Annotated in this window: 209 protein-coding genes, 8 tRNA genes and 2 pseudogenes (1 of these 219 running past the window's edge); 127 read left to right on the forward strand and 92 right to left on the reverse strand. The window is 58.8% G+C overall.

Going from position 1 to position 230,686, the window contains the following annotated elements; genetic code table 11:
* Positions 1-131, forward strand: partial view of a proline--tRNA ligase gene (locus tag I6I72_RS12285; protein ID WP_046645296.1) — the end only. Its footprint begins 1,645 nt before the window's first position; only the last 131 of its 1,776 coding nucleotides appear in the window; its start codon lies off the left edge, out of view; its stop codon occupies positions 129-131.
* Positions 132-570: 439 nt separating this feature from the next.
* Here the strand turns inward: I6I72_RS12285 and I6I72_RS12290 are convergent, their stop codons facing one another.
* From I6I72_RS12290 to I6I72_RS12300, 3 genes are all read right to left on the reverse strand, one after another.
* Positions 571-906: a transglycosylase family protein gene (locus I6I72_RS12290; protein ID WP_201807076.1), complete on the reverse strand. Its 336-nt coding sequence runs from the start codon at positions 904-906 to the stop codon at positions 571-573.
* Positions 907-1,119: 213 nt separating this feature from the next.
* Positions 1,120-3,099 (reverse strand): MMPL family transporter, encoded by a 1,980-nt coding sequence (locus I6I72_RS12295; RefSeq protein WP_005528953.1) that lies wholly within the window; start codon positions 3,097-3,099, stop codon positions 1,120-1,122.
* A 70-nt stretch (positions 3,100-3,169) separates the two neighbouring features.
* A complete protein-coding gene (locus I6I72_RS12300; protein WP_049158772.1) occupies positions 3,170-4,045 on the reverse strand; it encodes a hypothetical protein in 876 nt (291 codons plus the stop codon).
* Between the two features lie 50 nt (positions 4,046-4,095).
* Between I6I72_RS12300 and rimP the strand changes: the two genes are divergently transcribed.
* The 9 genes from rimP to I6I72_RS12345 all read left to right on the forward strand — a co-directional run bounded on the left by rimP (position 4,096) and on the right by I6I72_RS12345 (position 13,551).
* Entirely contained in the window at positions 4,096-4,662 is a 567-nt protein-coding gene (rimP, locus tag I6I72_RS12305) for a ribosome maturation factor RimP (RefSeq protein ID WP_049063469.1), read from the forward strand.
* Positions 4,659-5,675: a transcription termination factor NusA gene (nusA, locus tag I6I72_RS12310; protein ID WP_005528959.1), complete on the forward strand. Its 1,017-nt coding sequence runs from the start codon at positions 4,659-4,661 to the stop codon at positions 5,673-5,675. Before rimP ends, nusA begins: the two co-directional genes overlap by 4 nt.
* A gap of 104 nt (positions 5,676-5,779) precedes the next feature.
* Positions 5,780-6,079 (forward strand): YlxR family protein, encoded by a 300-nt coding sequence (locus I6I72_RS12315; protein WP_080972394.1) that lies wholly within the window; start codon positions 5,780-5,782, stop codon positions 6,077-6,079.
* Between the two features lie 162 nt (positions 6,080-6,241).
* Positions 6,242-9,067, forward strand: coding sequence for a translation initiation factor IF-2 (gene infB, locus I6I72_RS12320; RefSeq protein ID WP_201807079.1), 2,826 nt, complete (start codon positions 6,242-6,244; stop codon positions 9,065-9,067).
* A gap of 168 nt (positions 9,068-9,235) precedes the next feature.
* Positions 9,236-9,679, forward strand: a complete 444-nt coding sequence (gene rbfA / locus I6I72_RS12325; protein ID WP_034656829.1) for a 30S ribosome-binding factor RbfA — start codon at positions 9,236-9,238, stop codon at positions 9,677-9,679.
* Between the two features lies 1 nt (position 9,680).
* Entirely contained in the window at positions 9,681-10,673 is a 993-nt protein-coding gene (locus I6I72_RS12330; protein ID WP_005528972.1) for a DHH family phosphoesterase, read from the forward strand.
* Between the two features lie 77 nt (positions 10,674-10,750).
* A complete protein-coding gene (locus I6I72_RS12335) occupies positions 10,751-12,025 on the forward strand; it encodes an MATE family efflux transporter (RefSeq protein ID WP_100087088.1) in 1,275 nt (424 codons plus the stop codon).
* Positions 12,026-12,055: 30 nt separating this feature from the next.
* Complete coding sequence (locus tag I6I72_RS12340) at positions 12,056-12,883, forward strand: metallophosphoesterase family protein (protein ID WP_005528975.1); 828 nt, start codon at positions 12,056-12,058, stop codon at positions 12,881-12,883.
* On the forward strand, positions 12,883-13,551 hold the full coding sequence (locus tag I6I72_RS12345; protein ID WP_049191737.1) for a 4'-phosphopantetheinyl transferase family protein: 669 nt from the start codon (positions 12,883-12,885) through the stop codon (positions 13,549-13,551). The genes I6I72_RS12340 and I6I72_RS12345 overlap by 1 nt, the downstream gene beginning before the upstream one ends.
* A gap of 30 nt (positions 13,552-13,581) precedes the next feature.
* Here the strand turns inward: I6I72_RS12345 and truB are convergent, their stop codons facing one another.
* Entirely contained in the window at positions 13,582-14,475 is an 894-nt protein-coding gene (gene truB / locus I6I72_RS12350) for a tRNA pseudouridine(55) synthase TruB (protein WP_049063463.1), read from the reverse strand.
* A gap of 37 nt (positions 14,476-14,512) precedes the next feature.
* Between truB and I6I72_RS12355 the strand changes: the two genes are divergently transcribed.
* From I6I72_RS12355 to I6I72_RS12370, 4 genes are all read left to right on the forward strand, one after another.
* Positions 14,513-15,538 (forward strand): bifunctional riboflavin kinase/FAD synthetase, encoded by a 1,026-nt coding sequence (locus I6I72_RS12355; RefSeq protein ID WP_005528978.1) that lies wholly within the window; start codon positions 14,513-14,515, stop codon positions 15,536-15,538.
* The gene (locus tag I6I72_RS12360; RefSeq protein ID WP_110092443.1) at positions 15,539-16,471 is read left to right on the forward strand and encodes a nucleoside hydrolase; all 933 of its coding nucleotides are present in this window, start codon (positions 15,539-15,541) and stop codon (positions 16,469-16,471) included. It abuts the gene before it with no gap.
* Between the two features lie 166 nt (positions 16,472-16,637).
* Positions 16,638-16,907, forward strand: coding sequence for a 30S ribosomal protein S15 (gene rpsO, locus I6I72_RS12365; RefSeq protein WP_005528980.1), 270 nt, complete (start codon positions 16,638-16,640; stop codon positions 16,905-16,907).
* Positions 16,908-17,015: 108 nt separating this feature from the next.
* Positions 17,016-17,330, forward strand: a complete 315-nt coding sequence (locus I6I72_RS12370; protein WP_046645302.1) for a DUF4288 domain-containing protein — start codon at positions 17,016-17,018, stop codon at positions 17,328-17,330.
* Between the two features lie 13 nt (positions 17,331-17,343).
* Here I6I72_RS12370 and I6I72_RS12375 read toward each other — a convergent pair whose 3' ends face one another.
* Positions 17,344-17,856, reverse strand: a complete 513-nt coding sequence (locus I6I72_RS12375) for a CPBP family intramembrane glutamic endopeptidase (protein WP_049145725.1) — start codon at positions 17,854-17,856, stop codon at positions 17,344-17,346.
* Between the two features lie 149 nt (positions 17,857-18,005).
* Between I6I72_RS12375 and I6I72_RS12380 the strand changes: the two genes are divergently transcribed.
* The gene (locus I6I72_RS12380; protein ID WP_049145728.1) at positions 18,006-20,246 is read left to right on the forward strand and encodes a polyribonucleotide nucleotidyltransferase; all 2,241 of its coding nucleotides are present in this window, start codon (positions 18,006-18,008) and stop codon (positions 20,244-20,246) included.
* A gap of 133 nt (positions 20,247-20,379) precedes the next feature.
* Here the strand turns inward: I6I72_RS12380 and I6I72_RS12385 are convergent, their stop codons facing one another.
* Together I6I72_RS12385 and I6I72_RS12390 are read right to left on the reverse strand one after the other, a co-directional pair.
* Positions 20,380-21,093 carry an AMIN-like domain-containing (lipo)protein gene (locus I6I72_RS12385; RefSeq protein ID WP_100621965.1) on the reverse strand — a complete coding sequence of 238 codons (714 nt, stop codon included), beginning with the start codon at positions 21,091-21,093 and terminating at the stop codon, positions 20,380-20,382.
* Positions 21,094-21,174: 81 nt separating this feature from the next.
* Positions 21,175-21,312: a VOC family protein gene (locus I6I72_RS12390; RefSeq protein ID WP_110301985.1), complete on the reverse strand. Its 138-nt coding sequence runs from the start codon at positions 21,310-21,312 to the stop codon at positions 21,175-21,177.
* A gap of 134 nt (positions 21,313-21,446) precedes the next feature.
* Between I6I72_RS12390 and dapB the strand changes: the two genes are divergently transcribed.
* From dapB to I6I72_RS12425, 7 genes are all read left to right on the forward strand, one after another.
* Positions 21,447-22,193 (forward strand): 4-hydroxy-tetrahydrodipicolinate reductase, encoded by a 747-nt coding sequence (dapB, locus tag I6I72_RS12395; RefSeq protein ID WP_049145034.1) that lies wholly within the window; start codon positions 21,447-21,449, stop codon positions 22,191-22,193.
* 52 nt (positions 22,194-22,245) lie between these two features.
* Complete coding sequence (thyX, locus tag I6I72_RS12400) at positions 22,246-22,995, forward strand: FAD-dependent thymidylate synthase (RefSeq protein ID WP_201807082.1); 750 nt, start codon at positions 22,246-22,248, stop codon at positions 22,993-22,995.
* 87 nt (positions 22,996-23,082) lie between these two features.
* On the forward strand, positions 23,083-23,991 hold the full coding sequence (dapA, locus tag I6I72_RS12405) for a 4-hydroxy-tetrahydrodipicolinate synthase (RefSeq protein ID WP_005528992.1): 909 nt from the start codon (positions 23,083-23,085) through the stop codon (positions 23,989-23,991).
* A gap of 2 nt (positions 23,992-23,993) precedes the next feature.
* The gene (locus I6I72_RS12410) at positions 23,994-26,138 is read left to right on the forward strand and encodes a ribonuclease J (RefSeq protein WP_201807085.1); all 2,145 of its coding nucleotides are present in this window, start codon (positions 23,994-23,996) and stop codon (positions 26,136-26,138) included.
* Positions 26,139-26,201: 63 nt separating this feature from the next.
* Positions 26,202-26,840: a TIGR03085 family metal-binding protein gene (locus I6I72_RS12415; RefSeq protein WP_201807884.1), complete on the forward strand. Its 639-nt coding sequence runs from the start codon at positions 26,202-26,204 to the stop codon at positions 26,838-26,840.
* Between the two features lie 163 nt (positions 26,841-27,003).
* Entirely contained in the window at positions 27,004-30,468 is a 3,465-nt protein-coding gene (locus I6I72_RS12420) for an FtsK/SpoIIIE family DNA translocase (protein ID WP_201807102.1), read from the forward strand.
* A gap of 235 nt (positions 30,469-30,703) precedes the next feature.
* On the forward strand, positions 30,704-31,822 hold the full coding sequence (locus I6I72_RS12425; protein WP_049063452.1) for a TerC family protein: 1,119 nt from the start codon (positions 30,704-30,706) through the stop codon (positions 31,820-31,822).
* A gap of 108 nt (positions 31,823-31,930) precedes the next feature.
* Here I6I72_RS12425 and I6I72_RS12430 read toward each other — a convergent pair whose 3' ends face one another.
* Positions 31,931-32,224: a YciI family protein gene (locus I6I72_RS12430; protein WP_046645309.1), complete on the reverse strand. Its 294-nt coding sequence runs from the start codon at positions 32,222-32,224 to the stop codon at positions 31,931-31,933.
* Between the two features lie 47 nt (positions 32,225-32,271).
* On the opposite strand from I6I72_RS12430, the gene pgsA (I6I72_RS12435) reads away from it, so the two are divergent.
* The 4 genes from pgsA (I6I72_RS12435) to I6I72_RS12450 all read left to right on the forward strand — a co-directional run bounded on the left by pgsA (I6I72_RS12435) (position 32,272) and on the right by I6I72_RS12450 (position 34,771).
* Positions 32,272-32,874: a CDP-diacylglycerol--glycerol-3-phosphate 3-phosphatidyltransferase gene (gene pgsA, locus I6I72_RS12435; RefSeq protein WP_172453515.1), complete on the forward strand. Its 603-nt coding sequence runs from the start codon at positions 32,272-32,274 to the stop codon at positions 32,872-32,874.
* Positions 32,874-33,353, forward strand: coding sequence for a nicotinamide-nucleotide amidohydrolase family protein (locus I6I72_RS12440; RefSeq protein WP_005528999.1), 480 nt, complete (start codon positions 32,874-32,876; stop codon positions 33,351-33,353). Before pgsA (I6I72_RS12435) ends, I6I72_RS12440 begins: the two co-directional genes overlap by 1 nt.
* A 44-nt stretch (positions 33,354-33,397) precedes the next feature.
* On the forward strand, positions 33,398-33,769 hold the full coding sequence (locus I6I72_RS12445) for a helix-turn-helix domain-containing protein (RefSeq protein ID WP_034656969.1): 372 nt from the start codon (positions 33,398-33,400) through the stop codon (positions 33,767-33,769).
* 141 nt (positions 33,770-33,910) lie between these two features.
* Positions 33,911-34,771 (forward strand): PspA/IM30 family protein, encoded by an 861-nt coding sequence (locus I6I72_RS12450; RefSeq protein ID WP_005529001.1) that lies wholly within the window; start codon positions 33,911-33,913, stop codon positions 34,769-34,771.
* Positions 34,772-34,922: 151 nt separating this feature from the next.
* Here the strand turns inward: I6I72_RS12450 and I6I72_RS12455 are convergent, their stop codons facing one another.
* The 3 genes from I6I72_RS12455 to I6I72_RS12465 form a co-directional block, all read right to left on the reverse strand.
* Positions 34,923-35,537: an energy-coupling factor transporter transmembrane component T family protein gene (locus I6I72_RS12455; RefSeq protein ID WP_070508992.1), complete on the reverse strand. Its 615-nt coding sequence runs from the start codon at positions 35,535-35,537 to the stop codon at positions 34,923-34,925.
* A gap of 75 nt (positions 35,538-35,612) precedes the next feature.
* Positions 35,613-36,305 carry an energy-coupling factor ABC transporter ATP-binding protein gene (locus tag I6I72_RS12460; RefSeq protein ID WP_070508991.1) on the reverse strand — a complete coding sequence of 231 codons (693 nt, stop codon included), beginning with the start codon at positions 36,303-36,305 and terminating at the stop codon, positions 35,613-35,615.
* Positions 36,306-36,310: 5 nt separating this feature from the next.
* On the reverse strand, positions 36,311-36,901 hold the full coding sequence (locus tag I6I72_RS12465) for a biotin transporter BioY (protein WP_046645313.1): 591 nt from the start codon (positions 36,899-36,901) through the stop codon (positions 36,311-36,313).
* A 146-nt stretch (positions 36,902-37,047) separates the two neighbouring features.
* On the opposite strand from I6I72_RS12465, the gene I6I72_RS12470 reads away from it, so the two are divergent.
* The 3 genes from I6I72_RS12470 (at position 37,048) to recX (ending at position 39,237) form a co-directional block, all read left to right on the forward strand.
* Positions 37,048-37,263, forward strand: a complete 216-nt coding sequence (locus I6I72_RS12470) for a DUF3046 domain-containing protein (protein WP_049145047.1) — start codon at positions 37,048-37,050, stop codon at positions 37,261-37,263.
* Between the two features lie 240 nt (positions 37,264-37,503).
* Positions 37,504-38,637, forward strand: coding sequence for a recombinase RecA (recA, locus tag I6I72_RS12475; RefSeq protein WP_005529010.1), 1,134 nt, complete (start codon positions 37,504-37,506; stop codon positions 38,635-38,637).
* Positions 38,638-39,237, forward strand: a complete 600-nt coding sequence (gene recX, locus I6I72_RS12480) for a recombination regulator RecX (RefSeq protein WP_049063444.1) — start codon at positions 38,638-38,640, stop codon at positions 39,235-39,237. It abuts the gene before it with no gap.
* Positions 39,238-39,282: 45 nt separating this feature from the next.
* On the opposite strand, the gene I6I72_RS12485 is transcribed toward recX, so the two are convergent.
* The 4 genes from I6I72_RS12485 to gluA form a co-directional block, all read right to left on the reverse strand.
* On the reverse strand, positions 39,283-40,221 hold the full coding sequence (locus I6I72_RS12485; protein ID WP_005529012.1) for an amino acid ABC transporter permease: 939 nt from the start codon (positions 40,219-40,221) through the stop codon (positions 39,283-39,285).
* Positions 40,221-40,907 (reverse strand): glutamate ABC transporter permease GluC, encoded by a 687-nt coding sequence (gene gluC / locus I6I72_RS12490; protein ID WP_049063442.1) that lies wholly within the window; start codon positions 40,905-40,907, stop codon positions 40,221-40,223. Before gluC ends, I6I72_RS12485 begins: the two co-directional genes overlap by 1 nt.
* 62 nt (positions 40,908-40,969) lie before the next feature.
* Entirely contained in the window at positions 40,970-41,857 is an 888-nt protein-coding gene (locus I6I72_RS12495) for a glutamate ABC transporter substrate-binding protein (RefSeq protein ID WP_201807104.1), read from the reverse strand.
* Between the two features lie 28 nt (positions 41,858-41,885).
* Positions 41,886-42,614, reverse strand: a complete 729-nt coding sequence (gluA, locus tag I6I72_RS12500) for a glutamate ABC transporter ATP-binding protein GluA (protein WP_049145056.1) — start codon at positions 42,612-42,614, stop codon at positions 41,886-41,888.
* 266 nt (positions 42,615-42,880) lie between these two features.
* Here gluA and miaB point away from each other — a divergent pair, with 266 nt between their 5' ends.
* Together miaB and I6I72_RS12510 are read left to right on the forward strand one after the other, a co-directional pair.
* A complete protein-coding gene (miaB, locus tag I6I72_RS12505) occupies positions 42,881-44,494 on the forward strand; it encodes a tRNA (N6-isopentenyl adenosine(37)-C2)-methylthiotransferase MiaB (protein ID WP_256364831.1) in 1,614 nt (537 codons plus the stop codon).
* Positions 44,495-44,513: 19 nt separating this feature from the next.
* Positions 44,514-45,125, forward strand: coding sequence for an Rv2732c family membrane protein (locus I6I72_RS12510; RefSeq protein ID WP_110333076.1), 612 nt, complete (start codon positions 44,514-44,516; stop codon positions 45,123-45,125).
* Here I6I72_RS12510 and I6I72_RS12515 read toward each other — a convergent pair.
* Together I6I72_RS12515 and I6I72_RS12520 are read right to left on the reverse strand one after the other, a co-directional pair.
* Entirely contained in the window at positions 45,122-46,159 is a 1,038-nt protein-coding gene (locus I6I72_RS12515; protein ID WP_236592635.1) for a GNAT family N-acetyltransferase, read from the reverse strand. The two genes, I6I72_RS12510 and I6I72_RS12515, sit on opposite strands and share 4 nt — an antisense overlap.
* Positions 46,160-46,221: 62 nt before the next feature.
* Positions 46,222-47,529, reverse strand: a complete 1,308-nt coding sequence (locus tag I6I72_RS12520) for a DUF349 domain-containing protein (RefSeq protein WP_201807107.1) — start codon at positions 47,527-47,529, stop codon at positions 46,222-46,224.
* Between the two features lie 97 nt (positions 47,530-47,626).
* Here I6I72_RS12520 and I6I72_RS12525 point away from each other — a divergent pair, with 97 nt between their 5' ends.
* The 3 genes from I6I72_RS12525 to dapF are packed head-to-tail and all read left to right on the forward strand — an operon-like array spanning position 47,627 to position 49,973.
* Positions 47,627-48,250, forward strand: a complete 624-nt coding sequence (locus I6I72_RS12525) for a hypothetical protein (protein ID WP_005529024.1) — start codon at positions 47,627-47,629, stop codon at positions 48,248-48,250.
* Positions 48,244-49,146: a tRNA (adenosine(37)-N6)-dimethylallyltransferase MiaA gene (miaA, locus tag I6I72_RS12530; protein ID WP_201807109.1), complete on the forward strand. Its 903-nt coding sequence runs from the start codon at positions 48,244-48,246 to the stop codon at positions 49,144-49,146. The genes I6I72_RS12525 and miaA overlap by 7 nt, the downstream gene beginning before the upstream one ends.
* Positions 49,143-49,973 carry a diaminopimelate epimerase gene (gene dapF / locus I6I72_RS12535; RefSeq protein WP_049145068.1) on the forward strand — a complete coding sequence of 277 codons (831 nt, stop codon included), beginning with the start codon at positions 49,143-49,145 and terminating at the stop codon, positions 49,971-49,973. Before miaA ends, dapF begins: the two co-directional genes overlap by 4 nt.
* A 54-nt stretch (positions 49,974-50,027) precedes the next feature.
* Here dapF and I6I72_RS12540 read toward each other — a convergent pair whose 3' ends face one another.
* Both I6I72_RS12540 and I6I72_RS12545 read right to left on the reverse strand, forming a co-directional pair.
* Positions 50,028-50,624 (reverse strand): hypothetical protein, encoded by a 597-nt coding sequence (locus I6I72_RS12540; protein WP_049063427.1) that lies wholly within the window; start codon positions 50,622-50,624, stop codon positions 50,028-50,030.
* A gap of 23 nt (positions 50,625-50,647) precedes the next feature.
* Positions 50,648-51,439, reverse strand: coding sequence for a hypothetical protein (locus tag I6I72_RS12545; protein WP_005529029.1), 792 nt, complete (start codon positions 51,437-51,439; stop codon positions 50,648-50,650).
* A 136-nt stretch (positions 51,440-51,575) separates the two neighbouring features.
* On the opposite strand from I6I72_RS12545, the gene hflX reads away from it, so the two are divergent.
* Both hflX and I6I72_RS12555 read left to right on the forward strand, forming a co-directional pair.
* Positions 51,576-53,036, forward strand: a complete 1,461-nt coding sequence (hflX, locus tag I6I72_RS12550; RefSeq protein ID WP_049158785.1) for a GTPase HflX — start codon at positions 51,576-51,578, stop codon at positions 53,034-53,036.
* A 30-nt stretch (positions 53,037-53,066) separates the two neighbouring features.
* Entirely contained in the window at positions 53,067-54,347 is a 1,281-nt protein-coding gene (locus tag I6I72_RS12555; protein WP_034656838.1) for a uracil-xanthine permease family protein, read from the forward strand.
* 102 nt (positions 54,348-54,449) lie between these two features.
* Here the strand turns inward: I6I72_RS12555 and I6I72_RS12560 are convergent, their stop codons facing one another.
* The 3 genes from I6I72_RS12560 to I6I72_RS12570 are packed head-to-tail and all read right to left on the reverse strand — an operon-like array spanning position 54,450 to position 57,868.
* Positions 54,450-54,719 carry an HPr family phosphocarrier protein gene (locus I6I72_RS12560; protein WP_005529038.1) on the reverse strand — a complete coding sequence of 90 codons (270 nt, stop codon included), beginning with the start codon at positions 54,717-54,719 and terminating at the stop codon, positions 54,450-54,452.
* A gap of 51 nt (positions 54,720-54,770) precedes the next feature.
* On the reverse strand, positions 54,771-56,870 hold the full coding sequence (locus I6I72_RS12565) for a PTS fructose transporter subunit IIABC (RefSeq protein ID WP_201807111.1): 2,100 nt from the start codon (positions 56,868-56,870) through the stop codon (positions 54,771-54,773).
* 35 nt (positions 56,871-56,905) lie between these two features.
* On the reverse strand, positions 56,906-57,868 hold the full coding sequence (locus I6I72_RS12570) for a 1-phosphofructokinase family hexose kinase (protein ID WP_005529040.1): 963 nt from the start codon (positions 57,866-57,868) through the stop codon (positions 56,906-56,908).
* A 203-nt stretch (positions 57,869-58,071) separates the two neighbouring features.
* Here I6I72_RS12570 and ptsP point away from each other — a divergent pair, with 203 nt between their 5' ends.
* Positions 58,072-59,763: a phosphoenolpyruvate--protein phosphotransferase gene (ptsP, locus tag I6I72_RS12575; protein ID WP_049063420.1), complete on the forward strand. Its 1,692-nt coding sequence runs from the start codon at positions 58,072-58,074 to the stop codon at positions 59,761-59,763.
* 131 nt (positions 59,764-59,894) lie between these two features.
* On the opposite strand, the gene I6I72_RS12580 is transcribed toward ptsP, so the two are convergent.
* On the reverse strand, positions 59,895-60,680 hold the full coding sequence (locus tag I6I72_RS12580) for a DeoR/GlpR family DNA-binding transcription regulator (protein ID WP_034656840.1): 786 nt from the start codon (positions 60,678-60,680) through the stop codon (positions 59,895-59,897).
* Positions 60,681-60,988: 308 nt separating this feature from the next.
* Positions 60,989-61,714, reverse strand: coding sequence for a transcriptional repressor LexA (gene lexA / locus I6I72_RS12585; protein WP_005529045.1), 726 nt, complete (start codon positions 61,712-61,714; stop codon positions 60,989-60,991).
* A 286-nt stretch (positions 61,715-62,000) separates the two neighbouring features.
* On the opposite strand from lexA, the gene I6I72_RS12590 reads away from it, so the two are divergent.
* Positions 62,001-62,396 (forward strand): hypothetical protein, encoded by a 396-nt coding sequence (locus tag I6I72_RS12590; RefSeq protein WP_201807892.1) that lies wholly within the window; start codon positions 62,001-62,003, stop codon positions 62,394-62,396.
* A 156-nt stretch (positions 62,397-62,552) separates the two neighbouring features.
* Positions 62,553-63,011 carry a transcriptional regulator NrdR gene (gene nrdR / locus I6I72_RS12595; RefSeq protein ID WP_034656841.1) on the forward strand — a complete coding sequence of 153 codons (459 nt, stop codon included), beginning with the start codon at positions 62,553-62,555 and terminating at the stop codon, positions 63,009-63,011.
* 17 nt (positions 63,012-63,028) lie between these two features.
* On the opposite strand, the gene hrpA is transcribed toward nrdR, so the two are convergent.
* A complete protein-coding gene (gene hrpA, locus I6I72_RS12600) occupies positions 63,029-66,934 on the reverse strand; it encodes an ATP-dependent RNA helicase HrpA (protein ID WP_070508981.1) in 3,906 nt (1,301 codons plus the stop codon).
* A 120-nt stretch (positions 66,935-67,054) separates the two neighbouring features.
* Between hrpA and I6I72_RS12605 the strand changes: the two genes are divergently transcribed.
* Positions 67,055-68,071 carry a hypothetical protein gene (locus tag I6I72_RS12605; RefSeq protein ID WP_236592636.1) on the forward strand — a complete coding sequence of 339 codons (1,017 nt, stop codon included), beginning with the start codon at positions 67,055-67,057 and terminating at the stop codon, positions 68,069-68,071.
* Positions 68,072-68,170: 99 nt separating this feature from the next.
* Here I6I72_RS12605 and I6I72_RS12610 read toward each other — a convergent pair whose 3' ends face one another.
* Complete coding sequence (locus I6I72_RS12610; RefSeq protein WP_201807114.1) at positions 68,171-69,133, reverse strand: hydrogen peroxide-inducible genes activator; 963 nt, start codon at positions 69,131-69,133, stop codon at positions 68,171-68,173.
* A gap of 158 nt (positions 69,134-69,291) precedes the next feature.
* Here I6I72_RS12610 and I6I72_RS12615 point away from each other — a divergent pair, with 158 nt between their 5' ends.
* A complete protein-coding gene (locus tag I6I72_RS12615) occupies positions 69,292-69,885 on the forward strand; it encodes a peroxiredoxin (protein WP_005529057.1) in 594 nt (197 codons plus the stop codon).
* A gap of 135 nt (positions 69,886-70,020) precedes the next feature.
* Positions 70,021-70,545, forward strand: coding sequence for a carboxymuconolactone decarboxylase family protein (locus tag I6I72_RS12620; RefSeq protein ID WP_005529058.1), 525 nt, complete (start codon positions 70,021-70,023; stop codon positions 70,543-70,545).
* Positions 70,546-70,707: 162 nt separating this feature from the next.
* Here I6I72_RS12620 and I6I72_RS12625 read toward each other — a convergent pair whose 3' ends face one another.
* A complete protein-coding gene (locus tag I6I72_RS12625; protein WP_201807117.1) occupies positions 70,708-73,251 on the reverse strand; it encodes a DEAD/DEAH box helicase in 2,544 nt (847 codons plus the stop codon).
* Between the two features lie 63 nt (positions 73,252-73,314).
* Complete coding sequence (locus I6I72_RS12630; protein ID WP_100087125.1) at positions 73,315-74,409, reverse strand: PAC2 family protein; 1,095 nt, start codon at positions 74,407-74,409, stop codon at positions 73,315-73,317.
* A 339-nt stretch (positions 74,410-74,748) separates the two neighbouring features.
* Between I6I72_RS12630 and I6I72_RS12635 the strand changes: the two genes are divergently transcribed.
* Complete coding sequence (locus I6I72_RS12635; protein WP_201807120.1) at positions 74,749-75,867, forward strand: DUF4192 domain-containing protein; 1,119 nt, start codon at positions 74,749-74,751, stop codon at positions 75,865-75,867.
* A gap of 1 nt (position 75,868) precedes the next feature.
* Here the strand turns inward: I6I72_RS12635 and galE are convergent, their stop codons facing one another.
* The 9 genes from galE to I6I72_RS12680 all read right to left on the reverse strand — a co-directional run bounded on the left by galE (position 75,869) and on the right by I6I72_RS12680 (position 85,681).
* Entirely contained in the window at positions 75,869-76,855 is a 987-nt protein-coding gene (gene galE / locus I6I72_RS12640; protein ID WP_049063015.1) for a UDP-glucose 4-epimerase GalE, read from the reverse strand.
* Entirely contained in the window at positions 76,856-77,536 is a 681-nt protein-coding gene (locus I6I72_RS12645; RefSeq protein ID WP_034656975.1) for a metal-dependent transcriptional regulator, read from the reverse strand.
* Positions 77,537-77,826: 290 nt separating this feature from the next.
* The gene (locus I6I72_RS12650; RefSeq protein WP_005529064.1) at positions 77,827-78,840 is read right to left on the reverse strand and encodes a sigma-70 family RNA polymerase sigma factor; all 1,014 of its coding nucleotides are present in this window, start codon (positions 78,838-78,840) and stop codon (positions 77,827-77,829) included.
* Between the two features lie 178 nt (positions 78,841-79,018).
* Complete coding sequence (locus I6I72_RS12655) at positions 79,019-79,759, reverse strand: helix-turn-helix transcriptional regulator (RefSeq protein ID WP_236592637.1); 741 nt, start codon at positions 79,757-79,759, stop codon at positions 79,019-79,021.
* A gap of 125 nt (positions 79,760-79,884) precedes the next feature.
* Positions 79,885-81,261 carry an L-serine ammonia-lyase gene (locus tag I6I72_RS12660; protein ID WP_005529067.1) on the reverse strand — a complete coding sequence of 459 codons (1,377 nt, stop codon included), beginning with the start codon at positions 81,259-81,261 and terminating at the stop codon, positions 79,885-79,887.
* Between the two features lie 51 nt (positions 81,262-81,312).
* Positions 81,313-82,668: an SLC5/6 family protein gene (locus I6I72_RS12665; protein ID WP_236592705.1), complete on the reverse strand. Its 1,356-nt coding sequence runs from the start codon at positions 82,666-82,668 to the stop codon at positions 81,313-81,315.
* Between the two features lie 420 nt (positions 82,669-83,088).
* Positions 83,089-83,544 (reverse strand): D-aminoacyl-tRNA deacylase, encoded by a 456-nt coding sequence (gene dtd, locus I6I72_RS12670; protein WP_201807130.1) that lies wholly within the window; start codon positions 83,542-83,544, stop codon positions 83,089-83,091.
* A complete protein-coding gene (locus I6I72_RS12675; protein ID WP_201807132.1) occupies positions 83,544-85,205 on the reverse strand; it encodes a DUF7782 domain-containing protein in 1,662 nt (553 codons plus the stop codon). The genes dtd and I6I72_RS12675 overlap by 1 nt, the downstream gene beginning before the upstream one ends.
* Positions 85,202-85,681 (reverse strand): DUF3099 domain-containing protein, encoded by a 480-nt coding sequence (locus tag I6I72_RS12680; RefSeq protein ID WP_201807135.1) that lies wholly within the window; start codon positions 85,679-85,681, stop codon positions 85,202-85,204. Before I6I72_RS12680 ends, I6I72_RS12675 begins: the two co-directional genes overlap by 4 nt.
* Positions 85,682-85,732: 51 nt before the next feature.
* On the opposite strand from I6I72_RS12680, the gene I6I72_RS12685 reads away from it, so the two are divergent.
* From I6I72_RS12685 to I6I72_RS12705, 5 genes are all read left to right on the forward strand, one after another.
* Positions 85,733-85,984, forward strand: a complete 252-nt coding sequence (locus I6I72_RS12685) for a DUF3039 domain-containing protein (RefSeq protein ID WP_005529078.1) — start codon at positions 85,733-85,735, stop codon at positions 85,982-85,984.
* Positions 85,985-85,992: 8 nt separating this feature from the next.
* Positions 85,993-87,786 carry a DEAD/DEAH box helicase gene (locus I6I72_RS12690; RefSeq protein WP_201807138.1) on the forward strand — a complete coding sequence of 598 codons (1,794 nt, stop codon included), beginning with the start codon at positions 85,993-85,995 and terminating at the stop codon, positions 87,784-87,786.
* A gap of 191 nt (positions 87,787-87,977) precedes the next feature.
* The gene (locus tag I6I72_RS12695; protein ID WP_201807141.1) at positions 87,978-88,568 is read left to right on the forward strand and encodes a hypothetical protein; all 591 of its coding nucleotides are present in this window, start codon (positions 87,978-87,980) and stop codon (positions 88,566-88,568) included.
* A gap of 188 nt (positions 88,569-88,756) precedes the next feature.
* On the forward strand, positions 88,757-89,515 hold the full coding sequence (locus I6I72_RS12700) for a 6-carboxyhexanoate--CoA ligase (RefSeq protein ID WP_005529084.1): 759 nt from the start codon (positions 88,757-88,759) through the stop codon (positions 89,513-89,515).
* Positions 89,512-90,717, forward strand: coding sequence for an aminotransferase class I/II-fold pyridoxal phosphate-dependent enzyme (locus tag I6I72_RS12705; RefSeq protein WP_201807144.1), 1,206 nt, complete (start codon positions 89,512-89,514; stop codon positions 90,715-90,717). Before I6I72_RS12700 ends, I6I72_RS12705 begins: the two co-directional genes overlap by 4 nt.
* Here I6I72_RS12705 and I6I72_RS12710 read toward each other — a convergent pair.
* Positions 90,704-90,859 carry a hypothetical protein gene (locus tag I6I72_RS12710; RefSeq protein WP_160296073.1) on the reverse strand — a complete coding sequence of 52 codons (156 nt, stop codon included), beginning with the start codon at positions 90,857-90,859 and terminating at the stop codon, positions 90,704-90,706. The two genes, I6I72_RS12705 and I6I72_RS12710, sit on opposite strands and share 14 nt — an antisense overlap.
* Positions 90,860-91,203: 344 nt before the next feature.
* Between I6I72_RS12710 and I6I72_RS12715 the strand changes: the two genes are divergently transcribed.
* The 4 genes from I6I72_RS12715 (at position 91,204) to I6I72_RS12730 (ending at position 97,387) form a co-directional block, all read left to right on the forward strand.
* The gene (locus I6I72_RS12715) at positions 91,204-92,400 is read left to right on the forward strand and encodes an NAD(P)/FAD-dependent oxidoreductase (RefSeq protein WP_236592706.1); all 1,197 of its coding nucleotides are present in this window, start codon (positions 91,204-91,206) and stop codon (positions 92,398-92,400) included.
* Between the two features lie 278 nt (positions 92,401-92,678).
* A complete protein-coding gene (locus I6I72_RS12720) occupies positions 92,679-94,493 on the forward strand; it encodes a helix-turn-helix domain-containing protein (protein WP_034656845.1) in 1,815 nt (604 codons plus the stop codon).
* A 113-nt stretch (positions 94,494-94,606) separates the two neighbouring features.
* Complete coding sequence (locus I6I72_RS12725; protein WP_070419905.1) at positions 94,607-95,725, forward strand: alcohol dehydrogenase catalytic domain-containing protein; 1,119 nt, start codon at positions 94,607-94,609, stop codon at positions 95,723-95,725.
* Between the two features lie 96 nt (positions 95,726-95,821).
* Positions 95,822-97,387, forward strand: a complete 1,566-nt coding sequence (locus I6I72_RS12730; RefSeq protein WP_201807152.1) for a hypothetical protein — start codon at positions 95,822-95,824, stop codon at positions 97,385-97,387.
* A gap of 352 nt (positions 97,388-97,739) precedes the next feature.
* On the opposite strand, the gene I6I72_RS12735 is transcribed toward I6I72_RS12730, so the two are convergent.
* The 4 genes from I6I72_RS12735 to gabT all read right to left on the reverse strand — a co-directional run bounded on the left by I6I72_RS12735 (position 97,740) and on the right by gabT (position 103,015).
* Positions 97,740-99,092 carry a YkvI family membrane protein gene (locus tag I6I72_RS12735; RefSeq protein WP_201807155.1) on the reverse strand — a complete coding sequence of 451 codons (1,353 nt, stop codon included), beginning with the start codon at positions 99,090-99,092 and terminating at the stop codon, positions 97,740-97,742.
* 116 nt (positions 99,093-99,208) lie between these two features.
* Positions 99,209-100,195, reverse strand: a complete 987-nt coding sequence (locus I6I72_RS12740; RefSeq protein WP_049192074.1) for an alpha/beta hydrolase — start codon at positions 100,193-100,195, stop codon at positions 99,209-99,211.
* Entirely contained in the window at positions 100,195-101,655 is a 1,461-nt protein-coding gene (locus tag I6I72_RS12745; RefSeq protein WP_049192076.1) for a flavin-containing monooxygenase, read from the reverse strand. Before I6I72_RS12745 ends, I6I72_RS12740 begins: the two co-directional genes overlap by 1 nt.
* A 34-nt stretch (positions 101,656-101,689) precedes the next feature.
* Positions 101,690-103,015, reverse strand: a complete 1,326-nt coding sequence (gene gabT / locus I6I72_RS12750) for a 4-aminobutyrate--2-oxoglutarate transaminase (protein ID WP_049192077.1) — start codon at positions 103,013-103,015, stop codon at positions 101,690-101,692.
* A gap of 130 nt (positions 103,016-103,145) precedes the next feature.
* Between gabT and I6I72_RS12755 the strand changes: the two genes are divergently transcribed.
* Complete coding sequence (locus I6I72_RS12755; protein WP_236592638.1) at positions 103,146-104,690, forward strand: helix-turn-helix domain-containing protein; 1,545 nt, start codon at positions 103,146-103,148, stop codon at positions 104,688-104,690.
* Between the two features lie 201 nt (positions 104,691-104,891).
* Here I6I72_RS12755 and I6I72_RS12760 read toward each other — a convergent pair whose 3' ends face one another.
* Positions 104,892-106,040: an ATP-binding protein gene (locus I6I72_RS12760; protein ID WP_049192079.1), complete on the reverse strand. Its 1,149-nt coding sequence runs from the start codon at positions 106,038-106,040 to the stop codon at positions 104,892-104,894.
* 326 nt (positions 106,041-106,366) lie between these two features.
* On the opposite strand from I6I72_RS12760, the gene I6I72_RS14030 reads away from it, so the two are divergent.
* Complete coding sequence (locus tag I6I72_RS14030; RefSeq protein ID WP_005529109.1) at positions 106,367-106,603, forward strand: transposase; 237 nt, start codon at positions 106,367-106,369, stop codon at positions 106,601-106,603.
* A gap of 278 nt (positions 106,604-106,881) precedes the next feature.
* Here I6I72_RS14030 and I6I72_RS12770 read toward each other — a convergent pair whose 3' ends face one another.
* The 5 genes from I6I72_RS12770 to I6I72_RS12790 all read right to left on the reverse strand — a co-directional run bounded on the left by I6I72_RS12770 (position 106,882) and on the right by I6I72_RS12790 (position 117,824).
* Complete coding sequence (locus I6I72_RS12770) at positions 106,882-107,253, reverse strand: hypothetical protein (protein WP_005529113.1); 372 nt, start codon at positions 107,251-107,253, stop codon at positions 106,882-106,884.
* A 130-nt stretch (positions 107,254-107,383) separates the two neighbouring features.
* Positions 107,384-108,550, reverse strand: coding sequence for a 5-methylcytosine restriction system specificity protein McrC (locus I6I72_RS12775; protein WP_160313767.1), 1,167 nt, complete (start codon positions 108,548-108,550; stop codon positions 107,384-107,386).
* Positions 108,534-111,146: an AAA family ATPase gene (locus I6I72_RS12780; RefSeq protein WP_188311237.1), complete on the reverse strand. Its 2,613-nt coding sequence runs from the start codon at positions 111,144-111,146 to the stop codon at positions 108,534-108,536. The genes I6I72_RS12775 and I6I72_RS12780 overlap by 17 nt, the downstream gene beginning before the upstream one ends.
* Before the next feature lie 2 nt (positions 111,147-111,148).
* Positions 111,149-116,170, reverse strand: coding sequence for a DEAD/DEAH box helicase (locus I6I72_RS12785; RefSeq protein WP_201807158.1), 5,022 nt, complete (start codon positions 116,168-116,170; stop codon positions 111,149-111,151).
* Positions 116,171-116,252: 82 nt separating this feature from the next.
* Positions 116,253-117,824, reverse strand: a complete 1,572-nt coding sequence (locus tag I6I72_RS12790) for a hypothetical protein (protein WP_201807168.1) — start codon at positions 117,822-117,824, stop codon at positions 116,253-116,255.
* 127 nt (positions 117,825-117,951) lie between these two features.
* On the opposite strand from I6I72_RS12790, the gene dhaK reads away from it, so the two are divergent.
* From dhaK to dhaM, 3 genes are read left to right on the forward strand one after another with little or no spacing between them, the layout of a single operon-like run.
* The gene (gene dhaK, locus I6I72_RS12795; protein WP_201807171.1) at positions 117,952-118,953 is read left to right on the forward strand and encodes a dihydroxyacetone kinase subunit DhaK; all 1,002 of its coding nucleotides are present in this window, start codon (positions 117,952-117,954) and stop codon (positions 118,951-118,953) included.
* Between the two features lie 46 nt (positions 118,954-118,999).
* A complete protein-coding gene (dhaL, locus tag I6I72_RS12800; protein ID WP_129720853.1) occupies positions 119,000-119,611 on the forward strand; it encodes a dihydroxyacetone kinase subunit DhaL in 612 nt (203 codons plus the stop codon).
* Positions 119,612-119,614: 3 nt separating this feature from the next.
* Positions 119,615-120,310, forward strand: coding sequence for a dihydroxyacetone kinase phosphoryl donor subunit DhaM (dhaM, locus tag I6I72_RS12805; protein ID WP_049145336.1), 696 nt, complete (start codon positions 119,615-119,617; stop codon positions 120,308-120,310).
* On the opposite strand, the gene I6I72_RS12810 is transcribed toward dhaM, so the two are convergent.
* From I6I72_RS12810 to I6I72_RS12845, 8 genes and pseudogenes are all read right to left on the reverse strand, one after another.
* On the reverse strand, positions 120,307-121,068 hold the full coding sequence (locus I6I72_RS12810) for an SDR family oxidoreductase (protein WP_005529142.1): 762 nt from the start codon (positions 121,066-121,068) through the stop codon (positions 120,307-120,309). The two genes, dhaM and I6I72_RS12810, sit on opposite strands and share 4 nt — an antisense overlap.
* A 58-nt stretch (positions 121,069-121,126) precedes the next feature.
* A complete protein-coding gene (locus I6I72_RS12815; RefSeq protein ID WP_080970060.1) occupies positions 121,127-121,471 on the reverse strand; it encodes a 5-oxoproline transporter, DUF979 family subunit in 345 nt (114 codons plus the stop codon).
* A gap of 541 nt (positions 121,472-122,012) precedes the next feature.
* Positions 122,013-122,951, reverse strand: a complete 939-nt coding sequence (gene uriH, locus I6I72_RS12820; RefSeq protein ID WP_049145337.1) for a uridine-preferring nucleoside hydrolase UriH — start codon at positions 122,949-122,951, stop codon at positions 122,013-122,015.
* A 30-nt stretch (positions 122,952-122,981) separates the two neighbouring features.
* Entirely contained in the window at positions 122,982-124,460 is a 1,479-nt protein-coding gene (gene uriT, locus I6I72_RS12825; protein ID WP_049145340.1) for a uridine transporter UriT, read from the reverse strand.
* Between the two features lie 25 nt (positions 124,461-124,485).
* Complete coding sequence (gene rbsK1, locus I6I72_RS12830; RefSeq protein WP_049145341.1) at positions 124,486-125,415, reverse strand: ribokinase RbsK1; 930 nt, start codon at positions 125,413-125,415, stop codon at positions 124,486-124,488.
* Positions 125,412-126,434: a transcriptional regulator UriR gene (uriR, locus tag I6I72_RS12835; RefSeq protein WP_049145396.1), complete on the reverse strand. Its 1,023-nt coding sequence runs from the start codon at positions 126,432-126,434 to the stop codon at positions 125,412-125,414. Before uriR ends, rbsK1 begins: the two co-directional genes overlap by 4 nt.
* Positions 126,435-126,693: 259 nt before the next feature.
* Complete coding sequence (locus I6I72_RS12840; protein ID WP_049145344.1) at positions 126,694-126,972, reverse strand: hypothetical protein; 279 nt, start codon at positions 126,970-126,972, stop codon at positions 126,694-126,696.
* Positions 126,973-127,162: 190 nt separating this feature from the next.
* A pseudogene (locus tag I6I72_RS12845) lies at positions 127,163-128,194 on the reverse strand (glycerate kinase family protein).
* Between the two features lie 222 nt (positions 128,195-128,416).
* Here I6I72_RS12845 and I6I72_RS12850 point away from each other — a divergent pair.
* The 5 genes from I6I72_RS12850 (at position 128,417) to I6I72_RS12870 (ending at position 132,704) form a co-directional block, all read left to right on the forward strand.
* Positions 128,417-129,544, forward strand: coding sequence for a sensor histidine kinase (locus I6I72_RS12850; RefSeq protein ID WP_236592639.1), 1,128 nt, complete (start codon positions 128,417-128,419; stop codon positions 129,542-129,544).
* Positions 129,545-129,547: 3 nt separating this feature from the next.
* Complete coding sequence (locus tag I6I72_RS12855) at positions 129,548-130,225, forward strand: response regulator (protein ID WP_049145349.1); 678 nt, start codon at positions 129,548-129,550, stop codon at positions 130,223-130,225.
* A gap of 73 nt (positions 130,226-130,298) precedes the next feature.
* Complete coding sequence (locus I6I72_RS12860; protein WP_049064399.1) at positions 130,299-131,213, forward strand: ABC transporter ATP-binding protein; 915 nt, start codon at positions 130,299-130,301, stop codon at positions 131,211-131,213.
* Positions 131,210-131,956, forward strand: a complete 747-nt coding sequence (locus I6I72_RS12865) for an ABC transporter permease (protein WP_005529157.1) — start codon at positions 131,210-131,212, stop codon at positions 131,954-131,956. The genes I6I72_RS12860 and I6I72_RS12865 overlap by 4 nt, the downstream gene beginning before the upstream one ends.
* A gap of 4 nt (positions 131,957-131,960) precedes the next feature.
* Positions 131,961-132,704, forward strand: coding sequence for an ABC transporter permease (locus I6I72_RS12870; RefSeq protein WP_201807174.1), 744 nt, complete (start codon positions 131,961-131,963; stop codon positions 132,702-132,704).
* Between the two features lie 140 nt (positions 132,705-132,844).
* On the opposite strand, the gene I6I72_RS12875 is transcribed toward I6I72_RS12870, so the two are convergent.
* Together I6I72_RS12875 and ppgK are read right to left on the reverse strand one after the other, a co-directional pair.
* On the reverse strand, positions 132,845-134,281 hold the full coding sequence (locus I6I72_RS12875) for an RNA polymerase sigma factor (protein ID WP_049145358.1): 1,437 nt from the start codon (positions 134,279-134,281) through the stop codon (positions 132,845-132,847).
* A gap of 207 nt (positions 134,282-134,488) precedes the next feature.
* Entirely contained in the window at positions 134,489-135,250 is a 762-nt protein-coding gene (ppgK, locus tag I6I72_RS12880; RefSeq protein ID WP_049145360.1) for a polyphosphate--glucose phosphotransferase, read from the reverse strand.
* Between the two features lie 35 nt (positions 135,251-135,285).
* On the opposite strand from ppgK, the gene I6I72_RS12885 reads away from it, so the two are divergent.
* Both I6I72_RS12885 and I6I72_RS12890 read left to right on the forward strand, forming a co-directional pair.
* Positions 135,286-136,149 (forward strand): inositol monophosphatase family protein, encoded by an 864-nt coding sequence (locus tag I6I72_RS12885; RefSeq protein WP_049145362.1) that lies wholly within the window; start codon positions 135,286-135,288, stop codon positions 136,147-136,149.
* A gap of 107 nt (positions 136,150-136,256) precedes the next feature.
* The gene (locus tag I6I72_RS12890) at positions 136,257-136,547 is read left to right on the forward strand and encodes a DUF4193 domain-containing protein (protein ID WP_005529162.1); all 291 of its coding nucleotides are present in this window, start codon (positions 136,257-136,259) and stop codon (positions 136,545-136,547) included.
* A gap of 148 nt (positions 136,548-136,695) precedes the next feature.
* Here the strand turns inward: I6I72_RS12890 and I6I72_RS12895 are convergent, their stop codons facing one another.
* On the reverse strand, positions 136,696-137,226 hold the full coding sequence (locus I6I72_RS12895) for a DUF3093 domain-containing protein (RefSeq protein ID WP_005529163.1): 531 nt from the start codon (positions 137,224-137,226) through the stop codon (positions 136,696-136,698).
* Positions 137,227-137,303: 77 nt separating this feature from the next.
* On the opposite strand from I6I72_RS12895, the gene dut reads away from it, so the two are divergent.
* The 5 genes from dut (at position 137,304) to dxs (ending at position 142,917) form a co-directional block, all read left to right on the forward strand.
* The gene (dut, locus tag I6I72_RS12900) at positions 137,304-137,777 is read left to right on the forward strand and encodes a dUTP diphosphatase (RefSeq protein ID WP_046645360.1); all 474 of its coding nucleotides are present in this window, start codon (positions 137,304-137,306) and stop codon (positions 137,775-137,777) included.
* A 58-nt stretch (positions 137,778-137,835) separates the two neighbouring features.
* Positions 137,836-138,741, forward strand: coding sequence for a DUF3710 domain-containing protein (locus tag I6I72_RS12905; protein ID WP_049145365.1), 906 nt, complete (start codon positions 137,836-137,838; stop codon positions 138,739-138,741).
* Between the two features lie 152 nt (positions 138,742-138,893).
* Positions 138,894-139,520: a DUF3159 domain-containing protein gene (locus tag I6I72_RS12910; RefSeq protein WP_236081458.1), complete on the forward strand. Its 627-nt coding sequence runs from the start codon at positions 138,894-138,896 to the stop codon at positions 139,518-139,520.
* Positions 139,513-140,826, forward strand: coding sequence for a class I SAM-dependent RNA methyltransferase (locus I6I72_RS12915; RefSeq protein ID WP_049145371.1), 1,314 nt, complete (start codon positions 139,513-139,515; stop codon positions 140,824-140,826). Before I6I72_RS12910 ends, I6I72_RS12915 begins: the two co-directional genes overlap by 8 nt.
* Positions 140,827-140,979: 153 nt before the next feature.
* Positions 140,980-142,917, forward strand: coding sequence for a 1-deoxy-D-xylulose-5-phosphate synthase (gene dxs / locus I6I72_RS12920; RefSeq protein WP_049145373.1), 1,938 nt, complete (start codon positions 140,980-140,982; stop codon positions 142,915-142,917).
* Positions 142,918-142,929: 12 nt separating this feature from the next.
* Here dxs and I6I72_RS12925 read toward each other — a convergent pair whose 3' ends face one another.
* Together I6I72_RS12925 and I6I72_RS12930 are read right to left on the reverse strand one after the other, a co-directional pair.
* The gene (locus I6I72_RS12925) at positions 142,930-144,174 is read right to left on the reverse strand and encodes an HRDC domain-containing protein (protein WP_049145375.1); all 1,245 of its coding nucleotides are present in this window, start codon (positions 144,172-144,174) and stop codon (positions 142,930-142,932) included.
* Positions 144,175-144,274: 100 nt separating this feature from the next.
* Positions 144,275-144,892, reverse strand: a complete 618-nt coding sequence (locus tag I6I72_RS12930) for a DUF3000 domain-containing protein (RefSeq protein WP_201807889.1) — start codon at positions 144,890-144,892, stop codon at positions 144,275-144,277.
* 281 nt (positions 144,893-145,173) lie between these two features.
* Between I6I72_RS12930 and hemQ the strand changes: the two genes are divergently transcribed.
* Positions 145,174-145,875, forward strand: a complete 702-nt coding sequence (hemQ, locus tag I6I72_RS12935; protein WP_046645424.1) for a hydrogen peroxide-dependent heme synthase — start codon at positions 145,174-145,176, stop codon at positions 145,873-145,875.
* 118 nt (positions 145,876-145,993) lie between these two features.
* On the opposite strand, the gene msrB is transcribed toward hemQ, so the two are convergent.
* From msrB to I6I72_RS12955, 4 genes are all read right to left on the reverse strand, one after another.
* Complete coding sequence (gene msrB, locus I6I72_RS12940) at positions 145,994-146,407, reverse strand: peptide-methionine (R)-S-oxide reductase MsrB (protein ID WP_005529180.1); 414 nt, start codon at positions 146,405-146,407, stop codon at positions 145,994-145,996.
* A 9-nt stretch (positions 146,408-146,416) separates the two neighbouring features.
* Entirely contained in the window at positions 146,417-147,619 is a 1,203-nt protein-coding gene (locus I6I72_RS12945; protein ID WP_236592640.1) for a glycosyltransferase family 87 protein, read from the reverse strand.
* A gap of 10 nt (positions 147,620-147,629) precedes the next feature.
* The gene (locus tag I6I72_RS12950) at positions 147,630-148,307 is read right to left on the reverse strand and encodes a dihydrofolate reductase family protein (RefSeq protein WP_049151667.1); all 678 of its coding nucleotides are present in this window, start codon (positions 148,305-148,307) and stop codon (positions 147,630-147,632) included.
* 96 nt (positions 148,308-148,403) lie between these two features.
* Positions 148,404-148,478, reverse strand: a tRNA-Val gene (locus I6I72_RS12955).
* 279 nt (positions 148,479-148,757) lie between these two features.
* Between I6I72_RS12955 and I6I72_RS12960 the strand changes: the two genes are divergently transcribed.
* The 15 genes from I6I72_RS12960 (at position 148,758) to I6I72_RS13030 (ending at position 158,310) form a co-directional block, all read left to right on the forward strand.
* Positions 148,758-148,833, forward strand: a tRNA-Gly gene (locus tag I6I72_RS12960).
* A gap of 47 nt (positions 148,834-148,880) precedes the next feature.
* A tRNA-Val gene (locus tag I6I72_RS12965) sits at positions 148,881-148,952 on the forward strand.
* A gap of 45 nt (positions 148,953-148,997) precedes the next feature.
* Positions 148,998-149,073 (forward strand) — tRNA-Gly (locus I6I72_RS12970).
* A gap of 30 nt (positions 149,074-149,103) precedes the next feature.
* Positions 149,104-149,174, forward strand: a tRNA-Cys gene (locus I6I72_RS12975).
* A 29-nt stretch (positions 149,175-149,203) separates the two neighbouring features.
* A tRNA-Val gene (locus I6I72_RS12980) sits at positions 149,204-149,275 on the forward strand.
* A gap of 45 nt (positions 149,276-149,320) precedes the next feature.
* Positions 149,321-149,396 (forward strand) — tRNA-Gly (locus tag I6I72_RS12985).
* Positions 149,397-149,747: 351 nt separating this feature from the next.
* On the forward strand, positions 149,748-150,311 hold the full coding sequence (locus I6I72_RS12990) for a copper resistance CopC family protein (RefSeq protein ID WP_049146474.1): 564 nt from the start codon (positions 149,748-149,750) through the stop codon (positions 150,309-150,311).
* Between the two features lie 17 nt (positions 150,312-150,328).
* A complete protein-coding gene (locus I6I72_RS12995; RefSeq protein ID WP_049146477.1) occupies positions 150,329-151,000 on the forward strand; it encodes a copper chaperone PCu(A)C in 672 nt (223 codons plus the stop codon).
* A 56-nt stretch (positions 151,001-151,056) separates the two neighbouring features.
* The gene (locus tag I6I72_RS13000) at positions 151,057-152,358 is read left to right on the forward strand and encodes a Dyp-type peroxidase (RefSeq protein ID WP_080548601.1); all 1,302 of its coding nucleotides are present in this window, start codon (positions 151,057-151,059) and stop codon (positions 152,356-152,358) included.
* A 93-nt stretch (positions 152,359-152,451) separates the two neighbouring features.
* A complete protein-coding gene (gene thrS / locus I6I72_RS13005; RefSeq protein WP_005529194.1) occupies positions 152,452-154,515 on the forward strand; it encodes a threonine--tRNA ligase in 2,064 nt (687 codons plus the stop codon).
* Positions 154,502-155,050, forward strand: a complete 549-nt coding sequence (locus tag I6I72_RS13010; protein WP_005529196.1) for an HIT family protein — start codon at positions 154,502-154,504, stop codon at positions 155,048-155,050. The genes thrS and I6I72_RS13010 overlap by 14 nt, the downstream gene beginning before the upstream one ends.
* On the forward strand, positions 155,043-155,669 hold the full coding sequence (pgsA, locus tag I6I72_RS13015; protein ID WP_005529197.1) for a phosphatidylinositol phosphate synthase: 627 nt from the start codon (positions 155,043-155,045) through the stop codon (positions 155,667-155,669). Before I6I72_RS13010 ends, pgsA (I6I72_RS13015) begins: the two co-directional genes overlap by 8 nt.
* A 12-nt stretch (positions 155,670-155,681) precedes the next feature.
* Positions 155,682-156,650: a phosphatidylinositol mannoside acyltransferase gene (locus I6I72_RS13020; protein ID WP_049192627.1), complete on the forward strand. Its 969-nt coding sequence runs from the start codon at positions 155,682-155,684 to the stop codon at positions 156,648-156,650.
* 14 nt (positions 156,651-156,664) lie between these two features.
* A complete protein-coding gene (locus tag I6I72_RS13025) occupies positions 156,665-157,792 on the forward strand; it encodes a glycosyltransferase family 4 protein (protein WP_049192626.1) in 1,128 nt (375 codons plus the stop codon).
* Positions 157,793-157,845: 53 nt separating this feature from the next.
* Positions 157,846-158,310 (forward strand): hypothetical protein, encoded by a 465-nt coding sequence (locus tag I6I72_RS13030; RefSeq protein WP_046645370.1) that lies wholly within the window; start codon positions 157,846-157,848, stop codon positions 158,308-158,310.
* 6 nt (positions 158,311-158,316) lie between these two features.
* Here I6I72_RS13030 and I6I72_RS13035 read toward each other — a convergent pair whose 3' ends face one another.
* Both I6I72_RS13035 and I6I72_RS13040 read right to left on the reverse strand, forming a co-directional pair.
* Positions 158,317-159,585 (reverse strand): DUF2029 domain-containing protein, encoded by a 1,269-nt coding sequence (locus I6I72_RS13035; protein WP_201807177.1) that lies wholly within the window; start codon positions 159,583-159,585, stop codon positions 158,317-158,319.
* A gap of 13 nt (positions 159,586-159,598) precedes the next feature.
* Complete coding sequence (locus tag I6I72_RS13040) at positions 159,599-160,081, reverse strand: DUF3817 domain-containing protein (protein WP_201807181.1); 483 nt, start codon at positions 160,079-160,081, stop codon at positions 159,599-159,601.
* A 124-nt stretch (positions 160,082-160,205) separates the two neighbouring features.
* Between I6I72_RS13040 and I6I72_RS13045 the strand changes: the two genes are divergently transcribed.
* From I6I72_RS13045 to I6I72_RS13100, 12 genes are all read left to right on the forward strand, one after another.
* Positions 160,206-161,099 carry an acyl-CoA thioesterase gene (locus I6I72_RS13045; RefSeq protein WP_201807184.1) on the forward strand — a complete coding sequence of 298 codons (894 nt, stop codon included), beginning with the start codon at positions 160,206-160,208 and terminating at the stop codon, positions 161,097-161,099.
* Between the two features lie 107 nt (positions 161,100-161,206).
* Positions 161,207-161,962, forward strand: coding sequence for a YebC/PmpR family DNA-binding transcriptional regulator (locus I6I72_RS13050; protein WP_046645374.1), 756 nt, complete (start codon positions 161,207-161,209; stop codon positions 161,960-161,962).
* A 248-nt stretch (positions 161,963-162,210) separates the two neighbouring features.
* Positions 162,211-162,792 (forward strand): crossover junction endodeoxyribonuclease RuvC, encoded by a 582-nt coding sequence (ruvC, locus tag I6I72_RS13055; protein ID WP_046645375.1) that lies wholly within the window; start codon positions 162,211-162,213, stop codon positions 162,790-162,792.
* Positions 162,793-162,892: 100 nt separating this feature from the next.
* Positions 162,893-163,501, forward strand: coding sequence for a Holliday junction branch migration protein RuvA (ruvA, locus tag I6I72_RS13060; RefSeq protein ID WP_201807188.1), 609 nt, complete (start codon positions 162,893-162,895; stop codon positions 163,499-163,501).
* 51 nt (positions 163,502-163,552) lie between these two features.
* A complete protein-coding gene (ruvB, locus tag I6I72_RS13065; RefSeq protein WP_110092462.1) occupies positions 163,553-164,656 on the forward strand; it encodes a Holliday junction branch migration DNA helicase RuvB in 1,104 nt (367 codons plus the stop codon).
* Positions 164,657-164,703: 47 nt separating this feature from the next.
* Entirely contained in the window at positions 164,704-164,991 is a 288-nt protein-coding gene (yajC, locus tag I6I72_RS13070) for a preprotein translocase subunit YajC (RefSeq protein WP_046646632.1), read from the forward strand.
* 183 nt (positions 164,992-165,174) lie between these two features.
* The gene (secD, locus tag I6I72_RS13075; protein ID WP_201807191.1) at positions 165,175-167,070 is read left to right on the forward strand and encodes a protein translocase subunit SecD; all 1,896 of its coding nucleotides are present in this window, start codon (positions 165,175-165,177) and stop codon (positions 167,068-167,070) included.
* A 2-nt stretch (positions 167,071-167,072) separates the two neighbouring features.
* Positions 167,073-168,266, forward strand: coding sequence for a protein translocase subunit SecF (gene secF / locus I6I72_RS13080; RefSeq protein WP_201807194.1), 1,194 nt, complete (start codon positions 167,073-167,075; stop codon positions 168,264-168,266).
* Between the two features lie 105 nt (positions 168,267-168,371).
* Positions 168,372-169,988, forward strand: a complete 1,617-nt coding sequence (locus tag I6I72_RS13085) for an ABC transporter substrate-binding protein (protein ID WP_049146498.1) — start codon at positions 168,372-168,374, stop codon at positions 169,986-169,988.
* Positions 169,989-170,041: 53 nt separating this feature from the next.
* Positions 170,042-170,596, forward strand: coding sequence for an adenine phosphoribosyltransferase (locus I6I72_RS13090; RefSeq protein ID WP_049146500.1), 555 nt, complete (start codon positions 170,042-170,044; stop codon positions 170,594-170,596).
* A gap of 101 nt (positions 170,597-170,697) precedes the next feature.
* Positions 170,698-172,950: a RelA/SpoT family protein gene (locus I6I72_RS13095; protein WP_005529227.1), complete on the forward strand. Its 2,253-nt coding sequence runs from the start codon at positions 170,698-170,700 to the stop codon at positions 172,948-172,950.
* Positions 172,951-173,138: 188 nt separating this feature from the next.
* Positions 173,139-173,702 (forward strand): DUF421 domain-containing protein, encoded by a 564-nt coding sequence (locus I6I72_RS13100; RefSeq protein ID WP_181814983.1) that lies wholly within the window; start codon positions 173,139-173,141, stop codon positions 173,700-173,702.
* Between the two features lie 101 nt (positions 173,703-173,803).
* Here I6I72_RS13100 and I6I72_RS13105 read toward each other — a convergent pair whose 3' ends face one another.
* Both I6I72_RS13105 and I6I72_RS13110 read right to left on the reverse strand, forming a co-directional pair.
* Entirely contained in the window at positions 173,804-174,133 is a 330-nt protein-coding gene (locus I6I72_RS13105; protein ID WP_049146505.1) for a hypothetical protein, read from the reverse strand.
* A 330-nt stretch (positions 174,134-174,463) separates the two neighbouring features.
* The gene (locus tag I6I72_RS13110) at positions 174,464-175,330 is read right to left on the reverse strand and encodes a peptidylprolyl isomerase (RefSeq protein ID WP_049063952.1); all 867 of its coding nucleotides are present in this window, start codon (positions 175,328-175,330) and stop codon (positions 174,464-174,466) included.
* Positions 175,331-175,505: 175 nt separating this feature from the next.
* Here I6I72_RS13110 and tpx point away from each other — a divergent pair, with 175 nt between their 5' ends.
* The 3 genes from tpx to hisS all read left to right on the forward strand — a co-directional run bounded on the left by tpx (position 175,506) and on the right by hisS (position 178,041).
* The gene (tpx, locus tag I6I72_RS13115; protein ID WP_005529233.1) at positions 175,506-176,003 is read left to right on the forward strand and encodes a thiol peroxidase; all 498 of its coding nucleotides are present in this window, start codon (positions 175,506-175,508) and stop codon (positions 176,001-176,003) included.
* Between the two features lie 98 nt (positions 176,004-176,101).
* Positions 176,102-176,755 (forward strand): MBL fold metallo-hydrolase, encoded by a 654-nt coding sequence (locus tag I6I72_RS13120; protein WP_049063954.1) that lies wholly within the window; start codon positions 176,102-176,104, stop codon positions 176,753-176,755.
* Positions 176,756-176,760: 5 nt separating this feature from the next.
* Positions 176,761-178,041, forward strand: coding sequence for a histidine--tRNA ligase (gene hisS / locus I6I72_RS13125; protein ID WP_046646625.1), 1,281 nt, complete (start codon positions 176,761-176,763; stop codon positions 178,039-178,041).
* Between the two features lie 92 nt (positions 178,042-178,133).
* Here hisS and I6I72_RS13130 read toward each other — a convergent pair whose 3' ends face one another.
* Together I6I72_RS13130 and I6I72_RS13135 are read right to left on the reverse strand one after the other, a co-directional pair.
* On the reverse strand, positions 178,134-178,712 hold the full coding sequence (locus I6I72_RS13130; protein ID WP_049063956.1) for a TetR/AcrR family transcriptional regulator: 579 nt from the start codon (positions 178,710-178,712) through the stop codon (positions 178,134-178,136).
* Between the two features lie 77 nt (positions 178,713-178,789).
* Positions 178,790-180,199 (reverse strand): L-serine ammonia-lyase, encoded by a 1,410-nt coding sequence (locus tag I6I72_RS13135; RefSeq protein ID WP_049063957.1) that lies wholly within the window; start codon positions 180,197-180,199, stop codon positions 178,790-178,792.
* A gap of 421 nt (positions 180,200-180,620) precedes the next feature.
* Between I6I72_RS13135 and I6I72_RS13140 the strand changes: the two genes are divergently transcribed.
* Positions 180,621-182,888 (forward strand): carbon starvation CstA family protein, encoded by a 2,268-nt coding sequence (locus I6I72_RS13140; protein ID WP_049063959.1) that lies wholly within the window; start codon positions 180,621-180,623, stop codon positions 182,886-182,888.
* Positions 182,888-183,070, forward strand: coding sequence for a YbdD/YjiX family protein (locus I6I72_RS13145; RefSeq protein WP_005529243.1), 183 nt, complete (start codon positions 182,888-182,890; stop codon positions 183,068-183,070). The genes I6I72_RS13140 and I6I72_RS13145 overlap by 1 nt, the downstream gene beginning before the upstream one ends.
* Positions 183,071-183,132: 62 nt before the next feature.
* Here I6I72_RS13145 and I6I72_RS13150 read toward each other — a convergent pair whose 3' ends face one another.
* From I6I72_RS13150 to relB, 6 genes and pseudogenes are all read right to left on the reverse strand, one after another.
* Positions 183,133-183,807, reverse strand: a complete 675-nt coding sequence (locus tag I6I72_RS13150) for an FMN reductase (protein ID WP_005529246.1) — start codon at positions 183,805-183,807, stop codon at positions 183,133-183,135.
* Between the two features lie 52 nt (positions 183,808-183,859).
* On the reverse strand, positions 183,860-184,975 hold the full coding sequence (locus I6I72_RS13155; RefSeq protein WP_049063960.1) for an LLM class flavin-dependent oxidoreductase: 1,116 nt from the start codon (positions 184,973-184,975) through the stop codon (positions 183,860-183,862).
* Positions 184,976-185,041: 66 nt separating this feature from the next.
* A complete protein-coding gene (locus I6I72_RS13160) occupies positions 185,042-185,764 on the reverse strand; it encodes a CBS domain-containing protein (protein WP_049063962.1) in 723 nt (240 codons plus the stop codon).
* Positions 185,765-185,775: 11 nt separating this feature from the next.
* A pseudogene (locus tag I6I72_RS13165) lies at positions 185,776-186,027 on the reverse strand (inorganic phosphate transporter); the annotation flags it as partial.
* Positions 186,028-186,446: 419 nt separating this feature from the next.
* Positions 186,447-186,728, reverse strand: coding sequence for a type II toxin-antitoxin system RelE family toxin (locus I6I72_RS13170; RefSeq protein ID WP_005529257.1), 282 nt, complete (start codon positions 186,726-186,728; stop codon positions 186,447-186,449).
* Positions 186,728-186,940 carry a type II toxin-antitoxin system RelB family antitoxin gene (gene relB / locus I6I72_RS13175; protein ID WP_034656865.1) on the reverse strand — a complete coding sequence of 71 codons (213 nt, stop codon included), beginning with the start codon at positions 186,938-186,940 and terminating at the stop codon, positions 186,728-186,730. Before relB ends, I6I72_RS13170 begins: the two co-directional genes overlap by 1 nt.
* 322 nt (positions 186,941-187,262) lie before the next feature.
* On the opposite strand from relB, the gene I6I72_RS13180 reads away from it, so the two are divergent.
* Complete coding sequence (locus tag I6I72_RS13180; RefSeq protein ID WP_049064005.1) at positions 187,263-188,024, forward strand: NYN domain-containing protein; 762 nt, start codon at positions 187,263-187,265, stop codon at positions 188,022-188,024.
* Between the two features lie 440 nt (positions 188,025-188,464).
* Here I6I72_RS13180 and I6I72_RS13865 read toward each other — a convergent pair whose 3' ends face one another.
* Positions 188,465-188,593, reverse strand: a complete 129-nt coding sequence (locus tag I6I72_RS13865; protein ID WP_255313639.1) for a hypothetical protein — start codon at positions 188,591-188,593, stop codon at positions 188,465-188,467.
* A gap of 154 nt (positions 188,594-188,747) precedes the next feature.
* Positions 188,748-188,972 (reverse strand): trypsin-like serine protease, encoded by a 225-nt coding sequence (locus I6I72_RS13185; RefSeq protein WP_034656866.1) that lies wholly within the window; start codon positions 188,970-188,972, stop codon positions 188,748-188,750.
* Positions 188,973-188,986: 14 nt separating this feature from the next.
* On the opposite strand from I6I72_RS13185, the gene I6I72_RS13190 reads away from it, so the two are divergent.
* On the forward strand, positions 188,987-189,616 hold the full coding sequence (locus I6I72_RS13190; protein WP_049063964.1) for a DUF6891 domain-containing protein: 630 nt from the start codon (positions 188,987-188,989) through the stop codon (positions 189,614-189,616).
* Between the two features lie 51 nt (positions 189,617-189,667).
* Here I6I72_RS13190 and I6I72_RS13195 read toward each other — a convergent pair whose 3' ends face one another.
* Positions 189,668-189,970 carry a hypothetical protein gene (locus tag I6I72_RS13195; protein ID WP_049063966.1) on the reverse strand — a complete coding sequence of 101 codons (303 nt, stop codon included), beginning with the start codon at positions 189,968-189,970 and terminating at the stop codon, positions 189,668-189,670.
* Positions 189,971-190,144: 174 nt separating this feature from the next.
* Complete coding sequence (ypfJ, locus tag I6I72_RS13200; protein WP_049063968.1) at positions 190,145-191,038, reverse strand: KPN_02809 family neutral zinc metallopeptidase; 894 nt, start codon at positions 191,036-191,038, stop codon at positions 190,145-190,147.
* A 196-nt stretch (positions 191,039-191,234) separates the two neighbouring features.
* Between ypfJ and aspS the strand changes: the two genes are divergently transcribed.
* The 15 genes from aspS to nusB all read left to right on the forward strand — a co-directional run bounded on the left by aspS (position 191,235) and on the right by nusB (position 207,715).
* Entirely contained in the window at positions 191,235-193,040 is a 1,806-nt protein-coding gene (gene aspS, locus I6I72_RS13205; protein ID WP_049063970.1) for an aspartate--tRNA ligase, read from the forward strand.
* A 119-nt stretch (positions 193,041-193,159) separates the two neighbouring features.
* A complete protein-coding gene (locus tag I6I72_RS13210) occupies positions 193,160-194,374 on the forward strand; it encodes an aminoglycoside phosphotransferase/choline kinase family protein (protein WP_049063972.1) in 1,215 nt (404 codons plus the stop codon).
* 3 nt (positions 194,375-194,377) lie between these two features.
* Positions 194,378-195,739, forward strand: a complete 1,362-nt coding sequence (locus tag I6I72_RS13215; RefSeq protein WP_049146517.1) for a replication-associated recombination protein A — start codon at positions 194,378-194,380, stop codon at positions 195,737-195,739.
* 146 nt (positions 195,740-195,885) lie between these two features.
* Entirely contained in the window at positions 195,886-198,573 is a 2,688-nt protein-coding gene (alaS, locus tag I6I72_RS13220; protein ID WP_049151730.1) for an alanine--tRNA ligase, read from the forward strand.
* A gap of 237 nt (positions 198,574-198,810) precedes the next feature.
* On the forward strand, positions 198,811-199,353 hold the full coding sequence (ruvX, locus tag I6I72_RS13225; RefSeq protein WP_005529278.1) for a Holliday junction resolvase RuvX: 543 nt from the start codon (positions 198,811-198,813) through the stop codon (positions 199,351-199,353).
* Between the two features lie 37 nt (positions 199,354-199,390).
* Positions 199,391-200,605, forward strand: a complete 1,215-nt coding sequence (gene mltG, locus I6I72_RS13230) for an endolytic transglycosylase MltG (protein ID WP_049063976.1) — start codon at positions 199,391-199,393, stop codon at positions 200,603-200,605.
* A gap of 48 nt (positions 200,606-200,653) precedes the next feature.
* Positions 200,654-201,469: a shikimate dehydrogenase gene (locus I6I72_RS13235; RefSeq protein ID WP_005529282.1), complete on the forward strand. Its 816-nt coding sequence runs from the start codon at positions 200,654-200,656 to the stop codon at positions 201,467-201,469.
* Between the two features lie 48 nt (positions 201,470-201,517).
* Positions 201,518-201,901 (forward strand): prepilin peptidase, encoded by a 384-nt coding sequence (locus I6I72_RS13240; protein ID WP_005529284.1) that lies wholly within the window; start codon positions 201,518-201,520, stop codon positions 201,899-201,901.
* Between the two features lie 50 nt (positions 201,902-201,951).
* Entirely contained in the window at positions 201,952-203,163 is a 1,212-nt protein-coding gene (gene aroC / locus I6I72_RS13245; RefSeq protein ID WP_049147630.1) for a chorismate synthase, read from the forward strand.
* Positions 203,164-203,166: 3 nt separating this feature from the next.
* Positions 203,167-203,703, forward strand: a complete 537-nt coding sequence (locus I6I72_RS13250; protein WP_034656871.1) for a shikimate kinase — start codon at positions 203,167-203,169, stop codon at positions 203,701-203,703.
* A 12-nt stretch (positions 203,704-203,715) separates the two neighbouring features.
* Positions 203,716-204,801, forward strand: coding sequence for a 3-dehydroquinate synthase (gene aroB / locus I6I72_RS13255; RefSeq protein WP_049063984.1), 1,086 nt, complete (start codon positions 203,716-203,718; stop codon positions 204,799-204,801).
* Positions 204,801-205,238 carry a type II 3-dehydroquinate dehydratase gene (gene aroQ / locus I6I72_RS13260; RefSeq protein ID WP_005529291.1) on the forward strand — a complete coding sequence of 146 codons (438 nt, stop codon included), beginning with the start codon at positions 204,801-204,803 and terminating at the stop codon, positions 205,236-205,238. Before aroB ends, aroQ begins: the two co-directional genes overlap by 1 nt.
* A 151-nt stretch (positions 205,239-205,389) precedes the next feature.
* Positions 205,390-206,481, forward strand: coding sequence for a M24 family metallopeptidase (locus tag I6I72_RS13265; protein ID WP_049063985.1), 1,092 nt, complete (start codon positions 205,390-205,392; stop codon positions 206,479-206,481).
* A 124-nt stretch (positions 206,482-206,605) separates the two neighbouring features.
* On the forward strand, positions 206,606-207,169 hold the full coding sequence (gene efp, locus I6I72_RS13270; protein ID WP_005529296.1) for an elongation factor P: 564 nt from the start codon (positions 206,606-206,608) through the stop codon (positions 207,167-207,169).
* Between the two features lie 18 nt (positions 207,170-207,187).
* Complete coding sequence (nusB, locus tag I6I72_RS13275) at positions 207,188-207,715, forward strand: transcription antitermination factor NusB (RefSeq protein WP_049063987.1); 528 nt, start codon at positions 207,188-207,190, stop codon at positions 207,713-207,715.
* Positions 207,716-207,805: 90 nt separating this feature from the next.
* Here nusB and I6I72_RS13280 read toward each other — a convergent pair whose 3' ends face one another.
* From I6I72_RS13280 to I6I72_RS13300, 5 genes are all read right to left on the reverse strand, one after another.
* Positions 207,806-208,570, reverse strand: a complete 765-nt coding sequence (locus I6I72_RS13280; protein WP_005529299.1) for an amino acid ABC transporter ATP-binding protein — start codon at positions 208,568-208,570, stop codon at positions 207,806-207,808.
* On the reverse strand, positions 208,570-209,535 hold the full coding sequence (locus tag I6I72_RS13285) for an amino acid ABC transporter permease (RefSeq protein ID WP_049063988.1): 966 nt from the start codon (positions 209,533-209,535) through the stop codon (positions 208,570-208,572). The genes I6I72_RS13280 and I6I72_RS13285 overlap by 1 nt, the downstream gene beginning before the upstream one ends.
* Positions 209,528-210,406, reverse strand: coding sequence for an ABC transporter substrate-binding protein (locus tag I6I72_RS13290; protein ID WP_049147627.1), 879 nt, complete (start codon positions 210,404-210,406; stop codon positions 209,528-209,530). Before I6I72_RS13290 ends, I6I72_RS13285 begins: the two co-directional genes overlap by 8 nt.
* Before the next feature lie 4 nt (positions 210,407-210,410).
* Positions 210,411-211,247 (reverse strand): DUF368 domain-containing protein, encoded by an 837-nt coding sequence (locus tag I6I72_RS13295; RefSeq protein WP_201807196.1) that lies wholly within the window; start codon positions 211,245-211,247, stop codon positions 210,411-210,413.
* Between the two features lie 402 nt (positions 211,248-211,649).
* Positions 211,650-211,726: transfer RNA gene (locus I6I72_RS13300), tRNA-Leu, on the reverse strand.
* Between the two features lie 81 nt (positions 211,727-211,807).
* Here I6I72_RS13300 and polA point away from each other — a divergent pair.
* Positions 211,808-214,474: a DNA polymerase I gene (polA, locus tag I6I72_RS13305; protein ID WP_201807198.1), complete on the forward strand. Its 2,667-nt coding sequence runs from the start codon at positions 211,808-211,810 to the stop codon at positions 214,472-214,474.
* 65 nt (positions 214,475-214,539) lie between these two features.
* Here the strand turns inward: polA and I6I72_RS13310 are convergent, their stop codons facing one another.
* A complete protein-coding gene (locus I6I72_RS13310; RefSeq protein ID WP_172454573.1) occupies positions 214,540-214,995 on the reverse strand; it encodes an RDD family protein in 456 nt (151 codons plus the stop codon).
* Between the two features lie 87 nt (positions 214,996-215,082).
* Entirely contained in the window at positions 215,083-215,841 is a 759-nt protein-coding gene (locus I6I72_RS13315; RefSeq protein ID WP_049151735.1) for a class I SAM-dependent methyltransferase, read from the reverse strand.
* Positions 215,842-216,087: 246 nt separating this feature from the next.
* Here I6I72_RS13315 and rpsA point away from each other — a divergent pair, with 246 nt between their 5' ends.
* The 5 genes from rpsA (at position 216,088) to I6I72_RS13340 (ending at position 221,523) form a co-directional block, all read left to right on the forward strand.
* A complete protein-coding gene (rpsA, locus tag I6I72_RS13320; protein ID WP_049063996.1) occupies positions 216,088-217,548 on the forward strand; it encodes a 30S ribosomal protein S1 in 1,461 nt (486 codons plus the stop codon).
* Positions 217,549-217,651: 103 nt separating this feature from the next.
* The gene (gene coaE, locus I6I72_RS13325; protein ID WP_049063998.1) at positions 217,652-218,251 is read left to right on the forward strand and encodes a dephospho-CoA kinase; all 600 of its coding nucleotides are present in this window, start codon (positions 217,652-217,654) and stop codon (positions 218,249-218,251) included.
* A gap of 93 nt (positions 218,252-218,344) precedes the next feature.
* A complete protein-coding gene (locus tag I6I72_RS13330) occupies positions 218,345-218,719 on the forward strand; it encodes a DUF4259 domain-containing protein (RefSeq protein ID WP_236592641.1) in 375 nt (124 codons plus the stop codon).
* Between the two features lie 69 nt (positions 218,720-218,788).
* Positions 218,789-220,882 carry an excinuclease ABC subunit UvrB gene (uvrB, locus tag I6I72_RS13335; protein ID WP_049064272.1) on the forward strand — a complete coding sequence of 698 codons (2,094 nt, stop codon included), beginning with the start codon at positions 218,789-218,791 and terminating at the stop codon, positions 220,880-220,882.
* A 200-nt stretch (positions 220,883-221,082) separates the two neighbouring features.
* Positions 221,083-221,523 carry a universal stress protein gene (locus I6I72_RS13340; protein ID WP_005529320.1) on the forward strand — a complete coding sequence of 147 codons (441 nt, stop codon included), beginning with the start codon at positions 221,083-221,085 and terminating at the stop codon, positions 221,521-221,523.
* A 129-nt stretch (positions 221,524-221,652) separates the two neighbouring features.
* Here I6I72_RS13340 and I6I72_RS13345 read toward each other — a convergent pair whose 3' ends face one another.
* The 4 genes from I6I72_RS13345 to I6I72_RS13360 form a co-directional block, all read right to left on the reverse strand.
* On the reverse strand, positions 221,653-222,696 hold the full coding sequence (locus tag I6I72_RS13345; protein ID WP_049158866.1) for an App1 family protein: 1,044 nt from the start codon (positions 222,694-222,696) through the stop codon (positions 221,653-221,655).
* A gap of 10 nt (positions 222,697-222,706) precedes the next feature.
* Positions 222,707-224,974, reverse strand: a complete 2,268-nt coding sequence (locus I6I72_RS13350; RefSeq protein WP_407644962.1) for a HelD family protein — start codon at positions 224,972-224,974, stop codon at positions 222,707-222,709.
* A gap of 74 nt (positions 224,975-225,048) precedes the next feature.
* On the reverse strand, positions 225,049-225,966 hold the full coding sequence (locus I6I72_RS13355; protein WP_201807200.1) for a DoxX family protein: 918 nt from the start codon (positions 225,964-225,966) through the stop codon (positions 225,049-225,051).
* A 117-nt stretch (positions 225,967-226,083) separates the two neighbouring features.
* Entirely contained in the window at positions 226,084-226,686 is a 603-nt protein-coding gene (locus I6I72_RS13360; RefSeq protein WP_100087422.1) for an MBL fold metallo-hydrolase, read from the reverse strand.
* A gap of 91 nt (positions 226,687-226,777) precedes the next feature.
* Between I6I72_RS13360 and uvrA the strand changes: the two genes are divergently transcribed.
* The gene (uvrA, locus tag I6I72_RS13365) at positions 226,778-229,615 is read left to right on the forward strand and encodes an excinuclease ABC subunit UvrA (RefSeq protein WP_100618674.1); all 2,838 of its coding nucleotides are present in this window, start codon (positions 226,778-226,780) and stop codon (positions 229,613-229,615) included.
* A gap of 47 nt (positions 229,616-229,662) precedes the next feature.
* Positions 229,663-230,562, forward strand: a complete 900-nt coding sequence (locus I6I72_RS13370) for a serine hydrolase (RefSeq protein WP_236592708.1) — start codon at positions 229,663-229,665, stop codon at positions 230,560-230,562.
* Positions 230,563-230,686 lie beyond the last annotated feature (124 nt).

Genomic DNA, 230,686 nt, shown 5'->3' on the forward strand with positions numbered 1-230,686 from the left:
TGCCGTTCATCGCCATTCTCGGCCGTTCCTTCGCGGACGGAATCATTGAGCTGCGCATCCGCGGCGGCGAGACCCTTGAGGTCCCAGCCGATGAGATCGTAGACAAGCTCCTCGAGCTCGTGCGCGGTTGAGTCGTTCTGTTAGGGTGCGCTGTTAGCGCGTGCTGTTAGGGTGCGCTGTTAGCGCGTGCTGGTAAGGCGCAGGTACCGCTGCATGTAAATAAGGCTTCCAATCTTGTGATTTGGCGGCCTTATTTGCGTATATAGGTACCTGGCAGCTGGGGCCTCACCGGCTGCGCGGGTTCGCGGGGCGTTTCCGAGTGGGGGCGGTTTGTGGGGTGCTGCTTCTGGGTGCGGTGCGCGGGGTTGAGGCGAGCCGTTAGAGGGCGAGTACCGCTCTGTGTAAATAGGGCAGCTGTTTGCCGTGTTTTAGGGGGCCTATTTGCATACAGAAGTACGTTGCTGGGATACAAAGCGGTGGGTTGCTGGGAACACACTAAGGCCCTGCGCTCTAGCTGCTTTCGTGAAGCCTGCTAGAGGGCAGGGCCTTATGGCACGTATGGGTGTGGCTTTAGTAGCCGCCGACTGGGCCACCGCAGTTGGGCCAAGCGCCAGCGCCCTGGGCGGCAAGCACCTGTTCAGCAACAGCGATCTGCTGCTCCTTGGTGGCTTGGTCTGCGGTCGGTGCGTACTGCTGTCCGCCGAATCCTGACCAGGTTTGGGCGCTGAACTGGAGGCCGCCGTAGTAGCCGTTACCAGTGTTAACCTGCCAGTTGCCGCCGGACTCGCACGCTGCCACCTGGTCCCACGCGGAGACCGGTGCGGCGTTGGCTGCCGGGGTAGCCAGTGCTGCGACGCCCATTGCGGCGGCAGCGGATAGGGTTGCAAACTTCTTCTTGGAACGCATTGAGAAAGTGCTCCTTCTCTTTGTGTCTTCTAAAGGTCTCAAGCCGAACACCCGGAATATCCACGCGGTATCTACACGATCTACACGCGGTATCTCCGGTGAGTTCATGACCGTCCAAGGTAAAAGCTGCGGTGGTGCACATGCAATGAAATGCACCGTAGAATCCCCTGAGGTTTTGCTGGCCGCGTGCAGGGGATTCCAAGGAGGGGGGAGCTAATCCGCATCGTGCTTTTCTGCGAATGGGTGCGCAGGCCACCAGAACTTCTCGCCGAGGATCTGCACCACCGATGGGACCAAGACAGTGCGGACGATGAGGGTGTCCAGAAGCACGCCGATGAACACGGTGATGCCCAGCTGGGCCAGAACCACCAGCGGCAGCACGCCGAGTGCAGCGAACACTGCCGCCAGCAAGATACCGGCAGAGGTAATCACGCCACCTGTTGCTGAAAGCGCCGTCAAGATGCCGCGGCGGGTGCCAATCTCACCGGCGTCCTCCCGGGCGCGGGTGATGAGGAAGATGGTGTAGTCGATGCCCAATGCAACCAAGAACACGAAAGCGAACAACGGGGTGTTGGACGCGAAGCGGTCGAAGCCCAGCAGGTAGTGGGAGAGCCACCACCCCAGGCCGATGGCCGCCACGTTGGTCAGCAACACGGAAGCGACCATGATGACCGGTGCCAGGAAAGAACGCAGCATGATCACGAGAGCGCCAAAGATGAGGGCCAAGACCAGCGGGAAGATAATCTTGCGGTCCCGCTCCGCGGCTGATTCCTCATCAACCAGCTGCGCATCGGCACCGCCTACGAGCACGGCGCCATCGGCGCGCTCACCTTGGTGGTCGCCGAACTTCTCACGCAGCTGTAGGAAGTCCGCGCCGGAGACCTGCAGGAGGCTCCATCCCTCAGCGCTGCCTTGTTCCTGCGCACTAGCACCCATTGCCTCGATGTCCCTGGTGGTGCCAGCCGGATCCTGGGTTGCTACGAGCGGCGGGGTAGAGGACTGATCAGGGAAGGCCTCCTCGAGGGCCTCGCCTGCGCTGATGGATTCAGGGGTATCGATGAACTGGTCCGACTGCGTAAGACCCGTCGAGGTCTGAAAGTAACCGATGGAGCAGATAGCCAGGATGAGCAGCGACACCGCAGCAATACGCTTCGGAGCCTTGGCCGCGAGTCCGCCAATCTTGTCCCACAGCTTGTGATCCGGAGTATCGCCTTGCCGCGGACGGCGTGGCCAGAAGATCCAGCGGCCAAAAGCAACCAGAACGCCAGGCAGCGCGAACATAGCGAACAACCAAGCCACGAAGACGCCCACCGCAGCGGCCGCACCGAGCCCCTGCGTGGTTGGGATGAGGGAAAGCAAGAGGCAGAGAACGCCCAGCACCACGGTTCCTGCCGAGGCCGAAACGGTTTTCAGCGTCGGTACCCATGCGCGCGCCATGGCCGCGTAGCGGTCCGAGGTAGAGGTCAGTTCGTCGCGATAGCGGGAGATAAGCAGTAGTGCGTAGTTGGTGCCCGCGCCGAAAACAAGCACGGACAAGATGCCCGAGGTGGACTCGTTCCACGTCACGCCGAATGCGTCGAGAACGTAAGTGTAGACAGTCGCGGCCACACGGTCAGCGACACCGATGACAAGCAGCGGAAGCAGCCACAGAACAGGGGAGCGGTACGTAACAATGAGGAGCACCGCCACAATGCCCGCGGTTACTGCCAGAAGCATAAAGTTGGCGCCTTGGAAGACACCCGCGAGGTCCGCCTTGATTGCAGCAGGGCCGGTGACCTGGGAGGTCACGCCCTCTGGAAGATCAGCAGCGGCGTCCTCGCGTAGCTGCGTGACCTTGTCAGCATTCTCGGTAGGCGTACCCGCCTCTACCTGAACCGGGACGATGGCAGACTGCCCATCCTCGCTCGGGATGAGCGGGCCGCCGAGTTCCTTTGCCACACCACGCAGGGCATTGACATCGAGTGGCTTATCCGAATCAAAAAAGACGATGGCAGCTTGCGCTGACTCGCCCTCGGATTCCTGCTTGGAGATCTCCTCCTGTAGCTGGGCCACCGTGGTGGAGTCCATGTCCTTGGGCAGCGAGGCAGTCGAGGACTCAGGTTGGTCGAGGCCGCCCAGGCCGATAGCCCCGATAGCGAGGATGACGAGGACGAGCGCTAGCCACCGAAAGTGGCGCATCTTTTGAGAATTCACTTACGCCACTTTACGAGCTACCCAATGTACGGGGTTAAAAGATAGCGCGCTGACAGGGTGCTTGGATGCTCTAGAGACCGCGTGATTGAGCGGCGACGGCGATGAGCCAGTTGCGCCATGCCACGCGCTCCTCGCCTTCGGCGGTGGGGGCGGCGGCCTTCGAAGCGGCATCCTCCCACTTCAGAGTGTCATTCCACCCCAATTTGTCCACGTAGCTCTGGGCCGAAGAAGCGTCGGTGGGAAGAGCGACGCCAGCAACTGCCGTCGGTTGATAAGCCACCGCCGGTTGCGGAACCTTAGCGACTTCCCCGATTGCGCCTTGCAGGGCCTCAATGCGCTTTTCGTGCAGCGACAAACGGTTGTCGATGTCTGCTTCCATCTCCGGTGATGCATAGCTGCGCGCGAAGTCGAGGCCGAAGACTTGCTCGTACTCCCAGTTCAACAAGCTGGTAGCGCTTTCCAGATCTGCTGCCTCGAGCTCCGGGATCGCGGGCAACTCGGCGCCGTCCCAGGCATCCAAAACAATGGCCTGGTTGGTCACTAACGCGCGGGACTCAGAGCTGACTTCGCTCAACGCGTCACGGGTGCGATGCGCAGCTGCGTTGAGGGTTTTAGCCACATCGACGTCGGAAAGCGGCGCGTCAGTCGTGCGCTCTACCGTGCACGAGCGGGGAGCGTTACCTTCGTTATTGAGGCCGCACAGACGCTTCACCTCCGCATAAAGTGCGTCGGCCTGGTCAGCGCGCAGGGATGAAGCATTGGCGTCGACATCGGCAAGATTCTGGGCATCATTGTCCGCGCTGCGGGCGAGGGCTACTAGAGTCTCGTCGGGCCGAGGGCCAAAGTAATCCACGACGGAGTCCACGGCCTGGCACCCGCTCAACGCGGGCACGAGTGCTGCAAGTGCGGTGAGGGTTGCGATGGGGGTCAAGGCGCGGCGATTCACTCAAAAGACCTTACACGCAACAGCTGGGCGCAGCAGTTAGGCTAGAACGCATGGCTTTTCCAGATGCAGCACAACTTACTGAACTACTCCAGCCACTGCTGGAGCCCCGCGGACTCGATGTGGAGGACGTAAAGACCACCAAGGCTGGTAAGAAGTCCCAGGTTATTATCCGAATCGACGGCGACCAACGCCCAAGCTCGGACGTTTTGGAGGACGTCTCCAACCAGATTTCTGAATTCTTCGACGCCAAGGAGGAGTCCGGTGAACTGAACTTCGGTGCCGGATACACCCTGGAGGTCTCCACGCCTGGCGTCGATCTGCCACTGACCGCGCCCCGTCATTGGCGCCGCAACCGCGGGCGTCTGGTCGCTTTCGAGCTGACCCCAGGCAAGAGCGAAGTGGCGCGCATTGGCGCACTTTCCGACGACGCTTCTTCCGTAGCGCTCATCACAACGGTGAAGAAGGACGTGTACTTTCGCATCGAGCGATTGGAAAATATTGCCCGCGCGGTGGTAGAAATTGAGTTTGCTAAACCTTCTGCTGCTGAGCAGGAGGCAGCGCAACAGACGTTTGAATACGCCGAGCAGAACTCGGCAACCCGAGAGGATGAAAAGTGAATATTGATCTAGAGGCACTCCGTACGATTGAGTCTGAGCGTGGCATCCAAGTAAAGGATCTGCTTGAAGCAATCGCGGGTGCCTTGTTGTATTCGTACCTGGATTACCGCGAGCAGTCGGCTGCGGGTAAATCCGAGGGAACCAAGTCCCGCGTTGATATCGATGCAGACACCGGTGCGGTCACCGTCATCGTCACCGAATCTGATCCGGAGACCGGCGAGGTCATCAGCGAATATGATGACACTCCAGAAAACTTCAGCCGCGTCGGCGCCCAGGCCGTGCGTGAGGCAATCATCCGCAAGCTGCGTGAGGCAGAGGCTGAGGTAACCTACGAGTCCTACTCCGAGCTGACCGGCCGTGTTGTATCTGGCATCGTGCAGCGTGACGTGCGCGCCAACGAGCGTGGCGTGGTTGTGGTTCAGCTGGGTACCGAGCTGGATTCGCAGGATGCCATCCTGCTGCCAGCTGAGCAGCTACCAGGTGAAAAGCTCGAGCACGGTGACCGCATCAAGGCTTACGTTGTAGGCGTGACCCGCAACGGTGCACAGGTGCAGATAACTTTGTCGCGTACCCACCCGGAGTTGGTGCGCGGCCTGTTCGAGCTTGAAATCCCTGAGGTGGGCGACGGCGCCGTGGAGCTCGTTGCTATTGCCCGCGAGGCTGGCCACCGTTCGAAGGTGTCCGTCATCGGCCATGCCAAGGGGCTTAACGCCAAGGGAGCCTGCATTGGTCCACGTGGCGAGCGCGTCAACAACATCATGCGTGAACTTGGTGGCGAGAAGATTGACATCATTGACTACAACGAAGATCCTGCGGTTTACGTTGGCAATTCTTTGGCACCGTCGAAGGTGGTTCGCGTCGAGGTTGTTGACCCAGATGCGCAGGTCGCACGCGTAACCGTGCCGGACTATCAGCTGTCTTTGGCCATCGGTAAAGAAGGCCAGAACGCACGCCTGGCCGCGCGCCTGACCGGTTGGAAGATCGACATCCACTCGGACGCTGCACAGGACTAAAAGACCTAATTAAGGATCTGCCGCATTTTCGCGTAAGCTAGATAGCGGCCCACATGCAGAAAAGCTGGGGCGTTTTTCAAGCGATCGTTTATGTAGGGAGTTGGATGTCACCTCGACAACCACACACAAGGCTCCGTACGTGCATCGCTACGCGCCGCCGCTTTCCTGACACGCAGCTACTGCGGATTGTCGTTGATAGCGCCGATCCCACTGGCCGCCGTGTCGTGGCAGATCCACTTCGCCGGCTTCCCGGAAGGGGAGCTTGGATTACCCCGGATCTCACTGCATTAGAGCTGGCGGAGCGCACCCGAGCCTTTCGACGCGCGCTTCGGTTATCCACTGACGTGGATACAGGTCACGTACGTGAGTACCTGGAAACGCAGGCGAAAGTTGGCGCAACCTAGGTGCATTCGTGGAGGCACCGCGCTTCCACGAGGCAGAGTTAAAGGAAGACCGAACACTGATGAGCGCACAACGATGAAGCATCAGCGATGAAAGTCCATAGCCATTAACTAGGGGTCAAGCCACACTGGCCTTGGCTCCTAGTCACAATCACAAGGAGACAAGTGCCCGGAAAGCTACGTGTTCACGAGCTCGCAAAGCAGCTCGGTGTAACCAGCAAGGAACTACTCGCCACGCTCAAGGAGCAGGGCGAATTCGTTAAAACCGCATCTTCGACCATTGAACCCCCAGTGGTGAAGAAGATGCGCGCCCACTATGAGGCGCAGTCCGGCGGAGAGAAGCCATCCGGCGATCAGCCTGCCAAGGCGGCAGCGGCTGACAAGGCCGCAAAGCCTGCAGCTAAGACCTCCGCAAAGCCAGGCGCAGCGGCGTCTGCACCAAAGCCAGGTGCGCCGAAGCCAGCAGCTGCCAAGTCCGGTGCTGCAAAGTCCGCGCCAAAGGAAGCTGCACCGACTGCAAAGGCCGAGGCTTCCCAGAAGCCTGCCGCTTCTGCAGCTAAGCCAGGTCCGAAGCCGGGCGCATCGAAGCCGGCTCCGAAGGCTCCACAGAAGTCCCAGGCAAACGCAGAGGCTAAGTCAGCACCGAAGCCGGGCGGCGAGCGCCCGACTCCGGGTAACTCCATGCCTCGTCCGATGCCGAAGCCAGGCGGCTCCCGCCGCGTGGCCAACAACCCGTTCTCCACTGGCGGTGCCGGTGGCGACCGCCCAGGACCTCGTCCGGGCGGTTCCAAGGGCCCACGTCCTGGCGGCAAGCCAGGCGATAACCGTGGTGGCAAGGGCGGCGGACGCTCCGGCCAGGGTGAAGGCAACCAGCGTCAAGGCCAGGGGCAGGGCGGGGGACGCCGCCCATCGCCGGCCATGATGCCTTCGCATCCGAACCCGGCAGCCATGCCATCTAAGTCCTCCAACGGTGGCGGCGGTGGCCGTGGCCGCGGTGGGCGTGGCCAGGGTGGACCAGGCCAGGGCGGCCCGGGCGGCTTCCGTGGTGGCGGTCGCGGCGGTCGTCGCGGCGGCACCGCCGGTGCATTCGGCCGTCCAGGTGGCGCACCACGCAGGGGCAAGAAGTCCAAGCGTCAGAAGCGTCATGAGTTCGAAGAGCAGCAGAAGCATGAGGTAGGCGGCGTACGTTTGCCTGACGGCAAGGGCCAGACTGTACGTCTGCGCCGAGGTGCATCTTTGGCTGACTTCGCTGAGAAGATTGGTGCAGATCCAGCAGCATTGGTACAGGCTCTGTTTAACCTCGGTGAGATGGTCACCGCTACCGCCTCCGTTTCCGAGGAAACCCTGCAGCTGCTCGGCGCCGAGATCAACTACGACGTTCAGGTCGTCTCCCCAGAGGACGAGGACCGTGAGCTGCTCGAGTCCTTCGACCTGCAGTTCGGTGAGGACGAGGGCGGCGAAGAGGCTCTTGAGAAGCGTCCTCCAGTCGTTACCGTCATGGGTCACGTTGACCACGGTAAGACCCGCCTTTTGGACTCCATCCGTAAGACCAACGAGCGCGAGGGCGAGGCCGGCGGCATCACCCAGGGCATCGGTGCATACCAGACCACCGTTGAACTGGAAGATGGCGAGCGCACCATCACTTTCCTGGATACCCCGGGTCACGAGGCGTTTACCGCTATGCGTGCGCGTGGTGCAAAGTCCACCGACTTGGCAATCTTGGTTGTCGCAGCGGACGACGGCGTCATGCCGCAGACCGTTGAGGCTATTAACCACGCCAAGGCTGCGGACATCCCAGTCGTGGTTGCTGTTAACAAGATCGATAAGCCGGAGGCATCCCCGGACAAGATCCGTGGCCAGCTCACCGAGTATGGACTGGTTCCGGAGGAGTACGGCGGCGATACCATGTTCGTCGACATCTCTGCAAAGCAGAACATCAACATCGATGGTCTGTTGGAGGCAGTTGTCCTGACTGCCGATGCAGCTCTCGAGCTGACTGCTAACCCAGAGATGGACGCACAGGGCGTAGCCATCGAGGCTCACCTCGATCGTGGCCGTGGTCCAGTTGCCACTGTCATCGTTCAGCGCGGTACCCTCCGCGTTGGTGACTCCATTGTCGTCGGTGACGCTCACGGCCGTGTCCGCCGCATGCTCGACGAGTTCGGCAACGACGTCGAAGAGGCAGGTCCGTCCCGTCCGGTTCAGGTCCAGGGCCTCAACGGTGTGCCAGGCGCTGGCGACAACCTCCTCGTGGTCGAAGACGACCGCGTGGCCCGCCAGATTGCTGCACAGCGTGATGCTCGCAAGCGTTCCGCTTTGCAGGCAAAGGCTCGCAAGCGCGTCTCTCTCGAGGATCTGGATGCAGTTCTCAAGGAGACCTCGACCCTCAACCTCATCCTCAAGGGTGACAACGCCGGTTCGGTGGAAGCCCTAGAAGATGCGTTGTTGGACATCGAGATCGACGACGAGGTACAGCTCAACATCATCGACCGTGGCGTCGGTGCTGTAACCCAGACCAACGTCTCCCTGGCAGCGGCTTCCGACGCCATCATCATCGCCTTCAACGTTCGCGCTGAGGGTAAGGCAACTGAGGAAGCTAACGTCGAGGGTGTGGATATCCGCTACTACACGGTTATCTACCGCGCCATCGAAGAGGTCGAGGCTGCTCTCAAGGGCATGCTTAAGCCAATCTACGAGGAGCGCGACACCGGTGCTGCGGAGATCCGTGCGCTGTTCAAGTCCTCCGCCGTCGGCACCATCGCGGGCTGCATGGTCACCGAGGGCAAGGTCAAGCGCAACGGCAAGGTCCGCATCGTACGCGATGGCAACGTCATCACTTCCGACGCCAAGATCGAGTCCCTGCGCCACGAAAAGGACGACGCAAACGAGATCAACGCCGGCTACGAGTGCGGTATGGTCCTGTCCTACCCGGACATCCAGGTGGGTGACCAGATCCAGGCCTACGAAGAGGTCGAGGTTCCGCGTACCTAGTCCGCAAGCGGAGTAAATAGAATCGCCAGGTGTTTCCCCGATGGGGGAAGCCCTGGCGATTCTATTTGCAGCTTCTGCTGCAGGACATGGATGCGGAGTAATGTAAGATGAACACGGTTTTATAGATCTTGGTAGAGATCGCTAGTTCGACGGAGAAGGAGTTGCACCATGGTTGACCACGCGCGTGCTGCACGAATGGCTAAGCGTATTCAGGAAATCGTGGCGAGTGCCATCGAACGCGAGATCAAGGACCGTCGCCTCGAGATGGTGACCATCACCGATACTCGCGTCACGGGTGATCTCCACGATGCCACCGTTTACTACACCGTGCGCGGCAAGGACATCGACTCCGAGCCGGACTTTGACAAGGCAGCAGAGGCACTCAATCGCGCGAAGGGCCAACTGCGCAAGATTGTGGGCGATCAGCTCTCCGTGCGCTTTACCCCGACGCTCGCCTTCGAGGTCGATACCGTTCCGGAGGCTTCCGCCCACATGGAGGATTTGCTGGCGCGCGCCCGCGCCCGCGATGCGGAGCTTGCCAAGCTGAAGGCCAACGCGAAGCCCGCTGGAGACGCGAACCCATACAAGGATTCCGCTCGGGAAGAGGCCTAGGGTGCGCCGCACTGATTATCAAAGCGCCGCCGACGCCTTGATAGAAGCGAGCAGCATCTGCATCATTACGCACCTGCGCCCCGATGCGGATGCTATCGGCTCTGCCGCCGCGTTGAACCTGGCGTTGCGCCAGCGAGGCAAGCAGACCCGCACCGTCATCGGCCAGGAACACCCGATTTCGAACAATCTCTTCACCATCCCTGCCGCCGACGAGATTGAGCTCGTTAACACCCTGCCCAAAGGCTATGACCTTTATGTCACGGTGGACTGCGGTTCCATCGACCGCACCGGAGCTCTCATGCGGGAGTTGGAGAAGATGGCGGGCACCGGCCGCGTTCTGTGCATCGACCACCACGCATCGAACCGCGGTTTCGGTTCCATCAACCTGATTGATCCGGAGTGCGAGTCCACCACTGTGGTGCTTCTCGACGTCCTCGATATGCTCTCCGTGCAGATCGATCGCGGGATTGCGCATTGCCTCTATGCCGGTCTGGTCACCGACACCGGCAGCTTCCGCTGGGGCCGGCCAGCCATGCACGACATCGCTGCCCGCCTGATGTTCTACGGGCTCGATACCAAGCAGATCGCAGTGGATCTGATGGACTCCAATACTGCCGACGACGTGCAGATGGTCGGCCGCGTGCTGTCTGGTCTGCGCATCATCGAAGCCGGCGAGCACCGCCTCGGCACGCTTATTGTGCCCGTTGAGGAAGTACAGTCGCACTCCGATTCCGCCGTGGAATCCATGGTGGACTTCGTGCGCGCGCTCAAAGGCACCGACATGGGCGTGGTGTTCAAGGAGCAACGCGCGGGAGTCTGGGCGGTGTCGCTGCGTTCTTCCACCGTTAACTGCGCGCAGGTGGCGCTCATGTTCGACGGCGGCGGGCACATCCCGGCGGCCGGTTATACGGCCCTGGGCAAGCCAGAAGAAATCATTGCTCATCTCGTCGACGCACTTGCCGCTTACGACGAAGAAAATGCTGTAGGGGAGTAACCATCACGCGGCGCGAACAGGACAATGCTTCGGCAGAACCAGAAGATACTTCGAAGCCAGATAAGGCAGTCACCCGCGTGAGCGCTGGTGAGGTATTTCGCCTCGCATTTCCGGCGCTGGGCGTGTTGGCTGCCATGCCGTTGTACCTACTGCTCGATACCGCAGTGGTGGGCCGCCTCGGCGCGCACCAACTCGCGGCACTCGGCGCTGCTGCCACCATCCATACGATGGTGACAACCCAGCTGACCTTCCTTTCCTATGGCACCACGGCGCGCGCCTCGCGGCTTTTCGGCGCGGGCAAGAAGAACGAAGCCGTAGCCGAGGGCGTGCAGGCAACCTACGTAGCCCTTGGCGTGGGCATGTCCCTGGCCGTCATCATGTGGATCGGTGCCGGCCACTTTGCCCAGTGGCTGACCGGCAACCCTGAGACCGCCCAGGACACCGCGCTGTGGCTGCGCATCGCCGCCTTCGCTATCCCGCTCAATCTCATCGAGATGGCAGGCAACGGTTGGATGCGCGGCGTTCAAAACACAGTAAAGCCGCTGATCTTTACCCTGGCCGGCCTCATCCCCGGCGCCATCGCGGTGCCGCTCTTTGTCCACCAGTGGGGCCTTGCCGGCTCCGCCTGGGCCACGGTGCTGGGCATGGCGATCATGGCCTCGCTCTTCCTGTGGGAACTTCACCGTGAGCACGTGGGCTCTTGGCGGCTGCAGTGGGGCGTCGTCAAGCGCCAGCTCGTGTTGGGCCGCGATCTCATCGTGCGCTCTGCCAGCTTCCAGGTGGCCTTTCTTTCGGCCGCCGCCGTGGCTTCCCGCTTCGGTACGGCCCAGCTTGCCGCGCACCAGATCATGATTCAGCTGTGGAACTTCCTGTCGCTCGTGCTGGATTCTCTGGCCATCGCCGCCCAGGCGTTGACCGGCGCGGCGCTCGGCGCGGGCTCGGCCAAGCATGCGCGCAGCGTCGGAACCAAGGTCACTTTCTACTCCACGGCCTTTGCTCTCGGGCTCGGCGCAGTCCTAGCCCTGGGCATCGGTATCATTCCTGCGCTTTTTACCACCGATGCAGCGGTGCTCGAGGTCATCCGTGTGCCGTGGCTCATCATGATTGCCATGGTGGTTCTGGGAGGAGTGGTCTTTGCACTCGACGGCGTCCTGCTCGGCGCCAGCGATGCCGCCTTCCTGCGCACACTGACCATCGTTTCGGTGCTTTGCGGATTCCTGCCCGGTGTGTGGGCGGCCTACGCCTTGGGAGCGGGCCTTCCCGGCGTGTGGTGCGGTCTTGCGTTGTTTGTTTCCATCCGTTTCCTCGGCGTGGTCTATCGCTTCCGCTCGATGCGCTGGGCTGTGGTCTAACCTGAAGAGGAAAGAAGAAAGGAGCACGCCATGGCGACCTTATGGGCGGTGTCAGATCTCCACGCGGCAGTGCGCGCTAATTCCAGCCGCATCGATGAGCTTTACCCGGAAGATCCTGCCGATTGGCTCATCGTGGCCGGTGACGTGGCCGAGCGCACCGAACTCGTACTGCGCATCCTCACCAAGCTTTCGCGGCGTTATGCCAAGGTGATCTGGGTGCCGGGAAACCACGAGCTCTTCTCGCGTTCCCAAGATAGGTGCCAGGGCCGCGCCAAGTATGACGAGCTGGTGGAGGGCTGCCGCGAAATCGGCGTAGTGACTCCGGAGGACCCATATCCCGTCTTCGGTGGGGTGACCATTGTGCCGCTGTTTACCCTTTATGATTACAGCTTCCGCCCACCCGGCACTACCGTCGAGGGCGCCTTAGAGCGTGCCCGTGAACACCAGATTGTCATGACCGATGACTTCGCCATCGCTCCCTTCGTCGACATTCGCGCCTGGTGCTGGGATCGCCTTGCCTATTCCATCAAGCGCCTTTCCCGGGTAAGTGGACCTACGGTGTTGGTCAATCACTGGCCGCTGGTTCAAGAACCCACGCTGCGCATGGCGTGGCCGGAAATCGCCCTGTGGTGCGGCACTCGCCATACCCGCTCGTGGGCGCGGCGCTATAACGCCCAGGCGGTCATCTACGGTCACCTGCATCTGCCCGGCTGCATCAACGTCGATGGGGTAGACCACATCGAGGTCTCACTGGGCTATCCCCGCGAATGGGAGGCGCACGGCCATCTCCAGCAGTGGCCCTATCCGGTCCTACACAGTGATGAGTCTGCGTCCTCGGCGCTTGAGGAGGTGCGCTAATGCTGGAACCAAACCTGTTCCCAGATACCGCCCGCTACTGTTACGTGCGCACCGACGCTTCGATTACGGATCTGATGAATTACACGCAGCTGGACCCGCAGGAGCAATCCTTGGTCTCCCAGGCAGTTGACGTGCGCAAGGCGGAATTCGGAGACGCCCGCTGGTGTGCGCATCGTGCTTTGCAGGAGCTGGGCTGTGAAAGTCAGGAGCCCATCATGCGCGGCGAGCGGGGCATGCCGCTGTGGCCGCACGGCTATACCGGTTCTATGACGCATACAGAGGGCCTGCGCGCGGCAGTGGCGGCTCCGAGTAAACACGTGCGCTCCATGGGCCTCGATGCCGAACCTGCCGAGCCATTGCCCGATCACGTGCTGACCATGATTGCGCGCGCAGGGGAGATGACGCAGTTAACGCGGCTTGCCGACGCCGGGATTAGCTGCCCCGATCGCTTATTGTTCTGCGCCAAGGAAGCCACGTACAAAGCGTGGTTTCCCATGACTCATCGCTGGCTGGACTTCGACCAAGCAGAGATCGACCTGCGCCTCGACGGCACCTTGATCTCCTATATCTTGGCCCGGCCGACCCCCGTGCCGCTGATTAGCGGCCGTTGGATGATCCGCGATGGCTTCGTCATCGTTTCCACGGTGGTGCCCGCGGTGGGCTTTTAGTGGCGGGCTCTTAATAGCCCACCCACGGGCCTAAAGCGTCGACGGCCGCGCCACGAAGACCGTGGCCAGGCGCTTGCCCTTTTCCTTGATGAGCGCAATCGAGTGACCATCAGGATCTACCGCCGCATAGGTGCCCTTTAGCCCGCGCGGTTCGAGCCATTTGCCCATGGCGAGCGCTTTTGCCTCGCCTTCGGTGACCTGAAGGACAGGGTAGGAGCGGGCGAGCGCCTCGTCGAGGGAGAGCGAAAGCGCCGGAGCATCAGCGAGCTCGTCGAGGGTCCGGGCGTCGCCAAGCGTAAATGGCCCTACCTCCGTGCGGCGCAGAGCGGTGAGGTGACCGCCCACGCCGAGCACCTCACCTAAGTCGCGGGCGAGGGAGCGGATATAGGTGCCAGATGAGCAATCAACGGTGACGTCGAGGTCCAGGTACTCACCTTCGATGCGGTGGGCGAGGATGTCGAAGCGGCTGACCGTAACCGGGCGGGCGGGGATTTCTACCTCCTCGCCCTCGCGCACGCGTTCGTGGGCGCGCTTGCCGTCGATCTTGATTGCAGAGACCGCGGCGGGGCGCTGCATGATGTCACCGGTGAGAGCTGCGACCTCTTTATTAACCTGCTCCATATCGAGTTCGCTTGCAGGCTCGCCCCAGGTGCGCTCGCCCTCGGCGTCGTCAGTATGCGTTGCCATGCCAAGGCGAATGGTGGCGGCGTAGGACTTGGTTGACGCGACCATGTGCGCGAGGAACTTGGTGCCGCGTTCCAAACCGACCACCAAAACGCCGGTGGCCATCGGGTCGAGGGTGCCTGCGTGGCCCACTTTGCGGGTGTGAAATATGCGGCGGAGGCGGCCCACCACATCGTGTGAGGTCATGCCTTGCGGCTTGTCCACTACCACTAGGCCAGAATTTGCGAGCGCATCAGTCATGCCCTGCAGTCTATTCCACGCCTCGCCGTGCATTAGCATGGTGGCCGTGGATATTTGGTACGGAATCGACAGCATCCCCGGTGACTTTGGCCCGACTGCGGTGACCATCGGCGTCTTTGACGGCGTACACCGCGGCCATCAGCAGCTCATTAATAATGCGGTGAGCTATGCGCGCGCGGAGGAATTGCGCACGGTGATGGTGACTTTTGATCCGCACCCCGTCGCGGTCTTCCTCCCGGAACGCGCGCCGCTGTCCGTGGTGACGTTTGAGCGGCGCTTGCAGTTGGCGGAAGAGATGGGCATCGATGCGGTGCTCGTCATCGACTTCACCAAGGAGCTCGTGGGCACGACTCCGCAGCACTACGTCGAAGACCTGATTGTGGGAAAGTTGCATGCGCGTCACGTGGTCGTGGGGGAGAATTTCACGTTCGGTGCGGGCGCGAGCGGCACGGCGGACGCGATGGTGGAGTTCGGTAAAACCCATGGCTTTAGCGTCGACGTGGTGCCGTTGCTTGACGACGCCGGGGTGCGAATCTGCTCCACAAATATCCGCGCCAACTTGGCAGCAGGTGAGATTGCCAAGGCTAATTGGGCGCTTGGCCGCCACTTCTCGGTGACGGGCCCGGTGGTGCGCGGTGCCGGACGCGGCGGCAAGGAGCTGGGATTCCCGACCGCCAATCAGTACTTCCCGGACAGCGTGGCGATTCCGGCCGATGGCGTCTATGCGGGCTGGTTCATCCTGGAGCCGGCTGAGGCGCCCGTCGAGGGCAACATGGACCACGGCATGGCTTATGCGGCGGCGATCTCTGTGGGCACGAACCCGACTTTCGGCGACGAGGAGCGTTCCATCGAGTCCTTCGTGCTGGATCGCGATGCTGATCTATATGGGCACGTGGCCACCGTGAAGTTCGTGGATCATCTGCGCGACATGGTGAAGTTCAATTCCGTGGAGGAGCTGCTGGATGCGATGGCGGCAGATGTGGCCAAGGCGCGTGAGGTCCTCGCCGAGGATGCTAAGGCATGTGGTTGGGAGAAGGACCAGTACTTCCTGCAGGAGGGCTAAATGAAGGTCATTTTGGATCTCGATACCGGGATCGACGATGCCCTGGCGCTGGCCTATGCGCTGGCGCATCCTGACCTTGAGCTCATCGGCGTGACCGTGACTTATGGCAACGTGCCGGTGGAACTGGGCGTGCGCAATACCTTGGTGCTGCTGGAGCTGCTCGGCGCGGGCGACGTCCCGGTCTTTGCCGGTACGCAGCCGGCGGGGTTCCAGGTTAAGCCCATTTCTGCCTTCATCCATGGACGCAATGGCATTGGCGACGTCCTGCTTCCGCCGCCGCGCGGGCAGGTACAGGAAGAATCTGCAGTGGAGTTTTTGTGCCGGGCGGCGCGTGAATATGGCGAAGACCTGGTGATTATCCCGACTGGGCCTTCGACCACGATTGCGGCGGCGCTGAAAGCTGAACCGGCACTCGCGGACACTCGCATCGTGATGATGGGCGGCGCCCTGACCGTGCCGGGCAACGTCACCACCTGGTCTGAGGCCAATGTGGCACAGGACCCCGCCGCCACGGACTTCCTCTTCCGTACCGCCCGCGACGTGACGATGGTGGGCTTGGATGTCACGTTGCAAACGCTTCTGACCGCTGCGGAGACCAGGCAGTGGCGTGGGCTTGGTACGCGGGCCGGACGCGTTTATGCGGACATGCTCGACTATTACATCCGCGCCTACGCCGCCATCGAACCGGACCTGGGCGGTTGTGGCCTGCACGATCCGCTCGCGGTGGCCGTGGCGGCAGACCCTAGCCTGGTCACCTGCTTCGACACCAACCTGGCCTGCGAAACTACGGGCACGACCCCGGGCCGCACCATCGGCGATGTTGCCAGGATGAAAGAACCACACAAGGCTGCCCACGTGGCAGTAGAGGTGGATGCCCCGCGCTTTGCGGCTGAGCTGATGGACAAGCTCAATTCGCTCCTGCAACAGCATTGACGTGCAGCAAGTGACATGTCTTCTGCGAATTGTGCCAAGAAGCCGCAGTTTGGGTTTGGGGCAGAAAAGCTGTTAAAGTTATCGCTTGGCTTTGTGACTGCGGTCCGCAGCAGTTAAAGGCGCTAAGAATTTCATGCGGACTGAAATACAATAGGAGAAATCCAACATGGCTTTGAGCACCGAGAAGAAGGCAGAGATCCTCAAGGAGTACGGCCTGCACGAGACCGACACCGGCTCCCCAGAGGCACAGATCGCTCTGCTGACCTCCCGTATCAACACCCTGACCGAGCACCTGAAGTTCCACAAGCACGATCACCACTCCCGTCGTGGTCTGCTGCTGATGGTCGGTCGTCGCCGCGGCCTGCTGAAGTACCTCGCAGCTAACGACATCGATCGTTACCGTGACCTCATCTCCCGCCTGGGCCTGCGCCGCTAAGCCTTTCGGTAGCTTTCAAACCCCGTCTTCGGACGGGGTTTGTTGCGTTTTAGGGCCATCTTGATCGCGAAGCAGGTGTCGCGGCCCTGGAGGTGGTAGCTTGGCACCATGGAACCTTATATCGGCATTGTCGTCTTTGAACTTGAATCGGTAGAGCCCAGTGAGCCGTCGTATTTCCGGGAAGATTTTGTCCTCGTCCGTGCCACAGACGACGATGAGGCGCGCGCGAAGGTCGAGGCGCTGGCGCGTAGCCAAGAATCGGCAGAGCATCCCACAATCGTGATGCGCCACATCGTGGATGTCGCGCCCGCACTCGACGGCACGGTCGAGGGAGACGTGGACCTCTATGCGCGCCACTTTGCGTCGCTTGAGGACTATGCGCGCTTCGAAATGATGCTGGGAGGGCGCGACCCGTTCGCCTAGTCCCGCGCGTGGGCTACACGAGGAGCACTGCCGTGAGGACGTTGATGGTAGCGTGCACGGCGGCGCCGGGCCATAGAGAAGCGCTTTTCTCGCGCAGCCAACCCAGGGCGAAGCCGGTGGCAATCTGCAAAACAAAGAGCGGGATGAGGCTGATATCCAGCATGGCCAGCGGTAGGTGGATGAGGCCGAAGAGGAGGCCCTGCACTGTAATTCCCGCGCCGGCATTCCAGCGCTGGGTGATAATTCCTTGTAGGAAACCGCGGAAGAAGATTTCTTCGCCCACCGCGCGCAGCGCCATCGCGAGGAATCCCATTGCCGTTGTTGCAGTCGTGGCCTGCGCGACAACCTCCGCCGACACAGGCAACAACGCGAGGTAGCTCAGCACCAGCAACACGAGCAGCATCATCGCTGCCCACGCCCACCCGCGCGCCCATGGACGTCCCAGTCCGCAGACGGCGACTGCCGGCTGGTGGCGCAGGAGCAGGTAGATGAGTGTGGGAAGCGACCACAGCAACAACATGGCCATGGCTTAAGTCTAAGTCTGTACCGCGAGTCGGGGCGCGTGATGTTCGACATAATCCCAGGAAAGCTGCTAAAATCGCTACTCGTTGTAGAAACCCCACCATTTTTCACCGGCGGCACCGATGATCGCCGGGCTACAAGGAGTAGAAAACTTTGAGCGCTAGAAACGCTGTTGAGTTCAACATTGATGAAGAATTCGGTATCACCGAAGCAATCGCCACCCTTGACAATGGCGATTTTGGCACCCGCACCATCCGTTTCGAGACTGGCCTGCTGGCTCGTCAGGCGGGCGGCTCTGTCACCACTTACCTGGACGAGGACACCATGCTCCTGTCCACCACCACTGCCTCCAACCAGCCACGTGAAGGTTTTGACTTCTTCCCACTGACCGTGGACGTCGAGGAGCGTATGTACGCAGCCGGAAAGATTCCGGGCTCCTTCTTCCGCCGTGAGGGCCGTCCCTCCACCGAGGCCATCCTGGCCTGCCGCCTGATTGACCGTCCACTGCGCCCGACCTTTGTCAAGGGTCTGCGCAATGAGGTACAGGTCGTTGTTACCGTACTTTCTATGGCGCCGGAGGAGTACTACGACGTCATCGCCATCAACGGCGCTTCTGCTTCCACGCAGCTGTCTGGCCTGCCGGTTTCCGGCGCTGTCGGCGGCGTGCGCATGGCACTCATCGCTGATGACAAGCACCCGAAGGGCCAGTGGGTTGCATTCCCGAACCACGAGCAGCACGAGCGCGCACTGTTCGAGATGGTCGTTGCCGGCCGCATCGTAAAGAAGGGCAACAAGGAAGACGTTGCCATCATGATGGTCGAGGCTGGCGCAGGCACCAACGTTGCTGAGCGAATCAAGGAAGGCGCACCGGCACCGCAGGAATCCACTGTTGCTGAGGGCCTCGAAGCAGCCAAGCCGTTCATCAAGACCCTGTGCGAGGCTCAGGCAGGTCTGGCTGAGCGCGCTGCTAAGGAAACTCAGGAGTTCCCGCTCTTCCCGCCGTACACCGATGATGTCTTCGCCGCAGTTGAGAAGGCAGCCTCTAAGAAGCTGGAGAAGCTGCTGACCATCCCGGGCAAGCAGGACCGCGACGACGCAACGAACGAGTACATGGAGCAGGTCGAGGCGGATCTCCTTGAGAAGTTCGAGGACGAGGATGCCTCCAAGCAGATCCGCGCTGCGTATAACGCTGTCATGAAGGCCATCGTGCGTAAGAAGATCCTCACCGAGGGCTTCCGCATCGACGGCCGTGGCGTCACCGACATCCGTGACCTGGGCGTTGAGGTTGACCTCATCCCACGCGCCCACGGTTCCTCCCTGTTCGAGCGCGGCGAGACCCAGATCCTGGGCGTTACCACCCTGGACATGCTCAAGATGGAGCAGCAGATCGATTCCCTGACCCCGGTCACGGGCAAGCGTTACATGCACCACTACAACTTCCCGCCGTACTCCACCGGTGAGACCGGCCGCGTTGGCTCCCCGAAGCGCCGCGAAATCGGCCACGGTGCACTCGCTGAGCGCGCACTGCTTCCGGTTATTCCTTCCCGTGAGGACTTCCCATACGCCATCCGCCAGGTCTCTGAGGCTCTCGGCTCCAACGGTTCGACCTCCATGGGCTCCGTTTGTGCATCGACTCTGTCCCTGTACAACGCTGGCGTGCCGCTGAAGGCACCGGTTGCAGGTATCGCAATGGGTCTTGTCTCCGGCGAGGTAGACGGCAAGGAGAAGTTCGTCGCTCTGACTGACATCCTCGGTGCTGAGGACGCTTTCGGCGACATGGACTTCAAGGTTGCAGGTACCTCCGAGTACATCACCGCTCTGCAGCTGGACACCAAGCTGGACGGTATCCCGTCCAAGGTCCTGGCGCAGGCCCTGGAGCAGGCTCGCGACGCCCGCGCCACGATCCTGGACACCATGGCTGAGGTCATCGAAGGCCCAGACGAGATGTCTGGTCTGGCACCGAAGATCACTTCCGTGAAGATTCCGGTCAACAAGATCGGCGAGCTCATCGGCCCGAAGGGCAAGACCATCAACTCGATTACTGAGGAGACCGGCGCTGAGGTCTCTATCGAGGAAGACGGCACCGTCTACATCTCCGCCGCAACTGGTGAGGCTGCCGACGCCGCGATCGAGAAGGTTAACTCCATTGCTAACCCGCAGCTGCCGAAGGTCGGCGAGCGCTTCCTGGGCACCGTCGTTAAGACCGTAGCCTTCGGCGCGTTTGTCTCCCTGACCCCAGGCCGTGATGGCCTCATCCACATCTCCAAGCTCGGCGGCGACGAGCGCATCGAGAAGGTCGAGGACGTCGTCAACGTCGGCGATAAGATCCAGGTGGAAATCGCAGACATCGACAACCGCGGCAAGATCTCCTTGGTTCCAGTCGAGGAAGACTAGTCGCATCCTCCCGACAAGCCGTGTGATGCGGCTGTCTCACAACGGCGCCCTCGCTTGGCGGTCGCAACTATGCCGGCTGCTAGCGAGGGCGCCTTTCCTTGTCTCTAGCGTCATCGGTGGCTAGGGACAAGCCTTAAGAGTTGGTGAGGAAGTCAATGACAATGCGAGGTGGACCGTCCAAGTACGTGATGGAATAGGGCACTTTCTTATCGAGCCCAATAACGAAGTGAGACTGGGCCTCGAATGCGCTGACAAATTCCACGCTGCGCACGACACCCGCGCCAGGCGTTTGGGCATGGGGCTTGAGCATTGCGTCTCGGAGCTCTTGGCTATCGGGCCACGGTGTGTGTTCGAGGCCTATTTCGAGAGCGATATTGCCGGAGTAGGGCACGGGGAACCCCGACCCTGGTGCGCTTGTGGACTCGGTGTAGTGTGCCCACCACCGCGGAATGCCGGCGCCCGCGAACTCTATGACAACGCGGTCGTAGCCTTGATGGCTACCAGCACGCATAGTGGTTGGGATTAGTTCGCCTTCAGAGGTTTCGTCGAAGTCGATGTCTGCCGTATCTGGAGTGCCTAAGAAGCCCTCTGGAAGCCCATCTGATTTCTGTTCGGTGCTTGTCGGCTGCGGGTTTGTGGTCTCCTCTAACGTTTGACTGCTCGTCGGCGGCGTAGTCTCAGAAGGCGCCACGGTAGATAGCGGCGCGCTGTGGCTGTTGTCGTTGGAGGCACTGCCGGTGCAGGCGGAAAGCGTAAGCGTGGCCGTGGTTAAGGTGGCGGCCACAACGTACAGGCGGCGGCGATGAGAAAGCGAATAGGAAGGCGCAGAGAGTTTGAGAGGCATCATGCTGACCAGTCTAAGAAAACGGGCTCACGCTTGTGCACAATCTTTAAATCATTCCTGCACTGCCCGCCAGACACAGCGACGCTAAAGCTTGAGTTGCACCATTTGGATGAGGTTGCCCACGGTGTCATCGTCTTTAACCTTGAAACCCAAGGTGTTGACGTAGAAATCGTGGGCGCGAGCGACGTCGTCGACAAGCAAGGAAGCAGTATAGATACGCATGGCACAAAGCCTACGTTGCGAACTGGCGCGTTAGACTGGTCGGCGTTGGGGCAGGCAATAAGGCCTGCGCTAGATGTAGCGTGCTTATACGTATTTAAATTTAGATTGAACATTGAACAGGGCAAGGAGCATTTATGGCTATCAAAGTGGGAGTCTTGGGTGCGAAGGGCCGCGTGGGCCAGGCGATTGTAGAAGGCGTTGATGCGGCAGATGACCTCGAGCTGGTCGCTGAGGTTGACCGCGATACTGACCTGCAGGTGCTGGTGGATAACCACGCCGAGGTTATCGTTGACTTCACCCAGCCGTCTTCGGTGATGGCAAACCTCGAGTTCTGCATTGGCAACGGCATTCACTGCGTCGTGGGCACCACCGGTTTCGACGCAGACCGCCTGGCACAGGTCGAGGAGTGGACCAAGCAAGATGGCGCCGGCAACGTCCTGATTGCACCAAACTTTGCTATCTCCGCCGTGCTGACCATGGTTTTCGCAGCACAGGCTGCGAAGTACTTCGAGACCGCCGAGGTTGTGGAGTACCACCACCCAACCAAGCTGGATGCGCCTTCTGGCACCGCCATCCACACCGCGCAAGGCATTGCGGCAGCCCGCAAGGAAGCAGGCCTAGGAGAGATGCCGGACGCTACCGAGCAGGCTCTCGAAGGCGCACGCGGCGCCGACGTCGACGGTGTCCCAGTCCACGCCGTGCGTACCCGCGGCATGGTTGCCCACGAGGAGGTCATCTTCGGCGCCCAGGGGCAGTCCTTGACCATCCGCCAGGATTCCTATGATCGTTCTTCCTTCACCCCAGGCGTGCTGGTTGGCGTTCGCCAGATTGCAGAGCACCCCGGGCTGACCGTGGGTCTTGAGAAGTACTTGGGCCTATAAGTCGGACTATCGGGAAGACATAAGGCATTAAAGAAGACATAAGGCATAAAATATGGCACGCATTAGCGAACTGGACGTCCAGCTCATCGCGGCAACGCAGTTCCACCCGCCGCAGGGCATCGAGTGGGAGAGGGAGCAGGCAGCCTCCGATGGCGAGGCTCTCGTCGAATTTGCCGGCCGGGCTTGCTACGAGTCCTTCGATAAGCCGAATCCACGCACCGCCAGCAACCCCGCGTACCTGCGTCACATCCTTGAGGTGGGCCACGATGCGCTGCTGGAACACGCCACGGCTACGCTCTACATCCGCGGCCTGTCGCGCTCTGCCAGTCATGAGCTGGTGCGCCACCGCCACTTTTCCTTCTCGCAGCTTTCGCAACGCTACGTGCACCCGGAAGAAACACAGGTGGTGCTGCCCAAGCTCATTGCAGAGGACGAGCAGCTGACGCGACTGACCATGCAAGCAGTGGATGAGACGCGTTTTGTCTACAACGAGTTGCTCAGCGCGCTGGAGGGCAAGCTGGAAGACGAGCCGAATGCCCTCCTGCGGAAGAAGCAGGCGCGGCAAGCAGCGCGCGCCGTGCTGCCCAACCTGACGGAATCGCGCATTGTCGTGACTGGTAACTACCGCGCTTGGCGCCATTTCATCGGCGCGCGTGCCACAGAGCAGGCGGATACCGAGATGCGCGAGCTAGCGATTGCCTGCCTCAAGCTGTTGCGCGAGCAGTCGCCGGTCCTCTTTGATGATTTCCACATCACGCAGCTTGCCGACGGCACCGAAATGGCATCGAGCCCATACGCCTAGTTCAAGTCCGTGGCGGTGGCCATAGCTTGTTCCGCCACGCGACCCCGATGAACAAATTTTCGCGGGAAGCGGGTAATCTTGACGGCTATGAGCACAGGTATGACAGCAAAGACAGGCGTAGAAACCTTCGGCCGCGTCGGAGTAGCCATGGTCACCCCGTTTGACCGCGATGGCAAACTCGATGTAGCCGCGGGGCGTCGTCTAGCAGCTCACCTCGTTGACAACGGCGTAGATTCCCTCATCCTGGCTGGTACCACGGGTGAATCGCCGACGACAACGCTGGATGAGAAGCTAGAGCTGCTCAAGGCCGTCAAGGAAGAAGTAGGGGACCGCGCAAAGCTCTGCGCAGGTGCAGGTACCAACAACACCGCAGTGTCCATCGAGTTGGCCAAGGCTTCCGCAGAAGCGGGTGCAGACAGCCTGCTCGTTGTGGCTCCTTACTACTCCAAGCCTTCTCAAGAAGGTGTGTACGCCCACTTCGCAGCAATTGCCGAGGCAACCGATCTTCCGATCTGCCTCTATGACATTCCTGGCCGCTCGGGCATTCCAATTGCGACGGAGACCATCCGCCGCCTTGCGGAATTGCCGAACATCAAGGCTGTCAAGGACGCTAAAGGCGACCTTGGCGCGGCCGCACCGCTTATTCAGGAGACCGGCTTGGCTTGGTACTCCGGCGATGATCCGCTGAACCTGCCTTGGCTGACCTTGGGCGCCTCCGGCGTCATTTCGGTCGTCGGCCACGCAGCTCCGCGTGCTCTCGCGGATCTCCTTGTTGCCTTCGAAGAAGGCGACCTTGCACGCGCAAGGGAGATCAATGCACAAACTTTGACCCCGCTCATCCAGGCGCAAGCGCGTCTGGGAGGAGCAACACTCGCAAAGGCTGCCCTGCGTCTGCAGGGCATCGAAGTCGGCGACCCTCGTCTCCCAGTTGTCGCGGCCTCCGCGCAGGAGATCGAGGAGCTTCGCCGTGATATGGAAAAGGCTGGAGTCCTTTAAGAATGACTGAACCCCGTAACCGTTCCCGCAAGGTTACCCGCAAGGCGGGCCCACCAGCGGAAACTGAGACCGCCTCGAATGAGGCGGCTTCGCCGGTTTTTCAGGCACCGACCAATTCGGCGCGCACGGAATCCGGTGAGAAAAATTCCAAGAACACCTCCGATGGCCAGTCCTCTGGCAACGGCAACAACGGTGGCAACAATTCCGATAATTCGGGCAACAACGAGGGCGGCAACAACCGTCGCTCCCGTTCCCGTGGCTCCCGTGGCGGCCGTGGTCGCGGTCGCGGCGGTAACGGAAACAATGGCGGTAATGAGAACAATGGCAACGGCAACAACGGTGGCCGCGGCAACCGCAACAACAACCGCGGTCGCCGCAACGTGCCGAAGTCGATGCAGGGCGCGGATCTGACTAAGCGTCTGCCGGAACCACCAAAGCAGCCGAAGGATGCCCTGCGCATCTACGCTCTAGGCGGTATCTCCGAAATTGGCCGTAACATGACCGTCTTCGAGTACCAGGATGAGCTGCTCATCATCGACTGCGGCGTGCTCTTCCCGTCCTCTGGCGAGCCGGGCGTCGACCTGATCCTGCCGGACTTTGGCCCGATCGAGAAGAAGATTCACAAGGTCAAGGCACTCGTTGTCACCCACGCTCACGAGGACCACATTGGTGCTATCCCGTGGCTGCTGAAGCTGCGCCCGGATATTCCAATCGTGGCATCGCGCTTTACCATCGCGCTGATTGCGGCGAAGTGTAAGGAGCACCGCCAGAAGCCGAAGTTCGTTGAGGTCAACGAGAAGTCGGATGTGAACTACGGTTCGTTCCGCTGCCGTTTTTGGGCAGTTAACCACTCCGTTCCGGATGCACTGGGCATCATGCTGGGCACCCCGGCTGGCAATATCATCCACACCGGTGACATCAAGCTGGACCAGACCCCGCTGGATAACCGTCCGACCGACCTTCCGGCGCTATCTCGCTACGGTGATGAGGGCGTCGACCTGATGCTCTGCGAATCCACCAACGCGAACATCCCGGGCGTTTCCGCATCCGAGGGAGATATCCCGGCTACCTTCCGCCGCCTGGTGTCCAATGCTAAGCAGCGCGTCATCATCGCAACCTTCGCGTCCAACGTGTACCGTGTACAGGCAGCTATCGACGCCGCCGTTTATGCTGGCCGCAAGGTTGCCTTCAACGGCCGCTCGATGATGCGCAACATGGAAATCGCCGAGAAGATGGGCTTCCTGAAGGTTCCGCGCGGAACCATCATCCCGATCGACGAGGCTGCCAAGATGGCACCGCACAAGGTCTTGCTCATCACCACCGGTACCCAGGGCGAGCCAATGGCTGCGTTGTCACGCATGGCACGCCGTGAGCACCGTCAGATCACCGTCCGCGACGGCGACCTCATCATCTTCTCCTCGTCCCTGATTCCGGGCAACGAAGAGGCCGTTTACGGTGTCATGAACATGCTCTCCCAGATTGGTGCTGAAGTTATCACCAACAAGGAAGCCAAGGTTCACGCCTCCGGCCACGGCTACGGCGGCGAGCTGCTCTTCCTGTACAACGCTGCGCGTCCGAAGAACGTTATGCCGGTCCACGGCGAGTGGCGTCACCTGCGTGCAAACAAGGAACTGGCAGTCTCCACTGGCGTTGACCGCGACCGCGTGGTTCTGGCACAGAACGGCGTTGTCGTTGATCTGCGCAACGGCCGTGCAGAGGTTGTTGGCCAGATTACCGTGGGTAACCTCTACGTCGATGGCGTCTCCATGGGTGACGTCGACGCAGATACCCTGGCAGACCGCACCAACCTCGGCTCTGGCGGCGTCGTTTCCATCACCTGTGTGATTGATAACCGCACGTCCCGGCTGCTTGAGCATCCGGCTGTATCCACCACTGGTTTCTCTGACGATGACCGCGGCATCGTGCCGGAGGTTGCCAAGTTGGTTGAGTCCACGATGAACGATCTCGCCGCTGAGGGCGAGAACGATACCTACCGCATGGTGCAGAAGCTGCGCCGCAAGGTATCCAAGCTCATGGATTCCAAGTACAAGCGCGAGCCAGTCATCTTGCCGACCATCATCCCGACAAACTCTGGTCCGCTCTTGGCTGATGACGAAGAGGTAGAGGCTTCCCGCGAGTCTCTTTAAATGAGGCAGTAGCTTTAGGAGCTTTAGGCTAAACCTCTCAAACGACATGTGCCCCGGCAGTCTATGCTGGGGCACATGTCGTTTTCTTCTGCTGAGCGCGTCAAGATGGTGGCGCTGTTCCATAAACTCGGTCCGGATGCCCCTACGCTGTGCGAAGGCTGGACCACTCGCGACCTTGCCGCGCACTTGTGGGTAAGGGAAAACCGCCCTGACGCGGCCGCTGGGATGTTCATCCCGCAGCTGCAAAAGCGCCTTGAGTCGGCGATGCAGAAAGCAGCAGCGCGTGACTTCGATGAGCTGGTTGATGCTTGGGGGAGGGGAGCGAAGAAGACGAACCCAATGCGCTACGTTGATTCACTGGCAAACTTCACTGAGCACTTCATCCACCATGAGGACATTCGCCGTGCCAACGGTATGACCGAGCCGCGCGACTTTTCAAAGGCAGTGGAGAAGGAACTCCACAAGGGGTTGAAAATGTTGGCTCCCCGCATGTTGAGCAAGTCCGCGAAGCCGGTTGTCTTGTACCCGGAGGGCCTTGCTCGCATCGTCGTGGGCGATAGTAAGAAGGTGGCTGAGCGCGGGGACGACGTCGTCCGCGTCCTGGGCCCAGTCTCCGAACTGGTGCTGTGGACCTACGGCCGTGACGCCAGTGACGTCAAGATTGAGGGCGATAACAATGCTATCGTCCGATCCAGCCTCTAACTTTGTGTCAAGCCCTTAGGCTGGAATATGCGCAGTAAGTTGTGCCTTACTGTTCATTGAGGATGCAAAAGCGTGTAGAAGCCTTATTCACTAAGGAAAATATCCACCCGAAACTAGTGTGGCGTATGTGAATAGTGGTGCAAGGGCTACTAGAGTGGCGGATATGTCTGTCAAAAACGCACCGTCACGCGCCTCGCACCGTGGCCGCTCCTCAAAGGGAAGCGCCCGCCCTGCGAACCGATCGCGGCCGTCTGGCCGTACCGGTACAGGTAAGTCCTCGAGCCGGGGAAACTCCGAGCATCTCACGCTGACTTCCGCAAACCGCGCTGCTGAGACCTCTTCCGAGAGGACCGGCAGCGCATTTCGTGCTGTCGGTCGTGGGCTAAGCGCGGTTTTTGGCGCCACAGCGCGTGGCATGGGCGATATGGCACGCGGCGTCGGCCGTGGAATGAACAACCTGCGACCGAGTGACGACGGTGCGGATGATCGCAATATCTACGGCGACTATGACACTGAAGATTACGATGATGTAAGGGAGCCGGAGGAAATTTCTACTCGGGGCAAAACCAAGAAGAGCAAGGTAACCCGCGCCAAGAACAATGGCAAAGGTCGGGGCGAGGACGTCGCGAATAATCCTGAGACTGCGCTGGACCGCTCTGTCGATCCTGAGGGCCGCGTCGCCCGGCAGGAACGCACCATCCAGATTTCCAATCCGGATGCGGTTGCGCTGACCCTGATTGGCATCGCGATTGTCCTCGCGTGTGCGGTGTGGTTCGACATCGTGGGCGTCATCGGTGCCTACCTCACCAATGCGGTGCGCTACGCCATCGGCGCAGGTGCGTACGTGCTACCAGTGGCGCTGGTGGCCCTCGCCATGGCGCTCATGATGGGGGTATCCGGCGTGGCCGGTCACCTCAAGCCACGCGTCGTGGGCGGTACCACCCTCATCATCGTGTGCATGCTGGGCCTCATCCACATCTTTGCCGGACTGCCTGCTCTGTCGTGGTCAAACAATGCTGCAGGTGACGCCGGCGGCGCCATCGGTTTTGTCGTGGGCCAGCTGCTCGAGGCGGCGTTCTCTGCTTATGTTGCGGTCCCGTTGCTGTTCCTGCTGATCATTTACGGTGCCTTGAACATCACGGGTATCACCCTGCGCGAGGCCTTCGACTACATCTCGGCGATCTTCAACGACCTCATGGCCGGCTTGCGCGAGCGCAAGGACGGACGATATGAGGACTACGACGAGGAGCTCCACGACGACGCCTATGGTCACGTCAATGACGATATCGAGGACATCGCCGAGGGGCGTGAACGCGCACCGCGTGAGGAACGCCAGGCGCAGCAGCCGCGCCGCGCACGCCGCCAGCGCCCACGCCGCCTGTCGACGCCGATGGATAACTACCCGGCAGACGCAAACGCAACGGTCTCCTTCGACTCCGCTCAAGCGCCGATGCAGGACGCTGATGAGGACGCCGCAGCTACTGCAGCGCGCGCCGAGCAGTCCGCGCTGCTCGATGATGCGGGGCAGCCGACCGAGGTTATCTCGCAGCCGGCTACGCCGGCGCATCCAGTGCAGCATGGCCGCCCAGAATTCAATTCAGCTACCCCGCGCAGCGTCGACGACACCGATGAGATTCCAGTAGTCCGCGACGAGGAGTCAACCACCGTGCTCCCAGCGTCTCCGCGCTCGGCAACCCCGCGCCGTACTTCCCAGGCATCTGCCAGCGCAGCCGGTGCCGCAATCGGCGGTGCCGCCGGTGCTGCCGCTGGCGCGGCTGCGGGTGCTGCGGCAGGAGCGGCGTCGCCAAGCGCTGCTCTCGACTCCGCAGCAGACGTGGTCTCCTCGGCACACGCTGAGGCAGTGCGCCTGTTCCAACAGCGATCCGGGCGCGATGCCACGACCGGCAAGTCCGTCGAAGAGCCAGCAACGCAGTCCCAGCAGTCCGCACCACAGGCGCAACCTGCACAGGCGGCTTCTGCTGCACCGGCCCCGGCACCTGCCCCTGGTGTGGCTAGCGAATCCGACTACGACGTGCCGACCACTGACCTGCTGACCCCGGGCAAGCCTGCCAAGGCTCGTACCGAGGCCAACGACCGCATCATCGAGGCCATCACTGATGTCTTCGAGGAGTTCAAGGTCGACGCCCAGGTCACCGGCTTTAGCCGTGGCCCAACAGTTACGCGCTACGAAATCGAGCTTGGACCAGGCGTCAAGGTCTCCAAGATTACGAACCTGCAGTCCAACCTGGCATACGCCGTGGCCACGGACAACCTGCGTCTGCTGACCCCGATCCCGGGCAAGTCCGCAGTGGGCATCGAGGTGCCGAACGCAGACCGAGAGATGGTGCGTCTGCGCGACGTGCTAGATTCCCCGGCCATCGCTGGCTCCGTCGATCCAATGCTCATCGGCTTGGGCAAGGACATTGAGGGTGAATACTCGTCCTTCTCCGTGAAGAAGATGCCACACCTTTTGGTGGCGGGTGCTACCGGTTCCGGTAAGTCCGCATTCGTGAACTCCATGCTCGTCTCGTTGCTCACCCGCGCGACCCCGGAGGAGGTGCGCCTCATTCTCGTTGACCCGAAGATGGTGGAGCTCACCCCGTACGAAGGAATTCCACACCTCATTACCCCGATCATCACTCAGCCGAAGAAGGCGGCAGCCGCCCTCCAGTGGCTGGTCGAGGAGATGGAGCAGCGCTACATGGACATGCAGTCCGCCCGCGTGCGCAAGATTGAGGATTACAACCGCAAGGTCATCTCCGGCGAGCACCAGGCACCTGCCGGCTCCCAGCGTGAGATGCGCCCGTACCCATACATCGTGTGCGTGGTGGATGAGTTGGCCGACCTCATGATGACCGCCCCGAAGGAAATCGAGGAGTCCATCGTCCGTATTACTCAGAAGGCACGTGCGGCGGGTATCCACCTGGTCCTAGCAACCCAGCGCCCTTCCGTGGACGTCGTGACCGGTCTGATCAAGACCAACGTTCCTTCCCGCCTCGCCTTTGCTACCTCGTCGCTGACTGACTCCCGCGTCATTTTGGACCAGGGTGGCGCTGAGAAGCTCATCGGTATGGGCGACGGTCTGTTCATCCCGCAAGGCGGACGCCCGGTGCGTATGCAGGGCGCGTTCGTTTCTGACGAAGAGGTTCAGGCTGTTGTCGATGCCGCGAAGGCACAAGGCCAGCCGAACTACACTGAAGGCGTCACGGAAGAAAAGAAGTCCGAGGCGAAGAAGGAAATCGACGAGGACATCGGAAAAGACCTGGATGATCTGCTTGAGGCCGTCGAACTTGTGGTTACCTCCCAGTTGGGTTCGACGTCGATGCTCCAGCGCAAGCTCCGCATCGGCTTTGCTAAGGCTGGTCGCCTGATGGACTTGATGGAATCCCGCGGTGTCGTGGGTCCTTCCGAGGGCTCGAAGGCACGTGAGGTTCTGGTCAAGCCGGAAGAACTCGACACCATAATCTGGATGATTAAGGGCGCGGATCCGGCTGAAGCCCCGAAGGAAATCCAGGAGGAGATGGCGCAGTCTGCTGACGGTGGCGACGCAGCGCTTGACGATGCCGCGTCCTCCGACGACACACGCACCGTGCAGGCCACCTACAACCCATCTTCTGGGGCGTTCTAAGAACCGGACTCCAGTTGCGCTGGTGATTTAATGCCCTACCGATTTAAATGCGGTAGGGCATTTTCTTTTGTGTAATATAGGACGAGTCTTGGAGGGGAGTACCCCGCTCCACAGCGATGATCGTCAACACGGCAGCTCGGTTTTATTACCAGGGTTCCCGGTCTCGCTGGCCCGCGTCGAGCGGGTGGGGGAGACCTCCGGTCAATTTCGTAACCCGACCGGAGGATATTTATATATGCATGTCCCATTGTGGATCTGGGCGATCACCATCGTCGTCATTCTCGGATTTTTCATCTTTGATTTCTACAGCCACGTGCGATCCCCGCACGAGCCTTCCATCAAGGAATCCGGCTCCTGGACCCTGTTTTATATGGGCCTCGCCGTCATCTTCGGCGGAATCGTCTGGGTGCTGTGGGATCACGAGCACGCCATTCAGTTCTACACAGGCTGGGTGACTGAGCAGGCCTTGAGCGTGGACAACCTCTTCGTGTTCGCACTGATTATGGGCTCGTTCAAGATTCCTCGCCGCTTCCAGCAGAAGGTGCTGTTGATCGGCATCGTGTTGGCGCTGCTATTCCGCCTCATCTTCATCATGCTCGGTGCTGCGATCATCCAGGCGTGGTCCGACGTGTTCTATCTGTTCGCAATCTTCCTTATCTACACCGCAGTCAAACTCATCGTCGATGAGATCCGCGACGCTGAGGAGACGGACCCCAACGACATGCTCGTCATCAAGTGGCTGCGCAAGGTCATTCACGTGACGCCGCGCTACCACGGGGACAAGCTCACCCACCGCGAGGAATCCGGCCCGAAGAAGGGCAAGCTGGCTCTGACGCCACTGTTCGTGGCACTGACCGCTATTGGCCTCATCGATGTTATGTTCGCGTTTGACTCCATCCCGGCTATCTACGGCATTACTTCAGAACCGTTCCTGGTCTTTACTACTAACGCGTTTGCTTTGATGGGCCTGCGCCAGATGTTCTTCCTGATTGATGGCCTCTTGGAGCGTCTGGTCTACCTGCCTTATGGCCTGGGCATCATCTTGGGCTTCATCGGAGTGAAGCTCCTCTTCCACGCGCTGCACGAGAACAACCTGCCGTTCGTGAATGGCGGCGAAAACGTCGGCGGCATTCCAGAGATCCCGACCTTGATGTCCCTGCTGGTTATCGTGGGCGTCCTCGCGGTGACCGTTGCCGCCTCTGTTTTGAAGAGCAAGCGCGACGAGGCCCAGGGTGGTATCTCGATATCTCACAACCACTATGACTGGGACGAAGAGGGTAACAAGATAGTTCGCACCAAGAGCGGCGAGTTTGTAGGCAAAGCTGCGGACCTACCGCAGTCAGAATTGCCTTAAACCACAAGTTTAAGAGGCGTTTACACCGCATCATAAAGGCCCGGAGAGAAACACTGTGCATTCCTCTCCGGGTCTTAGCATTTATCGAGGTTGGGCGCTTACTAGCTACTAGCTAAACGAGTTGATGACTGGATTCCACTCGCGGAAGTCGCGGGCGGTGACTGCGCCGGATGTAAAGAAGGGATCGTTGTCCATGGTTGCGGCAGCGTCTTCGATGGTGGCCGTCTCATCCGTGAACTGGAGGACAATCAACGCGCCGCCTTTGGCATCTGGGAATGGGCCTGAGCCAAGAATCTTGCCTTCGGCATTGAGGCCGTTGATGAATTCGCGGTGCGCCGGACGGTTATCAGCGATGGCCGGATTTTCAGGGTCATATTCGTAGAGTGTTGCAATGTACTTCATGCCCCTCATCTTAGGGAGTTGGGGGAGTCAGCCGCAGGAGCTTCAACATGGCAGGTAGGATTAGTCCCGTGAATGATTCTCAAGCTCAGCAAAAGGCAGCAGCGGCGTCGGATGTAAATCCCAACGTTTCCAACTGGAATCTGCCCAACGTCTTGACCAGCTTGCGAATTCTTTTTATCCCAGTCTTTGCATGGCTTGTCCTGGCGGACCATGAGTGGTGGGCGTTTGGCCTATTTGTGGCTTTGATGATCACGGACAAGCTGGACGGCGACATTGCTCGTTCCCGCGGTCTGATTACAAACTTTGGCAAGATTGCTGACCCCATCGCAGATAAAGCACTGATGACGGCTGCATTCGTCTGTCTTAATATCATCGGTGTGCTGCCTGTGTGGGTGACGGTGGTTATCCTGGTGCGCGAGTTCGGCATTACCTTGTGGCGCATGGCTTTGCTGCGCCAGGGCAAGGTGGTCCCGGCATCTAAGGGCGGCAAGCTAAAGACTGTTCTCCAAACCATCGCCGTTGCCATGTATCTGTGCCCGCTACCGAGCTGGATGGATATCCCCACTTTTGCGGTCATGCTCGCGGCAGTTGTGGTCACCGTGGTCACCGGTGTGCAGTACCTCATTGACGGTCGGAAGCAGAATTCCTAATGGATTCTCTGGCCAGCCAAGTAGTTGAAACGCTCAAGCGGCGCCGGGAAACTGTGGCGTTTTGCGAGTCTCTGACTGCTGGCCTAGCCGCGGCCACCGTGGCCACCGTGCCCGGCGCCTCTGCAGTGTTGCGCGGGGGATTGGTTACCTACGCAACCGAGGTAAAGTCCCATTTCTTGCACGTTCCTCTGGAGCAGCTGGAGGAACGGGGCGTGGTTTCCGCGTCGACGGCGCAGGAGATGGCCGTGGCTGCCGCCCGTGAGACTGGCGCGGATTGGGCGGTCTCGCTAACTGGTGTCGCAGGCCCTGATACTCAGGAGGGCAAACCCGCGGGCACGGTATTCGTAGGGATTGTGGGTCCCAGCGTTGAACCAACGGCGATTCAGACGGAGCACCTTTCTGGCTCGCGCGACGAGATTCGAACGGGTGCTGTAGCCGCAGCATTGAGCCTGCTTCTATCAACTTTGGAAGAAAATTAGCACTGTCGGGAACAAAGTGCTGACTTAGCACGTTATACAGGATGATGAACACTACAACAGCACTTCTTGAAAAGCCTTTAAACGCCACCCAGGCGCGGGTACCGGGTGCCGTCGAAACCCCTAAACGCGCTCCGGAACCGCTCCTTCGTGAGGCTTTGGGGCTCACGCTCCGCGCCTTCCGCGCTGACAAGGGCGTGACTCTCCGCGAGCTCGCCGGCGTGGCCCGTGTATCCCCGGGTTACCTCTCCGAGCTAGAGCGTGGACGCAAGGAAGTATCTTCAGAGCTTCTGGCGTCTGTCTGCCATGCGCTCGAGGTAAGCGTTGCTGACGTTCTCATTGAGGCAGCGGGCTACATGGCACTGCCGTCGATGGATGAGGAACTGGCGTCGACTGCCCCTGCAGCATCTGAGCTCTAACTAGCTTTTAATAGCCCGCGCTCCACAGCGAACTTTATGCCCTAGGCAACGCAGTGAAGCGCGGGCTTCGCTAGTATAGAGAACCGGAGAAATACTTTTTCAGAAAATTTTGAAAGCTAATTAGGAAGGCCCCAGAATACAATGGCGAATCCATTCGTAAAGGCATGGAAGTACTTGATGGCACTCTTCGATTCCAAGATCGAAGAAAATGCTGATCCGAAGGTTCAGATCGAGCAGGCTATCGAGGAAGCACAGCGTCAGCACCAGGAGCTTTCGCAGCAGGCAGCTGCTGTCATTGGTAACCAGCGTCAGCTGGAGATGCAGCTTAACCGTCGCCTGAGCGAAATTGAGAAGCTGCAGGGCAATACCCGCCAGGCTCTAGAGCTCGCTGATAAAGCTCGTGCTGCAGGTGACGCAACCAAGGCCACCGAGTACGAGAACGCTGCGGAGGCTTTCGCTGCACAGCTCGTTACTGCTGAGCAGTCTGTAGAGGACACCAAGAAGCTTCACGATCAGGCACTTCAGCAGGCTGAGCAGGCTAAGAAGGCTGTCGAGCGCAACGGCATGGCTCTGCGTGAGAAGGTCAACGAGCGCTCCAAGCTGCTGTCTCAGCTTGAGCAGGCCAAGATGCAGGAGAAGGTCTCCGAGTCGCTTAACTCCATGAACGAGCTGACCGCGAACGGCAACTCCCCTTCGCTGGATTCTGTGCGTGACAAGATTGAGCGCCGCTACACCAAGGCATTGGGCCAGGCTGAGCTCGCCGAGAACTCCGTTTCTAATCGCATGCACGAGATTGAGCAGGCTGGCGTTCAGCTCGCAGGCCACTCCCGTCTCGAGCAGATTCGTGCTGAAATGAACACCACCAAGGCTGTGGAGGGCAACCCCCAGCAGGCAATCGAGGGCAACCGCACTGCTGGTTCCGCTGCTGACAAGGCAGCTCAGCCAAATGCTGCAGCTGATGATGCTGTCCAGGCTCGTCTCCGCGAGTTGCGCGGCGAGTAAGCCTTAATTGACGCTACGAAAGTAGCCGATAGCCTCGAGCATAGGAAGGGCCTCACCCTTGGCATCCGCCGGGTGAGGCCCTTCCTGCATGTAGTGAGTTTCTGGGGACTGAAACTCGGGTTCCAAATTCATGGAGCTACTCTTGCTAGCGCTAATCGCCGACGCCGCGGGCTTGCAGGGCCTCACCCATGGCCTGGGCGCGGCGGATAGAGCGGATGACCACCGGTGTACCGAAGGCGAGCAGTGACGTGCCGGCGCCGCGTGCTTTGCGGGCGTCGAGGACTTCATTGACTGTGCCGAGCATTAGCGGCAACAGACGGATTGTCAGCGACATGGCAAGGCTGAGGTTTTCTACCGGCAGTCCGAGTTTCGCGAAAGGCTGTAGTGCCCGCTCGAAAGACTCCATCATGTCTGAAACCTTGGTAGTCAAGGTCAGCAAAACGGCCGCGATGATTGAGGCATAGACACTAAAAAACATCACCACTGCGGTGACAAAGTCCTTTTGCCACCACTGAAACGCGGCTAGGGCCAGCAAGAGATAAAGAGGCGGCAAAAGTTGGCCCCATGCCACACTGATAGGGATACGTGCAATGGGGTAGTAAGCCACTGCTATCGCGGCGGCGCCGATCGCGGTGGGAATGGATTTAGCCCACAGTGTGGTGACCACAATGAATGTAATGAGAACCACAAACTTCACCCGCGTCGGACACCGGTGGATGATGGTGTCGGCATCAACGTAATAGCCAAGGGGGATGCTTTTCGGCACGGCTGGCTTCCTACTTCACAAAGGGTTTCGGTTGGGGTGATTGTTGAGTGGGTCGGTTCTTTTAAGCTGACTTCTTTAGAGCGGCCGTGAGGCCATGAGTTTGCGGTAGAAAGTGATGACCTCCTCGGGTGCGCCGTCGGCAGCAATCTTGTGGTCATCGATGCAGATGACGCGGTCGAAGTCATTGATGAATTCGAGGTCGTGGGTGACCACGATGAGTTGCTGCTCAAGTGCCGCGAACTCACGCCGGATGCGGTCACGGTTGCGTAGGTCGAGCAAGGTTGTCGGCTCGTCGGCGATGATGAGCGACGGGTCCATGACTAGTACAGCCGCCAGCGCAAGCAATTGTTTCTGACCACCTGACAGCGTGTGTGGTGATTGCTCCGCTAGATGTGAGAGCCCGAATCTCTCGAGGGCGGCGTCGACACGCGCCTTCTTTTCTTCCTTAGCTAGTTTCATGCGACGCAAGGAAAAGGCGACGTCGTCACGCACATTTGGCATCACGATTTGGTTCTCTGCATCGGAGAATACGAAGCCCACTTTGCGGCGGACTTCTTTGCCGCTCTTCGCTACATCGACGGCGTCGACAAGCACTGTGCCCGTAGTTGGCTCACCCAAACCATTGATGAGACGCGTCAGCGTGGACTTGCCCCCACCGTTGGCACCGATGATTCCAATGCGCTGCTCACTGAGGGTCAGGTTGATATCAGAAAGGATCTCCTTGTCCTCGAAAGAGACGCAGACCCCTTGAAATTCAATTGTTGGCATAGTGCTTAAGCCGCGGATTCAGCCTTCTTTGTCACAGGCTTGCGGCCCATGAGATCAGGGAAAGCTGAGTGCACACCGATGGCGATGATGATCATGATCACCAGCTTGAGCGCATCTGGGCCGAGGAATGGAATCTGTGCCAGGGCAGCTTCGCCCCAGCCCATGCCCGCGCGCAGCGCCAGGCCGACGGTGCCGCAAGCGTACTGAATGAGCAAGCTGACAAAGCCGGCGACGGTAATCATGATGGCAAGGCCTGTCTTGTTGCGCGGTGCACGGTAGGCCACAGCGCCGCCGATGGCAGGGGAGATGAGGTAGCCCACGATGTAACCAACGGTTGGGCCAGGCAGGGCGCTGATGACGCTACGTCCGCCAGCAAGGACCGGAAGGCCTACGAGGCCGAGAACGATAAACAGCAGGCCCACGAAGAATCCGCGGCGACCGCCGAGAACTAGACCCGCCAGGGTAATGACGGCGTTCTGGATAACGATGGGAACACCGGAGACAGGACTTGGAATGGAAACGAACGCAAAAACGATGATGAGAGCGGTAAAGACTGCAACATATGCGATGTCAGTCGCGACAGAGTTCTTTTTCATGGTGGGGAGATTACACGTTTGCCAACGAAGCAGGAAACCGGCAGTTTTGAACAGCGTTCAACGTGGGGTTTCGGCGGCGCTCTATGCCCTAGATGGGGGACTTGTCCTAGGGAGGGTGTGCAAGGCCGCCCTGTAGGATGGCTGGCATGCGATTGACGGAATATCACCAACTGGTTGTCGACGAGTTCGGCGAGTCCGAGGGGAAGTGGATTAGCCATTCCCATGTACTAGCAAAATATGGTGAGACCGCCGACGAGCTAATAGAGCGAGGTGTTGACCCGGGCGACGTGTGGGACGGATTGTGCGATGACTTTGACGTTCCCGAAGAAAGGCGCCTTGGGGTCGACTATCCAACCTTGTAATCGTTAGCTCGGCCTTTCGAACGCGTTGAAACCTTTATGGCCTGAAAATAGAACAGACACGTTGAATTTGAGTGGAAATTCGAACATCTGTGTGTGTATTGTTGTGGGGGATGTCAAGCTGATTCGATAGCTTTTGTCTGTCGGCGGAACCAGTGTTGCGCAATAACAGTCTAAAAAGAAGAACTCGCGCTCATCGGCGCGTGAATCATTCTGCGTAAATAATCAAAGTTAGGGAAATAAATGGCAACCAAGAAGAAGTCCACTGCCGCGGCAGCTAAAGGTGATGACCGCCAAAAGGCTCTTGACGCCGCAATGGCGATGATTGAGAAGGATTTTGGTAAAGGCGCAGTCATGCGTCTGGGTGATGACGAACGCCCGCCAATCCAGGCGATCTCCTCCGGTAATACCGCGATCGATATTGCTCTGGGTATCGGTGGTTTCCCGCGCGGCCGTATCGTTGAGATTTACGGTCCTGAGTCTTCCGGTAAGACAACTGTTGCGTTGCACGCCATTGCTTCTGCGCAGAAGGACGGCGGCATTGCTGCCTTTATCGATGCGGAGCACGCATTGGATCCGGAATACGCCCGTCTGCTGGGCGTAGACACCGACAACCTCTTGGTCTCCCAGCCGGATACTGGTGAGCAGGCGCTGGAAATCGCGGACATGCTTGTTCGCTCCGGCGCTATTGACATCATCGTTATTGACTCCGTGGCAGCGCTGACCCCGAAGGCAGAAATTGAGGGCGAGATGGGGGACTCCCATGTGGGTCTCCAAGCTCGTCTGATGTCCCAGGCATTGCGCAAGATGACCGGTGCGCTTTATAACTCCGGCACTACCGCAATCTTCATTAACCAGCTGCGCGAGAAGATTGGTGTCATGTTCGGTTCGCCGGAGACCACCACTGGTGGTAAGGCGCTGAAGTTCTACGCATCTGTCCGTTGCGACATCCGCCGCATTCAGACCCTGAAGGACGGCCAGGATGCAATTGGTAACCGCACCAAGATCAAGATCGTGAAGAACAAAGTCTCCCCACCATTTAAGATTGCCGAGTTCGACATCATGTATGGCGAGGGCATCTCTAGGGAGTCCTCCATCATCGATTTGGGCGTGGAACATGGCTTCATCAAGAAGTCCGGTTCCTGGTTTACCTATGAAGGTGACCAGCTCGGTCAGGGTAAGGAGAAGGCGCGTAACTTCTTGAAGGAAAACAAGGACCTCGCTGACGAGATCGAGAAAAAGATCTTCAACAAGTTGGGGATCGGCTCTGGTGCGACTACCGACGAAGACATTCCAATGGACGTGCCAGGTGCGGATGATCCGCTAACTGATGAGGCAGTCGACTTGGTGCCAAACGTCGACTTTGACGACGAATAAATGAACAAGCCCGCCCCAGAGAAGCTCGAGAAGCTACGCCGGGCGCTGGAAGATTATGAATCCGGCGCCACTGGAGGCGGGCTTTTTGATGTCGAAGCAGAAGAAGCTAAAGCAAAGGTACGCAATCGTGCGTTGCTGTTACTGGATCAGCGCGCGCGTTCGCGAAAGGAACTCTCCGATCGTCTCATTGGGTTGGAGTTTGACCCGGAGGTCGTCGAGTCGGTGCTTGACGATCTTGCGAACGTGGGCCTGCTCGATGACGCGGCATTCGCGCGTGAATGGGTGCGCCAACGCCATGCGCGTCGCGGCAAGTCGGCGCGGGTGCTCGACCGCGAGCTGCAGCGCAAGGGGGTAGCGCAAGCAGACCGCGCGGAGGCGCTCGAGCAGGTGACGCAGGAGTCCGAGCAGTCCATCATGGAGGAGCTCGCTGCTAAGAAGGCTCGCTCGGTGAAGACGATCCCGGAAGACCGTGCGGAGCGCGACAAGGCGCTGCGGCGCATCGTGGGCGTGCTTGCCCGCCGCGGCTTTAACGAGGGTGCGTCGTTGCGCGTGGCGAAGGCGGCTCTCGAGGCGCGCTGCGCGGAGCTGGAAAACGAGTAAACCCCCAGCTGGTTGCTGAGGGTTCGGCTTGCCCATGTGAGGTGTTTATTCCGCGGGGTTGCGGATTTCCTTGTAGCCGGGTGCGTGCCAATCGGCGTTGACCTCGTCCTTGGTGTCGAGGCCCTGCGAGCGATGGTGCGGCACGGCGGCCACGATATTCTTGCGGGCGCGGCCGGCGCGCAGCTGGCGCTCGATGCGTTGGGCCAGCACTGTCAGTCCCCAGTTGATAAGGATCATGATGATGGCGACGGCGATGAGCGAAGCCAGGTAGTTTTTGTTGAAGGACGCGGACTGGATACCGGAGCGGACAACTTCGACATAGCCGATCTGGTAGCCGAGCGCGGAGTCCTTGAGGGCGATGACCATCTGCGAGATGAGCGCAGGAAGCATCGCCGCGACGGCCTGGGGGAGCAGCACCTTGAACATGGTCTGCTGGTGGCTCAGTCCCAGCGCCTTAGCTGCCTCGGTTTGGCCCTTGGGCAGCGAACGGATGCCGGAGCGCAGAATCTCGGCGACGACGGAGCCGTTGTAGAGCGTGAGCGCGAAGACAACGGCACCGAAAGCGAGGTGCTTGGACGGCACGAGGTCGTAGACCGCGAAGAGCTGGTAGGCGAAAATCATGAGCAGCAGCACGGGGATGGCGCGGAAGAACTCCACGACCACGCCGCACACCCAGCGGATGGGGCGGTGCTCGCTCAGGCGTCCCAGACCGAAGACCACGCCAAAGACGATGGCCAACAGAATGGAGGCGACGGCGGAGAATATCGTGCCCTTGAGACCCGGGAGCAGATACGTCGTCCATGTCTGCGAGTTGAGGAACGGCGTCCACAGCTCAGGGCTGAGCTGGTTGCGCTCGTTCAACTTCATAAACACCCACGCGAGGACCGCGGTGGCGACGATGGCGGTGATGACTGTATAGATGGCGTTGTTGCGTCGGCCCTTGGGGCCGGGGGCATCGTAAAGCACTGTGGCGCGTACGGACATTATTTCTTCACCGCCAATTTTTCAGAGAGCTTGCCCAGGCCAAGGCCCATGGGCAGGGTGAGGATGATGAAGCCTGCTGCGAAGATGAGGAAGATGACAAAGAGCTGGCTGGCGTGGAACTCGATGGTCGACTTCATGAGCAGCGAGGCCTCGGCGACGCCGATGACGGACGCGATGGTCGTGTTCTTCGTTAGCGCGATGAGTGTATTGCCCAGCGGGACGATAGCCGCGCGGACTGCCTGTGGGAAGACGATGGTGCTAAATGTCTGGGTAAAGGACAGCCCGAGCGAGCGGGCGGCCTCTGCCTGACCGAAGTCCACGGTGTTGATGCCGGAGCGCAACGACTCGGCGACGAAGGCGGAGGTGTAGAGGATAAAGCCCACGATGGCCAAGCGCACGTTGTTGTCGATGAGGAATGTCGCCGACTCGCGGCTCGCGAGCGTGACGCCGAGGGTCTGGTACAGGCCGAAGGAACAGAACAGCACGACCAGCGTGAGTGGCGTATTGCGCACGATCGTGATGTACGTCGTAGCCAGGAAGCGCAGAATGCCGACGGGGGAGACGCGCATCGCGGTCAGGATGGTGCCTAGAATCATGGAACCCAACGCCGACCACAGCGTGAGTTTGATAGTGAGCCAAAACGCGGGCCAGAGTTCTGGACCCAGCTGGCTCCACATGGAGCTCATGGTTTCTCCTCGTTCATTGGGGATGGGAGGGGCCGGGCTTTTGTGCCCGGCCTAAGGGGGCGTTATTCCACGAAGGACAGGTCGCCCGGGGTACCCGGCTCGATGGCGTCGCCCTTGCCGAGGTTGGCAGAGACGAGCTTGTCGAACTCGCCGGAGGAGTGCATCTCCTTGAGCGCAGCGTTGATGGCTTCCGTGGCCTCTTGGTCGTCCTTGGCCAGGCCGATGCCGTAGTACTCGTCGGTGAAGGGCTTGCCGTCCTTCTCGAGCTCGACGACCTTGAACTTGCCCTCGTTCTGGGCGGCGTAGCCGTTGAGGATGGTCGCGTCCGTGGTCATCGCGTCGATGGTGCCCTGGGAGAGTGCCTCAACGCAGGAGGAGTAGGTGTCGAACTCCTGAAGCTGGACGGACGGCAGAGCCTCCTTGACCTTCTGAGCCGGGGTAGAGCCGGTGACAGAGCAGAGGATCTTGCCGTCGAGACCGTCGAGACCCTTAATTTCCGCGTTGTCAGCAGAAACGAGCAGGGCCTGGTGGGTGACAAGGTATGGGCCACCGAAGTTGACCTTCTCTGCGCGGGAGGCGTTGATGGAGTAGGTCGCGGCGATCATGTCGACCTGGCCGTTCTCGATGAGGGTCTCGCGCTGCGCGGAGGGGGTTTCCTTCCACTCGATTTTTGGCTCAGCCCAACCCTTCTCCTTGGCGATGTGGTTGACGACGTAGGTCGCGACGTCGACGTCCAGGCCGGACATGGACCCGTCGCCCTCGCGCAGGCCGAGACCCGGCTGGTCGAACTTGGTGCCGAGAGTGACGCTGCCAGACTCGATGTGGGCGAGTAGGCCCTCGCCTTCGCCGGAGGCGGAGTCGGAGGAGCCGCCGCAGGCAGCGAGCAGGGCGCCAGAGGCAAGGACAGCGGAGGTGGCGGCGATAACGCGGGTGATGTGGGAGCGAGACATGGTGTTTCTCCTTGAGATGAGGATGAGATTAGTGGTGGAGGATCTTGCCTAGGAAGTCCCGGGCGCGACCCGATTGCGGGTTGGTAAAGAAAGAGTCAGGGTCGGTGTCTTCGACGATCTCGCCGTCGGCCATGAACAAGATGCGGTCCGCGGCTTTGCGGGCGAATCCCATCTCGTGCGTGACGACGACCATGGTCATGCCCTCCTTGGCGAGGTCCGTCATGACGTCCAAGACCTCGTTGACCATCTCCGGATCGAGAGCGGAGGTAGGTTCATCGAAGAGCATGACCTTCGGCTTCATCGCGAGCGCGCGGGCGATGGCGACGCGCTGTTGCTGGCCACCGGAGAGCTGCGCCGGGTATTTGTCTGCCTGGTTGGCAATCCCCACGCGGTCGAGGAGCTGGAGTGCTAGGTCGTTCGCGGCGGACTTGGACATCTTGCGCACCTTGATGGGGCCCAGCGTTACGTTGTCCTTGATAGTCAAGTGAGGGAAGAGGTTGAACTGCTGGAAGACCATGCCCACGTCGGCGCGCAACGTGGCCAGGGCCTTGCCTTCCTCCGGCAGTGGGGTGCCGTCGATGGCGATGGAGCCGGACTCGATGGTCTCGAGGCGGTTGATGGTGCGGCACAGCGTGGATTTACCGGATCCCGAGGGGCCGAGCACGACAACGACTTCGCCGCGCTGGATCTCGAGATTAATGTCGCGCAATGCGTGATAATCGTCGAAGTACTTTTGTACGTCGCTGATGCGAATCATTGGGGAGTCGCTCACATCATTACTTCCTTCCGTATGTTGAACGGGTCATGTTGGGATAATAGGGTGCGCTGTGTCACAAGGTTGGGCAATAGGGTCACGTTTTGATAACGCTTCACCCGTCTGTAAAGAGGATTCTATCTGTCGTAATATAGAAATACCTGGTAAATGAGGAGAAATATTCATGCGGCGAAGTTGGTAAACAGGGGAGGAGCGCGGTTATGAGTTACCCCCGAGCGTCGTTAGAATGAACCGACGTGAGCGCCCCCATGAACACTAGAAACCCCAAGAACGCCGTCACCGGAGTTGATCCGGAGGTCGCCCTCGGCCAGATCGCGCAGAGCGCCGGCACCAACCCGGATGGTTCCGCCCGCACCTATGAGGTGCGTACTTTCGGCTGCCAGATGAACGTCCACGATTCTGAGCGCATCTCGGGCCTGCTCGAAGAGGCTGGCTATGTTGCTGCCGCGGAGGAACAAGAGCCTGACCTCATCGTCTTCAATACCTGCGCGGTGCGTGAGAACGCCGATAAGCGCCTGTACGGCACGTTGGGCGCGCTGAAGAAGACCAAGGAAAACCACCCTGGCATGCAGATCGCCGTGGGCGGTTGTTTGGCACAGAAAGACAAAGATACCGTCCTCGACAACGCGCCGTGGGTCGATGCAGTCTTCGGTACCCACAACATGGCAGCACTTCCCACGCTGCTCGAGCGCGCTCGTCACAACGACGAGGCGCAGGTGGAAATCGTCGATTCTCTAGAGGCCTTCCCGTCCGTGCTCCCGGCCAAGCGCGAGTCCGCCTACGCCGGCTGGGTATCCGTGTCCGTGGGCTGCAACAACACTTGTACCTTCTGCATCGTTCCTTCCCTCCGCGGTAAAGAAGAGGATCGCCGCCCAGGTGACATCCTCGCTGAGGTTCAAGCCCTGGTTGACCAGGGTGTTTCCGAGGTCACGCTCCTTGGACAGAACGTCAATGCCTATGGAGTGAACTTCGCTGACCCAGATCTGCCGCGTGACAAGTTCGCCTTTTCCAAGCTGCTGCGCGAGGTAGGCAAGATTGAGGGCCTCGAGCGCCTGCGCTTTACCTCGCCGCACCCAGCTGAGTTCACCTCTGACGTCATCGACGCCATGGCTGAGACCCCGGCCGTGTGTCCGCAGCTGCACATGCCTTTGCAGTCTGGCTCCGATCGCATCCTGAAAGAGATGCGCCGTTCCTACCGTTCCAAGAAGTTCTTGGCCATCCTCGACGAAGTGCGCGAAAAAATGCCGCACGCGGCGATCACCACCGACATCATCGTCGGCTTCCCGGGTGAGACCGAAGAGGACTTCGAGGCCACCATGGACGTCGTCAAGCGCGCGCGTTTCGCCTCTGCCTTCACTTTCCAGTACTCGCCGCGCCCGGGCACTCCGGCTGCCGAGATGGAGCAGCAGGTACCCAAGCACATCGTGCAAGAGCGCTTCGAGCGTCTGGTTGCCCTGCAGGATTCCATTCAGGCTGAAGAAAACGCCAAGCTCATCGGCACCGACGCTGAGCTGCTGGTCCAGGCCGAGGGAGGCCGCAAGGCAGGGGAGACCCACCGCCTGACGGGCCGCTCCCGCGATGGGCGCCTGGTGCACTTTGCGCCCGTGCTTGTCGACGCCGCTGGCACCCGCACCGACATCACCGCGGACATCCGCCCTGGCGACGTTGTTCACACCACCGTGACTGATGCTGGCTCCTTCTTCCTCGTGGCTGACTCCGGCGTGACCTCGCACCGCCGCACCAAGGCGGGCGATATGTCCGCAGCCGGTCAGACGCCCACCACCGCGCCGATTGGTGTGGGCCTGGGACTGCCGCGGATTGGCAAGCCTGCGCGCCAGCAAGATGACGCCTGCGGCTGCTAGAGGAGTACGCTAGACCACCATGAGTAATCAGTACGAACAAGCCCACGCCGCTGAACGCGCGGCTGCCAAGAAGATGGAACTGGGAAACCACAAGGTCACTCTCATCATCGCTATCGTGGTGTGGGTTGCGTACTTGGTTCTGCCCTATGCTGGCCCGGCGCATGGGTGGGAAGCGCTGCAACTGGGCACCACGGATGACGGCGTGCGGATCTCCATCATGGAAACTGTCTCTGCATGGTTCTCCCTCGTGGGCATTGGCGTGCTGACCACCCTGACTGTGGCCACACGTCGCACCAACTTTGCGCTCGCCGCGTGGATGATGGTGACCATTTCCTTCTTCATTAACCTGTGGAGCTTCTGGTTCCGCGGTTCCACCGCTGATAGCCCTTCCATCGGCATGTGGGTAGGAACCCTCGCGAGCCTCATCGCCTTTCTTGCATACTGCCAAGTGGCGTTCAAGCGCAGCCCAGAGCAGGTCGCAGCTGCTGAGAAGGCCCGCCGCGAAGCCAGCAAGCTGGACCAGGTGGGAATCCTGCAAACCGAGGCAGCAACCACCCTCCCGCCGGAGGAGAACCCGCTGCTCATCGACGATCGGCGTCGCCAAGCAGCGCGGCGTTACAAGAAGTCCTAAAGCTTGAGCTCCCACGCCGACGATGTAGAGATGACCTCTGCACCAAGGTGCTGGTAGATGCGGTTCATGGCCGGATCGGCGTCGGCTACCGAGCAATAAGCACGGCGGGTATCAGGCCACCACTGAGCCACCTCGTGCAGTGCATGCAGCTTCGCTGACGTGGCTAGTCCCACGCGCCGCCTATCGCGCGCAGTGACCGTGAGCGTCCACTCGCATACCTCGGGATCTGCGTCGTGATGGCGCGCCAACTCGGTGAGTGCCACGATACGGCCTTCTTCCTCCACTGCGATGAGAAGCGTGTGTGACTTGCGCGCCCGCAGGCGGGAGTGGGCTTCGGCCAAGCGCTCCCGTGTCCAATTAATAGGCTCCGTGTTGAGATCCCCGTAGACCGCATCCGTGGATGCGACCGTTAGAAGGTCCAAGATGTCGTCGAGGTGATGCTCTGGGATGTCATAGTCCGCGAACACGTGGAAGCTGCGGCCCGCCACCGGGAAAGGCCGGGCAGGGGAGTCGGGGAACTCAACGAACATCTGGTGTTCTGAATGCTTGGGCTGGAATCCCAGCTCCGTGTAAGCGGTGGAAAAAGGATCGTAAGAGTAGTCCGCTTCAGCTGGGTAGAGCATGCCGATTTGCGCCACACTGCGACCAAACTGGCGGGCCAAGGCCATTGCGTGTTCGGCGAGCTGACGCGTTACGGCCAGTGCCTCGGGCTCAAGTTCTTCGCCCGGCAGGGGCAGGTAATCAGCGCCGAGCACGCATTCGATCTCGGCATTCTGGGTCTCCTCGAGCAGCGGAAGGGAGATATGGATAAAGCCGTCAAAGTCGAGCTCCGGGCTGGGCTCTACTGCTGGAATAGTGGGAAAGCCTAGCTTACCGACCTCCAGCGGGGTGTCCTCAGTCAGTCCAAACAAGTAGGTGACGGATTCGGTGGAACCTTGTAGGCGCTGTACCACCCGCGAAGGCGCGGAAGAGGCCGCGGGATCGCCGGAGGCCTCCTGTGCGTAAAGGTTCGCATCGAAGATGAAACTGCGCACGCAGTCGGCGGGCTCCCCGCGGCCGGGTACGATCTGAACGAGCAATTACTTGCAGGTGACCGTTACTTGTCGTTGACTGCAGCGGCAGCTGCGTCGGCGAATTCCTGCCACTGCGCAGCCTGTGCGCGCAGGTCCTCGGCCTTCTTGGCATTGCCCTTGGCCTCGGCTGCTGCAGCCTGAGCCGTCAAGTCATCAACCTTGGACTGGAACTGGGCTACGCGTGCCTGTGCTTCTGGATCAGTGCGGCGCCACTCGGAGTCCTCGGCCTCAGCGACGCGCTTTTCGAGTACCTCGATCTTTGCCTCGTACTCGCGGACCTGGTTACGCGGAACGTAGCCAATCTCCTCCCACTTTTCCTGCAGCTCACGCAGCTTTGCCTTGGCAGTCTCGATGGACTTGGAAGGATCGATCTGGGAATCGTACTCAGCGATGAGTGCGTCCTTGGCCGCAGCGTTGGCGGCGAACTCTTTGTCGCGCTCGTCATTGACAGCGTTGCGTGCAGAGAAGAAGTGGTCCTGTGCGGCGCGGAACTGCGCCCAGAGCTTGTCATCAGCCTCGCGCGGTGCGCGGCCGGCTGCCTTCCACTCGGTCATGAGGTCGCGGTAAGCGCGAGCGGTCTGACCCCATTCCGTGGAGTCCTGAAGTGCTACGGCGCGCTCAACAAGTTCCTCCTTGCGCTTGCGTGCGGCGGCGCGGTTGCGGTCGAGCTCCGCGAAGTGGGCGCCGCGGCGGCGGTTGAAGGAATCGCGCGCACGGGAGTAGCGCTTCCAGAGTGCGTCGTCAGTCTTGCGGTCAATGCCGCGGATCTGCTTCCACTCTTCGAGGATGGCGCGGATACGGTCACCCGCGGCCTTCCAGTCGGTGGAGTTTTCTGCGATGTCTTCTGCCTCGGCGGCCAGCTTCTCCTTGGCAGCGATGCCTTCCTCGCGGCGGCGTGCTTTGTCTGCCTGTGCCTGTTCACCGGCGGTTACGGAGTGCTCGATGACAGCGCCCAAGCGCTTATTGAGTGCCGCAATGTCGCCGATAACTGCAGCGGTAGGCAAGGTCTCACGCAGCTCAGCAGCGGTGGCCTTGATGGACTCAGCCTCGCCAGGATGTGCCTTGAGGCGAGCCTCGAGGAGCTCGATCTCGGTAGAGAGATCGTCGTAACGTGCGCCGTAGTGAGCCAAGCCCTCGGCCGGGGTACCAGCCTTCCACTCGCCAATCTTGCGCTCGCCCTCCGGGGCGTTGACGTAGACCGAACCGTCTTCTTCCACGCGGCCCCACTTGGCCGGATCATTGTGAGGAGTCTGCTTCACCGGCTGCGCACCAGGACGAGGGCCTGGACGAGCACCCTTCTTGGGCATTGAACCTGGGGTTGGGATCGACATGGTTGAAACCGCCTTCGTGAAAAGTCGCGCCGCGCGTCACGGCTGCCTAGAGTGTTCTCCCTTACAGTACCTTCTCCTACACTAGGATGAGGAAGCAATGTTAAATCTTTTGGTAATGCCTTCTTCCCCCGCCCTCGCGGCTGAGCTTTCGCCTGCTGATGGCGCCAGCCGGGCCCTTCTTGCCGCTGCTCGCCAACTGGTTGTGGAGTTTGCGGAGGCCTCAAGATTAGGGGAGGAAGCAGCGGAAATCGAGGTGGACATCGTCGGTTCGCGCGATCCGCGTTGGCATACTAACCTCAGCGGCTCACTGCGGGCATGGGGCGCACCCAGCGTCGAGCTTGGTGCGGGAAACTATCTCCCGGAGCTCATGGCGCGGTATGTGCTAGACGGCGTCGTTAAGCACCGCGTCGCCGATACCCGAGACCACGTGGGTACCCCGCGTGCCGGCGTCCTCACCATGGTGTGCGTGGATGGCAGTGCGGGGCTTACAGCGCGGGCGCCGCTTGCGCTTGTCGACGGCGCGGCAGACACCGCCCTGTGGTGCGAGTCCCTGCTCTCCGGCGTGGACGTGGACTGCGACGAGTCTTTGCTGGCGGAGACGGGCGTGCTGGAAACCCGCTTGTGGGCTGAGCTTGCAGCTTTGCGGCCCACGCAAGCGGAATTGCGTGCGGCCGATTCCACGCTGGGCGTAGGGCGCTACGTTGCGGGGTGGCAATGCTAAGGCCCATCGCAGTCGTGGGGCCCACCGGATCCGGTAAATCGGATCTGGGCGTCAAGTTGGCCCATGAACTAGACGGCGAAGTAGTAAACGTCGACTCAATGCAGCTCTACCGTGGCATGGACATCGGCACTGCCAAGCTCACCGTAGAGGAACGGGAAGGCATCCCGCACCACCAACTCGATGTGTGGGAGGTGACAGAGACGGCTTCCGTGGCGCGCTTCCAGCAAGACGCCATCGCTGACGTCGAGGACATCATGGCCCGCGGCAAGACGCCTATCTTGGTCGGGGGCTCCATGCTTTATGTGCAAGCACTCGTGGACGATTGGCAGTTTCCGCCCACTGATCCGGCAGTGCGCGCGAAGTATGAGGCGCGGCGTAAAGATATCGGCATCGAGAAGCTGCACGCGGAGCTCGCGGAGATTGACCCAGCCGCAGCCTCGATCATCGAGGACAAGGACCCGCGCCGGACTGTTCGCGCCCTGGAAGTCATCGAGCTGACCGGCAAGCCTTTCAAAGCCAGCCAGCCGCCCAAAGATGCGCCGCCGCGCTGGGACACGTTGTTGCTGGGGCTGCGCACCGAGGCAGAATGGCTCAATCCACGCATTGAGCTGCGTAGCCGGCGCATGTTCGAGCGCGGGCTTGTGGCAGAGGTCGAGGCCCTGCAGGACGCAGGCTTAGTGGAGGATTCCACGGCGGGCCGCGCAATTGGATACGCGCAGGTATTCCAGGCCCTACGCGGCGAGTTGACGTGGGAGGAGGCCGTTGAGCGAACGATTACTGGAACGCGCCGCTATGTGCGCCGGCAGCGGGCCTGGTTCAACCGTGACAAGCGCATTAACTGGCTGGACGCAGCCGGTGATACCTACGAGCAGGCGCTGCGTATTATTGAGGCATGAAATTTGCCAAGGGACACGGTACTGAAAACGACTTCGTCATCATCGAGGATCACGAGGGCACTCTAGAACTAAGCCCAGAGCGGGTCCGCGTTCTATGCGATCGCCGCGCCGGCATCGGCGGCGACGGCCTTCTGCGCGTGGTGCGCGCTGGCGCACTGGGTGAGCCAGTGGCTGAGGGTATTGCGCCTGCGGACTGGTTCATGGATTACCGCAATGCCGATGGCTCTGTGGCTGAGATGTGCGGCAATGGCACGCGCGTCTTCGCACACTGGGTGCGCTCCCGCGGTTTGGTGGACAGCGAGAGCTTCGTCGTCGGTACTCGCGCAGGGGCAAAGCAGGTCACCGTGCATTCCTTCGACGAGCATGATGCGCAGGTCAGCGTGGAGATGGGCCCTGCGGAGGTTACCGGCGTGTCCACTGCCTCGATGGCTGGAGAAAACTTTGCCGGCTTGGGCGTTGACATGGGCAACCCGCACTTGGCTGCAGTGATTCCGGGCCTCACGCCGGAGTCTTTGGCGGATATGGTTTTCGCGCAGCCGGAGTTCGACCACGAGTTCTTCCCGCATGGCGTCAACGTTGAGGTGCTGACACAGCTTGTCGACGGCACGGTATCCATGCGCGTCTTCGAGCGCGGGGTGGGGGAGACCCGGTCTTGCGGAACCGGTACGGTGGCCGCGGCACGAGCTGCGCTTGCCGACGCCGGCGAGGGCGCCGGAACCGTCACCGTCAATGTTCCTGGCGGCCAGGTGCAGGTAGAAATCTTCGACGGGGGTTCACGTCTTACTGGGCCTTCGCGCATCGTGGCTGAGGGCACCACGGTTCTCTAGCTCATGGCTGTTTAGCTGCAGTCTTTGCAGACACAGCTTTAGGCTGACGCAGCTTTAGGCTTTGTCCTCAGGGGGCTCAGGGTCCTCAGGGGCCTTAGGGGACTCAGTGCGACGTAGCTCGCGGTTCTCCTGCGGGCGGCGGTCATATTTCGTGCCCAACGAATGGGCCGCGCGCCGAGCCGCGAGCCAGGTCTCGCGCAGCTCGGTGGCGCGCTCATCGGTGACCTTGAGGAGCGATTCGAGTTCATCTGTCTCGATGTCGTTGCGGTAGACGCGGGTTTCGAGCCGGCGCAGGAAACGCTTGGCGCCGCCCAGCTCGTAGTGAAAGGCCTCGATTGTGGGATCCACGCAATCGAGATCCAACAGCGCTGGACGGTACATGGTGCGATCAGCGATGGAGTCGGTGCTTTCTGAGTTACAGAAATCGTCGTATTCAGCGATCACGTCACGAATATCGTCCGCGGAAAGATCGATGGAGGTACGCAGCGCGGAATGCTCGGAAGCATCGGGCCGTCTTGAGGCGAGCAACCACATGGCGCCCGCAACCAAAAGGGCAATAAAAAGACCAGATAGCTTTAGCGTCCCGATGAGCGCAACGGCAGCCACCACCGCAAGGGCGATGGCCAGCGCATGACGACTGCCTGAACCCATACCTGGCCTTTCTGCTTTGCTACTTAGTGTCCGCCGCAGCCGCCGGAGCCGCAGGAGCAACCGCCGCCGGATCCGCAGCCACCGGTCGGCATTTCGATTGAAGCAGTCAGCATAGCAGTTCCGGCTAATACTTCATCTTTCGCAGGGAGCTCGCCAAAGGAAGCTGGCAGGCACAGATCGAACGGGAAAGCACCGTCCATGACCAAGTGCATGAACTTTTCACCGGTCAGTTGGTTGTGGCGCCACGAGGATTCCATAACGCGAGCTGCGAAACGGCATCCTGGAGTAGGGGCCGCGGCACCGGAGCCGGAGGAAACGATTTCCGCCCCCTCGGACTCGAAGGCGGCCGGGTATGCTCCAAACTCGGCCTCGTAGGCTTCCGCAGTGGCGTAGCGCTGGACCTTGAGGCCCATAGCAGTCAGGCCGATCTGCTGCCAGGGCTGGGTTTCCTCGTCAACGAGGAGCGGGCCCTGGGCGAGGTTGGCGGTGGCTTGTGCCAGCACGGTGCCGAACGGATCGAGGATCTCCAAGAAGGCGAGAACGTCGTTGACCATGGATACGTGGGCGAAGGCCTGGGTTACAGACTCGAAACCGATGTAGGTGGCAAACGGCTCTACGGCCAAGATGTTGATCTGGGCGCCTGAAGGGTCTGCGAATTGGATGAGCTGGCCGTCGCGGATTTCACCAGTGACGGTGAGCAGATTAGTGGAGATGGCTGCCTCGACGGCATCTTGCCAGCGCTCGAAGTTGAGGCCGATGGCCTCCATTTCAGCGTTGGCCTTAGTGGCGGTGGGATTCTCGGTCATGGTGGCCATTGTATCCCGCCGTTAGTGCTGGCCAAAAGCTGCCGCGGAAGAATATTAAAGGAATAAGCCGGAGAAAAGATGGCAACTATATTTGCTCAGCGCTAATTGGGGGTTTAAGCCAACGACGTGCAAGAATGGAGGGAACATGAACGAAAATCACGAAGAACTTCTCGCACAGGCATTTGGCGACTATCAGCCGCAAGACCCTACAACGGGTGACCTCGACCTAGCCGAGCGTAATTCTTTCCGCCGCGTTTCCACCACAATTCGCGCCGAAGACACCACCGACGGCTACGAGGTTGAGTACCGAAAACTCCGCCTTGAGCAGGTCGTTCTCGTAGGAGTTTGGACCGAAGGTACGGTTGCCGAGGTCGAGGCCACCATGGCTGAGCTCGCGGCGCTGACTGAGACCGCGGGCGCCGAGGTCGTTGAGGCTATCTACCAAAAACGTGACAAGCCGGACCCTGGTACTTACATTGGCCGCGGCAAGGTACAGGACCTCAAAGAGATTGTTGAGGCAACGGGTGCGGATACCGTCATTTGTGACGGTGAGCTGCAGCCAGGTCAGCTCTCCGCATTGGAGCGCGAGCTCAATACCAAGGTCATTGACCGTACGATGCTGATTCTCGATATCTTCGCGCAGCACGCGAAGTCCAAAGAGGGTAAAGCCCAGGTTTCGCTCGCGCAGCTGGAATACCTGTACACCCACACGCGTGGTTGGGGCGGCAACCTGTCCCGTCAGGCCGGTGGCCGAGCTGGCTCCAACGGCGGCGTCGGCCTGCGCGGCCCTGGTGAGACCAAGATCGAGTCGGACCGCCGCCGCATCCGCACCGAAATGGCTCGCCTGCGCAAGGAATTGCGCGGTATGAAGACAGCGCGTGAGGTCAAGCGCTCCAAGCGTCAGTCTTCAACGATTCCACAGATTGCCATCGCGGGTTACACCAACGCGGGCAAGTCCTCGCTGATTAATGCGATGACTGGAGCGGGCGTGCTGGTGGAGGACGCGTTGTTCGCAACCCTGGACCCCACCACGCGTCGCGCTGAGCTTGCAGACGGCCGCCAGGTGGTGTTCACCGATACCGTCGGTTTCGTGCGCCACCTGCCCACGCAGCTGGTTGAGGCCTTCAAGTCCACGCTCGAGGAAGTCTTGGCGGCGGACATCATGCTGCACGTGGTGGATGGATCCGATCCTTTCCCCATTAAGCAGATTGAGGCCGTAAACAAGGTCATCTACGACATTGTTAAGGAGACAGGGGAGCAGGCACCGCCGGAAATCATTGTTATCAACAAGATTGACCAGGCGGACCCGCTGGTGTTGGCAGAGATTCGCCACGTCCTCGACCACGAAAACGTGGTGTATGTTTCTGCGCACACCGGCGAGGGCATCGACGAACTGACCTCGCGCATTGAGCTCTTCCTTAACTCTCGCGACAGCCACGTCCGCCTGCTGGTTCCGTTTACCCGCGGCGACGTCGTATCTCGCGTGCATGCCGAGGGCACGGTGCGCGACGAGGAGTACACCAACGAGGGCACGCTTGTCGACGTCCGCCTTCCTGCGTCCATCGCACGTGAGCTTTCGGAGTTCGTGGTGGAGGAAGTTTCCTAAAATCGTGCTTGTGGGTAATAATGAAAGCTCGTGAGTACTTTTGGTTGGCGCCTGCACGGCGATGGTAAAAATATTGAACCCGGCGCGGTTGTCGCGCCCGAAGAACGACTGAGCTGGGGCCGCACCATCAGTATCGGTATGCAGCACGTGGTCGCCATGTTTGGCGCGACTCTGCTGGTGCCGACACTGACCGGCTTCCCGGTCAACACCACGCTGCTGTTCTCCGGAATCAGCACGATTCTCTTCTTGCTGATCACCCGCAACCGCCTTCCTTCGTACCTGGGCTCCTCCTTTGCGTTCATCGCGCCGCTGTCTGCCTCGCAGCAGTACGGCATTGGTGCGCAGGCAGGTTCCATTCTGGTGACCGGTCTGGTGCTGGTGCTCATCGGTTTTGTAGTGAAGGCTGCGGGACGCCGCGTGCTTGATGCTGTGATGCCTCCGGCGGTGACTGGCGCAATTGTTGCGCTCATCGGCCTTAACCTGGCGCCTGCTGCCACGAGCAACTTCCAGACGCAGCCGCTGGTGGCCGTGGTGACTCTCGTGGCGATCATCGTTGCGACCGTGGGCGGTCGCGGCATGGTCGCGCGCTTGGGCATCCTTATCGGCGTTGTGATTGGCTGGGTCTTCGCGGCGGTGACTGGCAACCTTGCTGAAGGAACAGCCGAGACCATTCGCCAGGCGGCATGGATTGGTCTTCCGCAGTTCCACACCCCTGAATTCAAGTTCTCTGCGATTGCCGTGGCGCTGCCAGTCTTGGTGGTCCTCATTGCGGAAAACATCGGCCACGTAAAGGCCGTGTCTGAGATGACCAAACGAGACCTCGATGACCTTGCTGGTGACGCCCTCATCGCCGACGGCTTGGGCACCGCCATCGCCGGCGGCTTCGGTGGTTCTGGTACCACGACTTACGCTGAGAACATCGGCGTCATGGCCGCTACTCGTGTTTACTCCACGGCAGCCTATTGGGTCGCGGCAAGCTTCGCTATCTGTTTGGCCTTCATACCGAAGTTTGGCGCATTGATCTTCACCATCCCTACAGGCGTGCTGGGCGGTGCCACTCTGGTTCTATACGGCCTCATCGGCATGCTGGGCGTGCGCATCTGGATGGACAACAAGGTTAACTTCAACAATCCGGTTAACCTCACCTGCGCTGCTGTGGCCCTTATCGCCGGCATCGGCAATCTGACACTTAACATCGGCTCCATCTCCCTCGAGGGCATCGCTTGGGGCTCCATCGGCGTCATCGTGGTCTACCCAGCCGCCAAGTGGCTCTATGAAACCTTCGGTGAGGGCAAGGGAGCGAAGTACTAAGTACAGCTGCCTCGGCGCATAAGAATTAAACATAAAAATAACTCCCGAGCTCTTCTAAAAGAGCCCGGGAGTTAAGTCTTTAAGTCGGGAGACTCTGGAGCCTTAGGAAGCGTCCAGATCCTGCTCGATGAGGCCGGCAATCTTCTCGACTGCCTCGGCGTTCTCGGAGGTAACGGTAACCTCGTCACCTTGCTCTGCGCCCAGAGCCATGATCATCAGGGAGGAAGCGGCGTCGGTTTCTTCATCGTCATCGCTGCCCACGAGGGTCAGGAAGATGTCCTCGTCGTAAGCTTCAGCAGCGTCCGCGATGATGGAAGCCGGACGAGCGTGCAGGCCAACGGAAGATCCAACCTTGACGGTCTTAGATGCCATGATGATAAGTCCTTTCGACTGTAAGTGTTTTCGTGATTACAAGTGTACGCGTTATGCAGCGGCCTGTGCAGTCTTGGCAGCTTCCGCCTTGGCGGCAGCCTCTTCGACCGTCTTGTTTGGCCAGAACTGCTTCAGCGCAATGACGGCGGCCGCGGAGACGACCACGCCAATAGCGATTGCGAGGAAGTAAGCCCAGGCCGGGTCGATTGCGAAGAAGACGAAGATGCCGCCGTGCGGAGCGCGGGAGCCAACGTTCATCGCCATCGAGAGAGCACCGGTGGTTGCGCCACCCAGCATCATCGCAGGGATGACGCGCAGCGGGTCAGCAGCAGCGAACGGGATAGCGCCTTCGGAAACGAAGGACAGCCCCAGCAGCCATGCAGACTTACCGTTCTCCTGCTCAGCAGGGGTGAACAGGTTCTTACGAACGAAGGTGGCGATGGACAGCGCGATTGGCGGAACCATACCGGAAGCCATAACCGCAGCCATGATTTCCATGGAAGCCTGGTCACCAGTGGAAAGACCCGCAGTAGCGAACAAGTATGCAGCCTTGTTGACTGGGCCACCCAAGTCGAAGCACATCATCAGGCCGAGGATGATACCCAGCAGCACTGCAGAGGAGCCGGACATGGAGGACAGCCAGTTCTGCAGGCCTTCCATAAGTGCAGCCAGCGGAGCGCCGAGCAGCAGGTACATGAGCAGGCCGGTGATGAGCGAGGTCAGCAGCGGGATGATGACAACCGGCATGAGGGAGCCGATCCAGCGTGGAACCTTCCAGTTGCCAATCCACATGGCCACGAGCCCCGCGATGAGGCCGGTAACCAGACCACCGATGAAGCCAGCACCCAGGGTGACTGCGATGGCGCCACCAGCAAAGCCCGGTGCGATGCCAGGACGGCCAGCGAACGCGAAGGCAATGTAGCCAGACAGTGCAGCGACGATGAATCCCATCGCGGCTTGACCAATAGCGAAAAGTACGGCGCCGAAGTAGAGGAGGAATCCGGAGCGGTCGAAGGTCATCATCGTGCCGTCGACCTCAACCTCGTGACCCGGCAGGTTCGTCAGCGAGTAGTTCGTAGAGATGGCCTGCCAGCCGTTAGCCATGTCGTAGCCGCCGAAGAGGAAGCCCAAAGCGAGGAGCAAACCACCGGCAGCAACGAAAGGCACCATGTAGGAAACACCGGTCATGATGGCCTGCTGGATGCGCTTGCCCCAGCCCAGGGAGTCGCCTTCTTCAGCAGCGCTTGACGACGCCGCGCCCGCCTCGCCAGCAACACGACGAGCGTTCGGGTTCTTGGCAGCGGCAACTGCTTCGTCGAGCATGACGCCTGGCTCGTTAATAGCGCGCTTAACACCGGACTCGATGACCGGCTTACCCGCGAACCGCTCGCGGTCACGAACTCCCACGTCGGTGGCGAAGATGACGGCATCAGCCGCATCGATGACGGACTGGGAAACAGAGGTGTTGTTGGACGAGCCCTGGGTTTCCACCGTGAGGTTGACGTCGTCGCGCTCCGCGGCCGTCTGCGTCAGTGCGTCGGCAGCCATGTAGGTGTGCGCAATGCCGGTAGGGCACGCGGTAATCGCCACGATGTTGGTGGCTCCGGCCTTTGCCGTAGCTGGCTCGGCCGAAGCCACCGCAGCACCTGCTGCGCCAGCGGCGGCACCTGCCTCAGCAGCAGGCTTCTTTGGCTTCTCGGCGTTGACTACGTCGAGAACCAGCTTGACGATTTCCTCTTTGCTCTGAGCCGAGCGGAGGGCTTCCAAGAAGTCTTTCTTGACCAAAGCTCGAGCTAGCTTGGACAAAATCTTCAGGTGAGCCTTGCCACCACCAGCTGGTGCGGCGATGAGGAAGACGAGCTGTGCGTCACCGTCTGGGCCGGAGAAATCCACGCCACGGCTCAGGCGAGCGAAAGCCAGGGTTGGTTCGGTGACGACCTCAGAGCGGCAGTGCGGAATGGCAACGCCGCCGGGAACGCCGGTGCCAGCCTTGGCTTCGCGGTCGATGGCTGGTTGCGCCAAGCCCTCGATAGAGGAAGCGCGACCGGTGCCATGGACCAAAGTGGCCAGATTAGTGATGACTGATTCGATGCTATCGCCGAAATCGGCGTCCAACGCGACTAGGTCAGTCGCGATGAGATCGGATGCCATGAGACACTCCTTCGATTAATGAGAAAATTCAGTCTTTACAAGGAAGAGACGATTGTTTGGTCGATATTGATTTGTTCGGGGGTCGGGATCTGGGTGCCAGGAAGCGCTGCCGCTGCGGAGCCATAAGCCACCGATTGCCGCAGTGATTCTGCGAAGTCTTTGCCTGCACGGCGAGCCAGAATGTAGCCAGCCAGGGAGGAGTCTCCAGCGCCCACCGTAGACATAACTTTGGTTGGTGGGGGAGTCGCAGCCCATGCACCATCAGCAGTGACGAGCACGGCGCCTGCGCCGCCGAGCGTTACGAGCACCTCGCCAATGCCGCGCTTTACAACGACTTGAGCAGCTTCCACGACTCCGCTGAAGTCGCCCTTTTCCGCTGCCGCTTCCAATGCTTCGCCGTCGGTTCCTGTGAGCTGACCAAGTTCCAAGCCATTGGGCTTGATGAGGTTCGGCGCAGAGGTCTCAAGACGCTCGCTGAGTGCGACCATCGGGGCATCGGAGGTATCCACCGCAACCTTGGCCTGGGGCGCTGCGGCACGGATTGCGTCGACAAGCATGGCGTACCACTCAGTAGGAACACCCTTAGGTAAGGAGCCAGCAAGTACTACCCAATCGGCGCCGATTGCGAGCGCGCCGAGAGAAGAGGTTATTGCTGACTGCACGGATTCGTTGAGGACTGGTCCCGGGCCATTGATCTTGGTGGTGCGACCGTTTGGTTCGGTGACCGTCGTATTGATCCGGACGGTGCCAGGCATTGCGACGGCGTCGAATGGAATGTGTGCTTCTTCCATCAGGTTGAGGAAGTGATCGCCTTTGTGCGCGGGCAGAAGGGCGACGCTTTTTACTCCGGCCAAATGGACGGCGTGGGTGACATTGACGCCTTTGCCGCCTGCGACCTGGGAAACCTGGGAAGCGCGGTGGACTGCACCAGGATTGATGGTCTCGTTAAGGGCAAGCGTGGCGTCAATACTGGGGTTGGGGGTCAGTGTGAGAATCATTGTGGAAACTCGTCCCTTTCGCAGTTTGCGTATATTGGGAGAAAACGCGCCGGACGATGGCCAAGCATAGTTTTCTGTTCACTTTTGATTGTTGTCCGAATGTGTCCGAAAGTCAATCAAATCACTGTGGTATTCGTTGCTTTTTTGTCCGGTCTGTGATGATCTAGGATGAGAGCAAAATCCCCTTCTGAAGGAAATGTGTGATGGAAAACGTATCTCAATCAACCATCAAGGGCACCGGCGTTGTCGCTGGTGTCGCATACGCCGAGGCTGTGTGGGTTCGCCCGCGCCCAGAACTGCCCACTGCTGGTGAGCTTATCGATGAGGAGAAGCGCGACGGAGAGTACGACCGCTTCCTCGAAGCTGTCGACGTAGTTGCAAGTCGTCTGGAGCAGCGTGCAGCAGGGGCTGAGGGGCAGGCCGCTGAAGTGCTGGGAGCTACTGCAGGCATGGTTAAGGACCGTGGCTGGCACAAGGCAGTACGTAAGAGCATCCGCAGTGGCCGTCCAGCAGAGTATGCAACTGCCAGTGCGACCGAAAAGTTTGTCACCCTGTTTGAAGCCGCCGGTGGCGTGATGGCTGAGCGCACCACTGACTTGAAGGACGTCCGCGATCGCGTTATCGCACAGCTGCGTGGCGAGCAGGAGCCTGGTCTGCCGATGGTCAGCGGCGAAGCAGTCCTGTTGGCCGATGATTTGGCGCCGGCAGACACCGCAACGCTCGATACTGCACACATCAAGGCTCTCGTTACTGAGCTCGGTGGCCCAACTAGCCACACCGCGATCATCGCTCGTCAGCTGGACATTCCTTGCATCGTGGCGGTGGGCGCGGATCTGCGCAACATCGAGTCCGGCACCCTGCTCTTTGTTGATGGGTCCGTCGGCACCGTCAGCCTTGGCGCTAACCGTGCAGAATCCCTGAAGGCTGTGGAGGAGTACCGCGAAAAGGCTGCTCGCGTTGCTCAGTGGCGTGGCCCGGCCCAGACCAAGGATGGTCACCGTGTGCAGCTGCTGGCTAACGTTGCTGACGGCAACGCAGCTCGTATTGCGTCCGATTCTCAGGCAGAAGGTATTGGCCTCTACCGCACAGAGCTGTCCTTCCTTTCAGCTAGTGAAGAGCCAACCGTGGACGAGCAGGCACGTATCTATGCCAAGGTCTTCAACGCTTTTCCCGAGTCGAAGGTCGTTGTTCGCACCCTCGACGCTGGTTCCGATAAGCCAATTTCCTACGCAACTTTGTCTTCGGAAGAAAACCCAGCACTGGGTGTTCGCGGCCTGCGTATTGCGCGAGACAATGAGTCTTTGCTGACTCGCCAGCTGGATGCAATCGCACAGGCTGCAGCTGACCGTGGCGACGATGTCCCAACGTGGGTCATGGCTCCAATGGTGGCAACCGCAGTTGAGGCAAAGTGGTTTGCGGGTCTGTGCCGCGAACGCGGCCTGACTGCTGGCGCCATGATTGAGGTCCCTGCAGCTGCGCTTATGGCTGACACCATCATGCCGCACCTCGACTTCGTCTCCATCGGTACAAATGACCTCACCCAGTACACGATGGCGGCGGACCGTCTCTCCCCACAGTTGGCCTACCTGACAGATCCGTGGCAGCCGGCTGTTCTGCGACTCATCCAGCACACCTGCGTGGTTGGCAGCGACAACAACGTGCCGGTCGGCGTCTGTGGCGAGGCTGCAGCTGATCCGCTGCTTGCTTGCGTACTCACCGGCTTGGGCGTCAACTCGCTTTCCGCTGCATCGACTGCTGTTGCAGGCGTTGGCGCTCAGATTTCCGAGCTGACCCTCGAGCAGTGCCAGAAGCTGGCTGAAGCTGCAATTAACGCTGAAGGTCCGTCTGAGGCTCGCACCGCAGCCCTGGATCTGTTGGAAGAGTTCAAGGCTTAAGAGTCTGAGATACGAGGAAGCCCCCAACGGTTTTGGGGGCTTCGATTCGTTTTAGATTCTGCCCTGTCCTCCTGCTGACAAACTCAGCTGAGGATCAAACTCAGCTGAGAATGGAGTAATTAAGCAGGAAGCTACTTCTCGGCTGCGACGACGACTTCGATCTCTTGTTCACGCAGTGCTTCGACGAAGCTTTCAGGGGCAGCGGCGTCGGTGACCACAACATCAATGTCGGCGATGGATGCGAAGCTAACTAGGTAATCATTCCCGAGCTTGGAAGAGTCGCAGAGAACTACAACCTTGTGGGCGTTGGTCACGAAGGCGGTCTTGATGGCGGCCTCTTGGGAATCGGCTGTGGACAGTCCATGATCTAATGTAAGGGCGTTGGTGCCGATGAAGGCAACGTCCGCGCGCATGAGCGCCATGGTTCGCAGTGCGGTATCACCCACTACTGCCTGGGTGATAGCGCGCACGGTACCGCCAAGAAGCTGCACATCGGGGACGCCGTTGCTAGCCAAAGACAAAGCGATGGGCAAGCTATTGGACACAATAGAGAACTGACCCGCCGCATTCTGTTGCCCGATCAGATCGGCAAGAGCATTGGTGGTCGTACCCGCGTCAAGGAAGATGCTGCCACCGGCTTCAGGCAAGAATTGCATCGCGGCGCGCGCAATGGCGATTTTTGCGCCCGTGGCTGAACGCTGGCGCGTGTCCAAGGTGAACTCAGCGGTTTGGAAAGACTGGGACGCCACTGCGCCGCCATGCACACGATGAACCACGCCCTCTCTATCCAAGACGGCGAGATCTCGTCTGATGGTTTCGGCGGTGACATCGAACCGCTCGGAAAGCTCAGTTACATTAACGCGTCCCTCAACAGCAGTGAGGGATGCGATCTGGCGGCGACGCTCCTCTGCGTACATAGAGTCCTCCAACAATATGCCCGTAACGGGGTGGGGCATTGGGTATTCCGTTCCGCCCTCGGGGTTGGGGGCGGTACTTTCGCAGTAATAGAACTGACTTAACCCTAGTTTTCCAGAAAACCCTACGAATCGGAATAAACCAAAGGTGTACACATATAAGAAAAAGTGCAGGCAGTGAAATTTAAAGTCACTGCCTGCACTTTTGGAATGTGTGATTTTGGGCGCTAAAACCCGAGAAGTGGAATTCTGTCCCTTAAGGGGGTGGAATTAGAGGGTAATGCCCGCTAGAAAAGATGTTACATCGCCTGCTAAAGCTTGCGGAAGACGGAAACAACCTTGCCCATGATCTCCGCATCGTCACCCTTGATTGGGGAGTAGGCGTCATTGTGTGGCAGGAGCCAGATGCCCGAGGAATCGCGGTGGAATTCCTTGACAGTTGCCTCGTCGCCGTCCAGCAGCGCTGCTACGAATTCGCCCTCTTCAGCGACATTCTGGGAGCGGATAATGACCCAGTCTCCATTGAGGATACCGGCATCACGCATGGAGTCCCCGACAACCTGCAGCATATATAGCTCACCGGTTCCCACTACGTCGTTTGGCATCGGGAAATAAGTGTCAATATTTTCTTCAGCCGTGATGGGGGAGCCCGCAGCGATACGGCCAACAACTGGAATGTAAGCAACCTCAGAAGCCTCTTCAGGCGTCATCGATGAACCAGGTTCTGGTTTATCTGCCTTGGCTCCTGTCTTGCGGCCCGGCTTCTTGGTGTCTTCCTCATTATTGAGGTGTCGGACGTCTACGGCTCGTGGCTTGTTAGGGTCGCGACGCAGAAAGCCCTTCTCCTCGAGTTGCTTGAGCTGGTAGGCCACGGAGGAGGTGGATTGCAGTCCGGCGGCGTCGCCGATTTCACGGATGCTAGGCGGGTAGCCGCGCAGCATCACAGCGTCGTGGATGACGTCCAGGATGCGGCGCTGGCGCGCAGAGAGTGAATTGATGTCCGGCTTCCCAGAATTCTTGGCGGGTTTGCGTGGCATCGGGTCTCCTTGGGTGGGATAGATATGGCGTCGAATCTGCTTGGGTGGGTTGGTTAGCTACTATCTGTTCGAATTTTCGAAAAGCTTCTCTTCATTTCTATCACGTTGCGGGCAAATGTTCGAGAATTTTCGCTTCGATATGGACAAACTTTCGAAAAGCTGTTATAAATCGAACATAGCAACTAATTCGAACGAATTGGCGATGGGAATTTTCGAACGTGTCGTAGCGTTTGAATAGGCTGTAGCCACAAACTAATCGTCAAAGAAAAACGCTTAAGGAAACATCATGGCAATCGTACTCAACTCCAACAACAAGCAGGTTAACTACTTCAAGTCATCCCGTGCGTACCGCGCCAGCGTTGTGCCAGCGGCGTCTGTTTGGGATGCTGATGTATCTGCACGCTACGGCGCTATACGGAGTCCACATGTGCGTGATGTTCGAACACTCAGTGTGGATAATCGAACATACAGCGGTGTTCCTCAGTGTCGTCCACGCACCGATCATGCTGGTCAGCGCGAGGTGGCAAATTCGCGTGAAAACTCGAATCGCGGAAATTATCTTCTTGGTGCGGTGTTCGGCGTGGCAGTGTTCATCGGAACTGTGTTTGGTGGTCTCACGGCTGATGGGGGCGCTGCGCCGCAGGGAACTCAGCAGGTTGTGCAAGCCAGCGTGAACAACTAGCCATCCGCGCAAAGCCTTTGCTGGGCCTAGGTGTCGGGCCCAGCAGATGAGCATAAATGGCATCGTGCGGGAATCGGGCAGTACACTAAATGCGGTCTCAACGCCCGCCTCTCACATGTGAGTGGCGGATGACGTGGAAGAGGAAGGAACTGCACGGTGTATTGCCCGTTTTGCCATAATGAACAGTCACGAGTCATTGACTCCCGTGTGGTTGATGCAGGAACAGCAATCCGGCGCCGCCGTGAATGTGCCTCATGCAAAGGCCGCTTTACCACAGTCGAGAAAGCTGTCTTGTTAGTCGTCAAGCGAAATGGCTTGGCTGAGCCTTTCAGCAGGGACAAGCTGATTCGCGGTGTGCGTCGCGCATGCCAAGGCCGTGACGTAACGGATGACGCGCTGAAGAAGCTTGCCCAAGAAGTAGAGGAGACCGTGCGTAGCCACGGTTCCTCCCAGGTCAATGCCAATGACATCGGTCTTGCGATTCTCGAGCCACTACGTGACTTGGATGAGGTTGCGTACCTGCGTTTCGCATCGGTCTACAAATCCTTCGAGAGCGCGGACGACTTTGAATCAGAGATCCGACTCATGCGTCGCCGCGACCGCGATAGCTTTTAAGCCATTGGCTATGTGACTTAGCGCAGCTTGTCTACTGCCTTTTGGATACGGCGCAGCGACACTGGGTGCGCCGTGCCGAGGCGTTGCGCGAAGAGCGAAACCCGCAGCTCTTCCATCATCCAATAGATGTCCTTGACCTCCCGCGTCTTTGCGCGCCCGGCTGGGAGAGTCCGCAAGCGGTTGGCCAGATAGGCCTTGGCCTCCTCGACCTCTGCTTGACGGTCAGCGTCCTTGTCCGGGTCGAGGGACATCTCCTCCAAACGGATTCGGATCGCCTGCATGTAGCGGGGAAGATGGCGCAGGTGCGTCATGCCATGGATGGTGATGGCGTTCTTCGGCAGCAAGAACTCCATCTGTGCCTTCATGTCGTCAATGGCAGGGCCATCCCAGTGCGCGAGTTCAGCGCGCAGGTTTGAGTACTCCGCAAGTCCCGGTGCAATTGCCACCACCGACTGCCGAACCCGGCCGGCAACCTGCGGCTTGATGGCGTCGAGAAGCGTGCGGAATCCCTCCGGGGAACGCTGCGGGCCGCCTTCCTCAAGCATGAGATCGCGGATCGCCGCCACTCGAGCATCGTTGACCAATCCTTCAGCGCTACCGTGTGGATAGGCGTCCACCGCTACGCGCTGCTGCAAGGGCAGCCCCTTAACCATCTGCTGGTGGTTGACCGAAATCTCCCGCATTAGCAACGTCAACGTCGTAGTTATCATCGCCGCATCTGCCGCAGCCTTAGTCGGGTGAACCTTCAAAGAGACACCCTCAGCAGAAGTCACGAGTGCCGGATATGCGGTGACTTCGTGGCCATCAACCACGGTCGTTACTTCCTCATCAATGGTGCCCAACGTATCCGTGGTCCATTCCTTCACTGCCTTCGACTCCGACTTTCGTCCCACGCGGGAGACCGAGGACTTGATGTGCCCGGCCTGGCGGCGGACCAATGCGGCTAGGTCCCTGTCAGAATCAATGATCTTGCCGCGCTTATCCACGGCAGCGTAGTTCATCCGCAGGTGTGCCGGCAGGGCGGAAGTCTTGAAATCTGTGGAGTCGATGCCCTGGCCACCGAGCTCACGGAGGACGTCGGCAAGCTGCTGCGTAATCGATCCCTCATATGGAATAAGCCGCGGCAGCGCTCGCTCCGCGAACTCAGGCGCCGGGACCACCGTGCGGCGAATCGCCTTTGGCAAGGAACGGATAAGTTCCGTCACCAGCTCAAGGCGCAGGCCCGGAACCAGCCAATCGAAGCCTTCAGTATCCAGACCCGCAAGCAGCGGTACTGGGACCATCAGCGTCACGCCGTCGAGTGGGTCACCTGGCTCAAACTTGTAGGTCAAGTCGTAATCTATAGAGCCTTTCAGCCAGCGATCCGGGAATGCCTCCTCGGTGACATCATGGGTGTCCTCAATGAGCTTGTCTGGATCGAAGTCCAGCAGATCCGGAGTCTGGTGCTGCTGTTTCTTCCACCAAGAGTCAAAATGACGTCCGGTAGTAACCTTTGCTGGAATGCGTTGGTCATAGAAGTCGAAGAGAGTATCCTCGTCCACCACGAGTCCGCGACGTCGTGCTTTGTCCTCATACTGTGCTGCTTCCTCAAGCTTTTTCACATTGTCGTGGAAGAAGTGGTGATGAGTGTTCCACTCGCCTTCAATGAGAGCGTTGCGGATAAACATATCGTGTGCTGCTACGGGGTCGACGCGATGATAGGGCACCGTGCGGTCGGTGACGATGGGCACGCCATAGAGCGTCGAACGCTGCGTTGCTACAGCGGCCGCGCGCTTGCGTGACCACGTCGGATCCGAATAGTTGTGCTTGAGCAGGTTGGCGCCGAGCTTTTCCACCCAGGCAGGGTCGATCGCGGCGACGTCGCGTGCCCACAGGCGGGAGGTCTCCACGAGTTCTGCCGCCATGAGAAACTCCGGGGGCTTCTTGGCCAGTGCAGAACCTGGAAACACAAGGAAGCGGGTGTTGCGGGCGCCATGGAATTCCTTGGAGTTGCCATCGCGGGCACCAATGTTGGACAAGAGCCCGGACAGCAGCGACATATGAATGTCATCGGGCCGGCGTTCGGTGGCCTCCTCATGGTTCCACCCGAGCTGCTTGGCGACGTCGCGTAATTGGCGCACCAAGTCAAACCACTCGCGGATACGCATGTAGTGGAGGAAGTCCTTCTTCATGCGCTTGCGGAAGGCATTGCCGCTCAGCTCATTGCGGGCATCCTGCACGAAGTCCCAGAGATTAAGCATGGCCAAGAAGTCTGAAGACTTGTCTTTAAAGCGCGCATGCGCTTGATCTGCTTGGGCCTGGAACTCGAGCGGGCGTTCGCGGACGTCTTGAATTGTCATGGCGGCAACGATGACAATGATGTCCTCGAGGCAGCCGGAGCGGTGTGCCTCGACGAGCATACGTGCCATGCGCGGGTCGACTGGTATTCGCGAGAGGACACGGCCGACGTCAGTCAGTACCGGAAGCCCGTCCTTTTCTTCTTGCGGGCTCAGAGCGCCAAGCTCGTGGAGGAGCAAGAGGCCATCGCGCACGGCCTTTTGCTCTGGCGACTGGACGAATGGAAACTCCGAGATGTCTCCCAAGCGCAAGGAGATCATCTGCAAGATGACGCTGGCGAGGTTGGTGCGCAGGATTTCTGGATCGGTGAACTCAGGGCGGGAGAGGAAGTCCTGCTCGGAGTACAAGCGAATCGCGATGCCGTCCGCAACACGGCCACAGCGTCCTGAGCGCTGGTTGGCGCTTGCCTGTGAAATCGGTTCGATGGGCAGACGCTGGACTTTGGTGCGGGTGGAGTAGCGAGAAATGCGTGCCGTACCTGTGTCAACGACATAGCGAATTCCGGGAACGGTCAGAGAGGTCTCGGCAATGTTGGTGGACAGGACGATGCGGCGGCCACGGTGCCCAGAGAACACGCGGTGCTGCTCTTCGTTGGAAAGGCGTCCAAACAGGGGAGTGACCTCAACGCCGCTCCACTTGCGGGCCTCGATTGCCTCCATGGCGTCGCGAATGTCACGCTCGCCGGGGAAGAAGCAGAGAATATCTCCCTCTCCTTCGGCCATGAGCTCTTCGATTGCCTCGCAGAGTCCGTCGATAGGGTCTTGATCGACGACTTTGCCCCCGGCCTCGAACTCGAGCGGCCGGTAGCGAATTTCTACCGGATAGGTGCGACCGGATACTTCAATAATCGGCGCTGGGTTGCCTTCGGCATCTGCGAAGTGGGTGGCGAAGCGCTCTGGGTCGATGGTTGCAGAGGTGATGATGACCTTGAGATCGGGGCGCTTCGGCAATAGGCGTTTGAGATAGCCCAGAAGGAAGTCGATGTTGAGGGAACGCTCGTGGGCCTCGTCGATGATGATGGTGTCGTAGGCATTGAGGAAGCGGTCACGTTGCATCTCTGCCAGCAAGATACCGTCCGTCATCAGCTTGATCGCGGTCGTATTTGAAACCCGGTCGTCGAAGCGGATGGCATAGCCTACGGATTCGCCGATCGTCTGGTCCAGCTCATCTGCGATGCGCTCTGCCACGGTACGGGCCGCAAGACGGCGGGGCTGGGTATGCCCAATGAGCCCGCGACGCCCCCGGCCTAGGTCAAGACAGATCTTTGGAATCTGTGTTGTCTTGCCAGAACCAGTCTCACCCGCGATGATGACCACTTGGTTATCGCGGATTGCGTCGGCAATATCGTCTTTGCGTGCCGAAACCGGCAGTGCCTCGGGGTAGGAAATGGCGGGGACGGCGGCGTCGATTAGCGCGACGCGTTCGCGGGCTTGTTGGATATCGTCCCCGATTGCGGTGAGTGCTTGGGGGGAGCGTGCCTTGCGCAGGCGGCGTCGGAAAGCGCGTGCGTCCTTTAAAGTAACCTCATCGAGAGCTGCAAAAAGCTCATCGCGGGTCGGGGATGAGGATTGTGAAAGATTAGTCATAGCTGGTGGGAAATTCTACCCGTCCAGCGTGAGGCATGAAAACGTTGATAAGCTAATGCTGATTGTTACGAAAGTTTAGTCAAGTGATTTTGATTAACCGGAATCAAGGAGGAAGCCACAGTGTCCAACCCATTCGGTGCAGATGGTTCGAGCGGTGACGATAAGTTCAACAACCCCACCCGGAATAACGACTTGCCTCGCTACGAACCTACTAATCACCCAGAAGACCGCCCCGATTATGGGCTGCCTTCCTACGGTAGCTACGGCGCGCAATCTTCCGAGTCTGGTTATGCAGGCACAGTAAACGGCAATGCTTATGGCTCGTATGGCCCCTATGGTGCAGGAAATCTTTCGGGACGCAACCATGCCGCACCTGCCTACACCGGCCCCGTCTCCGCAACAAAAGCCATCGGCTGGGGATTCCGTGCAACCTTTGCCAATTGGCAACTATGGATTCTTGGTGCCTTTGCGGTAATTGCTGTCACCCTGGTGCTGTCCTTAATCGGTGGAGTAATCACCGGTGGATTGTCTGGCGGTTCTGAGGAAGCAACTGTAGCTGCGGGCCTGTCCAGTATGGCCGTGAACATTTTGTCAACTCTGTTCAGCCTCATCGTTAGCCTGGTAGTGATGCGATTGGCGTTCTACCAGATTGACGATCCCGCTACGTCGTGGGGATACGTGGGTAAAAACGTGCGCTGGGTGCAGCCGTTTGTGGTTGGCTTGGTGGTCAACATTGTTATTGGCGGCCTGATGCTCATTGGTTTGCTTATCTTTGGCGGTGCAACCTTCGTTGCACTGTTCAACGGCGATATCGAATCAGATGCTGACGCCATGAAGGCTGTGTCTACGATCCTGGGATTCGTGGCTGTAGCCATGTTGATTAGCTGGTTGATTCAGCCGTTGTACGTTCTTATGCAGTGGTTTGCCGCTGACGGTGAGTCTATTGGTGATGCTTTCAAGAAGGGCTTTGCGGCCGGCAAGGCTAACTACGGTCAGCTGCTTCTGTTCAGCTTCTTGATGCTTCTCTTGGCTTTGACGCTGGGATTGGGCATGCTGGTCATTATGCCGGTAAGCATGCTGGCCCAAGCGCACATCATGCGCCAGTGCGCGAACCGTTATGCGCCCGAAAGCGCCTAAGCATATTCGCTAATCGCTTCTCCCAGAAGTCAGAACAAACTCCCCGGTTGCACGTTCTTTGATGAACCGTGCAGCCGGGGATTTGCGATCGCCTGGCCTCTACTTAGCTGGGGTTTCGACGGACCGGGAGCGTTTCAGAGCATCTTCGAAAGCTTTGGTGACTAGGTTTCCGAACTCGCGGAACTCGTCAGCGCGTGCGGCAGAGTTGCGGAATACGAGACCAACGTTGCGTTCTGCAGTGACCGAAGAATCGAAGTGTGCGACCTTGAGGCGAGGGTTGATGCACTCTGTGGCAATAGCAGACTCTGGGACGAGTGTGGCGCCTAGGCCACCCATGACCAGTTGTAGGATCGTGGTCAATGAAGAAGCTCGAGTGACCGAATTGGTAGCTTCTGACGGGTTGACGCGAGCTTTCCGGCACAGGTCGAGGACTTGGTCACGCAGACAGTGGCCGTCATCGAGGAGGAGCAGGTTGAGATGGTCAAGATCGCTCAGCTTGAGATCGTCACGGCCAGCCAGTGGGTGCTCGGGATCGGTAACGACAACGAAGTTCTCGGAATACAAGGAAACATCAACCATGCCGGCAGCTTCGGAAGGCAGCGCAATGATGGCTAGATCAAGCTGTCCATCGCGTAGTTTTTCTAGAAGGTGTTCCGTCTGTTCCTCCACGAATCGGGGCTCCAAGTCCGGATATATTTCCAAAATCTCGCCCAAAAGCGCGGGGAGAATATATGGCGCAATCGTGGGGATAACGCCAATGGTGAGGGGGCCGGTTAACGTACCGTGTGCGCCCCGTGCATGGGCGAGAAAAGCGTCAGCGGCTTCCAAGGTTGCCTTAGCGTAGGGGAGAAGCTTTTCTCCCGTGACAGTGACGATGACTTTGCGCGTGGAGCGCTCAATGAGCTGCACTCCTAGGCCTTGTTCGAGTGCTACTAATGCTTGGGAAAGGGAAGGCTGAGAGATTTCAAGCTTGGTTGCGGCGGTGCCAAAGTGCTTGTTTTCTGCAATGGTGACGAAGGTACGCAGCTGGGCGAGTGTAGGGCGATACTCTTTATTGTGCATGCCTATAACTCTAACATTTATAAATAGGATTTCCTATTGACACCGGAAGAATTAATTGGCATACTTGACGGTGTTGGGCAAAAGCCCTGGCAGTGGGATAAAATCCACTACTTTTATTGACGTATTAGCACTTCACCTATAAGGAGATGTCAGTTTCCATGCCTATCTTGACTGTTGGCGAGAAGTTCCCAGAGTTCGACCTCACTGCACTTAAGGGCGGTGACCTCCACGACGTCAACGCAAACCAGCCGGAGGATTACTTCGAGCAGGTTTCCCTCGATAAGTACCAGGGCAAGTGGAAGGTCGTGTTCTTCTACCCGAAGGACTTCACCTTCGTTTGCCCAACCGAGATCGCAGCCTTCGGCAAGCTGGATGAAGAGTTCCAGGATCGCGACACTCAGATTCTCGGTGGCTCCACCGACAACGAGTTCGCTCACTTCAACTGGCGTGCAACTCACCCAGAGCTGAAGGAAATTCCTTTCCCGATGTTCTCTGACATTCGCCACGACCTGATCCGCGCCCTCGGCGTTGAGAATGCTGCTGGCGTTGCAGACCGTGCAACCTTCATCATCGACCCGGACGGCATCATCCAGTTCGTTTCCGTTACTCCGGACGCTGTTGGCCGTAACGTTGACGAGGTTCTCCGCGTCCTCGACGCACTGCAGTCCGAAGAAGTTTGCGCCTGCAACTGGGAGGCAAACGATCCGACCAAGAACATCAACAAGCTCGACGTCGTTCAGTCTGCTCTCTAAGGGTGACTAAACCGCGCGTGCTAGGCCACGCGTGGTAATCACGCGGGATGATAAAGCCCCCTCGGGCAACCGAAGGGGCTTTCCTTTGAACTTCTTCTGAAAATCACTTATTAAAAACGCTAAGGAGCACAAGATATGTCTATCGATAACCTGAAGTCTTCCCTTCCGGAGTACGCAAAGGACCAGAAGCTGAACCTGGGCACCCTGGCTCGTTCCACCGAGCTGAACGAGGAGCAGCTGTGGGGCTCCATGTTGGCTGCTGCTGCCGCAACCCGCAACGACACCGTTCTTTCCGAGATCATCGAGGAAGCAAAGGAGCACCTGTCTGAGGCTGCTGTTGAGGCTGCTCTCGGTGCCGCAACCGTCATGGCTATGAACAACGTTGCATACCGCGCTAAGGGCTGGCTCGGCGATGACTTCGCTCAGGTTAAGTTCGGTCTGCGTATGAACATCATCTCCAAGCCAGGCGTAGAGAAGGCCAACTTCGAGCTGTGGAACACCGTTGTCTCCGCAATCAACGGCTGCGAGCACTGCCTCGTTGCACACTCCAAGACCCTGGCTGAAGAGGGCCTGACCAAGGAGCAGGTCTGGGAGGGCATCAAGATTGCTGGTGTTATCCAGGCAGTTGCTCAGACCGTTCAGGTCGAGGCTGCTCGCTAGTCTAGGACTGGTTTAAAGCCTCGCTAAGAGATTTATGACCCGCACAATCGTGCGGGTCATTTTCCGTCTGGGCACAAGTGCTGTTTCTAGCTTTGCCTGGGGTGCCTGATACTTCGGCGGACTGGTCGTCAGAATAAATAGCAGGGGTGGGGTGGAATGTCGTTATCGTTCGATAATTAAGCTAGACAGTCGCACTTCGCCGGCCTCATCAGAAGCATCGAGGTCAACCACGGCGACGAACTGGTAACCATGGTCGCCTTCCGGATCTTTGATGATCTGCCGGACCTGCCACAAGCGGGTGTCCTGGCCCGAAAGACGGAAGAACTCAGGGCCACGTGCAGCGGGGCCAGAATCGATGTCGTCGTATTCGTCGAAGTAGTCATCGAGCGCCGCACCGAAATCGGGGATTTCCTCAAGGTAATCCAATAGCTCTGCAAGGCGTTCTTCTTTCTCTAACGCAAATAGCTGTACCAAACGGAACATGTAGTTGCGCACCATAATGCTAAACGCACGCCGGTTGGAGGTCAGCGCGGTTGGGTCCTCCACACCAAAGGCAAGCTCGCGCTCCAGATCTTCCTGCGAGATAGGGGAATCCTCGCCGGCCATCTCAGCCCACTCGTCCACGAGGGAGGAATCCACCTGCCGGATGAGCTCCCCGAGCCAGACCACGACGTCGGAAAGCTCCTCAGTGAAGTAATCATCCGGAACGGACTGCTTCAAGGTGCGCCACGCATCGGTCAGATAGCGCAGAATCACTCCCTCCGAGCGCGCCAAACCGTAGGTCGCCACCAAGTCAGAGAAGGTCATGGCGTTTTCGAGCATGTCACGAACTACAGACTTCGGACGCAACTCGAATTCCTTGACCCAGGCGTTCGTCTCCGCGAAGGTGTCATAGGCCTGTTCTAACAGCTCCTCAAGCGGCTTGGGCCACGTGATCTCCTCAACGATTGCCATGCGCTCGGTGTAATCCACGCCATCTGCCTTGAGCGCCGCAATCTCCTCGCCGCGGCGCTGCTTCTGTTGCGCGATGAGGACCTGGCGCGGATCATCCAGAATCGCCTCGTACACCGAAATCACGTCAAGGGTATACGTGTCCGATTCCGGATCAAGCAGACTCAGCGCGGCCAGCGCAAATGGCCCCAAAGGCTGGTTTAGCGCGAAGTCTCGCGGTAGCTCGCGGACCAAGTGATAGGGACGCCCGTAGATGTCGAGCCCCTTCGTGGACTTTTGCACCACACCTGAGTTCAACAGCCCGCGGAAGAGATCCAGAGCCGTCAAAATATCCTGGTTCTGCTTCGTGCGGGTGTCGTGGTTGGTGCGCAGAAGGTGCTTCATGTGCTCGTAGCCATTGCCGTGACGGGCCAGGACATTCAGCAACATCGAGTTGGATACGCGGAACTGCGAGGTGAGTTGTTCGGGTTCAGCCTCTGTAAGACGCGCAAAGGTCTTTTCCGACCACGTCACGTCACCCTCACGCGCCGACTTTTTCTTCAGCTTCTTTAGGCGCGCTGGGTCATTGCTGAGCCGGCGGCGGGCCTTGGCATTCTCGATCTCGTGCTCGGGGGCCTCGACGATGACCGTGCCTTCGGTGTCGTAACCCGCACGCCCCGCGCGGCCCGCGATCTGGTGGAACTCGCGGGATTTAAGGATGCGCTGGCGCTGACCGTCATACTTGGCCAAGCCGGTCATGAGCACGGTGCGAATAGGGACGTTGATGCCCACGCCCAAAGTATCAGTACCGCAGATAATCTTCAGCAAGCCCTTCTGCGCTAAACGCTCGACCAAACGGCGGTACTTGGGAAGCATGCCTGCGTGGTGAACACCAATGCCACGGCGCAGGAGCTTGGAGAGGTCGCGGCCGAAGGTCGTCGTAAAGCGGAAGCTCGAAAGTTCCGCGGCAATCGCCTCCTTTTCCTCAGGTGTGATGATTCCAGAAAGGGAGGTCAGCGCCTGGGCGCGCTCCGACGCCTCGCGTTGGGAAAAGTGCACTACGTACACCGGAGCTTTCCCAGACTTTAGAATCTCTTCAATCGTCTCGTGAACGGCAGTGAATACGTAGGAAAAATCTAGGGGTACAGGGCGGGTGCTGCCGGCCACGAGGGTGGTTTCGCGCCCAGTGCGCTCGGTGAGGTCTTTTTCGAGCCAGCTGGTATCTCCCAACGTGGCGGACATCAGCAGGAACTGCGCCTTGGGCAGCTCGAGCAACGGGACCTGCCAGGCCCAACCGCGGTCTGGCTCGGAGTAGTAATGGAACTCGTCCATGACCACTTGATCAATGTTGGCTTCGGCGCCGTCGCGAAGCGCAATGTTCGCCACAATCTCAGCTGTTGCCGCAATGATGGGAGCATTGCCGTTGACGGTGGCGTCACCAGTCATCATGCCCACGTTCTCCGCGCCAAAGATCTCGCACAAAGCGAAGAACTTTTCGGAGACCAGCGCCTTGATGGGAGCAGTATAAAAGCTGCGCTGCCCACGCGCGAGCGCAATGAAGTGCGCAGCGTTGGCCACCATCGACTTACCTGAGCCCGTTGGCGTGGCAAGGATGACATTGTCGCCCGCGAGAATGCCGAGCGAGGCCTCCTCCTGTGCGGGATAAAGCGAGATTCCACGCTGATTGGTCCACGTGAGGAAGGTATCCCAGATGGCCTCATCGACGAGGGATTCTGGGACTTCGGCAAGATCGGGCAGCATCTGAGAAAGGTTCACCCTCACCACCTTAGGTGATGAGGGTGTGGGTGGCGACAAGCCCGTCGCACTGCTGGGATGGCGCTAGATATCGTCGCCCAAGTTGTTCCTGCGGTCATTGGGGCTCTGTTCACTGGAGCCCTTGTCCTCGTGGCGCTCAGCTTCTCCGGATGTTTCTTCAGCTGCTCGCTCAGCGGCGTCCTCGCGGTCATCAATCTCACTGTCGAGAATATCGTGGAGCTGCGAAGAATCCTCGTCTAAGCCTGCGAGGAAGGCCTGGAACTCGGCGCCAATCTCGTCGCCGGAAGGCACGCCTTCTTCGCCCGGCAAGAGGGCGTTCGGGTGCTTCTCGCGGTAGCGCTCGTGATAGTAGTCATACTGCTGCTCGAGCTGCTGGACGACGCCCGTGATCTCATCGGAGTCCATCACCTGCTCCTCCAGCTGCTGGTTGACGCGAGCGATGTCAGCTTCGAGGCTGCCAAGCGGCAGGTTCAGGCCAGCGGTGTTTGATACCGAGTTGAGCAGCGAGAACGTGCCTTGGGGGTACGGCGAAGAAGCCAGGTAATGGGGAACCGAGACGGTGTAACCAGCCACGTTGCGGCCCTTCTTATCCAGCGCCTTTTCCAAGAAAAGGGCAGCGGAGCCTGGGACCATCATGGTCTGTTCCATCTTCATCATGCGCCCAGTTAGCTCTTGGGAGTTGCCGTGAGCAGTAATGACCGTGGGGCGAGTGTGCGGCACAGGCATCGGAGCGGCGTAAAGGACGATGGTGTTGTGCACATCAAACTTCTCAGCGATGTTCACAACGGCGTCGGTGAAAGCTTCCCAGCGCAGGTCCGGCTCAGGGCCAGACAGCAGCAGAAAAGACTTGCCGGAATTGTCCCGCAGGACCTTGATCCCTAAGTCGGTCGGCTCAATTTCTACCGTGCGATTTGTGTCGATGGTGACCATTGGGCGACGAGAACGGTAATCGATGAGCTCATCGCCATTAAAGGACGCCAACTGGCGGCTTTCGAGTGCGGCCTTCAGGTGGTCCGCAGAAGCCTCTACAGCCTGACCGGCATCTGCATAGCCGTGCATTGCAACGATCATGGTCGGACCCTTGTCTGCGTTGGAAGAATCCTTGACCACTGGGGCCGGATATTCCAATTCGTAGATGCGCTTTTGTTCTTCATGCATGCTTGCGATACCTCCTAAACCTGTGCCCGACAATACAGACTTGGCGTGCACTTATCGCTTTCAACACCACCCTGCAGGCAAGTATTCCCACTGGATTTTCACCAGTAGATATGGTGAAGCCGGAAACCTAAGCCTAAGGATGAGCCTTAAGGATTAGCTCTGTGCTGAAAGGTTGGTTTCTTGATCTTGCCCTATACAGACAAGTTACGCTAGAAATTCGCCAAATGGCTGTGGATAACCTTGAAATTGGCGTGGCCTCGCGGTGAGTTATCCACAAAACTTAGGCGCTGGCCAAAATGAACCTAGAAGTAGCTTGCATGCTTCCCGCACCCTAGGTGCATGACCAACTACTTGAACCAACGCAAATCATCTGCACCCATCAATACGCCGGGACATCTCCTTGCCAACGTACCTGGAGCTCTAGGTTTCTATCCCACGGATTCCGTCATATTCATGACCTTCGAGCCTTGCCCACAGGGGATGGCAATGGGGCCCGTTGCTCGAATCGATTTTGACGATGCCCAGGAAGCCTTGCCGGAAATTTGGGAGACCATTGTCTCGCCCCAAACCGAGGGCGTGTTCGCGTTCTTTATCACTGAACGCCCCATGGACGAGGTGGAAGCGCTCGCTGAATGGATGTATGCGCTGCATAAGCACACGCACGGAATGGATATCGATGCAGCGTGGCACACCACTGAGATTGTTACGGGCGCGCGCTACGAGATTCTCTTCGGGGTGGTAAACCACGAGGGGAATGGTCCCATGAAGAAGTGGCGGGAGGGGCCGATCCCAGCGCTTACCGACGCCCCGACCATGCAGCATTGCGTGGGCAAGGAGCTCATTCCTGAGCTTAGTAGGGAAGAGCTCTATCAGAAGTTTGCGCGTGATAATCCTCGTCTGTCGCGCGAGGAATCTAAGCGGATCGCGAAACGGGCTTTAGCCCACGCGCGCCAGTTTCGGGCGGAGGTAGAGCTGAGTGATGATGACCCGGACTCTGCCATTGAGGACTTCCTGGGTGATGCATGGTGGCAGCTGCGCTGTCTCGACGATTTAGACGCCACGCTTGGCGACGTCGAGGCTCTCGAGACATGTGCCACCTGGATGGCTACCACGTGGTCCAGGGACCTAGTCATCGCGCAGTTGTGCCAACAGCCGGACAAGGCAAGCGTGCTCCTCCTTGCCACTGCCCGCACCTTTGAGGGCGTCATCCGGTATAATGCGCTCGCGCTGTATGCCATTACTCAGATGCAGCTTGATCGCGGTCAACTAGCTGGCCCTGCTCTAAACGTCTTAACCGAGGAAGCGCCAGAACATTCGCTGGGTGGTCTGGTGCACCAGATCTTCCGCCTCGGGCTTTCAGAGAAACTGGTGGATGTATTGCGTACAGCGTCCGACGTGGCGCGTCAGATGGTCGGGCAGGCGCGGCACGAAGCTGAAGGCGCTGGGGAGGTGGCTTGAGCTAGACGCGCTTTGCGGAGTGTGCTTTGTCGCCCAGTTCCTTGGTGAAATTCCACGCGTCGGTGACGATGGTCTCCAGGTCAGTACGAGTGGGGTTCCATCCGAGCTCTGCCTTGATCTTCTCGGAGGACGCAACCAGGGTGGCTGGGTCGCCGGCGCGCCGGGGTGCGATCTCCGCGGGGATCTCGTGGCCGGTGACCTTGCGGCACATTTCGATGACTTCCTTGACGGAATAACCGTCGCCAGAGCCCAAATTGTAGATGCGGTGGGTGCCTTCGGTGTTGGTTTTCAGCGCCAGAACGTGGGCATCTGCGAGGTCGCGGATGTGGATGTAGTCCCTGACCGCGGTGCCGTCGGCGGTGGGGTAGTCATCGCCGAACATGAAGATCTTGTCGCGGTGGCCAAGCGCCACCTGGAGTACCAGCGGAATGAGATGGGTCTCGATGGCGCGGTTCTCACCAATAGAGCCGTATGCACCGGCGACGTTGAAGTAACGCAGCGAGGTAGCGCCGAGACCGTAGGCCTTGGCGAAAGACGTGATGATGTAGTCGATGGACAGCTTTGACGCACCGTAGGGATTAGTAGGCTGAGTCGGCATATCCTCCGTGATTGGAACCTGCTTTGGTTCACCATAGGTCGCAGCGGTGGAAGAGAAAACAAGGTTCTTTACGCCGTGCGCACGCATGGCGTTCAAAAGTTTGAGGGAGGTGACTACGTTGTGCTCCCAGTAGTCGGCTGGAATCTCTACCGACTCGCCGACCAACGAGCGGGCAGCGAAGTGGACTACGCCTTCAAAACCACCTTCGGCAAGTACCTCTTCGACAACATCGGCTACGTCACCTTCAACAAGGCGTGCCCCGGCGGGGACGGCTTCGCGATTGCCGGTGCTGAAATTGTCAATGATCGTGACGTCGTGGCCTTCTTCGACCAGAACTGCCGCGCAAACAGAACCTACGTAACCGGCACCGCCGGTGACTAGAAGCTTCACTTATTTCACCTCAATACGAATTGCGTGTGCGAGATCATCAAGTAGTTCGATGGTGGCACCAGACTCGGTGGTGAGGGTGACTGTGCCATTGTTGTTCACGACGGTGACGGGCGCGCCGACAACGACTCCTGCTTCGTAGATTTGGCGGAAGGTCTCGGTATCTACCTGCAGAATCTCATTGATCTGCATGATTGTTGCGGGAGTCTCTTCGCCGTTGGGCAGATCGATGGCACGGGTGCCGCTTGGAATATCCCTGTCTTCAGCGCCGAGCTGATCAAGAGCTGGGATTGGATTACCAAAAGGGGAGCGGGTGGAATCAGGAAGTACGGCAACAACGCGTTTTTCCACTTCTTCACTCATGACGTGTTCCCAGCGGCAGGCCTCGTCGTGGACCTGGTGGATGTCGAGCCCGAGGACGTCAGTAAGCAGGCGCTCTGCAAGTCGGTGCTTGCGCATAACAGCGGTGGCTAGTTCGCGACCTGCGGGAGTGAGATCTAGGCTGCGGTCAGTGCGAACGCGGAGCAGTCCATCGCGTTCCATACGAGCGACAGTTTGGGACACCGTAGGACCTGACTGCTCGAGACGCTCAGCGATACGGGCGCGCAGCGGCGTGATGCCTTCTTCCTCAAGCTCATAAATAGTACGTAGGTACATTTCAGTGGTATCAACGAGGTCCCTCACGTGGGCAAACCCTTTCTGCATGATAGGGAGCGCCGAAAATGCTGCCGACCATTCCTCGGAGAGAAGAGCGGCCGCCTAGCTCGGTGCCTTCGAACAATAACTAAACAATACCGCACTTTGTGATCTAAATAGCTTAGGTCTAATCGCATTTACTACTTAGCCGGGCAGTATGGGCGGTTACCCACCTACCTATTAAACGCAAAGACCCTACCGGGTATTCCCTATAAATGGGAATTTCTCAGGCAGGGTCTGTCATCTCAGGATTTGTGGGCTTAAATGCGTGGGAAAGTCTACAGCGCGTACTCGCGGAGGCGATCCGCACGATTGCCGTCTCGCAGCTTTGCCATCACTTCGCGCTCGATCTGGCGGACGCGTTCGCGGGAAAGCCCAAATTTACGGCCAATCTGGTCGAGCGTGCGCGGGACACCGTCGTCCAATCCATAACGCAAACGGATGACATCCTGCTCGCGTTCTTCCAAAGTTTCGATGACGCCACGAATGTCGGAGTGACGCATTGCGGCAACGACTGCGGTTTCAGCATCTGTTGCTTCTGCATCCTCGATGAAGTCGCCGAGTGGTGCTTCTTCATCGGTGCCGACTGGCATATCCAAGGAAACAGGGTCGCGGGATTGGCGGAGGAGCATCTCGATCTTCGACTCCTCGATACCGGACTCTTCAGCGAGCTCTTCGTTGGTGGCTTCGCGGCCCAAGGACTGGTACATCTCGCGCTTGATGCGGGAGAGCTTATTGACCTGTTCGACCAAGTGGACTGGGAGGCGGATGGTGCGCGACTGATCTGCCATGCCGCGGGTGATGGCCTGGCGAATCCACCACGTTGCGTAGGTGGAGAACTTGAAGCCCTTGGCGTAGTCGAACTTCTCCATGGCGCGGATGAGGCCAAGGTTGCCTTCCTGGATTAGGTCGAGGAGCGGCATTCCGCGACCGGTGTAGCGCTTGGCCAATGAAACGACGAGGCGAAGATTTGCTTCCAGCAGGTGGGAACGAGCCTTCTTGCCCTCGCGAACCAAGATCTTGAGGTCGCGCTTTTCGGCGCGGGTGATCTTTTCTGCATTCGCAAGTTTGTACTCTGCGTAAAGGCCAACTTCGATGCGCTGGGCGAGTTCTACCTCGTCTTCGGCGCTGAGCAGAGCAGTTTTGCCGATGCCGTTGAGATAAACGCGAACCAGATCGGCGGACGGATTGTCATTGGTTTGATTACGACGCGAACCGCGATCAACTTCCTGCTCTTCTGCGAGTGAGTCTTTACCAAGGTCAGCAGCGGTGCTGTCGGACTTGTTGGCCATGTCGAGCCTCCTGAGGTTGCGGCTTGTTACAACATGTACAACGGCCCTCGGACCCTTTTAGTTCCCGTGTCTAAAAATTTTTCGAGTTCTATGCCGGAAAGGGGCTGACCCTCCCCGCAAATGGGGGAGGGTCTGGGAGGGGCTTGCCCAAAGGCGCTAGAAGCGTGGAGCGAGGTACCTAATTGCGCACCTTGACTAGATAACGGTAGATGGTGGGTTCGGAGACCCCAAGGCGTTGTGCTGCTGCGCTAATGCCACCTTTGAGGAGGAAGAACCCGTTTTCTTCCAGGGTGCGGACAACCTCGATGCGTTCATCGCGTTGCATGCGATCAACGGGGGCATTTTGGGTTGCAATAGCGGCATCGAGCATCGATTCGAGCAAATTCTCAACGTTGTCGCGGAGAGATTCGCTGACCGCTTCTTCCTCGGCAGCGGGCTGGGTGACAATGGTCTGAGCGACCTGGGCGCCTGGGTATCCGCCGAAGGCTTGGGTCTTGTCCTTGGCTTCTTCGGTGTTGCCAATGAGGAAGTTGGCAGCGTTGCGGATAGCAACAAGATCCGAAATGTCCACATTAATACACAGCATGCCGCGCATGTGGCAAGTCGAATCGCGGAGGAAATAGCTGGAGGAGTGGCAAATCTTTCCCTCAGCATTGACAGCCCGGTAACCGGTCATCATGGGTACTGCGGCTGCGTCGCCTTGCTTCATAAACCATAAAGCGAAGTCCGTGACCGGGCCGCCGATTTTGCGCCCTGAAATATGGCCATTTGCGATTGCAATGATGGACTGGTCCGGTACATCGAGATCGTGCAAGACGATTTCAGTGTTGGGGCCCAGGGCTTGGCCTAGAAATTCGACGAGAGGTACGTACTGCCCGAGGAAATCTTGGTCAATGCCATGACTGTTGAGCTCATTCATCAGTTGAAGCATGTCCTTGTGTTCCTGACATTTAGATAGATGGATAGATATTAGCACAAAATAAGGCGGATGAACACGAGCGGTGTAGCGCTGTGTTCACCCGCCTTATGGGTGACTTCGGAATGCTAGCCGCACACCGGAATTGGAGGATGAACAGCCAGCGCGAGGCCGCCTTGTGAAGTCTCGCGGTACTTGGCATTCAAGTCCTTGCCAGTCTTGTACATGGTCCAGATGACCTCGTCGAGGCTGACGCATGGCTTGCTCTCACGCTCGAGGGCCATGCGGGCACTGGTGATTGAGTCAACTGCAGCCACAGCATTACGCTCAATGCAAGGAACCTGTACTTGGCCGAGGACTGGGTCACAGGTCAGGCCAAGCTTGTGCTCCATGCCAATCTCGGCAGCTACGCAAACTTGTTCTGGGGTGCCACCCATGAGTTGAGCCAAGCCACCTGCTGCCATTGAGCAGGCAACACCGATTTCGCCTTGGCAACCGACCTCTGCACCCGAGATGGATGCATTCATCTTGTACAGCGAAGCAATTTGGTTGCACGCGAAGATGTAGTCCGCGAACATATCCTCGGTAACTGGCTCGACAAACTTGTCGTAGTACGCAAGCACTGCTGGGACAACGCCGCAGGCGCCGTTGGTTGGGGCAGTGACAACGCGGCCACATGATGCGTTTTCCTCTGAGATTGCCAGTGCAAACATGTTGACCCAGCTGAGGATGTTCAAGCCGTCATGTGGCTCTTCCTTTTCCAAGCGACGCTTTAGGGCAGCCGCGCGGCGCGGAACGAGAAGGGCACCAGGCAGCGGGCCGTCGGAGGAGGAGCCGCGGACAATGCCGGTGTACATGACGTCGCGAACCTTGCGAAGGTGCTCACGAACTTCTTCTTCGGAGCGAAGCGCAAGCTCATTAGCCATGCCCAACTCTGGGAGGGTCATGTTGTTTGTCTCGCACAGGGCAAGCATTTCAGCAGCGCTGGCGTAGGTATAAGGAACCTTGATGTTGTCCTCGCCGCGCTTGGCAAAGTCTTCCTGGGAGACAATGAACCCGCCGCCGATGGAGTAGTAGGTCTTGTGCAGGAGTTCTTCTTCGTCGTCGTCGAAGGCGATGAGGCACATGCCGTTCTCATGCATCGGTAGGTATTCGTCGTGGAAGAAGAAGCCGCCTTCTTTCGGGAAGTCAACTTCACGGGTACCGCCAAGCATGAGCTTTTCGGAGGCGTGGATGTCCTTGACGAACTCGGAGATCCCGTCAATGTCAACGGTTTCCGGCTCCTCCCCGGCAAGGCCCAGGAGGATGGCCTTGTCGGTGGAGTGGCCGATACCTGTTAGAGACAGGGAGCCGTAGACATTAGCTTGAATGCGAGTGACGTGCTCGAACAGTTCCTTTTCCTTGAGCTCATCAACAAACGCCTTGCCAGCTTTCATTGGGCCAAGCGTGTGTGAGCTTGAGGGGCCGATGCCAATCTTGAACATATCGAAGATGCTGATGAACATTGCTTTTCCTTGAATCCTCAGAGTTTCCAGATTTCCGGTTCGTACTCTGGCCTAGAAAGCCTGGACGATGGTGTAGATGATGGTGGCGAGGGCGATGAGGCCCATGAAGAAGACAAAGTAGTTGGAAGCCTTGCCCTTGAAGCGAGCCAGTGCGGGAACCTTGTGGATTGCCCACATCGGGATGAGGAAGAGGATGAGTGCAATCGTCGGGCCACACAGGGTTTCAATCATGCCCAGGATGGATGGGTCTGCCCAAGCGGTCAGCCATGCGGTAACCAGCATGAAGATGAGGGTGATAGTGCCAAGCTTGCGAGCGGTTGCAGCGTCGTCCTTTTCGAGGTTCTTGTTGCCCTTGAGGATGAGGCCTTCGAAGCCTTCAGCAGCGCCGAGGTAGTGGCCGAGGAAGGACTTTGCAACAGCGACCATTGCGATAATCGGTGCAATCCACTGGATGATCGGGGTATCGAAGTGGTTAGCCAGGTAGGACAGGATGGTGATGTTCTGGGACTTTGCTTCTGCCATGTCAGCTGGGGACAGCGCCAGGGCGCAGGAGAAGACGAAGAACATGACGACGACGACCATGAGGATTTCTGCGCGCAGCAGGGTCTTGCGTGCCTTGACCTCAGCGAACTTGCCGTAGGTCTCGCGGCGGTCAACTGCGAAGGAGGAAATCATCGGGGAGTGGTTGAAGGAGAAGACCATAACCGGAACCAGGAGCATCAGGGTGACACCCAAGCTGTGGCCGGAAGCTTCACGGGCAACGTTCAGGTCGAAGGAATCGAACAATGCGGTGTTCCACTTCGGGATGAGGTAGACGGATAGCAGAACCAGAACGCCGATGAACGGGTAGACCAGCCAAGACATGACCTTGACGATGACATCCTTGCCCATGCGGACGATGAGGATGAGACCACCGACCAGCAGGAGGGAGGTCAGCCAGCGTGCCGGCGGGTTAATACCGATTTGGTTCTGGAGGAAGGAATTAACCGTGTTGGTGATGGTCACGGAGTAAACCAAGAGAATCGGGTAGACGGAGAGGAAGTACAGGATGTTCATGAACACGCCTGCCTTAATTCCGAAGTGCTCCTCGACGACGTCGGTGAGGTCGCCTTCTGGCTTGGAGCTAGAGAGCACCAGGCGGGTGAGGCCACGGTGTGCCCAGTAGGTCATTGGCAGTGCCACGACCGTCATGATGAGCAGTGGGATGATGCCGCCGATGCCTGCGTTGATGGGGAGGAACAAGACGCCGGCGCCGATTGCGGTGCCAAAGAGTGACAGCATCCAGGTGAGGTCCGTCTTGTTCCACTTGGGGGCCCCGGTGGTTCCGGAGAATGGTGACTGCGATGAGTCAGCGGAAGTGGACTGTTCGGCCTTCAATGCTTTGGAGGTCTTGAGGCTCTCCGGCATGTTGGGCTCATTCTCGGGGTGATTCGCGGTGTTGTTCCGCAAGACTGAGTGAGACATTTTCTTTCTCCTGCGTCTCTAGATGGTCGACCGAAGCTTTAGAGCTTGGTGCAACCTTGCAAGTCTTGAGAATTTTCTCTCGGTTGCAATTCTGCAACTGCCTTCGGACGTTTTTCTCTTTGTCCTGCAGTTTCAGCCCTTTTTGCTTCGCTGTAGTTTCATCATAAACCCGCATCGGTGAGAAATGATAATAAATTATTGTATTGCAAGTACGTTTTTTATCACTCTTTTAAAATTTGATTTTTGCGCCAGTCTGTGCGTTGTTCAACAACCTGATGAGTGGAGTGAGGTGTCACATAGTCGAATAGAAAACGCGCAGGTGAAAAGCCTGCGCGCGTTAGGGGATTGGGCTCTGGGAAAGTTTTAGGCCTCCACGAGAACGGTGAATGGACCCTGATTTACGGATGAAACACCCATCATTGCCCCGAATTTTCCGGTTTCAACATGGAGTCCCCGTGAGAGAAGTTTTGCAGTGATTCTCTCAATTACGGGTTCTGCCTTCTCTCCCGGCGCGGCATCGGACCAGGAAGGACGACGGCCCTTGGCAGTCTTTCCGTACAACGTAAATTGACTGACGACCAACACTGGAGCGCCAGCTTCCTCAACGCTTCTTTCACCTTCAAGAATGCGCAGTTCGGCGATCTTGCGTGCCATTTTCTCAATAGCAGCCTCGAGCTCACTGTCCGAGGACTCGGTATCAATGCGAGAAATTCCAATCAGAGCCAGAATTCCACCGGTATCTGGGCAGTCAATTTCCCCCACGACCTCACCATTTACGGTTACGGATGCGTGAGAAACACGCGTGAGAACGGCTCGCATTAATCCCCCTGTTGGTCAGTCGAGTTGTCGGAGCGGGCATCTCCCTGGAGATCGTCGCGGTCTCCCTCAAAGGTGACGCCGCTTGCAGAAGCGGTATCAACGTTGGTGAATGCTAAGAGATCTGTCGGGATGATAAGCCCATGGCGGATGAGATCGACCATTGCGGGAATCGCCGAGGCCACGAGTTCTTCTTCGTCGAAGCCCTGGGCTGCGGCATAGAGCTCGATTGTTTCCCCCAAACTCAGACCGTGCGGGTTGAGGCCTGCAACGATGGACGCGATGTGCTTGTCGACGTCGTGGGACCACCGTGGCCCTTCTGTGCGGGTTAAACGCAACGCTGCCGGCAAGAAACCCATTCCGAGCTCGCTATCTGGAAGACCGATGTCTTCCCGTGCTACGCCAGGGCGGACCTGGAAGTGCTTGGTTTCGATTTCGCCGGGGACGAGGTTGCGCAGCCAGGCGATGCGCGCGAAATACTCCTCTACCTCTGGTCCCAGTGGATCTGTGAACGGTTGTGGCATGTATTCGGCAAGGATGTCGGAGGGCTCGTCGTCGCCGGTTTTCTGGATGGCCACGAATCCGAATCCAATTCCGGTGACATCGTGTGTAGAAAAGTGCTCAAGCCACAGCCGGGCGCGCTCGCGTCCTTCTAGCGAGCGAACGTCTACGGATTCGTCCTTGAGCCATGTCGATACATAAAGCGCAGGATCAGCCACGTCGCGCTGGATGATCCATGCGGCAACACCAGTATCGGGCAGCCAAGAAGCCACACGCTGCTGCCAGGATTGTTCGCCCTGATGCACCCACGCAGCGAGGACGTGCGCGCTGCCACCCGGATTGAGGTGCTCAACTGCCTGGGAGACCACGAGTTCGCTGGCGCCATCGAGGTTGAGCCCCGAGTCACGATAAATATGGCCAACCTCAGGCAAACCCACCACAAAGGGAGGGTTAGCAACGATTCGGTCGAAGCTCATTCCGGCAACCGGCTCAAACCAGGAGCCTTGCAGGAGTTCCACCTTGTCACTTGCGTCTGCGCCTGCCGCTGCGATTGTCGCGCGTGCCAGCTCAAGGGCTCGCTCGTGCAGATCGGTCGCCGTGACATGCTCTGCGGTCGACAGCTGACCCAGTAGCTGTACACCTGAACCCGTTCCCAAGTCCAAGGCGGACTCGACTGGAGTCAGCGGAGTCGACTGGAGAAGCGAGAGGCTAGCCGCACCGACGCCTAGGACGTGGTCTGGGCCGGGTACATGATCGACGAGCCCGGCATCGACGTCGGAAAAGACTAGTCGATTCTCACCCACAATGATGTGCGGCCGGATGTCATAGGCGATGTAGACCTCGCCAACGTCGTTGCGCTGGGCGATGCCTGCATCCAGTAGTTTGGTGGCAAGCCTGGCACTCAGGACGTCGGAAAGCTGCTCCGGCGTGACAGCATCGTGCAGGATGAACAGGCGGATGAGGGCGTCGAGAGTGGTATCGCCTGCAGCACCTAAGGCTACGGCCGCTGGCTCGCCACGGTGCATAGCCTCCGTGTACTCCGGCCCCAAATGTCCGGCGATGCCATCGGCGGTGAAGCCGTGCGTGGTGAGGAACTCGCTGAGCTCTGCGGCAACCTCGGCCACTGGGTACTCGGGCTGGAAAGCAGGGCCAAAGATAGTCATCGTGGGTCCTTTTCGTCGAAATCTATGTCGTGGTCAATGGTCTCAACTGGCTGATCTTCGATCGCCCTGCGTTGTTGATTGGCAATCTGCTGCGCCTGAGCTTGTGCCATCTGGCGGGCAAGAGCCGGTTTGTAGACGTTCTTTTCCCTCTTGTCCTTCGGCTGCCCCTTGCCATTGCCAATGACAACCGCAATCCACGGCAGCGGGAATGTCACGCCAATGATGAGCGTCGCGACAAGCCACGCATCGTAGAAATAGATGAGGGCGCCGCCTACCAGCAGAGAAGGAACGCGCAGGAACTGCAGGATCGAGTAGATGACCTCGCGTCTGTGGCGGTCTTGGCCTGGGGAGAGCTGAGCGTCCGTGATGAGGTGAGCTTCGCGGCGTCGGAAAGCGCGGCGGGGAGACCAACGCCCCGATTGTGGGGTGTTCTTTGGCCTATAGCCCGACCTATCGCGCGAGTTCTTTGAGGACATGCGTACAAGGGTAGACGTGCGAGGTGCGAAGTTCGACACCAATGCGGCATTATGGGTGGGGTGAGTACGACGACTAAGACGATTGAACGTCCCGACATCCGTGAGGATTCGTCGACGACTGATAATGACACCCCAAAGTTCTTCCACTACGTGAAGAAGAACCAGATTTTGGACTCCGCCGTCAACGGTAAGTACGTCGTTGCGCTGTGCGGGGAGACCTTCCCAGTGACCAAGCAGGCCAAGCCCGGATCCCCGGTGTGTCCGGATTGTGAGCGCGTGTACAAGGGCCTGCGCCGCAAGTGAGCCGCCCGGTGAGTAATTCTGTATCCCGCAACCCCAGAAGATTCGCCAACAACGGAAAGCTACGTGCCTGGCAGCAGGCCGCCCTCGATAAGTTCCTGGCCAAAAAGCCCCAGGACTTCATGGCCGTGGCAACGCCTGGCGCGGGTAAGACCACCTTTGCGCTGCGCATTGCTACGGAGCTGATGGAAGACCGCACGGTCGAGCGCGTCATCGTCGTGGTGCCTACTGAACACCTGAAGATTCAGTGGTCCCAGTCGGCCGCGCGCGTGGGCTTGGCGCTGGATCCGAACTTCTCGAATTCTTCTGCCGTGAACCCGGCGATGGACGGCATCGTGGTGACCTATGCCCAGGTGGGCATGCACCCGTTCAAGCATCGTGCGGTTGCTTCGGCGCGCCGTACTTTGGTGATCCTGGATGAGATCCACCACGCCGGTGACGCCAAGAGCTGGGGCGACGGCGTGCGCGAGGCTTATGACGACGTCGAGCACCGCCTGGCGCTGACGGGTACGCCTTTCCGATCTGACGATTCCCAGATCCCCTTTGTGCGCTACGAGCAGGACGGGGAGGGGCATCTCGTTTCGCGCTCGGATCACGCCTATAACTATGGCGATGCGCTCCGCGACGGCGTCGTGCGTCCCGTTGTGTTCTTGTCCTACTCGGGCGAGGCGCGTTGGCGTGACTCTGCGGGTGAGGAATATGCGGCCCGCCTGGGCGATATCTTGAACCCTGAGCAGACAGCGCGTGCATGGAAGACCGCGCTGGACCCGAAGGGCGAGTGGATCCCGGCGGTGCTGCAGGCGGCCCACACGCGCCTGATGCAGATGCGCCGCAACATGCCGGACGCTGGCGGCCTGGTGCTGGCTACCGATACGCAGACCGCGCGTGCTTACGCGAAGATTCTGAAGCAGATTTCCTCGACCCCGGTCTCGGTGATTTTGTCCGATGACCCGGGCTCCTCGGACCGCATTGAGGAGTTTTCCAAGTCCACCGACGAGTGGATGGTGGCAGTGCGCATGGTGTCTGAGGGCGTCGACGTCCCGCGCTTGGCCGTGGGCGTTTATGCGACCTCGGCCTCGACTCCGCTGTTCTTCGCGCAGGCAATCGGCCGCTTCGTGCGATCGCGTATGCCCGGTGAGACCGCCTCGGTGTTCCTGCCATCCGTGCCGGTGCTTTTGGGCCTGGCGGAGAACATGGAAAAGGAACGCAATCACGTCCTGGGTGAGGAGAAGAGCCCCGATAAAGAGGGCTGGGACGACGAGCTGTTAGCGGAGGCCAATAGCAAGAAGTCTGAGCCCGACATGCTCGAGCCCTCCTACGAGGCCCTCGGCGCTGAGGCGGAGTTTTCCGGCCTGCTCTTTAACGGCTCGCAGTTCAACACTGGCGATATCACCGCAGACGTCGACGCGGACTTCCTGGGCATCCCCGGGCTTCTCGACGCCGACCAGGTCAAGGACCTGCTGCGCAAAAAGCAGTCGGAGGAACTCGACCGCCGCGAAGCAGAGGAGAAGGCGCGCCGGGCTGCTGAGGCCGCTGAGGAACAGCGCCGCAAGCTCTACGGCATGCAGTACGCCCCGAAGCGCCGTGAGGAGCCAGCCGACAACCAAGAATCCACCGGCGTAGTGGATGAGATTGGCAACCTGCGCAAGGAGCTCAACACCGTTGTCTCCATTACCGCGCAGCGCACCGGCCGCCCCCACGGCGCCATTCACACTGAGGTCCGCAAGGCCTGCGGCGGCCCACCCACCGCGCTTTGCGACGCCGAGCAACTGCGTCAGCGCATCGATTACCTGCGCAAGTGGTAGCAGTGGTGCGGTCTAACCTCGGCCGCGCCACAAACTCCGCCACGTCACAAAACAAGCCACAGTACACTTGTCAGTGAATTCACAGGTTCCGTCAGTAACGTGGCCGCAAGCGATTGCAAACGCATAAGTTCTTAAACGCACATATTGGATAAAGGGCACGCAATTAGGGCTGCCCCAAGGAGGCCAACCACATGACCACCCCGAACACCCCAGAGAACCCGTACAACGCAAACAACCCATTTAGCAGCGACAGCACCGGCAAGCTGCCCTCCTACGGTGAGGCAACCTCCAAGGCGAACGAGGAGTACGCCCACGACGCAAACAACTACGGCGTAGACAACACCGCTCACGACCACGCCTCCCACGATGCTTACGGCACGAACGCAACCGCCGCTGGCGCCGGCTACCCGGCCTACGCTGGTGCCGATAGCCAGCCAGCAAAGAAGAACGCCGTTGCTATCTGGGCGATGGTCATCGGCATCATCGCGCTGCTGTCCCTGCTGCTGATTGTTCCGCCGCTGCTGCTCGGCCCAATCGGCATCATCGTCTCCATCATCGCGCTGGTCGTTGGCCGCAATCGCCCGCAGGAGCTGCGCCGCACCTGGATGTCCATCGTCGGCCTGATTACTTCCATCCTGGCCCTCGCTGGAACCATCGTCATCATGGCCCTCGGCGTGAAGATCCTCGGCGACACCGGCGCCGCCAAGTGCTTGGAGTTGCAGGACCCTGCCCAGCAGCAGGCCTGCATGGAAGAAACCCTGGGCACCGCATCGCAGCAGTAGGGGAAATACCCACACACTGCACTAAGCAACCCCCACGAGCCCCGACCACATACGTGGTTGGAAGGCACGTGGGGGTTCTTAATGTCTCGTGGAAGTCGCACTGTCACTTGGCATCGGTAAGTGCGTTTCCGAGCGGAACGAGGAGAGGGGATTAACCCTGTTTCGATAATTATTGAACGGTGTTCAAGATGCTGGGCTACGATACCTGCATGGCAGAAACCTCGACTGTGCTGATGAGTATTAAGATGCGTGCAAGCCTTGAAGGTAGGCATATCTCGGGTGCAGAACGCATCGTAGAACCGCACCTTGTTCCTCGCGTGAGCTCAGAGCTTGCTACTCGTGCGTTGCGGCACGAGAAGGGCGTGCCGGATTCCATCAACATTGCTACGCGGGCGGTAGCAGCAAGCGACATTGCTCATGTCAGCGCCTTGAAGGTTAGTGCACGGGACTGCGAGAACCCGGAGTCTGCGCAAACAGCGATGATAACCGTGCTCGCTAGGAACAACCGTGTTTCCGAGAGCGCAGCCCGCCGAGGTATCGAGCTTCTGTACCGCACCCGCGATATGCGCGGTGCGAGCATTGTCTGCGCTGAAACCGGTGAGCGTCTAGACACTCATGGGCAACGTGGCGTTCGGGTGGGAACATTTGATTGGGCTGATTTCCTTTGTGCCGAGTCGAAGAACCATCGGGCTGATGCCGTTGCTTTAGCATCCAAGGCTCTTGCTGCGCCGGGCATTGTCGCGGAAGTCTGTATTTCCGATGACCCGAGCTACACCACGGGTTATGTTGCAGTCGAAGGTTCCTATACGGCTTTGCGCAACGTCAAGGCTGAAGGCGGGAAACAAGGAGGACGTGTCTTGTTCTATTCAGGCGCACTTAGTGTACTTCCGGCGACAGAGCAGTGGCTGCGGGAAAAGCCGGTCCTCGTGGAAGGTTCTTGGCAATGAGCCTGGAAGACTGGGCATTCAGTTCCAATACTTCGTGGTGTGAGCGTGGTCTGGAAAGAACCGAAAGGGTCATTAGCGGTAGTCAAAGTCCGCACACCGTGGTCGATGGGCGTGAAACGCTGCTTGCGGGATCGTCTGATTACCTGGGGCTCGGGGCGAATCGCGCGCTTGCCGACGCAGCCCACAAAGCAACGTTGCGCGCCGGGGTGGGGTCAGGAGGATCGCGTCTGACCACGGGTACGAGTGACTATCACGTAGCGCTCGAGCGCGATCTGGCTGGGTTTGTCGGTGCGCCGGCAGCGCTCGTGTTCGGTTCGGGTTACCACGCCAACATGGGAGTAATTCCTGCGCTTGCTGCAGCTGCGCGAGATTGTGGCGAGAGACTTTCTATTTTCTCTGATGCTGATAATCATGCGAGCATCATCGACGGCATCCGGCTGGCCAAGTCGAGCTACCAAGGGGTCCGGTCATCTGTTTATCCGCACCTTGACGTGAAAACCTTAGAAGAGCAGCTTGCTGCCGATGCATCGGAGCGCCGATTGATTGTCAGTGACGGCGTATTTTCCATGTCCGGCGAGCTTGCGAATCTCCATGCGCTTCAGGAACTTGCTCAGGATTCCAACGCCTGGTTGATGATCGATGACGCGCACGGAATCGGCACACTTGGCAAAAATGGACGCGGCGTTTGTGAGCATTTCGATTTGCCCTTGTCGGATATCTATATCGGTACCGCGAGCAAAGCACTAGGTGTGGCGGGCGCTTTCGTCGCGGGCAGTGAGCCACTTATCGAGCTATGCCGCCAACGTTGCCGCAGCTACATCTTCTCAACGTCCATGCCGCCATCGCAGGCAGCCACCATCAGTGCGGCGTTAGCTCTCGTTCCTTCGCGAGTGCAACGGCTTGCCCGCGTCGTGCGCAACCTTCGGCAGCGTCTGCGGGCGAACGGTTGGAAAGTGGTGGACTCGCCCGCACCTATTATCGTCTTGCCGGTAGGCGCTGAGGGCGCAGCTATGGAGTGTGCGGCACAGGCAGCTGAAAGGGGAGTAATTGTTTCTCCGATCCGCTATCCGTCGGTACCGCTCGGACAGGCATTGCTAAGACTTACGGCTCATGCTGACTACTCCGAGGAAGATATTGCGCTCATTGTCGATGCCGTAGGCCCCTGCCTCAATAGTGCGACCGCGGTGCTCACCACAAAGTGACCATCACAAAGAGCGCCGAAGCCACAACGAGCGGAACCTCCCACATACCGATGTGCAAGGCCGGAAGTCTCATCACTTCGCCGGTGGCTGGAGCGATTCCCAGAAGCAGGGTGATGAGTCGATTGACCTTGATGTCCTTCATGTCTGCTCCTCTTTGCTTCAGCCTTCGGTGCTTGGGTCAAGCCGATTCGCTTATTTGCCATTCCTTACCTTGGGCCCAAGTTTCGAGATTTCTAGAGCTAATAGGGAGGCGCTATTTAATTATTGTCACTGCTCATTCTTGCTCAGCTTTCTAATGTTTCTGGTTATTTAACTGTGCCTATTCATAACGGGTGTCGCGGTCTATGGGATGTAGTAGCATTTCCCACAATTGTCTTAATATGTGACATAGAACCTAGCTTGCGCCAATGCAGGGGCTGGCTAAAACCGTGACTATTTAAGGAGCAGAAAGTGGTGGCAAATCATTCAATCGTTATCGGCGCGGGCATGGTGGGTTTGTCCACCGCCTGGTTCCTGCGTAAAGCCGGACACGAGGTCACGGTCATTGACCGCGACGGCGTGGCAGCCGGCTCCTCGTGGGGCAACGCCGGTTGGTTGAGCCCGGGTAAGACCATCCCGCTGGCAAATCGTGAGCTGTGGCGCTACACCCCTCAGGCATTCCTCGACCCGAACGCAGCACTGCACGTGCCGCTGGTTCCGGACCCCAAGGTCGTGGACTTTGGTGTGCGGTTCATGGCGAACGCGAACCAGCGCGCCTGGGACCGCACCATGAAGGCGCTTACTCCCATCAACCTGAAGGCGCTGGGCGCATACGACGAGCTCGTTGAGGGTGGCGTGGAATCCTGGACCAAGGACAGCCCCTTTATCATCGCCTTCAAGAATGAGGCTGAGGCCGCCGGCTTCATCGAAGAGGTCGAAGGCGCCGTACGCCACGGCCAGGAAGTGCCTTTCGAGGAAATTTCCAATCCTCGCGACTTTGTCCCCCACCTGTCTGATTCGGTGAACCTCGTATTCAAGCTGGGCAACCAGCGCTATTTTGAGCCGGGCCCCTTCTGCCACAAGCTTGCCGACGCCCTCCGCTCCCGCGGCGTCGAAATCCGCACCGGTGCTTCCGTGGTGGATGTCCAGTCCACCCGCAAGCCAGTAGTTGAGCTCTCCATGGGGGAGCGCCTGCAGGCGGACAACGTGGTTATTGCAACTGGTGCATGGCTGCCGAAGCTCGCTCGCCGCCTTGGAGTGCGTACCCGCGTACAAGCAGGCCGCGGCTATTCCTTCAGCGTCGACACCGGCGACAATTCTATCGACTATCCGGTCTACCTGCCAGCCCAGCGTCTTGCCTGCACCCCGTACCAGGGCCGCTTCCGCATCGCCGGAACCATGGAGTTCCGCGACGCGGATGCACCATTCGATCCAAAGCGCGTGCAGTCCATGATTAAGCACGCGAGTGAGATGTTCACCGGCATCAACTTCGATGACCGTCAGGACGAATGGGTGGGCAGCCGCCCAGTCACCCCAGACGGCCTGCCCCTCATCGGCGCAACCAAGGCGCCGAACGTTTACGTCTCAGGCGGACACGGCATGTGGGGCGTGGTCCTCGGCCCAGCGTCCGGCCGGGCGCTGGCACACCTCATTGAGACGGGCGAGACCCTGCCGGAGATTAAGGACTTCGACCCGCTGCGCTAGTCGAAGATGAGCTTCATCGTCTTTGAACCGAAAGGGGCGTCGTAGGAATCTTCCAACGGCGCGCCTAGGCCTGACCCCCGACGTGTCCACTTTTCGGGGGTCAGGCCCGTTCAAGCGAGAGCATGTAGTAGCCCGGAGTCGACATTGGTTGGGAATGTGTCGAAAGCGCCAGCTCCCGGCACGCCTGACGTGGGCCTGCGAAAATGTCAGTGTGTAGTCCCTGCGTGTGCCAAGATGGACACACATCACAGTCGTGTGCGAAGGAAAAGGAGGACGCTGTGTCAGCATTGAGCGAAATCCTGCGCAGGCTCAATAGCTCGGTGACCATACCTGATCATTTGCTCGCGTCGTTGCAGGAGGACGAGCTTTCGGCGCTGCGCATGCTGGAAAACACCATCGATTCCAACCGCACGTGGCGCGTCATGTCGACGAAGATTTTGGAAGTCTCGCAAATGCTCAATGCGGGTCGCGCGTCGAATGACGTGCTTGACACCATCGTGCGGCATGCGCGCTCTATCATTGGCGCGCACATTGGGTACATCAGTCTCAACGATGACGAGTCGGGATTTACCAATATCCTTGCTACGGCTGGCGTTGTGACGGAGGGCTTTCGGAATATTCGCATGCCCATCGGCACTGGCATCTTGGGCATTGTGGCGGCCACGAATCGCCCCGCCTGGACATATGATCACGCTGAGGATCCGGAGGTCAGTCACGTCGATTACGTGGATGAGGCGGTGGAAGCCGAGGGTATTCGAGGAATTCTGGGTGCGCCCATTCGCATCAGTGGCAAGACCGTGGGCGCGTTGCTCGTCGGCGACCGCCACCCGCGGCACTACTCGCGTGATGAAATTATGGCTATCGAGCTCCTCGGCGCGATGACGGCGGTAGCACTTGATACGGCGCGCGTCATCGAGTCCCAGGGCGAGTCTGTCGCGAAGCTCAGCCGTTCGCAGTTGGAACTGCGCACCCACGTCGAGGAATTGCACAAACTTGCCGATGCCGACTCCCGGCTGCTCGCAGTCCTCATCGGCGATGCACGGTTCGAGGAACTTGCGGAGGTGCTTAGCGAGTTCTTGGGTGTGCAGGTCGAGCTGTGGCTAGAAGAATCATCTACCTTCGTGGGCGATGGCACGCGCGACGAGTGGACGGATGCCATCGCCGCGGCACGCAAGCACAACAACACGAGGAGCGTGGATAATCGCAGCGTGCTTCCGGTCGAGTTTCATGGGCGTTTCCTTGGGGCGATCTGCGTGCCCAAAGGTATTAACGACGTGGAGCTGCGCGTCGTGGGGCATGCCTCCGCGGCTTTCGCCGCCATCGCTCTCTTCAACGAGGCGCTTGTCGATGCCACCGCGCGCAAGGTTGATGACCTTGTCTACTCCGTTGCAGTGGGCACCGCCGGAAATGAAGAGGCGTTGCGTCTCAAACGGCTGACAGGCATCGACCTCGCGCAACCAGAGTCGCTGTATTTCCTCGGCGTCAACTGCGCCGACCCGGCACTGTCCCGGATGCGTCTGGATGGGTTGCTCGATGGGGCGTCGGCAGTCACGCGTCATGAGCAGCATTACTGCGTGCTCTTTCAGCCGGATAGGGATGTCGCAACGTCCGTGCGTCGGCTCGTCGCGGAGTCGTCCGCGCCCGTCTTCGTTGCGGCCGCACCCGTTGCCGGTGTGACGGAGGCGCACGAGGCACACGATTCGGCGATGGCGTACCTCGATGCCGCGATCACATTGGGCATGAGCGGCGAGCTCGTCACCGAAGATACGCTCGGTGCAGTGGGGCTCATCCTGAGAGCGGACCCGAGTGCACTGGCGACGCTCGTAAGGCGTAGTGTGGGCGCGCTTGTTGAGTACGACGCCGCGCATGACACGGAGCTCGAGGCGACGGCCTACCAGTTCTTCTTGAGCGGACACAGCATTCCCGGAACCGCACGCGAGTTGTACCTCCACGTTAATACCGTGCGCCAGCGCCTCGAGCGCATTAGCCGGGTCCTTGGGGAGGATTGGGCAACAGGGGAGCGAAGCCTCGATACCCAGCTTGCGCTCCGGATTCGTGCGCTAGCGCGAGGCCGCAGCCACACGGGTGTGTAGATTTACACACCCGTCACGCTGAATGGTGGATTATTCTCCTAAGGAAACCTCTGGCGTCCTGCTGGATTCTGACTAGATTGAGTTGCACATCACACAACCTCGAAGGAGTCCACATGTCTGACACCATCACCATCCAGGGCGCTGTGCTCGAGCGCTCGGATGCCGCGCGTCCCTACGCGGATTCGCAGCCGATTTCCATCAGCGAGCTTGAGCTCACCGCGCCGGGCGAAGGCGAAATCCTGGTTAAGATCACCGCGGCCGGCATCTGTCACTCGGACCTGTCCGTGGTGAACAACAACCGTCCGCGCCCGCTGCCCATGCTGCTCGGCCACGAGTCTGCTGGCGTCGTCGAGGAAGTCGGTCCCGGTGTGAGCAAGGTGAAGGTCGGCGACCATGTCGTCATGACCTTCCTCCCGCGCTGCGGCGAGTGCGATGGCTGCAAGACCGACGGAAAGATGCCGTGTGAGGTCGGTTCCAAGACCAACAACGAGGGCACGCTCATCCGCGGTACCCGCCACCTCACCCGCAACGGCGAGACCGTCCAGCACCACCTCGGCGTCTCCGGCTTCGCGACGCACGCGGTCGTCTCTGAGCTCTCCGTTGTTCCCATCGGTTCTGACGTCCCTGCCGACATCGCCGCCATCTTTGGCTGCGCCATCCTCACGGGAGGCGGCGCCATCCTCAACGAGATTGACCCGAAGCCGGAAGATTCCATTGCCGTTGTCGGCCTCGGTGGCGTGGGCATGTCCGCTATCATCACCGCCGCAGCACTCGGTGTGAAGGAGATTGTGGGCATCGACATGCAGGCTGACAAGTGTGCCAAGGCCATCGAGCTTGGCGCCACCGATGCCATGACCCCGGCTGAGGCCGAAGCCTCCGGCAAGAAGTTCACCGCCGTCGTCGAGGCCGCCGGTCACCCCAAGGCTCTCGAAACTGCCTACAAGATCACCGGTCCGGGCGGTCTGACCGTCACCGTCGGTCTGCCGGCGCCGGGCTCCACCATCACCATCGACCCTCTCGTCATGACTGGCGAGGCCCGTCGCGTCCATGGCTGCTACCTCGGTTCTTCCGTCCCGACCAAGGACATCCCGAAGTACGAGCAGCTCTGGCGCGAGGGCAAGCTTAACGCTGAAGGCCTCATCTCCAGCCACATCAAGCTTGCCGATATCAACCAGGCCATGGACAACCTCTCTGAGGGCGTGGCGCTGCGTCAGATCATCGAGTTCGACTAATTCTCGTTCAGCCCCAGCTCGGGGCGTTCGCCAATCCCGGAACCGCGTCTCGAGCGCGGTGGCCGGGCTTCATGTTTTCCATCAGATTGGTATCTCATGTCTCATTCCGCATCCCAGCCTGAAGATCATCAGGCATCGAAGGCACTAGCTGAGCCTGAACAGGGTATCGGCCAAGAATCTCCGCACTGGAAGGCCGGTCCTTTCGACATTCGCCTGCCGTTTGTCCACTACCGCATTGAGTGGCCGGACTACGCCCAAGGTTTGTTCATGTGCGTCGTCGACCTTGGCGCTATTCCGCTCATGACCGAGGCACTCGGCATGCCCTTCGAGGTTGCCCTCGCCGTGGTCATGCTCAACGGTCTGCTCTACCTCACGCACCACCTGCTTGGCGACCCTGTCGTCCCTGGCTGGATCACCCCGGCTATCCCGCTGCTTATCGTGTACGTGCAGACCTTCCCCGAAGGCGAACAACGCGTCTGGGCGCTCATTAGTTTCCAGCTCTTGCTTGGCATATTCTCTATCACCCTCGGTGCCACAGGATTGGCGTCGAAGGTTGTGCGCGTCATTCCTTCCGGACTGCGCGCGGGCATCGTCCTCGGCGCAGGTATCGCCGCTATCTTCTCCGTATTCAAGGAAGATGGTCGCTTCCACTCGTACCCCGTGACCATCACCATCGCGGTGGCCATCGCGTTCTACCTGATGTACTCGCGGTCCTTCGCTGGTCTGCGTCAGAAAGCGGCCGGTTGGCGCTTCATCGCTTCGTTGGGCATCCTGCCAGCTATCTTCGTAGCTATCTTCGTCGCACCGCTGGTCGGCGAGGCACCGTGGCCGGACATCGAGTGGGGCTTCTCCAGCCCTGACTTCGCTACCTTGTGGAGCGAGTACACCATCTTCGGTCTTGGCTTACCGCCTGCACACATGTTCCTCACGGCTATTCCGACCGTGCTTGCCGCCTACATCGTGGTGTTCGGTGACGTCCTCCAGGCCAACGCGGTGCTTAAGGAAGCGGACCACGTCCGTACTGACGAAGCCGTGGTCTACAGTCCGTCGCGCGCCCACCTCCTCTTCGGCGGACGCAATATGATCATGTCGATCATCGGCCCTGACGTCGCTATGTGTGGTCCGCTCTGGGCGGCGATGCACGTTGTCATTGTTGAGCGCTACAAGCAGGGTAAGCGCGCCATGCGCTCCGTCTTCGGTGGTGCCGGCTCTTTCCGCTGGGGAACAAACACCGGCCTGTTGCTTCTGCCCATTATTTCCTTCGTTGAGCCCATCCTGCCCATCGGCCTGGCGCTCACTCTCATCATTCAGGGCTTCGTCTCCGTCCGCGTGGGCATCATGGAGGCAAAGAACCAGAAGGACCTCGGCATCGCAGGCATTACTGCTGGTGTCCTCGCCACGCAGGGCGCGGCCTGGGGCTTTGCTGCGGGCATCATCATGGTACTTGTCATTTACGGCAAGGACATGTTCAAGGATGAGCGCGACGGCACGATCCGTAACTTCGACGAGATTGACCCCAACGAGGGCTTCGCGGATGCTCAGGCGGACTTCACTGAGCTCGCCCAACTTAATGACGTGGACGAGCAAGGCCGTCCGACCCCGCACTTCCACACTCAGGATGTAAAGACCGATACCTCTGTATCACGCGAGGACCGCGCCTAGTCTGTATCGACTCACGCCTACCGCCACAAGCGCCCAGCTACTAGAACTGGGCGCTTGTGGCATTTCTCTTGTCTGAGCCGCGGCGAACCGATGTGAGACAACGCGCACACCGTGAGCGCTCGCTGCGTGAGTCATGAAAGGCGGGGAGACGAACCTCGATAACCGGCTCTCGCTGTGCGAATACCACAACATGAAAAAGAGAGACGGCGACGTCTACTACAAAGGCTCAGACGGGCGAATCTACATCCGGCGGGAATTCGGACCCGACGTCCCCAGCAACTAGCACCAGCAACCACCACTACAACGGGAAAGACCCGCTCCCCACGAGGGGGAAGCGGGCAACTCGGCGTGCCTACGAGCGGGTGCGCGCCTTCTTCTCGGCGGTCTTCATGTCGGTGACGGAGGCTGCGGACTCGAGATCGGCGATGTCGACGCTGTCATCTGCAGTGGACAGTGGTAGCGTCGAGGCGACGGTGATGTCCTCGCGGGCGTTGATCTCCGTTGCGATTTCTTCGATGAAGGTGTGCTCCGGGATGTTGGAGATGCGGGCGATGGCGATGATCTCCTGCTCCTCGTCCTGGGTGAGTGCCTCTTCGCCTTCGAAGCGCTTGGCCATGAGCTCGCGGGCACGGCGGCGCAGCTGGGTCTCGCTCTCGAGCTCGCGGCGGTTCTTCCACCAGGACCAACCGATGACGAACATGCAGAGGATGCCCATGTAGCCCAGGATGGGGTAGACCCAGCCGATGAGCTCAGAGAAGCCGATGAAGGACAGGACGAAGCCGACGAGGACGATGGCGACGTAGACCTTGTAGAAGTGCTGACGGTGGTCGCGGGTGAGGCGTTTGGCCAAGGCGTAGAACATGCCGATGGCCGTGTTGTAGATCATGCCGTAGATGGCAAATGCCATGAGCGTACCGAGGGCCGGGTGAATTTTGGTGACCATAGCGAGGGTGGGCATGTCCGTCTCCAGGACGGTTTCGACGGAGATGTACATGGAGCCGACGAGCACGGCGAGGAGGAAGAGGAAGATGAAGCCGCCGATGACGCCGCCGAGGCCGACCTCGCGGGAGTCGAGGAAGTTGCCGCCGATGACGATGGCCATGGACACGACGACGATGACCTGGAGGCCGACCGAGTTGATGGCCGAGACCCACCAGTTGGGCAGCGTCGTGGGAATCTCCTGTGCCTGCTCGTTGAGGTGCGCGAAGTCGGGCTGCGCGGTGAAGATGGTGTACATCGTGCCGATGGAGATGAGCACAATGATGAACGGAGTGACGGCGCCGATGACCTTGGTGACCTTGTCCACGTCGAGGAGGCCGGTGAGCAGGACGAGGGCCAGCATGATGCCCGCGCCGATCCAGATGTCCCAACCGAACTGCTGCTTCATATTCGATCCGGCGCCCGCGAACATGGCGAAGCCGATGCAGAATAGACACGTCATCGTCGCGATATCGAGGACACGGGAGGTCACGGGGCCGGAGATGACCGTGAACACCGAGTTGTGGTCCTTCGCGCGGTGGTAGCTGCCCAGCTGCAGCATGGAGATGCCGGCAGTCATGACGCAGATGGACGTCACGATGGCGCCAACAATGCCCCAGTTGCCGAACGCGACGAAGTACTGGAGGGCCTCGCGGCCGGAGGCGAAGCTCGCGCCGACGAGGACGCCAATGAAGGCCATGGAGATGCCTAAGGCTCGTTGAATCATTGCCTTACCTTTCGGTTGATAGATATTTGATTGTAGGGATGAGTGAAGGGAAATTCCTAGAGTTTGGTTCACGAAAACCCCAGTGCGAAGAAGCACTTCACACTGGGGCTTCGGGGCTACGCGTGCTCGCGAGCGTGGACGGCGATGAACTTCGCGATGTCGCTCAGACCTTCCTCGCCACGCTGCATCACGCCGGCAGACGTGAACAGGCCGTGGTGGTACCCGCGCAGGTGCTCGTACCGGACGTCACAGCCGGCCTTGGCCAACTTGAGGGCGTACTCGCCACCCTCGTCCGCGAGCGGGTCGTTGTCCACCGTAATAACGTAGGCGGGCGGCAGGTTCTCCGGCAGCTCGTGGAGCAGCGGGGACAGGTCGGCGACCGTCTTGTCCTGGCCCTCCGGCAGGTAGGTCCGGATGAACCAGCGCATGGTCTCCGCCACCATGGGGAAGCCCTCGGTCACGCGCTGGTACGAGGCACCAGACTCCGTGCGCTCATTCGAGATATCCGTGATGGGATAGATGAGCACCTGGCTGGAGATGGGGGCGACGGAGTCGTCCCCGGAAAACTCGTTCGCCAGGATGGCCGTGAGTTGACCACCGGCCGAGTCACCCGCGATGGCGACGTTGGTGACGTGCAGACCGTGCGGAGCGGAGGCGTCGGAAAGCCAGTGCAACGCGGCGCGGCAGTCATCGATGGCCGCGGGGTAGAGGTGCTCCGGCGCGAGCCGATAATCGACCGCCACCGCCGGCAGCCCGGACTCGACCGCGAGGCGGCGCACCGCAGAGTGGTGCGTGTCCAGGTTGCCCATGAGCCAGCCACCGCCATGGATGAATAGGATTGCGGGGGTGGCGGCGTCACGCTCGCTGTCGGGACGCGGGTCCGTGAGACGTACCCGAAACTCGCCTACCTCGAAGTCCTGCGTGAAAGGCTCCGTTTCTTCCGAGAGACCGTTCTGCGCGGTCGAAGCCACGTAGTTCTCGCGCACCGTGGGGATCTCAATGTGGTGAAAGGGGACCCCGCCTCCGGCGCGGAAGGAACCCACGGACTTCCATGCGTCCTCCGTGATGGGGCGGCCAGTGAATTCGTCAGCGAGCGTGTGCATTAGGCCACCCCGTAGTCAGCCAGCTCGAGGGTGCGGGTGAGGTCCTGGTACTCGGCAACGTTGCCGGACCAGTTGTTGATGACCTTGCCGTCCTCGTTCTTGTACCAGGAGGAGCAGTCAGCGGAGAACGCGGACTCGTTGAGGTCAGCCTGGATGCGGTCGTTGAACTCGCGCAGGACCTGCGGGTCGACATCGAGGACCTTGTCCGGGTTGTCGCGCAGGAACTCCACGGCCTGGCGAATGTACTTGTCCTGCTCCTCGAGCATGGCCACAACTGAGTGGTGGTTGAGGTTCGTGTTCGGGCCGTAGAGCATGAAGAAGTTGGGGAAGCCGTCTACGGTCATGCCCAGGTAGGCCTCCGGCGCGTTGCCCCAGCGCTCGCGCAGGTCGAGGCCGCCTCGGCCGATGACCGGTAGGTCTCCCTGGAACTCCTGGGAGTAGAAGCCGGTGGCGTAGATGATGACGTCGAACTCGTGCTCCACGCCGTCTGCGGTGCGGATACCCTGCGGGGTGATTTCCTCGATGCCCTCGGTGACCAGCGAGACGTTGTCGCGGTTGAAAGTCGGGTAGAAGTCATCGGAGCGCAGGATGCGCTTGCAGCCGAACGCGAAGGTCGGGGTGAGCTTCTTTACCAGCTCCGGGTCGTTGACCTGGGAAGTGAGGTGCTCCATGGCCTGCTCGACGCCTTCTTGAGCGGCGTCGGTGCCCTTGCGGGTGCGCTCGAAGCCGTCCTCGCGGGTGTCGTGGATCTCCTGGCGAATGGCGCGGTAAGACTCCGGGTTCTCCTGGAATTCGCGCAGCTCCTCGTCGGTGAAGATGACCTGGTTACGCGGCAGGATGTAGTTTGCGGAGCGCTGGAAGACGGCGAGGTGTCCGGCCTCCTTAGCGACCTCCGGCACGAGCTGGACAGCTGATGCCGCGTTGCCCACCACGGCAACATTCTTGCCCTTGAGGTCGACGGCGTGGTCCCACTCGGCGGAGTGGAACTGCGTACCCTCGAAGGTCTCGCGGCCGGCAAAGTCTGGAACCTTCGGCTTGGAGAGCTGGCCCCAGGCGCCCACAAAGACGCGGCCGTAGTAGATATCGCCGGTGGAGGTGGCGATCTCCCAGGCCTTGAGCTCTTCGTTCCACTCGGAGCGGACGATGCGGTTGTTGAACTTGATGTGCTCGTAGAGGCCAAACTCGGTGGCGAGCGCCTTGAGATAGCCGAGCATCTCGTCTTGGCCGGCGAACATGCGGGACACGCCGAGGTTGAGGAAGTAGGAGTAGCAGTAAATGAGAGCCTGGGTATCGCAGGCGGCACCCGGATACGTGTTATCGCGCCACACGCCGCCGACCTCGTCCGCGGCCTCGAGGATGAGGAAGCTCTCGAGGTTGTCCTTGGCGAGCTGGGCGCCCATGCCGAGTCCGCCGTAGCCGGTGCCGAGGATGATGCAGTCGTAGATGTGGTTGTCAGACATGTTAGTTCTCCTTGGAGGGTAGGTGGGGGTGTGCTTAGTTCTTACGGATTTCTGCGGCGAGGACCTCGAGGCCGTCACGCAGGGTGGACTCGTTGATGACCAGCGGCGGCAGGAGGCGGATGACGTTGCCGTCCAGACCACAGGTGAGGATGAGAACGCCCTGCTCCTTGCAGGCGCTCGCGACGGTGGAGGTGAGCGCCGGGTTCGGGCGACCGTTCTCATCGACGAACTCGAGGGCGATCATCGCGCCGCGGCCGCGGACCTCGGCGACGGTGGGCAGCTCCGTGAGTGGCTCGAGGATCTCGCGGGCAATCGCTTCGATCTCACGGGCACGTGCCGCGAGGTCGTGCTCCTCCATCTCCGCGATGGCCGCGAGCGAGGCCGCGCACGCCACCGGGTTGCCGGCGTATGTGCCGCCCAGGGAGCCCGGCCCCGGTGCGTCCATGATTTCGGCACGGCCGGTGACGGCTGACAGCGGCATGCCGCCGCCTACGCCCTTTGCCGTGGTGATGAGGTCCGGGACTAGGCCCTCGTGATTGCTCGCGAACCAGTCGCCCGTGCGGCACATGCCGGCCTGAATCTCGTCTGCGACGAAGACGACGTCGTTCGCGCGGCACCACTCCAGCAGCGCCGGAAGGAAGCCCTCGGCTGGCTCGATGAAGCCGCCCTCGCCCTGCAGCGGCTCGATGACAAGTGCTGCGATGTCCTCCGCGCCAATGACCTGCTCGATGGAGCGGATGGTGCGCTCCGCCGCGTCTGCGCCGCTCAGGCCGTCGCGCAGCGGGTAGGAACCCTGCACGCGGTAGATATCGGAGGCGAGGGTGCCAAAGCCGGACTTGTACGGCTTGTTCTTCGCCGTCATGGTCATGGTGAGGTTCGTGCGGCCGTGGAACGCGCCATCGAAGACGACGATGCGGTTCTTGCCCGTGTAGTTACGTGCAATCTTCACGGCGTTCTCAATCGCCTCCGCGCCGGTCGAGAACAGCGCGGTTTTCTTCTCGTGGTCGCCCGGGGTCAGCTCGTTGAGCTTCTTCGAGACCTGGACGAAGCCCTCGTAGGGCGCATTGAGAAAGCAGGTGTGGGTGAGATGCGACGCCGCCTCAGCGATGGCCGCGGTCACGCGCGGGTTGGATGCGCCGACGGTGGTCACCGCGATGCCCGAGGCGAAGTCGATGAAGGAGTTGCCATCGACGTCCACGAGGACGCCGCCGTCACCGTCCACGATGTACGCGGGCAAGCCCGGCACGAGGCCACGGGCGAGCTCTTGCTCGCGCTGCTCCTCGAGTTCCTGGCTGCGTGGGCCAGGGATGGGGGTCACAACTTTCCGCTCTTGCGGAATGCGGTGATTGAAGTCCTGCATGTCACTCCTCCGATTCAAATAAAAATGTGATGGGAGTCATTGTGCCGACGGAGTGTAGCGTGGCATATAAACATTGTGTCGAAATGAAAACGCTAATTTGTACACAATGTATATAGGAAGGTGGGGTGTGATGACTCGGTCATCAGCGCACGTGGATGCAGAAATGGGCGATACGCTTTCAATTTCGTGGCTTGCAAGCCGTCGAAATTTGGGCCTGCGCGTGGTCCATGATTCGGGCCGTTCTTTTGGCATGGTGCACCCGTGCGAGCTTGAAAATCCCGAAAAATATGTCGGTGAGGGCACCCTCGTTTTGCTCACCGGCATCGCTTTTCGCGATCATCCGGAGGCTTTCAGCGACTATGTCGCCCGCCTTTCTGCCGCCGGGGCCGCCGGCATTGGCTTCGGCGTGGGCGTCGTCTTCCCCGAGGTCCCGCACGAGCTTGCCGACGCCGCCCTCGCCCACGACGTCTCCCTTCTCACCATCCCCCTTGACGTGCCGTTTATTTCGGTCTCCACGGCCGTGCACCGCGAGCTCGCGCAACGCCGTGAGCGCCGTCTCGAGGTTCTTCTTGAGCTCCAAGGCCGTCTCAACCTCGCGGCCGGCCAGGGCTTGGACAGGCTCGTCACCGGCACGGCGCAGGCCCTTGACGCGAGCGTTTGTCTTGTGGACTTGGACGGCCGTGTGTCTGCAGCGGCGGTCTTGCCGGGCTTTGAAAAAGTCGAGCTCACCCACATCATCGATGACGCGCGCCATCGTGGTTTTGGAATCGCCGGCAAGGTGGGGGACGTCAATGTTCTGGCGCACCGTCTTTCTCCGAGCGGCAATCAAACGCATGGTCTCGTGGCCATGGCCGACCACTACTTCGACGCCAGTCAGCGCGCCTTGCTCAAACACGCAGCCGGCCTTGCCGAGCTCATCATTCGACGCCCACAGGAGCTGCGCCGCGCACAGCGCGAGCTCACCACGCTGGCCGTGTCTATGCAGCTTGGTCTCACAGGCCGCGACGAATCGATGCAACGCATCTTCCGCCAAGCCAGCGATACGGAAGGCAAAGTCCGTCCGGTCCTCGTCAAATCCGAGTCGGCACGAGCGCATGCGCGCTTCATTGAGGCGCTTGACCGCAATCTCGCGGATCAAGGCCGCCTGCTCTTCGCCGTGGAGGTCGATGACCTCACCTGGTTATTCCTGCTGCGCGGCAACCGTTCCATGCGCAATATTCAGGAACTCCTCCTCGACATCCGCGGCGGCAAACGCATTGTCGTTGGCTCACCCCTCGAGTGGTCGCGCCTGCGCGAATCCACTGTCCGTGACTTGGAGAAGGTCGCCTTCGGCATGCAACCTGGCACGCTCGTGGGCCCCGAGTCGCGCACGCTCAATTGGCTAGGCGATGAAGCCGTTGGTGCCGCCGTCGCCCACCGCTTCGCTGAAACCTGGGGTAAGTTGCGCGAGTACGACGCGGCCCACGGCAGCGAGTATGAACAGACGCTGCAGGCCTATCTGCGCAACGGCGGGCACTATGTGCGCACCGCTGATGCGCTAAATACCCACCGACACACCGTGCGTAAGCGTATTGCCGACGCCGCCGAGATTCTCGAGATTGACCTCGACGATCCCATCGCGGTCGCGGAGCTCGTGGTGCTCGGCGTCGCCGGCGCCGGTGCATCCTCGTTCTAGCCGCGCTTTGTCGTCTCTCCGACATCGATGAGATGCTGGTACACCGCGTCCGTGAGCGCGCGGCTATGGAAGTGTCGGAGGGATCAAGCAACGTCTTATCCGTGAGCGCCTCCTGACCGGCGAGCTCGAGCGCAGCAGCGTTCCCCTGACTGTTGACTGCGTTTGCCCCGAGTGATCTGCAGTGTAGGGCGCATCAGGAGTCTATTTCCCTTGAATGCTTAGGAGATAGTCCTCGAGTCGTGGAAGTTGGAAGGTCATTTTCCGGTCTGCCGTTTCGATAACGAGGTCGAGGCTTAGGAGCTTTTGCCGGTAGTTGCTGATGTTTTGCGGCGAGGTCCCCATGATGCTGAGCACATCGATATTCCGAGCGGGGAGGTCGCACTGGGCAAGGGCGATGAGGAAATCCCGTTCACCAGGGGTGATGTCGGCGATGGCGGGTTCGTGGACGAGCTGATGGAGCTTATTTGTTGCGCGCTTGATGCCCACAGCGACGTCCTGGCCAGTGATATTTGTGCGACCAGACTTTTGGGCCTCAAAAAAGGACCACAGCCCAATCAGCTGGAAATAAAAGGGGTAGCCGCCGCTTTCTTCAGTTGCGGTGCGCAGAGCTGACTCGTGCCAGCTGAAATTAGCAATTTTCGCAGTGTCAGTGAGAACGGAACTGACATCGGGATCTGGGATTGCTCCGAGATCGATGCGGTTAGCGCGGCGAAGGAAGGTGATGGGATTGGAACCGTCCGGACTAGAAAGCAAGGGCTTCACAGCCGAGGGGATACCCGCCATGATGACTGTGATTTCACGATTCTCCCGGAGGAGGTGTTGAATCGTTGTAGCGAATTCAATGATTTCGTCGCGATTTGTGTAATGGAGCTCGTCGAGGGTGATCAGTACGCCGCTGGGCGGTTGACCGGTGATGGAATCGAGTTGTGCCTTGGCGTCGAGCAACGCGGTAAGGGCGGTACGCAGTGATGATTGTGTGGGGGAGATTGGATCAGTTTCCCAATTGATGGAGCCAATACCGGCGATTGAAATGCCGGAGAGGCGACGTTTGTCCGCAGGGGAGAATTCCTGAAGATTGCGCTCGGCTGTATTGCGAATGCGCTCGACGACGCCCTGTGTAGCTGTTTCGGAGATGATGGTCCAGCCAAGTTGGGAAGCACGGTCCTCGACAGCGTTGAGAAAGACCGTCTTGCCGCTGCCGCGAGCACCACTGACGACGCTGACCCGTTCGTGGGCGCCAGGGCCGTCGAGCATTGCCATGGTGATGAGATCGAGCTCTTCCTCACGGCCCGCAAGAACTGCCGGACTAACGCCGAGGGCGGCGGTGAATGGGTTACGAATTCGGTCCATGAGTTTCTCCACTGGTTCATACCGAGAACTAATGTACTTCGATGTACTTCAGTGTACTTCACTGTACTTTGATGTACTTCGCTGTAATCCAATGTAATCCGGTGTACTTCTTTGCACTTCGCTGCGTCTGCCGCGATATGTGTTTCGGAGATTTGGCTGTGCCCGTGCGGGACAAAGATTCGGGTGTTGTGCCCAGTAATGAGGCGACATTCTTCTTAGGAAAGGGGAGTTCTATCGCGAGAGCTTGCATGGCGATCCCTGGGCGCGGTGATCCTTCTAAGTCGTGCCTCTTAATGAATGGAGGGTGAGTGTGAGAGTTTTTCGGTATGAGCAGACCCGAGAATTTCCGCGAGATTCCCGAGACTGCATGGAAAATCATCGCTCCACACCTTCCCTCTAGCGCCGGAAAAGTCGGCAGGCCGTTTTTCGATAATCGCACCATTATGGAAGCCATTGTCTACAGGTTGCGCGTCGGATGCCCATGGCGGGGTCTTCCAGAACGTTTCGGACCTTGGCAGAAGGTGCGGAAACGCCGCAATCTCTACTCGCACGGGAGTCTATGACGCCATTCACCAACACGTAATGGCGCTCTCCCAAGCTTGACGCGAATCGGTACAAAGATCGCAACGTCGTCGAGCGATTCTTCTCCCGTGCCAAGAAGTGTAGGGCCTTGTTACTCGATTTGATAAGCACGCCATCAACTATCGAGGCGGCACGGTCCACATGGCACAGGTGCCTTCCACGACGTTGACTAGTCTCGGACGCCAAGATTCTGCACTGTAGGAACATCGCGCGATGGTGAAAGTTATCTCCAAGCGTTACGCCGTTACCGCGCGAGACATCACTCGATAACGAGCACTTCTCCACCGTCCTCGTCGGTTTTGTTGTACGCATGCTTGCCTACGAGCCCCAGTACCTTACGGATGCGCTCGACGTCACCACCACCGAATTCGAGATAGCACGTGCTCTCACTGGCGTCATTGAGGTCTTCGTAGAAGTCCTCGATTTGTACTTCGAACTCCTCGAGAATGTCCTCGAGCGGGTACTGGGAAATGTCCTGGGGCGAGTCGCCTTCGCCGAGCTCGGGTTCTTGCTCGAAGCTAAGCGAGGTGACGTACTCACGATCGGGTGCTTGCTGGTAGATGTTTTCTTCTACCTTGATGTAATCGGGCGTTGAATACTTTTCGGGTGTATACACTCGGAAATTCTTCATGCTTGCATGATAAGGAAAACTGAGCGAATGGACACGGGGCCAGGGCAGCTGCTGTTCTGCGTGCCACGGCGAAGGTAGCCAATTCGCTTCGATAGACGCGAGGGCTCTCGGACCCGACGTTGCGGCATGCTTAAGAAGTAAAACCAGAAAAACTTGAAGCTAGCGCGGCTTGGACAGAAGACGGAGTCGCAGGGATGTCGACTCCGAGCGCAGCGAGCGCGCCTTCTCGAACCGTGCTCGCTCGACCGGTGAGGTCTAAAGCCGCAAAGGTGAAATCATGACCATGAATGCGGAACTGTTGGTGCTGATTAAAAGTAGATTTGGGTGCCCCCAGAGCTGCATAGACCATCGCGCCCGTAACCCGCCGGACTTCTCCCGGCTCAGCAAGTTCTGCTGCGTGTGCAAGCACGTAAGACTGGATTTGATAGAGGTGCCCAGACTTGAGAGTGTATCCAGTGTTCGTGCGGTTGCTCGTTGCCATAGATGCGAACTTGGCGTCGACGATGACTTCGGTGCCATCTGGTGCAGTGAGCATGATGTCCGTGAGCATTCGCGGAAGTTGTGCCTGTGTCGGTGAATTGAGTGGCCAGTTCAAATACCGGGCTCCACGCACTGTCCATCCCACGGGCGTGAGATGGTAGCGGTAGATTCCGAGCAGCGCCCGCTCGAAGAGCGCACGCAAGTATGTTTCGGTGACCTCTGCGCGGGCGAACGCGTGCGGACCCAGGCCGGAACGCGGAACAAAGAGATTAAGCAACAATGATGCTACGGCGGTGGGGTGGACATCAGCAGGCGAGAGCCGGCCAGTGGGTTCAGGCGCGGACGAGATAAACGGCACTCCTGCGACTTCGAGAGATCGCGCCAGGCGACGGCACCGCGTCGCCGCTGCTTGATTGAGAGGCTGAATAAGGTTTTCTGCGTAGTGCAGAACACGAAGCAAGTAGCGGTTGACCGGGTGATCACTGGTGAGCTCGTTGAACTCGCACCGAATCTGTCCCTTGTCGAGTAGCCTGTGTCGCTGCGTGGCATAGACGTCGATCTTGCCGCGCACGCGGTATAGGGTTGCGGCGCGACGGCTGAATCCGACGCTGAGCTCACGGGTGAGACGACGCTCGACTGCCTCACACAGCATGGTGGTGAGCAAGACCGGCAACTCAGCATCTGCAGCATCGACCGCGGCGTCGGTGATGACCCCACGTCGGTATGCCTCAGAGGCATAAAGCTGCAGTAGCCACACACTGCGCATGGGCACATGTTTGCTGATGTTCCCCGGCGAATCGTCAGGCTCGAAGTTCACGGAGTGCATCCTCCAAGACATCGGGCTGGTCGTACCAGTATTCGCGCAGTAGCGGAGCTAGATCGGTGTCGATAATCGCGTCGAACCACTTGCGCGTCTCGTCTCCGCTCAAAGGCTTCGACGACTTTCGTGGCGTCACGAAGCTATGGCCTACGCCGTAGTCGCGTCCCAGATTCACGTCGTTAGCAATACGGGCGTTGAGCGCCGCGAGCTTCATACCGATGGTCGCGAGTGTCTCGCGGTCGTATCCACATTCAGCCGAACAGAAATGGAGCCATCGTTCATTGAACTGTGGCTGGAGGTCGACGAATGCGAAGCGTCGGCGCAGAGCCATGTCGACCATCGCGAGTGAGCGATCCGCTTGGTTCATCGTGCCGATGACGTAGAGGTTCTCTGGCAAGTAAATGGGGTCGCTGTCGGGCGAGTAAATCGTGGTAAGTGCGCTTTCAGAGTTGCGCTTGTCTGCCTCAAGCAGAGTGAGCATTTCGCCAAAGATCTGCGCGGGGTTGCCGCGGTTGATCTCCTCGATAATGATGAAGTGCTTACGGCCCTCGTCGTCACCGGCGGCTCTCACAGCCTTAAGGAATGGGCCCGGCTGAAGTCGGAGGTGGCCGTCACTGGCAGGGCGGAATCCTTCGATGAAGTCTTCGTAGGATGTCGACGGGTGGAACTGCACCGCAGTAATTGTCTCATCCGAGGAATCCTCGAGCATGGCGTAAGCGAGCTTGCGACCAAGCCACGTCTTGCCGGTTCCTGGTGGGCCTTGCAGAATGAGGTTCTTCTTCTCACGCCAGCGTCGGAGAATGGTTTCCAACTGTTTTCGGTTGAGGAAGCATCCAGCATCGAGAATATTTTGCACGGAGTATGTTTCTTGGGCGCCCTCCGCGAGCTCCTCGAGTTCTGATTCGACAGGTGCTTCAGATTCGTTCTGCGCGTATTGGAATGCTGTTGCCGACAATCCTGCGAAAGTTGGCGGATCAATCGTGGAATCCTGGAGCCAGTCGGCGACATCTGTAAGCGTTGCGAGATACGAGGCACCGTCAGTTACAGTGCCGACCACATCGATGCCCATGCCGTCTTCGGATTTAAGGAAGTCGGCATTGCGACGGTCGAGGGCCATGAAGGTTTCAGGACGAATCCAAAATAGGCCCATGGTATACGCGACCTGTGAGCGGTCCTTTACCGCGGCGTCGTAGGCTTCGATGAAGTCGACTCGGGAGTGACCGTGTTTCTCGCGTGGGTTGTATCGCAGAGCGGCCTCGAAGAGCGTCCAGATTCCGTCATAGAAGGCGGTATTTCCAGGATCGGTGTTCTTCGATTCGAAGCGTGCCGACAAGTTGTTACGTACTGGCAAGCCATCAACCGATGTTGGAACCTCGGCGCTAATATCGAATGCTTCCTTGAGCCCTCGATAAATCGCTTCTTTGTTGGATATGGTCAGCGAGCGATTGATGAGTGCATAGACCGTAAATGGATCGATATCCGTGGCCTCCTCTTTACCGTTTTCAGTTGACCATTCCCACAGCATATTGAACAGCGATGGGCGCTCCGATAGCCGTGCAGCCTCACGAAGTGTGTCCAGCAGCGCTGTGCGATTGTGACGATAAGGCAGAAGGCGCTCTGCGAATTCGCGATTGAAGCCAATCCAGTCGAGCGTAAACGACTCTGCTGGGGAGAAATCCTGCACGTTGAAGTCCGGGTCCCCAGAACCGTCGATGACCGACAAAAAGCGCTCGTGTGCGTTGTTCCTTTTTACCTGCGAGATAGTCAGCAAACTTGTGATGGAACGCCGCAGATCAATGCCTAATTCATCGCGCTGGAAAGGTTCTTTACTCCACTCGATCGGAACGCGAAGATGAGCCTCGACGTCAGGTTCGCTGCGATCAATGGTGACAGGGCCAGTGACAATCCCGTGGTACACCGCACCATGGACATGGTTGCTTGGCATAAGAACGATGTCTCCAACTTGGAGCTTCGTGCGGAAGCGGTACAGTTGGCCAGCTTGAGTGTTTATCTGGCCACGCTTCCAGTCCGGGAAGGCAGCGCGCATGGCCTTCTTGATCTCGTCGAGTGACTCTGCATCCTCGACTTCTGGGCTGTAGTACATACCGGGTAGACCGAGATTCTCGCGGAGAGCGCGTTTTTCACGAACTCCGTCCTTACCTGCACGGAGCACCCACACGTAGTCGTCGCTCGTTTCAGGTTCGTCGGCGTCATCTTCAGTTGAGGATTTTTCGATCGTCCCCTTCGCTTCGAGAACACGGTCACGCATCTTCACAAACTCTCTCTGTTGTTCGCGGCTCAGCGGATAGGGATTGTCCTTGAGCCACTCGATGCCTTCGGGGGTGATTTGAGTGACGCCACGTTCAATGCTGGACAGTAACCCGGAACGCTTAAGCTCCCAAATGGCCCATCCAGCGCGATCTTCGTAAGCGAGCTTAGTTGCTAACTTGCGGTACGCCTCGTCTCCAAAATCCCTTTCGGAGACAAGGCGAACGGCTTCTTTGTAGTCGGTGCGGTGGTGTGGCTTTCCATCCGCGGCGACCTCGAGGACCACCGGCAACATGGACTGCCAGTTATAAATCTGTGAGCTCATCTCTACTCATCATCCTCTCGAATACTTTCAACAATCCGCACCGTCTCCACCGCCACGCGCGTGACCTTCGCGATGAGGTCCACGATGTACCGCGGATTTCCCACCTCGTCAGCCCAGTCGTTGGGGTCGTTGACGATTCCCGATGCCTTGTCCTTCTTCACCTGGTACCGGTCAATAATCCACGCCAGCGCAGACCGCGAGCCGAGCATGTACTCGTCCGCTTCAGCCGGAATGTCGCGCACCGTCACGGACTTGTTGTAGACGAGCGTCGTCACGTCATTAACGTTCTTCCCAGTAGACGGATCCTTCTTCTTCGCCCATTTCATCTTCTGCACGCGCCACGTCTCGCGGTCGGACTTGTCTGAGGATGCCTTCACATCCACTGTCAACGGCCACGGCTCCACGCCCTCGTAGTTCACGTGCAGATCCATGAGCTCCCAGCCGGCGGCAGCCAGCTGGTCGAACCGCGCCCGCGACGTCGGCGTTTCGATATGCGGCAGCATCTTCTTCAGGTCCGCGGCGTACTTCTCCCGATACCCCGGGTCATGCAGCTGCCCGTAGACGAAGCAGAAGATGTCATCCTTCGTCACATCCGAGCCCAGCGCCTCGCGGTAAATCCCAAGAATCTCGTCCGTGATGTTGTCCACGCGCCGGTATCCGTCGAGGATTTCTCCTTCCGTACCAGGCTCCGAGCCTTCCGATGCCCCCATCCCAAAGTCCAGCTCACCCTCCGGCGCCTCGACGGGCTCCCAGGTCCAGCGGGGGAAGAATTGGCCGCCTGAGCCAGCTCCAGTCACGTGAAGATTGGGCAGCAAATTTGTGGCGATCACTCCAAACGGTACTGCTGATCCTGCCCCTACTTGGTAGAAACCCAAATTGTCATGGGTGGGGGTGGGAAACATCCGAGGAAGCTGGTAGACCATGTCATTCACTGGAGCGTGGAAGTACGCGAATTGGTTGTGGAAAGGTCGATACAGCGATTTCATGATGCGGCTCACATCAAAGCTGATGATCTTATTGCCCGCTAGCTGTTGTTTAAGACTGCGATTCCAGGAGATCTTGGACAGGTCAGCATATTCTGGACGTTTGTCAAGGAATGCATTGACGTCAGTCTCGCGGGGTTTGGTGATTTTTGCGCTTTGAATCCAGTTCCTAAACTCGCCGCGCGCGGCATCGTAGGTTGTTATTAAGGTCTGCATCTGGCTGGTGACAGCTGAAGGCGTTGACCCATAGCACCACGAATCACGGGCAGTCTTTAAACCTGCAGAGAAGTTTTTGAAGATTGCTGGAATGTCATCTGACTTCTTGTCGCCTAGGACAGGCCACGTCTCGAAGTCCTCATCGCGTTGATTGATCCAGTCACCGTAAATATTGGGCTCAATAATTTGCCAATCGACATTATCTAGTGTGGAGCGATCAACAATCGCGAGTTTTTCGTCTGCACTGAGGTAGTCGTCAATATCGTGGTAGTGGATACAGACATCGTCTGGGATTTCGCGTTTCACGGCGATGATGATGCTCACCCCGACGCGAATGTTGAAAACGTTTCCGCCTTCGCGCTTAGCAAGCTCACCGGCAGTACGGGAATTACCACGAAGGTTGAGGACATAAATATCGCTGAGCTCATCCTCCAAGGACAACCGGAAACCCGCCGCAGTGTTGCCGTCGATCCAGCCGTTATTCGTTACGAAGGCCATGACTCCGGAATCACCAAGGCGGTCAATCGACCATCGAATAGCTCGCAGGTACGAGTCATACAGTGAGTTTTTATTCGTTGCAGTGGAATTGGCGACGAACGTTTCCTCGATGCGCTTGTCGAGCGTCGGGTACTTCAGGTTCGCGTTGTTATCGTTCGCGCTCTTTTGACCCACGGAATAGGGCGGGTTGCCGATGATGACGTTGATCGGCGCGGACTTTTGGCGCTCGATCGCAGCATTATTTTCCTTGAAGACCTTGAGGTCGAGAATGTCGCCGTCTTCGTGGATCTGGAAGGTATCGGCAAGGGCGATGCCGTCGAAGGGGACGTACTCGGGCTCGGGTTCGCCATTGCGTTGGGCGCGTTCGGCCTGGAGTGCGTTGTAGGTTGTCTCGATGTTGACCGCGGCGACGTAGTAGGCGAGCAGCATGATCTCGGTGGCGTGGAGCTCGGTTGCGTACTTGCGGACGAGGTCGTCGGGTTCGATGAGGCCGGACTGGAGGAGTCGGACCATGAAGGTGCCGGTGCCGGTGAAGGGGTCGAGAATGTGGACGCCTTCGTCGGTAAGGCCCTTGCCGAAGTGCCAGCGGGAGATTTGATCGGCGGAGCGGAGGATGAAGTCGACGATTTCGACTGGAGTGTAAACGATGCCGAGGGCCTCGGACTGCTTCTTGAAGGCTTTGCGGAAGAAGCGCTCGTAGAGGTCTTTGATCACTTGCTGCTTGCCGGAAGCGGAGGAGACCTCGGAGGCGCGCACGCGTACGGACTCGTAGAACTTGGTGAGGGATTCGGTCTCAGACTCGAGCTTGGCATCCGAGAGCGCGTCGACCATGCGCTGCATGACGCGGGCGACCGGGTTGTGCGCGGCGAAGTCGTGCTCAGTGAACAGCGCGTTGAAGACCGGGGCAGTGATCAGGTGCTGCGAGAGCATGCTGATCGCTTCGTCCTCGGTAATCGAGTCGTTGAGGTTCCCGCGCAGGCCCTCGATGAAGACCTCGAATTCCTTGCGGATGGTGTCGTCCGCAGCATTGATAAGCGCCTTGATGCGGGCGATTTGTGCTTCGGCAATCGTGGCGACATCGTCAGCCCAGTCTTCCCAATAAGTACGCGTACCGACCTTGTCGACCAGCTTGACGTACATGGCTTCCTGCCAGGCCTCGAGGGAGAACAGCGTCATCTGCTCCGCGGTGACGTCCTGTTCGCTGGATGCTTCGGAGTTTCCGGTAGAGGAGGCATCGGAAGCATCGAGCTTTGCCTTTGCGTCTTTGGCCTTCTCTTCGAGGCTCTGCTCCTCGTCTCGCTTTGTCCTCTTCACATTCTCGATGTCGATGGGAAGCTCGACCTTCTCGTTGAGCGCAATCGAGTTGACCTTCGCGTTGAAGCGGTCATCGTGGGCGCGCAGGGCGTTGAGGATCTGCCAGACAACCTTGAAGCGGGTGTTGTCGTTTAGCGCTGCGGATGGGCTGGTCTTCGGCGGGATGGCAACCGGCAGGATGATGTAGCCATAGTCCTTGCCCTCGGCTTTGCGCATGACGCGGCCGACGGACTGGACGACGTCGACCATGGAATTGCGTGGGTGGAAGAAGATGACGCTATCGAGGGCGGGGACGTCCACACCTTCGGAGAGACAGCGAGCGTTGGTAAGGATGCGGGTCTCGTCCTCGGAGATGGAGGACTCGAGCCAAGAGATCTTGTTGCCGCGCTCGAGGGCGTTCATGGTGCCATCGACGTGCTCCACGGCTACTTGGAGATCGATGTTGAGCAGGCTGACGTCGTTGGTTGCCGCGTGGTCCTTGAGCTGCTCTTGGTACTGGCGAATGAGCGTGGGGAAGGTCTCTTGGATGATCTTCGAGGCCTTGATGTCCTTGGCGAAGGCAACGGTGCGGCGCATGGGTTGTGCATTGGCCTCGAAGCCGGACTTCGTGTCTTGCTCGGCACCCGAACGCTTCGCGAGTCCGTTCCACGCGCCGATCATGGCAGAGGCAGTGGTGAGGTTGATTTCGTTGGTGGGGTTGGCGGCGAGGACGTCAGCGGCGATATCTTCCTCGACCGTCATGACGAGGACCTTGTAGTCGGTGAGCAGACCCTTGTCCACGGCCTCGCCGAAGCCGAGGCGGTAGAACTCTGGACCGTAGATGGCCTCGTCATCCATGGAGGCCAACTCCGCGGAATGTTCCTCGGCCTTGCCCTTTACGTTGTCATCGAACAGGCGGGGAGTCGCGGTCATGTAGAGACGCTTGCTGGCCTTGATGTATTTTTCGTCGTGAATCTTCACGAAGTTGGAGGCGTCCTCCCCGGCGAGGGTTACGCCGGTGGTGCGGTGGGCCTCGTCGCAGATCACGAGATCGAAGTCATCCATGCCGTACTCCGCTTGGGCCTCGTGAATGGCCTCGATGGACTGGTACGTGGAGAAGACGACGTTGATACCGGCACGACGCTTGCCTTGCGCCGTGCGCTCGGCAATGTTCTTGCCGTTGGTAGAGACCGGAACCTCCAAGTCATAGGAGGCAATGTCTTCAGCCTTCTTGGAGACCTTCGTATCCGAACAGACTGCGTAGGACTTCAGAGGCAGGTGCTCCTGGTTCTGTGCGGTCCATTCTTTTAACGTCTGCGAGAGCAAGGAGATGGAGGGAACGAGGAAGAGGACGCGGGCACGCCCGCCGTTGTTTTCTGCAAACTGTTCCGCCAGACGCAGGGCGGTAAACGTCTTTCCCGTACCGCACGCCATGATGAGCTTTCCACGGTCGTGTGTTTCAAAGCCTGCGATAGCCTTCGAGATCGCTTCTTGCTGGTGTGGACGCGGGGAGAAAACCTCGCGCCGGGTGAGGTTAATTTCGATCTCAGAACCCGGGAAGGTCACATCCCAGTCGATAGGGGATTCTGAAATCGCTGCCGTGCCGATACGGTTGGTCGGGATGAGCTGGTGCTCCAGCATCTCCTCAGCATTCTTTGACCATCGCTCCGACGTGGAGATGATGATTCGCTGTGCGAAGGATTCTGTGCCTTTGTCTGTAGTAAACGAGCGTCCGGATGCCTCAAAGAAGGAATCGAGGTGACGCTTCTGAATATAGGTATCCGGCTTGTAGAACTTGCACTGGATGGCAACCCACGCGTCGTCTTCGGCGCGCCGGGCAACGAGGTCGATGCCGGTGTCTTGCTTACCGCCGTTAAACTCCCAATCGCTCCACCGGCTGACTTCCGAGAACTGATCCTGGAGGACGGGATCGGTTCGGAAGTAGTTGACCATTAATTTCTCGAACTTAATGCCGTACGAGCCTTGAGGCTGATTTTCACGGAGCTGGGTTAGGACTTCACCGAAAGCAGACATGGTGTCCATTATGGACTACACATGAGTTCTCCACTTTCGAATGGTGGCGATGTTGTGCAGCCGGGGTGGATGACTTAAGCCACTAGTAGAGCCCTCCATTCCTCATCATGCTTCGCCGTGTGTGAGAGATGAGGTAGTCGCTCAAGGGGCGGCCGGAGTGGATAGCGGCATCGTAAAGATAGTTGTGGAGGGTATCGGCACGCGAGCGGGGGCTGGTGCGTAAATCGAAGTCACGTTGGATCTGGGCGACTACGAATGGCACGGCGTTGATCTCGGAGACCGCGATTAGAAGTGCGGCGACGCTGCGCTCCACTGTGGCGTTGGTCGAGCTAAATTGCTTCGGTTTGTCGTGGGCTAGGGCGCTCAGGAGACGTCGAGTGGATGTCAGCAGTTCCGGATCGACCTCTGGGTGATCGTTAAACCACTCGGTGATAAGTGCGTCCCATTGCTTTACACCAGCGATAACGTCTGGGGCTAGGGCGCTGAGTTTGGTGTCCTCGGAGGGGAGAGGGGAATCGTCGAGCTGTGCGTCGAAGCGGGAGGTCTCGGGGACGGGCATGCCAGGGCCGAGGCCGATGGCATCTGGGCCGTAGTCATAGGAGTCGAAGTCGAATTGTGCTTCAAGTTCCTTTCGGAAGCGCTTTCCTTCTTCCTTTAGTGCTGAGTCGAGCTGCCTTTGGATGTGGGCGGGGCGTCCTGAGACCTCGCCAGTCCAGGTGACGAACTTGGTGAGGACGCGTGGGAAGCACCGGAGGAATGAGTCACTGGCCATGACTTTACGGGCTACGAGGGTCAGAGCCATTTCCACACGCAGTGGGGACCAGTGGTAGAGGTCGGCCATGGTGTAATTGGTTGTGATGCTGAGTAGCGTCTCGGCAGCATCGGCCTCCTCCTTCTTAAGCGGAACGGCATCCAGGAAGGCGGCCAATGTTTCTTCAGCTTCGGAATTATCGCTTTCTTCAAGACGAATACGGCGGCCGATGATACCGGGACTGGAGACAGTAGCCGGGACATTATCTAGTAGCGAGAGCACCCAGCGCAGCAGCGGACGGGTGGTAGGCCAGCTTTCACCAGGGCCGTCGTCGACTGTGATCTCATCTAGCCAGATGGCGTTGCTGAGGAAATCGGCCAGGCCCTCCTGGCTCGTAGGGCCGAAGCTCTCCATCGAATCATCCTTGGACATGATCTCCATAACCTGCTGTGCATTGGCCTCGGTGAGGAAACAGTCATAAATCGAGCCATTGCCGCCTGCTAGGTCAATGGAGACATTCACTGTCAGGGGCGCAGAGTGCGGGACGGATAGCTCGAGAGTGTAGTAATGGACATCCCCGTAGTACTGCGTAGCCTCGATGACGTTGACTACGCTGGCTTGCTCAAGGTGAGCAAGCCAGGTCGGTTCCTGCGGTAAGTCATCGCGCCGGGCGAGCTCAGCGCGATGGAGCTTTACGCGCTCTTTATCTTCATCCAGCAGGGCGGCGGCCCAGAGTACCGCGGTCGTCTCTGGGGCGGGGTTATCCCACATGGCTTCAAAGAACTCGGCAGGCTTTTGCGAGAAATCGTCATCCAGGGACAGGATCGCAGAGACCCACTGAAGTAGATCGATAGGGCTTGAACCGTGCAGGAAGGCCGCAAGGCCGGGCATGGAGGCATTCATGACACTAGAGTCTATCCATGTATCTGCGGCAGTGGGGCTGCGTTCATCTATGCGGATCCGCGTGTAGGCTCGGCACTGTTATTACCAGTGAAAATTGGGTTAATTCGACATCCCAAGGAGATTCGTGATGAAAAAGCTCATCAACTCACCGGAAAACGTAGTGGCGGAGTCTGTAGACGGCTTCGCGCTGGCACACGGCGACATCGTCAAGCGCTTTACGGAGCCGCTGTTTGTGGCGCGTGCGCAGAAGAAGAACGAGGGCAAGGTTGCGATTGTCTCTGGTGGTGGCTCAGGCCATGAGCCGCTCCACGCAGGCTTCGTGGGCCACGGCATGTTGGATGCGGCGGTGCCAGGCGCGGTGTTTACGTCGCCGACGCCGGATGCGATCCAGGCGGCGACCGATGAGGTTAATTCTGGCGCTGGTGTGCTCTACATCGTGAAGAACTACACCGGCGATGTCCTCAATTTCGATACCGCCGCTGAGCTGGCTGAGTTTGATGACATTGAGGTCAGCCAGGTCATCGTTGATGATGACGTCGCGGTGGAAGACTCCACTTTCACTGCGGGCCGTCGCGGTGTGGCGGGCACGCTGCTCGTCGAAAAGCTTGCGGGCGCCGCGGCTGAGCGCGGCGATGACCTCGCTGCTGTCACGGCCGTGGCGAAGAGGGTCGTGGAGAACACCGCGACCATGGGTGCAGCACTGAGTTCTTGCACTGTGCCGCACGTGGGCAAGCCTTCCTTCGACCTCGCAGATGATGAGGTTGAGCTCGGCGTCGGTATCCACGGTGAGCCTGGTCGTAAGGAGATTCCGTTGGTCTCCGCGGACGATGTCACTGATCATCTCATGGAGCCGATTCTTGCCGACCTGAAGTTGGCAGAAGGCGAGCGCACCATCGTCGTAGTCAACGGCATGGGTGCCACCCCGGCATCGGAGCTCTACGTGGTCTATCGCCGGGTGGCACAGCTGCTGGAGAAAGCCGGCGTAAGCATCGAGCGCTCCCTCGTGGGCAACTTCGTCACCAGCCTGGACATGGCGGGATGTTCCGTGACCGTTATGCGCGCTGATGATGAAGACATCGCGCTGTTCGACGCCCCCTGCCATACCGCCGCACTACGCCAAGGAGAATAAAGTGACTTCTGTTGAAACTTTGAACACCGAATGGGCCCTGGCTTGGATGAAGGGCTGCGCGGAGCAGGCCCACGAGCACCGCGAGGAGCTCATTGAGCTTGACCGTGTCATCGGCGATAGCGACCATGGCGAAAACGTGGATCGTGGTTTCCGTGCTGTCGTTGAGAAGCTTGAAGCAGATGCTCCCGCAAGCATCGTGGATGTGCTGAAGCTGACGGCCAAGACTCTGATGTCCACCGTCGGCGGTGCATCTGGTCCGCTTTTGGGAACTGCGTTCCTGCGAGCAGCAAAGTCAGTCGGCGGTGAAGCGCTCGATGGCGCTGGCGCGGCCGCGCTCATTGAGGCGGCACTCGAGGGCATCACCACCCGCGGCAAGGCTCAAGAAGGGGAGAAGACCATGGTGGATGCGTGGGCGCCGGCGGCGCGTGCTGCCCGCGAGCAGGCTGATGCCGGGGCGGGAGTTGCCGACGTTCTGCGCGCGGCAGCCAATGCCGCAGCCGAAGGCGCCGAGGCAACCATTCCACTCGTTGCAACCAAGGGCCGTGCTTCCTACTTGGGCGAGCGCTCTGCTGGCCACAAGGATCCGGGTGCTGCTTCGACCGCGCTGTTTATCGCTGCAGCAGCGGCGGCGGCAGCCGCCGCTGTAAAGGAGGGCTAGGGCATGGCAGAACCGAAAGTGGGCCTGGTCCTGGTGTCGCATTCCGGAAAGCTGGCCGAAGGCCTTGCTGAGCTGGCTGGGCAGGTGGCAGCTGACGTGCGTATCGCAGCCGCGGGTGGTCTGGAGTCCGGTGAAATCGGAACCTCGTATGACCTCATCGAGTCAGCTATTAATGACCTGCTCGGTGAAGGCCTCGCAGTTGTCGTTCTCACCGACTTGGGCTCGGCAACGATGACCGTTGAGTCGGTGTTGGAGTTCCTCGACGATGAGCCGGTAAAGTTCGTGGACGCGCCGCTCGTGGAGGCCGCTATCGCTGCGGCTACTGCGGCACAGCAAGGTGATGACCTTGACGCAGTTGCTGTTGCTGCCGAGCGCGCCATCGAGGTGTTCGTGCCAAAGCAAGCGGCGGAAGGCAAGGCAGACGTCGCAGACGGCGATGCATACTCACGGTCGGCAACTGTGGCTGATGCTGCTGGTCTCCATGCACGCCCTGCAGCGAAGCTAGCTGAGATGGCCGCGGAGGCAGCGGGCGACATTGTCATTGCACTCGATGACGACCGAGCTGATGCCGATTCCGCCATGATGCTGATGTCCTTGGGCGCCGCCCAGGGCGACACAGTAACGGTTAGCGGTCAGTCTGTGGACAAAGAGATCATCGATAAGATTGCTGACGCCATCGCGGAAGGACTCGACGGCTAGGTCGAGAGCACCTGGTAGATGAGCTTGGCTACGCGGTCGGGCACCATGTTGCGGGCTACGCGGGCTGCTTTGTCCTGGGCGCCGACGCCCCAGTGGAGACGGCCTTTGTCCCAGCGGTTCTCGGGGTTGGCGGCGCGCCAGATGGCTTGCGCAACGTCGTCTGGCGTGAGGTTTACGCCGAGGCGTGTGACCGTCTTGGACTTGACGTCGGAGATGGGTGTCTTTGCCCATAGGGGGTTGATGTCGAGCACGCGGATCTTGTCGCGGCGCCACTCGAGGTCGAGGGTTTCGGTCATGGACTGGACGTAGGCCTTGGTGGCGGCGTAGACGCCGACGTCGGGGATGCCGTAGCAACCGGCGATGGAGGCGATGTTGATCAGCTGCGAGCCGGGAGTCTTTTTCAGATAGGGGTAAGCAGCGCGTGCGCCGAGGGTGACGCCTAGTGCGTTGACGTCGATGACGGCGCGGATGCGTGCGGGTTCGCTTTCCGCGATGGTGGCGGAGTCGATGATGCCGGCGTTGTTGTCGAGGATGTCGAGCCTGCCGCCGGTGAGCTTGGTGAACTCAGATAGGGCAGCGTCCCAGGACTCTGGTTTGGTGACATCGAGCTCGTAGAAGGTGATGCCGTCGCAGAGCAAGGATTCGTCGGCTGGTGGGCGAAGATCGCCCAATCCAACGATGTAGCCTTCATTGCGGAATACGCGGGCTACGGCGAGACCGAAGCCGCCGCAGCCGCCGGAGATAAAAATCGACTTCATTCCGCAATGTTAATTGTTTTCTATTCTCCTCAGCTGGAAGAGTTTTAACCGGAGTCCTTTAGAATGCGAATACTCGCATCATGATTGTGATGGCCACCAGCATGATGATGGCGGTGGGGATTTGCGCGATGATCGGGCCGTACTTGTTCTTCATCTGCAGCAGAGCAGCCGAGACGATGTTGATGTTTGCGGCCATCGGAGTACACAGAGTGCCGCAGAAGCCAGCCATCATGCCAAATGCGAAAATGGCGGCGGGGTTTCCGTTGAAGTTCTCAACGAGGACGGGCCAGCCGATGGCAGCGGTCATGATGGGGAACGCGGCGAAGGCGTTGCCCATGACCACGGTGAACAGCGCGTTGCCCGAGCAGTACGCGATGACGCTCCAGAGCAGGGCTTCCTGCACAATCGGCTTCGGGGCTTGTAGGGGCTAGGCCGCTGCGGCCTCCCGGGCTGTGGGGCTGTCTCTGTAGAGCTCTCCGCTGCGCATCATTGCGAACAGGACGTTGAGGCGTCGGCGTAGCTGGCCAGGAATTTGCCGACGTCCATGCCAATGACGAAGCCATAGGCCATGAGTCTGTGCTTCCTAGCGATGAGTAGAAAGTTGGATTATTTACGCTTCATCGCTGGGGTGGTCGGACATACTTGCGCTGGCATCCACATTACTGTGAGACCTCGTGCCGCCTGGGCCGGGTCAGGTTCCTATTGAGCTGTTTGAGTATGTCACTGTCTTCGGCGGCATCACCCCCCGGATCATTTTCTTAACAGGGACAGGAATAAGCCATGCCGAAGCCAGCGACTAGTTCCACTGTCCTTTCGGACGGCGGGAACGGACATAAACATAGCCCGCCCACTGGGATGGACGGGCTATGAATCTTCGGTGCCCTGGGGTGGAACTACTAACAACGCAGTGGGACATTCACGTCCCCCCCTTGTGCGTTGAGTTCCTAACCGATGCGCTTCACCGCATCGACAACCATGGTCCAGAACTTATCGAAGTCCAGATCAACCGCCACCTGGGTGGTGCAGTTCGCCGGGGCGGGGGCGCGGAAATCGGCGACGGTCATGCCGGTGGTCAGCGCGCCGGACAGTTCCACATCCAGTGGTGCCTTGCGGGTGGTGAACACGGTGGGGTCGATGAGGTAGGCCACGGCGCAGGGGTCGTGGACGGGTGGGTTGTCGAATCCCTGGGCGTCTTGGTAGTTCTTGCGGAAGGCGTCGAAAAGTGCGACGACGAAGTCGCCCGTCGCGGTGCCCAGTGCGGCGAGTTTTTCCTCCACCTCCGGGGTGGCCAGCGCCTGGTGGGTGAGATCCAGACCGACCATGGTCAGGGGCCAGGACTCGTTGAAGACGATGTGGGCGGCCTCCGGGTCGATCTTGATGTTGAATTCCGCGACGGCGGTCCAGTTGCCGACGTGGTAGCCGCCACCCATGAGGACGACCTCCTTGACGCGTTCGGCGATGCGGGGTTCCTTGCGCACCGCCAGCGCGATGTTGGTCAGCGGGCCGGTGGGAACCAGGGCGACGGTGCCCGGTTCGTTGTTCATCACCGTGTCGATGATGAAGTCCACCGCGTGGGTGTCCTCAACGCCTACGGTCGGCTCGGGGAGGTCATAGTTGTGGATCTCCATGCCGGTGTCGCCGTGGATGTCCTCGGCGACCTCGATGGGGCGGACCAGCGGGCGGGTCACGCCCGGGTAGATCGGGGTGTCCATGCCGGCGATGGTGGCCACGACACGGGCGTTGTGGGTGACCTTGGCCAGGGTCTGGTTGCCGCCGACGGTGGTGATACCGAGTAGCTCGATGTCCGGGTTGCCGTGGGCGAGCAGCATGGCGACGGCGTCATCATGTCCGGGATCACAGTCGAGGATGATCTTGGTGGTCATGGTGAAACTCCTAATTCTCAAAGTGCGGGGTTAGTTGCCCACGGGGGCGGTACCGGTGGTGTCGGTGCTGTCGGTGGCATTGGCAGCCAGGTTTCTGGCCGCCACGGTATCGGTGATGGATTCCGGGCGTGGGATGAGCAGGGAGCACAGGAACGCCAGCGCCAGGATGATCACACCGGCCCACATACCGGCGGCGTACCCACCGTTGCTGTCCCCGAAGCTGGTGGCCACCGCGAAGAGGATGGCAAAGGAGATACCCGCACCGAGGTTGAAGGCGCCGGCGTTCATACCCGGCAGGTACCCCTGGTTGTCGGCGGGGGAGAGCACCACACCGAGTCCGTTGAGCATGATGTTGGCGATACCGGCGTAGGTGATACCCACGAAGGTGGAGATCCCCAGGTACGCCAGGTTGGAGGTGCTGCCCACGAGGAAGGTGGCACCGGCGACACCGATGATGGTGGCGGCGATACCGATCTGCAGGACGATCTTGTAGCCGAATTTGCCGGCGAGAATACCGGCGACGGGCCCGAAGACCAGGCCGGCCAGGGCATACGGGGTCAAGGTCCACCAGGAGACCACACCGGCGGACATGCCCGCACCATGGGTGGCGTCCTGCGCGAGGTTGGGCAGCAGACCGTTCATGATGGCGAACACACCGGTCATGGTCAACAGGGTGGTCAGCAGCAGCGCCCAGGTGCGGCGCTGGCCGAGGTACTCGATGCTGACCAGGGGGTTCTTCACACGCTTTTCAATGTTGTAGAAGGCGACGATGCCGATGATGCCGATTGCGAACAGGGCGATGACGAGGAACCAGTTGGCGTCGGCAAGCTTGCCGGCCTCGTTGAAGGCGGTCAGCAGGGCACCGATGGACACGGCGAGCGGCAGCACACCGAGCCAGTCCATCTTCGGGGTGGTCTCGGCGGTGGATTCCTTCACACCGAAGGACAGGGCCAGGGCGGCCGCCACGCAGAACACGGCCATGACACAGAAGATGGACCGGAAACCGAAGTGCTCCGCCAGCCAGCCACCAGCGATCGCGTCGACGCCACCGATACCACCGTTGACGGAGGTGATCACACCCAGCAGTAGTGCGTACTGCTTCTCATTGGGCACCTGCTGGCGCAGGATGATCAGACACAGCGGCACGGTGGGACCGGCCACACCCTGGATCAGACGTCCCAGGAACAACACGGTGACATTGGGGGCGAGTGCCGCGACGAGACAGCCGATGCCGGTGACGATCATCATGCCGATCAGCACCTTGCGGCGGCCGATGAGGTCACCCCAGCGCGGCAGGAAGAGGGAGAACAGGGCGGCCGCGGTGAAGAACGCGGTCTGGGTCATACCGATCTGGGCGGGGGTCGCATTCAGTTCGACCTCCATGGTGGCCAGGGCCGGAGCGAGCATGGAGGCATTGAGCTGGAAGGCGAACACCGCCACCAGCAGGGCGATCATCAGCGGGATGATCGCAGCGGCCGGGGCTTTCCTCGGTTCGATGATGGTTGACATGGTTACTCTCGTTTCGGTGGGGGAGTTAAGCGGTGACTGTGGGTAGGTCGTCGACAAGCGTGGGGTAGGAGGCCTGCGCGCCGCGGCGGGTGGCGGCGAACGCACCGACGCGGGCGGCGAAGCGGGCGGCCTCCACCAGGGAGTGGCCGTCGGCGAGCTTTGCGACGAGCGCACCCGCGAACGCATCGCCACTGCCGGTGGTGTCCACCGCCTCAACGGTGGGGGTCGGGATCGCGGTGAGGCCCTCGGCGTCACCGACTAGGGCGCCATCGGCACCGAGGGTCATGACCACGGTGGGGAAACCCTGACCCAGCAGGGCTGCCACCAGGGTGGACGGATCGGTTTCGGGGGTGGGTGCACCGAGCATCTCCATCACGAGGGCACCCTCGTGCTCATTGACCAGGAGGGGATTCGCCTGACGGAGCTGCTCATGGCCGACCGGGACCACAGGCGCGAGGTTGATCACCACCCGACCCTGCGCCAGGTCCACCGCGCGGTTAAAACCATCGGCGGGGATCTCACCCTGCAGCAGGACGATGCCGGCCTGTTCAATGAGCCGGGCATGCCGGTCCACATAGCCGGCGTCCATGCTGGCATTCGCGCCGGGCACGACGATGATGGTGTTCTCACCGTCATCGGCCACCGTGATCACGGCCAGACCGGTGGGGCCGTCGACGGTGTGGACTGCGGACATGTCAGCGCCGGAGGCACGCATGTGCACCAGGGCGGAGTCAGCCATGGTATCGGAACCCACCGCACCGACCATGTGGACCTCCGCACCGAGCTGGGCGGCGGCCACGGCCTGATTGGCGCCCTTGCCGCCGGCACTGATCTCACCACCGCCGCCGAGGAGGGTCTCACCGGGGTGGGGGTGGCGGTGGACCGTGGTGGTCAGATCCGCGTTGATGGATCCGACAACAACAATGGAACCGGGTGAACCGGGTATGTCAGTCATGGTTGTGGGCCTTTCATGAGGGAATCACCCTGGATCAGGATAGTGGGTGTGACAAGGTGCGTCTGGGTGGATTCGGTAGGTTTGGTGCCTGTCAGCAGCCCGTGCAGGACGGTGAAGGCCTGCCGGGCCATGACGTCCACCTGCTGGTCGATGACCGTCAGGGGCCGTGGTTGCAGGGCGAAGACGGGTTGGTTGTCGAAACCGATCACGCTGATGCCCTCGCCGATACTCAGGCCCGCCCGGTGGCAGGCCTGGAGCACCCCGATGGTCATCATGGTGTCCCCGGCGACCAGTGCGCGGGCCCCGTGGTTGAGTAGGTGGGTGGCACCCTGATAGCCCTGCTCCTGTTCGAACCCACCATGGAAGACCAGCTGCGGTTCCCGTTCGTTGTTCCGGCAAGCCTGCTGGAAGGCTTCCAGGCGGGCACGTCCCGTGGAGGTGCTCAGCGGCCCGGAGAGGTAACCGATCGGCAGGGCATGGTGCTCCACCAGCAGCGATACCGCGGCGTCCATGCCGGGTTGCGGATCGGAGATGACGGTGGGGATGGGGGATCCGGTGAGTTCTCGGTCGATGAGGACCAAGGGCATGCCCTGGGCGTGCAGGTTGTTCAGTTGGTCCGCGCAGGCTTCATCGGGCACGCAGATGATGCCGTCCACCCCGTGGCTGGCAAGGAAGGCCAGGGAGGCGGCCATGGTCTCCGGGCGCTCATCGGTGTTGGTGATGATGGTGGCCAGACCGGCACCCTCGGCTGCGTTCTGCACGGCGGAGACCATGGTGGCGAAATAGGGGTTGATCAGGCTGGGCACCACTATCCCGATGGTGTTGCTGCGTGAGCTCTGCAGGGCCCGGGCCTGGGCGTTGGGGAGATATCCCATCTCCGCGGCCAGGGCCTGGATGTGCGTGCGGGTGGTGGTGGCCACCGCGGGGTTGTTCGCCATGGCGCGGGAGGCGGTGGCGATGGAGACACCGGCGCGCTGGGCCACGTCCTTGAGGGTGGGACGGCCGTGTTCTGCTGCCATGATGGTCACCCCGCTTCGCCCTGTGGTGTGCAAACGATTGATGTAAACGTTTACAATTTGTTGAATCCACCCTATTTCCTCACCACCGGTTCCGGCAAGGGGGGGCACTCTGACGGGGGGTGGAAACAGCTCCGACCCCGCCGCGGGGAGCGACGGGGTCGCAGGCATTGGGGGGGATAGGAACGCGGAAGCCGCGCAAGCGAATGCGCGCGGCTAGAAGGAGGGTGGCGCGGCGGGCTACCGCGCGGGGTCGGATGTCTTAGTCTTCGAAGCGGTCGTCGTCATCGTCATCGCCGTCATCCTCGTCGTGCTCGTCATCGTCGTTGTCATCTCGGTCATCCCAGTCGTCGCGGTCATCGTCCAGATCGCCCCAGTCATCACGGTCGTCGTCGAGGTCGGCTGGGGAAGTGGCCGCGGGAGTTGGCTCGGGGGCATCGTCAGCGCCGGCGGTGCCTAAAGCCACGACAGCGGCGGCAAGGACGCCGTTGCGCAGGCGGCGGGTGGTGGTTGCGGTCTTGGAGGTCGGAGTGGAGTGCATGAGGTGTCCTTTCCCAGTCCCGGCCCCCGGTGCGGGCCGGTGCTGTGTGTTGTGGTGTTGTGGGGTGACCTTCGCGGTCATGATCCAGTATGGGGACCGGTCATGAAAGGGCGATGAAGCCAACATGAGAGGATCTTCATCTAAATTAATGGGCGTTGAGCTGCGGAAATGAGAAGGGGAGTGGCGGCGGTTAGGCCGCGGGAAGGGCGGTGACGGGCGCGTGGTAGCGCTCGCGGAGCTTGGCCTCCGTGCGGCCGGCGACGGCGGAGCCAAGCTGGAGCATGTGCATGGCGCGCTCCGCGGCGGCGACAAGGAAGGGATGGCCTTGGGAGACGGCATCGGAAAGCTCCATGGGCACTGTCATGATGCGCTGGATGGCGGCAATGCCGCAGTCATGGACCGCGGGCGCGCCGTGGCCGAGGGAACCGGCGAGCGCGAGAACCGGGACGCCGGAGTCCTGGCAGCGGCGCGCGATTTCCGCGGGGACCTTGCCGCGCGGGGTCTGGAAGTCAATGGCGCCCTCGGCGGTGATGACGACGTCCGCCCGCGTGAGCAGCTCATCCAACTCCTCATCGAGCAGGACCTAGAAGCGGTTGCGCGCCTGCGCGCCGAGGGCCATGAGCCCCGCGCCCAAGCATCCCAATACCCCCGTGCCCGGCCCCGTCACAATGTTCGCCGCTGGCTGGAAATGGTCGTGGAGCAGTCGGGCGAAGTTCTCCAGGCCTGCTTCAAGCTCCTCGACTTGTTGGGGAGTCGCCTCCTTCTGCGGGCCGAAGACACGGGCGACGCCGCGCTTACCGGTGAGCACGTTGAGGATATTGCAGGCGAGGATGATATCGACGTCGTTCAGGCGCGGGTACAGCTCGTCGGTGTCAAGACTGCGTGCGTGGCGGAGGTTTGCGCCGCCGGGTGCGAGTTCGTTTCCGTGTTCGTCCTCGGTTGTCACGCCCAGCGCGGCGAGCGCGCCGGCGCCGCCGTCCGAGGTGCCCGAGTCCCCGCAGCCGACGATGATGGTCTCAATATCGCGGTCGAGGAGGTGGCGGAGGAGCTCGCCCACGCCGTAGGTGGTGGTCGCGCCGGGGTCGCGCAGGTCCTGCGGCACGAGGGAGAGGCCTGCGCAGGAGGCCATCTCGATGACGGTGAGGCGTCGCGCGGGGAACTCGACCCACTGGGCGGTGACCTGTTGTCCGACGGGTCCGGTGACTTCTAGGGTGTGTGTCACCGCGCCGGGGCGGGCGGCGAGGATTTCGACTCAGTCTGTTCTGTAATGTTGCTCTCGTCACGGTATCCCAAGACATTAGTTTGGGTCGCAGATTTCCTAACTTTGGCTGCCCTAATTTGTGGAGAATGAGTTCTATTTGGGCCCGGCCTTGGATAAAAAATGGCCGGCGAAATCGTACTCAGGCATGACTACTTAACTCATCGAACCGGATAGCGTAGAGGCGTGGAAGTCTTTTCTGATAGGCGAATGATTCGTGACCTGGCGGTGTCACTTTTATGCGGAGCGGCGTCTCTCATCGGTAGGGACCTGATGTCCCGGCCGCTCTTTGACTACCTGATTATCGCCTTGGTTGTGCTAGTGCCAATTATTAGCAGGCGGTGGCCACGCCTGGTGGTCTTCGTTGCATCAGTGGTGCTCTTCACCAGCCTGTTCCAAGTGGAACTCACCGTAGGCATCATAATCCTTGCGGGGCAGGTCGCCTACATTATTCGCCGCAGGCTGGAAGAGCCCCTACGGCGAATAATGACTTTAGGGATGCTTACTGCGGATTTTGTCGGCGTATTTTGGGTGAGCCAAACGGTACAGGAAGCAGCACAGGATATTGCGCGGCGCCTTTTCGTCGTGGGCTGGAGCCTACTGGTCCTTGCGGTATGCATGCTTGTGGGTGAACTGCGTAGGAGAGCAGAGGAAGAACGCACACGGGAGATTTCGCGTGCTTTAGAGAAACAACGCCTGGAATTCGAGAGAAGCTCGACGGAACAACGGGCGTTTATCGCACGTGAGATCCATGACGTCGTCACGCACTCGCTATCGGTCATAGTTGCCCAGGCCGATGGGGCGCTCTACACCAAAGACAGGGAAGCGCAAGAAGCAGCTTTGAAGTCTATTTCCCGCGTGGGAAGGACCTCTTTGAGGGAAATGCGGGGAGTCGTGGGCTTGCTGCGCACAGGGGAAAAGCGCAGCACTCAACCGATGGTGGGATTCGGTGATCTTTCAGAACTCATTAACAGCGTTAGAAGCGCTGGCATTGCTGTGGGATATCGCTGCACAGGAACGCCACCTGAAGAACTTTCCGCCGCGACGTCACTAAGTCTGTACCGAATTGTCCAAGAGGCTTTGACCAATGCGAACAAACATGGTGGCGGGCAAGCAGACGTACTAGTCGAATGGCTTGAAGGTATCGTCCGCCTTGAGGTGCGCAATGGATATACGGGTGATGCCCGAGGCGAGGGACATGGCATTGATGGCATGAAGGAACGAGCGGAATTGGTTGGAGGCACCTTCCAACAGCGCAGTGATGCTGGCACATGGATAGTAGAGGCAGAGTTACCCACCGTAAGGGGGAAGTAAGCAATGAAAGTCGGATTGGTAGATGACCAGGTTCTCTTCCTGCACGGGATTGCCCAGATCATTAGTTCGCAGCCAGACATGGATGTTATCTGGCAAGCAAACGATGGCGAAGATGCGCTGACCCAATGCGCGGCCACGCCTGCTGATGTGGTGCTCATGGATGTACAGATGCCCGTCCGCGATGGAATTAGCGCCACTGCTGAGATCGCATCCTCTCTTCCGGAGACGAAGGTCATCATTCTGACAACCTTCGATGACGAAGACTATGTAGTAGCCGGGCTGCGAGCAGGAGCGAGTGGCTTCGTGCTCAAAGACGCAGAGCCAGAGGAGCTACTAAGCGCGTTGCGCACTGTCTATCGCGGAGACGCGGTAATCTCACCCCGCGCCACTAAGCGCCTTGTCCACAGTATGCGGGATGACTCCACGGACACACTGAGTATTAGCGGCGCAGACCGTCGGGTACTTCAATCGCTGACTGCCCGTGAACAAGAAATCCTTGAAGCAATCGGGATGGGATGGTCAAACACAGAGATATGTGAGCGGATGTTCATCTCTATGCCGACCGTCAAGACGCACGTTGGACGAGTCCTCGCCAAGACGAATTCTAGGGACCGTGTACACGCAGCTCTTTTCGCCTATCGCACAGGATTTGTCTCCCGTGCTGACCTGCTTAGCTCCTAATACCCCGGTATGACTCGCAAAATCGTGCCTCGCGGCGATGTGCGGCGTAGGCGCGCCGGGCAACTATTGAGTTATGAGCACAGAATATGTTGTCGAAACTCAGGGTTTGACCAAGGAATATAAGGGATTCAAGGCGGTCGACGGCCTTGATATGGCAATTGGCCACGGTGTCGTTCACGGATTGTTGGGGCCGAATGGTTCGGGCAAGTCCACGGCCATGAAAATGCTTTTGGGTCTGGCAAAGCCGACCGAGGGAAGCATCAGTTTGTTCGGCGAGCCTTTTGGGCCTAAGACGCGCAGCCGGGCCTTGGCCCGCACCGGCTCGCTCATCGAGCAGCCTTCGGCCTATTTGCACCTCACCGGGCGAGAGAACCTGCGCATCGCTGCGCGGCTTCTACGCGCTGAAGCAGAAGACGTGGATCGCGCAGTGCACCTCGTGCGGCTGGAAAAGCAGCTGGACAAGCAAGTAGCGAACTATTCCTTGGGCATGAAACAGCGCCTCGGCATCGCAATGGCTATGGTTCGTAACCCGCAGCTTCTGATCCTTGATGAACCAACGAACGGCCTTGACCCTGCCGGTATCGAAGAGATTCGCAATCTCATCGTCAGCCTCGCTGCCGATGAGGGGCGAACGGTATTGGTTTCGAGCCACCTTCTCTCGGAAATCGAAAAGATGGCTAGTGAGCTGACCATTATCAATCGCGGGCAGTTGCTCTTCCAAGGTACAAAGCAGGAGCTTTTCCATTCCCAGCCGCCTGAAGTCTATATCGAAACCCCGAACCCCAAGGAAGCGGCGCAAGCACTCGCGGGTATCTCAGTGCGCTTTGTAGAAGGCGGCATTCGGGTCCCGAACTTAAGCGAGCGCGACGTCGCGGGGGCTTGCGAGCAGCTCGTCAACCACGGCGTGCCCATCTACCAGGTACTAAGAACGCACCGCAGTCTCGAAGAGATCTTCATTTCGATTACGGGACGAGGTGGCTTGCAATGATGCTGCAGACTGAATATGCCAAGATGCGGCATACCCGGATGCTGCCGCTTGCCCTTGCCGTCACGCTCGCCATCGTTGCCTTTTCCAGTATGAATCTGGTGAGTGAGCACACCGCCGAACAATTTCAGCAAGATCCACATAGTCAATGGGGCGGATACCTCCTTGGCTACATCACGGTGACGGCCTTCCTCACTCCGGTGCAGGTGGCATTGCTAGCCAGCCGCGCAGCCGATGTAGAGCATCTCCACGGCGGCTGGCGGCTTAATTCCATCGCCGGGTACCGCCGCGGTGGTCTGCTCCGCGCGAAGTTCGCAGCTTTAGCCCTTGTCCTAGCCGCAGTAAAGGTAGTTGAATTGCTCGCGGTCTTGACCAATCCATTCCTCTTTGGGGCACAGTCGATTGATTCACCCGGCACATGGGTTCTCACAGCAGCTGGTCTATATGGAACCTCGTGCGCACTGATGGCGATTTTCTTATGGCAGGCAGCACGCGTGGAATCCCAGCTCGTAGTGCTCAGCACTGGGGTAGTAGGCGGCTTCCTCGGTGTGGCAGGAATGCTTTCCCCAACCGCGGTCACGCTCATTAATCCCTTCGGTTACTACGCAGTCTTGGCCCCATTTACCTTCCGCCCCGAAGGCCTAGTGAGCATCGAACCACTGTGGATTCCATGGGTACTGTTCATCGCCGTTGTAACCGTCATCTTCACCGTGCTTTGTCGCACGCTTGACTCCCAGGAGGAATAAGTTCATGTTTGCTATCGATCTGCTGAAATTTCGACGCTCCTACGTATGGACTGTCATCTTCCTCGTGCCGTCTATAGCAGTCGGCATTGGTGCCGCGAATTATCACGCCAACTTGGCGGTACTTAATGCCGGATGGGCAAGCTATCTTTCCCAAGCAACGCTGTTCTACGGCCTAATCTTTATGACTGTGGGAGTGGCCATCATCGCTGCAGCTGCCTGGCGCCTAGAACACCGCAACCACAATTGGAACACTATTATGACCTCACCGCGCTCGGCGGGAGAAGTAGTCGCGGCCAAGTTTTTCTCCATCATGGTCCTCATCGCGCTAATGCAGGCGGTGTTCATCGCGCTGGCCTTAGGCATTGGACGCGGCTTAGGAATACAGGGAGAGATTCCGCCTCTCAACTTGAGCGCGCTGTTCCTAGCAATCATCCCGGCGTTCGCAGTCGGGGCCTGGCAGTCCTTTTTCTCGATGATCTTTCGCAGCTTTGCCACGCCCGTGGCGATTTCACTTGTGGGCGCGATTGCCTCAGTTGGAATTCTCTACAGGGGTATTCGGCTCATCCCGATGCTGCTGCCACCGGCTATGGTTACGTCGACGATTTCGCTCGGCAGTACCGCCTTCGGTGCAGATGACACTCCTGATGTGCGCGGTATCGCGTTTATGATGGCTGTTTCTATCTGCTTCGTCATCGGAGCTTGGAGCGCATCTGTTGCCTGGCTGCGAACCCATGACGTTGAGGCTTAGGACTCATCCTTGGGACTCTTGCTTGTGCCACAGGTGCAAAATGCCCTCGCGTCCCTCCGCAGCTTAGTGCTAACGGGGGAGGCGAGGGCGGCGTCGGCAAGCGTGTGCGTCTTGTCGCTTGCCTTGGCTAGCTTGGCCTCTTAGTCGAGGTAGTCGCGCAAGACCTGAGAGCGCGAAGGGTGGCGCAGCTTGGACATGGTCTTGGACTCGATCTGGCGGATGCGCTCGCGGGTAACACCGTAGACTTGGCCGATTTCGTCTAAAGTGCGCGGCATGCCGTCGGTCAGGCCGAAGCGCAGGCGAACGACGCCGGCTTCGCGCTCAGACAGGGTGGTGAGCACGTCCTGGAGCTGGTCCTGCAGCAAAGTGAAGGATACGGCGTCGACAGCGATGACTGCCTCGGAGTCCTCAATGAAGTCACCGAGCTGGGAATCGCCCTCATCACCAATGGTCTGGTCCAGGGAAATCGGCTCGCGGGCGTACTGCTGGATCTCGAGGACCTTTTCCTCGGTGATGTCCATTTCCTTCGCCAGCTCGATTGGGGTGGGCTCGCGGCCCAGATCCTGCAGGAGCTCGCGCTGGATGCGGCCCAGCTTGTTGATGACCTCGACCATGTGCACCGGGATACGGATGGTGCGGGCCTGATCAGCCATGGCGCGGGTAATAGCCTGGCGGATCCACCACGTGGCGTAGGTGGAGAACTTGTAACCCTTGGTGTAGTCGAACTTCTCAACCGCACGGATAAGGCCCAGGTTGCCCTCCTGAATGAGATCCAAGAAAGCCATGCCACGGCCGGTGTAGCGTTTCGCAAGCGAAACGACGAGTCGGAGGTTTGCCTCCAGCAGGTGGTTCTTTGCCTTGCGGCCATCACGGGCGATGGAACGCAGGTCGCGCTTTTCCATAGGGGAGAGCTTGGCGGCCTTGTCGCCCTCAGCGCGGGCCTTTTCCATCTCATCCATGCGGTACTGCGCGTAGAGGCCAGCCTCAATGCGCTTTGCTAGGGAGACCTCTTGCTCAGCGTTAAGGAGGGCGACCTTACCGATCTGCTTGAGGTAAGCGCGGACGGAGTCAGCAGATGCGGTCAGCTGTGCGTCCTTGCGCGCCTGGCGCAGGGCAGCGGATTCTTCCTCGTCCCAGACGGAAGAAGAATCCTCATCGTCGTCTTCATCGTCCTCATCCGCATCGAGCTCGTCCTCAGCATCGCCGAACTCGTCATCGTCCATGTCCGCGTTATCCGGATCGAAGTCCGCGTCATCCTGGTCGGCGTCATCTACCAGCTCGTCTTCGAGCTCGTCAGAAGCGGTCTCGAGCTTCTCCTGCTTTTCCTCAGGAGCGGCTGCGGCCTTCTGCGCAGACTTGCGGACGGTCTTCTTGGCAGATTTCTTCGCAGTCTTGCGAGTTGTCTTCTTGGCCGTCTTCTTAGCAGTCTTTTTAGCCGTTTTCTTCGCGGTCTTTTTGGCCGTCTTCTTTGCGGTTTTCTTGGCCGTCTTTTTGGCGGTCTTCTTGACAGGTGCAGATGCCTCGGTGGCTTCTCCGCCCTCGCCGAGTACCTGGTCTGAAGAATCAGTGGCTGCCACGTACGCCCTTTCGACTTGCTTGTGATTGAAAAACAGCTTGGGTCGCGATAGTCGCGACCACTGAGGTTAATGCTAATCCAGCCCTCATTTGCGCAGGAGAGGCACGCCGTTAGCTGTTTAACTTTGGATCGACGGCCCAGTATAGATGATCTTCGCCGCGAGGCGGTGAACTGGGGTCGAATCCACTGTGGATCTTTGGAGATTACCCTATGGGCGCAAGTTCTGCTGCGCGGCCATAGCGGCACCGACGATTCCGGCCCGATTGCGCAGCTGCGCTGGGGCAACGGGGGTGTCAATGCCTACGAGTTCGCCCCACTTGTCCCACTTGCGGGAGATTCCGCCGCCGATGATGAAGGCGTGGGGGTTAAACAGTTTCTCGTATTCGGCAAGTACCTTATTGAGTCGCTTGACCCACTGCTTGTACTTGAGGCCCTCACGCTCCTTTACAGCCGAGGAAGCCTGATGCTCCGCTTCGGCATCGCCCACCATCATGTGGCCCAACTCGGTGTTAGGGAAGAGCTGGCCATCGAGGAGGAAAGCCGAGCCAATGCCCGTACCTAGGGTGAGGAAGATGACGGAAGCTGTGCGTGCTACTTCGTCGCCGAAGGCTACCTCGGCAAGGCCGGCAGCGTCGGCGTCATTGAGCACTACAAAAGCCTGGTCCAAGTATTGCGCAAAAAGCTCTTGGGCGTCGACTCCGATCCAGGATTTGTCGATGTTCGCCGCTGTGAGAACTTTTTGCTCTTTGACCACGGAAGGCAAAGTAATGCCAACCGGGCCGGACCATTCCTTTTCCGCCACGATCTGGGCGACAATCTTGGCCACGGCTTCAGGCGTGGATTGCTTGGGCGTGGCGATTTTCAGGCGCTCTCCCACGAACTCACCCGTGTTCAAGTCAACTTCAGCGCCTTTGATGCCGGAGCCTCCGATGTCGATGCCAAAGGAATGGCCAGTTTTAGTGCTAGTCATAAGCCCCAAGTGTAGGCAACGGCATAATTGTTGGCATGAGTAACTGTGAATATGACCCAAATTATCTGGCACAACTGCGTGACTTCGCACGCGATACAGTCCGTGCAGCGGCGGTACGTATTCGCGCCCAACGTGCCGAAATCATTGGCAGCGATGGCTTGGCGGCACACACGCAGACCAAGAGCAGCGCGGTTGATCCTGTCACCGAGGTGGATCAGTCCACCGAGCGCTTTATTGCTGAGAGCATCCAAAGCCAGCGGCCTGGCGATGGCATCTTCGGAGAAGAAGGGGCTTTCGTTGCCTCTGAAACTGGAGTCACATGGATTGTGGACCCCATCGATGGCACGGTGAATTTCCTCTACGGCATTGAGGAATTTGCCGTGTCCATGGGAGCCGCCATCGACGGTGAGATTGTCGCGGGCGCCGTCATCAATGTTGCACGCGAGACTTTGTATTCTGCGGCGCTGGGGCAAGGTGCCACGGTGGAGTTTGCCGATGGGCAGGTGCGCGAGTTGGCGTGCCGTACAGAGACAGACCCGTCGCTTGCCCTGGTGGCAACTGGTTTCGGCTACGCGGCAGGGCGTCGCCAAGCGCAGGCTCAACTTCTGACCTCCATGTTGCCTAGCGTGCGCGGTATTCGCCGTATGGGCGCTGCAGCGCTTGATCTGTGCCGCGTTGCGGAGGGAAGCATAGATGCATATTACGAGCACGGTATCAACCCGTGGGATTTTGCCGCTGGGGCAATTGTTGCGGCGGAGGCTGGAGCCGTTGTACGCCATCCAGGTCTGCAAAAATTATCCACTGAGGGCGAGATTACATGGGTGTGCGGGGGTAAACTCGCTCCATCGTTTCAGCAGCTCCTGGCTTCGAAAGGGGCCTTAACGCCGCTGCGGGGGTAATAGTCAAGCGCTTTTCAGTCGGGATGAGTATGACATGAGGCCAATTGTGTTTTAGGATGCGCACGATAAATACCAACCCATCCACATGACTAATAGGGGCGTAGAACATGGCCACCGATTATGACGCACCGCGTCGCCGTGTAGAAGACGAGCTTGAAGCTGACTCCCTCGAGGGCCTCAAGGCTGCTGAGAATGACAACAACGGCATGGACGACGACGGAGAGATTGTTGAGGCTTTCGAGCCGCCATCAGTTGACCTGACCGGCGAGGAACTCAACGTTACAGTTATCCCACGTCAGGAGAATGAATTCACCTGTTCCGTGTGCTTCCTGGTGCAGTCCAACAAGCGTTTCTCCCACGAGGAAGACGGAAAAGCTATCTGCCTTGATTGCGCATAAATAGGCAGCTCGGTCTGGCGCTTGGGCGTGCGTAGCCCAAGCGCGCATAGCTCAAGCTTGCATGCCGCGCTTCCAGCGGCCTAAAACACCTACACCCCCGCACTCCGCTGTTCGAGCGGATGGATGCGGGGGTGTGGTGTTTCTAAAGCTAGTGCGCGCTGGGGCGAGCTGCAGGGTCGAGGAAGGCATCCAGCACTTGCTGGGGGTTCTTCGTTGCGATGAGCCAGTAGGGCGTTGGGTCCTCAGGGTCATCGAGCACCAGCATGATGTGCTCGTCAATCCACCCATGCGTCACCAAGAATGCAGCCGGATCGAATTGGGGGCCGAGAGCGTTTCGGCGGGCGGTCTTTGGCACGATCATGGAGCGCTGGACGACGTCGTGTGGAAGCTGCGCGTCTTTGATTGTCAGCCACCGAGTGCCATCGGTATCCTTTTCAACTTTAAGTACCGTGCCCGACCAAGCGATGAGCACCCAAATGGCGATTGCGCTTAGTAGCACTGCGGGGATGATAACCCACCAAATGTTGCGGTTAAGGCTTACCGTCGCGGTAGTAATAGCCACGACAAAGGCGGCCATCAGCCAGAAATACCAGGGCACCCACTGGCGCTCTTTGTAAAGGATCTCTGGGGCGGCGGCTGCAGAGCCGCTGGCGGATGGGGAAGCGGAACCGGTATTCATAGACACGGTCTGCCAGTCTAGTCGCTCCCTTCACGTTGTAACGAAGCGACCGTTCGGAGCACGGTAGGCTGGGGCAGGTGAATGAGACCAACCCGATTATTGATCCTGTAAGTCCTTTCGGTCCCGTGAAGGTGCACCGCTTGGATAAAGACTTGCCTTTGCCGCACCGCGCGCATAGGGGCGATGCTGGCGCAGACCTGTGTGCAGCGGAAACCGTAGACATCGCTCCCGGCGAGCGGGTTCTGGTGGGCACTGGTATTGCAATCGCTTTGCCGCTCGGCACCGTGGGGCTAATCCACCCACGCTCTGGTCTTGGCGCCAAGCATGGAGTTTCTGTGGTGAATACACCGGGCACCGTCGATGCTGATTATCGTGGCGAAATTAAAGTGTGTCTGATTAATCACGACCTACATGAGACTTTTCACGTTGAGCGCGGCATGCGTATCGCTCAATTGCTTGTCCAGCGTGTTGAGCTCGTCGACTTTGTCGAGGTGGACGAACTTGACGAAACCGTCCGGGGAGCCGCAGGATATGGCTCGACAGGTGTCTAGACTCGCTTCATAATCATTAACCGCTATTTAAGAGTTTCAAGTTTGGAGAAAAACAGCTATGTGGCCGTTTTCTAAGAAAAAGTCTGATGACCAAGAAGTTAAGGACCAAGAAGTTAAGGACGCCGAGCAAGTAGGCGCTGCTGGCAGCCCTGCTAGCACGGGGCACACTAGCCGCGCAGAAGATGCCCAAGCTGGCGCTGCGGCTGCGGCTTCTCAGGCTGAGTTCACGGCTTTTAGCATCGACCATGACGCCGTTAACGGTGACTCTGGCCCCTTTGACGGCGATTCTGTAAAAATCGAAGAGTTCGATTTCACTGATTTCTCCGTCGGAATCCTAGATCTGGGTTCTATGCGCATTCCTCTGCCAAAGGGGAGTCAGGTGCAGGTGGAGATGGGCGAGCAAGGCCCGAAGATGCTGCACATCGTCACCGAATTCGGCCGCATGACGCCGGTTGCTTTCGCCGCCCCACGCAAGCCAGGGCAATGGGCAGAATCTGCTGTTGACATTGTCGAAGGGCTGACCCGAGATGGATTTACAGCCCACCCAGAAAACGGCCCATGGGGAACAGAAGTTGTGGGCACAAACCCGAACGGTGAAATCCGCATTATTGGTGTTGATGGCCCACGCTGGATGTACCGTCTAACTTTGGCAGCGCCTGCTGGAAAGCAAGAGGAGCTCGCCGCACTAGGACGCGAGGTCTTTGCCCGTACCTTCGTCTACCGTGGCGAGAACCCAGTTCTGGCGGGTAGTTCGCTGCCAGTGACCTTGCCGCAGCAATTAGCGGAGCAAGTACAAACCGCCATGCAGCAGCGTGCGGAAGGCGGAAGTGCCCCGGCTTCCGGCGCGCCTGGATCTGCTGATGCGGCAAACTCGGCGGCAGCCCGTGATGAAGCAGAAGCGAAGGCTCAGATCAACGATTTGAATAAAGAGACCGCTGCGCAGGACAATAGCGACGATAAATAATTGCGTCCCTATCCATCCCTACAGCACTTCATCGAAGTAGTGCTTTGATGAGCGGTGGATACATAGACAAGAAAGCCGACGTGACGAACCCACAAAGCCATTCAGCCGCCCCGACTGAACAAGAAGTAGTAGAGCCGACACTGCTGGAGCAGATGGGAGGCCTCTCAGGACTTGTCTCAGCGACACTTCCGGTCGTTGTCCTCATCCCCGTCAATAACGTGTGGGGTCTGGGCCCAGCGTTGTTGGCTGCTCTCGGCGTCGCAGTGTTTATTGCGGTTTGGCGAATCATCCGTAAAGAGACGCTGCAGCCGGCCATCTCAGGTCTGTTGGGCGTAGGCATCTGCGCCGCAATCGCGTGGTTTACTGGTGACGCTAAGGGCTACTTCCTCTATGGCATCTGGATGTCGCTGGTGCTTTTCGTTGTTGCAGCAGTTTCCATTTTGCTGCGCTGGCCGCTCGTTGGCGTCATTTGGAAAGGCATAAACGGCGAGGACATGCGCTGGCGCACTGTTGTAAAGGCGCGACGTTCCTATGCCATTGCTACGGCCGGTTGGGCCGTGATTTTCCTCGCGCGATTCCTCGTGCAGAACGCCATTTACAACGCTGACAACACCACCGCTTTGGGCGTGGTCCGCATCCTTATGGGATGGCCCCTGACCGGCTTGGTCACCATCCTCACCATTTGGATGGTGCGCCGCGCCAACGCCGCAGTTGAGGAAGCCTACCCCTCTGAGAGCGAAACTGCCCAAGAAACCATTCAGGAGAAGGTCGATGACTAGTCCGCACACGCACTCGGAGTTCCACGAATCCGAATCCGGCCCCTCTAAAGGTGAAGAACTCCTCCTAGGAGTCGAGCGTATGGCGCACGGCGGCGTGGGCATCGCGCACGCTGAGGATGGTCGCGTGGTCTTTGTCCCAGGAGCTTTCCCTGGCGATAAAGTCCGGGTAGTGGCTAGGAAGGTCAAGAAATCCTTCATTGACTCCGAGTTAGTGGACGTTGTTGAAGCTGGTCCATTGCGCGTCGCGTCCAGCTGCCCAGCGGCCGCGCGCGGGGCGGGATGCTGTGATTTTCACGAACTCGACCCATCCAAAGAGGCGGAAATCAAAGTCGAGGTCTTGATCGATCAGCTTCGTCGCGTGGCCAAGCTCGATGACTCCGAGCTAGCCGCATTAGACGTCGTGGCCCAGGAACTTAGCCCGCAGCGCGGATGGCGCACGCGCGTCAGGCTCGGCGTCGACAAGCAAGGGTGCGCTGGATTGCGGAAGAAATCTTCCACCGAACTCGTCACCGACGTTGCGTGCACCCAACTGGTGCCGGGCCTTGTGGATGGCATCGTGGGAGCCGATGCTCGTCGTTTCACCCCGGGGGCTGAAGTTATTGTAGTCATCGACAGTGCTGGTAACCGCCACGTAGTCGAATCCCGTCGTGCCCCGCGTGGGCGCCGCGTGGAAACCGTCCTAGACGTTGTCGAGGGCTCCGGCGACGTCGTGCAAGCCGCTGACGGCCATGAATTCCGCTTTCCCGCGACAGCTTTTTGGCAGGCACACACCAGCGCCCCAGATTCTTACACGCAACTCGTTCGTGACTGGCTGACTGACAGCAGTGCAGATCCGGCCATGCCAGCAGTGGCATGGGATCTCTACGGCGGCGTGGGCCTGTTTGTACCGGCGCTGCATGATGCACTTGCAGATACCGCATCGCTTGGGCGGCCCCAGGCGCAGGCGCCGAAGATCTACTCTGTGGATTATTCGCCGGCAGCGGCCGCACATCCGCAGGAAAGCCTCGCTGCTTACGACGTCTCTTTCCGTAACGCAAAGGTGGAGGCCTGTGCGGCACAACTGCCTGCACCGGGCTACGTAGTCCTTGACCCGCCCCGAACGGGCGCCGGGGATGAGGTTGTCTTTGCGGTGGCGCAGGCGGGGCCGCGTAGCGTTGTACACGTCGGTTGCGATCCAGCCACCTTTGCACGCGACCTCAAAGCATGGAAAGAAGCTGGTTACGCGCTGAAGCGGTTGACCATGGTAAACGCCTTTCCTGGCACGCACCACTTTGAAACCATGGCGCTGCTGCAGCCTGCCTCCTAAGGAGGGGCGCTCGCCACGCATATCGTTGCGCGGCGCGGGCAAGATCTGGGGAAGAATAGGAAACTTCGTCTCAGAAGGATTGCCGTCCGCGGACCGCGAACGGGTACGGTAGTAAAGAACAAGAACTGACAAGAAGGAGAAGAAGGCCGCTCCATGACCATTCTGGATTCCATTGCGTCGCCTCGCGATTTGAAGGCTCTCTCCCCAGCTCAACTGACCCAGTTGGCTGGTGAAATTCGTCAACGTCTGATTGAAAAGGTTTCGGTTACCGGTGGTCACCTCGGACCCAATCTCGGCGTGGTGGAACTTACTGTGGCTATGCACCGGGTGTTTGATTCCCCGCGTGATGCGATCGTCTTCGACACCTCCCACCAGTCATACGTGCACAAGATGCTTACGGGGCGTGTGGGTAAGTTCGATACCCTGCGTCAAAAGGACGGTCTTTCTGGCTACACCGATCGCGGCGAATCCGAGCATGACTGGACTGAGTCTTCGCATGCTTCGGCTGCGCTGTCCACGATCGACGGTTTGTCTAAGGCTTTCAAGATTAAGGGCCAGTCCCACCGCAATGCTGTGGCAGTGGTGGGCGACGGTGCCCTCACCGGTGGCATGTGCTGGGAGGCCTTGAACAACATCTCGGCAGATAAAGAACGCAATGCGGTCATCATCGTCAACGACAATGGCCGTTCCTATTCGCCGACCATCGGTGGTCTTTCTGAAAACCTCGGTCGCATCCGCGCGCAGCATGGATACGACGAGATCATGGCACAGGGCAAGAAGCGCCTGAAGTCAATGGGTTGGGTTGGCGAGCGTACTTTCGACGCCCTCCATGCCATCAAGGACGGCGTGAAGTCGACCGTGATGCCCACGGAGATGTTCCCGGAGCTTGGCATCAAGTATGTCGGCCCGATCAACGGTCACGACATTGATGCACTTGTGCGCGCGTTGTCCTATGCACGCGATTATGACGGCCCGATCATCGTCCACACGGTGACGGAGAAGGGCCATGGCTTTGCGCCGGCCGTCAACGAGCCAAAAGACCAGATGCACTCCACAGGCGCCATCGACCCGGTTACGGGCGTGGCCAAGGGGCAAAAGCAGCCTGGCTGGACCGCTGCTTTTTCTGAGGAACTCATCAAGGCTGGGCAGCAGCGTGATGACATTGTGGCGATTACTGCTGCTATGGCGGGCCCCACAGGCCTGGCACCGTTCGAGGAGCGTTTCCCTGAGCGTTTCTTCGACGTCGGTATCGCTGAGCAGCACGCCATGACGTCTGCTTCCGGTCTAGCGTTGGCAGGAATGCACCCTGTCGTGGCTATCTATTCCACGTTCCTCAACCGCGCGGTGGACCAGGTCATCATGGACATCGCGTTGCTGAAGCTGCCTGTGACTATCGTCCTTGACCGTGCCGGTGTGACCGGCTCCGACGGCCCTTCGCACAACGGTGTGTGGGACATGGCGCTGATGAGCATCGTTCCTGGCATGCGCATTGCTGCGCCTCGCGACGGCGCGCGTCTGCGTGAGCTCTTCCACGAGGCGATTGAGGTCAACGACGGCCCCACCGTGGTGCGCTTCCCGAAGGGCAACCTGCTTGACGATATCGAGGCAGTAGACCAGCTCGCCGATGGCGTGGATATCATCCACTACAACGATTCTCGTGATGCGAAGGACGCGGATCCCGCGGCCGCGGAGACTCCCGACGTCTTGATTGTTGCTATTGGCGCTATGAGCACGCGCTCGAAGAACGCAGCACAGCTTCTGGAGGAACGCGGCTACAACGTGACAGTTGCTGATCCGCGCTGGGTTGTCCCGGTTCCGCAGTCTTTGGTTGGCCTTGCCGCTGACCACGACCTGGTGGTGACGGTTGAGGACGGCATTATCCGTGGCGGTATTGGCTCCATGATCGCGGAGGCTCTCGACGCCGCCGAGGTAGATACGCCGGTGCGCCGCATGGGCGTGGCCAACTACTTCCCGCATCACGCAAGCCGCGGTGAGGTGCTGGAAGAAAACAACCTGACACCTGACGCGATTGCCGACGCCATCGAGGAGTGGGTTGGTGGCATTAGGGCTGACGAAGTGGAACAGGCCTAACTAGCCCCCCGCTTAGCCGGCGTAGACGAGCCCTTCTTCCAGAATCGGTTGGAGGAGCTCAATCTGCCATTCGCGGGCGCCTTCATCACGCAGGAAGGGGGCGATATCCTGTGGCCCTTTTATCATTCCGCCCACGGAGCCAGGCTTTTTCGCTTTCGGTGGACAACCAGCTGCCCATACAACTGCGCGGAGCGTGGCTGGTTTCAAGATGAGTTCCCAGGGCATGGCGACCTCGTCGCCGAGGTCCTCGCACTCCTCGCGGAGGTTTTGGAAAACCTCCCACAGTTCCGGGTAATCCTTAGCCCAGATAGTCTTCGACGGGACCTGGGAGATCGTTCGCTGCTGGCGCGGCCAATCCTGGGGGTCGAGTGCGCGGGCTTTGTTCACGACATCAAACCACTGCAGCGCGGAGCCAGAACGCTTCCTCGGAATACCTTTGATGCGAGCAAACTGTTGCGGTGAATCTGGCAGTGTCCGTGCAATATCAATGAGCACGCGGTGCGGCAGAACTCTATTCGGCGCGGTATCTGTGGAACGGGCAATGGACTCGCGGCGCGTCCACAGAGCCTTTGCTACGGCTAATTGCTCGCCGGTTCTCAGGGAGGACAGCCCCTTCAACCCGCGCCAGGTTCGCTCGGTTGGCTCGGTGACACCTGCGTAGTCATCCACCATCGCGGCGAATTCTTCATAGGCCCAATCTAGTTTGTCCTCTTCGGCCAGAATGTCACGCAGCGCCTCTGCCAGCTCGAGCAGCAACTCGACGTCCAGAGCCGCATAGGCGCGAAGGTTGGGGGAAAGCTTGGGCGCTGACCAGTCAGAATCGCCGTAACCTTTCTCAAGCTCGACGTCGAAAAGCTCAAGAATCATTGCGCCCAGGTTGGGGTGGGCGAAGTCGGCCATGCGCGCGGCCAATTCCGTGTCGAACAAGGTTCCTGGATACAGGCCGAGCCACGCCAGACTGGGAAGATCAGAGGGCGCTGCGTGCACGACCCAATCCTGATCGTTGATTACGGGCGCTAGCGCGGCGCTCAACTCGCTGCGCTTGCCTTCCGGGGCGAAGAGGAAGGTACCGGCGCCAGCGCGGCGGATTTGAATCAGAAAGGCGCGGTCATCAAAGCGATACGAGGATGCTCGCTCAGTGTCGATTGCAAACGGACCCGTGCCCGCGCTGAGGGCGGTGGTAGCGCTGGCAAATTCTGCCGGGCTACGAAGTACCTCGGGAATTCCGTCTTGAGGTTGGGTCCGCAATTCAGTCATGATTGCAGCCTACAAGGCAATGGGCACCACGGCGATAACCAAGGTGCCTATGTGGCGCAAATGTGCGCAGCTGCAGTCAAGCTCCGGGGGAGAAAAGCGTTTAGCGGCTCAGCTCCGTGACACCCTCAGGTGGAAGGCCAGCCACGTTGGCCAGGACCTGTGCGAAAGCCTCGACATGAGGTGCTAGGTCTAGGCCTTCAGCAGTCCAGGAAGCACGCATCTCGAGCTGGTATGCGCGGGGCGGGCCGCCGATTTCGCCAAAGAGTACGGAAGCCGTGGAGGTCACCGTACCGCCGAGGTTGGTGTGTGTTGCACCGTTGGACTCCATGGCCTCGTTCAGCCATTCCCACGCGACGTCGGGAAGCAGCGGATCGCCCGCTACTGCGTCATCCATGTCGGCCTGGATATAAGCCACCAGGCGCATAGCGCCTTCCCAGGCCTCCTCGGCGCCGGGATCATGGAGGAGAATGAGTCGGCCAAAAGCATCGCCGTCGCTGTCAGTAGGGACAATATCGACGTCCGAATCTTGTGCGTCGCCAACTTCTAGTCCGATGGCGTGGCTGTACGGAGCGAGGCGCTGTGGTGGGCGGATTGTTCCCAGCGTGATTTCGGGGCGAAGGCGAGCCGCATGCATGGACTCAACGGCGGCGTTGAATACTGCCGGGGTGGTGTCCGCTTCAGATGCGGAAGAAGCTTTGGCGGCGGCGTGCTCGTGCAGGCTTGTCGGTGCGCCTGCAAGGTTGCTCGAAGTTACGTCGGAATTGCTCACGTCGTTCAAGCTATAGTTTTCCAGCCGGTAGAGGGCGAAGGCGCGCCGTAGCGGGATGGGCTGGCAGGCAATTTTTGCAGGGAAGTTGGCTATGTTTCAGCTACTAACTGAGGGAAAGATGGAAATAGGGCTTTATCCAACTTATGATGGATGGGTATCTAGTTCTCTTTGGGGTCTCGCCCCATAAAGAGAGCGCGAATCGCATCCATTTTCAAAGGAGAATGTCCACCATGGCGAAGGTTAATTTCCAAGAGCTCAACTCTATGCAGCAGTACTCCCAGCATGCGGTATTCAAGGTAATCCCGGGTGCGCTGGGCACGGAGCGCGCGGAGATTGTTACCCAAGCGCAGGAGTTCTTCAAGAATCTCGAGGAAGAGGGCAAGCTCACCGTCCGAGGTATCTACGATCTCTCCGGCATGCGTGACTCTGCAGACTTTATGATTTGGTGGCACGCGGAGGAATTCGCAGACATCCAGAAGGCATTTGCTGACTTCCGTCGTGAGACCACCCTGGGCCAGGTCTCTGAGGTCACTTGGGTAGGTAATGCACTGCACCGCCCAGCGGAGTTCAACAAGTCCCACCTGCCTTCCTTCATCATGGGTGAGGAACCTGGTGATTGGATCGCGGTCTACCCATTCGTGCGTTCCTACGATTGGTACACCATGGATGAGGAAAAGCGTCGCCGCATTCTGATGGAGCATGGCATGCAGGCACGCGACTACCCTGACGTTCGCGCTAACACGGTTCCTTCCTTCGCGCTGGGTGACTACGAGTGGATCCTCGCCTTCGAGGCGCCAGAGCTGCACCGCATCGTGGACCTGATGTACCTGATGCGCTACACCGAGGCTCGCCACTACGTGCGTGAGGAGATTCCTTTCCATACCGGCCGCCGTGTCAAGGATGTTGCTGAGCTCATCGCGGTTCTTCCTTAAGGCGTTGGCCGCGAGAGCCACACTCTAAGCTGAGAAAAATCCGCTTTCTTCCCGGACAGTATCGGGGGAAGAAAGCGGATTTTGTGGTTGTGATTGGTGGGCGCAACCTTGCAGTGCGCTATTCGCCGACTGGCTTCTCCTCAAGGGTGAGGCATATCGAGTTGATGCAGTAGCGCAGGTCGGTCGGGGTGTCATAGCCCTCGCCGGCAAAGACGTGGCCCAGGTGGGACTCGCAATTGGCGCACAGGACCTCGGTGCGGGTCATGCCCAGGGAGTTATCGACGCGTTCAATGATCTTGTCGCCCGCGAGAGGGGAGAAGAAGGAAGGCCAGCCGCAGTGCGACTCAAACTTCTCCGTCGAGCGGAAAAGCTCCGTGCCGCAGGCCTTGCATGAGTACACGCCCTCGGTGGTGGTATTGGTGTATTCGCCTACATGCGGCGGCTCAGTGCCCGCTTGTCGAAGCACGTAGTATTCCTCGTCGGTGAGGCGATTGCGCCATTCAGTATCGGCGATGAGCTTGAAATCAGTCATGGCAAAAGTTTAGCGCTTAACCTTTGGCTCACGCCACCAGCCGATAGTCGAAGCTGCGGTCACCACGATGAGAAGCCCCCAACCAATGGTTGCGGTGAACACGGTCATCCAGCTGCCTGCGACTGGCCAGTGTGTTGAGCTCCATTCCACAGGCGCCAAGAAGAAGAACGCAGCAGCCCAAGCGCCCCAAGTATGGAACACAGAGCGGGGGAGGAGGACCGTAAACAGCATGGGAAATAGCCACATCGAGTAGTACTGCTGACCCAAAGAAGACAGAAAGAAAATGCCCACCATGATGGCGCCCGAGGTCGTAAGGGCCCAGAATACCGGCTCCGACTCCCTCCACTTAAGCAGTCCCAAGATACTCAGAGCCGTGCACACTCCAAGCGCGATCCACAAAGGGTAATACGCAGTAGGAGACAGGCCAAAGTATGCCTGTACGCCAGGCCACGAGGCATTGGCGTAGTCACGGGTGGTGCCGAGGTAGGGCACGAGGTTATCAAGGTAGCCACTGGCGCCTGGGACAAGTGGCCAAGCGATGGCATTGAAAAGCACGGGCACAGCGACGCCGCCAGCGATGTTGATCCAGTCCTTCTTGACCAGCGGCAAGAACAGTAATGGCGCAAATTGCGGCTTGATAAGGATGGCCAAGCCAATAGCTATGCCCGCTGCAACTCGTGGACCGCGTCGCGATTGCAAGATACCCCAGAGGAACACGCTCAACGCCAACAAAAGCAGGCCATTGATATTGGTAAAAGCCAGGGTGTTGATTACGGCTTCAGTCGCGAATGCGGCGACGAGGGCGACTGGAAACACAGGGCCGCGGAGCGAGTACCCAACTACAGTCGTGAGAATCGCAAGCGCCGCGCAAATCGCCAGAGCGTTGGCGCAAATGAAAGCCCCACGGGTAAGCGAGAAATCGGCCATGCCCAGAGGGGAAAGCAGTAGCGTAGCACCGGGGTTGTACAGGTAGAGCGGGTCAACGTGATTGTATGCCTGGTCGTAGACAGGCTGGCCATCAAGGAAACGCCGGACGGCATTAAACACCGTGGTGAAGTCATCTGTCGGCGTTCCGTTGAGGGCCACGACGAAGACCCGGTGCACTATTAACAGCAGAGCCAGCGGCCACGCGGCGATCGTCAAGATGTGCCCTGAACGCGCGTGGGGCGGCAAAGCGGCGGCGTCGATAGTGGCAGGACTCTGAGAACTCACGTCATGCAGTTTACGGGTAGCCGCGATGGGCATAGCGCAGAAACACCGTGCCGTCCGCGTCCGCCGCGACGTTCTCAAGCTCAAGCGAAAGTGCAGGGGCCTGCGCAGTTTCCTCGTCGCGCGCATAAACTAGAGGCTGCGCTACAGAGGATGTCAGGTGCGGATCTAGTGTGAGATAGAGCTTGTCTACTAATCCTGCGGCAATGAAGGCGGAGTAGACGCCCGGGCCGCCTTCGCAGACAATGCGCGTCCAGCCTTGTGCATGAAGTGCGGCAACCACAGATTGGATTGAGCCATCACCGGTACCAAGAACCGTTGCGCCTGCCGATTCGAGCCTTTGCGCCGCCGCAGTTCCCACCTTCTCATCGGGGGTCAAAATAAGGGGAGGAGTGCCCACCTGGAAAAGCTTTGATTCAACGTTAAGGTCCAGGGAATAGCTCATCACTGCAATGCGTGCCGCGCCAGGCGACGACCCCTCGTAATCCTCGGCCTTGACGGTGCCCGCCCCCACAACAACTACGTCGCCCCATTTGCGCAGCCCTTGGAAGAGTGCGGCGTCGGTGGCGTTCCCCATTGCATCGGAGGTCCCATCAATTGTCGCGGAACCAGACAGGGTAGATACCTCGATGAGTCGAATGCCTGGGGTGTCGGGCCCAAGGTGCGCGGAAACGTCAATATCGGTGTGCATGGGCTCAGCCTAGCGGAGGGAGGGACCTCAAGGTCGGGTTTTTTGGGGACTGACGCGCAAAAGCCGGCGCATTTATGCAAGGCGCCGGCTGAGAAATGGTGGTCCTAGCTGGGATTGAACCAGCGACCTTTCCGGTGTGAACGGAACGCTCTCCCACTGAGCTATAGGACCTTGGTGTGAGGATGAATTTACACCTTGTTTGGCCGTAAACCATAATCGCCTGGAGGTAGTGGCTGCCACCTGCAGTTTCAGTCGGGCATCCTCGATAACCGTCGAGCTGGACAGTGCAGGTGTGAATTACCTTCATGTAATTCGCGGCATCGAAAAGCGGCCTAGAATCTGTGGGAAAATAGGTAATTATCCAGCGGATTTGGAAACTCGCGCGGGGCGCGATAATGTTTCTACTCGCACCACGGCAATCAGTTGTTAAGACGGTTTCCGAAATGCAGTGCGGATGTAGCGCAGTTGGTAGCGCATCACCTTGCCAAGGTGAGGGTCGCGAGTTCGAGTCTCGTCATCCGCTCCAAGACGTTCTTGGCTTAGTTCAAGTAGCGTGTTGATAATGAAATATAAGCGCGATTAGCTCAGCGGGAGAGCGCTTCCCTGACACGGAAGAGGTCACTGGTTCAATCCCAGTATCGCGCACTAGGTGCTTAAAGCACCTAGTGGGGTCCGATAAGGATCCCAAATGCGGATGTAGCGCAGTTGGTAGCGCATCACCTTGCCAAGGTGAGGGTCGCGAGTTCGAGTCTCGTCATCCGCTCCAACACATTAGTGTGTGAGGCGGTATCGCCACGGTGGAATGGCCGAGTGGTGAGGCAACGGTCTGCAAAACCGTGCACACGGGTTCGATTCCCGTTTCCACCTCAATTTTTTGACGCGTTTATGCGCGTTGAGCGCGATTAGCTCAGCGGGAGAGCGCTTCCCTGACACGGAAGAGGTCACTGGTTCAATCCCAGTATCGCGCACTAGGTGCTTAAAGCACCTAGTGGGGTCCGATAAGGATCCCAAATGCGGATGTAGCGCAGTTGGTAGCGCATCACCTTGCCAAGGTGAGGGTCGCGAGTTCGAGTCTCGTCATCCGCTCCACTGGAAGCCTTCCATGCATTGCGCAGGAAGGCTTCTTTTTGATCCCTCCTAGTGTCTGTTACTTAGTCCTTAGTCCTAAGCCCTTATAAGGGGAATATAGGCTGCGGATCGTGTGATGGGACACATTTTCAATAGTTGGGGGAACTTAACCGAGGAAGCCTGCGACTACTATGCAGCTGTCGCTAAAGCTGAATAATTTTGCTGCGCGGTTTACTTGGTGAAAAGAGCCACGGCCTCCACAACCGAGGCTTTGCTCTCGCCCATTGACCAAAGCGCGAAATTAACTACTGCGAGTGCGGCGGCTATAGCATGTGATCGATAGTTCGCACCCCGCCTTAAGAGGAGGCTTTCATGCATTTTCGCCGTTCAGCCCGTATTTTTGCTGCAAGTGCTGCGGCATCGATGGTGGCTCTGACCGCTCCGAGCGCGCTCGCGCATGACTCGGTCATCGGCGGCAACGTCGTGAACGATGCTCCTCTTGAGGAGTTTCCACAGGAAATCACTTTGGAATTCTCGGCGGTACCTAAAGAAGGTTTCAATACCTTTGCCGTTACCAACACTAAAACCGGAGCTGTGCTTTTCGACGCCGAGCCGACCCTCAATGACCGTGAACTCACGGTCGAGGTGCCCGAAGACGTTAAACCAGGACCGGGCGAGTACCAGGTTGGTTTCCAAATAACTTCTTCTGATGGTCACGCTACTCGCGGCTCAGTACCTTTCACTGTGGCTGGTGAGGCAGGCAGCAATGAGGTAGCTGAATCCTCGTCTGCCGCCGATGCAGCCGATGCCGCAGACCCAAGTGGTCTGCCATCCGCTGCTAAGTGGGCTCTCGCCGCAGTAGCCCTCTTTGCCGTGGTAGCGGCCGTCATCATGGCAGGTGCGAAGATGCGCCGTAGCAACGATCTCAACTCCTAGATATAGAAGGATTTTTAATGAAGACCCGCAAGTTTGTTTTGTCTGCCGTTGCCGTAAGTGCTTTGGCTTTGGCTGGTTGCTCGAACAGTGAGCAAGATTCCACCGCTTCCTCCTCGCAAGAGTCCACGGCGGCAACCTCGGCTGCGTCCTCCTCTGCGACTTCTGGTGCTGAATCTAAGCACGCGGAAGCTGGCGACATTCATATCCATGACGGTGTCGTTCGCGCGATGGCTGAGGATTCTGACATGACGGCTATCTTCGGCAGCATCCACAACGGTTCTGATAAGGACATCACCGTGACCGGTTTTACTTCCTCGATTGAGGCTGACATGTACCAGATCCATGAGGTCGTAGATGGCGTCATGCGGGAAAAGAGCGGCGGCCTCAAGATTGCAGCTGGTGAGTCTGCTGAGTTGAAGCCAGGTGGTGAGCACCTGATGCTCATGGGCGTTAAAGAACCAGTCATGGCCGGCGAGAAGGTTGAGGTCACTCTGTTGCTTTCTGACGGCTCCAAGGTTGAGCTAGGGGAGCTGCCGGTTCGAGAAATTGGCGCTGGTGATGAGAACTACGGTGACATGTCCGGTCATCAGCACGGCCATGCTCACGGTTCTGGGATGAGTGGCGAGCACATGCACGGCGATCACATGAGCGAGGCGGCTAACACTAGCGAAGCAAAGCACGCTCACTAAGAGCATCGCTAGAAGGTCCACCGTCGAGGCATACCGTTTTAGGAGGAAACATCACGATGTCTGCAGAATCTACCCCAATCACCGCATCCTTCACCCCCAGCGAGACGGCAGGCAGCCCAGCCTCCTTGCCACCGCAATCGGGTGATGTGGCGCTTGCGCTCAGCCGCCGCGGACTTCTTGTGGGTGGCGCTGTAGCGGCGAGCGCGCTGGTAGTGGCGGGCTGCGCGGAGGGCAGTGAGTCTGCTGGACAAGACGCCGCGCCCGACGCCGCCCCCATCATGGGCGATGACATCGTGGCCTTCGACGGTGAGCACCAAGCAGGCATTGAGACCCCACCTCAGGCGCATGTAGCCTTAGTGGGTTTCAACCTCAAAACGAAGACCACCGCACGAGGTGCTAAGGCGCTCATGCGTTTGTGGACTGAGGACGCACGCCGCCTGTGTACGGCTGAAAATCCAGTCGGCAGCCTCGAAACCGAGCTGACTCAGACACCGGCCAGCCTCACCATCACGTGCGGCTGGGGCGAAGGCTTCTTCGCCAAGACAGGGGCCGAAAAGCCTGAATGGCTGGGCGATGTTCGTAAATACAGCCGCGATAAGCTCCGTCCGGAGTGGGGCCAGACCGACGTGGTTCTGCAGATTTGCAGTGATGATCCCTTAACCACCGCATTCGTAATGCGGCACATGACTCGAGCTAGCTCAAGCTATGCGGAAACAGCTTGGGTACAGCAGGGCTTTGGCCACGCCAATGGTTCGGCTGCAAAAGGGGAGACTGCCCGTAATCTCTTTGGGCAGAAAGACGGCACGGTGAATCCTCATACGCACGAGGAATTCATGGACCAAGTCTGGATCGACGAAGGTCGTTTCGCCGGCGGAACCGCCATGGTGGTCCGTCGCATCCACATGAACCTTGACACCTGGGAAGAACTCGATCGTGCCGCGCGTGAGGCATCCACTGGTCGCAAGCTCGACACCGGTGCGCCAATGCACGGAACAGATGAATTCGACCCAGTAGACCTTGAAGCCCGCGACTCCTTTGGATTGAAAGCCATCGATCCGTCCTCGCACGTCGCCCGCGCCCATCCGCCAAAAGACCACCCAGAGCAGAAGATTCTGCGCCGACCTTTCAACTTCAACTTGGCACCATCGCCAGATAACTCGGGCGAGTTGAGCAACGCCGGCCAGATTTTCATCTGCTTCCAGAAGGATCCAACCAAGCAATTCGAGCCCATCCAGGCTCGCCTTGATGAGCAGGATCAGCTCAATACATGGATTACACACATCGGCTCCGCCATGTATTACGTACCTGCCGGAACCTCAGGCGGGTCGTACTGGGGCGAATCGTTGCTTGAGACCTAGGCAGGGTAGACTTTCACGCTGTAACTCTTGAATTAGCTTTGGTCGGCCAGGTATGTCGATCGAAGCGTGAGCGCATAAGGAGCGCAACTAGTCATGGCGGAAATGATTCCAGCTGTACCAGTGAACTATGAGCCTTTTAAGGTGCCTGCTGGCACTGCAGTAGGCGCAGCGATGCGAGAGCTTGAGCTCCCCAACAAGGGGCCCGAGGCTGTCGTCGTCGTTCGCGGCACCGATGGAGTGCTCTACGACCTTTCGCACACCCCGGCGGTCGACGCAGAGTTCACTCCTGTCGCGGCTAGCGAGGAGGACGGCCGCGCCGTCATCCGCCACTCCACCGCACACGTGATGGCACAGGCTGTGCAGGCCGAGTTCCCTGGCACCAAGTTGGGCATCGGTCCGGCCATCGAGAACGGCTTCTACTTCGACTTTCAGACCGATGAGCCCTTCACCCCTGAAGCGCTGAAGGCCATCGAGAAGCGCATGAAGAAGATCATCAAGACTGGCCAGCGCTTTGAGCGTCGCGTTTACTCTTCCAACGAAGAGGCAGAGGCCGCACTTGCCGACGAGCCCTTCAAGCTCGAACTCATTCAGGACAAGGGCAACGTCGACCCAGATTCTGATGAAGCAGCAGAGGTGGGCGCAGGCGATCTCACGCACTACGACAACATCAACCCGCGTACCGGCGAGGTCGAATGGTTTGACCTGTGCCGTGGCCCGCACCTGCCAACCACCAAGTACATCCCGGCTTTCACTCTGACCCGTTCTTCGGCTGCTTACTGGCGCGGTGACCAGTCAAAGGCTGGCTTGCAGCGCATCTACGGCACGGCTTTCGAGTCCAAGGAGGCCCTCGAGGCCTACCAGCACATGATCGCTGAGGCTGAGAAGCGCGATCACCGCCGTCTGGGCCAGGAGCTTGACCTTTTCTCCTTCCCGGACGAGATTGGCTCCGGCTTCCCGGTCTTCCACCCCAACGGCGCCGTTGTGCGCATGGAGATGGAAGAACACTCCCGTCGTCGCCACATCCAGGACGGCTACTCCTTTGTTTCCACCCCGCACCTGACCAAGGGCGACCTGTTCAAGAAGTCCGGCCACCTGGACTTCTACGCCGACGGTATGTTCCCGCCGATGCAGCTCGATGGTGAGTACGACGAGGACGGCAACTGCACCAAGCAACCGCAGGATTACTACGCGAAGCCGATGAACTGCCCGATGCACAACCTCATCTTCGCATCCCGTGGCCGTTCCTACCGCGAGCTTCCGCTGCGCCTGTTCGAGTTCGGTACGGTCTACCGCTACGAGAAGTCCGGCGTTATCCACGGTCTCACGCGTGCGCGCGGCTTTACCCAGGATGACTCCCACATCTACTGCACCCCGGAGCAGCTGGAAGATGAGCTGACCAAGGTCTTGGACTTCATCATCTCCTTGCTCAAGGATTATGGCTTGGATGACTTCTATCTGGAGCTGTCCACTAAGGATCCGAACAAGTACGTGGGCTCCGATGAGATTTGGGAGCGCTCTACTTCCATCCTGCAGTCCGTTGCTGAAAAGTCCGGCCTCGAGCTGGTTCCGGACCCAGCTGGTGCAGCTTTCTACGGCCCGAAGATTTCCGTTCAGGCACGCGATGCCATCGGTCGTACCTGGCAGATGTCCACGGTTCAGCTAGATTTCAACCTGCCGGAGCGCTTCGAGCTGGAGTACACCGCGTCCGACGGCACCAAGCAGCGTCCGATCATGATTCACCGCGCGCTGTTCGGCTCCATCGAGCGTTTCTTTGGCGTGCTTCTCGAGCACTACGCGGGTGCCTTCCCGGCATGGCTGGCTCCGCACCAGGTCGTGGGCATTCCGGTCGCTGACGAATTCTCGCCGCACCTCGAGGCCATCGCTGCGAAGCTGCGCAAGCGCGGCATCCGTGCCGATGTGGATACCTCTGACGACCGCATGCAGAAGAAGATCCGCAACCACACCACCGGCAAGGTGCCTTTCATGCTGCTCGCCGGCGAGCGCGACGTCGACGCCAACGCCGTCTCCTTCCGCTTCCTGGACGGTTCGCAGGTCAACGGCGTGCCGGTGGATGAGGCTATCGAGCTCATCGCCGCATGGGTTGCTGAGCGCATCAACGAACAGCCGAACGAAGAGTTGATCAGTGCACGACGCTAACGAGCAATACGTCGATTCCGGGGCAGGGGAACCAGACCGCCTTGAGCGGCTGTGGGCTCCCTACCGAATGGCGTATATCTCGAAGCGTTCGAAGGACCCCTTCGTTGAGGCTCCCAAGGGCAGCGATGAGGACGGGCTGATTATTGCCCGGGGCGAGTATGTCTACGCTTTGCTGAACCTTTTTCCCTATAACTCGGGACATTTAATGGTGGTGCCTTATCGCAAGGAATCCCAGCTGGAGAACTTGACTCTAGAGGAATCCCACGAGCTGATGGCCTTCGCCCAAAAGGCGGTACGTGTTTTAAAGCGCGTGTCCAAGCCGGAAGCAATCAACGTGGGCTTCAACCTGGGCAAGGCGTCTGGCGGTTCCGTGGGAGATCACTTACATTTGCATGTGGTTCCCCGGTGGGCCGGTGACAGCAACTTTATGACTGTCTTGGAGGGCACTAAAGTGTTGCCTCAGTTATTACAAGAGACTCGCGCCCTTTTGGCCCAAGGCTGGCGGGAGATCGATGAGGAGGATTCGCATGCTTAGCGTTCACGGGCGAAAGCCAGCGGCAGTCGTCGTGGAACCCGTGGCAAAGCTGTTTCTGAAGATGGGGCTGACCCCCAACATGGTCACCATCGTCGGCACTCTTGTCACCATTGCTATCGCAGTCGTCTGCATTCCTCTGGATCACCTGTTCGCGGCAGCGGTGCTCTCTGGTCTCTTTGCGGCCTTCGACATGCTTGACGGCACGATGGCGCGCATGACCACGGGCGGGTCCAAGTTTGGCGCGACTCTCGACGCCTCCTGTGATCGCATCACCGACGGCGCCCTGTTTGCTGCCATCTTGTACTGGCTGGTCTACGTCGATAACGCTCGCCCCATCCACGTGGTGGCCTGCCTCATCGTGCTGGTTTCTTCGCAGGTCATTTCCTATATCAAGGCCCGCGGCGAGGCTTCTGGCTTCAAGATGGTCGGCGGTCTGATCGAGCGCCCAGAGCGCCTCATCATCGGCCTCGGCGGCATCGGCTTGGAGGGCCTGGGCGTTCCCGGCGCCATCGAGATTGCCCTGTGGATCCTTGTATTCGGTTCCATTTTTACCATCATTCAGCGCATGGTCCAGGCCGCCCGCCAGGACACGAAGGCCCGCTTCACCCCAGATCTTTAAGGATTAACGCCCATGGCCCTTGTTCCTGGACTAAACCGCGAACAACTGGCTGCCGCCGGCTACTTAGCCGGTTGGCGGCTGGTGCGTTTGTTGCCGGAGAAGTGGGCCAAGCGCCTTTTTGACTGGGGTGCAGACCGCGCCAGCGATGATGGCCGAGGCATGGAGCAATTGCGCCAAAACTTAGCGCGAGTGGTGGGCCCAGAAAACGTCACGCGCGAGTTGGTGCGCAATTCTATGCGTTCCTATATGCGCTACTGGCGGGAGGCATTCTGCCTGCCGTCGATCCATCAGGACCCGGATCTGCACGCCAAGCTGCTTTCCGGTTTGCAGGGCTTAGAGAACTTCGACGAGTCCGTGGCCCGCGGCAAAGGCGTCATCCTCGCGCTTCCACACACTGGTAACTGGGACATGGCCGGGGTGTTTCTGGTGGGCCACTATGGCCAATTCACAACGGTTGCAGAAAGGCTCAAGCCGGAGGTGCTTTTCGACGCCTTCGTGGACTTCCGCGAGTCCCTAGGCTTTGAGGTTCTCGCTCTGACAGGAGAGAAGACCTCACCTTTTGGCCGACTCAAGGAAGTCTTGGAAGCAGGTGGTGTGGTCTGCCTGTTGGCCGAGCGCGACCTCACTCGCACTGGCGTCACGGTCGACTTCATGGGCGAGGAAGCCAACATGGCTGCCGGACCGGCCCGCTTGGCCATGGAAACCGGGGCAGCATTGCACGTGGTCCACTCCTGGTTCGAGGATGAAGGCTGGGGCCTTTCCGTCAGCCCGCAGGTGGAGGTCACCAATGTGCAGGAGACCACCCAACGCCTGGCCGATGGCTTCGCCGCAAACATCAAGGCCCACCCGGCGGACTGGCATATGCTGCAGCCGCAGTGGAATGTAGACGTTAAACGCCGCGCGGCCGATCGCGCTGCACGCCGCGCAGCCAAGGACAAGCGTACGTCCCAAGAAAAGCTCGAAGATAACGGTAAAAAGTAAGGAAGTAGGTAGTAGTGCGTATCGGAATCGTATGCCCGTATTCCTTTGACGAGCCAGGCGGCGTGCAAGCCCACATCCTGGATTTGGCCACCGTCTTTATCGAGCAAGGCCACCACGTGGAGGTCCTTGGCCCGGTAGCGCCGGAGACACAGCTGCCGAGCTTTGTCATGAAGGGCGGGCGCGCGATTCCGATTACCTACAACGGCTCCGTGGCCCGCTTGTCCGTAGGCCCGCAGGTAAAGCGCAACGTCAAGAAGTTCATTGAACGCGGCAACTTCGACGTGCTGCACATCCACGAGCCGAACTCGCCGAGCTACTCCATGGTGGCGCTGGCACAAGCCAAAGGTCCTATCGTCGCGACCTACCACGCCTCGGCTTCTAGCTCGCTCGTGCTGAAGCTGGCCAAGCCTTTCCTCACGCCAATGCTGGAGAAGGTGCGCGGCGGCATTGCCGTCTCAGAGATGGCCCGCCGCTGGCAGGTAGAACAGCTAGGCGGCGACCCAGTACTTATTCCGAATGGCGTGGATACCTCCGTGTACGCGGCGGCCCGCAAGCGTGTCGCGGCGGATCGTGACCAAGAAGGGCAGCCAGGCCAATCCGGGCAGAAGGTGCCCGAGATTGTATTCTTGGGGCGTCTCGACGAGCCACGCAAGGGCCTGGATATCCTGCTGGAAGCCCTCACGATGGTGGAGACGGACGTCAAGGTCACCGTCATGGGCGGCGGCCGCCCGCGAGAGGTCGAGGGCGTGGACTTCGTTGGCCGCGTGAGCGATGTGGAAAAGGCGGAGATCCTCGGTCGAGCCGACATCTACGTCGCTCCTAACACCGGCGGCGAAAGCTTCGGCATCGTCTTGGTAGAGGCCATGGCCGCAGGCTGCGCGGTGGTAGCTTCCGATCTTGAGGCGTTTGCGGCCGTTTGCGACGCAGATTCTGAGACCCCCGCCGGTGCGTTGTTCCGCAACGAGGATGCCCGTGATCTGGCGCGGGTGCTCAACCTTGTGCTGCAGGACGAAGACAAGCGCAATGCTTTAATTGAAGCCGGTACCCAGCGCGCTCGCACCTACGATTGGGACCACGTGGCCGCTGCCGTGATGCAGGTTTATGAGACCGTGCAGGACGGAACTAAGGTCCGCACCAAGTAGCAGCGGGCGTTGCCGCCCTTTATCTACATCGGATTTAAGAGCAGGAAAAGACTATGGCAGTAGAACTGGTTATCGCGATCGTCGCGCTCGTGCTCATCTTGATGTGGGCCTATTTCACCGCGCAGCGGCTGAACTCGCTGCACATCCGCACGGATGCGGCTTTGGTGCAGCTGGAGGCCACCCTTGACCGCCGCGCCGCCGTCGTGGCAGCGCTAGCGCCGGAGCTGGAGGAGGTTGCCTCCCGCGCGGAGTCGAGCGAGCTTGCCCAGGGCCATTTTGAGACGCGTTCGGCCCACGAGCGGGCGCTGTCTATCGCGGTCAACGAGCGCTTTGCTGAGCGTCCCGCATTGCTTGCCGACGCCGAGGGGCGCATCCACCTTGCTCATCGCTTTTACAACGAAGCGGTCAGCGATACCCGCTCGCTACGCCTACGCCCCCTTGTGCGCATCTTCCGCCTGGGAGGTACGGCACCGCTGCCGGAGTTCTTCGAGATCAGCCAGCTACGGATTACTGAGTAGTTCCTGCTACTGAGCTGCTTGCTTGGTAGAGCTAGTATTTTCGCGCTTGAGCTCCAAGCGCAGCCAAGAGAAAGCAAGGCCTGTCATCACGAGGATGAGCACGTTGCGCGCCAGCAACAAGAAGGCAGGGAAGAGGCCGCCGCGGCCCGCGTAGAGCAACGCGTCATAGTTGAACGGGTAGACCAGTGTGCCCAGTGCCGCCGCAGCAAGCGTGCACAGTGCGAGGTTGCGCAGCACTGTGCCTACTTTTTCGTCGATATGTTGATGCGCAACTGATGAGGCATGCGGCCAGGTATCCTTGAGCGCTACCGCCAAGATTGGGCCGAGCCAGGTGATGTACTGGGTGGAAAAGACCTTGTTGCTGATAAATAGCAGGCAGATCATCGTGATGAAAAAGGCCAGCGTGCTGCGTGCACCCCAGTTGCCGTTGCGGAAGCGCATGAGTGCGAAGCCGAGGGCGAAAAACAGCATCGCCAAGGTCAAAACGTTGCTAAGAACTAAGAGTTCGCTATCCCAAGGGCCGGTGATTTCATAACTCTTGGAGGCAGCGTAGCCGATGGACCAAGTGTCCGGGAAAAGATGCGAGGCAAATACTGGAAGCGTTGCAGGGATCGATTCCACCTGCAGTCCGCGCACCTCTTGGTAGCGCAGCGGGGAGATAAGGCGCTCGACGTCATTGAAGGCGATGACGAGCAGACAAATGCCCACGATGGAAGCGAAGAACGCGCTAAGGCGCTGCCAAGTCGCACGGGCATTGAAGCGGCCAACCAGGCCTGCGGCGAGCACGCCCGGCCACAGCTTCATTGTGGTGGCAAGGCCAAGCAGCGCCGCCGCAAGCCGCGAGTTGCGGCCAAGAAGCACTCCTGCGGCAGCAACTGCCAGAGCCGGAAAAATATCGAGGCGCCAGACAAAGACCTGACCCACTGCGGTTCCAAAGACAACCCAAAACCATGCGGCGACGAAGGCCTGCGGCTTGCGGCGCCAGCCGTGAAGCAAGACCATGAGGAAAGCGGCGTCGACAAGCAGGCACAGCCCTGTAAAAATAACGGTAAAGCTGGTCTGATTCGGGCCACTCAACCAGCCGACGAGAATCGAAGGCCACGTGCCAGGGTGCGGGTACTCGGTCATATCCGAGGAGTTCGCCCCAAAACGCCCGGAGAAGTAATAGGAGATATCTCCTAGCGGGACGTTGTTCCATTGCAGTAGTCCGATGAGGATAAGCCGGAAACAAATCCAGCCAGTCCATACTGCTGGAACGGAACGAAAAATTTTCACCTAAGTGATGCTATTAGATGTTCGACTCGATAGTGGATTCGACATCGACGGGTGGCCCGAGCATCAGCAGAACGCCAAAGACCAGCGCAATGATTACGACGAACACGCTCAGAGTGCGCACTGGGAAGCGCACTACCTGGGCCAAAAGTTGCTCGGCAAGACCATGTGGCTGCTCAGAATCGTTAAAGCGCCAATGCGGCAGGAACTTATCGTGCTTGTCCGCCCATAGCGCAAACGGGAGCGCGGCAAAAGGTATGACCGAAACGATTAGCCCCAACATGCCCAGGCCAAAGGACCACTTGTTGTTGATCCACACCATGACGCCCACGACGATGAAGCAGAGGAAACCAAAGCCGTGGATACCGCCCGCGATAGGAGTTAAAGCCTCCGTCACGCCGGAGTACTTCAAAACCATAGAGAAAATAAGGAATGCCCACGTGAACATCTCTAGGTAGGCAACGACGCAGTGCAGGCGAGCAGGGCGTAGAAAAGTCATGCGGCATATCCTACGTGCTAGCCCGGCGCACAGGTAAAGTTGGCAGGGTTGCATGTGAAGGTTGCATGTGAAGAACGCACGTTAATGTTGCGCGTTGAGCAAAGAGAGGAGTCCCGCGTAGGTAATGGCTAAGGTGTGCGAGGTTATCGATTTAGCGCCGCTGAACGAAAAGGCTCAGGGTGATGTCTTTTCCGTGCCCATGGTTCCGTCCCAGATTGCGCGCACCTTTGGCGGGCAGGTGGTAGCCCAGGCGCTCGCTGCAGCCCAGCACACCGTTGAAGGAAAGCTCGTGCATTCCTTGCATGGCTACTTCGTGGGCCCGGGTGATGCCGCCGCGCCTGCGCGTGCTGAGGTAGAACGCGTGCGGGACGGCCGCTCTTTTGCTACCCGTCAGGTGCGCCTCTTCCAAGACGATCGCCTGATTTTCATGCTCAACGCGGGTTTCCACATCGCCGATGACTTTGGTCCTGAGCACCAGGACGCCATGCCGGAGGTTATGGGCCCGGAGGAGGCTGCCGCCGCCGGCGGTGGTGCTCCTTATTCCACCCGCATCATCCTGCGCGAGTGGGAAGACTGGGATATCCGTTTGGTCCCGCAGGAAAGCCGTCACCCTGAACTTGCAGAAGCCACAGGCGCTGGGTTCCGCTACGTGTGGTTCCGTAACACCGCGCCAGAATTTGCGGCGTCAGAAAGCAGCCAGGATGCCCACCGTGCGGCACTTGCCTATATGTCGGACATGACCTTAATCCGTGCTTCGCTGCTGCCACACCAAGGCGAGCAAGTACAGCTTGCCAGCCTGGATCACTCGATCTGGTTCCTGCGTCCAGTGCGCGTTAATGAGTGGTTGCTGTATGTGCAGGAATCACCATCCGCGCAGAATGCGACCGGTCTGGCCACCGGAAAGATCTTTAACCAGGGCGGGGACTTGGTTGCCGTGGTGGTCCAGGAAGGGCTTACCCGAACCGTGCGCGAGGGCATGCAGATAGGCTCGCACAACGGCAATTGGCAAAACGTCTAGAAAAACACTTACTCAAACGCCGGAAAACGGTGGGGGCTGTTTTTAACTGCTCTACGCCGTCCGTATAATTGCAGGCAGTTTCATAGAGCCACAATGAAAGGGATGAAATGTCCGGACACTCCAAATGGGCTACTACCAAGCACAAGAAGGCTGCTAACGATGCCAAGCGCGGCAAGGAATTTGCCAAGCTGATTAAGAACATCGAGGTCGCGGCCCGCACCGGTGGTGGCGATCCGGCTGCTAACCCGACTCTCGATGACATGATCAAGAAGGCCAAGAAGGCCTCCGTGCCGAACGATAACATCGAGCGCGCCCGCAAGCGCGGCTCCGGCGAAGAGGCCGGCGGTGCTGACTGGGAGACCATCATGTACGAGGGCTATGGCCCGAACGGTGTGGCAATGCTCATCGAGTGCCTTACCGATAACCGCAACCGTGCAGCCACCGATGTTCGCACCGCAATGTCCAAGAACGGCGGCAACCTGGGCGAGTCTGGCTCCGTGGCCTACATGTTCTCCCGCACCGGCCTTGTCTTGGTCAACAAGGGCGAGCTGACCGAGGATGACGTCCTGATGGCAGTTCTGGAAGCAGGCGCTGAAGAGGTCAATGACCTCGGCGAGAAGTTCGAGGTAGTTTGCGCACCTGGTGATATTCCGGCAGTGAAGGAAGCCCTCACCGAGGCTGGTATCGAGGTCGACGATAATGACACCGACTTCCGTGCTTCCGTCGAGGTTCCGCTCGAGGCAAACGATGCCCGCAAGATCTTCCGCCTGATCGACGCCCTCGAAGATTCTGATGACGTGCAGAACGTCTACACCAACATGAACCTTTCTGAGGCTGTCTTGGCAGAACTCGAGCAGGACTAAACTGCTTGCTGTGGGATCTACACGCGCAGATTCTCACTAGACAAGGTCTAAACAAGGTTTAAAACGCGCCCGCGCATGATTGCACTGCTCGGGCGTGTTTGCGTTTTACTATCGCAGGCTCCCTGCCCCTGCACATTCTTAGAACATGTGTGTGTATGATTGACTGGACTGTGAATTCACTTTAGTTCTTTTCGCTGTTGCGCCCGTCTAGGCGCAAAGAGATTGTCCAGACTAGGAGGGGGTTGGCTGTGAATCTGGAAGGCCTGCGCGTTATGGGGATAGACCCTGGTCTTACCCGGTGTGGTCTTTCTGTGGTGCAAGCAGGGCGTGGTCGCTCGGTGATACCTGTGGCGGTCGGTGTTGCCCGTACCCCCAGCGATAAGGAGCTTACTGAGCGTCTTTTGCGTCTTTCCATAGCTGTCAAAGAGTGGATGGAGGACTACAAGCCGGATGTGGTTGCTATCGAGCGAGTCTTCGAACGTGGTGAAGTATCCACGGTGATGCAAACCGCGCACGTCGTTGGCGTGGTGGTCCTAGCTGCCGCTGAGCGCGACATTCCGGTGCATATGTACACCCCGTCAGAGGTGAAGAAGGCTATCTCTGGCAACGGCCGGGCAGACAAGAAGCAAATGACCGCGATGATTACGCGCATCCTTGGTTTGGGCGAACCACCCAAGCCGGCGGATGCCGCAGATGCCTTGGCCCTAGCAGTTTGTCACTGCTGGCGTGCCCCAGCCTTGGCTCGAATAGGGCAGAACACAGGCACATGGCCGAAGACGAGTGGCGTGAAAGGCCGGGCAAAGAAGCCGCGACCAGCCAGTAGCGCATAGCCGCGCTGTCATACGGAGCGTTATGCCACATGCAAAATCTCGATAGAAAAACTACAGAGCTAGGAACTAGCAGAAAGAATAAAGAAAAGGAGCTGACGCTGTGATTGCATCACTACGCGGAACAGTGTTGTCCATCAGCCTTGATCATGCCGTCATCGAATGCGCCGGCGTTGGTTACAAGTTTCTTGCTACGCCAGTGACCCTCGGCACTTTGCACCGGGGCGATGAAGCAACTGTGCTGACCTCGATGGTGGTCAAGGAAGATTCCATGACCCTTTACGGCTTTAGCAACGATGAGGACCGCGAGATGTTCCACGTCCTCCAGACCGTCTCTGGGCTCGGACCCAAGCTGGCGCTGGCGGCGCTATCTGTTATGGGGGCAAGCCAGCTAGCTCAGGCCATTTCCTCCGGCGATGCGAAGACACTGCAAACTATTCCGGGCGTTGGCAAGCGCATGGCAGAGCGCCTCGCACTCGAGCTGAGGGATAAGGTCAGCGCCTTTGCGCCTCAGGCCCAGCCAGGGCAGGAAGCGTCCGCGGCGGTGGCCCATGGGCCGGTGGTCGACCAAGTGGTGGAGGCACTCGTTGGACTCGGTTTCACCGACAAAGCCGCCCGTCCAGTCGTGGAGGGCATCGTGGCGGAGGAGCCAGCCGCAGAAACGGCGGTTGTCCTTCGTGGTGCACTGGCACAATTGGGACGTAAGAAATAGTCTCCGCTGTCAGAGTCAGCGCGCAACAATCTAAACAAAGGGTATAAAGACATGTCAGACGTAGAACGCACTGAGTTTCAGTTACCGGACGGCCTGGTAGCTGGGCAAAGCACTACCTCCAGCATGTCCGCGGCGCGCAATGCTGACGTCGATGCCACAAAGCAGCAAGGTGAACACGACATCGAGCGCTCCTTGCGCCCTAAGTCCATCGACGAGTTCATCGGCCAACCTAAGGTGCGCGAGCAGCTGTCCTTGGTGCTCAATGGTGCTAAGAATCGCGGCGTCACTCCAGACCACGTGCTGCTTTCGGGCCCACCCGGCCTGGGTAAGACCACCATGGCGATGATCATTGCCCAAGAACTTGGCACATCACTGCGTATGACATCGGGTCCAGCGTTGGAACGCGCAGGCGACCTCGCAGCGATGCTGTCGAACCTGATGGAAGGCGACGTCCTCTTCATCGACGAGATCCACCGCATCGCCCGCCCTGCGGAGGAGATGCTCTATATGGCGATGGAGGACTTCCGTATTGACGTCATCGTGGGTAAAGGTCCGGGTGCCACTTCGATTCCTTTGGAGATTCCGCCATTTACTCTCGTTGGTGCCACTACTCGCGCCGGCATGCTCACGGGACCGTTGCGCGACCGCTTCGGTTTTACGGCCCAGATGGAGTACTACGACACCGCAGATTTGACCAAGGTCATTACCCGTGCCGCCACCATTCTTGATGTGGAGATTGACCAAGACGCGGCGGTTGAGATTGGTTCTCGTTCACGAGGAACCCCGCGTATTGCCAACCGCTTGCTGCGACGAGTCCGTGACTTCGCTGAGGTAAACGGTGATGGACACATTGATCTAGCGGCCGCCCAAGGCGCCCTTGCTGTCTTCGACGTCGATGAAATGGGGCTAGATCGCCTCGACCGGGCCGTCCTGGAAGCCTTGATCAAGGGCCACGGTGGTGGCCCAGTCGGTGTAAATGCCCTCGCTGTGGCAGTGGGGGAGGAGCCCTCCACCGTGGAGGAAGTGTGCGAGCCTTACCTCGTTCGTGCTGGCATGATTGCCCGCACAGGCCGCGGTCGTGTGGCAACTGCCGCGGCGTGGCGGCACATCGGTTTGGAACCGCCGGAGGGAACGCTAGGGGAGGCGCTCTTCTAGTGCAAGGGCTGGCATCTGTGTGCATGAGTCTGGCACACTAGCCAGTTATGGAATACGCACTTCTTCTAGTTCTCGCAATTCTCATCTTCCTCCCTAGTTTTATGACGATGCGCAAACAGCGTGAGCGTCAAAACAAACTTTCTGAACTGCAGCAAAATTTGTATGTAGGGCAGAAAGTAATTACTGCGGGCGGCCTGCACGGGACTGTCGCGGCTACCCGCGAGCAGGAAGTGGATCTAGAAGTGGCCGGAGGCGTCGTAATCACCTTCGACAAGATGGCCATTGTTCGTACGCCGGAAATCGTCAGTGAAGAGGAAGCAAACGGGATTCGCTAGTGCGATTCCAGCTGCCGTTTTGTAGCGCTTATCACACTAGGTGGAAAAGCTGAGAGCCCGTTAAGTCATTGGGCCTTTCATGACGTAGCATGAGGGATCGTGCTCGTGGACTTTTGTTTCAAATGCCCACGAATTATTCAAAGTTAATCGTAAAACCCTGTTTTAGTTGCACAGGAGAACTCCTTGTCCGCAAAGAATCGTGGCGCATTGCGCAATAGGAACAGGCAGTGGCCAAAGCGTGCCATTGCCTTGTTTGTGCTAATCGTCGTTGCCATTTATGCCCTTATTTTCCTGACTGGTGCTCGCCAAGGCACGCCGAAACTCGGCATTGACTTGCAGGGCGGTACCCGTGTGACCCTCGTACCGCAAGGCGAGGAGCCCACTCAAGACCAGCTCCAGCAAGCTCGTAACATCCTTGAACAGCGCGTCAACGGAATGGGCGTTTCTGGTTCCGAGGTTGTGATCAATGGTTCCACGCTCGTAATCACGGTTCCAGGCGAGGATGCTTCCCAGGCGCAGGCAGTGGGCCAGACTTCCCAGCTTTTGTTCCGTCCAGTTGCGCAACAGCCGATGCCGGACATGAACAAGCTCAATGACACTTTGCTCGACATGGCAAACCGGTGGGTTGAGTACCGCGTTCTTAGCGTGGAGGAAGCCAACGCGTCACTAAAGCAAGTACATGATGCTATTAAGAAGGCCGTGGAACAGTCCGGAGAAAAGAAGGACAAGAAGTCGGAGGACTCACAGGCCCCGACTGTTACCGCAAAGCCAAAGAAGGAGCCCTCAAACTCGCTCGAGAAGGCCGATTTTCGCGATGAGATGACGGCGATGCTCCGCAAGGACCGTCAGTCTGACGACCCAACGACTATCTCCGCTGCAGCGGCCCTTTTGAAGTGCGATGCTGATTCTGATCCGCTTGCTGGTACCGATGATCCAGCAAAGCAGTTCGTGGCTTGTGACTTTGCAAACAAAACCCCATACCTTTTGGCCCCAGCGCCATTGCTCGAAGGCATAAAGGATCCCAACGGTACTCGTTTGACCGGTAACGAGATTGACACCAACAAGCCAATTAACGGTGGCCTCAACCCGCAGACCGGCCAGATGGAGATCAGCTTCGCCTTCAAGACCGGCGATGGCCCTAACGGTTCCGAGACTTGGTCCAAGGTGACGCAGCAGAACCTGAAGAAGCAGGTCGCCATCACCCTTGACTCTGCGGTTATTTCTGCTCCAGTCATCCAGGGCGCAACTCCGGTTGGCTCCGCTACCTCCATCACCGGTGACTTCAGCCAAGAAGAAGCAACTAGCCTGGCTAACAACCTCAAGTATGGCGCTCTTCCGCTGTCCTTTACCGGTTCCAATGGCGAGCCAGGCGGCACCGTGGAAACTGTTCCACCATCACTGGGTAAGGCTGCTCTGAAGGCCGGACTCATCGCGGGCATCGTGGGCTTCATCTTGGTTGTCCTTTACTCGCTGTATTACTTCCGTGCACTCGCCGGTGTCTCCCTGATTACCCTCGTCGCCTCCGGCATTTTGACCTACGGTGCACTCGTTCTGTTGGGTCGCTGGATTGGCTACTCGCTGGACCTTTCGGGCATCGCCGGTTTGGTCATTGGTGTCGGTGCTACTGCGGACTCCTTCGTGGTCTACTACGAGCGCATCAAGGATGAGCTGTTGGAAGGCAGAACCTTCCGTTCGGCAACTACCAAGGCGTGGGAGCGCTCACGCGCAACCATCGTTACGGGTAACGCTGTTACGCTTATTGGCGCTGTCATCGTGTACTTCCTCGCAATTGGTGAGGTCAAAGGCTTCGCCTTCACTATGGGCCTGACCACCGCATTCGACTTGGTTGTCTCCTTCCTCATTATGGCTCCGCTGATGCAGCTCATCGGCGCAAGGCCAGCAGCAGCTAAGCCGTCTATGAACGGACTTGGCGGTATTTACGCTCTGGTTGAGGAACGTCGTGCCCGTGGTTATTACGCAAAGTCTGGAAAAACCGGACACAAGGAAACCGCTGCAAGCGCAGCTGCAGCGTCTCATACAGCAGCAGCCGATTCCCGCCTCACCGAGGAGGACAAGTAGAGATGACTACTAAAGTGAACAATCACAAGATCTCCAAGATGGATCGTCTGTATGAAGACGAGGGCGGATACGACTTTATTGGTCGTTCCAAGACGTGGTACGCAATCACCGCAGTATTGGTCGCTGCGTCCATCTTGGCCATTGCAATTCGCGGCTTTAGCCTCTCCCTTGACTTCGAGGGCGGCACCAAGCTGAACATGCCAGCCGCCGATCTGGTGGCAGAGCAGGTTGGCGATACCTTCGAAGAAGCTATTGGTGTCGAGCCGGAAATGGTGCAGATCGTCGGCGCCGGCGACTCGCGTACCTTGGAAATCACTTCCGAACGCCTTTCTCAGGAGCAGGTAGACACCGCCCGCCAAGCAATCTTTGAGCAGTATCATCCAAAGGATGCCGAGGGCAAGGCCACCCCGGATGCAATTGGTTCTTCAACTGTGTCTGAGTCATGGGGATCCGCGATTACGCAGCGCATGCTTCTCGCTATGGCTGTATTCCTTGCGACGGCGACGGTGTATGTCGCAGTTCGACTGCAGCGAGACATGGCCTTCGCAGCGATTCTCGCGCTGATTCTTGACGGCGTCATCATCGCAGGCATCTACGCCATCTTCGGGCTAGAAGTCTCCCCGGCAGTCGTCATTGGTCTGCTTACGGTGCTGACCTTCTCTATCTATGACTCCGTTATCGTCTTTGACAAGGTCAACGAGAATACTGAAGGCTTCCAGGGCCAGTGCAAGAAGACATATGGCGAGCTTGCGAACCTCGCCGTTAACCAGACAGTTATGCGTTCCATTTCCACGTCTATCATCTCGGTCCTGCCGATTATTGCGCTGTTCGTCATCGCCGTCTGGCTGATGGGCATTGGCACCCTTCGCGACCTTGCGCTCATTCAGCTGATTGGCGTCATCGAGGGCATTTTCTCCTCGTTGTTCCTGGCAACCCCATTGCTGGTGTCCATTGCAAACCGTCGTAAGTCCGTCAAGAAGCACAACACTGAGGTGCAGCAGTTCCGCGCTGAGCACGGCGAAGACGCAGATGAAGACACCGTGGCCGCCGCTGCAGTGGGTTCCCGAAAGGTCACTTCTCTGGCAGCCCAGGATTCGGAAGGGGAGGCGTCCTCAAGCGATGCTGCATCGGCCCCCTCCACTAGGAACCCGGGCACCCCAGGCAGCGCCGGGACAAGCTGGCGTCCAGGCCGGTAGATGAGCCGTTGATCCAGGACGTCGGGAACGGACGTCGAAAAGAAGCGAGGACAAAAGGTGGTAGTTAAACCACAAACAGAGCGCCATTGGGCTAAAAAGGCCTCAGTGGCGCTCCTCGCCGTTGTCGGCCTCACCGCAACGGCCTGCTCAGACCAAGGCAACCGGGACGGTAACGAGGAAGAAAAACCGAGCGGACCACAGTCCACCGATTTCTTCGGATACATGGTCAATACCCCGCTTGCCACTACAAATGCTGGCACCTCGTTCGGCAGCGCAACGAGTGCAGCGCAGTTGTCCAGCCGCTTATACCCGGCCATTTATGTCCCCGGCCCCTCGGGACAGATGATCCCCAACTCGGATCTTGTGCAGACCGAAGAGTTGCCACCCTCCCCGGAACATCCTCATAAGCAGATTAGTTTTACCCTCTCGGAGCAAGCAAAATTCTCCGATGGCGTTCCCGTAACTTGTGATGACTACCTGCTCGCCTTCACCGCAGGCGTCATGGCATCCGAGTTCGGCTCGCACATGCCTCTGATGAACGAGATTGCCCAATTCGAGTGCGCCCCGAATTCCAAGGAATTTACGCTCACCTTCAACGAAGGCGAAGGCGATCGCTGGCGCTATCTCTTTGGCCCAGGCACCGTTATGCCTGCGCATGCCTTGGCCAAGAAGGCCGGGTTGACGATGGAGGAGCTCAACACGACTCTGTCCTTCCAAGACCCCACTGCTTTGCAAACAGTGGCAGACGCGTGGCGTAATGGATTCTCCACAGCCCCTGCTGACTTTGACCCGGAGCTGCAAGTTTCCTTTGGCCCCTTCGTGGTGGACAAGGTGGGGGAGCAGGGCGAGATCATCCTGAAGGCTAACAAGGAGTACTTCGGCGATAAACCGGCGACAGATACCGTTGTTGTATGGCCCAACACTGCAGACGCTAAGGCTCTCAAGGATAGGGGCAATTTGCGTGTTGTCGATGCTGCTGAAGCTAAGCCAGACTGGTTACCTGCTGCTGACCAAGCAAGCCCTTATGAGGTCGAACCCGTAGTAGGTGGCTTGACCGATACCCTGGCGTTGTCGCAGTCCGGCGTATTTCAGGAATCGTGGGCCCGGGAGGCTTTTGCCTCCTGCATCGACCATGGGCGGTTGGCCAAGGTCAGTTCGCAGCAATCTGGCGTAGAAGTGCCACCTGTGTATCTGCGCACATTGCGCCACTCTGACCCGGTCGCTACCCATTTGGGCCAGGTTGCCAAGGAGCACCAGGGCCAGGACATGGCTAAGGCTGCGAACCTGTCTGGGTACACCGTCAAGATTGGTTACTTGGGCCCGGATGAGCGCTACAGCGCCATGGTCGAAGAGATTAAGAAGATGTGTGAACCCGCCGGTATCACGGTCGAGGACCAGTCTGCTGAGTATATGTCGCAGCATTATTTGGAGATGGACCCTGCGACATGGACTCCGACTATCGATGCATTCTTGGGCCCGGTTGATCCAATGACGGAGTACTCTACGCCGGACTCAAACATCAAACGGCTCAAGGAGATCAAAGAAGCAGAGGAAAAGCTATGGGAGGACGTCCCTTCTATTCCTTTGGCCGCCCAGCCCCGCGTCTTCATCGTTGACCGCTCGGTCAAGGGCGTGGTCCCATACACTGGTGCTGCGGGCATTGGCTGGAACATGGATCGTTGGAGTGCGCCGAGTGCAGCTCCAGTCAGCACTCAGCGTTAATCAGTTGTTGATTTCTAGTCTCAAATTTGACACGAACTTTTGAAGGATTTGTTGTGAGTGAAACTTATTCCGCCGCGGCGCGGGCACTGAATGAAAAAGTGCGTTTGGTGCAAGACTTCCCTGAGAAGGGCATCCTCTTCGAGGATTTGACACCAGTGCTTGCCGACGCCGAAGCATTTCAGGCGGTTGTCGACGGCCTAGCGAAGGCCTGCGAAGACTTGGGCGCCGAGATGATTGGTGGCCTCGATGCACGCGGTTTCTTGCTGGGCTCTGCCGTGGCGTACAAGCTAGGCGTGGGCATTTTGGCCATCCGCAAGAAGGGCAAGCTGCCACCACCCGTTCTGACTCAGGAGTACACGCTGGAGTACGGTTCGGCGGCGCTCGAGATTCCCGGTGAGGGAGTCGATATTAAAGGCAAGCGCATCGTGCTTGTCGACGACGTTCTGGCCACCGGAGGCACGCTCTACGGCGCGAAGCTGCTTTTGGAGTCTGCAGGCGCAAAGGTAGCTGGAAACGTCGTGGTCTTGGAAGTTAACGGACTAGCTGGTCGCGAGCGTTTGGCAGATGTTCCGCTGGTAGTGCTCAACCAGGCAGCAGCCACCGACTAGAATGATGTGTCTAAAGCCATCGTTGGCCGGATACACCCCATGACTAGGAGGAGGGCGACGCCTTGACCACTGAGAAGTCGACAAAGCGCCCGAATGGCGGGATGCGGAGCATGTCGGCACGTTTGGCTCGGTCTTTGACCGGAGGCAGGGTAAAGATCAACCCGGTGCTGGATCCACTGATGTCCATCCACCGGCAGTTCCATCCCAAAGCTGACGTAGAGCTACTTAATAACGCCTACAACACGGCTGAGCGCCTCCACGAGGGTGTGTTCCGTAAGTCTGGGGAACCATATATCACCCACCCCCTCGCCGTAGCCACCATCGCGGCTGAGATTGGCATGGACACCACGACCATCGTTGCAACACTGCTGCATGACACGGTCGAGGACACGGACTATTCACTCGAAGACCTGACAAGGGACTTCGGTCCTGAGGTTGCGAGGCTTGTCGACGGCGTGACAAAGCTCGACAAGGTTGCCCTCGGCGCCGCAGCTGAGGCAGAAACTATCCGCAAGATGATCGTGGCCATGGCCACCGATCCCCGCGTGCTCGTTATCAAGGTGGCGGACCGCCTCCACAACATGCGCACCATGCGCTTTCTCCCCCCAGAGAAGCAGGCGAAGAAGGCACGGCAGACTCTCGACGTCATTGCGCCATTGGCACACCGCTTGGGCATGGCCAACGTGAAATGGGAGCTGGAAGACCTTTCTTTTGCCATCTTGTACCCCAAGAAATACGACGAGATCGTACGCATGGTGGCGGACCGAGCTCCTTCTCGCGACCGCGCTTTGAAAGAAATCAAAACGCAGGTTACGCAGGCCCTGCGGGAAAACGGCATCGATGCTGAGGTCATGGGACGTCCGAAGCACTACTGGTCCATCTATCAGAAGATGATGGTGCGTGGCCGCGATTTTGCGGAGATCTTCGACCTCGTAGGTATCCGCATCCTCGTTGATGACGTCAACTCTTGTTATGCCGCGATTGGCGTTGTGCACTCGCTTTATCAGGCGCTTCCGGGGCGCTTTAAGGACTATATTTCTGCGCCGCGTTTCGGGGTATACCAGTCCCTGCACACCACGGTGATTGCAGAAGGTGGTTCCACCCTGGAAGTTCAGGTGCGCACGCATGAGATGCACTACAACGCGGAGTTTGGTGTTGCTGCGCACTGGCGTTACAAGGAGAAGAAGGGCAAGAACGGTAAAGGCGACGCTGAGGTCGACCAGATGGCGTGGATGCGTCAGCTGCTGGACTGGCAGAAGGAAGCCGCTGACCCGAATGAGTTCTTGGACTCGCTGCGTTATGACCTTACGGCTAAGCAGATTTTTGCATTTACCCCGAAGGGCGATGTAGTCAACTTGCCGGCGGGTTCAACGCCGGTGGACTTTGCCTACGCTGTGCACACAGAGGTGGGCCACCGCTGTATCGGTGCGAAGGTCAACGGAAAGCTGGTTGCGCTTGAGTCAGAGCTAAAGTCTGGTGACAAGGTTGAGATCTTTACCTCGAAGGATCCTAACGCTGGGCCGTCGAGGGATTGGCAGGACTTCTTGGTCTCGCCACGCGCCAAAGCAAAAGTGCGTCAGTGGTTTGCCAAGGAGCGCCGCGAGGAGCACTTGGAGTCCGGGCGCGATGCTTTGGCGGCTGAGATTCAACGCGGCGGCCTGCCAATGCATAGGTTGTTTACTGCTTCTTCCATGAAGCAAGTCGCCGAGCAACTCCACTATTCCGATGTGGACGCCCTTTACACCGCTATAGGTGCCGGAAATGTATCGGCACAGCATGTGTCGAATCAACTGATGTCCCTCTTTGGGGACCAAGACGACGCTGCAGAGGCCCTGGCGTCGCGTACACCATTCTCTGAGCTGGAAAGCTCGCGTAATCAGCGCACCCACGACTCAGAGCAAGGAACCGGAATTTTGGTTGAGGGCAGCCCTGATGTCATGGCTAAGCTGGCGCGTTGCTGCCAGCCAGTCCCTGGCGACGCTATCTTCGGCTTCGTCACCCGTGGTGGTGGTGTTTCCGTCCACCGCGCAGACTGCACCAATGCGGAAAAGCTCAAGTCTGAGCCGGAGCGAATGATGAAGGTCGAATGGTCTTCAGGCAAGGGATCGTCTGGCGAGTTCTCCGCTAGCCTCCAGCTTGAAGCGATTGACCGGCAAGGCCTGCTGGCCGAGCTAACTGGCGTATTCAGCGAGCAAAAGCTCAATGTTTTGTCGATGAGCTCAAACCGCGGCGACGACCACATTGCCACCATGCGCTTTACGTTCTCCATCTCGGATACCAAGCAGCTGGGCCAGCTGATGACTACGCTGCGCAACACCGAGGGAGTCTTCGACGTCTACCGCGTCACCGCCTAGCTCGTCGCGTCACCGCCTAGCTACTGCTGTGGCTGGGCGGCCTCCGCCTGGGAACCTGCGACGTCGATAAGCACTTTGCCCCGGGCGCTAATGCCACCATCGTGTGGAGGCGTGATTCGGGGAAGGGGGCGTCGGAAAGCGCAAGGACGCTCGATGTAAGCTGGAAAACCGTGGATACGCTAGGGCTAATGGGACGTGAGGCTTTATACCAATTGGGTATTGAGCCGCATCGAATACCTGTGGTCATTTTGGCCACGGTGGGTATCTATTTGGCCTTCATGATTTTGGTCAAGCTCTTTGGCACCCGCGTACTGACATCGATGACCGCCTCTGACGCGGTCATCATCATTATGTTCGGCGCGGTTTCGGGCCGTGTGATTGTGGGTAACCCGCCCACCCTGGCAGCAGGTATCGTCGGACTTTTGACTCTGATGGTGTTGGAGGCGGCCTTCGGTACGTTCCGCCGTTATATTCGTTGGTCACGCTACATCGACCGTCGCCCTGTGCTTCTTGTCTATGACGGCGAGTTATTGCCTGAGAACATGCATTTTGCGCACATTACGGAAAGTGATGTTAACTCGGCTACTCGCAAGGCAGGGTTGGGTCGGCGCGCGGACATCCAGTTGATGATCTTGGAGCCCACTGGCCAAATTTCGGTAATTAAAATTGGACAGTTCGTCGATCCCGCTTTATTCCGTGACATCTTGGGAGCTGAGCGCATTAAAGGAATCGAAGGCGAGGCAGGGGATTAGTAGCGGCTCGTGCCTCCAGGTGGGCAGGATAGAGTTTGTGCAGGAAAACAAGAAAAGCACCTGCTCAAAGCAGGTGCTTTACATCGAAGCTCAGGAATAAACTAGAACTTCAGGTACTTGTTTGCAAAAGCGAACAGTGCGCCAAGTGCAGAGATAACAGCGGTGAAGACGCCGATCCAATCCTTGATTTGCTTTGCCTTGTCTCCGCTGTTCTTGTCCTTGTTGTCACCCTGGCTGGAGGAGAGACCGTCGAGGGAAGATCCCTTGTTGGTCTTGTCGGTGTCCGGGGTATTTTGGCCAGTTGTGGTGACCGGCTGAGCCGGGGCGTCAGCTGCTGGGCCTTCCTGAGCCATAGCAGCGCCAGCGCCGCCGAAGGAGATGGTTGCAGCTGCTGCAGCGGCAACGAGTGCCTTGCGGGAGAAGAACTTCATATGTTCAATCCTTAAGAGTCGGGAATTTCAAAGACTCCATGAATGTTAGTGTTGCTCCTAGACTTTTGCAACACCTTTTCCAAGAATTAGTTCTGTCTGTGAATTAACTGGATGTTGAGGTTGGGTGCTTGTTGTGCTGCGGATATAAGTTCAAGTGAGTCTAAACCAATAAACCAAATGTGAACGTGCCGGGCTGACCTGAATTTCTCTTAGGTTCAACTGCGGGGGTAGAGCGTGAGAAGTAAAAAAGAGCCCTTTCCAGCTGCTGCGACTGGAAAGGGCAATTCTCGGCTCCTCATTGTGGGGGAGAGGAGCGCCGTGGTCCTAGGTTTAGGAGGAAACGGTAGCCGTGGAAATCTTGATTTCTTCAGCTGGCTTGCCGTCGGTGGCACCGCCTTCGACGCCAATCTTGGCAATCTTGTCCAAGGTCTTTTGACCCTGGTCGGTGAGGTTGCCGAAGTAGGTGTAATCAGGAGCCAACATGGAGTCGGCGTAATTGATGAAGAACTGGGAACCGTTGGTGTCCTTGCCAGAGTTGGCCATTGCGATGGAACCCTTCGGGTAGGTCACAGGCTTCTTTCCAGCGGAGGAGTCCACCTCATCGGTTGGGTATTCGTTGGCGAAGCTAAAGCCAGGGCCGCCGGAGCCGGTACCAGTTGGGTCACCACACTGGAGGACGTTCAAACCGCCGGAGGTCATACGGTGGCAAATGGTGTCATCGTAGAAGCCACTCTTTGCCAGGGAAGTGATTGCCTGCACTGTGCAAGGGGCGAGAGAACGATCCAGGTCCATTACGATGTCACCCTGATTGGTCTTGAACGTGACCTGAACGGTGCCCTTCGTGGAGACGTCTTTGCCGCTAGGGGCCTTGGCGCCATTGTCGTCGCGGCCGTCATCCTCGTACTTGCACTGGACGCTTGCCGGGAGTGCTTCCTTACGCTTACCGCTCAGTGCAGTTGCTTCGGGAGTTTTATCCTGGCTTGAGGTTGCGGCAGTGCTGGATTCCTCAGCTACGACCTTCTCCGCAGAGTTGTCGCGTGTTGCAAAGAAGTAAATTCCGCCAACAAGGGCGAGAATGACTACGAGCGAAGCAGCAACGACGCCCAGCGGGCGAGTCTTTTCTTTGCGGTCACGGGCCTTGAGCTCGCGCTCAAGGCTGTTGAGCGCCTCTTCACGGCGCTGTGCGTTGTTGGGCATGTAAGTGTCCTTTGGCAATGGGTGTCTATGTCAGTCACTTGGGCTCGGTCGATTGAACTCGAGCATTACCGCACTGATTCTAGCTTGTGAGCAAAACTGGGCCTTATTCAGTCTCCTGTGAGTCTCATCTGATCCTCGTGGCGCTAGCTGTTTAGCTCCAGTACAGTGGGGCGCCATGACTACAGTGAACTTCCAAGGAAATGAAACCCAGATCGCAGGCGACCTGCCAGAGGTTGGTGCTCAGCTGCCAGAGTTTAACCTCGTTGGCACTGACCTTTCTGAGGTCACCAACAAGGACTTCGCGGGCAAGCGCCTTGTGATCTCCTTGTTCCCATCCGTTGACACCGGCGTGTGCGCGGCGCAGCTTCGCGCGTTCAATGAGAAGGCAGCGGGATTGGACAACACCGTTGTCCTGTCCGTGTCCCGTGACCTGCCATTCGCACAGGAGCGTTTCTGCGCAGCTGAAGGCATCGAGAACGTCGTCAGCGCTTCTGACTTCCGCTCTGATTTCGGTGAAAAGCTCGGCATTACCCTGCAGGGTTCCCCGCTGAAGGGCCTGCTCGCACGCTCCGTCGTTGTCACCGATGAAAACCACAAGGTGATCTACACCGAGCTGGTTCCTGAGGTGACCACCGAGCCTAACTACGATGCAGCCATTGAGGCACTGAGCTAATCACCTGGCCGACGTCGCTTTCTATGGGCGCGGCGGCTTCGAGTGGCTTTCCAGCTAGCTAGCGCTTCCGCATCCGTGGGGGCGCTAGACTGCGTTTTATGACTTTGAGCGTTTTAGGTTTCGCAGCGGGCCCCTATAAGACCAACACGTACATCGTGGCAAACGGTGCACGTGCCTTCGTGGTTGATCCGGGCATGCATGCGATGCAGCGCGTCCTGGAAATCGGTGCTGAACAGGGGCTGACCTTCGAAGCGATCGTCCTCACCCACGGCCACCTGGACCATACCCGTGAAGCAGGGGACTTGGCGCGCCAGCTCGACCTGCCGGTTTATATCCACCCTGATGACGCATTCATGCTTGTCGACGGCTCCGGGGTCTCCGCCGAGTCCCAAGTGCTCTTTGATGCGAAGAACATGGTGCAGATTGAGGACCTGCGCGATCTGCGCGGTGGCGAGACTATCGAACTGGTTGGCCATGAATTCCGCCTCGAGCACGCCCCAGGGCATTCCCCGGGTTGCGTTCTCATTATTGCGGAAGATTTTGTCCTCGCCGGTGATGTTTTGTTTAAAGGCTCGATCGGGCGTACTGACTTGGAGCACTCCGATCCTGCGGCCATGCAGCGTTCGCTTGCTGGTCCGGTGTGGAACCTTGATGACAGGCTGGCTGTGTTGCCAGGGCATGGCCCGACGACCACGATGCGCGCAGAAAGGGCCACTAATCCGTTCCTCGCCACGCTGCGGGATGTACTCTGATATGCGTGAGTGATAAGAAGCAGTTCAAGGCCCTGTCCGCCCCCAAAGGAGTGCCGGACTACATTCCGCCGCAATCGGCGACCTTCTACAAGGTGCGTGAGAACCTGGTTCACCAGGCGCATCTGTCCGGCTTCCAGCACATCGAGCTTCCGATCTTCGAAGACACTACGCTTTTCGCGCGTGGTGTTGGTGAATCCACCGATGTGGTCTCCAAGGAGATGTACACCTTCGCAGACCGTGGTGACCGCTCGGTAACCCTGCGCCCCGAAGGCACTGCGGGTGTGATGCGTTCGGTCATTGAGCACAACCTCGACCGCGGTCAGCTGCCGGTCAAGCTCAATTATTTCGGACCTTTCTTCCGCTATGAGCGTCCGCAGGCCGGCCGCTACCGCCAGCTTCAGCAGGTGGGCGTCGAGGCAATCGGCGTCGACGATCCCGCATTAGACGCGGAGATTATTGCGCTAGCTGATCGTTCCTTCCGTTCGCTTGGACTCAGCAAGTTCCGCCTCGAGCTAACCAGCCTTGGCGATCACAATTGTCGTCCTGCTTATCGTGAGAAGCTGCAGGATTTCCTCTTTAAGCTGGATTTGGACGAAGAGACCCGCAAGCGTGCGGAGATCAACCCGCTGCGCGTTTTGGATGATAAGCGTCCGGAGGTGCAAGAGCAGCTTGTCGACGCCCCGTTGATGCTCGACCACCTCAACGAGGAATGCCGTACCCACTTCGAGACCGTCACCGGCCTTCTTGATGACATGGGTATTGAATACACCATCAACCCGCGCATGGTGCGCGGGCTGGACTACTACACCAAGACCTGTTTCGAGTTTGTGCACCCACTGCTGGGCGCTCAATCCGGTATCGGCGGCGGTGGCCGCTACGACGGACTTATGGCACAGCTCGGTGGTCAGGAGCTTTCCGGTATTGGTTATGGACTTGGCGTCGACCGCACGATCCTGGCTCTCGAAGCCGAAGGCATCGAGCTCGACGGCGTCGATCAGCGCGTTGCTGTGTTCGGCGTTGCGCTGGGCGCTGATGCGAAGCGTCGTATGGCTGGCATCATCAATGACCTGCGTAATGCCGGTATCTCTGCGGACATGTCCTTCGGCGACCGCGGACTCAAGGGCGCGATGAAGGGCGCTGACCGCGCAGGCGCGCGCTTTGCTCTCGTGCTCGGTGAGCAAGAGCTTGAAAACGGCGTTGTGGCCGTCAAGGACCTGGCAGCCCACGAGCAGAACGATGTGGCTATCGACGCCCTTGTTGAGCACCTACGCAACCAGCTGAACTAAGCCAATGACGTCAAAGGGCATCTCGCTGAGATGCCAAAGGCGCCTTCCTTCCTACATATCGATTAGGGAGTGAGGGGCCTTGTGTTTTGCTACTATGCGTTCGTGATGCCGCTTTTGATGCCCGCTAAGTAGATGCGCAGCATGCGCTTTTGGATATCGGGCACGTAGTTCTCCACCTGCACCTTCCTGGGGCGCACCAGCGTCAAGATACCCACCACGAAGTCGAGGTGCCCCACGCCGGGGCCGATTACTCCGTGCTGCTTTCCGAGCTCAATGAACCTTTCGCCATTTTCTTGTAACGCGTCGCGCTTCAATTTCAAATGCTCCGGCAGGGTATCTAAGTCTTCCGGCGCGAAGGAGGGAATGAGGCTGGTCAAACCCATCGTTGTGAGCTTGAGGGCATAGTCCAGGACGAAGTTTTTCGCGTCCGAAGGATCGGATTCGAAGTCTTCAATCAAGCGATTTTGGAAGACCAGGAAACCGTCGCTCATGTGTTCCGCGCACGCGTGAATTAGCGCTTCACGGTCCGGGAAGTTGCGGTAAAGCGTTGCAACGCCCACGCCTGCTTCCTGGGCAATCTTTTCAAGGGAGACCGAGTTGCCATGGCGTTTAAACATGGCACATGCCGCCTCGATGATGGCTATTCGACGGCGTAATGCATCGGCTCGCATGGAGGTAGGTATCGCTTTCTAGGTTAGAGTCTGTGCGTTAGCGATAAGACTACCTTTTGCCATGCAAGCCTTTTGCACTAGCACTCCACCTGCGTGACGGCGAAGCCTAGCGTCTTCGCGAGGCCACCAATGGAGGTCTCCTTGTACTTCGCCAGCATGTCGCGGCCAGTATCGGCCATCGTCTGCACGGCGGCGTCGAGAGAAACGTGGTGCGTGCCTTGGCCCATGCGAGCCAGGCGCGCGGCGTTGATGGACTTGACCGCGCCGATAGCGTTGCGTTCGATGCACGGAATCTGCACGAGGCCGCCGACTGGGTCGCAGGTAAGGCCGAGGTTGTGCTCTAGCGCAATCTCGGCGGCATTTTCGATCTGCGCCGGCGTTGCGCCCAGTAGTTCAGCCAAGCCAGCCGCCGCCATTGACGACGCCGAGCCTACCTCGCCTTGGCAGCCCACCTCGGCGCCCGAAATGGAGGCGTTGTGCTTGATGATCATGCCGATAGCGCCCGCGGTAAGTAGGTAGCGGCGGGCGGAATCGCGGGTGAAGTTCGGCTTGAAGTCGCGGGCATAGTGCAACACCGCTGGGATGATGCCGCAGGCGCCGTTTGTTGGGGCCGTAATCACGCGGCCACCGGCGGCATTTTGCTCGTTAACGGCGAGCGCATACAGGTTGACCCACTCCATAGCGGAAAAGCCGAAAGACTTATCGTCGTGGCCCTCCAGCAGCTGCTTGTACATGCCCGGCGCGCGGCGTGGGACCTGCAGGCCGCCCGGCAAGATTCCGGAGGTGGAGATGCCGTCGGTGACGCACTCGCGCATGATGTCCCACACCAAATCCAGGTGCGCGTAGACGTATTCGAGGCCGCCGTCTTCTTTATGGAGCGCTTCCTGGTTGGCGGCGACAATCTCCCAGATCTTCAAATCGTGCTTCTCGCACAGCGCAAGCAATTGCTCGCCCGTGGTGAATGGGTAAGGAACATCGTCGGTGGATTCGGCCGCCGCCATGCCAGCAGGTACTTCGGCGGAGGCTGCCACCTCTGCGTCGAGTTCCTTGCGGGAGAGAATGAATCCGCCGCCGACGGAGAAGTACTCGGCGTGCTCTGCCAATAGGTTGCCTTCAGCGTCCCATGCGTCAAAGATGAGGCAATTCGGGTGCTCGGGGACCGGCTCGTTGTTGAACTCGATGGAATATTCTAACGCGCCCAGCGGGCCGTCGGTCATGCCCTTGCTCGGAATGGGCTGATCGGAACGCGGTTCAGCGTCAACCGGGACGGTAAGCGGATCCCAGCCGGCCAAGCCCAGAATCACCGCGCGGTCGGTGCCGTGGCCGCGGCCGGTCAGCGAGAGCGAGCCGCGCAACTCGGTGTGCACCTTGGCTGGATGCTCCGGCAGCGTTTTCAGGAACGCAAGGGCCGCGCGCATTGGGCCGACGGTGTGCGAGGAAGATGGGCCAATGCCGATGGAAAAAATGTCGGTGACGCTGATTGCCATGCTGGGCGGTGCCTCCTTTGTGAGTTTGGAAATTAAGTCGGGGGGTAGGTGGGGGGAGTATGTCTGGGGGGCAGGCTGTGGCTAAACCCGTGTTAATTGCGGTCTCGCTGCGGCCGAAACTCGTCTGTGACGAGGAGTATTGCATGTAGGCCGCGCATACAGTTTCTCCATGTTACCGCTTTGTCAGTGGTTCACTACGTGGAGTCAGCGTTGTTAGCCCCGCGGGGCGGGTGTGACCAAGGTCAAATGATTTTGAGGGATAAGCCGATAGAAATTATTGAATTTTAATGTGTGACTTTCGGCCACAATGAATACTGTTTAGTATCCCGGATCACATTAGTTAAGCAGTTTAGCGTGCCTAACAGTTGTGGCTGGATAAAAGTTCTTTCATTTGCTCTGTCTGATTCCTCGGGAGATTATCGTGAGTATCAAGACCGGACCCGAACCGCGGTCCGACATCGAATTTGTTGAAGTCGACGGCCAAGCACAGCCCATCGACGTAAAGCCGAAAAAGCTCATCAGTAACGTTGAGAAGGTCATCATTTTGATTGCCGCTATCGCTGCGGCTGCCGGTTGGGGAGTGCTCGCTCTCCACCGCGGTGAGACCATCAACTCCGTGTGGTTGGTCTTTGCGGCAGTGGGCTCCTACATCATTGGTTACACGCTTTATGCACGCTTGATTGAGTACAAGGTGGTTAAGCCGCGCAACAACCGCGCTACCCCTGCAGAGTATGCAAACGATGGTAAGGACTTCCTGCCTACGGACCGTCGTGTTCTCTTTGGTCACCACTTCGCGGCCATTGCCGGTGCCGGCCCCTTGGTTGGCCCGGTTATGGCTGCTCAGATGGGCTATTTGCCGGGAACATTGTGGATTGTGCTGGGCGTTATCTTCGCCGGTGCGGTGCAGGATTACCTGGTGCTCTGGGTATCTACCCGCCGCAAGGGTCGCTCGCTTGGCCAGATGATTAGCGATGAGATGGGCAAAGTCGGTGGCGCCGCGGGCATCCTGGCCACTATCGCCATCATGATCATCATCATCGCCGTGTTGGCACTGATCGTCGTGAACGCCCTTGCTGACTCCCCATGGGGTGTTTTCTCCATCACGATGACCATCCCGATCGCCCTTTTCATGGGCCTGTACCTGCGATACATTCGCCCCGGCAAGGTCACGGAGGTTTCGGTCATCGGCGTCATCCTCTTGCTGGCAGCCATCATCGGCGGCGGCTACGTCTCCGGCACTGAACTCGGCGCTAGCATGTTCACCTGGTCCAAGGAAACCCTGGCATTCGCGATCATCGGTTATGGCTTGGTCGCTGCCATCCTTCCAGTGTGGCTTCTGCTTGCGCCACGCGACTACCTGTCGACCTTCATGAAGATCGGCGTCATCGCCTTGCTGGCCATCGCCATCGTTATTGAACGCCCTGAGGTCCACATGCCGGCGGTTACCTCCTTTGCTGTTAATGGCAACGGCCCGGTCTTTTCCGGTAACCTCTTCCCGTTCTTGTTCATCACTATTGCCTGTGGTGCGCTTTCTGGTTTCCATGCGTTGATTTCCTCCGGTACTACGCCGAAGCTCATTGAGAAGGAGTCTCACATGCGCGCCATCGGCTACGGCGGCATGATTATGGAGTCCTTCGTCGCAGTCATGGCACTCATTTCTGCAGTCGTCATTGACCGCCACATGTACTTCGCAATGAACTCACCGGCAGCTAAGACACTGGGTACTCCAGAAGGCGCGGCGGACTTCGTAGCAACCCTGCACCTGCCCGGCGCCGACATTACCGCTGATCAGCTTGCCGCAGCAGCTCAAGCAGTGGGAGAGGAAACCATTGTCTCCCGCACCGGTGGTGCTCCGACCCTTGCTTATGGCATGTCCCAAATCATGACCGAGATGCTCGGTAATCCGGCAATGCAGGCATTCTGGTACCACTTCGCCATCATGTTTGAGGCCTTGTTCATCCTGACCACGGTTGATGCTGGTACCCGTGTTGCCCGTTTCATGATGTCGGATTCGCTGGGCGCAATTCCGGGCCTGGGAAAATTCCGTGATCAGAGCTGGAAGCTTGGCACCTACCTGTCCACCTTCCTCGTGTGTGCACTGTGGGGCGCCATCCTCATCATGGGTGTTACTGACCCGCTGGGCGGCATCAACGTCTTGTTCCCACTCTTCGGCATCGCCAACCAGCTACTTGCCGCAATGGCACTCGCTTTGGTGCTTGTGGTTGTTATCAAGAAGGGAATGTACAAGTGGGCATGGATTCCAGCTATTCCATTGGCTTGGGATCTCATCGTGACAATGACCGCCTCGTGGCAAAAGATTTTCAGCTCCGACGCCTCTATTGGTTACTGGGCCAACCATGCAAAATACAAGGAAGCAGCAGCTCGAGGTCTCACCGAGTTCGGATCTGCCAAGAGCGTCGAAGAGATTGATGCCGTTGTTCGCAACACCTTTATCCAAGGATGCCTATCTATTCTGTTTGCGGTGCTGGTATTGGTAGTTATCGGTGCGGCAATCGTTGCCTGCGCCAAGGCTCTCCAGCAACGTTCTGCAGGTATTGAACCTGCGGACTCCGAAACGGAATTCATTCCATCCAAGCTCTTCCTTCCACGTGGTCTCATGCCGACAAAGCGCGAAAAGGAAGTGGCAGCGGAGTACAACATGACCTTCGAGGAAACAGGAGGGCATTAGTGATTACGGCGCTCAAAAAGATCTCCTGGTACTTCGGCGAGCTCATGGGGGACCATGCTTACGCTAAGTACTGCGATCACCTCCGTGCGCATCATCCTGATGCTGAGATTCCAACGGAGCGTGAATATTGGCGCGCCCGCTACGCCGAACAGGATGCCAACCCCGGCGCGCGGTGCTGCTAACACCGTGCGCGTTGGCTGAGTACCAAAAAGTCCGTCACCTTAATCTAAGTGGCGGACTTTTCTTAGTTTCCGTCGTGGCCGGAGAGTAGAGAACTAAAGGGGGTGAATTCCTCTTCCAAATCCAAGCCGGTTTTACGTGGCGTAGTTTGCTGACTTGCCGTGATGTCGGGGCTGGCTAATCCGCCCACGCGATCGGAAGGAATGACAATGAGGTCCGCAAGTTCCTTGGCGGCTCTTTCGATGCGGCGTGTGGTCTTTGCTCCCTCGTCAGTGCCGAAGTCCTCTGTGGCTTGGAAGATGCCGGTTGGTACGACGGTGGCATGCAAGTAGTTAAACAGCGGGCGAAGCGCGTAGTCCAGAACCAGCGCGTGCCGGGAAGAACCACCGGTAGCTGCGACCAAGGTCGGAAGGTGGTCGAGTGCGTGCGGATCCAAGGTATCGAAGAACATCTTGAAAAGGCCCGAGTAGCTGCCTTGGAAAATGGGAGTTACCGCAATCAACCCGGACGCATGCGAGAGTGCTCGCTTTGCTTCGTCGAGCTGGGGCGTTGTAGCACCCCAATTAGTCATTGCCTCAGCCAGCTCAGTGGCTAGCTTGCGTAGTTCGATGACGGTTACTTCGAGCCCTTCACCGCGAGCGCCGACTTGGGAGACTACGGCTTGGGCCAGGGCGTCGGCTAGCGCGCGCGTAGACGACGGCGTGGAAAGGCCAGCCGTGACGACGACGAGTGAGCGCATGAAAGAATTCCTCCTAGGAACAGATTGTCAATCGGTCTATCTGCAGTTGTACTTATGAAGCGTCTTCACCAGGGTTGACGCGGAAGTGCGGCGAGCCAGGATTGGCCTTGAGCGTTGCGTGCGTCGGCGGGTTTGAAGCGACATGGTCGGGGCGGCGGGCCTCCATGCGACGGCGTAGCTCAGGCACAACTTGGGTACCGAGGAACTCTATCTGCTGGAGCACCACCTCCTGTGGCAAACCAGCGTGGTCAATGAGGAAGAGCTGACGCTGATAGTCACCGACCCAATCTGCGAATTGCATCGTGCGATCGATGACCTGTTCTACGGTGCCGACCGTCAGCGGCGTTTGCGCGGTGAAATCCTCCAGTGAGGGGCCGTGGCCGTAGACGGGCGCATTGTCGAAATAAGGGCGGAAGAAGTCTTTAGCCTGCTGCTCGGTTTCGCCGATGAACACCTGGCCGCCAAGTCCCACGATTGCCTGGTCGGCGCGGCCGTGGCCGTAAGCCTCGAAGCGACGGCGGTAGATGCTGACCATCTTTGCCGTGTGCTCCTTGTTCCAGAAGATGTTGTTGTGGAAGAAGCCATCGCCGTAATAGGCAGCCTGCTCGGCGATTTGCACGGAGCGGATAGAACCGTGCCATACGAAAGGCGGGACGTCGTCAAGCGGGGCAGGCGTGGACGTATAACCCTGCAGGGCAGTGCGGTACTTGCCGGACCAGTTGACCACTGGCTCACGCCATAGGCGGCGCAACAGGTGGTAATTCTCAACCGCCAGCGGGATGCCTTCGCGAATGTCTTTGCCAAACCATGGGTAAACCGGGCCGGTGTTGCCGCGGCCCATCATGAGGTCTACGCGCCCGCCAGACAGGTGCTGTAAGAAGGCGTAATCCTCAGCAATCTTCACCGGATCGTTGGTGGTAATTAGCGTTGTCGAAGTCGAAAGCAGCAGGTTCTTGGTTTGTGCTGCGATGTAGGCCAAGTGAGTAGTTGGGGAGGAAGGCACGAATGGCGGATTATGGTGCTCGCCCGTGGCAAAAACATCGAGGCCTACCTCCTCGGCCTTGAGCGCAATTTCCGTCATATTGCGGATACGTTCGGCTTCACTAGGCGTGATGCCGCTAGTTGGGTCGGTGGTGACATCACCGATGGTGAAGATGCCGAATTGCATATGAAGTCCTTAAGGTGTGTTCGCCAACGAGTGTATATGACGTGTCAACATGAAGGGGGGTGAGCTTTATTCCCACTCCAGCGCATCGACCAAAACTGCGAGGTCAGTGGGAGTGGCGATGCCCAGTGGGCGCTTATTCTTTGCGCCATCTTCTGTAAAGATTAGCGCGCAAGGATGCGTACCGTCCTTGGCCAATTCGGTCAGGGCATCGAGTGCTTCTTGTGCAGTGGCTGTGCGGGGAAGGAAAGCAGCACGGTCACCTGCTTCGGCGTATTTCAAAACCTTGCCAACTGCCACGCTGATCACGTGATTGTCGTCAGCTAAATCAGCGGCAATCCAGCGGGCTACTACGTTAGTTGTCAACAAATTCGCGTAGTTCTCACCGCTATATACCGGAATCTGGGAATAATCGTTGTGTGCGATCAGCTTCAGCGCTTGGCGAATATCGGCATCGGCTTCCAGCGTTACAACTTCGGAGGAACCGAGTACGGCGAGCGCGTTGGGCGGCGAAGTTAACAATTCGCGCAGCTTTTCCAATTGCTCCACCACCCTGGGGTGCGGAGAGGCCAGTGGCTCGTCGTCGTAGTAGCGTCCGTGAGCTATGGCATTGCGGAGATTACCGAAGTCTTTCAGCATCTCTGTTTGGCGTTTATTAAGCATGTGTTTCTCGTGCGCGCGGTCGACTATCCACCAGAAGGAATCCGAGTTCTTGGCATTGATAGCTTGGCGGAGGAATTGCTCAATGTCGTTGAAAGCAGCAAAAAAGCGCGCCGGGGTGTTCTGGTCCATAGAAGACCAGTCTAAGAAACCACGAGGCGCGCTGCAGTGAGAGAGTTAGAACAGGACGCGGGGAGGACAGAAACGGTGATGGCGGCAATGCCTGCCGATGCAGGCAACGTAATGACCCGCGCCAGAGCAATCGGTTTCATATGCCCCCAGTTGGCGGCGCGGTTAACAATGCCGACGCCCAGGACGGCACCGATGAGGATGTGCGTCGAGGAAACTGGCAGGCCCAACAAGGAAGCGGCCATAACCATGCCGACAGTGCGCAGCAAGTCTACCGTGTTGTCGTGCAACTCGGTGAAGAATCTACCGCGGCGCCGGCAGCAGCCGCGCCAGAGCGTACAGCTCCGCTCCGGTCACGTAGTACGCGCCGGCACGCATCGCGTGGGGAAACTCGCCCCTGTGGTTCTTGCGGCGAATGGTCCACACCGAGGAATAGCGCCGACGTCCGTCTGGCCGGCGGATCGCAGCCACATCTTCCAGCAAATGCTCATTGGCAGGGGACATCTCACATGTCGCTTTTCCGTTAGGGCCGCCTAGGACGTGGTTGGCGGCGGTCAAACCAGTGGGCAGCGAGAAGTCGGATGCGAGATGGTGGTTGCGTGATTCCCCAGCCTCGGGTTTCCACCCCGGAGCCGAAAGCGAGCCCCAGACTGAGAAGGTCTGGAGCTCGCTTCTTTTGTTTCGGTTAGCGATCGATCGTGTCGCGCCTTCCAGCAGCAAAAACTTCGGTCGTGATGGTTGATTCGTGAATGAGCGCGAGGATTCGATAAGTGCCGACACGGTAGCGCCATTCGCCAGATCGATCACCTGTGAGGCCTTTGCCGAAAGCACGCGGCTCGGCACAGCCTTCGAGATGGGTTTTCATCCAAGTGAGCAGAAGCTTGACATCGAAGCGGTCCATCTTTTTGAGCTGTTTCCGAGCCGAGGCGGTGAGTTCAACGCTGTAGCTAGGGCCGTTGGCTGACATTAATCAAGCTCTTCGAGAACATCATTGATGCTAAAACGCTGTCCGTCATCGGCTTCGATGGCGGCTCGAAGTTGCTGAAGGTCGGCATGGTCTTCGATTTTCTCCAGCATTGCGCTTCGGGCGAATTCCGAGATTGTTGTGCCTTCGAATCCGACATACTTGCGGACGAGCGCGGCGTCTTCGTCGCTCATGCGTACGGTCATAGTTGCCATTCGATTCTTCCTTCTCGTTAACGCTTTGAATACATTGTATTCACCCCTCGAGAATGCGGCAAGGGTTTTCTCCGCCTCGATGTGCTCACTATTAGGATGCACAGGTCGCTTGTACCATCGCTGCCATTCTCGTTCCCCGCTAGCCTCGCTGACATGTCGTAGCGCATTCTTTGAAAAACTCATCAAACCACAGGACGGAATGTGTATTGACATTGACGAGGGGACCGGTGGTAGTATCGTTTTACTGGGCCTAGCCGTTGACCCTCCACCGATAAGGAGATCGCCGATGACTGGGCCCCAGCTAGTTCTCCAGAAGGTTAAAATGGGAAAGCACTCTTCAGGGAAATCGGCTAGTAATTTCCCTCGGCGGCCAATTGTCACAGCCATATTGGTAGACGGTGGGTTTTACAGACATCGTGCGCGAGTTCTCTTCGGCAAGAAAGACCCGCGAGATCGAGCAAACGAACTTTTAGAGTATTGCCGTAGGCATATACGGGAGTCCGGAAGCAGTCTCTATAGAATCTTCTACTACGACTGCAATCCTTCAACAAAGGTCCTGTTTCATCCGCTCACACAGACACAGAAGAACCTCGGAAAAACTGAGGAATACCGCTGGATGACAGACTTTCTAGACGAAATCGTAAAGAAACGAAAAGTCGCTTTACGCCGAGGCGAAGAACTTGAAACCCAAAATGGGTACACCCTTAAACCTAACCTGCTAAAGAAGCTCTGTCGCGGGGAAATTGAAGTTTCAGATCTGACTGAGCGAGACTTCTCACTGGATATCACTCAGAAGGGAGTGGATATGCGGATAGGCTTGGATATAGCTTCCCTGGCAGAACGCGGACTTGTGAATCAAATCATCATGATTTCAGGTGATAGCGATTTCGTCCCCGCAGCTAAGCACGCGCGTAGGTCAGGAATCGATTTCATATTAGACCCGCTCTGGGCCCCAGTCTCTGAGAGCTTAAATGAACATGTTGATGGTGTCCGTGAGTGCGTTGTCAAACCACCCAAGAATCAAGACGATCCTTTATACGGAACTACTCCGGAACAAACCGCTGAGGCTGACGAAGAACTATAGCTCAATAGCCTCGATTCACCTCTGGGGCTGGTTCTTCGCGTCTCGCGCAGCGCGGCAGCAGTCATTCTCGAAAGCTGGCCCACCGCCGTTAAGGTGTATCTGGAAGTCTTGCGTCTCGCAAGATATCCTCATCGGAGTCCATGTCAGGAAGCGTATGAACCCCGTCGTTCTAACCTGCCAGCCGAAGTTGTAAACCGGACCTTAATTGCGATCTGTTCCCCGAACTCCCGAATCGCATCTCGAGTAAGAGGGGCGCAAACATCAAAATCGACAGCTGCCGGGAACTGACCCCTGAGGGAGCTCGCGCTGTGGGTCTGGAGGCGTTAGACGCCCACCGTATCGCGAATCCAGTAGCGGTAGTACTTGAGGTATACAGCGTCGGAGTCGGCGTAGGGGTCAAACCACACGGAGTGGGAGCCCATGACGTCGACGGCGTTGAGCTAGCGTTTCTGCGTGAAGACCGGGCCGCCGGAGTAGCCGTGGTTGGAGCCGCCCGTGATGCCGTGCATGGCGATGGTCTTGACGGCGTTTATGTTGTCGCGCTGGACAACGATCTCCATGCGGGCCACGTGGAGCCAGTCCTCGCCGTCGCGGTTCTGGTGGTCATCGGCGATCGTCGGGTATTTCTTGAGCTTCTTCGGGGCTTCGAGGTGAAGGAGCCCGATGTCGGCCTTGGGCGCCTTTCCGAAGCGGTCGACATCGATGGACGGGCCCGGGTTCGACTTATTGTTGGAGAAGTGGACCTTGAGGACGTTCGGGGGAGACGTCCGGGTCGGAGTAGGGGCCCTCAGCGCAGTGGGCGGCGGTGAGGATCCATTCCGGCGCGATGGCCGCGCCGGTGCACTCCTGCGGGGTGCCGTCCGGGGTGTCGTAGGTGCGTGCCTGGACGAGGGTGGCGCTTCGATAAATCGCCACGTCAGGTGCCGCGGCGAGCGGGGAGATTTTCATTATCCTGTGGAGGCATGGAGATTTCAGATTCGCTGCGCCAACAACTCAACCATTGGATTCTTCCCGGTTTCATGACCTTGGACGAGGTCTACGAAGCCGTGGACGACAACGAACTTGAAGACGGGTACCCCAATGATGATCCGCACGCGGCCGCCGAGCAAGTATGGAAAGAACGCAAGGCCCAGGAGTCGGAGCGGGAGCATCCCACTGATTACGACCTGGTGCAGGCTGCGTTCGATGAGATGGAAGAACAGGGGCTCGTGACGGGAATGAGCCTTGGATTCGATGTCAGCGACTGTAACGAGCTGCTCGGGGAGGAACGCACCCAGATCGACGTGCCGGAGGGGGAGTATCCCTACCGCGAATGGGCATCGTGTGGCTTCCACATGCAGGATGCCGAGGGACTGGCGTACGAGCCGACGGAGCTTAATCTCGTCTTCGGTGCGTGGACGCCGGGCCCGCCGATTGCTGGTGAGGTCGACGCCGAGAAGCTGCGCAAAGGCCAACCCGAGAGGAAGGAGGAGTGGGCGCGCATGGACGCCGCGCTGGGGCGGTTCCTCCTGGACATCCTTAAGCGTCACGACCTCGAAGTGGAGTGGGACGGCGACCCGCGCGGGCGGAATCAGTTGCTCAATCTCATGTGACGCAAGCCGCTGCCCGAGGAAGAGCAGTAAGCCTGCCGCGGCGACGTGAGATTACTCGGATGACAGTGCGACGAAGTCGGCGACGAGGTCGCCCAGGGGGAAGCGATAGCTGGGGAGGCGGACCTCGAAGAGGTCGAGCAAGGCGGCGAGGTAGTGGCGCTCGCAGTAGAGCTCGGCGTCGGAAAGCGCGGCGCGCCAGTTGCGAATCCACTCCGGGGTCACACGGGCCGCGACGGCAGCAGCCTTCTTCGTCCCATACGGAGCTTTGGTGTAGGCCATCACCAACCCCTCGCGCTCAGCCGGGCTGATGTCCTCCTGGCGGCGCAGACCCTGCGGAGGTACTACAACAGTCATGAATCTGTATCCACTCAGAATCAAGCAGGTTCACAACTAGGCTGACACAAAGGGCGAACAGCACATTGGGAGGGAAAAGAAAGGCAAAGCCCGTTGCAACATCCTGGTGGATGCGGCAACGGGCTAAGGGCTGTGGCGCAAGTTGGCTATGCAGCTAGTAAGGCATTGCGTTCATCAGGAGTTATAAACGTTGCGGCCCAAGTAGTCGCACTGCGACATCTTGCCGGACTTATAGCCATTGATGAACGCTTGGGCACGGTCCGCGGAGGAGCCGTGAGTCCACTGGTCAGGGCGGACCTGGCCGCCGGAGCGACGCTGGATGTTATCGTCCCCCACTGCGCGGGCGGTATCGATGGCGGCTTGTGCCTGCTCATCAGTGATTTGCTCTAGCTTGGCATTGTCGCCTTCGTCAGCGTGGAAAGCCCAGATGCCTGCGTAACAGTCAGCTTGCAGCTCGATCTTCACAGCATTGGAATCCTCACCCGGCTGGTTGTAGTTGGAAAGACCCAACGTGCCCTCAAGGTGCTGGATGTGGTGGCCAAACTCGTGGGCCACGATGTACATCTGCGCAAGTGGAGCGTTTTCCGCACCGAAGTTTTTGAGCTGCTCAAAGAATGAGGTGTCGAAGTACGCTGACTGATCAGCAGGACAGTAGAAGGGGCCAGTTGCCGCGGAAGCCTGGCCGCAGCCGGACATGGTGGAGTTCTCGAAGACTACTCGGCCAGGCTCGGTGTACTCGATGCCTGCTTGGGCGGGAAGCTGTTCTTTCCACACGGCGTCCACCGACTGAGCTGTGTAGTCGACGCGGCAGTCGTCGTACTTGTTGCCGTCCTCAGCCGTCTTGCAATGGTCGAGATGCCCGGAGCTGGTTTCTTCGCCCTGCTGCTGGCTGCTTTCGGTGCCGAGCAACTGGCCTAGATCGCCAGGATTACCACCCATGAGCAGGAACAGGCCAATGAGGACGATGGTGCCGATACCGCCGCCGGCAGCGATGGTACCGCCACCGCGTCCGCGGCCTCCCGTGGTGGCTCGCTTGCCGTCGAAACTTGCACCAGATCTAAAAGTCATGGATTAGATCTTGCCATAAAGGCTGCGCACACGACCATGAGTGGGGGTGAGGGGCGTCACAATTAGGCTCATCGCGACTCGTCCATACCTCGGAGGGTAGACTTGGGCCGTTCATGACTTGTACCGCTCGGCGCGTGCTGTTTACGCGTGGCGTGGGCGCCTACAAGAAGAAATATAGAGAAGGGATTGAACAACAGTGCTGCGCACTCATTTGGCTGGCGAGCTCCGCAAGGACATCGCAGGCGAAACCGTAACCCTGACCGGCTGGGTTTCCCGTCGCCGTGACCACGGTGGCGTTATCTTCATCGACCTGCGTGACCGTTCCGGCATCGCTCAGGTCGTCTTCCGTGAATCCGACGTTGCAGAGCGCGCCCACGACCTGCGCTCCGAGTACTGCGTCAAGGTTACCGGTGTGGTTGAGCCGCGCCCAGAGGGCTCCGAGAACCCCAACCTGCCTTCCGGCGAGATCGAGGTTAACGTTTCTGAGCTTGAGGTCCTTAACAAGTCCGCAGCACTGCCGTTCCAGATCGACGATCCTGCAACCTCCGGCGAGGTCGGCGAGGAGACCCGTCTGAAGTACCGCTACCTCGACTTGCGCCGCAAGACCCAGGGTGATGCCCTCCGCCTGCGCTCCGAGGCGAACCGTGCTGCCCGCGAGGTCCTGGCCCGCCACGATTTCACTGAGATCGAGACCCCAACCCTGACTCGCTCCACCCCTGAGGGTGCACGCGACTTCCTCGTGCCGGCTCGTCTGAAGCCAGGCTCCTGGTACGCATTGCCGCAGTCCCCGCAGCTGTTCAAGCAGCTGCTGATGGTGGCTGGTATGGAGCGCTACTACCAGATTGCTCGCTGCTACCGCGACGAGGACTTCCGCGCTGACCGCCAGCCGGAGTTCACCCAGCTCGACGTTGAGATGTCCTTCGTCGATCAGGATGATGTCATTGCTCTCGCTGAGGAGATCGTTTCCGCCCTGTGGAAGCTCATCGGCTACGAAATCACCACCCCAATCCCACGTATGACCTACGCGGATGCCATGAAATACTACGGCTCCGATAAGCCCGACCTGCGCTTCGACATCAAGATCGTCGAGTGCACCGACTTCTTCAAGGACACCACCTTCCGCGTGTTCCAGAACGAGTACGTCGGCGCAGTCGTCATGGAGGGCGGTGCTTCCCAGCCACGCCGTCAGTTCGATGCTTGGCAGGAGTGGGCAAAACAGCGCGGTGCTAAGGGCTTGGCTTACATCACCATCGCTGAGGATGGCAGCCTCGGTGGCCCGGTCGCCAAGAACATCACCGACGCAGAGCGCGAGGGCATCGCCGCCCACGTCGGCGCACAGCCAGGCGACGCCATCTTCTTCGCCGCCGGCGACACCAAGTCCTCCCGCGCGCTGCTGGGCGCAGCCCGTGGCGAGATCGCTCGCAAGCTCGACCTCATCAAGGATGGCGACTGGGCATTTACCTGGGTTGTTGACGCACCGCTCTTCGAGCCAGCCGCTGACGCCACCGCTTCCGGCGACGTGGCACTTGGCCACTCCAAGTGGACCGCAGTCCACCACGCTTTCACCTCCCCGAAGCCGGAGTACCTCGACTCCTTCGACAAGGAGCCGGGCGAGGCTCTTGCCTACGCATACGACATCGTCTGCAACGGTAACGAAATTGGTGGCGGTTCCATCCGTATTCACCAGCAGGATGTGCAGAAGCGCGTCTTCGACGTCATGGGTATTGGCGAGGAAGAAGCACAGGAGAAGTTCGGCTTCCTGCTTGATGCATTCCAGTACGGCGCACCGCCACACGGCGGCATCGCTTTCGGCTGGGACCGCATCGTATCCCTGCTCGGCGGCTTTGACTCCATCCGCGACGTCATCGCCTTCCCGAAGTCCGGTGGCGGAGTTGACCCGCTGACTGATGCTCCTGGTCCGATCCCTGCTGCACAGCGCAAGGAGACCGGCGTTGACTTCAAGCCGGAAAAGAAGGCTGAAAAGAAGGCCGAAGCCAACTAAAGCGCGGGCATCAAGCGGGGCAGCAACGTGGTACAGCGTTCGATAAAGGGCGTTGGAAGCGAAGCGCCCCGCTTTATTGCGGTTAGCGTTGGGCAGTATGAGGAATTTTTAAGGGAGAGATAGTGACCACGGAGAAGGTTTACACCCAAGATGAGGTCGTGACATTTGCAGCAGAGCTGCTGTCGCGCCGCTATGGAGGTGTGCCCGAATTTACTCAGGTGACCGACCTGGGCGGTTCCGGTAATGCCTTAGTGCTGCGCGCACGCATGACACCGACCGCGTTTCTCCCGCACCGTTCCGTGGTCATCAAATACAACCCCATGACGGGCCATTCCATCGACGATGCGGCGTTGCTGCTTGAAGTCGTGGCCTATCAGTTCACCACGGCCCTCAATGAGGACGTGCGTCCTGGTCCGGTTCTTTTTGCCGCGGACTTGGAGCGTCGCATTTTGGTGCTTTCCGACGCCGGCGAAGGTGACACGTTGGCTGATGTTCTGACGCGTGCAAAAGGGGAGGACCGCAAAGAAGTCCTCCGCAAGCTAGGACGCTCGCTTGGCCAGATGCATGCGGGGACCGCGGGACGAGAGCTTGACTACGAGACTTTGCTCAACCGCATGCTGCGCCAGCATCCTGAATACGAAGAGCACCAGGCGCTGCGCGATGAATCCCTGCGTGCGTCCATCCTCATCGGTGCAGACATTCTCTCCAAGGCTGGCCTTCCCGCGCCAGCGCACTTTGTCGAACTGGCGGAAAAGGCCGCGAGTGCCTTGAGCTATGGCCAAGAGCGTGCCTTTACACCCTTCGACTTGTCGCCCGACAACGTCATTGTCTCGCAGCGTTTGTCCTTCTTGGACTATGAGTGGGCCGGCTACCGCAACGTTGGATTCGACGTCGCCTGCGTTATCGCAGGTTTCCCGCAGTTCCTTTTCGCGCGCCCAATCTCTGACGAGGAAGCGGAGATCTTCATCTCCGCATGGCAGCGCTGCGTCACCGGTGTGTGGCCGCGCTTTGCCGATGACGCAGAGCTGCACGAGGTCATCGTCGCTTCCCTCATCGGGTGGGCGCTATCCAGCGTGACCACCATGTATGCCGGTGGCATCGAAGGAGTCGTAGCCTTGGCCGAAGGCTCCGCAGAGGTCTTCCACGATGCGCGCAACTCCCTGCTGCGCCCTGCAGACCAAGGGCCATTTAGTGAGGAGGAAGTCCTCATTAGGCGCGACCTGTATGAGACCTTCGAGGCCTTGTCACGTTATGCGGCACAGTGCGGCAGCGACACCTGCCAGCCCGTTGCGGAGTTTGGCCGTACCGTGGCCACGCGGCTTCGCGGAGCGTAGGCGATGTCGCAAGACTCACTTTTTGGACCCGCACCTAGGGGGAGCGAACCTGCTGGGCCCCTTCCTGGTCAGGAAATCTTCGCCACCCATGCTGGCTCGCCGCTCGCTGCACGGATGCGCCCGCAAAGCCTCGACGAGGTCTTGGGACAAGGCCACCTGCTTGAAAAGGGGAAGCCGTTGCGTCGCCTTATTGAGGGCTCCGGCGAAGCCTCGGTCATTCTCTATGGTCCGCCCGGTACGGGAAAGACCACGATTGCCTCGCTGATTGCCAAGGCGATTGGCCAGAACTTTGTGGGCTTATCCGCCCTCGATTCCGGCGTAAAGCAGGTGCGTGAAGTCATCACGCACGCGCGCCAAGAGCTTATCCATGGGCGTCGCACAGTGCTCTTCATCGACGAGGTGCATCGTTTTTCCAAGACCCAGCAGGACGCGTTGCTGGCGGCGGTAGAAAATCGCACCGTCCTTTTGGTGGCTGCTACCACGGAAAATCCTTCTATCTCCGTCGTTGCGCCCTTACTGTCCCGCTCCCTGTTGCTGCAATTGGAGCCGCTTGACGACGCCTCCCTGCGAGCCCTTGCGCAAAGGGCGCTGACGAGCGAGAGGGGACTTGCCGGAAGGATTAGCGCGAGTGAGGAAGCGCTTGAACATTTGGTCCTTTTGGCTGGTGGCGACGCCCGCCGCACTCTGACCTACTTGGAAGCTGCTGCGGAAGCGGTCCCCGACGGCGGCGAGCTTACGCCGCAAATCATTCGTGACAACGTCAATCGCGCCGTGGTGCGCTATGACCGCGACGGGGATCAGCACTATGACGTGGTCTCGGCTTTCATCAAGTCCATTCGTGGCTCAGACGTCGATGCGGCCTTGCACTATCTAGCACGCATGGTGGAAGCAGGGGAGGATCCGCGCTTTATCGCCCGCCGCCTCATCGTTCATGCCTCTGAAGATATCGGCATGGCCGATCCCACTGCGCTGCAAGTAGCAGTGGCGGCGGCTGAAGCTGCGCAGCTCATCGGCATGCCCGAAGCGCGCATTCCCTTGGCCCAAGCGACCATCCACTTGGCTACCGCGCCAAAGTCCAACTCGGTCATCGCTGCGATCTCTGCAGCGCAGGCTGATGTCCAGTCGGGCCGCATTGGCCACGTGCCCTCGCACCTGCGTGATGGCCACTATGAGGGGGCCAAGAAACTGGGCCATGCCGTGGGGTACAAGTATCCGCATGATGATCCGCGCGGCGTCGTCAAGCAGCAATATCTGCCCGACGAGCTCGAGGACTCCATCTATTACGAACCAACGGATCACGGTGCGGAGAAGCGAATCTTCGACTATCTGGGGCGACTGCGCAACATCATCCGCGGTAAGCGCTAAAGGCGCGCATCGGCCGCAGGGCGGCCAACTGCCAAGTTCGTACTGGCGAGCGCGCGAAAAGTGTGCCCCGATATCGGCAAATTTTTGCCGCACGGGTAGAGTTGAGTGCTGTTACGTACCGCTTAAACAGTGAAGGACTTTAGCTCGTGAAGACTCATGAGATCCGGGAACGCTTTACCCAGCACTTCGTCAAGACTGGACATGAAGCCGTGCCAAGCGCGTCGCTGATCCTGGACGACCCGAACCTGCTCTTCGTCAACGCCGGCATGGTTCCGTTCAAACCGTACTTCCTGGGACAGCAGAATCCGCCATTCCCTAATGGTTTGGCAACTTCCATCCAGAAGTGCGTGCGCACCCTGGACATCGAAGAGGTGGGCATCACCACCCGCCACAACACCTTCTTCCAGATGGCTGGCAACTTCTCCTTTGGCCAGTACTTCAAGGAAGGCGCCATCAAGAACGCGTGGAGTCTATTGACCGGCTCCGTAGAAGACGGCGGCTTCGGCCTGGATCCAGAGCGCCTCTGGGTCACTGTCTACCTCGATGACGATGAGGCTGCCGACATCTGGCACGAGCAGGTTGGCGTGCCGCGCGAGCGCATCCAGCGCTTGGGTATGGAAGACAACTACTGGTCCATGGGTATCCCTGGTCCGTGTGGTCCGTGTTCCGAGATCTACTACGACCGTGGCCCTGAGTACGGCGCAGAAGGCGGCCCAGTAGCTGATGACAACCGCTATATGGAGATCTGGAACTTGGTCTTCATGCAGAACGAGCGTGGTGAAGGCATCGGCAAGGGCAACTTCGAAATCCTCGGCCCACTGCCGAAGAAGAACATCGATACCGGCCTGGGCATCGAGCGCGTGGCCTGCATCCTGCAGGGCGTAGACAATGTCTACGAAACCGACTTGTTGCGCCCGGTTATCGACGCAGCTGAGGAACTCACCGGCGCAAAGTACGGCGAGGGTGCGTCCGATCAGGACAACATTCGCTTCCGCGTTATCGCTGATCACTCCCGCACCGGCATGATGCTCATCCTGGATGGCGTGACGCCAGGCAACGAGGGCCGCGGCTACATCCTGCGCCGCCTACTGCGCCGCATCATCCGCTCTGCCCGCCTGCTTGGCGCTACCGCACCGAGCATGGAGCGCTTTATGAACACGATCATGGACACCATGACCCCGTCCTACCCGGAGATCGCTGACAACCGCGAGCGCATCCTGCGCGTTGCCATCGCGGAGGAGAAGGCCTTCCTCAAGACCCTCGAATCCGGCACCAAGCTCTTTGACGAGGCTGTTGAAGAGCTCAAGTCCACCTCGCGCGCTGCTACGCCGAAGATTCTTTCGGGCGAGAAGGCTTTTGAGCTGCACGATACCTACGGTTTCCCAATCGATCTGACCCTCGAGATGGCTCAGGAAGCAGGCCTGGAAGTTGACATGGACGGCTTCAATGAAGCCATGGGAGAGCAGCGCCGCCGCGCCAAGGCCGATAACCAGGCCAAGAAGCACGGCCACGCCGACCTTTCTCTCTACCGTGAGTGGGTCGATAACAACCCGACCGTCTTTACCGGTTACGAGACGCTTACTTCCGACGCCAAGATCATCGGTCTGGTTCGCGATGGCCAGAAGGTCAACGAGGTCCACGAGGGCGAGCAGGTAGAGGTCATCCTCGACCAGTCGCCGCTGTACGCCGAGGCCGGTGGACAGACCGCAGACCGCGGCCGCCTGTACGCGGGCGAGAGCTTGCTTGAGGTGGGCGACGTCCAGAAGATCGGCAAGAAGCTGTGGGTCCATAAGGCCACCGTTACTGCAGGCGGCATCGACCTGGGTGCTTCCGTGACCGCTGAGGTTGACGAGAAGTGGCGCCACGGCGCAGTCCAGGCTCACTCCGCAACGCACCTCATCCACGCTGCACTGCGCCAGGTGCTCGGCCCAACCGCAGTCCAGGCCGGTTCCTTGAACCGCCCGGGTTACCTGCGCTTTGACTTCAACTACACCGAGCAGCTTTCGCCGGCCCAGCTGGAAGAAATCGCATTGATCACTAACCAGGCTGTGGATGCTCACTTCGCTGTCAATACCATCGAGACCTCACTGGAACAGGCTAAGCAGATGGGCGCTATGGCTCTCTTTGGCGAGAGCTACGGCTCCCAGGTGCGCGTCGTCGAAATGGGCGGTCCTTTCTCCATCGAGCTCTGTGGCGGTACCCACGTGGCCAATACCTCCGAGATCGGCCCGGTGTCCGTCCTGGGTGAGTCCTCCGTTGGTTCCGGCGCACGCCGCATCGAGGCTTACTCCGGCATGGATGCCTTCCGCTACTACTCCAAGGAGACCGCGCTCGTTGAGGGCATCTCCCGCGAGCTCAAGATCCAGTCTGAGGACCTGCCAGAGCGTATTGCTCAGCTGACTGAGAAGCTCAAGGCCGCGGAGAAACAGATTGATGAGCTGCATAAGGCACGGCTGATGGCGCAGACCGCTGACATGATCGGTGGCGCAATCACCGTGAACGGCTTCACTGTTATCAGCGTTCGCCTGCCGAACAACGTCAGCGGCGGCGACCTGCGCACCGTGGCAACCGACATTAAAAACCGTCTAGGTGACGAAGCTGGCGTCGTTGTGCTCGCATCTGAGAATGAGGGTGGCAAGACCCCGTTCATTGTTGGTGCCACCAAGGCAGCTGTTGCTCGTGGCATAAAGGCTGGCGATTTGGTCAAGACAATTTCCGGCTACGTTGACGGCAAGGGTGGCGGAAAGCCTGACATGGCTCAGGGGTCCGGCGCCAATGCTGAAGGCCTGCAGGCTGCCTTCAACGCTTTGCGTGACGAACTTGAAAAGGCCTAATCCGCTAAAACTCATGAGGTGCTAGCGCTTAACCCCCGTTTCTCGTGCTGGGAGCGGGGGTTTCTGCGCGTCTAAAGGGGTGAGCATTCGGGAAATCTGTCTTTTTATGCCATGTTTTCAACCCCTGCGCGCCATTGGTTGATGCAATATGACTAGAATCTAAATGTCATCGTTATCATTTTGCGACATTGGCTTCATGCTTAAAGTCGTACCCGAACGCGAAGGAACTTCAAGAGTATGGTTGTACAACCCGATACCCCGGGGCTTAATGACCCGGGAAATGGGCGTCGCCTAGCACTTGATGTTGGAACCGTGCGCATTGGAGTCGCAGTCTCTGACTCAAACGCCAGCTTGGCGTTGCCCGTTGAAACTGTGTCCCGCGAAACCGGCTTCAAAGATCAGGACAAAGGTGACATCGACCGTATCTTGGAGCTCATCCGTGAGTACCACGTTGTGGAAGTTGTGGTTGGCCTACCGCGCGATTTGCAGGGCAATGGTTCTAAAAGCGTGAAACATGCGAAGGAAATTGCGTTTCGCATCCGCCGTAGGCTGGGAAAAGATGAAACGATAGGGCAACCACCTGTTCGGATGGCTGATGAGCGTTTGACTACGGTCGCCGCGACTACAGCTTTGCGGGCGTCAGGGGTTTCCGAAAAGAAGGGCCGCAAGGTTATTGACCAAGCAGCCGCAGTAGAGATTTTGCAATCTTGGTTGGATGCGCGCCACAATGCGCTGCAATCAGATGCAACCACCCACGAGCCTTCAATAGCAGGAGACTAGTTACGTGAGCCGAAACCAAGAACGAATCGGACGCTCTATGGAGCCCAAGTACGTCAAGCGTCGTCAACGCGGCCTTGCCGTCGTCCTGGCCTCTGTCGTTCTAATCATTGGCGCCTTGGGCTACATAGGGTTCCGCCTGTTTGGAGGAGGAAGTAGCTTGGACTACGAAGGCACCGGCAACGGAACTGTACAGTTGGTACAGGTTCCTGAGGGCTCGTCGATGAGCGAGCTTGGGCCTGCTCTTGTAGAGAAGAACGTGGTCAAGACCGCAGAGGCATTCTCCTCGGCGGCCAACAGCAATCCCCGCGCAAGCCGCATTCAGCCGGGCTTCTACCGTCTCCAAGAGGAGATGAGTGCGAAGGCCGCAGTGGATGCCCTGCTCAAGGACGAGAACAAGATTGATCCTCTGGACGTTCAGGGTGGCGCAACGCTTTCCGACGTCAAGGTGGTCGGCGGGGATGTCCGCTACGGCATCTTCTCGCAGATTGCCAAGGTTTCCGAGCAAGAGGGTGGCTCTGTCACCAAGGAAGATCTGGAGAAGGTCGCTGCGACGGTGGATCCCGCCGAGCTCGGCGCACCTGAGTGGGCACTGGAGAAGGTGCGCTCTCGTGGTGAAGACCCGAAGCGCTTGGAGGGCCTCATCGCTCCTGGCCAGTACGTGGTGGACCCGAACATGGATGCAAAGGACATCCTGAAGGACCTCATTGAGCGTTCGACCAAGCGCTACAACGAGACCGGCATCGTGGACCGAGCACAAGCAATTGGCAAGACTCCATATGAATTGCTGGTTGCAGCATCCCTGGTCGAGCGCGAGGCCCCAGCCGGTGAGTTCGGCAAGGTTGCCCGCGTCATCCTCAACCGTCTCGACGAGCCAATGCGCTTGGAGCTTGACTCCACCGTTAACTACGGCCTGCCGGACGTTGAGCTTGCAACCACCGATGAGGCACGCGCTGAGGTTACCCCGTGGAACACCTACGCCAAGGAAGGTCTTCCGGACACCCCGATTGCTTCCCCGTCCGTCGAAGCCATCGACGCTATGGAGCACCCAGCTGAGGGCAACTGGCTGTTCTTCGCCACGATTGATGCTCAAGGCACTACCGTGTTCACCGACAACTATGACGAGCATCTGGACAACGTAGATAAGGCCATCAACTCGGGCATCCTGGATACTCAACGCGAAGGTGCCCAGCAGGGCGGTGCGCAAGGCGAAGGACAGCCGGCTGAGCAACCTGCAGAACAGCCGGCGCAGTAGCGCGGGGCCGTGAAGACAGAACTTTAACGAGGAACGAGGGGATAGAGAATGCCACGTGCTGCAGTCCTTGGAAAGCCTATAGCGCACTCTCTTTCCCCTGTTCTGCATAACGCTGGGTACGCTGCTTTGTCGCTCAGCGATTGGGAATACACCCGATTCGAGGTCACCGCTGAAGAACTCCCGCGCTTTCTCGATGAGGCACCAGAGGATTTCCGTGGCTTCTCCGTCACGATGCCTGGCAAGTTTGCGGCACTCGAATACGCATCCCAGTGCACCGAGCGCGCGGAGCTCATCGGGTCGGCGAATACGCTCGTGCGAATCGACGACGGCTGGCGAGCAGACAACACCGACACCGAGGGCGTTTTAGGTGCTTTGAACGCGTTATTGGGGGACAAAACTCCCCATGCTGCGTTGCTTATTGGTTCTGGTGGCACGGCGCGTCCCGCACTGTGGGGGCTTGCCCAGCGGGGCGTTTGTGACGTAACGGTGCTCAACCGCTCCGACCGCATGGAGGAGCTGCGTCCTCTAGCCGGAGCTCTGGGTATCACCTTGCACAAGGCCACGTTTGATGATGACCTTGTCGCGTTGACTCGGGCGATGGACGTGATCGTTTCTACTGTTCCCTCTGCTGCACTCGAAGGACGTCTATTTGATCTCGCCCATGCGCCAGTCTTTGACGTTATTTATGATCCGTGGCCTACTCCTTTGACTATTCACGCGGCAGCAGACGGCTACGCCACTGTGGGCGGCCATGTCATGTTGGCGCATCAATCCTTTAGCCAGTTTGAGCAATTTACCGGACATACGGCTCCGCGTGAGCAGATGCAGATGGCGCTCAACGAAGCGCTGGGGCTTAACCAATAAAAGCCCGTCCCTGATGCCACTGCCTGGAATTCGCTAGGGTGTGGGGCTATGGGGGAAATCAGTGCTGTCATTGGTGCGCTGTGGGGTGCAGCGCTTATTTATTTTGATGTCCGTTTCAAGCGGCTTCCAGATTGGCTCACTCTGCCAGCGGCGGTGGCTTCGTTGCTGTTCTTTGAGCCGGCCGGACTCATCTGGCCTGGGATCTACCTAGCCTTGGCTTGTTGGCGAGGCGGTGTTGGCGGCGGCGATATCAAGTTGGCCTTCCCGCTGGGCATGTGGGTTACTCACGAGTGCGGCGTGATGGGGCAGCTCCTGGCGATGATGGGGGCGTCGCTAAGCACGGCTGTGTGGGGCACGTTGCGCAAAGACTCAGCGCCACCGCACGGACCTGGGATGCTGATTGCCGCAGCACTTTGTGTGATTGCGCTCTAAGTTTTACCCTGCTGGCACCACGGATTGCCTGTCGTGCGATAATTATCGGCATGCTTCGTTGGACTACCGCAGGTGAATCCCACGGCCAGGCGCTCATTGCCATGCTTGAGCACATGCCCGCCGGGGTTTCCGTTTCTCAGGATGACATTGCACTTCAGCTCTCTCGCCGCCGCCTTGGCTATGGCCGCGGTGCGCGAATGAAGTTTGAGGCCGATGAGCTAACGCTGCTCACCGGTATCCGTCACGGCAAGACCTTGGGCAGCCCCATTGCCATCATGATTGGAAATACCGAGTGGCCGAAGTGGACCACCATCATGTCCCCGGACGAACTCGATATGACCGATGAGGAAACCGTAAAGGCAATGTCCTCCGGCCGCGGCGCGGCTCTGACGCGTCCCCGCCCAGGGCACGCTGACTTTGCTGGAATGATTAAGTACGGTCACACTGAGGCCCGCCCAATCCTTGAGCGTTCTTCCGCCCGTGAGACCGCTGCCCGCGTTGCGGCGGCCACGGTTGCGCGCAACTTCCTGCGCGAGACCCTCGGTGTGGAAGTGGTTTCGCATGTTATCTCCATCGGTGCTTCCGAGCCGTACGTGGGGCCAACCCCCACCTTTGCGGATATCGAGGCCATTGACGCATCGCCGGTCCGCGCCTTCGATACAGCGGCTGAAGAATCGATGATTGAGGAAATCGAGGCTGCTAAGAAGCAGGGCGATACGCTCGGCGGAATCGTGGAGGTTGTCGTAGAAGGCCTGCCCATCGGCTTGGGCTCGCATATCTCCGGTGATGACCGCCTTGATGCACAGCTCGCAGCAGCGCTCATGGGCATCCAAGCAATTAAGGGCGTGGAAGTCGGAGACGGCTTTGAGGAAGCCCGCCGCCGCGGCTCTGAAGCCCATGACGAGATGGTGCGCGACGGTGACTCCGTTTCGCGTTTAAGCAACCGCGCTGGCGGCTTAGAAGGTGGTATGACCAATGGTGAGGCACTGCGTGTGCGCGCTGCGATGAAGCCGATCTCTACCGTCCCCCGTGCACTGAAGACCGTGGATATGGCCACCGGCGCGCCCGCCACCGGTATCCACCAGCGCTCCGATGTGTGCGCGGTTCCGGCTGCTGGCGTCGTGGCCGAGGCGATGGTTGCCTTGGTTCTCGCGCGTGCCGTCTTGGACAAGTTCGGCGGGGATAGCGTTGCTGAGACTAAACGCAATATCGATGCCTACAATGAGTATGTTTCCCAGCGTCTTGCTTTTGAACAGGAGTAAGTGATGACCACACCGGTTTCAGTAACTGGTAGCCCGCACCCGCGAGTCGTGCTTGTGGGCCCACCGGGTTCGGGTAAGTCCTCGATCGGACGCCGCTTAGCTAATGCTCTCAATTGTGAACTCATTGATTCCGATGTCTTGATTGAGGAGCGCGAATCTGTTGCCTGTGGCGAAGTATTTTCCTCGCTAGGCGAACTGGCTTTCCGCGAACTGGAGGCCGAAGTGGTCAAGGAAGCGTTGCAGTCTCGTGGTGTTGTGAGCCTAGGCGGTGGGGCGGTGCTTACTGACTCCACCCGCGAGCTGTTGGACCGCCACACGGTGGTATTTCTAGACGTCACTGCCGAGGAAGGGGTTGCGCGTACATTGGGCGATCCCAACCGCCCCGTGCTTGAAGCAGCGGACCCGCTGGCGCACTATGCATCGCTTCTCGACGCCCGCCGCCCGTACTACGAGGAGGTCTCTGACTTTAAAGTCCGTACCGGTGCGCGCACTCCGCAGCAGGTAGTGGGCGATATCCTCGGCTTCCTCGATACTCTCTAAGAAAGCGAACTCATGACCACGATTCCAGTTAATGGCCCCAATCCATACGAAGTTACCGTCGGCACAGGTTTGACCGCCGACATTGCGGACCGAGTAAAAAGCACCGGCGCAGGCCATGTAGGAATCGTGTTTCAACCGCCGCTAGCTGCCGCCGCACGTCAGCTCGCTGCGGAGGCTGAGGCGCGCAACGTCGTTGTCACTTTGCTACCAATTCCGGATGCTGAGGCTTCCAAGCGCCTAGAGGTGCTCGGTGGATTGTGGGACGAGTTGGGGGCAGCGAATTTTAGCCGCCGTGACGTCATTGTGGGCTTGGGTGGCGGCGCCACTACTGACTTGGCTGGTTTTCTCGCCGCAACGTGGATGCGCGGCATCAAGGTGATCCAGGTTCCGACCACGCTTTTGGCAATGGTCGATGCGGCAGTAGGTGGTAAGACCGGCATCAACACGGACGCCGGAAAGAACCTCGTGGGCGCCTTCCACGAGCCAGACTCCGTGTTCGTGGACCTTGACCGGCTCGTCACTTTGCCGGAAGAGGAAATCGTCGCCGGCTCCGCGGAGATCATCAAGACTGGTTTCATCCATGATCCCGTTATCATCGAGCGTTACCTCGCGGACCCCGCCGCCTGCCTGAATCCTTTGCAGACCCTTCCTGAGCTTATTGAGCGTTCCATCGCGGTCAAGGCCCGCGTGGTGGGCGAGGACCTCAAGGAAGCAGGTCTGCGTGAGACCCTCAATTACGGCCATACCTTTGGCCATGCGGTGGAGCTGCGGGAGAACTATACCTGGCGCCACGGGCGTGCGGTGGCGGTGGGCATGATGTTTATCGCGCAGCTATCTCATACACGCGGGCTTATCGACGCCGCGCTGCTTCAGACTCACAGCGACATCTTGGCATCGGTCGGTTTGCCAACCACCTACGAGGCCGGTCACTTCGATGAGCTTTATGCTGGCATGACCCATGACAAGAAGAATCGTGGTGGGCACATTCGTTTCGTAGCACTGACCGGAATCGGTCAGACCACCCGCATCGAGGACGCCACCATTGAGGAAATGCAGGCAGCCTACGCTGCCATTTCAAGAGAAAGCCGGTATAAGTGATGAAGATTTTGGTTCTCAATGGGCCTAACCTTAACCGCTTGGGCAAGCGCCAGCCGGAGGTTTATGGAAAGACCACGCTTGCGGACGTCGAAAAGCACGTGCGTGAAGTCGCAGGAAGCCTCTCCCCAGACCTCGAGCTCGAGTTCTTCCAGTCCAATCACGAGGGCGAACTCATCGACAAAGTGCACGAAGCTGCCGATGCCGGTTGGCCGGTCATAATCAACCCTGGCGGCTTTACCCATACCTCGGTGGCGCTGCGTGACGCGCTCGCTGAAGTAGCTGATGGCCCCGGTTTTGTTGAGGTACACATCTCAAACGTGCATGCGCGCGAAGCCTTCCGCCATCATTCCTATCTCAGCCCGATTGCGCGTGGTGTTATCGCCGGCCTTGGTGCTTACGGTTACGAGGCTGCCCTCGGTTACTTTCTACAGGACTAGTTCGAGGCGCCTAAATGCGGCAAGAATAGCCCCGAAGAGGTGAGCGCTACGGGCAGAAAAAGCAAAGACTGCGAGATATCGGTGGTCCTTGATGTATCTCTGTGACCCGCGCGATACCATGAGGTATCAAACATTGACGAAGGGACACCACATGGCACTCGCAGATACTCGCTTTAGCAATCGCCGCCGCAAACTCGCAGCGGAGCTTGCCGGTCAGCGCATCGACGCTGTTTTGATCACCCATCTGACCCACGTGCGTTACCTCTCGGGCTTTTCTGGCTCTAACGGTGGACTCTTCCTGCGCAAGGACCTATCCGCCATCATGGCAACCGACGGCCGTTACACCACGCAGATTGCCGAGGAAGTACCTGACCTGGAGGCCATCCTCGGCCGCGCTGTGGGCCCGGAGCTTCTCAAGCGCGTTGAAGGACCATTGCGTGTTGCTTTTGAAGCAGACTATGTTTCAGTTTCGCAGCTTGAAGCGCTAAAGAAGGCAGCGCCAGAGGACGTTGTACTCGTTCCTATTTCTGGCGTTATCGAAAAGATCCGTCTGGTAAAGGATCCAGTTGAACTAGAGCGCCTTGAGCAGATCGCAGCATTGGCAAACGAAGCCCTCGAAGGCCTCGTTGCTGCAGGGGAGATCGCGGTGGGGCGCACCGAGCGCCAGATTGCTGCGGACCTTGAGTATCGCATGCGCCAGCTGGGCTCGGAGCGAGTTAGCTTCGATACCATCGTCGCCTCTGGCCCTAACTCCGCCAAACCACATCACGGCGCTGATGATCGCGCTCTTGAAAGTGGTGACCTCGTCACCATCGATTTCGGCGCGCACCTGCGTGGTTTTAACTCCGATTGCACCCGTACCTTCGCTGTCGGCGAGCCAAACGAGTTTTCGCGTGAAATCTACGACGTTGTCCTGCGCGCGCAATTGGCAGGCGTTAAGGCTGCCGTGCCTGGCGCAAAGCTCGTCGACGTCGACGCAGCGTGCCGCGACATCATCGAGGAAGCCGGCTACGGCGAGTACTTCGTTCACTCCACCGGCCACGGTATTGGACTAGACGTTCACGAAGGACCGTCTGCAGCTAAGACGGGAACCGGTGAACTGGCTGAGGGGATGACCCTGACCATTGAGCCGGGTATTTACGTTCCCGGGAAGGGTGGTGTGCGCATTGAGGATACCCTCATCATTACGGGCGGCGCGCCGAAAATTATCACCGCATTCCCGAAGGAACTGCAGATCCTCTAGGGTACTTGGGAAAATTTGCCTACAGGCCGTGCGTACTTTTGCGCGGCCCCTGTTATGCCAGCGTGGCCGCATAAGGTATGCTGGAACACTGTTTTCACCACTATTTTAACTGGGAGTTTGATCCATGGCTGATACCACCGATTTCAAGAACGGACTCGTTCTCAAGATTGACAACAAGCTGCAGCAGATTATTGAGTTCCAGCATGTGAAGCCGGGCAAGGGCCCAGCATTCGTGCGTACCAAGCTCAAGGACGTTGTTTCCGGCAAGGTCACCGACAAGACCTTCAACGCAGGCGTCAAGGTTGAGACCGCAACGGTGGATCGCCGCGATATGACCTACCTGTACAACGATGGTCAGAACTACGTCGTCATGGACGACAAGACCTACGAGCAGTTCGAGCTGCCTTTCGACAAGTTCGGTGACGCAGGCAAGTTCCTGCTCGAGAACATGCGCGTGCAGGTTTCCTTCCACGAGGGTGAGGCTCTCTTCGGCGAGCTGCCAATCTCCGTCGACCTCAAGGTTGAGCACACCGAGCCAGGTTTGCAGGGCGATCGTTCCTCCGGTGGCACCAAGCCAGCTACCCTCGAGACCGGTGCTGAGATCCAGGTTCCACTCTTCATCGAGATCGGCAACGTTCTCAAGATCGATACCCGTACCGGCGAGTACCTCTCCCGCGTCAACAACTAAGAACGCTAGGGTTTCTTCGTGTCTGAGCAAAAAGACGTCAATTACAAGCGCCACACGGCCCGCTACCGCGCGCGCCGTCGTGCCGCTGACATCATGTACGAGGCTGAAAACCGTGATGTTGATCCCGTGGCCATCATCGAGGATCGAGTCTCGCTGGCACGCGATCATGACAATGGCGTAGCCCCAGTCGCTGAGTACACGCAGATCATCGTCAAGGGTGCCGCTGAAGAACTCGACGTCATTGACGAGACCATCGAGCGCTACCTCTCCGCGGACTGGGAGCTGCACCGTATTCCAGCAGTGGACCGCGCCATCATGCGCGTGGCCGTGTGGGAGATCCTCTTCAATGAGGATGTTCCCAACGCCACGGCGCTAGTCGAGGGCGTTGAGCTAGCCTCCGAGTATTCAAATGACCAGGCTCCGCCTTATATCCACGCTGTGTTGGATGACGTTATCCAGGCCCAGTCGGCCGATAACCCGATGTCTGTGGCAGCCGAAGAGGCGTCGGCACAAGATTTTGAAGACGAGTTCGATTCTCAAGACTAAGCCGCATTGGGCAAAGCAAAAGCGCTGTTACCTACTGAAAGGTAACAGCGCTTTTGTTGTATGTGGGCCACTCGAGGGGCCCACAGGAGCTTAGAGGAGCGAGGAGAGGAACTCCTGGGTGCGCGGGTGCTGCGGGTTGTCGATGACCTGCTGCGGAGTGCCAGATTCGATGACTTGGCCGCCGTCCATGAAGAAAATCTTGTCGGCGACTTCTCGGGCAAATCCCATTTCGTGGGTGACCACCAGCATGGTCATGCCGCCCGCAGCGAGTTCCTTCATGACGCGCAGGACTTCGCCCACCAGCTCAGGGTCGAGAGCTGAAGTCGGCTCATCGAAAAGCATCAGCTTCGGGTCCATCGCCACGGAGCGAGCGATAGCAACACGCTGTTGCTGGCCACCGGAGAGCTGTACTGGGTAGGCGTCAGCCTTATGTGCAAGGCCCACCTGCTCGAGTAGCTCCATGGCGCGCTTTTTTGCTTGTTCCACAGGCTGCTTTTTAACATGGACGGGAGCCTCGATGATGTTCTCGAGGACCGTGCGGTGCGCGAAGAGGTTGAACTGCTGGAAAACCATGCCGATGTCTGCGCGTTGGGCTGCTGCTTCCTTCTCGGAAATCTCGTACAGCGCTCCGTCACGCTCACGATAACCGATGAGGTCACCATCTACGTAGAGCCTGCCTGCCGTAACCTTTTCAAGGTGGTTGCAGCAACGCAGGAACGTCGACTTACCGGAGCCCGAAGGGCCGAGAAGGCACGCGACCTCGCCGGGCTGAACTTCCAAGGTAATGCCTTTGAGCACGTTGAGGCTTCCGAAGGACTTGTGTACGTTCTGTGCGGAAATCATTGGCGTTGCCATTACTTTTTAACCTCTGGGATGACGGAAACGTTGTGGGGGATGGTGCCCTCGGCGTCGGCAAGCGCGGCGAGCTGGCGAGCAGTGAGCTCACGAGTAGCACCACGGTCGAAACGACGCTCCAAGAAGTACTGCGCGATCATCAGCAGGGAGGTGATGACGAGGTACCAGGTTGCTGCCACGAGGAGCAGTGGAATTGGCTCGAAAAGCGCTGCAGAAATGTCCGTAGCGCGGCCGAAGATCTCGTAGGTATACGGAACTGCCACGACCAACGAAGAGGTCTTCAGCAAAGAGATGAACTCGTTGCCTGTCGGCGGAATGATGATGCGCATTGCCTGTGGAAGGACGGTGCGGCGCATGGTCATCCACCAGCCCATACCAAGTGCTTTAGAGGCTTCCTTCTGGCCTTCGGGAACGGCTGAGATACCAGAACGTACAATCTCGGCCATATACGCAGCTTCGTTAAGGCCCAAGCCCAAGACCGAAAGCAGGAAGGCGTTGGTCAAAACGCTGGCGAGCGAAATCTCGGTGAAACCAAGGTTGATGGACTGGTACAAAGCAGAAAGCAGGCCCCAGAACACCAGCTGCACATAGACTGGCGTGCCGCGGAAGATCCAGAGGAAGAGCCAGGCGACGCCTTGGAGAACCGGGTTCGGTGACATCCGCATCACAGCGAGGATGGCACCTCCTACGACGCCGATGATCATCGCCAGTGCTGTAATTGCCAAGGTGTGTAGGGAAGCAACTGCGATGCGGCTATCGAAGAGGTACTGGAAATAGGTATCCCAGCCGAAGGCTTCGTTGCGGGCGGAACTGATAACAAACCAGACGCCGAGCAACACCAGAATCGTGGCAAAAACCCAGCGCCAGGGGTGGCGCAGCGGGCGGGCTTGAATCTCTTTGGGCTCAGCGGCCTTGTTAGACCGTGCCGACTTGGTGGCTTTAGGGGCCTGTGATGGGTTAGTCATTGACTGGCCTTTCATTAATCATTGCCTCTTCCACGAGGCCATCGCTGATGCCCCAGCGTTCCAAGATCTTCTGGTATTCACCGGTTTCGATGAGGTGGTTGAGCGCCGCGGCAACTGCGGGGCCAAGCTTCGAGTCTTTAGGTACAGCGAAGCCATAAGGTGCGGCGTCAAACATGTCACCGACCATTCGCATTTTTCCGTCGGAACGGTTGACAGCCCACGAGGAAACAGGGGAGTCCGCGGACATTGCGTCGGCGCGGCCCATGATGACGGCGAGCGCAGCGTTGTCGCTCGTATCGTAGGAAAGGATGCGGAGGTCGCCGCCGCATGCGTCCTTCTTGGGAATGACGTCGTCTGTCTCTGAGACGGTGGTGCGCTGAACCGCCACGGTCAGCCCGCACGGGTTCGAAGGGTCGACGCGTTTGATACCGTCTGTGCGTTCCGCCCACTGGATGCCTGCGTAGAGGTGGTCGATGAAGTCGAAGTTCTTTCGGCGTTCCTGGTTGTCGGTGAAGCCAGATGCGCCGATATCGATCTGACCCGACTGGACGGCCGGCAGGATCATCGAGAAGTCCTGCTCAACAGGCTGGAATTCAAGGCCCAAGATGTCGGCGATAGCCTTCATCATGTCCATCTCCACGCCGACGATTGCACCATCGGAGTCTTTGAACTCGAATGGCGCAAAGGGAGGGTTAGTGCCTGCCGTCAGGACTCCATCGGCGTCGTCGTAAAGCGCGGCGATTTCTGGAACTTTGTCCAGGCGCGGTTCTTCCCAGCCATCAGGAGTCGAGGACTCGACGTTTGTTACGCAGCCAGCAGCGAGCATCGCGCAGGCGAGTAACCCGCCGCTGGCAGCAATCTTTTTATACATGGTCTTAGCCTTGCTTTTCTGGCACGTGGTAGTTCTTAGCCTTGCGGGCGTCAATAAAAATGAAGATCGAAACGATGATCGCTCCCAAGATAAGCATCACCACAATGAGGCCACTCGAAGCATCTTGGTCCGCACCCCATGGCCACAGCGCACGCAGCGAGCCGAGCATGAAGCCGGCCATAGCTGCCAGGGTTGGCCCACGATGGTTGTCCAGAAGGTAGTTGAGCACCTTCACAAACGCAGCAAGTCCGCAAAGTGCGCCTAACGCAAAGACAGCGATGGTGCCCATCTCGCGGTCTGAAACAGCACCGATAATTGGCTGATAAAGACCCATGGTGAGCAAAATCAGGGAGCCAGAAACACCGGGGAGGACTAAAGCACACACGGCGACCATCGCGGCGAAGAAGACGACGATGAGCGATGGGTTCTCAACAGGATCGGAAGTAAAACCGGTTACGAAGAAAATTGCTGCTGCCGAGATGATAAAGGCCACTATTGATGAAAACTTGAATCGCTCGTCCCTGTCGATCATTGTCAAAGGCACGAAAATGGAGACGGCCACCATTCCGAGGAATAATGCGTTAGAAACGGAGACCTGATTTTCGACGAAGTTATGGAGAATCGTGGAGAATCCAAAAACGGCCGCGAACATGCCGACCGCAACCGACGCGAGGAAAGCCCATTCAACCTTCTTGAGCCGGCCTGAGATGAGGAAGTTAGCATTGTGCAGCGCGCGTTCGTAGATGCCCACGATGAGCGCAACCGTGCCGCCCGAGATGCCAGGAACTAATTCAGCCGAGCCAATGAGTGTGCCGCGAATGGCGTTGAGTACAAATTGCATGTTTTCGAAACTAACCTCTTGGTGCTCTCATTCTCGTTCTGACGTGCCGTAATGGTTAAAGAATTTACTCAAAATGCTGATTAATTCATTTAATCCGCGGTGCCGACATTACATGATAAATACCTTCAGTCTTATATTATTCATAGATCCTGCTCTAAGCAAAAGCCTGTTTACTGCTAAAAAGTATTGATTGAGCTGAGCATAGATGCGGGAAACACGCATTTTACTCTGGGGGAATTAGGGGATAGGTGGTGAAAGCGCAGCTGGCTACTCCCTCCCAAGGGCTGCCGTATTTTGGCGCGCGCAGCCCGTGATAACTGGCACCGTTGAACGCGAATAGTTTCTGCGATGTGAAAAAACCCTCGCACCTAGGCAATAAAGCGCACGGATGCGAGGGTTTGTTGGTGCCCCTGGTGAGACTCGAACTCACACTGAATGGGTTTTGAATCCATTGCCTCTGCCAATTGGGCTACAGGGGCGTGCAACGTTGTGTTGACTGAAATGAAGTTTAGCGCAGTCGTCGAACCAAATACTAATCAGGTGGGGGTAAAGGCTCTAAGATGGGGCGAGTGACTTCTTCGACGACCAAAAACTCCAGCAACAAACCGCGACTTCTGCTCATTGACGGCCACTCCATGGCCTTCCGCGCCTTCTATGCGCTGCCTGCTGAAAACTTCGCAACGTCGGGCGGCCAGCACACCAACGCGGTGTACGGATTCCTTTCGATGCTTGCGAACATTATCGCCGAGGAAAAGCCCGAGTATGTGGGCGTTGCCTTCGATGTGGGCCGCAAGACCTTCCGTACCGAGATGTTTCCCGAATACAAGGCGCAGCGGGAAGCTGCCCCAGAGGAATTCCGCGGCCAGGTCGATCTCATTCGCGAGGTGCTGGGCACTCTGGGCATTACGACACTGTCACGTGAGAACTTTGAGGCCGACGATATCGTAGCCACCCTGGCAACCCAGGCCACGGATTTTGAAACCCTCATCGTCACCGGTGACCGCGACTACCTGCAACTGGTTAACGAGGACACCACAGTCCTGTACCCGATGCGCGGCGTATCGACCCTGCACCGCTTCACCCCGGATGCAGTGGTGGAGAAGTATGGCTTGACCCCTCGGCAATATCCGGACTTCGCTGCGCTGCGTGGCGACCCCTCCGATAACTTGCCGTCGGTTCCGAAGGTAGGTGAGAAGACCGCAACAAAGTGGATTCTCGAGTACGGCTCCCTCGAGGGCCTCATCGAGCATGCCGAAGATATTAAGGGCGTGGCGGGACAGAACTTCCGCGATCGCATCGAGCAGGTGCGCATGAACCGCAAACTGACCCAGATGATCACAGACATGGATCTGGAGGTGGCCCCGGCGGATCTGCAGTTCAAGGGTGCAGCAGTGTCTGAGGTTGCGGAGCGTTTTGACGCGCTCGAGTTCGGCGGCGGGCTCCGCGAGCGTGTCCTTGATGCGATTCCAAATGACGGTGGTGAGGCACCTGCACAAACAGAAGTGCCTACGCAGGAGACGGAGATCGTCGATGCGCCGCTGAAGCAGTGGCTCAAGGACAAGAAGGACGTCGCTGTGTTCGTACAGGGCGACGGGCGTCCGGGCCGCGGGGACGCGAGCGCAATTGCGCTTGTCGACGCCGATTTCCACGGCATGCAGCTCGAGCTCGGCGAACTCAGCGCCGAAGACGATGCAGCACTCGCCCAGTGGCTTACTTCGGATGCGCCCAAGTATTTCCACGAGGCCAAAGCAGCGTTCCATATGCTTGCTGGCCGTGGCATCGAGCTGCGCGGCATTGCGCACGACACTGCAATTGCTGCGTACCTGCTGCGCCCTGGGCAGCGCACCTATGAGCTGTCAGATGTTTATCAACGACACCTTAAGAAGACGCTCGGTCAAGCCAGCGATCAGCTGTCACTGCTAGACGATACGTCCCTGGTGGACCAGGCCGCAGCCATCATGGAGCTGGCCGCAGAACTTACAAAGCAGCTGCAAGCCATCGATTCCTTTGAGCTCTACACCGACCTCGAGCTTCCGCTCGTGGGAATCTTGGCCCGCATGGAGGCCACCGGTATTGCCGTGGACGTGGAGATTCTGGAAACTCAGCTCGACGCCTTCATTGAGCAGGTAGCCGAGCAGGAACGTGCTGCTCGTGAGCTGGCTGGCGACGACTCGCTGAACCTGAACTCACCTAAGCAGTTGCAGGCCGTGCTCTTCGAAACTTTCGAGATGCCAAAGACCAAGAAGACCAAGACGGGCTATTCCACGGCTGCCAAAGAGATTGAGCAGCTTGCCGTGAACCACCCGCACCCGTTCCTTGATCACCTGTTAGCACACCGTGAGTACCAGAAGATGAAGACCACCCTCGAAGGTCTCATCAAGACTGTGCAGCCAGACGGCCGAATTCACACTACCTTCAATCAAACGGTGGCATCGACAGGCCGTTTGTCTTCGACGGAACCCAACCTGCAGAACATTCCTGTGCGCACGGAGGCGGGCCGCCAGATCCGTTCTGCATTCATCGTGGGCGAGGGCTTTGAAACCTTGATGACTGCCGACTACTCACAGATCGAAATGCGCGTCATGGCTCACCTATCTGAGGACCCCGGTCTCATCGAGGCTTACCGGGCAGGGGAGGATCTGCACAACTACGTGGGGTCTAAGGTCTTCGACGTGCCCGTCGACGAGGTCACCCCAGAGCTGCGTCGCCGCGTGAAGGCCATGTCCTATGGTCTGGTCTACGGCCTGTCTGCCTTTGGTCTTTCCCAGCAGCTGGGCATTCCTGCGCGTGAAGCTAAAGAAATCATGGAAAACTACTTCGAGCGCTTCGGTGGCGTGAAGCGCTACCTAGATAACGTGGTGGAGAAGGCACGCAAGGACGGATACACAGCAACCGTGTTCGGGCGACGCCGTTACCTCCCTGAACTCAACTCGGATAATCGCCTCGCGCGTGAGAACGCCGAGCGCGCAGCGCTCAACGCCCCTATCCAGGGCACCGCAGCCGACATCATCAAGGTAGCCATGATTCGCGTCGATAATGCGCTGCGCGATCTTAAGTCCCGAGTGCTACTCCAGGTGCACGACGAACTTGTCGTCGAAGTTGCGCCGGGGGAGGCGGATGAGGTTAAGAAGATTCTTGAGCGCGAGATGGACTCCGCAATTGAACTCACCGTGCCGCTGGAGGTTTCCGCCGGCGCGGGCAAGGATTGGGACGCCGCAGCGCACTAAGGCGCGGCAATCACTGGTCAGTCACTCGACAGGACCGGCCCCGCAACTCCACGCGCGGGGCCGCGCTACGCCGCGCGCTGGCGGCGTTCGACGAGACAGTTAGCCACCATGTCGAAAGGCGTTTGACCAGTGGTCAACACGGAGAGACCAAGGATTCCGAGCACGATAGTCTCGACGTGAGGGACCCCGGTTAAGGAAATCAGGGTCAGCAGAATCCAGGCGTTGCGCAGGGCCGCGCTCCACCAACCGGGTTTGTCTGTGATGACTTCGAGCTGCAAGGACCACTTTCCAAGCGAGGTCCGGGTGCGTGCCTCGCAGATCACTCGATAAAGGTAAAAGACCACAGCGAGGGCCGCGATGTCGTAGATCGCGCCTACTCGCCCAGTTATCGGGGCGTCGAAAAGCGCATTCACGCTCCACCTCACCACCATGATCATGGCCGCGGCGAGGAAGGCATCAATCCACCAAGCCACAACACGGCGCAGCGTGATACCGAGGCGTTCCTTAACCAAAATCTGCATGCAGTAGAGCCTACTCAACGGGTGTCTGCGCTAGACAATGGCGAGCAACTGCCACAGACCGTGAGTGTCGTCTGACGCAGACTGTGATCATTGTCTGACACAGACAAAAATGATTGTTCCCGGGAAAATCTCGCCACGTTCTCTTGACCACTGGCCCCAAGTCAGGTCAAGGTCCTCCGGCCACACGGGCTCGAGGATGTCTTCAATCAGGAATCCGCCGCGGGTTTGTAGCGCGCGCAGCCAGTCGCCTACGGTGCGGTGGAACTCAGCGTAGGTGAGGTTTCCCTCCGCGTCGCTCTCGATATAGGCGCGGTCGAAATACGGCAACTCCGCGGTGAGGTTCGCGGGATCGTCGGGGAAAATCCATCGCATCGGGTGGTTGGTGGAGAACACGAATCTCCCACCGGGCTTAAGTACGCGATGCACTTCCGCCAAGGCTTGGTCGATGTTCGCAATGAAAGGAAGGGCGCCAAAGGCTGAGAACACCACGTCGAATGAATCGTTGGAGTAGGGAAGCGCCAACACATCAGCCTGCACAAGCGGCAAGCCCCCAGGCGCGTGTGTCAGCATCCCGCGCGAAATATCGAAGCCCGTGGCAAACCGCGCGCGTCCTTGCAACCACGCAGTACACGGCGCAGAGCCGCACCCGAGTTCCAAAACTGTGGAAGTAGAGACGTCGCCAAGCAACTGCGCCTGCTCCTCGTGTAGCATCTCGGGACACCAGTAAAACGAGGACAAATATTCCTCGTGTGCCGCATGATAATCGCGGGCGTCGCTGTCCCAGAATTGACGATTCGCGTGCGACGGGGAGAAGCGTGGCGCGGGGGACTGTGAATCAGCAGACACTGAAGGGCTCCTTGAATGCGCGTTCCGCGTGTATATTTGCCGTTTTAGCTGCGCGGATGTAGTGTTGTACGGGCGTGTCTATGCCGTGGGTTGTCTAAGGCTTCCGTAGGAGGGCTTTATACATCGTCACGGCGGGATCGGAATCCATCCTAAACCATCGCCATTTGGCCTGTTTAGAGATGCTTTTCGAGAGACTCGTAACTGTCCAATTACGATCTCCTACATCACTTCGGAGCATTTCTACATATGCCAACTTCTAACACCCCTCAGGTTGCGATTAACGACATCGGAACCGCTGAGGACTTCCTCGCTGCTGTTGACGCAACCATCAAGTACTTCAACGATGGTGACATCGTCGAGGGCACCGTGGTCAAGGTTGACCACGACGAGGTCCTGCTCGACATCGGATACAAGACCGAAGGCGTCATCCCGTCCCGCGAGCTGTCCATCAAGCACGACGTCGACCCGGATGAGGTCGTCGAGGTCGGCGATCAGATCGACGCACTTGTTCTCACCAAGGAGGACAAGGAAGGCCGTCTGATCCTGTCCAAGAAGCGCGCACAGTACGAGCGCGCTTGGGGCGCAGTCGAGGAGCTGCACGCCAAGGAAGAGCCAGTTACCGGTACCGTTATCGAGGTCGTCAAGGGCGGCCTGATTCTGGACATCGGCCTGCGTGGCTTCCTGCCTGCTTCCCTCGTCGAGATGCGTCGCGTCCGCGACCTGGAGCCATACATCGGCCAGGAGCTGGAAGCAAAGATCATCGAGCTCGACAAGCAGCGTAACAACGTTGTTCTGTCCCGCCGTGCATTCCTCGAGCAGACCCAGTCTGAGGTTCGCTCCGAGTTCCTGCACCAGCTGCAGAAGGGCCAGGTCCGCAAGGGCGTTGTTTCCTCCATCGTCAACTTCGGCGCATTCGTCGATCTCGGCGGTGTCGACGGCCTGGTTCACGTTTCCGAGCTATCCTGGAAGCACATCGACCACCCGTCCGAGGTTGTCACCGTTGGCGACGAAGTCACCGTTGAGGTTCTCGACGTTGATCTCGACCGCGAGCGCGTTTCCCTCTCCCTGAAGGCTACCCAGGAAGATCCGTGGCGCGTATTCGCCCGCACCCACGCTGTGGGCCAGATCGTCCCGGGCAAGGTCACCAAGCTCGTTCCGTTCGGCGCATTCGTTCGCGTCGAGGAGGGCATCGAGGGCCTGGTTCACATCTCCGAGCTGGCTCAGCGCCACGTCGAGGTTCCAGACCAGGTTGTCACCGTTGGTCAGGAAGTCATGGTCAAGGTCATCGACATCGATCTCGAGCGTCGTCGTATCTCCCTGTCTGTTAAGCAGGCAGACGAGGACTACACCGAAGAGTTCGATCCGTCCAAGTACGGCATGGCTGACTCCTACGACGAGCAGGGCAACTACGTCTTCCCAGAGGGCTTCGACCCAGAGACCAACGAGTGGCTCGAGGGCTTCGACGAGCAGCGTCAGGCTTGGGAGGCGCGCTACGCCGAGTCCGAGCGTCGCTTCAACCTGCACACCGCTCAGATCGAGCGCAACCGTGCCGCAGCCGCTGAGGCTGCAGAGGCTAACGAGTCCTCCAACTACTCCTCCGAGTCCAACGATGCAGCTCCGGCATCCGAGGCACCGGCTGAGGTTGGCGGCTCCTTGGCTTCCGACGAGCAACTCGCTGCTCTGCGCGACAAGCTCGCTGGCAACTAAGTCTTAACTTTCAAGGCTTAAACAGCGCCTAGCTGAATGTGGGCCGCATCCTTCGTTCTTATTTGAACGCAGGATGCGGCCTTTTCGCGTAACCTGAACCTTTATGAAACTCATCGGACTCACCGGCGGCATCGGAAGCGGAAAGTCCACCGTTGCGCGTTTGCTCAAGGAACAGGGCTGGACTGTGGTCGACGCGGACCAGATCGCGCGGGACATCGTTGAGCCAGGCGAGCCGGCACTGACAGAGCTTGCTGAGGCGTTTGGCGCTGATATTATCCGCGAGGACGGAAGCTTGAACCGTGGTCTTCTGGCCACGCGCGCGTTTGGCGACGCCGCGTCGACGCAGCGCCTCAACGACATTACGCACCCACGAATCGAGGCTGAGACTCAGCGGCGGTTCGACGCTGCCCGCAGCGCTGGCGAGGAATTTGTGGTGTATGACATGCCATTGCTCGTGGACAAAGGTCTCCACACTGGGATGGATTACACCATCGTGGTCGACGTGGATGTGGCCACGCGTGTGCAGCGCCTCGTGGAGTTTCGCGGTCTTGATGAGACCGATGCGCGGCGCCGGATCGCAGCGCAGATTTCGGATGACGCGCGGCTGGCAGCCGCTGACTTTGTCATTGATAACAACGGTTCCCTTGAGGAACTTCCTGGGCAAGTTGAACGTGTGGTGCATGAAATCGCCGTTAAGAAATAGATTGTTGCAGGCTTTTCTTAAGACAACTAATTTTCATTATTGATGTAGACAAAATTTACGCAGTTCTCTTTTTGTGTTCATTTTGGTTTCTTAGTGTCTGCTCCTATGGGGACGTGGGACGTAGGGCCATTTGATAATCATGCCGCTTGTGAGTTGCTTGCGGAGCTTCGTGATGGCACCTTCGATTTCGAGCATTTCAAGAGATCCTGCGCTGATAGTCCCCTTGACGTAGATGAAGCTGAAATGGTTATTGCGCTGGGAGCGCTAGTGAATACTCCGCAGGATCGGCTGCCCAACGGCGTGTCAGCTAAGGAATTGAAGTCGATTTGTACTCCGCAGTCGCGAGCGTGGTTGCGAAAGAAGATTAATTCGACCTTGGAGCCTGAAAGCTCGCCTGTTTATGCGCTGTGGGAAACAACAGGGGAGTTGGAGATCTGGGTGCAGTCGGTTCGTGCGTCTTTGCCCTAGGTGGCCGAACACGATAAAGCGCGTTTAGCCGCGCAATGGTTGCCAAGAAATAGCGCTAGACTGGCCGTCATGGCTTTTGCAGCAGAACATCCCATTTTGCCCGTCTCTGAACACCGTCCCGTTGGAGAGGTGGAGCGGCGATCCGCAAAATTCAAGGTGGAGTCAGAGTTTCAGCCCTCGGGCGACCAGCCGGCTGCCATCGCTGAGCTCGACGAGCGTCTCAGTAGAGGCGAGCGCGATGTTGTGCTCATGGGTGCAACCGGTACAGGCAAATCAGCTACAGCAGCGTGGCTCATTGAAAAGCAACAGCGTCCCACGCTCGTCATGGCCCCAAACAAGACCTTGGCAGCGCAATTGGCTAACGAGCTGCGCCAGCTGCTCCCACACAATGCGGTGGAGTACTTCGTCTCCTACTACGACTACTACCAACCAGAGGCCTATATCGCGCAGACGGATACCTACATTGAGAAGGATTCCTCCATTAACGAGGACGTCGAACGCCTGCGCCACGCCGCGACTTCCTCACTGCTTTCTCGCCGCGACGTTGTCGTTGTTTCCTCCGTGTCTTGTATCTACGGTCTGGGCACGCCGCAATCTTATTTAGACCGTTCGGTGATAATCGAGGAAGGCGAGGAAATCGACCGCGACCGCTTCCTGCGCCTTCTTGTGGATATTCAATATGAGCGCAACGATGTGGGCTTTACTCGTGGTACTTTCCGCGTGAAGGGCGATACGGTCGACATCATCCCGGCCTACGAGGAACGTGCGGTACGGATTGAGTTCTTTGGTGATGATGTTGACGAGCTCTATTACATCCATCCGCTGACGGGCGACGTCCTCGAGCGCGTCGACGAGGTGCGAATCTTTCCAGCTACGCACTATGTGGCTGGTCCAGAACGCATGGCAAAGGCAGTGGAAGATATCAAGGCGGAACTTGCCGAGCGGCTCGCCGACCTAGAAAACCGCGGCAAGTTACTAGAGGCGCAGCGTCTGCGCATGCGTACCGAGTACGACCTAGAGATGATTGAGCAGGTTGGCTTCTGTTCCGGCATTGAGAACTACTCCCGCCACATTGACGGGCGCCCGGCAGGTTCCGCACCAGCTACGCTGCTGGACTACTTCCCAGAGGACTTCCTGACCATCATTGACGAGTCTCACGTAACCGTTCCGCAGATTGGCGGCATGTTCGAAGGCGACATGTCCCGCAAGCGCAACCTTGTGGAATTCGGGTTCCGCCTGCCGTCAGCTACGGACAACCGTCCGCTAACCTTCGACGAATTCGAAGAACGCGTTGGCCAGACCGTCTACATGTCCGCAACCCCAGGCAACTTCGAGCTCACGGCCTCCCAAGGCGAGTACGTGGAGCAGGTTATTCGCCCAACCGGCCTTATTGATCCGAAAGTCACAGTCAAGCCGACCAAGGGCCAGATCGACGATCTCATCGATGAGATTCGGCAACGCACGGCAAAGCAAGAACGTGTGCTCGTCACCACGCTTACCAAGCGCATGGCCGAGGACCTCACGGATTACCTGTTGGAGCACGGCGTTAAGGTTCGCTATCTCCACTCAGACATCGATACCTTGCAGCGCGTGGAGCTGTTGCGCCAGCTGCGCTTGGGCGAGTACGACGTCCTCGTGGGCATCAACCTGCTGCGTGAGGGACTTGACCTTCCCGAGGTTTCTTTGGTGGCCATCCTTGATGCCGATAAGGAGGGCTTTCTGCGCTCGACGACGTCTCTTATCCAGACCATTGGCCGTGCGGCGCGAAATGTCTCAGGCGAGGTCATTATGTACGCGGACAAAATAACTGACTCGATGCAGGAGGCCATTGAGGAAACCGAGCGACGCCGCGAGAAGCAAATTGCCTATAACGAGGAACACGGAATTGACCCGCAGCCGTTGCGCAAGAAGATCGCGGACATTCTGGACCAGGTCTACGAATCCGATGGGGAAGAGGCCGCCGCAAGTGACCCAGCCGCGCTGATGGATAAGCCTGATGTCTCCACGATGGCAGTCGATGAGGTACAAAAGCTGATCGACGACCTCACCGCCCAGATGGGCGCTGCGGCTCGTGAACTCAAATTTGAGCTGGCGGGCCGGCTACGTGATGAGATTGCGGATCTCAAGAAAGAACTGCGCGGTCTCAAGGAAGCGGGAATCTAAAAGAGCTTAAAGGTGAAGCGTGGGCGACACGGTCGCAAAATTGTGAGAAAAACAGCACGTTGATTAATGCGTCAAAATTGACACGTCGAGTAACGAGTCAGTCACAAAATTGTTAGACTAGCGATTGCGCCTTTAAAGCATAAGCAATTTGCATATTCTGCATCATCACTTGGGGCTAAGGCCCCTAAAGAAAGGTCATCATGAGCGATTACAACAAGATCGTGGTTGGCACCGACGGATCCAAGTCCTCCCTCCTCGCAGTGGAGCGCGCCGCCAAGATCGCCGCAGCATTCGATGCAACTCTAATCATCGGTTGTGCTTACTACGAGAACCAGGAGCAGGCTTCCAAGACCTTGCGCCAGGATTCCGTGACCATTCTGGGTGACGAGAAGGCAGAGGCTAACCTGCAGGCGGGCAAGGAGCACGCCGAGAAGTTCGGTGTTGCTAAGGTTGAGACCGCGGTTCGCCCTGGCACCCCAGTCCAGGCACTGATGTCCATCGTCAACGATAACAACGCTGACCTACTCATCGTCGGTAACCGCGGCATCAACTCCCTGACCGGCCGTCTGCTGGGTTCCGTTCCGGCCGATGTTGCTCGCCAGTCCGATTGCGACGTCATGATCGTCCACACCGTGAACTAAGAACCTGTGCCGCCCAAGCGGCAGCAGATAAGGCCTAGGGCTCCTCACTGAGGAACCCTAGGCCTTTATTTTTTTAAATCCGCTGTGCTCGCCGGCCTATGCACCGGGACCGGACGCATTGTTGGTGTCTTAGCTGTCGGAGTCGTACACCTCACTGTTGATTTCGGGCTCGATGCCGCGCATCTTGGCAGCCAAGGTGTGGCCATTTTCGCCCTGAATTAGTGGAATCGAAAAAGAGCCTTCCTCATTCGCGTCCGCGAGTGGTGCTAAAGAACCGTGGGAGAGCAGTTGCTCTTGCGGGGAGAGGTTGCGTATTGCTACCGCCGCTACCCGGTCCGGATGCTCGTTGGCGGCGTCGCCATAGGTGAGCGGGTCATGCTGCCCGTCGTCACCAATAAGCAGCCACTTCATCCACGGGAAAGCGATGAAGAGGTTACGCAGCTGCACGCGTTTGTGCTCCTGACCGTTGCGGAAGAGACCGGTAGGAGTTGGTCCCCAGTCCGTCAATAGCAATGGCCCCTTAGGGAAGCCGTTATTTTCCATGAAGGTGACCAAGGTATCGTAGGTATTCCATGCACCCGTGGACAAGTAAATGAACGGCATGTCGGGGTGCTTGGCACGCAGCTCTTGGTAGAACCCAGCCATGCCCTCTACAGGCTGACGGGTGTTGGTTCGCTTGACCCAGGAATTCCAAGCTGCCGTCATAGCGCGTGGAAGCCACGTCACCATAACAGTGTCATCGATGTCGCTGACCACGCCCAGAGGCGAGTCTTCCGAGACAATGAGTACCTCAGCGGTGATTGGCTCTGCGCCTGCAGCATCAATAGTGACTTCGTGCCAGCCGGCCGCAAGGCCATGCTCATGAACCAAAATGTCCACGTAGCCGTTGTAGTTAGTGTGCCCGGTTACAGTCTTTCCGTTTACGGTCACTGAAACATCGAGGTTGGCCACCTGGATAGTAAAGAACTGCCGGTAGCCTCGCTGTGCCCAAGTCTCATTTTCTGTGGACTCAGGGTCATGCATGAGAACACGGCCCAAGACGTGAACAAACTCGGTGTTGCCATATCCGGCATAACCCGAAAGCTTGGGTACCCATCCTTTGCGGGTGGAACGTCGCAAAGCTGCCGAGTTGGAAGCGCGTTCAATTTTACGTGCGATGTCAGATAAAGCCATGCCCACCAGACTAGTGGAAGATTTCCTGCCACCGTCCGGCCAACGTCAAGGATTGCGTGGCGCGAGTTACCGCAACATACAGATTTTGCAAGCCTTGTGGAGAGGCCGCAACGATGTCGTCAGGATCCACTACGACCACATGGTCGAACTCAAGTCCTTTAATGTCCTCGACGTTTTCCCGCGTGATAACAGCATTCAGCCGGCCATCTTTGTCTGTGAAAGTGCCGGGTACGTAGTCTCGTGTCTCTGTCGCAAATTCGACGGGCACACCATCTCGAACCGCCACGGCGGGCGTCGATTGGGGGTTAATAAGCTCCAATAACGAATTGGCCAAATCTGCAATTGGCTGGGGAGTGCGGTAGTTGACGGTCAATTGATGATGCCGGAAACGCTTCGCTACAAAAGGTTCTAAGGCTTCAGCCCAGTCATCAACTCCAGCAGGAGCACCAGTCTGCGCGGTGTCACCCACAAGCGTCATCCACCGAGAAGGGCTGCGACGGAATAGCATCCGCCACTCCATGGGGCTGAGTTCTTGCGCTTCGTCAACGATGATGTGTCCGTAAGCCCAGGTGTAATCCTCCTGCGCACGTTCGGCCGTGGTGCGGTTGTCGCTTACTTCCTGGCGGCGCGCGAGGGTCTCTGCGTCGATGACGTCGTGTGCGGACAAGATCTCCGCATCGAACATGTCGTCATCGTTGTCGGTCGAGTCAGAGGAAGTCAGAATATCGAGCGCATCCTCCGCATCGGCAACCTGTTCACGCCAGGCTTTGTCCGCGGCTGCCTTCTCCTCCTCTGGGTTTGGCATACCGATGAGGACCGCTAGCTCGTCCAACAAGGCCGCATCCGATGCAGTCCACGCATCACCTTGCGCGCGGTACAGGGCTTCACGGGTCTCAGAATCATAGTCGCTGGCGGCAGCGTCAATTTGCTCCTGGGAGGACAAGAGATCAGCCAGAACTGTGCGCGGGTCGAGCGTGGGCCAAAACTGTTCGATGAGTTGCTGCACCTGCGGCTCATCCACCAGATCGTCATGCAGCTGATCGACGTCGGCGCGGGACAGGAGATTCTTACCGCCCAACGGGTCCGCACCAATTCTTTGTGCCATCTGTTGTGCGAGGGACTCGATGAGATGCTCAGAAAATGCTGCTTGCGCATCGTTGTGCGATTTGCGGGAGCGGCGGGCACGAGTGCGTGCCGCCTTGACCATTGCAGCATCGATATCCAATTCCAAGTGCTCTGCGGTAATGCACTGGGTGTCAGTGGGCAGGGTCTGGTAGTTCTTCACCGCGGCGGACAGGATATCCACCATTGCTTCAGAACCCTTGATCTCGCGCCCGAGTAGTGGCTCTTGATGGGTTGGCGTGATGCCTGGGAACAGGTCACCCACGGTGGAAAGAACCACGCCGGTCTCGCCGAGTTCCGGAAGAACGCGGGAGATGTAGTCCAAGAAGGTGGAGTTCGGGCCGACGATGAGCACGCCAGTGGCAGCCAGTTGTTCGCGATGGGTGTAGAGCAGATACGCCACTCTATGGAGCGCCACTGCGGTCTTTCCTGTGCCGGGTCCGCCCTCAACTACGAGGACGCCGCGGGTATTGTCGCGGATGATCTCATCTTGTTCGCGCTGGATGGTCTCCACGATGGATTCCATGTGGCCCGTACGTGCTCGCTGGAGTGCTTGGTAGAGCGCGGATTCACTGGCAACGCCTGCGCTTTCCGACGCCGTGCCTGTACCTGAGAGGACCTCATCGTTGATGTCCGTAACGAGGCGGCCTTTGGTACGAATGTGCCGGCGGACGGTGACGCCCTCTGGCTGCGCCGTGGTCGCAAGGTAGAAGGGGCGGGCCATTGGTGCACGCCAGTCGAGGAGGAGCGTCCGGTAGTCGTCCTCACGAGCATCCAGGCCCATCCTGCCGATATACCTGCGGTCGAGGCCTTCTTCGGTGGGATTGTCGCCGGGGGCGTCGATGTCTATGCGACCAAAGACTAAGCCGAGCTGAGCCAGATTAAGGCGGTCCAACTTCGCTTGCAGGCCGTGGTACTCCGTTTCACGGCGGATGAGTGCGTCTGCGTCTGGAGTATGCGGGTCGACGTCTTTCTGCACCTCGTTTAGCTTCTCATTGGCCAAGGCAACTTCTCGGTCGAGCCGGGAGAAGAGATTATCGACGTATTCTTGTTCCGCGTTAATTTCGCGTGCGGTCTCATTCGTCACTGGTCCCTGCGGCGACTTGGCGTTAGACAACTCTGGTGAAGACACTCTGCTCCCAAAATCTCGATGCATGTGGACCGTGCGGACACGGTTAGAAAAACAACAACGGCCCAGCATACCTTGCTGGGCCGCTGAGGGTTAAAGGCTTAGTTCAGGCGGTCGCCGAACTTCTTGATGGCCTTGTCGATCTTCTTGGAAGCTTCAGCCTGAAGCTTCTCAGCGCGCTTGGTTGCCTTCTTAACTGCGCGCTTGTTGGACTTGGTGTCCACCTTGGCCAGAGCATCGTCAGCCCGGGACTGTGCCTTCGTAGCAGCCTTGACAGCGCTCTTGCGTGCCAGCTCGGCGTTGTCCTGAGCTGCAGACAGCCAGTCATCCTTGTTGTCATCGATGAAGTTACGAGCCTGCTCGGCGCTGTCTTCGATGAAAGAGCGAGCAGTGTCTACGAGACCCTTGCCGGTCGCTTGCCAATCATCCTTGTTGTCATCGACGTATTCCTTGGCGCCCTCGAACCAGTCGGTGGCCTTGGAGGAGAAGTCATCCGCGCGGTCAGAGATGCTGTCAGCGAACTTCTGCTGCTCGGACTTGGTGGGCAGAGCCTGCTGAATCTTCTTGTTGGTGCGCTCCGCAGTCTTGGATGCACGCCAGCGCAGGGAAGGCTTACCCTCGGTGTCCTGGGTCGCGATAAAGAGCGCGCCTAGCAGAGCGGTGTTGGTGAGGAAACCGTTGCGGCGGTCGTTTTTCTCCTCGGTGGTCTCAGCCTCCCAGAAAGCGTTACGGCCAAGCAGATTAGGCAGCGTAGACAATGCGAGAACTGCGGCGGAGGTGCGCGGTGCTTTGCCCAGTGCAAGCGTGGAACCGGCGCCGACCTTGAGGCCGCCGATTGCGCGCGCTGCGAGCTCAGGGTCATTGGGAATGTAACCGGCGTACTGGACTGGAACGACCTTACGCAGACGGTTGAGCACGGACTCCGTTTCCGCTACGTGGTCGGAAGCGTTACGGAGAGTATCGACACCGTCCCATACGAAAACCGAAGCCAGCATCGGGCGGGCAAACTTACGAATCATTACGTGCTCCATTCATTGAGTAAATTAATGTGCGTTAAACCAGTGTACGGAAAAATGCCGGCCCGCGGAGCGAGTCGAGCGCCCCTACTCGCCCCCGAGAGGGGAAGAATTTGGTGTCTACCAGCGGCGTTCCCACCACTCGTCGAGTTTCGGCCGTTCCTCACCAAGAGTTGTAGATTTGCCGTGGCCTGGTCGGACAATCGCTGAATCTGGATAGGCGTCGAAGATGCGCTCGCTGACGTCTTTGTACAGCCTGACGAAGTCTCCCTCTGAGGTGGTCTTTCCTACGCCACCTGGGAAGAGCGAATCGCCGACAAACAAGTTCGTCGTGCCATCGATATCCACGGCAATCGCGGCCCCGCCTGGGGTGTGGCCACGCAGGATGATTGCAGGAAACTCGCGGCCGGCGAATGGAACTGTGTCCCCCTGGCGCAGATCGACGTCGACCGGTGCGGGCAATGCAGGGGAGTCCAGGAAGGAAGCATAGTGGGTGGCCCCGGTGGCCTCGATGATGTCTTTCGTTGCCCGCACGTGGTCCCAGTGGCGGTGGGTCGTCAGCAAAGCGGTGATCTTCACACCCTGTTCTGCAGCCAGTTGGAGGATTGCCTGCGCATCATCCGCGGCGTCGACAAGCAGTGCTTCATCACCGCAACAAATCAGGTAGCAGTTGTTGTCCATGTCGGAGACGGAAATACTGTGAAGGGAAAGCGTGTTATTCATGTGTCCAACCCTACGGGTAGATTCTTAGAGAGACATTTTCTACTGGCCTAGCTGACCCCACAGCGCGGGCCGATAAGAGGAGGCACACATAGTGGCTGATCGTTTGGTCGTTAGTGGAGCTCGCGAGCACAACCTAAAAGGCGTCGATATCGACCTGCCGCGTGACAAAATGGTGGTTTTCACTGGCTTGTCGGGTTCTGGCAAGTCATCGCTTGCCTTTGACACCATTTTCGCAGAGGGCCAGCGGCGCTACGTGGAGTCGTTGAGCTCTTATGCTCGCATGTTCTTGGGCCAGATGGACAAGCCGGACGTGGACTTTATCGATGGACTTTCGCCGGCGGTCTCCATCGACCAGAAATCGACGAACCACAACCCCCGTTCGACTGTGGGCACCATCACGGAGATCTACGATTATCTGCGTTTGCTGTTTTCGCGTGCTGGCACCCCGCATTGCCCGGAATGCGATGCAGTGATCGAGCGGCAGACGCCGCAGCAGATTGTGGATGCTGTTCTTGAGCTGGAAGAAAAGCTGAAGTTCCAGGTTCTCGCGCCGGTGGTGCGCAAACGCAAGGGTGAGTTTGTTGATCTCTTCGCGGATCTCGCATCGCAGGGTTACTCCCGCGTGCGCGTCGACGGCGAGGTTTACCAGCTTACCGAGCCGCCAACGCTGAAAAAACAGATCAAGCACGACATCGACGTCGTTGTTGACCGCCTCCAGGTCAAGGCTTCCCAAAAGCAACGTTTGACTGACTCTGTGGAGACCGCTTTGCGCCTGGCTGGCGGTTTGGTGACACTCGACTTCATCGATAACCCGGAGCTCACTCACACCTACTCCGAAAAAGCCGCTTGTCCGAATGGCCACGCGCTGACCATCGAGGAATACGAGCCGCGCGCGTTCTCCTTCAACGCACCCTTTGGTTCCTGCCCGGTCTGTGATGGTCTCGGTACCCGTCTCGAAGTTGATGTGGACCTGCTCATACCAGATCCAGATGCTCCCGCAGTCGACGCCATTCAGCCGTGGCACTCGAGTCCGAACTCGCGCTACTTCGTCAAGCTCGTCGAGGGCCTGGCTAAGACCATGGGCTTCGACCCGAAGACCCCGGTTTCCGAGCTGACCAAGGAGCAGCGTGACGCCCTCATCTACGGCACGGACATTGAGGTCAATGTTCGCTACAAGAATCGTTACGGCCGCCAGCGCAATTGGAATGCGCCTTTCGAGGGCGCCATTGGCTTCTTGGAGCGCAAGCTGGAGCAAGCAGACTCCGACTCGCAGAAGGATCGCCTGCTTCAGTACACGCGCCGCGTGGCGTGCAACGCGTGTAAAGGCACTCGTCTGCGTCCGGAGATCCTCGCCGTGCGCCTTGAGTCCACTGCTCACGGCGAAAAGTCCATCGCGGGTTTGTCCGCGTTGTCCATTGAAAGCGCTGCAGAGTTCCTGGATTCACTAGTCTTGGGTCACCGCGAGGAAATTATTGCCGGCGCTGTGCTCAAGGAGATCCAAGCCCGCCTGCGTTTTTTGCTCGACGTGGGCTTGAACTACCTGACCTTGGACCGCGGCGCTTCGACGTTGTCGGGTGGCGAGGCGCAGCGTATTCGCTTGGCTACTCAGATTGGTTCGGGCTTGGCGGGCGTCCTGTACGTCCTCGACGAGCCGTCGATCGGCCTGCACCAGCGCGATAACCAGCGCCTCATCACTACGTTGAAGCGTCTGCGCGATATCGGCAACACCCTCATCGTTGTCGAGCACGACGAAGATACGATCCGCGAAGCGGACTGGCTTGTCGACGTCGGGCCTCGCGCCGGCGAGTATGGCGGCGAGGTGGTCTATCAAGGTGAGCCAGAGGGAATCCTCGAAGTTGAGGAGTCGCTGACGGGTCAATACTTGGCCGGTAATCGCGTCTTGGCCGTGCCGGATTCGCGCCGCGAGATCGATAAGGACCGAACCCTCAAGGTTGTCGGCGCGCGTGAGAACAACCTCAAGGGCATCGACGTCGAGATTCCACTGGGCGTCCTGGTGTGTATCACCGGTGTTTCAGGCTCCGGTAAGTCGACGGTGGTCAACCAGATTCTGGCGAAGACTCTGGCCAATAAGCTCAACCGCGCTCGCCAGGTTCCGGGACGCGCCAAGCGAGTAGAGGGCGTCGAGCACTTGGACAAGCTCGTGCAGGTGGACCAAAGCCCAATTGGCCGTACCCCACGTTCTAATCCCGCGACCTACACTGGTGTCTTCGACAAGATCCGCAACCTCTTCGCCGAGACACAAGAGGCGAAGGTTCGCGGCTATAAACCTGGCCGTTTCTCTTTCAACGTCAAGGGCGGTCGCTGTGAGGCGTGCCAAGGTGACGGCACCTTGAAGATCGAGATGAACTTCCTGCCGGACGTTTATGTCCCGTGTGAGGTTTGCCAGGGCGCTCGCTACAACCGTGAGACGCTTGAGGTTCTCTACAAGGGCAAGAACATCGCGGAGGTTCTTGACATGCCGATCTCCGAGGCAGCGGAGTTCTTTGAGCCGATTACCTCGATCCATCGTTACCTCGCCACGCTTGTCGACGTCGGACTGGGCTATGTTCGCTTGGGCCAAGCGGCAACCACGCTTTCTGGTGGCGAGGCTCAACGCGTGAAGCTGGCATCTGAGCTGCAGAAGCGAACCAATGGTCGTACCGTGTACATCCTCGATGAGCCGACGACTGGACTGCACTTCGAGGACATCCGAAAGCTGATGCTCGTCATCCAGGGGCTCGTTGATAAGGGCAACTCGGTGCTCATCATTGAACACAACCTCGATGTAATCAAGGCAGCTGACTGGATTGTCGACATGGGTCCGGAAGGTGGCGATGGTGGAGGAACCGTTGTTGCGCAAGGTACTCCCGAGGATGTTGCAAAGGTGAAAGGCTCTTATACCGGCCAGTACCTCAAGGAGCTGTTGTAAGAGGCGGCTGCGCCCTAGACAAGGCTAGAATCTTTCGATTGAAGCACGTGAGATCCTTCCAGCTGATTACATCAGCGCTGGTTATCTTCGGATTATCAGGAGCAGCGGGCGGTTGTGACAATGTCCAAACGGCTCCTGAGGGGGACGCTCAGGGTCAAGCCTTGCAATCTGTGGAGGCTTTAGCTGGTGTGCTTAAAGATCGGAGCGCTGAGGAAGATTCGCTGCGTCTAGCTGGAGAACTGGATCGCGTGATTCGCCGTGTTGAAAAGCGCTACGGTGTCGAAGCAGGTGTTGCTATTGATGCTCAGTCTGGATCCGTCCAGCGTGGTCTGAAGGGCGAGGAGCCGACCTGGTCCACAATCAAAGTGCCGATTGCGATTGCAGCGGCGGAGGTCGGCGCGGATGAGCAGATGATAGATCTGGCAATCGAACAATCTGACAATGACGCCGCATATGCGTTGTGGACCCAGGTGCAATGGGAAACCGGTGACGCGAATGGCGCGGTTTCAGACCTGCTCGACGAATACGACGCACCAGCTAAAGTAGAGGACTCCTTTGGCTACTCCACATGGACGCTGAAAAATCAGGCTGCATTTGGGGCTTCACTTCCGTGCGTCGCTCATGCCCGCCATGTATATGATGCGATGGCCAATCTCATCGTCTACCACGGCAACGGGCTCTCCGCACTGCCCGATACGCGTGCAAAGGGCGGATGGGGTCTGTCTGAGATTGATGGAATGTATGCCCACCGGCAGTTCGGCGTGCGCACCACCAAAGGCGCCGAGCCGCAGAGCGTTGGGCTAGCAATCGAAGTCGTGATGCCGGGGGATGATTTCAGCGATGCTGAGCCGGCTCTCAATGCGCTAGCGAAGGGCGTCGACAAGCTTGTGGAGCAAGCCATCGAAGATGGGGACATAAAACCCTTTGCAGCGTGCAGGCGGATCTAAACAAGTTGTGGATGCAGTCAAAAGTGTGGGCGCGTTGCGATTTGGATTTTGTATGAGCCGGTGTTAAAGTAATCAGCACTACCGCCCGTAGGACCTTCTCCAGGAGGTCTCGGGTCACAAGCGG

This window comes from Corynebacterium striatum, from assembly GCF_016728105.1.
In the GTDB taxonomy this organism is placed as follows: domain Bacteria; phylum Actinomycetota; class Actinomycetes; order Mycobacteriales; family Mycobacteriaceae; genus Corynebacterium; species Corynebacterium striatum.

Bases quoted from the DNA above. Each gene is read 5' to 3' on its own strand.
- I6I72_RS12290 (WP_201807076.1), bottom strand. From the start codon at position 906: ATGCGTTCCAAGAAGAAGTTTGCAACCCTATCCGCTGCCGCCGCAATG.
- rimP (WP_049063469.1), top strand. From the start codon at position 4,096: ATGGCTTTTCCAGATGCAGCACAACTTACTGAACTACTCCAGCCACTG.
- I6I72_RS12315 (WP_080972394.1), top strand. From the start codon at position 5,780: ATGTCACCTCGACAACCACACACAAGGCTCCGTACGTGCATCGCTACG.
- rbfA (WP_034656829.1), top strand. From the start codon at position 9,236: ATGGTTGACCACGCGCGTGCTGCACGAATGGCTAAGCGTATTCAGGAA.
- I6I72_RS12340 (WP_005528975.1), top strand. From the start codon at position 12,056: ATGGCGACCTTATGGGCGGTGTCAGATCTCCACGCGGCAGTGCGCGCT.
- I6I72_RS12345 (WP_049191737.1), top strand. From the start codon at position 12,883: ATGCTGGAACCAAACCTGTTCCCAGATACCGCCCGCTACTGTTACGTG.
- truB (WP_049063463.1), bottom strand. From the start codon at position 14,475: ATGACTGATGCGCTCGCAAATTCTGGCCTAGTGGTAGTGGACAAGCCG.
- I6I72_RS12355 (WP_005528978.1), top strand. From the start codon at position 14,513: ATGGTGGCCGTGGATATTTGGTACGGAATCGACAGCATCCCCGGTGAC.
- I6I72_RS12360 (WP_110092443.1), top strand. From the start codon at position 15,539: ATGAAGGTCATTTTGGATCTCGATACCGGGATCGACGATGCCCTGGCG.
- rpsO (WP_005528980.1), top strand. From the start codon at position 16,638: ATGGCTTTGAGCACCGAGAAGAAGGCAGAGATCCTCAAGGAGTACGGC.
- I6I72_RS12370 (WP_046645302.1), top strand. From the start codon at position 17,016: ATGGAACCTTATATCGGCATTGTCGTCTTTGAACTTGAATCGGTAGAG.
- I6I72_RS12375 (WP_049145725.1), bottom strand. From the start codon at position 17,856: ATGGCCATGTTGTTGCTGTGGTCGCTTCCCACACTCATCTACCTGCTC.
- I6I72_RS12385 (WP_100621965.1), bottom strand. From the start codon at position 21,093: ATGATGCCTCTCAAACTCTCTGCGCCTTCCTATTCGCTTTCTCATCGC.
- I6I72_RS12390 (WP_110301985.1), bottom strand. From the start codon at position 21,312: ATGCGTATCTATACTGCTTCCTTGCTTGTCGACGACGTCGCTCGCGCC.
- dapB (WP_049145034.1), top strand. From the start codon at position 21,447: ATGGCTATCAAAGTGGGAGTCTTGGGTGCGAAGGGCCGCGTGGGCCAG.
- thyX (WP_201807082.1), top strand. From the start codon at position 22,246: ATGGCACGCATTAGCGAACTGGACGTCCAGCTCATCGCGGCAACGCAG.
- dapA (WP_005528992.1), top strand. From the start codon at position 23,083: ATGAGCACAGGTATGACAGCAAAGACAGGCGTAGAAACCTTCGGCCGC.
- I6I72_RS12410 (WP_201807085.1), top strand. From the start codon at position 23,994: ATGACTGAACCCCGTAACCGTTCCCGCAAGGTTACCCGCAAGGCGGGC.
- I6I72_RS12415 (WP_201807884.1), top strand. From the start codon at position 26,202: ATGCTGGGGCACATGTCGTTTTCTTCTGCTGAGCGCGTCAAGATGGTG.
- I6I72_RS12420 (WP_201807102.1), top strand. From the start codon at position 27,004: ATGTCTGTCAAAAACGCACCGTCACGCGCCTCGCACCGTGGCCGCTCC.
- I6I72_RS12425 (WP_049063452.1), top strand. From the start codon at position 30,704: ATGCATGTCCCATTGTGGATCTGGGCGATCACCATCGTCGTCATTCTC.
- I6I72_RS12430 (WP_046645309.1), bottom strand. From the start codon at position 32,224: ATGAAGTACATTGCAACACTCTACGAATATGACCCTGAAAATCCGGCC.
- pgsA (WP_172453515.1), top strand. From the start codon at position 32,272: ATGGCAGGTAGGATTAGTCCCGTGAATGATTCTCAAGCTCAGCAAAAG.
- I6I72_RS12440 (WP_005528999.1), top strand. From the start codon at position 32,874: ATGGATTCTCTGGCCAGCCAAGTAGTTGAAACGCTCAAGCGGCGCCGG.
- I6I72_RS12445 (WP_034656969.1), top strand. From the start codon at position 33,398: ATGAACACTACAACAGCACTTCTTGAAAAGCCTTTAAACGCCACCCAG.
- I6I72_RS12450 (WP_005529001.1), top strand. From the start codon at position 33,911: ATGGCGAATCCATTCGTAAAGGCATGGAAGTACTTGATGGCACTCTTC.
- I6I72_RS12460 (WP_070508991.1), bottom strand. From the start codon at position 36,305: ATGCCAACAATTGAATTTCAAGGGGTCTGCGTCTCTTTCGAGGACAAG.
- I6I72_RS12465 (WP_046645313.1), bottom strand. From the start codon at position 36,901: ATGAAAAAGAACTCTGTCGCGACTGACATCGCATATGTTGCAGTCTTT.
- I6I72_RS12470 (WP_049145047.1), top strand. From the start codon at position 37,048: ATGCGATTGACGGAATATCACCAACTGGTTGTCGACGAGTTCGGCGAG.
- recA (WP_005529010.1), top strand. From the start codon at position 37,504: ATGGCAACCAAGAAGAAGTCCACTGCCGCGGCAGCTAAAGGTGATGAC.
- recX (WP_049063444.1), top strand. From the start codon at position 38,638: ATGAACAAGCCCGCCCCAGAGAAGCTCGAGAAGCTACGCCGGGCGCTG.
- I6I72_RS12485 (WP_005529012.1), bottom strand. From the start codon at position 40,221: ATGTCCGTACGCGCCACAGTGCTTTACGATGCCCCCGGCCCCAAGGGC.
- gluC (WP_049063442.1), bottom strand. From the start codon at position 40,907: ATGAGCTCCATGTGGAGCCAGCTGGGTCCAGAACTCTGGCCCGCGTTT.
- I6I72_RS12495 (WP_201807104.1), bottom strand. From the start codon at position 41,857: ATGTCTCGCTCCCACATCACCCGCGTTATCGCCGCCACCTCCGCTGTC.
- gluA (WP_049145056.1), bottom strand. From the start codon at position 42,614: ATGATTCGCATCAGCGACGTACAAAAGTACTTCGACGATTATCACGCA.
- miaB (WP_256364831.1), top strand. From the start codon at position 42,881: ATGAACACTAGAAACCCCAAGAACGCCGTCACCGGAGTTGATCCGGAG.
- I6I72_RS12510 (WP_110333076.1), top strand. From the start codon at position 44,514: ATGAGTAATCAGTACGAACAAGCCCACGCCGCTGAACGCGCGGCTGCC.
- I6I72_RS12520 (WP_201807107.1), bottom strand. From the start codon at position 47,529: ATGTCGATCCCAACCCCAGGTTCAATGCCCAAGAAGGGTGCTCGTCCA.
- I6I72_RS12525 (WP_005529024.1), top strand. From the start codon at position 47,627: ATGTTAAATCTTTTGGTAATGCCTTCTTCCCCCGCCCTCGCGGCTGAG.
- miaA (WP_201807109.1), top strand. From the start codon at position 48,244: ATGCTAAGGCCCATCGCAGTCGTGGGGCCCACCGGATCCGGTAAATCG.
- dapF (WP_049145068.1), top strand. From the start codon at position 49,143: ATGAAATTTGCCAAGGGACACGGTACTGAAAACGACTTCGTCATCATC.
- I6I72_RS12540 (WP_049063427.1), bottom strand. From the start codon at position 50,624: ATGGGTTCAGGCAGTCGTCATGCGCTGGCCATCGCCCTTGCGGTGGTG.
- I6I72_RS12545 (WP_005529029.1), bottom strand. From the start codon at position 51,439: ATGGCCACCATGACCGAGAATCCCACCGCCACTAAGGCCAACGCTGAA.
- hflX (WP_049158785.1), top strand. From the start codon at position 51,576: ATGAACGAAAATCACGAAGAACTTCTCGCACAGGCATTTGGCGACTAT.
- I6I72_RS12560 (WP_005529038.1), bottom strand. From the start codon at position 54,719: ATGGCATCTAAGACCGTCAAGGTTGGATCTTCCGTTGGCCTGCACGCT.
- I6I72_RS12565 (WP_201807111.1), bottom strand. From the start codon at position 56,870: ATGGCATCCGATCTCATCGCGACTGACCTAGTCGCGTTGGACGCCGAT.
- I6I72_RS12570 (WP_005529040.1), bottom strand. From the start codon at position 57,868: ATGATTCTCACACTGACCCCCAACCCCAGTATTGACGCCACGCTTGCC.
- ptsP (WP_049063420.1), top strand. From the start codon at position 58,072: ATGGAAAACGTATCTCAATCAACCATCAAGGGCACCGGCGTTGTCGCT.
- I6I72_RS12580 (WP_034656840.1), bottom strand. From the start codon at position 60,680: ATGTACGCAGAGGAGCGTCGCCGCCAGATCGCATCCCTCACTGCTGTT.
- lexA (WP_005529045.1), bottom strand. From the start codon at position 61,714: ATGCCACGCAAACCCGCCAAGAATTCTGGGAAGCCGGACATCAATTCA.
- I6I72_RS12590 (WP_201807892.1), top strand. From the start codon at position 62,001: ATGGCAATCGTACTCAACTCCAACAACAAGCAGGTTAACTACTTCAAG.
- hrpA (WP_070508981.1), bottom strand. From the start codon at position 66,934: ATGACTAATCTTTCACAATCCTCATCCCCGACCCGCGATGAGCTTTTT.
- I6I72_RS12610 (WP_201807114.1), bottom strand. From the start codon at position 69,133: ATGCACAATAAAGAGTATCGCCCTACACTCGCCCAGCTGCGTACCTTC.
- I6I72_RS12615 (WP_005529057.1), top strand. From the start codon at position 69,292: ATGCCTATCTTGACTGTTGGCGAGAAGTTCCCAGAGTTCGACCTCACT.
- I6I72_RS12620 (WP_005529058.1), top strand. From the start codon at position 70,021: ATGTCTATCGATAACCTGAAGTCTTCCCTTCCGGAGTACGCAAAGGAC.
- I6I72_RS12630 (WP_100087125.1), bottom strand. From the start codon at position 74,409: ATGCATGAAGAACAAAAGCGCATCTACGAATTGGAATATCCGGCCCCA.
- I6I72_RS12635 (WP_201807120.1), top strand. From the start codon at position 74,749: ATGACCAACTACTTGAACCAACGCAAATCATCTGCACCCATCAATACG.
- I6I72_RS12650 (WP_005529064.1), bottom strand. From the start codon at position 78,840: ATGGCCAACAAGTCCGACAGCACCGCTGCTGACCTTGGTAAAGACTCA.
- I6I72_RS12655 (WP_236592637.1), bottom strand. From the start codon at position 79,759: ATGAATGAGCTCAACAGTCATGGCATTGACCAAGATTTCCTCGGGCAG.
- I6I72_RS12660 (WP_005529067.1), bottom strand. From the start codon at position 81,261: ATGTTCATCAGCATCTTCGATATGTTCAAGATTGGCATCGGCCCCTCA.
- I6I72_RS12665 (WP_236592705.1), bottom strand. From the start codon at position 82,668: ATGCCGGAGAGCCTCAAGACCTCCAAAGCATTGAAGGCCGAACAGTCC.
- dtd (WP_201807130.1), bottom strand. From the start codon at position 83,544: ATGCGAGCCGTTCTCACGCGTGTTTCTCACGCATCCGTAACCGTAAAT.
- I6I72_RS12675 (WP_201807132.1), bottom strand. From the start codon at position 85,205: ATGACTATCTTTGGCCCTGCTTTCCAGCCCGAGTACCCAGTGGCCGAG.
- I6I72_RS12680 (WP_201807135.1), bottom strand. From the start codon at position 85,681: ATGTCCTCAAAGAACTCGCGCGATAGGTCGGGCTATAGGCCAAAGAAC.
- I6I72_RS12685 (WP_005529078.1), top strand. From the start codon at position 85,733: ATGGGTGGGGTGAGTACGACGACTAAGACGATTGAACGTCCCGACATC.
- I6I72_RS12695 (WP_201807141.1), top strand. From the start codon at position 87,978: ATGACCACCCCGAACACCCCAGAGAACCCGTACAACGCAAACAACCCA.
- I6I72_RS12700 (WP_005529084.1), top strand. From the start codon at position 88,757: ATGCTGGGCTACGATACCTGCATGGCAGAAACCTCGACTGTGCTGATG.
- I6I72_RS12705 (WP_201807144.1), top strand. From the start codon at position 89,512: ATGAGCCTGGAAGACTGGGCATTCAGTTCCAATACTTCGTGGTGTGAG.
- I6I72_RS12710 (WP_160296073.1), bottom strand. From the start codon at position 90,859: ATGAAGGACATCAAGGTCAATCGACTCATCACCCTGCTTCTGGGAATC.
- I6I72_RS12715 (WP_236592706.1), top strand. From the start codon at position 91,204: ATGGTGGGTTTGTCCACCGCCTGGTTCCTGCGTAAAGCCGGACACGAG.
- I6I72_RS12725 (WP_070419905.1), top strand. From the start codon at position 94,607: ATGTCTGACACCATCACCATCCAGGGCGCTGTGCTCGAGCGCTCGGAT.
- I6I72_RS12730 (WP_201807152.1), top strand. From the start codon at position 95,822: ATGTCTCATTCCGCATCCCAGCCTGAAGATCATCAGGCATCGAAGGCA.
- I6I72_RS12735 (WP_201807155.1), bottom strand. From the start codon at position 99,092: ATGATTCAACGAGCCTTAGGCATCTCCATGGCCTTCATTGGCGTCCTC.
- I6I72_RS12740 (WP_049192074.1), bottom strand. From the start codon at position 100,195: ATGCACACGCTCGCTGACGAATTCACTGGCCGCCCCATCACGGAGGAC.
- I6I72_RS12745 (WP_049192076.1), bottom strand. From the start codon at position 101,655: ATGTCTGACAACCACATCTACGACTGCATCATCCTCGGCACCGGCTAC.
- gabT (WP_049192077.1), bottom strand. From the start codon at position 103,015: ATGCAGGACTTCAATCACCGCATTCCGCAAGAGCGGAAAGTTGTGACC.
- I6I72_RS12755 (WP_236592638.1), top strand. From the start codon at position 103,146: ATGACTCGGTCATCAGCGCACGTGGATGCAGAAATGGGCGATACGCTT.
- I6I72_RS12760 (WP_049192079.1), bottom strand. From the start codon at position 106,040: ATGGACCGAATTCGTAACCCATTCACCGCCGCCCTCGGCGTTAGTCCG.
- I6I72_RS14030 (WP_005529109.1), top strand. From the start codon at position 106,367: ATGAGCAGACCCGAGAATTTCCGCGAGATTCCCGAGACTGCATGGAAA.
- I6I72_RS12770 (WP_005529113.1), bottom strand. From the start codon at position 107,253: ATGAAGAATTTCCGAGTGTATACACCCGAAAAGTATTCAACGCCCGAT.
- I6I72_RS12780 (WP_188311237.1), bottom strand. From the start codon at position 111,146: ATGAGCTCACAGATTTATAACTGGCAGTCCATGTTGCCGGTGGTCCTC.
- I6I72_RS12785 (WP_201807158.1), bottom strand. From the start codon at position 116,170: ATGTCTGCTTTCGGTGAAGTCCTAACCCAGCTCCGTGAAAATCAGCCT.
- I6I72_RS12790 (WP_201807168.1), bottom strand. From the start codon at position 117,824: ATGAATGCCTCCATGCCCGGCCTTGCGGCCTTCCTGCACGGTTCAAGC.
- dhaK (WP_201807171.1), top strand. From the start codon at position 117,952: ATGAAAAAGCTCATCAACTCACCGGAAAACGTAGTGGCGGAGTCTGTA.
- dhaL (WP_129720853.1), top strand. From the start codon at position 119,000: ATGAAGGGCTGCGCGGAGCAGGCCCACGAGCACCGCGAGGAGCTCATT.
- dhaM (WP_049145336.1), top strand. From the start codon at position 119,615: ATGGCAGAACCGAAAGTGGGCCTGGTCCTGGTGTCGCATTCCGGAAAG.
- I6I72_RS12810 (WP_005529142.1), bottom strand. From the start codon at position 121,068: ATGAAGTCGATTTTTATCTCCGGCGGCTGCGGCGGCTTCGGTCTCGCC.
- uriH (WP_049145337.1), bottom strand. From the start codon at position 122,951: ATGACCACCAAGATCATCCTCGACTGTGATCCCGGACATGATGACGCC.
- uriT (WP_049145340.1), bottom strand. From the start codon at position 124,460: ATGTCAACCATCATCGAACCGAGGAAAGCCCCGGCCGCTGCGATCATC.
- rbsK1 (WP_049145341.1), bottom strand. From the start codon at position 125,415: ATGACTGACATACCCGGTTCACCCGGTTCCATTGTTGTTGTCGGATCC.
- uriR (WP_049145396.1), bottom strand. From the start codon at position 126,434: ATGGCAGCAGAACACGGCCGTCCCACCCTCAAGGACGTGGCCCAGCGC.
- I6I72_RS12840 (WP_049145344.1), bottom strand. From the start codon at position 126,972: ATGCACTCCACTCCGACCTCCAAGACCGCAACCACCACCCGCCGCCTG.
- I6I72_RS12855 (WP_049145349.1), top strand. From the start codon at position 129,548: ATGAAAGTCGGATTGGTAGATGACCAGGTTCTCTTCCTGCACGGGATT.
- I6I72_RS12860 (WP_049064399.1), top strand. From the start codon at position 130,299: ATGAGCACAGAATATGTTGTCGAAACTCAGGGTTTGACCAAGGAATAT.
- I6I72_RS12865 (WP_005529157.1), top strand. From the start codon at position 131,210: ATGATGCTGCAGACTGAATATGCCAAGATGCGGCATACCCGGATGCTG.
- I6I72_RS12870 (WP_201807174.1), top strand. From the start codon at position 131,961: ATGTTTGCTATCGATCTGCTGAAATTTCGACGCTCCTACGTATGGACT.
- ppgK (WP_049145360.1), bottom strand. From the start codon at position 135,250: ATGACTAGCACTAAAACTGGCCATTCCTTTGGCATCGACATCGGAGGC.
- I6I72_RS12885 (WP_049145362.1), top strand. From the start codon at position 135,286: ATGAGTAACTGTGAATATGACCCAAATTATCTGGCACAACTGCGTGAC.
- I6I72_RS12890 (WP_005529162.1), top strand. From the start codon at position 136,257: ATGGCCACCGATTATGACGCACCGCGTCGCCGTGTAGAAGACGAGCTT.
- I6I72_RS12895 (WP_005529163.1), bottom strand. From the start codon at position 137,226: ATGAATACCGGTTCCGCTTCCCCATCCGCCAGCGGCTCTGCAGCCGCC.
- I6I72_RS12905 (WP_049145365.1), top strand. From the start codon at position 137,836: ATGTGGCCGTTTTCTAAGAAAAAGTCTGATGACCAAGAAGTTAAGGAC.
- I6I72_RS12910 (WP_236081458.1), top strand. From the start codon at position 138,894: ATGGGAGGCCTCTCAGGACTTGTCTCAGCGACACTTCCGGTCGTTGTC.
- I6I72_RS12915 (WP_049145371.1), top strand. From the start codon at position 139,513: ATGACTAGTCCGCACACGCACTCGGAGTTCCACGAATCCGAATCCGGC.
- dxs (WP_049145373.1), top strand. From the start codon at position 140,980: ATGACCATTCTGGATTCCATTGCGTCGCCTCGCGATTTGAAGGCTCTC.
- I6I72_RS12925 (WP_049145375.1), bottom strand. From the start codon at position 144,174: ATGACTGAATTGCGGACCCAACCTCAAGACGGAATTCCCGAGGTACTT.
- hemQ (WP_046645424.1), top strand. From the start codon at position 145,174: ATGGCGAAGGTTAATTTCCAAGAGCTCAACTCTATGCAGCAGTACTCC.
- msrB (WP_005529180.1), bottom strand. From the start codon at position 146,407: ATGACTGATTTCAAGCTCATCGCCGATACTGAATGGCGCAATCGCCTC.
- I6I72_RS12950 (WP_049151667.1), bottom strand. From the start codon at position 148,307: ATGCACACCGATATTGACGTTTCCGCGCACCTTGGGCCCGACACCCCA.
- I6I72_RS12990 (WP_049146474.1), top strand. From the start codon at position 149,748: ATGCATTTTCGCCGTTCAGCCCGTATTTTTGCTGCAAGTGCTGCGGCA.
- I6I72_RS12995 (WP_049146477.1), top strand. From the start codon at position 150,329: ATGAAGACCCGCAAGTTTGTTTTGTCTGCCGTTGCCGTAAGTGCTTTG.
- I6I72_RS13000 (WP_080548601.1), top strand. From the start codon at position 151,057: ATGTCTGCAGAATCTACCCCAATCACCGCATCCTTCACCCCCAGCGAG.
- thrS (WP_005529194.1), top strand. From the start codon at position 152,452: ATGGCGGAAATGATTCCAGCTGTACCAGTGAACTATGAGCCTTTTAAG.
- pgsA (WP_005529197.1), top strand. From the start codon at position 155,043: ATGCTTAGCGTTCACGGGCGAAAGCCAGCGGCAGTCGTCGTGGAACCC.
- I6I72_RS13020 (WP_049192627.1), top strand. From the start codon at position 155,682: ATGGCCCTTGTTCCTGGACTAAACCGCGAACAACTGGCTGCCGCCGGC.
- I6I72_RS13030 (WP_046645370.1), top strand. From the start codon at position 157,846: ATGGCAGTAGAACTGGTTATCGCGATCGTCGCGCTCGTGCTCATCTTG.
- I6I72_RS13040 (WP_201807181.1), bottom strand. From the start codon at position 160,081: ATGACTTTTCTACGCCCTGCTCGCCTGCACTGCGTCGTTGCCTACCTA.
- I6I72_RS13045 (WP_201807184.1), top strand. From the start codon at position 160,206: ATGGCTAAGGTGTGCGAGGTTATCGATTTAGCGCCGCTGAACGAAAAG.
- I6I72_RS13050 (WP_046645374.1), top strand. From the start codon at position 161,207: ATGTCCGGACACTCCAAATGGGCTACTACCAAGCACAAGAAGGCTGCT.
- ruvB (WP_110092462.1), top strand. From the start codon at position 163,553: ATGTCAGACGTAGAACGCACTGAGTTTCAGTTACCGGACGGCCTGGTA.
- yajC (WP_046646632.1), top strand. From the start codon at position 164,704: ATGGAATACGCACTTCTTCTAGTTCTCGCAATTCTCATCTTCCTCCCT.
- secF (WP_201807194.1), top strand. From the start codon at position 167,073: ATGACTACTAAAGTGAACAATCACAAGATCTCCAAGATGGATCGTCTG.
- I6I72_RS13095 (WP_005529227.1), top strand. From the start codon at position 170,698: ATGCGGAGCATGTCGGCACGTTTGGCTCGGTCTTTGACCGGAGGCAGG.
- I6I72_RS13100 (WP_181814983.1), top strand. From the start codon at position 173,139: ATGGGACGTGAGGCTTTATACCAATTGGGTATTGAGCCGCATCGAATA.
- I6I72_RS13105 (WP_049146505.1), bottom strand. From the start codon at position 174,133: ATGAAGTTCTTCTCCCGCAAGGCACTCGTTGCCGCTGCAGCAGCTGCA.
- I6I72_RS13110 (WP_049063952.1), bottom strand. From the start codon at position 175,330: ATGCCCAACAACGCACAGCGCCGTGAAGAGGCGCTCAACAGCCTTGAG.
- tpx (WP_005529233.1), top strand. From the start codon at position 175,506: ATGACTACAGTGAACTTCCAAGGAAATGAAACCCAGATCGCAGGCGAC.
- I6I72_RS13120 (WP_049063954.1), top strand. From the start codon at position 176,102: ATGACTTTGAGCGTTTTAGGTTTCGCAGCGGGCCCCTATAAGACCAAC.
- I6I72_RS13130 (WP_049063956.1), bottom strand. From the start codon at position 178,712: ATGCGAGCCGATGCATTACGCCGTCGAATAGCCATCATCGAGGCGGCA.
- I6I72_RS13135 (WP_049063957.1), bottom strand. From the start codon at position 180,199: ATGGCAATCAGCGTCACCGACATTTTTTCCATCGGCATTGGCCCATCT.
- I6I72_RS13150 (WP_005529246.1), bottom strand. From the start codon at position 183,807: ATGCGCTCACTCGTCGTCGTCACGGCTGGCCTTTCCACGCCGTCGTCT.
- I6I72_RS13155 (WP_049063960.1), bottom strand. From the start codon at position 184,975: ATGCAATTCGGCATCTTCACCATCGGTGATGTCACCACCGACCCAACT.
- I6I72_RS13160 (WP_049063962.1), bottom strand. From the start codon at position 185,764: ATGGACCAGAACACCCCGGCGCGCTTTTTTGCTGCTTTCAACGACATT.
- I6I72_RS13170 (WP_005529257.1), bottom strand. From the start codon at position 186,728: ATGTCAGCCAACGGCCCTAGCTACAGCGTTGAACTCACCGCCTCGGCT.
- relB (WP_034656865.1), bottom strand. From the start codon at position 186,940: ATGGCAACTATGACCGTACGCATGAGCGACGAAGACGCCGCGCTCGTC.
- I6I72_RS13180 (WP_049064005.1), top strand. From the start codon at position 187,263: ATGGGAAAGCACTCTTCAGGGAAATCGGCTAGTAATTTCCCTCGGCGG.
- I6I72_RS13185 (WP_034656866.1), bottom strand. From the start codon at position 188,972: ATGAAAATCTCCCCGCTCGCCGCGGCACCTGACGTGGCGATTTATCGA.
- I6I72_RS13190 (WP_049063964.1), top strand. From the start codon at position 188,987: ATGGAGATTTCAGATTCGCTGCGCCAACAACTCAACCATTGGATTCTT.
- I6I72_RS13195 (WP_049063966.1), bottom strand. From the start codon at position 189,970: ATGACTGTTGTAGTACCTCCGCAGGGTCTGCGCCGCCAGGAGGACATC.
- ypfJ (WP_049063968.1), bottom strand. From the start codon at position 191,038: ATGACTTTTAGATCTGGTGCAAGTTTCGACGGCAAGCGAGCCACCACG.
- I6I72_RS13215 (WP_049146517.1), top strand. From the start codon at position 194,378: ATGTCGCAAGACTCACTTTTTGGACCCGCACCTAGGGGGAGCGAACCT.
- ruvX (WP_005529278.1), top strand. From the start codon at position 198,811: ATGGTTGTACAACCCGATACCCCGGGGCTTAATGACCCGGGAAATGGG.
- mltG (WP_049063976.1), top strand. From the start codon at position 199,391: ATGGAGCCCAAGTACGTCAAGCGTCGTCAACGCGGCCTTGCCGTCGTC.
- I6I72_RS13235 (WP_005529282.1), top strand. From the start codon at position 200,654: ATGCCACGTGCTGCAGTCCTTGGAAAGCCTATAGCGCACTCTCTTTCC.
- I6I72_RS13240 (WP_005529284.1), top strand. From the start codon at position 201,518: ATGGGGGAAATCAGTGCTGTCATTGGTGCGCTGTGGGGTGCAGCGCTT.
- aroC (WP_049147630.1), top strand. From the start codon at position 201,952: ATGCTTCGTTGGACTACCGCAGGTGAATCCCACGGCCAGGCGCTCATT.
- I6I72_RS13250 (WP_034656871.1), top strand. From the start codon at position 203,167: ATGACCACACCGGTTTCAGTAACTGGTAGCCCGCACCCGCGAGTCGTG.
- aroB (WP_049063984.1), top strand. From the start codon at position 203,716: ATGACCACGATTCCAGTTAATGGCCCCAATCCATACGAAGTTACCGTC.
- aroQ (WP_005529291.1), top strand. From the start codon at position 204,801: ATGAAGATTTTGGTTCTCAATGGGCCTAACCTTAACCGCTTGGGCAAG.
- I6I72_RS13265 (WP_049063985.1), top strand. From the start codon at position 205,390: ATGGCACTCGCAGATACTCGCTTTAGCAATCGCCGCCGCAAACTCGCA.
- efp (WP_005529296.1), top strand. From the start codon at position 206,606: ATGGCTGATACCACCGATTTCAAGAACGGACTCGTTCTCAAGATTGAC.
- I6I72_RS13280 (WP_005529299.1), bottom strand. From the start codon at position 208,570: ATGGCAACGCCAATGATTTCCGCACAGAACGTACACAAGTCCTTCGGA.
- I6I72_RS13285 (WP_049063988.1), bottom strand. From the start codon at position 209,535: ATGACTAACCCATCACAGGCCCCTAAAGCCACCAAGTCGGCACGGTCT.
- I6I72_RS13290 (WP_049147627.1), bottom strand. From the start codon at position 210,406: ATGTATAAAAAGATTGCTGCCAGCGGCGGGTTACTCGCCTGCGCGATG.
- I6I72_RS13295 (WP_201807196.1), bottom strand. From the start codon at position 211,247: ATGCAATTTGTACTCAACGCCATTCGCGGCACACTCATTGGCTCGGCT.
- polA (WP_201807198.1), top strand. From the start codon at position 211,808: ATGGGGCGAGTGACTTCTTCGACGACCAAAAACTCCAGCAACAAACCG.
- I6I72_RS13310 (WP_172454573.1), bottom strand. From the start codon at position 214,995: ATGCAGATTTTGGTTAAGGAACGCCTCGGTATCACGCTGCGCCGTGTT.
- rpsA (WP_049063996.1), top strand. From the start codon at position 216,088: ATGCCAACTTCTAACACCCCTCAGGTTGCGATTAACGACATCGGAACC.
- coaE (WP_049063998.1), top strand. From the start codon at position 217,652: ATGAAACTCATCGGACTCACCGGCGGCATCGGAAGCGGAAAGTCCACC.
- uvrB (WP_049064272.1), top strand. From the start codon at position 218,789: ATGGCTTTTGCAGCAGAACATCCCATTTTGCCCGTCTCTGAACACCGT.
- I6I72_RS13340 (WP_005529320.1), top strand. From the start codon at position 221,083: ATGAGCGATTACAACAAGATCGTGGTTGGCACCGACGGATCCAAGTCC.
- I6I72_RS13345 (WP_049158866.1), bottom strand. From the start codon at position 222,696: ATGGCTTTATCTGACATCGCACGTAAAATTGAACGCGCTTCCAACTCG.
- I6I72_RS13350 (WP_407644962.1), bottom strand. From the start codon at position 224,974: ATGCATCGAGATTTTGGGAGCAGAGTGTCTTCACCAGAGTTGTCTAAC.
- I6I72_RS13355 (WP_201807200.1), bottom strand. From the start codon at position 225,966: ATGATTCGTAAGTTTGCCCGCCCGATGCTGGCTTCGGTTTTCGTATGG.
- I6I72_RS13360 (WP_100087422.1), bottom strand. From the start codon at position 226,686: ATGAATAACACGCTTTCCCTTCACAGTATTTCCGTCTCCGACATGGAC.